Raw genomic sequence first — 173248 nt, forward strand, 5'->3', positions numbered from 1 at the left:
TGGATCGAGGCCGCACGAGCATTGTTCCGTGAGGCGAACACCCACCGGGCACAGGCCGCCGCTGACCATGAACGTGACCGCAGGCGTGCCGCCGGTGACCTGTTCGACTGGGGCCGGTTCACCAACCGCTGGCTTGTAAAGTACGCCGCCGCCTACTAACCCACGAACACCGAAATCTGCGTCACACCCGGGGCTTGACACAACAATCAACGCGCGCGCTTAAATCACTCGACCAAATTCACAACCGGTGGCGAGCCCGGCGGGAATAGACGCGACATGGGCGACGTGGTGGCTCTACGCCTACGATCCGGACGCAGGCAGGCATTCCTGCATAACGGAGGAAATCCTGCGCGTCTTCTTCGCGAGGCCCGCCCATGCCGCACTCCCCCTCGGCAATGGCAGCAACCCTGCCGCGATCGAGCAAAAAACCGATCTTCGACCACTATTCCGGCCGCACGCTCTCATGCCGCGATCCGGGCCTCCGACAGGCCGTGATGGGGCTGTCGCTCAAGGCGCCGCCCGGCGTCTACTCACTCACCAGCAAGCCGGTCGGAGCTGTAGGACCGGGGCTGCGGCAACGCCGCCATGCTGCGAGCGGATAGCCCCGAGACGCGCCTGGCTGTCATAGCTCGCTCGGCGCTGGCCTAGCGGGCATACCGCGAGTGTCCAGCAGGGTGATGAGCCGGGCCTTCTCCTCAGCCTCCAGCGAGCCGGTCGGGAGGGTGATGATCCGGCTCCGACCCACGAAACAAGCCACCTGCCCACGCCACTGCTCGACTTTGGTGATACCCGGCCAGGGCCACGATGTGGTGTCGAACCCGGTCGTCGTGTGAACCCCGTCGGCATCGACCCGGTACGCGACGACGTGCCCGATATTGGCAGCGTCCCGCTTGACCACCATCGAAGCCGCATAGCGGGGTAGCCACAACACCGAACCACCGGCAAGGACCACGCCGATCACGACACCGGTCCATTCACCTTTCACGAGCCAGAAGATCGAGACCAGCGACACGACCCCCGCCATGGCCCAGGCCCGCGCCCGGAACAAGCGGGTGAAAATCGCCGCATACATCCACTCTTCGGTGCGGGCCTGGAAGGTCACGGCCGTCTCGTCGTTCACAACGCGGCAGCATAGATGCCACGGAGTCCGACCTGGACGGCAGATCGCAGCCGCTTTCCCCCTTACCGGCGGCGTGTGCCTGGTGGACGCAGCATGCCCGTAGGAGGATCAAGATCCGAACTCCGACGCCCGCAATGGCCACACCCGCTGGCGAGCAAACTGGAAGCAGCGCGCCGCTCCCCACTGCACCGAACCGACCTGAACAGCCCTTACCTGCGCACCACCGCGCCAACACCGGCGCACGTCATGCAGGCTTGCGGACCGCTCACTGGCCCAGGGGTGCGAAGACGTGGTGCTGCCAGATCTGACGCGAGTGCTGCTCGGGGTAGGGGGCGACGTCGCCCGGGACGTCGAAGATCTGGGTGAGCTGCGAGCCGGGATCGTAGGCCGGCCAGCCTGGGTCGCCGGCGGTGGCGAAGCGGGTCCACGCGGCCCGCATCCGCGCGGACAGGTCGGCCGCGTCGGGGCCGGGCTCGTCGCCGAGCAGCGCGGCGGGCCCGCCGGCGGTGAGGTTGCCGAAGACGAGTGGGACGTCGAGGCCGTGGCAGGCACCGAGGATGCCGCCCATTCCGGGTGCCGGCCAGGTCAGCTCGTAGAGATAGGTGCGGCCGGTGTGCGCGTCGGCGAGGTGGACCGTGGGCATGCGGAACAGCCAGTCGGAGTGGACGAGTTCGTAGAGCTCTTCGGCGGCGGCGTCCGGGAAGGCGTCGCGGTAGCGCTGGGCGCCGTCGGGTGCGGGCGCGAGCGTGTCGAGGGCATGGGCGGCCTGCTCCGGCGTCACCCGGCCGAGCTCGCCGTTGATCAGGCTGAACAGCCGCTGTTCGTGGCGGGTGTGCCCGGCCAGCAGCACTACGTCGTGCGCGGCACCGGCGGCCAGGGCCTGCCAGGGGGTCGCCGGCAGGACGTCGCCGTCGACCACGGGGGCGAACAGCATCGACTCGTACGCCGCCGGGCCGGCCGTGACCGCGTCGGCCGTACGCGCCAGGAGGCCCGGGTCCACCTCGGCGAGGTCCGTGACGGTCGGTTCGAGGCCGATCTCGGCCGCGCACGCGGTGGCGATGGCGGAGGCGAGCTCCGGGGTGAAGTAGGCGCCCGGCACGCTCTGCGCGATGGCTCCGTGGAACAGTCCGGCGGCGCGGGGCATCGCGAGCAGTGCGGCGACCGATCCGCCGCCCGCGGACTCGCCGAAGATAGTCACCCGGTCGGGATCCCCGCCGAACGCGGTGACGTTGTCGCGCACCCACTCCAGGGCGGCGACCTGGTCGAGCAGCCCGCGGTTGGCGGGAGCGCCGGCCAGGGCGCCGAAGCCCTCCAGCCCGAGGCGGTAGTTGAAGGTCACCAGGACCAGGTTGCCGTCGCGGGCGAGGTGGCCGCCGTCGTACTCCGGCCAGCTCGCCATGCCGACCGTGTAGCCGCCACCGTAGATCCACACCAGCACCGGGAGCCGCGCCGCGGGATCGGGGGCGGGCGACCAGACGTTGACGGTCAGCCAGTCGTCGCTGGTCGCTGGGGGCGCTCCCCTGCCGAACGCGTCGCTCTGCGGAACCGGTGGCCCGAATGCCACCGCCGGGCGTACGCCGTCCCAGTCGTCCGCGCGTCGTGGTGCGCCGAACCGATGCGCGCCGACCGGCGGAGCTGAGTACGGAATCCCGCGGAAGACCGCGACGTCCGACTCCCAGCTCCCGCTCAACGCCCCGTTGCGTACCCGAACCTGTGGCGGCATAGCCGGATCCTCGTCCGGCACCGGCACCGCCGCCAGCGATTAACCCAGGGAGGCGCTCGCCGCCCGCAGCTCTTCCAATGCGGCGAGGGTGTGCGGGGCGAGTGTGCCCTCGGCGCTCTTGTCGACCTCGGACCACTGGGCGTAGCCGCGCTTGAACGCTAGGACGCCCATCTCCCCCGCCAGCGCGGCGGTCGGGCCGGGGACACCCCGGGCGGCCAGGGCGTCCGTCATGGCTGCGGCGAGGCTGACGGTTTTGAGGGCGTCGCGCTCCTGCAGCTCAGTGCTGGCGGCGACCGCGGCCTTGATGCGGGGGCCCAGGTCACGGTTCAGGGGGCCCATGGCGCCCGATACGCGTACGAGACCGGCCGCCACCGCCTCGAGGGGGGTCACACCGTCGGGGGCTTCGGCGATGCCCTCGGCCAGCAGCAGGCTCAGGGTTTCCTGCCCGGCCACGAGCAGCTCGCGCTTGTCGGGGAAGTGCCGGAAGAACGTGCTGCGGGTGACGCCGGCGCGCTCGGCGATCTGCGCGACCGTCGTGGCGTCGTAGCCCTGCTCGGTGAACAGGTCGACGGCGGCCATGACGAGTCGCTCACGTGCACCGGGTTCCCATCGAGCCATGCTCCCATCATAAGTGACGGGACACATGTCCCATCACCTGGTAGTGTCATGGGATAAGAGTCCCATCACTTCTCGGGAGTATCCATGCACGTCTTCATCACCGGCGGCACCGGCCTGATCGGCTCCGCCGTCGTCGCCGAACTGCTCGGCAACGGCCACACCGTCCTCGCGCTCACCCGCTCCGACGCCTCCACCCAGGCCGCCGAGCAGGCCGGCGCCAAGACCCTGCGCGGCGGCCTGGCCGACCTCGACGTCATCCGCTCCGGCGCCGCCCAGGCCGATGGCGTGATCCACCTCGCCTTCGGCAACGACTTCAGCAGCGCCGAAGCGGTTGCCAACTCGGTCGCCGAGGAAACCGCCGCGATCATGGGCATCGGCGAGGAACTCATCGGCAGCGACCGCCCGTTCGCGATCGTTTCCGGCACGCCGTGGGTCGCGGGCCGGCTCTCCACCGAAACCGACCAGCTCCCCCTCGAAGGCCCGGTCGGCGGTCGCGGCCGTACGGTCAACGCAGCATTGGAACTGGCCTCGCGGGGCGTCCGGACCACCGCCATCCGCATGCCACGCACGGTTCACAACAACGGCGAGGGCGGATTCGGCGGGCTGCTCACCCAGATCGCCCGCCAGAGCGGGGTGTCCGGCTACCCGGGCGACGGTACGCAGCGCTGGCCCGCTGTGCACGCGCTCGACGCCGCGGTGCTGTTCCGGCTCGCCCTGGAGAGCGCCCCCGCGGGTACCGCGTGGCACGCGGTGGCCGACGAGGGTGACGCGGTGCGCGACATCGCCGCGGTGATCGGCCGGCGGCTGAGTCTCCCCGTCGAGCCGGTGCCCACGGAGAACTTCGGCCCCCTCGGCCCGATCTTCGCCGCCGACCAGCCGTCGTCGAGCGAATACACCCGCAAGACCCTCGGCTGGGAGCCCAAGCACCCGAGCCTGCTCGAGGACCTGGAGAACATCCAGCCGTAATCTCTGCCGGTGATCAAAGTCAGATGGCCCTCGTCACGGCGGTGAGCGTGCTGACGCTCATCGGCGCGACGGGGCTGATCGTGCGCCGGCAGCCCGCGGCTGATCCCGCGCCGACGGGATTCTCCGGCGGTTTCAGCTGCAACGGGGGCATGGACACGTGTATGCAGATGGCCTCGGAGCTTGCTCGGCGGGCGCCGCTCACCGAGGCCGACTCGCTGGCCGGGCAGACAGCGATCGCCCGCATCGACCAGGCATTGGCCGCTGCCACACCGAGCTCGCCGTCCTGCGCACCGGACGATGACGGTTGCCTGGTGGCACCGACCGCCCCAGCCGCCGAGCAGGCGCGCAAAGCCCTTTCCGACGCGGGGTTCGACGACGTCGCCGCTCGTACGGCTCGCGCCGGCGATCCGGCGCCGGAGGGTTCGTTTCTCGCCGCGGTCGGTGTGGGGCCGGCGTGCGTATTGCTGTACCAGCAGAACGCATCCCAGAGCGGAACGGTCATGGGACGACTGCCCGACGGAACCTGCCTGACCGTCTGACCACATGGGAGTACGGCGCCCCTGCGCACCCCCGGTCGGCGCAGCGATATTCCGCACGCGCGGCACAGGTCGCCGGGGCGGGATCGGCGGCCTTCCCCGACGCGCTCACTCTGCACAAGACGGGGTGTCCGGGCCAAGCTGGCCATTTTGCAGGGCGAACGGTGACCGGTTCAGAGCCTTGATCACTCTGGAGTTTGCTGGTTGGGTAGCCGGCATGACTGAGCTCGGGCCCGTTGCCTGGCCGCCGGAGCCGATCCGGACCGCGAGGCTCGTGCTCCGGGAGTCCGATAGCCGGGACCGTCCGGTGTTCGTCGAGCTGCTGGCGTCGGAGGAGGTGCATACCTATCTCGGCGGGCCGCAGCAGCGGGAATTGCCTGCGGTTCCTGAGCGGTGGCCAGGGAGCTTTGTCGTCGAACGCGACGGGGCGATGATCGGGCAGATCATGATCAGGAGAGCACCGCAGGACCGTCGCCCGGCCATTGCCGGGAAGGTCGACATCGGATACCTGTTTCTGCCGCGGGCCTGGGGATTCGGGTACGCCGCCGAGGCCTGCGCGGCGGCTCTCGACTGGGTTGAACATGTGCTTCCCGGGGAGCCGGTGGTGCTGATTACGCAGAGCGCCAACGTTGCCTCGATGCGGCTCGCGGCGAAGCTGGGGTTCGTCGAAGTGGAGCGGTTCCATGCCTGGGATGCCGAGCAATGGGTCGGTCAGCGCTCGGCCGGTCCATTAATGTCGGAGGAATGACGCCAGTCAGCGTGTTCGACTCACTGAGCCTCGACGCCGTGCCCGACCAGGAGGCGCTGCGCGAGGTGTACGCCCTCCCCAGCGACGCCGCCGTGCGCAAGCAGATGACCGAGCTCACCGAGCAGACCCGGCGGTTGATCGCATGCTCGTCGCTGGTCCTGGTCGCCAGCGTGGACGCCGACGGTAACTGTGATGTCTCCCCGCGCGGCGGGCCGGCCGGGTTCGTCGCCGTGCTGGACTCCCGGACGGTGGCGATCCCGGACGCGACCGGCAACAAGCGGCTGGACAGCCTGCAGAACGTCGTCGCCACCGGGCGGGCCGGGCTGATCTTCGTCGTCCCGGGGCGCACCACGACGCTGAGGCTCAACGGGCGGGCCTGTGTCTCCACGCGCCCCGAGTTGCTGGCGCAACTGACCGCCGTGGGTAAGCCGCCGGCCAGTGCGCTGGTGGTCGGAATCGACGAGGTCTATCCGCACTGCCCCAAGGCGTTCCTGCGCGGCAATGCCTGGAAACCGGAGCAGTGGCTGCCCGCGGACGCCCAGCCGACGTCGGCCGAGGTGACGCTCGCGCAGTTGCGGATGCCGGATCTGACGATCGCCGACATCCAAAAAACGGAGGCGGATGCGCTGAAGTACCGGTACGAGTAGCGCATGGAGATTGTTACGCGTACCGATCATCCGGAACTACAGGAAGCTGCCACGGTCGCGTTCCGGGAACGGTGGCCGGAGTTCATTTTTCATGATGACGTGTCGAGGCAGCACATGGGCCGGGTCAGAACGTACTTCGCACGGTACGACGTGATGGTCATCGACGACGGAGCTGTGCTGGCCGGCGGGTGGGGCGTACCGATGGCGTGGGACGGGACAGTGCAGGATCTGCCGTCCGGTTATGACGAAGCCCTGGTCCGGGCGGTGGAGGGCCGGGAAGCCGAGGTCGCGCCCACGACCCTGAGTTTCATGGCGGCCGCGGTCAGTGCATCTCATGACAAACGGGGACTGGCCGCGGTCGTGCTCGGGGAGTTGTCACGGCGCGCCCATGAGGACGGTCTCGGGCACGTCATCGCCCCGCTACGGCCGACGTGTAAGCATCGGTATCCGACCGTGACGATGGCCAAGTATGCCGGGTGGAGCCGTCCGGACGGGCTGTCGATCGACCCGTGGATCCGGACCCATCAGCGGATGGGCGCCCGGGTGCTGTGCCCTGCTCCGAGATCGATGGTGATTGAAGGGACCGTTGCCGAATGGGAGGCCTGGGCGGCGATGGTCTTCCCCGTCACTGGCGAATATGTCGTCCCGGACGCGCTGAACCTCGTAATGATCGACCGGGAGGGGGACCGGGGTGTCTACGTCGAGGAGAACCTCTGGGTGCAGCACAGCTGATCGGCACCCCGGACATAGGTGGCTGCCGCTCGTTGCGCAAGATGATGGTCATGCTTCCCGATTGGCTACTGGCTGAGCTCGACACCGTGCCGGATTATGACGCGTTTGCCGGGGTGGACGAGTTGCATGCCGGGTTGCGGGCGATCGCCGAGCGGTATCCGGACATTGCGACCCTGCACCGGTGCGGGTCGTCGCGGCAGGGTGACCCGTTGTGGTGCCTGAGTATCGATCGGCGGCCCGGGGAACGGCCCGGGGAGGCGCCCGAGGCGCTGGCGTTCGGGTTGCCGCATCCCAATGAGCCGATCGGCGGGCTGACCGCGCTGCATCTGGCCGAACGGCTCTGCGCCGACGACGTGTTGCGGGAACGGCTCGGGCACCGGTGGCGGATTGTCGACTGCGCCGATCCGGACGGGTTGCGGCTCAACGAGGGATGGTTGCGGGGGCCGTTCACCCGGGCGAACTATGCGCGGCATTTCTACCGGCCGGCGGGGCGTGACCAGGTGGAGTGGAATTTCCCGATCAACCATCAGACCGCGTATTTCGACGCGCCGATGCCGGAGACGCAGGCGCTGATGCGGCTCATCGACGAGCACCGGCCGGCGTTGGTGGCGTCATTGCACAACAGTGAGCTGGGTGGCGCGTACTACTGGTTGAATCGGGCGGAGCCCGCCCTGCATCCCGTGCTGAAAGAGGTGCCGCGACATCTCGGCATTCCCCTGGATCGTGGGGAGCCCGAGGCGGCCGGGCTGAATATGCTCGACGAGGCGATCTACGAGGCCGCGGCGCTGGAAAAAGTGTACGAGAAGACCATCGCCGACGGTGCGCCCTGGTTCGAGGGCGGCGGCAGCACCACCTGGTACGCCGATCGGTGGGGCGCGTTGATGCTGGTCAGCGAGTTGCCGTACTGGCTGGATCCGCGCGTTGACGACACAAGTCCGGCCGGGGTGTCGTACGCACAGGCCTTGGCGGCCAATGCAGCGGGATTGGGCGAATTGGCGGAGCTGTTGAATCGCTCGGTCGATGCTGTCGAGGGTCAGTTGCTCGCGCCGGACTCCCCGTTCTGGCGGGCCGCGCGGTTCTTCGCGAGCCTGGTGCGCGATGCTGCGGCGGGGCGTAGAACGCGCAGTGAACTGCCCGCGTCGGACCGTCCGGCGACGGTTGCCGAGGCGATTTCCCTCGAATCCCACGTGCATGAATGGCGACTGCGTTACGGCGGCATCCTGCTGCGTGCATTGCAGGGCGAGGCCGCGGTGGGCAATGTGCGTCATTCGGTACGCGCGGCGCTCAGCGAGATCGAGCAGCAGTATGCCGATTGGCTCGCCGAGGACACGGCCGGTGGCGAGCTGGAACCGATCGAGATCCGCCGGCTGGTGTCAGTTCAGTACGCCGCGACCATCGCTGCGGCGGCCCACCTCGCCCACACTCTGTAGATGCGGATCTCCGACGCCTGGGGGCGGCTCCGGCGGCGGGTCGGGTGGCTCGATCACCTGATCCGCGCCGGCGTGCGCTACGACGAGGCCGACGGTGGCCGGCTCGCCGCCGCGGTCACGTACTACGCGTTCTTCGCCGTCTTCGCGCTGGGCCTGCTCGGGTTCGCGGTGTTCGGGTTCTTCCTCGACGACCAGGCGGTGCTGCGCTCGGTGCAGCGTTACCTCGCGGAGGACCTGCCCCGGGTGGACGTGCAGTCGCTGCGCAACGCCCGCGGAACCGTCGGCGTCATCGCGTTCTTCGGGCTGCCGATCACCGCCTGGTTCTGGGTCGACGTGCTGCGCTCGTCGATCCGCCGGATCTGGCAGCTGGCGGAATACCCGGGCAGAATCGTCATCCGCATCCTCGTCGACCTGCTCGTGCTGACCGGGCTGGGAGTGCTGCTCGCCACGTCGCTGGCGATCGCCTACGTGACGACCACTGTCGCCAACCGGGCGGTCGATGTGGCGAACACCGATCCGGAGCCGTCGCACTGGCTGCTCAGCGGGGTCGGGCTGGTGGTCGGGCTGGCCGTGAACACGGCGCTGGCGTGTGGGGCACTGACCGGGCTGCCACGCGTACGCATGCCATGGCGCCGTTTGATCGGTCCTGCCCTGCTCGTAGCGGTCGGGTTGGAACTGCTCAAGACGTTGGGGCGGCTGTATGTGCAGGCCACCGAGTCGAACCCGACCTACAAGCTCGTCGCCGGATCGGTCGGGCTGCTCGTGTTCCTCAACGCGGTGAACCAGCTGGTGCTGTTCGCCGCGGCCCTTACCGCTACGGGTACGGCCGGGAGCCCGTCCGATCTCGCCACGTCCGAGGAACCCTCAGGTGGTGGTGCCGCACCCGGTGCAGAACATGGCTGACGGGTTCAGTTTCGTGCCGCACTGACCGCAGAACCGGGCGGCCTCCTGCGCTGCCGCCAGGGGCGTGCCGCAGTGCTGGCAGTACTTCCCGCCGCCGGTCTCGTTGCTGCACGACGGGCAGCGCGCGGTGACCTCGTGCTGGTGTTGCACGTTGTTCGTCCAGTCGACCCGGGCGATGCTCTCCCGCAGCTGATGGCGTTGCGCCTCGGCCTGCATGCCGGCGATCTCCTGGTCGAGCTTCGGCGCACAGTCCGCGCAGACACCGCGCTCGCCGTTCCAGCAGACCGGCCCGCAGACCCACTGCCCGCAGCGGTGACACTGGTGAAAGTTCGGGCTGATCTCCTCGACGGCCTCCCGCATCGCCTTGTCCCACGCCGGCCCGCGCACCCCGTCGGAGAACAACGCCGAGTCGTACCCGATCGACGACATCTTCTGGCCCCACTCACCGCCGACCAGGTCCCCACCCATCCGCAGCAGCTTCCCGCCGAACCCGGTCACCGACCGCTTGAACGACGACGTGTAACCGTTGCCACAACGCTCGCAGAAGAACTCGAACTGGAACCCGTCCCGGTTCGACCTGTCCTGATAGTTATCGGTGAACCCGATCATGCCGGCCATGCCTGGACGGTACAGCTACCTGCCAACGATAAAAATGGGCCGTTGAGGTGCTACCGGGCGTCATAAACGGCACGGGCTTCGTCGATGCGGGCCAGGTGATCGACCGTCCAGCCCAACAGCGGAGTCGTCGCCTCGCACAGCGTGACACCCATCGGGGTGAGCTCATAGGTCACGTGTGGCGGCATGGCGTCATGCACGGTCCGGGTCACGATGCCGTCGCGCTCCAGGCCGCGCAGGGTCACGGTCAGCATCCGCTGGCTGATGTCCTCGACGGCCCGTTTGAGCTCGGTGAAACGCATCGGCCCCCGCCGCAGATGGCACACGACCAGCAGCGACCACTTGTCCCCGACCATGCCGAGAACCACCCGGATACGCCGCGCCTCCGGCGGAACCGGCTGCCGCTCTTGATCCGTCGTGGTCATCGTTACCTCCGCAGAACCTGGCCGATTGCCGTCACGGTTCTCAAAGAGAACCAAGACACAAATCGTAACCGACCCAGGACGAGGACGATCTTGGCCGTCGACGCTCGCGGCGACTCCGGGTGTGATCAGATCTGGTTCTCGCCACCGTCGATGTGGAGGTTGGTGCCGAGGATGAAGCTGCTGTCGGCGGAGGCGAGGAAGGAGACGACGGAGGCGACCTCGTCCGCGCGGCCCACGCGGCCGAGTGGGATGGCGGCAGCGAATTGGGCCATGACGGCGGGTGCCTGTTCCTCGCCGACCATGCCGGCGATGGCGGGGGTGTCGATGGTGCCCGGCGCGATCGCGTTGACCCGGATGCTGCGACCCTTCAGTTCATTGGCCCAGGTCCGCGTGTACGACCGGAGGGCCGCCTTCGACGCAGCGTATGCCCCGAACGCCTCGACGCCGTCGTCGGCGCGGACCGAGGAGTTCAGAATGATCGAGGCGCCGTCGTTGAGCAGGGGTAGCGCCTTCTGGACCGTGAACAGGGTTCCTCGGACGTTGACCGCGAAGATCCGGTCGAGGTGGTCCTCGGTGGTCTGTTCGAGGGTGGCGAAGCCGGCGGTGCCCGCGTTGGCGAACAGCACGTCGAGGCCCTGGCCGCGCTCGCGGACGGCGGCGTAGAGGCGGTCGAGGTCGTCGAGGTTCGCGATGTCGCCCTGGACGGCGGTTGCCGAGCCGATGGTTTCCACGGCGGCGTCGAGTTCGGCTTTGCGGCGGCCGGTGATGAACACGTGTGCGCCGTCGGCGGCCAGCCGTACCGCTGCGGCCAGGCCGATCCCGCTGCTACCACCGGTGACAACGGCTGTCTTTCCCATGATGCAACCTCCATGTAATTAAGTTCCGGTCGGACCGGAACAGAAAGATAGCATGGCGGGATGGATGGTTTTCGCCCCGCTGCCGAGTCCGAGGTCGTGCTGGCGTTTCTACGCGGGGAGCTGGAGTCGGCCCGGTTCGGCGACGATGTTCGGCGAGCAGTTGCCGACGCCGGGGGTCTTCACCTCGTCCGAGATCCCGATCTGGATTCCACCGAGCAGAATCACGCTCGCGAGCGCGCCCTCGCCACCACCCGAGGCTGGCGTGACCGCGAGTTGTTCGAGGGGTTCCCCGCGACAGTGGACTGGTATCACGGGGTGCTGCCGCCTGAAGTCCTTTCGCGGGTGCGTTACATCGACTACTCGTACTGGAAGGAGTTGTCCAGAGGGTCCCGTCGGCCGACGGACGTTCTGGCTACCCTGCGGTCGGGGACGCTGCCCACTTGGGTACGCGAGATCGGAACCGATTGGTGCTTCGACTTCACGGCCGACACGGTCGACGACCTCATCGTCATGGCGACACCCGATCTCGGTGAACTGGTGCTGCTCGAAGGTCACGCGCGGATGACCGGGCTCTTCGTCGCGGGGTTGGAACGGCGGGTGCCCGTCCGCGCGTACCTCGGGGTGTCGGCAGCTATCAAGCACTGGAACTGCTTCTAGCCGAAACCCCTAGGATCGGGGCATGGCTCGGACTGACGCGGCTTCCCGGGTGATTGCGGCTTCGATCGATCGGGTCTACGCGGCTCTGGTCGATCCTGAGGCGTTGATGAGCTGGTTGCCGCCCGATGGCATGAGCGGGCGGTTCGAGCGGTTCGACGCGTATCCGGGTGGGTCGTACCGGCTTGTGCTGACCTATGCCGACGCCTCGGCAGCGCAGGGCAAGACCACCGTGGACACCGACATCGTCGAGGCCGAGTTCGTGGACATCGTTCCCGGTGTCCGGGTCGTACAGGCCGTTACCTTCGTCTCCGACGACCCGGCCCAGGCGGGCATCATGACGATGACGTGGGAGGTCACGGCGGTCGAGCACGGCACACGTGTCGAGTTCCGCGCGGAGAACGTCCCCGCCGGCATCTCCCCCGCCGACCACGCCGCAGGGCTGAACTCATCGCTGGCCAACCTCGCAGAGCACCTCACCGGATCTAGCTCCTGATCCATCGGTCGAGGGTGGCCTGGGCTGCGCCGGTGTCGACGGCCTCCGCGCAGCGCGCGACAGCGGCCGCGAACTGGCCGGTCAGCGGATCGTCCGACCCGGCGACCGCGACCAGCACCGCGGCGGCGTTGAGCAGGACCACGTCGCGGACCGGCCCACGCTGACCGGCGAGCAGCGCATGCAGGACGAGGGCGTTCGCAGCCGCGTCTCCCCCACGCAACTGAGCAGGCGAAGCCGGTGCGAGTCCCAGAGCACGCGGCTCCAGTACCGAGGTCCTGACCGAGCCGTCCCGCACGGTCCACACCTTCGAGGTGGTGGTCGTCGTGAGCTTGTCCAGGCCGTCGTCCCCGCGTACGACGAAAGCGCTCCGCCCGCCCGCAGCCAGCGCGCCCGCGATCACCGGCGCCATCCTGGCGTCCGCGACGCCGACCACCTGGAAGCGGGGCAGCGCCGGGTTGATCAGTGGTCCGAGGATGTTGAAGACCGTCGGCACACCCAGGTCGCGCCGTACGGCTGCCGCGTGCCGCAGTCCCGGGTTGTGCCGGGGCGCGAACAGGAACGTGATTCCCGCTTCGGCGGCGACCCGCGCGGGATCCTCGGGCGTGAGCGTCACGCCCAGCTCCTCGACCAGGTCCGCGGCGCCGGCGGTGGTCGACGACGAGGCGCGGCCGCCGTGTTTGACCATTGTCACGTCGGTGGCGGCCGCGACGATCGCTGCCATGGTGGAGATGTTGACCGCGCCGGTGCCGTCGCCCCCGGTTCCGGCGATGTCGGCGGTGACGCCCGGCACGTCTACGCGTACACAGCTGATCTGTAAGGCCTCGACGAACCCGGCGACCTCAGCCGCGGTCTCGCCCTTGGCCCGTAGCGCGGTGAGCAGCGCTGCGGTCTGAACGTCGGTGGCCTCTCCCGCGACGATCCGGCCCATCGCCCACCGCGCTTGTGCGATGGTGAGATCACGACCGTTGAGCAGGCTTTTCAGGAGGGTTGCAGCAGTTGTCACGGGAGTCCTCGTCGAAGGGGACGCCCCGATGGAGGCTGCGCGCCTCACATGACAACGGCCGCCTCATCGAGGCGGCCGGGTGGGATCGAACAAGCAGGGGCCGCCTACGGGGCGGGCCACCAACCAGTCGACAGCTTGATCACAGCGCCACTCTAGTCCCGGACGGTGCGATTCGGTTGCATCACTCAACCGGAGTCACCGCAGTGCCGAAGAGAGGAGGCTTTTACAACTCAGGAGGAAGAATCCCCCATGACAGATTCCCGTCCCCGGCTGACCGGCTGGTTCGGCGACCTCAAAGTCGGCGTGAAGATCAGCGTCGCGTTGGGCACCGCGTTGCTGGCCGGCGGCATCGTCGCCGGGACCGGGCTCACCGCTCTGAGCAGTGCCGACAAGAACTCGACCTCGATCGTCGACGAGAACCTGAAGCCGTCGCAGCAGCTGGCGAGCGCACAGGGTTCGTTCGACGACGAATTGCTGCTGATCACCCAGGCGTACATCTCGACCGACGCCGCGACCATCAAGAAGCTGGTCACGGAGTCGATCGCCGCCGGCGACCTCGCCGCGAGCGGGGTCAGCAACTATTCGGGGCTCGGGGTCGACCCGGCCCAGACGGAACCGCTGGCCAACGTCACCAACGGCCTGAACGCGCTGAAGACGATCATTAACAGCACGCTGGCCACGGCCGCCGAGGCGAACGACAACGACGCGTTCGTGAACGGTTACACCAATGACGCCGGGCCGGTCATCGACCAGATCAACGGCGGCTTCGACACGCTCAGCGCCTTCGAGGCGTCCAACGGCGCAGCGATGGCCAAGCAGAACACCGACGCCTACCACAGCAGCCGGACCCTGATGATCGCCTGCCTGGTGATCGGCTTCCTGATCGCCGCGGCGATCGGCTTCCTCACCGTACGCCGGATCGTGCGCCCCCTCGACGAGGTCAACAAGGCCCTGGCGAAGGTCGTCAACGGCGACCTGACCAGCACGGTCTCGGTCACCAGCAGGGACGAGGTCGGCACGATGGCGACGTCGGTCAACAGCGCGATCGCCACAATGCGTCAGACGGTTCAGGCCCTGGGCTCGGCCTCCACCTCGCTGGCCGCCGCGGCCGAGGAGCTGTCCGCGACCAGCTCGCAGATCGCCGAGAGCGCGGAGAACTCCAGCGCCCAGGCCAACACCGTCGCCGCGGCCGCCGAAGAGGTCAGCCGCAACGTCGACACCGTCTCCGCGGGCTCCGAGGAGATGGGCGCGTCCATCCGGGAGATCGCCCAGAACGCCAACCAGGCCGCCGAGGTGGCGTCCCAGGCGGTCAGCATGGCCGAGACCACGAACCGTACGGTCTCCGCGCTCGGCACGTCGTCCGCGGAGATCGGCAACGTCATCAAGCTGATCACCGCGATCGCCGAGCAGACCAACCTGCTCGCCCTGAACGCCACCATCGAGGCCGCCCGCGCCGGCGACGCCGGTAAGGGCTTCGCGGTGGTCGCCTCCGAGGTCAAGGATCTCGCCCAGGAGACCGCCAAGGCGACCGAGGACATCAGCGCCCGGGTCAACGCCATCCAGGCCGACACCGGCACGGCGATCACCGCCATCGGTGAGATCAGCGAGATCATCGCCCGGATCAGCGACTACCAGACCACCATCGCCGCCGCCGTCGAGGAGCAGACCGCCACAACCGGCGAGATGAACCGCGGCGTCACCGAGGCCGCCGGCGGCGTCAACCAAATCGCGTCCGGCATCGAGACCCTCGCCACGGCCACGCGCCTCACCACGGAGAGCGTTGCCGACACGCAGCGTGCGGCGAGCGAACTTGCTCGCATGTCCACCGAGCTGCAGAGCCTGGTTACCACCTTCCGCGTCTGACCGTTACGCGCAGCGTTAGGTTGTGTGCAATTTAGTTGTGCACAACCTAACGCTGCAACATGACCGGGCATGGTCAGAACGCGCCTGGATCTCGAACGGATACGCACGGCTCGGCACGTCATCGATCCCGTATTCCTGGACACCCCGCTGTACCGATGCGACGCACTGGGCCGCGCTCTGGCCTGCATGGTGAGTATCAAGCTGGAGACAGCCAACCCGGTTCGAAGCTTCAAAGGCCGCAGCACCAAACGGCGGATTCAGGCGGTCATCGCAACGCTGCTGGTGAACGACTACAACGCCGAGCTTAGCGAGTACAGCAGCAGCGCCAGTTGCGACGACCCGCCACGTCTCGCCAGGGGCGCGGATCGCGGTATGGGAGCGTGCCGCCGGAATAGTGGTCGAAGATCGGTTTGTTGCTCGATCGCCGCTGGGTTGCTGCCATGGCCGAGGCAAAGTACGGCATGGGCGGGCCTCGCCACCGGTCGTGGAATTTGGTTGAGTGCTTTCACGTGCGCGCGTTGCTTGTCGTGTCACGCCCCGGGTGTGACGCAGAGTTCGGTGTTCGCGGGTTAGTAGGCGGCGGCGTACTTCACCAGCCAGCGGTTGGTGAACCGGCCCCAGTCGAACAGGTCACCGGCGGCGCGTCTGCGGTCACGTTCATGGTCAGCGGCGGCCTGTGCCCGGTGGGTGTTCGCCTCACGGAACAACGCTCGTGCGGCCTCGATCCACATCAGCTTGCCGTCCGGTGTCCGGGCTTCGGGAGAGTCGCGCCGCAAGCGGGTGGTGTGGCCGAGAGCTTTTCCGAAAGCCCGCCGGACCTTGTGCTCACGCCGGAACTCTTCGGTTGCCGCGGAGTAGTTCCGGCGCCGTGTAGGGTCACGCATCCACGCCAGTTCAACGGTCGTGAAAATCTCCAGCTGAGCGTATTTCATTCCTTTATTGTTCTCAGGGATTTCCATGATCGGAAGGGCGGGTGTGCCATTGTCGGGTTGAGGGGGATCACACACATTCGAATGGCAGATAGCGAGTATTCGGATAGCCACTAAGTGGTGGCGGATGGATCCGGGAGGCGATCCTCGTGCTCACCGCGCCACGAGTTCGTTGACCTTCTTGCTGTCATCGGCAGATCAGTAAACGGTCATCAGCGGTGGCGGGCTGATCATGAATGCTTCGAGCGGTCGGTGAAGCGCGGTGTCCGCCGCTCGCGGCTGCGACGACGCTTGCGATAGGTACGACCGGTGCGCAGCAGCGGCAAGTGACTACGCGTCAGACCGCCGCGGTCAGGTTGATTTAACGCCTGGTAGATCGTTTCCGCCATTAGCCGCAGCTCCGGCCGGGCAGGATGCTGCCACGGCGGGGTCCGCCAGATCTGCTCCGGGCTCCACCGTTGATCCAGCAACTCTGGACCAGGCTGCGCAACTCCGCGTTGGTTCGCAGCTTCGCCGGCTTCGGTCGTGAGCGGCGGCCAGCCGCACGCTGGTGGGCGGCGAAGGGATGGTAGTCGCCGGTCACCGGATCGAGCTGCTGGCCGGGTGCTCGTCGGCGATGGTGGTGCGCTCGTTCTCGGACAGGTAGCGGGCCGGGACAGCCGGCTTCGGCGCAGTGGGTGGCGCACAGGTCAGCGACGACGCCGTTCTTGTCGACGAGACGTCCATCATCACCGGTATCCGGATGCTCTGGGAGCATGCTGGACTCGCTGTGGAACCTTCCGCGGCGTTGGGTGTGGCCGCGATGCTGGAGGGCCCCGGCCGCTTTGCCGGCCGGCACGTGGTCACCATTATCTGCGGCAGTGACACCGGCATGGACGCCCATCAACGCTGCCTCCGCCGATGAGGTCATGCGGGGGCGTCGTCGTACGTCGTCCGGTGGGCGAGGACGTCGTCCATGTGGTTCTCGGCCCAGCCCTTGATGCCGCGCACCAGCTGGAACAGCGACAGCCCGAGCTCGGTCAGCTCATACGAGACGGTGACCGGCACGGTAGGCACCGCGGTGCGGGCGACAAGACCGTCACGTTCCAGAGCGCGCAGCGTCTGCGTGAGCATCTTCTGGCTGACCCCGGCCAGCAGCCGCGCCAGCTCGGAGTAACGCATCGGCTGCGGCTCACCGGCGCACCGCGGGCCGCTACCGAGCGCGGCCAGGATCAGCGTTACCCATTTGTCCGAGATCCGGTCGAGCAGCTTGCGGCTCGGACACACTGCCAGGAACGCGTCGTATTCCGCTTTGGCCTGCGCTTTCTTCTCGGCTGCCGTCATCGTCGCCATCGATCGCCTCCCGGAATCAAACCGTGGGTACCTTACGCACTCCCAGGTGCCTACTTCCCGTCAGGAAGTTACCTAACGATAGTGAAGCAGGAACCCATCAGAGCGAAAGAGGTACGACAATGTCCCTTCCCGGCGGCACCTGGACACTGGGCGATCTGAGCGTCACCCGCTTCGGCTACGGCGCGATGCAGCTCGCCGGCCCCTGGGTGATGGGCCCGCCCGCTGATCGCGACGGGGCGCTGGCCGTCCTGAAGGAGGCGGTCGCGCAAGGCATCACCCACATCGACACCAGCGACGCGTACGGTCCCCACGTCACCAACGAGCTCATCCGTGAGGCCCTGCACCCGTACCCGGAGTCGTTGCACGTCGTGACGAAGGTCGGCGCGAACCGTGATGAGAAGGGTGGCTGGCCCCCGGCGCGGGATCCGGAGAGTTTGCGCCGCTCCATCGAGAGCAACCTCAGGGGTCTGGGCCTGGAGACGCTCGACCTGGTCAACCTGCGGCTGGGCAACGCGCAGGGACCCCAGCCCGAATCGGTTGCCGAAGCGTTCGGGACGCTTGCCGACCTGCAGCGCGAGGGCCTGATCCGGCACCTGGGCGTCAGCAACGCGACGGTCGACCAGATCGCCGAGGCGCAGGCCATCGCGCCGATCGTGTGCGTGCAGAACATGTACAACCTGGCGTTCCGGCACGATGACGAGCTGATCGACAAGCTTGCCGCGCAGGGTGTCGCGTACGTTCCGTTCTTCCCGCTCGGCGGTTTCAGCCCGTTGCAGTCCGAGGCGTTGTCCGCGGTGGCGGCCCGGCTGGGCGCGACGGCGATGTCGGTCGCGCTGGCGTGGCTGTTGCAGCGTTCGCCGAACATTCTGCTGATCCCCGGCACGTCGTCCGTGGCGCACCTGCGGGAGAACATCGCCGGCGCGGGGCTGTCGCTGAGCGCCGACGATCTGGCGGAGCTGGACAAGATCGGCGACTGACAAACCGTTGGACGGCGTACGGACAATGGGCTGGTGACCGTACGCGAAGCAGCTGACCTGCTCCTGAAGGCCCGCAAGGTTGTCGTCTTCACCGGCGCGGGCGTCTCCGCGGAGAGCGGCATCCCCACGTTCCGGGATGCCCTCACCGGGCTCTGGGCGCGGTTCGACGCGCAGGCGCTGGCGACCCCGGAGGCGTTCGAGGCGGATCCGGCGCTGGTCTACGGCTGGTACGAGTGGCGCCGCACCGTCGTGGGCCGCGCCCGCCCGAACGCCGCGCACACCGCGATCGCGAAGATCGAGGCGGCGATCCCGGGCACGGTGGTGGTCACGCAGAACGTCGACGCGCTGCACGAGCAGGCCGGGTCGGTGTCCCCGATCCACCTCCACGGCAGCCTGTACGCGCCACGCTGCTCGTCCTGCGCCGAGCCCGCGACGCCGCCGGACGGTCCCGGCGACGAGCCCGCAGACGGCCGGCGCCTGACACCGCCGGCATGCGAGCACTGCGGCGCGCCGGTGCGTCCGGGTGTGGTGTGGTTCGGGGAGGCTCTGCCGATGGACGCGCTGGAGGCGGCCGTCGCGGCGGCGGCCGACTGCGATCTGCTGATCACCGTCGGCACGTCGGGGGTGGTCTACCCGGCTGCCGAGATTCCGCAGGTCGCGGCGCGGTTCGGGGCGCCCGTCATACAGGTCAACCCGCTGCCGACGCCGCTGGACGACATCTGCACGGTCAACCTGCGCGGCCCGGCCGCCGAGGTGTTGCCGGAGCTGGTGCTCAGCCTGCCACCGACGGCTGCTCGGTGACCGACCAGCTCTCGAGCAGTTTCAGCGCGTCCGCCGACGGGGTGCCCGGCTCGGCGCTGTAGGCGATCAGGGTCAGGCCCTCGGGCAGCTCCATGGCCTCGAACGACAGGTCGAGGGTGCCGATCACGGCGTGCCGCAGCCGCTTCACGCCATGGCTGTGCACATGCACGTCGTGCTCGGCCCACCAGGTGCGGAACTCGTCGCTGCGGGTGGAGAGCTCGCCGATGAGGTTGGAGAGCTCCCGGTCGTACGGGTTCTTGCCGGCCTGGATGCGCAGCGCCCCGGCGCAGTCGCGGGCGATACGTTCCCAGTCGACCCAGAACTGGCGGGCGCGGGGGTCGAGGAACGCGGAGCGTGCGGTGTTCGGCACGCCGGTCGCAGCGGCCCAGACCTCGGCGTAGAGCGCCCTGCCCAGGGGGTTGGCGGCGAGCACGTCGAAGCGGTTGTTGCGTACGTAAGCGGGCGTACCCATCGATTCCAGAATGCGGATCACCCCGGGGCGTACGCCGGACTGCGCGGGCCGCCGCCGCACGCGCCCGGGTGTGGTGTTCGCGGTGCGGGCCAGGTCGAGCAGGTGGGCGTGCTCGGTCTCGTCGAGCTGCAGCGCGCGGGCGACGGCGTCGAGCACGCTGTCGGAGACGCCGCTGAGGTTGCCGCGCTCGAGGCGGGTGTAGTACTCGACGCTGACCCCGGCCAGCATCGCGACCTCGCCCCGGCGCAGCCCGGTCACCCTGCGGTTGGTGCCCCAGGCGGGCAGCCCGGCCCGCTCCGGGGTGAGCCGGGCACGGCGCGAGCTGAGAAACGTACGTGTCTCCGAGCGGTTGTCCACGTCCTCCAGCCTAAGCAGGCCCGCGGGCAGGTGAGAGGTTCTGGTGTTACCCCCCGGGGTACCGGAGTTTCGCTTAGGTTCGATGGGTGGTCAGTCGTCGGGCGCTGCTGCGTGCGGGCGCCGTGGTGCCGCTGGCCGGGCTGGGTGCCGCGTGCTCCGGCGAGCCGGCCGAGTCGAAGGCCTTCAGCGCGCTGTGGTGCTGGCCCGGTGGCCTGAGCGAGAAGGTCGTCGCGGACGCGGTCACCACGTACGCCTCCCGCACCGATCTGAGCCCCAGAATCTTCGACGGTGACTATCTGTCCCAGATGTGGCCGCCGCTGGAGAAGGGCTCCGGGGTGCCGGCGATCGCCGGGATCAAGGGTGAGGACATCGCCTCGCTGCTGCCCCGCGCCGACCGGTTCGTCGATCTGAACAGCCTCGGCGCCCAGGACCTCGCCGACACGTACCTCGGCTGGAAGATGCAGCAGGGCAGCACCATCGACGGGCAGCAGATCGGCCTGCCCATCGACATCGGCCCGACCGCGATGTTCTACCGCTCCGACATCTTCGGCCGGGCGGGACTGCCGACGGAGCCGGATGCGGTGACCGCGCTCATGCCGACGTGGGACAAGTACCTGGATGCCGGGGAGAAGCTGCACAAGGCGCTGCCGGACGTGCACTGGCTGCGCAACGGCGCCGAGATCTTCTCCACGGCTATCGGGCAGGCCCGGCAGCGCTTCGTCGACGAGAGCAACCACTTCGTCGGGGACCAGCAGCACGTACGCGACGCGTGGCAGATCGCCGTGGAACTGATCGAGCGGGGGCTGAGCGCCGGGATCTCGCCCGACGAGCACGACAAGTGGGCCGCGGCGCTGACCGCGGGGAAGCTTGCCACCGAGACCGGCGCGGCGTGGCACTCGGCGGACATCGAGGAGGACGCGCCTGCCCAGATCGGGCTGTGGCGGGTGGCCGCTGGGCCGGCCGCCGGCGCCAACACCGGCGGTTCGTTCCTGGCGATCCCGGCGGCGGGTGCCGACCACGAGCTGTCGTTCGAGATCATCAAGTGGCTGCTGTCGGTGGACAACCAGGCCCGCAATTTCACCGACGCGGCGCTGTTCCCGGCCGCGCCGGCGGCGTACACGATGCCTGCCCTGACCGAACCGGACCCCTATTTCGGCGGGCAGGTGACGGTCGGGGTGTTCGGGGCGTCGGCCGAGAAGCTGCAACGCGCCTACGAGGCTCCCTCCGACGCGGGCATCGAGAAGCTGTATCTGAAGGAACTCGACGCGGTGGAGAAGGGCAGCCGGACCGGCGACCAGGGCTGGGCGGCAGCGGTGACCGCCGCCCGCACATACGCAGCCTCACAAGGCGTCAACTAGCAACTACCTTGAGTAATTCTCAGACCGGGCTGCCCCGAACCGATCAACCACCAGGAGGAGAGAGTCGGGAGAGCAGATGTCGTTGCAGTGGATGAAACGCCGGGCCGTCGCCCGCTGCGCCATCGCTGCTCTGCTGCTGGGCCTCGCCCTGCTCGCCGGGCTCGCCGTGCTGAGCAACCAGAGCGCCGCCCGCACCGCCACGACCGTCGCCGAACGCCAGCTGGTCAGCCAGCACTGGGGCAGCGCCAACCTGCACATCGGCGACGAGTACGACGTGCTCACCGACTACCTGCAGGTCGAGAGCGAATCCAACCAGATGCGGCTGACCGCGGTCATCGGCTCCGCGGCGGGTGACCTGCGCTGGCTCTACGCCCACGGCGGCAGCACCGACTCGCCCCGCGCGCAGGCGTTGCAGAACACCTACGACGGCTACAGCTACACCCTGCGCAACCTCGTCAGCTCTGATCGGACGATCTACAGCGCCCCGGTGGAGGCGGACCTGGCCCAGGCCGCCAAGAGCGCCACCACGCTGCGCAAACTCGCCGCCGAGAACGTCACGCGCAACGACCGCGAGATCAGCGAGGTGCTGGCGGCCAGCAAAACGGACGGCCGGCGCCTGCTGCACGCCGTCGAGGTCATCATCGCCGTCGACCTCGTCCTCGTCCTGGCCTGCGCATTCGTGCTGCTCACCTATCAGAACAGCACCGAACGGCAGGCCGCCGAGAACCGCTACCGCGCCTCGCACGACGGGCTGACCGGCATCGCCAACCGCGAACTGCTCACCGAACGCGTCCAGGCGGAGATCACCGTCGCCGACCGTACCGGTGAGGGCGTCGGCTTCTTCCTGCTCGACCTCAACCGCTTCAAGGAGGTCAACGACACCCTCGGGCACCACGCCGGGGACCTGCTGCTGCAGGAGGTCGCCCGCCGGCTCGCCGCGTCCGTACGCAAGGAGAGCCTGGTCGCCCGGCTCGGCGGCGACGAATTCGCCGTCCTGCTGCCCGGTGTCGCCTCCGCCGAGGACCTGGTCGCGATCGGTGACCGGGTGCTGGCCGGCCTCAACGGCGTCGCCGACCTCGACGGCGTCTCGGTGGACGTCAGCGCCAGCCTCGGCGCCGCGCTCTACCCGCACTCCAGCACCACCGCGGCGTCGCTGCTGCAGCACGCCGACGTCGCCATGTACGCGGCCAAACGCGGCCACCTCGGCATCAGCTACTACGACCCGGAAGCCGACGAGCACAGCTTCGAACGGCTCTCCGTCGTCGGGGAGCTGCGCCACGCCATCGAAGTCGGCGAGCTGGAGCTCTACTACCAGCCCAAGGTACGGATGTCCGACGGCCGGCTCTGCGGCGCGGAGTCCCTGGTCCGTTGGCGCCACCCCACCCGCGGCCTGCTCACCCCGGACAAGTTCATCCCCGCCGCCGAGCAGAGCGGGCTGATGAACCCGCTCACCGACGCCGTCCTGACCGCCGCCCTCGACCAGCAGACAAGGTGGCGTGCGGACGGGCTGACGCTGCCGATCGCCGTCAACGTCGGCGCGGCCTGCCTGCTCGACCTGGGCCTGCCCGCCCGCGTCGCCCGGCTGCTGGACCGTTTCGGGGCCGACGCCGCCGACCTGACCATCGAGATCACCGAAAGCGCCATGATCGCCGACCCCGCCCGGGCCACTGCGGTCCTGAGCGAGCTGCGCGCGCTCGGCATCAAACTGTCGATCGACGACTTCGGCACCGGCTACTCGTCGATGAGCTATCTGCAGACCATGCCGCTGGACGAGCTGAAGATCGACCGGCAGTTCACCACCAAACTCACCACCACCCCGAGCGGCCGCGCCATCATCGGCGCGATCATCGAACTCGCCCACGCCCTGGAACTCGACGTCGTGGTCGAGGGCGTCGAGGACCAGGAGACGTACGCGATCGCACAGGAACTCGGCTGCGAGATCGCCCAGGGCTACCTGCTCTCCCGCCCGCTACCCGCCGACGACTTCCGCACCTGGGCCACAGACCACGGCGCCGACGCGTACATGGGTAGCCAGGTCACCGCCGCCTGACCCCGTACGCGGCCGCACCCCCTCGACCGGGCGCGGTATCGTTCGCGCAGTTTCGGCAGCGTGTTGGGGGTGCCATGAGCGAGGTGCGAACAGACCGGGCCGGGCACACCCGCGAGCAGATCCTGACCGCAGCCGAGCGCCTCTTCGCCGAACAGGGCCTCTTCACCGTCTCCAACCGCCAGGTCAGCGAGGCCGCCGGCCAGGGCAACAACGCCGCCGTCGGCTACCACTTCGGCACGAAGACCGACCTGATCGGCGCCATCGTCCGCCGCCACCTCGAACCGGTGGAACAACTCCGCCGCCAGCTCGCCTTCCGCTACGACGGCAGCCAGAACCCCCGCGACTGGGTCACCTGCCTGGTCCAGCCCATCACCGACCACCTGGCCACCCTCGGCCACCCCTCCTGGTACGCCCGCTTCGCCGCCCAGGTCATGACCGACCCCCAGCACCGAGCGGTCATCGTCGACCAGGCCCTCAGCACCCCCACCATCACCACGGTCGTGGACAACCTCTTCCACTGCCTGCCCGGCCTGCCCGAGGACGCCCGCGCCACCCGGATGCCCATGCTGCGCAACCTGCTCGTCCACACCTGCGCGGAACAGGAACGCCTTCTCGCCGATCAAGCCGACGGAAACGACGTAGGCGACGGCCCCGGCGATCCGGTCGCGGTCTGGACCTCCACTGCGAACGCCCTGACCGACGCCCTGACCGGCATACTCCTCGCCCCGGTCACCCGCTGAGCTGGGCTGCGGGCGGCGCTGACCCAGCCCGCACTTCGTGAGGGTCGCGAGAGGGGGAAAGCGCGTCATGCACGTCGATTCGGTCAGGCAGGTGTCATCGGTTGCGAGCGCGGGCGCCATTCGCCGGCCAGGCGCAGACCACCGATCCCCGCAAGAAGATCGTGCGGATAGTGCACACCCAGGCGGCGCCAGAAATCGAAGAGCACGTCGGGGTCCGCGATCTCGCTCTGATCATTGGGAAACGCCTTCCCCACCGGCGACACGTCGTCCTCGTCCTCGTCCTCGACAACGCGGACGAAGTATGGGGAAATCTGCTCGATCGGCCGTCCGACCTCCGCTGCGACCAGATCCGGACGACCCGCGAAGCGTTCGATCTCAGCGGGGTCGTCGGTGAAGTAGTCCGGCACGGAGCAGAACTGGTCCAGAATCTTTCCGTCGCGCACGAGCCTGTGGTTCCAGAGATCGCCGTCGTAGACGTCGATGTCGCTGGCAAGGCAGTGCAGGTCGGCCGCGATCGCCTGGGCCAGGGCCGTGGCGCTGAACCAGTTCGGCCACAACACCACCGTCCAGCCGTCCACCGGGCGGAAGACCTGCAGCGCTTCGTTCTCCGGCGTCGCTGGACCGATCCGTTCAACCGAACAACCCCGGCCGATGAAGAACCTCTCGGCAGCTGCCAGAACGCCGTCGGCATCCTGCGTCCGGAAGGCCGAGACCGCCATAAATCCACCCATAACCGAACTCTAGCCCGATCTGCCCGCGACGCCTTACGACTGGGCAGTGCGCACAGCCGGGAACCTCCGGACGGGCCGCCTGCTGACGTGCGATGGCATCGGCATGCTCGCCCGGGTCACCCGTTGAGTCTCCTTCTGCGTTCGATGTGCGCGCCAGGCGGCGCTAACGTCGGCGTGTGGTCACCGATATCGAAACTTTTCAGGAGGCGTTGACGGCCAGCGGGCTGCCGCCGGTGCGCAGCGGGCGGCACGACCAGGGGGAATTCCGGGCCGGCATCGTGTCGCGTGACCTCGGATCGCTCAAGGTGATCGAGCTGGTCACGCCGGAGGGTGAGTGCTTCCGGGACGCGCGGTCCAGCCGCTCCGCTGACGAGGAGTGGTGGCAGATCGAGTTGATGGTGCGGGGGCGGGCGCGGGTCGAGCAGGGCCGTGGCGCCGCCGATCTCGGGCCGACCGATCTGGTTCTCGTCGATCCGGCGCGGCCGGTCCGGTTCGCCAGCAGCGCCTCCACACACGTGAGCATCCTGGTGCCCCGTAAGGAGTTGCGGCTCCGCGCGGGCGACGCTGCTCGCCTGGCCGGCGTACGCATCATGGGTGATCGTGGTCCGGGGGCCCTGGTGTCCTCGCTGGCGCGAGACATGGTCCGCTCGCTGAGTGGATTCCGGGTCGGCCAGGCGGAGCGGTCAGCCGCCGCGGTCATCGAACTGATCTCGGTGACGCTGGAAGCCCAGCTGGGTGGCGAGGCACGCCCGGGCCCCGACGAGGAACTGCGGGCCCGCATTCTCGGTTACATCGAGGCGCGGCTGTCCGACCGGGAGCTGGCCCCGGCCGTGCTCGCCTCGGCACACCACATTTCCGTACGCCGCCTGCACCGGCTCTTCGAGGATCAGCCGGCGTCGGTGGCGGCCCTCATCCGCCGGCGCAGGCTGGAGCGGTGCCGCGCTGATCTGGCGCGGGGTGATCGTACGGTCACGGCTGTCGCCGCGCGGTGGGGCTTCGCTGACCCGGCGTACTTCAGCCGGCTCTTCACGGCGACGTACGGCTACAACCCGATGGCGCTGAAGTCCGGTAACCGTGCGCCCGATGTCAAGGCGCCCGCCGCCGGGGCTGGTGAGGATGGAGGCCACAGAAACCCTGAAAGGTGATCATGGAACAGTCGATCGAGGCGATTAGCGCCATCCCCTTCCGGATGTACGAAGCGTGGAACCGCGGGGACACCGCCGGTTTCTTCGCCGACTTGGCCGAGGACGTCCTTTTCGCGGAGCTCGAGGGAACCATCTACCGGAGCCGCGCGGATGCGATCGCGGCTCACGAGGAGCTCCTCGGCACGGTGATGAAAGGCTCCCAGCTGGTTCGGGGCGAGGTGCACTTCGCCCGGATCGTCAGCCCCGGCACCGGCGTCGTGCACAGCCGCGTCGGGATCCTCATGCCCGGTGAGGACGAACCGCCGTCCACCCGCTTCTCCATGCAGCTCTTCGTCGTGGTGTGGCGGGACGACCGCTGGGTGGTCGCAGCCCTCGAGAACGCTCGTCTGCTCTCCCTCGCGAGCATGGCAGCCCTCGAGACTCTGGCCGGCGAATAGCCGAACCGCCGGCTGGTCAGCCGCTGGCGGGGGTCAGGGTTCGCAGGCGGTTGACGAGGGTGCGGACCTCGTGGAGGGCTGATGGGTCGCTGCGGCGGCCGGCGGTGTCGATAACGTCGGTGATGCCGGCGAGCATTTCGGCGGCCAGGTGGGGATCGCCGAGCTGGGTGATTGCCTGCGCTGCCAGCCAGTCACAGTACGCGGGGAGCACGCCGGCCAGCCGCAGCTGCTCGACCAGGACGAGGCAGGCCTTGTCGTAGCCGTTCGCCAGGAGGATCCGGGCTAGGCCGTCGGTGGCCTGCGACCATTCGGGCGTTTGCGGGAACAGCTCGCGCAACGTTTCGTACGTGTCGACGGCCTGTTGTTTGTGTTCGGCTGCGGCGCAGTCGCGGCCGATTTCGAGCAGGGTCCGGGCGATGCGCCTGCGATCGGCTGCCGGGCCCTGCGCGGCCAGTTCGTCGAGGGTGCGCTGGGCCAGGGCGAGGTTGCGCTCGGCTCGGCGGATGCGGTCGGCGTGGGTCGCGTGGCCGAGGTGGTGGAGTTGGATCACGTCGGCGGGGAGTTTCGCTTTCGGGGGCGGGGTCCCGTCCGGGCGTACCAGTCGCTCATGAACCCGGCCCGACCATTGCACGGCCCGCGGCCGATAGAGGCGGGTCTCGAATTGCCGGTACGGGCTGGCGTGATGCGCGTCGTCGACCTCGACCCGCAGCACGTCGCGGGTGGTGGCGAGCAGTTCACGCAGCCGTCCCGGGTCCGCGATGACCCGGTGGTCCGCGTCGAGGGCGAGGACCCACTCGGCGGTCTCGCCCCGGACGGCCTCGTTGCGGGCGGCGGCGAAGTCGTCGGTCCACGCGCCGTGGGTGACCACGGCACCGTGGCGGGCGGCGATCTCCGGGGTGCCGTCCTGCGAGCCGGTGTCGTGCACCCGGATCACATCCGCCACACCGGCAAGGGAATCCAGACAGGCGGGGAGCATCTCCGCCTCGTCCCGGACGATCACGACAGCAGCGAGGAGCAATCCGGTCACTTTTTCCTGTTCGGCCGGTTGCTCCCCGCCCTGAGCGGCACTGGTCGCGGAGGATGGCAGCAAGCGCTCAGAGGTCGCCGAGACTCTTCACCCCCGCTGCCTTGACGAGCTCGTCGCGGGTCTCCGGGCAGGTCTGCACGGCCTGGGCGTCGAGCACGTCGCCGTCCAGCTGGTCCAGATGGTCGCCGTAGAGGTCGGCGATGCCCATGGTCAGCTGCGCCATCGCCCCGATCTCGGAACCCTGCTTCCTGACCCCGGGAAGTTCCTTCTTGAGGTACGCACAGAGCTCGTCAGCCGAAATGGGCGCGTTCGCCACGTCAACGCCGTCGTCCTTGGCCACCGCGGCCTTGTCCCCCGCCACCGCGCCACCGCCACCGGCGTCCGTGCCGCACCCGGTCAACGCCAGCGCCGCCACCGCGGTCACACCCACCACAACAGCTCGAATTCTCATGTCATCACTGCACCCGACCGCGCTTAAGAACGACTAAAGAGCATGCCATCGATAGACTTCGCCGGGTGACGGGCGAACGGCATCTCGACTGGGCAGGGTGCCTCAACATCCGCGACCTCGGCAACCTGCCGACCGCGGACGGAGGCGTCACCCGTTGGGGTGCGGTGGTGCGCGCGGACAGCCTCGACCGGCTCACGCCGCAGGGCTGGGCCGCGCTGCACGCCCACGGCATCCGGACCGTGGTCGACCTGCGCGAGGATGACGAACGCTCGCTGACGGCCGACCGGCCGGCCGGTGTCACCGTCGTTCACGTCCCGCTCGATGACAACGCGGACACCGGCTTCTGGTACCGCTGCATCGATGACGACATCGACGGCACCCCGCTCTACTACCGGCCGTTCCTCACGCACAAGGCAGAGCGCTGCGCCGCGGCCCTCACCGCGGTCGCCCGGGCCGAGCCCGGCGGTGTGGTCATCCACTGCGGAATCGGCCGTGACCGTACGGGCCTGGTCGCGCTCCTTCTCCTCGCCCTCGCCGGCGTCGACTCACCGTCGATCGCCGCCGACTACGAACTGAGCGAGGAACGCCTCCGCCGCCATTTCGACGATGCCCCGATCGCCGCCCGCCTGGCCACCCGCGGCACCACCATCACCGCCGTCCTGCAGGAGCTTCTCGCCACCATCGACATAGAGAAACTCCTGCGGGAAGCGGGCCTGACCGACGAGACCTTGCGGGCCGTACGCGGCCGGCTTCTTGCTTAGCGTTTACGGCCCGCGGCCAGGGCGACGAGGAACTGCCCACCGCCCGGTTCGACGCTCGCGGTGACCGGCAGCCCGGGCGCCAGCCGCGAGAACCGGTCGACCAGCCAGTCCGCGGCCTCCTGCGCGTCCTTCTTGCCCGGGCACCGTGCGACCAGCTCACGCCCGCCCTTACGCTCGAGCCGATCGGCAACGGTGATCAGCGGCGCCGGCTCCACGACGTTCAACCGATCGGGCCAGGCGATCACTACCTTGACCGCCCCCTTGCGCGTGTTGCACGCCCGATGGGCGAGCCGCTCAGGGATCTTGGCCTTCTTGTCCGCTGTCCGGCTGTCAACGCTCGGCCCCCGCGGATCGTTCACCGACATGTCCGCGTCAACGGGCTCATCACAGACCCAGCACCGCCAGCCGTCACGCACAGCCACATCATCAAGAAGACTCATCCCAGCAACCTATCCCGCTATGACCGGCAGGATGAGGCCGCCGGGGCTCAGCAGAGCGATCCGGTGTCAGCGCGGCATGCGGGCGATGACGTCATCCCAAATGCCTTCGGGCCAGTCGTGGCCGACGCCCGGGTATTCCACGAACTGCGCGCCGGGGATCTGGGCGGCCAGGTCACGGCCGGCGCGCGGCTTGAGCATCGGATCGTCGGCGCCTGAGACGACCAGGGTGGGCGCGGTTATACCGGACAGCGGCGGCAGCTTCACGGCTCGGCCGGCGGCGAGGTGCCGCTGGGTGGTGCGCGGGTCACGTGGCGCGCGGGTGTGGCTGAGCGTCGCCGCTTCGCGGATCCAATTCTCCGGGAACGGGTACCCGGGCGAGGCCTGCACCCGGTTGATCGCGACAAGATTGTCGATCTCCTGCTCGGGCGTGGTCGCCTTGGGAAGCTTACGGAATGCGCGGAAGACGCCGAGCTTGAGATAGCTCAGGCTCCGCAGAACTCCCGCGGTGGCCGGGCTGCTCATGCAGAGCGTGAGTCCGCGGACCCGCCCGGGGTGCAGCAGCGCCATGGCCTGCGCGATCGCCGACGTGCCGCCCAGGACGTGAGCTCCGGGCCAGCCGAGGGTGTCCATCACCGCGAGCCCGTCGGCGGCCATGTCGGCGATCGTGTAGAGGGGACGGGTGCCGCCGAGCAGCGCACGCCACGGGCTGCCGTCCGCCGGCTGCGGGTAATGGGTGGACAGGCCGGTGTCCCGGTTGTCGTAGCGGACTACGTGATAGCCCGCTTCGACGAGGCGCTCGCAGAACGCGTCGGGCCACCAGACCATCTGATAGTCCAGTCCCAGAACCAGCAGCAGCGGCTCACCGGCCGTGCCGAAGGTCTCGTAAGCGATCTTGACGTCCCCGTTCACGGCGTACTCGATGCCCATGCCGACCTCCCGGAAATTTTATAATGCGATCGCATGGTAACGCTCAGCACGCATCCGAGGCAATGCGTTCGCATGAGATAGATTCGGCGGGTGCCCAAGCAGGTCGATCACGAACAGCGCCGCCGCCTCCTGTCCGAAGCGGTCTTCGCCGTCATCAGCACGCGAGGGTTCGAAGCAGTGAGCCTGCGTGACGTCGCCGAGCAGGCCGGCGTCTCGATGGGCACCGTGCAGCATTACTTCCCCACCAAGCAGCAGATGCTGTCGTTCGCGCTGGCTCACATGCGCGAACGCGTCATGAACCGGCTTCAGGCCGCCGTCGCCGCTCTGCGTGAGCCCACCCGCCGCGATCTCCTGCGTGCCGCCACCGCGGTGATGCTCCCGGTCGACCCGGCCGGCCGCGAAGAAGCCTGTGTGAACATCGCGTTCTTCTCCGCCGCGACTGTCACGCCGACGTATGCCGAGCAGCTTCGCGACGGATACGGACGCATCCTCAGGGTGTCGGTCGCCAACTTCCGCGAGGCGTCCCGGTTGAACGAATTACGCGACGGAGTCGATCCCGACGTGGCGGCACCTACGCTCTATTTCCTCACCCAGGGCCTGGTAGGGCCGATTCTCGTCGGCCTCTACAGTCCGGCCGAGGCACTGACCCTCATCGATACCCACCTCGACCGGGTGTTTCGTCCGGCCTCGATCCACTCATCGCCATGAGACTCCCCAGGACGTCGCCGAACAGCATCCGGTCCGGGCTTCTCATGAGGTCAAAGTACGCCGTGCCGGCCGACGGCGTCGCCCACCTCGGTCCTCGACGAGACGCCGAGCTTGCGCAGGATGTTCGAGACGTGGACCGCGGCGGTTTTGGGGGAGATGTAGAGGCGGCGGGCCAGGTCCGTGTTGGTGAGGCCGTCGCTGATCAGTACGGCGACCTCGCGCTCGCGCGGTGTCAGCGCGGCCAGGCCGGTGACCGCGGGTTCGGCGTCGGCAGGAGCCATGCCGAGCCGGGCGCGTACGTGGTCGAGTTGCGCCACCCGCCAGCCGCGCCACCCGGCCAGGAGCAAGCCGGCAGCTTCCGCCTGGGCGGCCGCTTCCTCGCGGCGGTCGGTGGCGAGCAGGCAGTGGGCGGCACCGACCCGGGCCGTGCCGCGCGTCGCCGGGGCAAGGGTATGTGCGTCCACGATGGATAGGTACCCGGTCAGCGCCTCGGCGTGGCGGCCGTGCGCCGACGCGAGCTGGGCCTCGACCAGCGTCCGGTAGGCGTCCCACGTGTGTGGGTCGAGCAGTGCGGCGGCCATCTGGTCGAGGCGGTGTGCGGGCAGGCCGGCCTCGAGCGCGGCGGAGATCAGGTCGTGGGCGTGGTCGCCGGCGCGCCAGGTCTGCTCCTGCAGGGCGGTGAGGAACTCGTCCAGGATCGTCTCGGCGAGCGGGGGGTCACCGCGGCGGCAGGCGAGGTGAAACGTGAGGCCGGGAATGGCGCTCGGCGGGTTGTGGGGCAGTGTCGCGAGGTCGGCGATGACCTGTTCGACGCGGTCCAGCTCGCCGGCCTCCAGGTAGAGCCCGGCCAGGAAGAAGCCGTGGTAGTCGGCCCAGCGACCGCGTCGCCGGTAGCTGCGGTCCTGCTCGCGTCCCTCCTCCAGGGCGGCGATCGCGGCGCGCAGGTCGCCGGCCCACATGGCGAGCCGGGCGCGGCCCTGGAAGTACGTCGCCACGGAGAGGGATTCGAAGCCTGCGCGTTCGGCGTCGACGCGCATCCGTTCCAGGGTTTCGGCGTGCTCGGCCTGCGAGGTCGGTGGCTCGCCGTGCACGAGGACGTTGAGGGCGCGGGCGGCCAGCACCCACTCCCCCGCCTCCTCGGCCTCGTCGACGAGGCCGGCGAGGATTGTGCGTCCCGTGGCGGCGGTGGTCGGCCGCTCGATGAGTGCGGAACCCTTCTCGACCAGCGCTGCCAGGCGTACGGACGGCAGGTTGAACTTCTCAGCCAGCACCAAAGCCCGGTCGGACCAGAGCACCGACGCCTCGGGTTCGTCGCGGAAGTAGGTCGACTGGGCGATGGCGGTCATCGCGCGGGCCTGCTCGGCGCCGGGCGGGAGCTGCGCGATCAGCGTCTCGATCTCCTGCGTCAGCGTCTGCATCTCGCCGGTCTCGCGGGACTCCCAGGCGATGCGGACCAGCAGGTACAGCGACTCGGCGCGGTCGGTGGTGGTGCCGGCGAGGTCCCGCCAGCGCCGGCCGTAGCGCAGCGCGTCGTCCAGCAGCCCGGCCAGCCACGCCGCGCGGGCCGCGGAGGCCAGCAGGCCGGTGTCGTCGGGCTGCTCGTCGAGGCCCATCTCGGCGAGCTGCAGGGCCTGGTACGCGGAGCCGATCGACAGGTAGAGCACGGCACCCCGGCGGGCGGCGGCGACCAGGTCGTCGTACCGTCCGGCGCCTCGCGCGTGATGCGCGACCATCGCCGGGTCGGAGTCCTTTTTCAGCAGTACGTCGAGCGCGATCTCGTGCAGCCTGCGGCGCTGGCGTCCGAGCATCTGGTCGGCGATCGCCTCGCGCACCAGCGCGTGCCGGAACGCGAACTCGTCCTCACCGGACTCGAGCAGCACACCCCGGGTCACCAGGTCGCGCAGCACCGCGATCAGCTCGTCCTCCCCCGCACCGGTCACCTCGGCCAGCAGGTCGAACGGGATGCGATGGCCAAGCACGGTCGCCGCCTCGACGATGCGGTGGCTGACGGGGTCGAGATCGTCGACCTGCCGGCGCAGCACGTCCGCGAGGCTCCACGGCAACGGCTGCTCGACGAGCGCCTCCACGTCGTACCCCGGAAGGGCCCGCAGCAGTTCCTCCAGGAAGAACGGGTTGCCGCCGGTGCGGTGGTGCAGCGCGGTCGCCGCACGCAACGGCGCCGGACCGCCGGTCGCGGCCGCCAGCATGGCCGCGGTCTGCGCAGGCGTGAGCCGGTCGAGGCGCACGTGGGTGACGGCATGCCGCCGCTCCATCTGGGCGAGCAGCCCGGCCACCGGCCGGCGTCGGGAAACCTCGTCCGATCGGTACGTCCCGACGAGCAGCCGCGGCCCCCGCCGGTCAGCGATCCGCTCGAACAGCGCCGCGCTCTCCGAGTCGACCCAGTGCAGATCCTCGAAGACGATCACCGCCGGGGAGTCGCCGACCAGCTCGGTCAGGATCGCGAGCCCGGTGTGCAACCGCTCGACCGGGCTGCGCTGCGGGTCCGCGAGCGCCGCCAACTGCGCGTCGTCGACCTCAGGATGACCGTCGACGGCGTCGAGGAGCACCTCGTACGGCCGCGACAGCGACCCGGGCTCCGCCCGCCCGACCAGCACCACCGTTTCGGCCGGCAGCCCCGCCAGCAACTCCTGCACCAGCCGCGTCTTCCCGATCCCCGGCTCCCCCGCGATGATCGCCACCGCGGGCTCGTGCGAGGCGGCGAGCTGCGTCAGCCGGCGCAGCTCGCTCTCGCGGCCGATCATCATCGGGCTGGCACCGCCGCGGATGTTTCGCACGGCGCCAGGGTACCGGCGCGCTGCTGACGAACGGCCGGGTCTTTCCCGGCCCGGCGCACCCGCCGGGCCAGGTTCAGCAGCCTGCGCTGGTCGGCCTCGACGATCAGCGCGCGGTGGTGCTCGTTCGCCAGCGCCAGCATCATGTCCGGGTGAAGCAACATTGTGTGTCTCCCTCATCGGCAGGTGATGTATCGATCCTCTGCCGCGAGGGGGGCGGTCACATCGGAAGCGTTTGCCTATCTTCGCTGGTCAGCGAGGTTTAGGCCGGGCCGGCAGGCGTCTAGGTATACCTAGGCTTGCTGGTGCCAGGAGCGCCACAGGGCCGCGTACGTGCCGCCGGCCGCGACGAGTTCGTCGTGCGTGCCGAGTTCGCTCACCGTGCCGGCATCCATCACAGCGACCCGGTCGGCGTCGTGCGCGGTCTGCAGGCGGTGGGCGATCGCGATGACGGTACGGCCTTCGAGCACCGCGGCGAGCGCGTGCTCGGTGTGACGTGCCGACGCCGGGTCCAGCAGCGCGGTCGCCTCGTCCAGGATGACCGTGTGCGGGTCGGCGAGGATGACCCGGGCCAGCGCGAGCTGCTGTGCCTGCGCGCCGTCGAGAGTCTGCGCGTCACCTCCGACCAGGGTGTCGAGGTCGCCGGCCCACTGCGCTCCGACCGTGTCGAGGGCCGCACGCAGGTGCGCATCGGTTGCCCCGGGGCATGCGATGAGCAGATTGCCGCGGATCGAGTCGTGGAAGACGTGGTACTCCTGCGTCACGAGGACGACCTGCTCCCGCAGCCGTTCGGGCCCGAGGTCCGCGATCGGCACGCCGCCGACGGTGACCGTACCGGTACGCGGCCGGTCGATGCCGGCAAGCAGACGCCCGAGCGTCGACTTACCCGCGCCGGAGGCGCCGACGACCGCGAGCCGCTCACCGGGCCGCACCGTGAGGTCGATGCCGTGCAGCACGTCCCTTGCCTCTACCTGGCTTTCCCACCGCGGGGAAGGTCGGCGGCCCTGGTCATAGGCGTACCGGACGTCTGTGACGGCGATGCGGTCGTCGGCCGGTTCGGCATCCGTCACCGGACCGGGCTCGGCGAGAACGGCCAGACCTTCGACGCGCGCGAACGAGGCGCTGCTGCTCTGCAGCTCCTCGATCCACATCAGCACGACTTCCAGCGGCGCGATCAGTTGGCGCAGGTAGAGCGCGGCCGCGACGACCGTACCGATATCCGATCGATGATAGAAGGCGCCACCGATCAGCAGCACGGCGGCGACCGGGAGGATGGCGGAGATGTCAACCGCCGGATACAGCACGGTACGCAGCCCGAGCGTCCGCAGCCGTGCCCGCCGTGACCCGGCGACCGCCTCGTCGACGGCGGTGATGCGGCGCCGTGCCAGCGACAGTGTCTCCACCGTCCGGGCTCCGGCGGCGGTCGCGGTCAGCTCCTCGGCGAGAATCGAGCTGGCGGCACCCTCGTCGAGGTAGGCCGCACGGGCACGCCGCAGATACCAACGGGCCGCCACCCAGGTGCCGGCGAGGCTGACAACGCCACATGCCCCGAGAATCGGGTCCAGCAGCACCACCGCGACGATGATGACCAGCACCTGCACCAACGAGATCAGGACGTCGGGCATGGCGTCGCGCAGCGTGGAGGCCACGGTCGAGACGTCGGTGGTGGCGCGGGCGGTCAGATCGCCGGCCGATGCCCGCTCGACAGCGACAGCGGGCAACGCGAGCGTACGGTCGAGAAACTCCTCGCGGACCCGTGCCGCTGTCCGCTCTCCGAACCGGAACGCCACCAGCCGCGCGTAGCGGGTGAGCACCATCGACACGGCCGCCATCGCGAGGATCACCACGGCGATCCGGTCGACGGTCCCGACCGCGGCGTGCCGTTGTGCGGTGTCGTGCGCGCCGGTGATGGCGTTGAGCATCCGCCCCAGCAGCCACGGCCCGAGCAGACCGGCGCTCGCGGCGAGCCCGTTCAGCGCGAGCACGACGGCGACCGGACCACGCTCCGGCCTGACCAACCGGCCGGCGGCGCGCCACACCTGACGGGAATCGGCGACCGGCATCGTCATCGCAACGCCTCCGTGGCGTCGCCGGCGGTACGCGCCACCACGGTGCGGTAGCCCGAGTGGCCGGCAAGCAGATCGCAGTGCGTCCCGGCAGCGGCGACCACGCCGTCGACCAGGAACACCACCCGGTCGACCCGCCCGAGGATCAGCGGCGACGTCGTCGTGACCACGGTGGTGCGACCCGAACGGGCACGTCGCAGCCCGTCGATCATCGCGGCCTCGGTGTGCGCGTCGACGGCCGACGTCGGTTCCACCGCGAGCAGTATCTCCGGATCGGCGAGCAGTGCGCGGACCAGGCGCACCCGCTGCCGTTGACCGCCGGAAAGGTTCACGGCCTGGCCACGGATCCGCGCGTCCAGGCCATCGTGCAGCCCCTCCACCACGTCCCTCGCCGCCGCGGCATCCACCGCGGTCATCACACGATCATCATCAGCTCCACCCAGGACATCCCTGAAGACCCCGGCGAACAGGTACGCGTCGTTGTCCGCGACCACGATCCGGCGCCGGAGTTCCTCTCCGTCGATCGCGTCGAGCCGCACGCCACCCCAGGTCGCCTCCGAGCTCGCGAATCCGCCGAGGCGCTCGATGACGGCAGCGGGCTCGGCCGTGCGTGCGGCGACGAGTGCCACGAACTCCCCGGGCGCGATCCGGGCGCCGGACACCGGGTCGTGCAGCTCCGACGGATCGAGCGGTGCCGTGCCGGTGCCGGCCGTACGACCCGGTGTCAGATTGAGGAAACGCACGATGCGGCTCGCCGCCACCAGCGCCCGGCTGAGCGACTCCCCTGCTTCGATGAACTGGAACACAGGGATGACCAGAAGCCCGGCGTACCCGTAGACGGCCACCAGTTCGCCCGGCTGGATCGTCCCCTGCGCGGCCATCCGCGCCGCGATCCACGTCACGACCGCGAGGAACACCGCGGGCAGACCGACGCCACACGCCGCGATCCAGCTGGACACCGCGCCGAGGCGATACCCCTCGGCCCGCAGCACGGCCGAGCCCGCCCGATAGCGCCGCGCGAAGACGTCCTTGCCGCCGAGCCCGCTGAGCACACGCAACCCGGCAACGACATCGACGATCTGCGCGGTCGTGACACCCTGCTGCTGCCGGTACGCGGCCCCGGTGTGGTTCAGCCGTCTGAGCAGCGGCCCGACCACGCCCGCCAGGATCGGCACGCCGGCCAGGACGATGACCGCCGGCAGCGGCGAGATCGTGAAGAGCAGAACCGCGACGACCCCGTACGCAACCAGGGCCCCGAAACCCGGACCGGTCATCGTCAACGCCCCGGCAACCGCCCCGACATCACCGATCCCGATCGTGACCACCTCACCACTGGTCACCTGCCGCGCCAGGGTCGCCCCGAGCACGGTGGCATGCCGGTTGACCGCGGTCACGGTGCGAAAGGCGCCATCCATCCGGACACGGGTCATGGTCCGATGCCGCATGATCGACAGGTACGCGGTGAGCACGCCCACCCCGACCAGCGCGGCAACCCATTCGACCAGCCGCCCGTAATCACCGGGGATGAGGCCCTGATCAACCGCCTCGGACAACAGCCACGGCGGAACGATCAACCCGATCATCCAGGTGGTGCCGAGGAACGCCCCCGCCACAATGCGTGCGGGCTGACATCGCGCCAGCCACAGGAGGTACCGGCCGGGCGTACGAATGTCGTTGAGCCGGGGCGGGGCGTACGTCTCGACCATGCGGAAGCCTACCGCCCTCAGGCACTGCTCCAGGATCGGGTGGACAGCACCAGGCGGTACCCGTCGGGGTCCTCTACGGTGACGCCCCATCGATCCCAGTACTGACCTTGGGAAACCCGTCGGCCACCGTGCTCCTCGAGCCGGGCCATCAGGGATTCGTCCACCGGCCCGGCCAGGTAGATCACGAGCAGATCCTCAATGGTCGGTGTGGGCGGGACTGTCAGCTGCGGGCCGCCGACCAGTTCCAGATGCCAAGCGGCATCGGTGCCGCAGGGTCGATCATCAACCAGCTCCTTCCTCGTGACCGGTGGCCACTGTCCTCGTTGAACCCTGATTGAGGTCAATGGGGATACTGGCGCGGGATGCGGGGTGAGATCTCCTCGCGGAACGCGGTGATTCGCCGGGTCACCTGCGGCCGCCCCCATGTGTTCTCGATCCGGTCGAGATAGAGGCAGCGGGCGGCGAGTTTGTCCAGGTCGACCGTGAAGTACATCGCCATCAACGGATTCACGAACAAAGTGCTGCCGTGGGTACGCCGGGTGAAGTTGATGTCTCCGAAGGCGCCGGCGGTGGCCGCGGCGATCTGGCCGTGGACGATGCTGGGGCGGTCCGGGGTCGCGGCCTGGGCGTGGGCGACCGCCTCCCGATAGAGCTCGGCCTCGCCACTGTCGCCCGGGATCGACAGAGCGCCCAGGTAGCCGCCGTCGCGGTCGAGGGCGGCGAGGTTCTCCAGGACCTCGACGTGGTTGACGCCGTCGTGGGCGTCGATGCCGAAACCCAGGCTGGTGACCAGTTTTACCGGGACGTCGAGGCCGGCGACCGCGGCGAGGCTGGTGATGTCCTCGACCGGGGTGCCGAGGTTGCTCTCGTCGCCGCGCAGGAGGATGTCGGTGCCGCCGTCGACGAGGACCACCGCGTCGATGTGCAACGTTTCGATCAGGTGGCGGTAGGCGTCGCGCAGTCGTTCGACGCCCAGCGGCGGGAACGCGTACACCGTGGAGGGCAGGTTTTTGGATGCCAGCCAGCGGGCGAGTGTCCGTTCGGGGAAGTACCAGTCGGTGCTGGTCGTGGCCGGGGTGACGGCGGCGACGTTCTCCGCGATCCAGTCCGCGCGGTCGAGCAGGACGAGCTCGGAGAAGGACAGGCTCGCGAGGTGCACCTGCGCGCCGTTGTCCGACAGGGCGAGGGCGAGCGGCAGTCCGGCGTACACGTCGAATCCGCCGCCCGCACCGGCGATCAGAATGTTGCGTGCCGGGGCGAGGGCGGCGAACAATGGCGGGACGATCAAGGATCCTGGCACTGGGCCAAGCTACAAGGCCGAACTACAAGGCCGAACTACAAGGCCGAACTACAAGGACAGCAGCAGATCCCGGACCGCGGCGGGCTGGGACAGGAACGGGTGGTGGCCCGCGTCGAGCTCGAGGACCCGGCCGGCCCGCTGAGCGTATTCGCGTTGCAGGCGCGCGGGCGTGCCCAGATCCTGTGCGCACACCAGATAGGTCGAGGGGATGTCATGCCAGGCCGCGGCCCCCACGGGCTGGCCGGTCACCTGCACGCTCTGCCGCGCGAGATGATCCGCCGCCTGCGACTGGACGTCGGTGTCGCAATCCTGCAGGAAAGAGTCCACCAGCAGCTCCGGGCGAACCCCGAACGTCCCGGCCGCGGAATCGACGTCCAGGAACGGAGCCGGGCCGCCATCACCGAAATCGGACAGACTCTGCCCCACCTCCGGCAGATAACTGGAGATCAACAGCAAATGCCGCACGGAGGGTACGCCCGAAGCAGCCGCCGCCGTGACGATGCCCCCGTAACTGTGCGCGACCACGATCGTCGGCTCGTCACTGTCCGCCAGCACCTGACGCACCGCGGCGACATCCTCGGCCAGCCCCGGTCCACCGGCGCCTCCCGGCACACCCGCCTCCCCACAGCTCGGCAGCCCCGGCGTCACGCTCTCGTCCCGCAGGAGCCCCGCCACGCGGTGCCACCACCACGCCCCATCCCGTACGCAGGCCCCGTGCACGAATACGACTCTCATCGCGACCTCCACATCTGCCGTTTAGTTCAACGGTAGACGTACTCGCAGTTACGTGAAAAAGTGCGTCGATGGGCCGTCAACCACAACCCGAGATCAAGCAACGGCTGCTCGACGCGTGCACCGACCACGCCCTCGCCCACGGCCTGCCCGACAAGCTCGAACCGTTCGCCACCGCCACGGGCACCTCGACCCGCATGCTGATCTACCACTTCACCACCCGCGACGTCCTGTTACGCGCCGTGCTAGAGCGCGCCAGGCAACGCCAGCTCACCACGTTCGGTGACCTGTTACGCGGGCGACCCGGTCAGCCGTACCCCGTCACGCTCGCGAATGCCTGGACGTTCATGACCGGTCCCGAGGGCCAGCCCTATCTCCGAATGTTCGGGCAGTGGCGCGACGGCGCGGCACAACAACTGCTACCCGACTTCCGCCGGGCCGCGACGACTGACTGGCTCGGACCGCTCGAGGACGGCCTGCGCAGTATCGATCAGTCCGGGCGCGCCACCCTGGTCCTCGCGGTCATCCGCGGACTACTCATGGACCTCGACGCCACGGGCGACAGTGTCCGTACGAACAAAGCTTTCGCCGACTTCCTGAACACATTTGTGCAGTGAAGGCGGGTGATTCTGACGGCCTCCGATGGTTCCGGCCCACTTTTCGTGATGGATTCAGACCCACTCTACGGTTCACTTGACGCTGAATACAGGATCGGATGTACCGTCGAGACATGGAGACCGAGACATGGAGACAGTGACCCACGGCCAGGTCCTCGCCCGCTTCGGCCACGCCCTGTCGGACGCCACCCGGGCCCGGTTGCTGCTCGCCCTGCGCGAGGCGCCCGGCTACCCGGCCGAGCTGGCGGACCTGCTCGGCGTCACCCGGCAGAACCTGTCCAACCACCTGGCCTGCCTGCGCGGCTGCGGTCTGGTCGTCGCGGTCCCGGAAGGCCGGCGGACGCGCTACGAGCTCACCGATACCCGTATCCGGCATGCCCTCGACGACCTGCTGGGCCTCGTCCTGGCCGTCGACCCGGTTGCTTGCCCCGACGCCGCCGACAAGGATTGCTGCTGATGAGCCTGCCGCTGATCCCCCTGGCCCCCGCCGGGCCGGCCCCGCAGCGCCGGTCCCAGCTCGCCCGTCGGATTCGGTTGCTGGTCGCCGCGACCATCACCTACAACGTGATCGAGGCCGCCATCGCGATCAGCGCCGGCACCGCCGCGGGCTCGACCGCGCTGATCGGGTTCGGCCTCGACTCGGTCATCGAGGTGTCCTCGGCTGCCGCGGTCGCCTGGCAGTTCACCGGCACCGACCCCGAGAGCCGAGAGAAGACCGCGCTGCGGATCATCGCGATGTCGTTCTTCGCGCTCGCCGCCTACGTCACCGTCGAATCGGCGCGTGCGCTGCTCGGCGGCGCCGAAGCCGCTCACTCCACCGTCGGGATCGTCCTCGCGGCGGTGTCGTTGGCGGTCATGCCCGGACTGTCATACGCCCAGCGCCGCGCCGGCCGCGAGCTCGGCTCCCGCACCGCGGTCGCCGATTCGAAACAGACGCTGCTCTGTACTTACCTGTCCGCGGTGCTGCTCATCGGGCTGCTGGTCAACGGCCTATTCGGGTGGAGCTGGGCCGACCCGATCGCCGCTCTGGTCATCGCCGCCGTCGCGATCAAGGAAGGCCGTGAGGCCTGGCACGGCGACGCCTGCTGCGCACCCGGCCCGCTTGCCGCCACCACGAAGAGCGCTGCGCCTGGCTGCGACGACGACTGCTGCACCGGCGAGCGATGACCGGACGGCCGCGGAGGGGTTGACCAGCGCGGTCCTGATCGCCCTGCTCACGACCGGATTCGGGCACTTCGGGACCGGCCGCCCCGGGTGGGCCTGTGTCGGTCGCCGGTTCTCCTCCCTGGCCGTCAGCGGCAGGACCACGCGGGACCCTGCGGTCAGTCGGTTGCCTCTGCTGCCTCGTGGAGGGTGCCGTTGAGCAAGCGAGCCGTCCAGCTGTGTGACTTGTAGAGCCACGTCGGGTCCGCGGACTCGGTGGCCGCAAGCCAGGCGAAGGCGCGATCCAGCCCACCTCCGGTGGTGAGCGCGGCGTGTGCCTCGGCGCGGACTCCGCTCGGCACTGCGTGGAGCGCGAGCACGCAGCGTGAAAGCTCGGGAGTTCCGCGGGTCCGGTAGTAGGAGGTGTTACCCATGTCGCGGTACCGGGTAGCCCTCAGCAGAATCGGATCGGTCGCGGAGCCTCCTTGCATCGTGAAGTCCAGCGACAGCAGATGCACACCGGCGACGCGCAGTGCCGCCTCGACGACCGTCCGCCCGACCGGGTAGGACCAACCGGCCTGCAACCTGTCGCGGTCGTAGGTGTCCCACGGCCCGTCCGTCACCTACGTGACTGTACCGCCGGCCAGCGGCCGCAACTGGCCATCGGCCTGTCCGTCCCCGGCGTGACCGCACTGGCGGGCGGCGGGCGTTTGGCCGTCCGTCGCCGCGCGACTGCACCGGCGGGCGGCGGACCGGCAGGGCGAATTCAGGCGCGGCGCAGGCGGCGGATCGGGGGGATGAGTAGTAGCGACGCGCATACCGCGGCTGTGACGGCGGTGGCGAGGAAGAGCAGGTCGCGTGGGGCGATGATGGAGGACACCGGGCCTGCGAGCGCCTGGCCGACCGCGACGCCGGAGACCGAGCCCGCCACTTCGTAGGCCGTGACGCGGTTGAGGACGTCCGGGGCGACGAGGGTCTGGACGCTGGTGGACCACATCACCGACCAGAACGCCCATGCCGTACCGCCGATCAGGTGGCCGGCCATCAGGCCTGGCAGCGGCAGGGCGAGCGCGATCGACAACGGCAGGCAGACGAACCCGGTCAGCGCGATCGCCCCCGCGGCCAAGGGGTGGGCCGGGCGGAAGCGGATCGCGATGAGGCCGCCGAAGACCGTGCCGGTGCCCATGGCGGCCATGGCCCAGCCGTATGCGGCCTCGCCGAGGCGGTCGCCGATCTGCTGGGAGCCGAGCGGGATGAGCGGGCCGAACACGATCAGGCCGAAGAACACCCAGATCACGATCACCGACCACATCCACGTACGGGAGCGGAACTCAGCCCACCCCCGGCGGAGGTCCCGCAGCACCGTGGCGGTGTGGTCGCGGGGTAGGACGACCGGGGCGTAGCGCAGCAGGGCCAGGCAGGTGGCGCTGGCCAGAAACGTTGCGGCGTCGAAGGTGTAGACCGTGCCGGGGCCGGTGAGGGCCATCATCAGCCCGGCCAGGACGGGGCCGCCCAGCTGGGTGGCGGCGTCGCCGATCTTCAGGGTGCCGTTGGCGCGCTGGGGGTCCCGGGCGACCAGGGGCACCATGCCGTTCACGCCGGGCTGGAACATCGCGGCGGCCGTGCCGGCCAGCGCTGACGTGAGCAGGAGCAGCCACAGCGGCGGCGTTCCGGTGAAGAAGGCGACCGCGACGACCGTCTGGGTGACCACCCGGACCAGGTCGGCGCCGACCATCATCGTGCGGGCGCCGATCCGGTCGGCGAACACTCCGCCGAACACGATGAGCAGGACGAACGGGGTCGTCCAGACGGCAAGAACGTACCCGACGCCGGAAACGCCGTAGACCGCGCCGACGGCCAGCGCGGTGGCCACCGGCATCATGGCGTCGCCGAGCAGCGAGACCGCGCGGGCCGCGAAATACAGGGTGAAGTCCCTGGTCCAGAGCGTTGGCCGGGTGGCGAGAGCGGACTGCATGATCAGCAATTCTGGTCGTCGCACCACCCGCCCGCAGGCGCCCTGCCGGACATCGCTGGGTACATTCCTGCCATGCGTGAACGCGTGGTCGCCCTGGTCGGGCCGACGCTGGAGATGTACCCGGTGACCTGTGCGTCGGCGGTGTTCGGCTATCACGGCCCCGACATCGCCCACCGGTACGGATTCCGGCTGTGCACCGAGCGGCCGGGCTCCGTCCGTACCACCATGGGCTTCGACATCGTGGTGGACGACGGCCTGGAGGCGCTCGCCGAGGCCGACACCGTCCTGATCGCGGGTTGGTGTCCCGGACCGGAAGTGCCCGCGGCGGTCGGCGATGCGGTCAGAAACGCTCATTCTCGTGGCGCGCGGATTGTCGCTGTCTGTTCGGGTGTCTACGTCCCGGCGAGCCTGGGACTGCTCGACGGGCGTGTGGCCGCGGTCCATTGGGAGCTCACGGGTGTGCTCGGGCGGCAATACCCGAAGATCCAGGCCGACGCGACAATTTTGTACGCCGACCACGGCGACGTTGCGACCGCCGGCGCCTCGGCCACCACCATCGACCTGTGCCTCAACCAGGTACGGCGGGACCACGGCGCGGCGCTCGCCATGCGGATCGGACGGCAACTGTCCGCCGCGCCGCACCGGGAGGGCCACCAGCGACAGTTTCCGTCACTGCCGACAACCGGCCCGGTGCCCGATTCGATCGCTCCGCTGCTCGACTGGATCGCCGCGAACCTGCACACCCCGCTCACCATCGACGCCATGTCCGCCAGGGCCGGTGTCTCACCGCGCACTCTGAACCGCTACTTCGTCGAACAGCTCGGCACATCGCCGGGCCGGTGGCTGCTCGACCGGCGGATCGCGAGCACCCGCGCCCTGCTGGAGGAGACCGATCTACCGGTCGAGACGATCGCCGAGCGGGTCGGCCTCTCCTCCGCGGTGAACCTGCGCCGCCGTTTCCGTCATGCGTTGCAGACGACGCCGGGCGCCTATCGGCGTACGTTCCGGGCCTCTTTTTAGAGCGCGTCCCGGGCGTCCTTTTCAGAACGTCAGGACCAGGCGGCCGCGGAATCCGCCTGCCTCGACCCGGCGGTGTGCTTCGGCGGCTTCCTCAGCGGGGAGCACACCCGCGACCCGCGGGGTGAGCGCTCCGGCTTCGACGGCCTGGCGCAGTGCGTCGAGTTTTTCCTGCGAGTGATAGTCGTCGTAGACCCAGGCGGCCTCGTAGCGGATCCCCCGGGTGGGCTCGCCTTTCCAGCGGCGCAGAGAGACGAACACACCACCGTCGCGTACGGCGGGTAGCACCGTTTCGTGCAGCAGAGCGGTGTCCGCCAGGGCGTCCACGCCGTCGGGGAAGACGGCGCGGATCCGGGCCGCAGCGTTGTCGCCCCGCTCGATGAGGTGGTCCGGCCTGAGGACCATGTCCTCGGGTGCCGCGTCCGCGATCACGATCAGGCCCCGCATCTTGGCGAGCTGGACCAGGTAGGTACCGACCATTCCCGCTGCTCCGGTCACAGCGATGCTCTGGCCGGGCTTCAGCGCGGCGAGTTCCAGGATCTGGGTCGCGGTGAGGCCGTTCATCGGCAGGGTGCAGGCCTGCTCGAACGACGTTCCCGCGGGTATGCGGGCGATGGAGTCGTCCGGGGCGATGAGGTACTCGGCGTACGCGCCGCCGTGCTCGGACATCGGGATGGCCAGGGCCATGACCTCGTCGCCGAGCTGCCACGTGCTGCCCTCGCCGAGCTCGTCGATCACGCCGGCCGCTTCCGCGCCGGGGATGTGCGGCGGGGGTCCGTCGCCGACCCCGAGCAGGCCTGTGCGCCGGGAGATGTCGGTCGGGTTGACGGCCGCTGCCCGGACCCGGACCCGGACCTCGCCGGGGCCGGGATGCGGATCGGGGAGGTCGTGGACGCCGAGCACCTCCGGGCCCCCGAACTCGATGAATCCGATTGCTTTCACCGGCGTACCCTCCCGCGCTCATTTCCAACGTAATCGTTGGAGTTGAACCGAGCGTACGACGGTAGCCCGCCGACGACAAACGCCGACGGGCCCCTTCACTCCCAGGGCCAGGTGCCGTTCCGGCCCGATTCCAGCAGGGGGACCATGCGGAACGCGGCGTCCGTGAGGCCGCCGAAGGTGTGCCGGTAGGGGCCGGTCGCGCCGTGTCCCGCCTGGTATCCGGCGAGGTTCCAGGTGTATAGCGGGGTGTGCGGCGGGATGGCCGAGCCCGGGTCGCCGTCGCCCGCCCAGGCCTGCTCGTCGGTGACGATGAGGACGCGGTCGTGGCCGGCGTACCACTTGTGGAGCGCCGTGCGGGTCTTCGTGCCGCCCAGGTTGCTGAAGCGGTCGATCACACGTAGCAGCGACTCCCCCGGGCGTACGTCGACGGAGTGGGAGCGGGTGCCGAACTGCACCAGGTCGACCTGGCCCGGGTTTCGCGCCGCGAGTGCCGCACCGAAGACCGCCGCGGCGTCCGCGCGGGTCAGCTCCGAGCGAGCCGACATCGTGTCGAACATCGAGCCGGACCGGTCCACCAGGACCAGCGTGCGGCCCGGCAGCTTCGGCACGTTGCTCAGCGACAGGTTGAGCGCCTTGTCGAGAGCGTGACCCCATCGCAGCGACGGTGCTGCCCGGTAGGCGGCGAGGAAACGGAACGGGAACTGACGCGAGCGGCGTACCTGATCCGCATCGGACAGTCGTTCGGCGACCGCAGTGGCGACGTCGTCCGGCACCTGGGCCTGATCGAAGTTGCGCAGGTTCCGCAGCAGAGCGGCATATCCCATGCTCGGGATGAGCGCGCTCCACATCGCGGCCTTGTCCACCTGAGCACCCGCGAGCGAGAGGGCGTCCTCCCACGTCATGCCGGCGGCCTTCAACGCGTCGGCGTCGAGCAACGCCGACGAATTTCCGGCAACACGCGCACGCAGCTCGGCGTTGCGGGCGAGCATCGGCAGCGACGCGGGCAATGCCGTGTCGCGCTTGTGCCGGCGGTCGAGCGCCACCTTGAACAGGTCGCCCTGCCACGGCGAATCCGCGGCCGCAGTCGGGTGCGTCAGGTCGATGACGTCGGCGAAGCGGAACCCGTGCGCCGCCGTGTCGTACTTGAGCAGTGAGAACTCGGTATAGAGGCGCTGAACGGCGTCAACGATGCCGCGCTTGACCGGCTTCGGGATCGCGCGGCCGTACTTGCCCGTCCAATAGGCGAGCATTTCACCGGGCTCGTCGGCACGCAGCAGCACGGAAGCGATCAGTTGACGGCCGCCCGGCTTTCCCGCGGTGAGCAGGGCACGGGTCGCCTCGGCCGCCCCGACCAGGGACGCGGTGCGCATGTTCGCACGGCTGCGCAGCCAGGTCAGAAATCCTGCGATCCACTCCGGATCGGCGATCGCCACCTGGCGGACCAGCTGCGCGTAACGGGCGTCACGGTCTCCTGCTGCCTCGTAGAACGTGGCCTCGCCGACCATGTTGGCGACGGCGAAAAGAAAAAGCTCAGACCTGGCGTCACGGGCGACTCCGGCGGCGCCCTCGTACGTGACGGCGGGGCCGGCGCTGGTGATCGGTCCGGTCACGGCGGGCTTCGCCGTGGTCGTGTTGAACTTTGCCATGACGAGAAGAACTCCTTCCGCGGACCGGAAGAGAGCAACAATTCTTCAGTGCGGGGTGCCCGAGATCGAAGTCGGCCTCGGAACGTAACTGCTCTATCCCCTGAGCTATGCCGGCCTGGGTGCCGGCACCGGGACTCGAACCCGGGACCTGTCCATTAAGAGTGGAAGTAACCGCTGCCTGCGCACCGGGCACCCACCGCATCTGAAGTTGTTGCCCCTCCCGAGATCAAAGGGCAGAACGGCATTGATTTCCATGCAATGAAGTAGCCGTCCCGCGTCGCACCGGGAGGTGCAGGAACGAAGTTAGCAACGAAGCTTCCCGATGTCGCCCGAGTTTTGCGGCAGGCGGCTGACGTCCCCGAACGCCGAGGTCTCCAGGACCATCCGTTGCGGCTGCTCGAAATCGGCGGACCAGAGCCGCCAGCTGCCGTCGTCGACCGCGTAGTTGACGATTGCCTGCGATGCCGTCCAGCTCGCCAGCGTGAGCACGCCGCGATCCGGCAGAACGGGCTCGGCCGGGAGTGCGGCCGGCGTGCCGAAGTTGTAGCGTTTCGCCATGTGGGTCGCCAGGTGCGGGCTTACCGCAAGCCATTCGTCGGTCAGCCGCCCGAAAGCGGCATCACGCGACCACCAGGGCCGCCCCGCCGCACTGAGAATGGCGTCACCTACGCCCTCGAACACGGCGCAGTATTCGCGGATCGGGACCTTGCCGACCTGTTTTGCGTAACGGACCGTGCGGATCTGCAGCATCACTTCGTGCAGGACATACGCGGCCGTGCCGACCGATTTCTCTTTCACGCGTGGCTTCGGCGGTCTCGGCTCCCGGGCGGGGGTGATCGCGTCGGCGGCCCGGCCCGCGTGCGTCAGATGCCACGAATCGTCATCCAGTCCGAGCACGGCTCCTGCGCAACGGATCAGCCCGCGATCACCGATCCGGATCTCCACTCCCGGGTCAGCCACGGCGAGGACGATGCCGGTCACGTCGGAGGTATCGACACGTACGTCCTGAATGTCGCGAAGGTACAGCTCCACCACGGCGTCCGTGGTCGTCTGGACAGCCAGGTAGCCGGCGAGGGTGGTTCCGGCGCGCTCCACCCGTACGGTGCGAAGTTCGGCCTGGTCCAGGCGGTAGTCCTGGGTGAGGCTCGCAACGGCCGCGACGGTCAGCGGCGCCGAGCTGAAGCGGATCCGGCCCAGGGAGTCACGGTAGTAAGGGGACTCGGGTGCTGCGGGCGCGAGCAGGGCCGCCAGGGGCTGACCGCCGTGCCGGACCATCCAGGCGTGGCGTGACGGTCCCAGGTCCGCCATCCATCGCAGGGCCTGCGCGGCGTGCCGGTCACGGACCCGGGCCGGGCGGAAACGCGCTGCTCGGAACAGGGGGAACGTGTTGTTGTCCCAGACATCGGCGATCCCGGCGACCTCGGTGCGGTCGAAGAAACGGCCATCGGCGGACAACTCCGCGATGCGCGCGAATGAGCGATCGAGCAGTCCCGTGAGCACTCGCAGACTCATGGCGATCAAGGTATCGCCCGATCGCTTGTCGGCGGTGCTTTGCTGATGCTGCGACACTGGGACTGTCCCACGATCCTGGATGACGAGGAGGCGGCGATGGAGTTCAGCGGAGCGAACCAGCGCGAGGAGTCCATCGAGCCGGATGTCCCGCGCCGGGAGCCACATCGGGCGCTGGCCGAGGCGGTGCTGAGCAACGCCGCTGAGCAGGCAGAATGGCTGGCCGACGGCGGGACGGAGCCGAAGCTGCCGGACGCGTGGTCCGGGCTGTGGCAGGCGGCGGTGCAGCGCCAGATGGATCTGAGCGGGCAGGCGGAGCCGGTGGCCAGCCAGGCCGTGAGCAGCACGATGTCCCAGCTCGCGACGCTCTACCACGAGGCCGCGTGGTTCCGCACCGACGACGACCTGCGCCGGCGGGCCACCAACGAGGTGCTGTTCTACGGCACCGAGCTGCGTACCAAGCTGCGCAGCCAGTCCGCGCAGGAGGCCTGGCAGCGGCGTTCGGCCTACGGTCTCTCGGCCAGCAGCTCAGCCGTCCGCGCCCGGGTGACGGCCAACGATGACTGGCTCGCCGGCTGGCAGGCCTGGGCCGCCGCGCAGCAGACCAGCTGATCCCGCATCTCGGCGCCCGGACTTTCACTCAATGCGTCGCGAACCTGCCGCGCCGACGCACATGCACTTCCCGGCGGGCGGCGTCGGCCTGAAGCTGGGACTGCAGGACGCCATGAACCTCGGCTGGAAACTGGCCGCAGTCGTGCAGGCGGCCCTGATCACCGCGACAACCCGGCCAGATCCCCGTACGCGTCAGCGCAGTTCGAGCTGGACGCCTTCCTGGATGAGTTGATCGACCAGGTCGTCGAAGGTGGTGGCAGGTCCCCAGCTCGTCCGGTCGTAGCCGGGGACCAGATGGGCGCGCGCGACCTGCGAGTGTTCCCAGATCAGCCGGAACCCGGGAGTTGCGCCGCCATCGCCGGTCGCGGCGTTCTCGTGCAGCCAGAACGAGTCGCCACCGAACCAGCCGCCAGGTCCGTTGATCGCTTCACCGATCGCGCAGAAGAAGCCGTCGTAGTCGGTTATGAAGCGCCCGTCCATGGTGTACACGGTGCCCGACGGCTTGTCCGGGGCATGGATCCGGTGCGCCGCGGCGGCTTGCACCCACAGAAAGCGACCGCTGCGATCAAGCTCCGCCCACTGATTGGGCGTGGCCGGGCCGCCGGCCCGCCACATGTCCCAGATCGGGCGCTCGTTGGCGGCGAGCGGCCTGGGGATCGGAGCGTCCAGGACGATGTCCATGTGGTCATCACCGAGGGTTGACGGCCGTGTGGAAACGACACGTGCGTGCACCCGGTAATCCCAGCCGAGCTTGTTGACCGTGCCGTCGACGCGGACGTGGGCAAGCTCGGCCTGCACCGACCCGGTCAGCCCGGGACGGCAGCCCAGCAGAGTGAGCGGCGGACCCGGCGGCCACCCGTCCGGTCGTGCGTGGAACAGCCCCGCTGTTTTCCGGCATTCACCGACCGGTGTGCCGGAGCCCGACCAATCGAACAACAGATAGCCGGAAACGTCGGGCGCTACCGTTCCGCCACCGTTGTTGTCGTCGTCGCGGCGGTGCCCCTCAAGCTCGATGTCCAGCAGGCCGGACCCGTCCGCCGCGGTCCGGTGACCGACGACCCGGATATCGAGCAGTTCCTCCGTGGTCCGATAGCACTTCCCGCAGACCTCGGTCCCCGGATGATCGGAGGCACATGCGCCGACCACCCCGAAATTGCCGAACCAGGCCGGCCCGGTGCCGTCGATCGCGGCGAGCAAAGGGCCGGACGGCGCACAACTCACCAGGGTGTAGCGCTCATACACCGGCTCGGCCGGAAACAATCGGTCGACAAAAAGCCCGTCGATGTCCGCACATTCGGTGACGGTCGCACCGGTCTCCTCGTCGAGCAGCCGCCAGCGCAAGGGAATCGACACGCGCCGACTTTAGCCGGTGGGCTTGCTCAGTTCCGCCCGGGCGGCGGCTACCAGTTCGGCGTTGGTGTGGGCGTGGCCCCACAGGCCCCAGCCACCTTCCGGTGCCTCGGTGAGCAGCACCCAGGTGCGCTGCGGGTCCCCGCCCGCCGCGGCGACGATTCTGGTCAGTTCGGCGACCACCGCGAGCTGTTTCTCCCGGTCGAGGGCGCCCGCATTCGTCAGGACCTGGACGCGCACGTATTCGCTGTCCCCGTCGACGTTGCTGAGGGAATCCGCGGGGAGCGTGTGCACGAACGCGGCCGTGTTCTTGCGGAACATGGCGATCGGCGGGACCTGTTCGATGGTCATGACCGCGGTGGCCAGGTCCTGGGCGAGCTTTTTGACGTCCGGGAACGTTCCCTCGGTGGCGTACACGTCGATCATCGGCATGAGGCCAACGCTAGGGTGCCGGGTGCGGCTCGCCATCCCGGAAAGTCCGTAGTCCTTCGAGTTCCACGTGCAGTTTGCGGCGTGAGGAGACACCCAGTTTCCGGAACACCTTCCGCAGGTGGTATTCGATCGTGTTGGTGCTCAGGTAGAGCTGCGCCGCGATCTCGGTGTTGGTCGCGCCGGCAGCGGCGAGCCACGCAATCCGCGCTTCCTGCGGTGTCAGGCCGGCGGCTTGATCACCGGTCCGTGCCGCCTTTATCCGTACGCCCGCAGCAGCCAATTCCGTAGCGGCCCGCGAAGCAAAAGCACCGGCACCCATGTCCTCGAACAACTCGTACGCGGTCCGCAGATGCGTACGCGCCTCCGTGGTCCGCCGCGCCCGCCGCAACCATTCGCCGTACACCTGATGGCTGCGCGCCCGGGACGCCGGGCCTCGTGTTCGTTCGTGCAGTTCGATGGCGCTGCGGTACTGCTCCTCGTCATCGGTGAGCAGCGCGCGGGCCCGGGCGAGGTCGCCGACATTGCGCGGAACTGGACACGCTTCGGCCAACTCGCTCAGAAGCGAGACGAATGCGGTCGCCGGGGCTCCGCTGCGCACTGCCGCTTCGACCAGGTCGGCGAGCGCGAACTTCAGCTGTGACGTGCGGAAATCGTGGGGGCCCAGGATGGCGTACGCGTCGGCGTAGTGCCCTTTCCCCAACCGCACCACGAAGTCCGCGTAGTCGGCGAAGACCAGCTGGTAACCCTGCCCCTGCCGGATGGCGTCCGCCCGCACCCGCACCGACAGCCCGCCCTGCCCACACCACGCGGCGGCAAGCATCGACCCCACGCTCAAGTCCTGCTCGCCGGTCGCCGGCCCGAGCATCTGGTTGAGCACTGTTCGCTGATTGAAACAGTGCTCGGCTTCACGGAGATGTCCCGCCCACAGCTCGGCGGCGCCGGTGTGACTCATCGCGAGCGCCATCGGGATCACCGCGGCCCGCCTGGTCGCCTCGTCACGCAACCGGAACGCCGCCTCGTGCAGCGCCACGTCATCGGCGAGAACGGTCGCATGCGCGCAGGCCGCCGCCAGCCACGCGAACAGTTCCGGTGCATCCGGCGGAGCCTGCAGAGTGGCCACAATTGCACGCCTGAGCAACGGCGCGGCGATCGTCAGCCCGTCCAGGTGCAGCGCGGTGTCCGCATCGAGCAGCAGATCACCCACGGTCGGCGCCGTCCCCCGCGGCAACGGCAACGACCGCGCCACCCTGGCGACATCCGCCTCGGTCGCCCCGGCCGGCGCCAGCCGATCACTGATCTTCGCCTGCACCACCGCCTCCAGCAACGCATCCCGCGCAGCCCGCAGCCCCACCTCTCCCCGCTGTCCTGGTGCCACCGCGGCGGCGAGCAGCGTTGTCGTCGCGGCCACCGGTTCGCGGCGGAGCCGGTGAATCCGGGCCTGTACCCGCAGTTCCGGCGCGCCGATCGGGTGCAGCGAGTCCAGCAACGTCTGTGCCCGGGATGCGGAACCGGCAACGCACGCCGCCTCAGCCGCCGCCAACAGCCGCACAGTCCGGTCCGCCCGCCGGGGACTCAAAGCCCCCGCCCTGGCCAGCAACTCAGCAGCCGCCGCCCACCCGCCACGCCCCCGCTCACGGTCAGCCGCACGCTGCAACGTCGCCGCCACCGCCTCGTCCGGATCGCTGGTCGCCGCGGCGAGATGCCACGCCTCCCGATCCGGTTCGCCGAGCACAGCACTGACCACAGCGAGCGCGGCGTGCACGCGCTGCCGTTCGGCAAGGGGCGCTTGGTAATACGCCGCTGAGCGAATCATCGGATGCCGGAATCGCAACGATCCACGAATCTCGACCAGCTCGCGCTCCTCGGCGGGCGCGGCGTCCTCGGCTCCGAAACCGAGCTCTTTCCCCGCACGCCACAACACTTCCGGGTCGCCACTCGGGTCGGCCGCGCCGGTCAGCAAAAGGATACGTGTGGCGCCGGGCAACGTGCGGATGGCGTCGCGGTAGCGCTGTTCCAACGCCGGCCCGGGCGGAATCGGGTCCGGCAAAGGCGCACCGCCGAAGAGCTGCGCCGGGCTCAGCTCGCGGGCAAGCTCGATGAGGGCAAGCGGGTTCCCGCCCGTTCCGGCAGTTACGGCATCGCGAACGCGCGCGTCCACACCATTTCCGGCGACGCGTTCGATCAACTCAGCGGCGGCCGCCCGGTCGAGCCCGGCAATCGGGGCCAGGGGAAGCCCGTCGAAAGCGTCACTCTCGCGCAATGCGAACACCATGGCGATCGGGTCGGCATCCAATCGACGCGCGACAAACGCCAGAACCGCGGCGGATTCCTGATCGAGCCTTTGCGCGTCGTCCACCACACACAACAACGGCCGATCACCGGCCCGCGCGGACACCAACCCCAAAGCACCAAGACCGATCAAGAACAGATCAGGAGGCTCCGCGTACGCCCGGAGCCCGAACGCCGCCGCCAATGCATCCCCCTGCGGCCCCGGCAACCCCGCAAGCTCACCCAGACAGGGCCGGAGCAGCTGGTGCAACGCCCCGAACCCCAGCGCCGCCTCACTCTGCACGGCGTCGAACCGCAGCACATCGAAGCCGTACGCTTCAGCCTGCACGTCATCCAGCAGCGCCGTCTTCCCCGCACCGGGCTCACCGTGCAGGACCAGTACCGCACTGCGCCCTTGCCGCGCGGACACGAGCAGCCCACGCAGCAGCTCCCGCTCCTGCTCCCGGCCGACGATCTCCCCCACCCGGCAACAATAAGGTCGCCCCGCGCCCTCACGCCTCGCAGGCACGAAAGAGCCGCAGCAGCTCCTGCGCAGGCGGACTCTCCGGATCGAACGTGAACCAGGTCAGCAGGCCCGGGGTGTGCTCCGACGGGATGACCAGGGCGTTGTGGCAGCTGAAACAGAGCGCCACCTCGGACAGAACGGCCGCCTCGGAGCGAACACGAATGCCGTACCGAGGATTGAAGCAACGCATCTGTTCGTCCTCGGGCAACGCCGCGACAAGGTCGAGCACTTCACGAACGCGCGCGCCCGTCCACGTACCGATCACCTTGCCCGGCACGACAGCCCATCGGGCCCAGTCACCGCCGCCCTCGCGCGGGGCAACCGCGACGACATCGATCTGCTCCACGTCCCGGACGTCTGCGATCACCGGCACGGCTGGTCCTTTCGGCGTCAGGCTTGGGGTTGCTGGTAGGCCTGGGTGAGCACGCGGAGCGCGTACGTGAGACCGGGGTAGCGGTCGTCGGCGGGGTCCATGACCTGCCATTCCTGGGCGAGCTGGTCGATCAGGTCGAGCGTCGGCAGGTGGCTGTCCAGCAGCGCGTCCCCGCCGAACCGCCCCGCCACCTCAGCGTACGCATGGTTGTCCGCCTCGTTGCAGCGGCGCAGATAGCTGACAAGCTCGCGGTCGTCCATCCGCTCATCTTTGTCCACTCGGACAACGGGTGGCTAACTTGGGACCATGCGGATCGGTGCCTGTCAGACGCCGGAAATCCTCGCAGACGTGGACGCGGCTGTGGGGGTCGTGCAGGACTTCGCGCGCGAGGCGGACATCGCGGGGGCTGACCTGTTGCTGTTTCCTGAGTGCTTTCTGCAGGGGTACCTCGTCACCGATGAGCATGTGCGCGGTCAAGCGCTCGAGATCGGCTCACCGGCGTGCAACTCCGTGCTGGCGCGGCTGGCCGGAATTGAGCAGATGCTCGTCCTGGGAATGATCGAACGTGCAGGCGACGGCTTCTACAACACCGCGGTGGTCGTCGTCGGCGGCCGGGTCGTCGGCCGTTACCGCAAGACGTTCCTGACCAGCGGGGAACAGGTGTTCACGCCCGGCGACGACTATCCGGCGTTCGACCGGGGCGGCGTACGTTTCGGGATCAACATCTGTTCCGACACCCAGCATGAGCAGGCCGCAGCCGCGGTCGCCGCTCGTGGGGCGCAGGTCCTGCTGGTGCCGGCGCAGAACATGATGCGCCGGGAGAGCGCGTTTCACTGGCAGCCCCGGCACTTCGAGATTCGCGCCCGCCGGGTCCGAGAAACCGGTATGTGGCTGGTCAGCGCCGACGTCACCGGCGAACGCGACAGCGACCGGATCGGCCTGGGGCCAACCGGCTTTCTCAACCCCGCCGGCGAGACGGTCAGCCAGGTCCCCACCGGCACCACCGGCATGGTCCTCGCCGACATCCCCTGAGCAGCAACTCGGTTGCGGCGTTGCCGGCGGCCGTGGCACGGTGCGGGTCCCTACCCCTTTCTGCTCCGAGGCCCTGGTGACGATCTACTTCTACGGTGCCGACGAGGTCCCGTATGGCTGCTTCTCGAACTTCTCCGCGCACGGCTTCGACCTGGACGGCCGCTGGTGGCCGACGTCGGAGCACTACTTCCAGGCGCAGAAGTTCGCCGGCACCCGCGATGCCGACCTGATCCGCCGGGCGGCCACACCGCTGCGCGCCGCGCAGTGGGGTCGCGATCGGTCCCGGCCGCTGCGCCGGGACTGGGACCGGGTCAAGGACGACGTGATGCGCCGGGCAGTCGCGGCCAAGTTCGCCACCCACGCCGACATCCGCTCGGTTCTGCTGGGCACCGGTCACGAGGAGCTCGTCGAGGACACCGACACCGACCACTACTGGGGACGTGGCCGGTCCGGGGTCGGCAAGAACATGCTCGGCCGGATCCTGATGCGTACCCGCAGCCGGCTCCTCGCCGATCAGGGATAGTCCGCAATTATCGGGTCGCTCGGGGGCTTGACTCTCCCGTTGGGGGAGACGGGATGGTGGATCTCGGCGGCGCGAGTGCCGCCGGGTCGGGAGGGCGTGGCAATGAGCAGGCGGAGGTATGTGGCCCGGGGCGTTCCCGGTGGATACCGGGTCTGGGACAACAAGGCGCGCCGATGGTGGGGCGACCGATACGAGCTGTGCCCGGACGAGCTGCTCGACGAGCTGAACGGCGCTCGCGACTACGGGAGGATCACCGCGCTTCTCCGGACCTACCGCGCCACGAAACGTTAGGTGGCGCCAGATGAATCAGACGCGCGCAGGGCGATGGGTGGCTGGGTTTCGGGGGCGGTGTGGGCGATGCCGGCGATCTGGGTGTTGAACGGGATGAACGGGGAGTGCAGCCGGTAGGCCGTGATGTCGACGCGGGTGAAGCCGGCGGTTCGCAGCAGCCCGGCCAGGTCGCGCTCGCACGAGCAGCCTTCGAAGGTCCAGGCCCAGGGTCGGCGCAGTGCGCGTTGGAGGGCACGGGTGGGTGTACCGTCCGGGGCGGCGACGTGTTCTAGGAAGCGGAAGGTGCCGCCGGGCCGGAGGATGCGCCGGACCTCGGTCAGGACCGCGGCGGGGTCGGCCACTGTGCAGAGCACCAGCGACGAGATCACCGCGTCGGCGCTCCGGGTCGGGAGCCCGGTGCTCTCGGCGAGGCGTTCGTGAAGGTCGAGCTGCACGCCGCGACGCGAAGCAGCAGCCCGCAGGCGCCGGTGCATGGGGCGGTTGGGCTCGATGGCGACCAGTGTCGTTCCCGGCTGGAGGTAGCGGAGGTTGGCGCCGACTCCGGAGCCGAGCTCGACGACGGTCGACGGCAGACCGGCGAAGACACGCCGCTTGTGCCGGCGGACGTTCCACTCGATGTAGGGGCCCATCACGCTGAAGAAAGCGGCGTTGAAAGCTCCGCGCGCGCTGTGCACCTCATAGCCGCTTGCCACGTCGTTGTCGGTCACAGCACCCACTCTGCGCCGATCGCGGTGACGTGTCAGGCGTGGAACTACCCCACTAACCATGCGGTAAGGCCCGGAGGAAAAAGTGCGTACTTCCGGCAGGTGAGAGGCTTTCGTACGGTGAGTTGGTTCAGGAAAGTAACTCATCGCAGGAGAGAAATATCGTGGCAAAGCTCGACGGAAAAGTAGCTGTCATCACCGGGGCGACGTCGGGGATGGCCCTCGAAACGGCGCTCCTCTTCGCCAAGGAAGGCGCGCACGTCTACATCACCGGGCGCGACAAGGAACGGCTCGACCGGGCCGTCGCCGCGATCGGGGCCGGCGCGGCCACCGGGGTGCAGGCCGACTCGGGCGTGCCGGCCGACCTCGACCGGCTCTTCGAGACCGTGGCACGCGAGCACGGCCGGGTTGACGTGCTCTACGCCTGCGCCGGCATCGGCAACCTCGCCGAGCCCCTCGAAGCGGTCACCGAGGAGTCCTTCGACGCGGTATTCGACGTCAACGTGCGCGGCACGCTGCTGACCGTGCAGAAGGCGCTGCCGCTGATGGCCGACGGCGGTTCGATCATCCTGAACGGCACGGCGGGCTCGGTCCGGGGTGTGCCGGGGTCCACCGTTTACCAGGCGAGCAAGGCGGCGCTGCGCTCGTTCGTGCGCGTCTGGACCGCGGAGTGGGGCACCCGTGACCTGCGGGTGAACCTGATCAATCCCGGCCCCACCGCGACGCCCATCGTCGAGCAGATCCCGGCGCCGGTCGTGGAGCGCATCGTGAGCATGGTCCCGGCCGGCCGGATGGGACGCCCCGCCGAGATCGCGTCGGCAGTGCTGTTCCTGGCGAGCGACGACTCCAGCTTCGTGCGCGGCACCGAGCTCTTCGTCGACGGCGGCTTCGCACAAGTCTGACCGACCGCTTCGCGCAAGACTGACCGGCGGCTTCGCGCAGGTCTGAGGAAACGCTACCGGCTGCTGACCCAGGCGGCGATCTGGGCGCGGGAGCGGAATCCCAGCCGCAACCGGATCCGCTCGACGTGCCCCTCGGCCGAACGCTCGTCGATGCCCAGCCGCACCGCGATCTCGCGATTCGTGCATCCCTGGCTCACCAGGTCGGCGACCTCCCGCTGCCGAGGGGTCAGCTCGTCGGGTCTCCGCCGGGTGACACCCAGCCCGAGAAACCGGCGGATCACGCGCACCAGCTCGTCCCGGTCCCCCGCGAACGGCAGGTGCGACCGCCCCGCCAGCAACACCAGCTCAGCGCCGCTGATCCCGGCGGCGAGCGCGTGGGCCTGGGCGACAGGTGCCGCGCGGTCGCCCGTACGGTGCACGATGAGAGCCGGTGCCCGCACCTGCGCAAGCAAATCACTGACGTCAATGTCATAGCTCAACGCCAGCAATTCCCGGGCCGTCGCGGCGCTCGAGCACGCACGCTGATAGCGGGCGAGCTCGGCCCGCGTCGACCGGTCGGCGTCCGGGGCGAAAATGTCGGTCAGCACATCGGACCCCAGACCCCAATGCGATTCCACCAACCCCAGAACATGATTCCGTACGCCCGGAGCGGACACGTCACTCCCCCGCACCCACCCGCCGTAGAGCACCAGCCGCCGCACGGTTTCCGGATGCGCCGCCGCCCACGCGACGGCCACCGGAGCCCCCATCGACGTGCCCATCAGATCGAACGGTTCGCCCAGCGCCGCCGCGATCGCGCCCAACTGCTCGAGCTCGAACGCCAGCGACGCCGGGCGATCCACGGCGGGCGACATGCCACATCCGGCGCGGTCGTAGCGTACGAGCCGGATGCCCTGCCCCAACGCCTCGTAGAGCGCCCGCTCAGCGGGCAGTTCCCAGCCGAGCCGCAGATGCGTCAGCCAGCCCATGACATAGACCAGCGGCCGCCCGGCCCCGACCGACGCGTACGCCACGACGGTGCCGTCGGCGAGCACTACCCGGTCAAGCCGCTGCTGCACCCCGTCATTGTCGCTCAGCGGGCGTGGCGCAGCGCCCACTCGGGGGCAGCGAGTGACCACAACTGGATCCGAGCTGTTGCATGATCAGGCGGTGGACATGGATGCGCTGGTTGATCTGACCCTCCTCACGCGGGCCGAGCGGGAACTGCTGCGGGCCGGCGTCACGGAGTGGGAGCGCTCGGAGGGTGACAGGGACGAGACTGCCCGGCTGCTCGGTTACGGCGATCGGCCGGAAATGCAATCGGATGTCGTACGGCTCGCTGGTCTGCCGGCCTCGGATCGTCCGGTGTCGCGGCGGGATTTCCGGCGGCTGCTCCTTGCCACGGAGTTGGCGTTCGCGAGCGAGACGTTGGGCTGGGCGCGGGACTGGGAGGCTGATACCGGCTACACCGACCATGACACCGTCACCGTGCTGCGTGGTTTGCAGGAGCGGGTGGCCGGCATAGTCTACGGCGTCGAGGACCGCTTGGTGGAGAACGGTCCACCGGTGCCGCCGGCGTGGGAACCGATCTCCATGGACGTCGACGACGCCTATTGGGACCCGTTCTACCAGCGCTTCAACTTCCGCCCCAGCATGTACCAATGGCCGGCGATCACCGAGCCGGAGCCGTCGGTCACGATCGATCTCGGGCCGATCTTCGACGCCGGCCATGCGCAGTTCGGGGCCGGCGCCTCGGCGATCAACAGTCTTGCCCTGGTGGCGCTGACCCGCGTCCTGGGCAGCGACACCAGCCTCGTGGTGCTTGATTGGCAGCATCAGTCGTACCGGTTCTGGCCGCATCTGTTCGCCTGCCAGCCGGACCCGCAGTGGGCGACGACGGTCTTCCCGAACGGCGACTACTACATCTTCCTCACCGAGGACATGACCACCGGCACGTTCGGACATCCCTGGGAACGAACGCTCTGTGTGTTCGGGGAACCGCTGGTGTCCACCCTGGTACCGATGCTGACGAGCTGGCTCCCGATCAAGCGGACCACCCTGGAATAGACCCCTGCCAGCCCATTGCCGCCGGTGACCGGGCAACTACGTCGCAGGTGCGCACTGGAGATGCGGCGGTGTGGTGAGCAGAGTGCTGAAGATGCTGACGACGCAGGGTGACCCGATCACGGTCGGCGCGAACGAACCACCGCCGATGGAATTCTTGCTGCGAAGCCTCCCGAACCAGCACCTGGAGATCCTCGCCGCAACATACTTCGGCGGCCGGACGACAACCGAGGCGGCGCAGCTGCTCGGTCTCGCTCCGGAGGTCGCCAAGGCCCGGCTCTACCACGCGATGCGCGACCTGTCCCGCATGGTCGCCATCAGCCGCCCGGGTCACCTGGTGCCACGCACGCGCGGCGCTTCCGGGGAGTGCGTGGTGCATCGGCCGGCGCCTGGTCGCGGAAATCGGTGATCAGGCGAGTCTCCAGGGGCGTACCGCAACCGGCCTTGCGTGGCGCTAGGTGGAGATGCTCGGCATAACCGTGTCCGAGACCGTCGCGGCGCGCATGCACCACATGCGACATCGTAAGCCGCGCACACCTGCCCCGGCGGGGTGGGGATCCCGTGACGTGACCGGGGTTCGCGCGCTGGCGTGCACCGGTTGTGGTCTCATCACGTTGCAACGCGACCTTGCGATCCTCCAGGCCGAGGTGGCGAAGAACCCCGAGCTGTTCACTTGGAATGACTGATCGAGCGAGGCGCACCCTCGCGCTGAAACGCCGCTGACAAGACGTTGAAGCGAGTATCAGTAGCACCGGTCGAAGGCGATTTCGTGCTGGACGAGGTCAACCGGCGCCGACGCGACAACTATCGAGGATTTCGCCCCGCTCCCTGAGGCGCCCAGGATCGGGACGCCTCAAACCGGGCCGGAGCGCGGGGCCCGGGTTGCCAGGTATTGCTGCCAGAGCAGGCGGGCGGCGACCGCGCGCCACGGCCGCCACGCTTCGGCGCGCAGGAGGATCTCAGCCGGGGTGGGGACGGCGGGGAGCTGCCACAACTCGGCGATGCCGACTGCTACGGCGAGGTCGCCGTTGGGCCACGCGTCCGGGCGGCCGAGGGCGGAGAGCAGGTAGATCGCTGACGTCCAGGGTCCGATGCCCGGAAGTGTGCGCAGCGCAGCCTCCACCGCGTGGTCGTCCAGCGTGGGCAACGCGTCAAGATCAAGGGATCCGTCGAGGACGGCGGTGGCCATGGCCCGGGCGTAGCGGGTCTTCTGGCGGCTGAAGCCCGCGCCGCGCAGCTGCAGGTCGTCGAGGCGCAGCAGGTTCGCGGCGGTGAGCGGGTCCGCGAGCTGCTTGACCCGGTCGAACGTCGCCCGCGCCGAGGCGAGCGACACCTGCTGTTCGAGCATGATGTGCAGCAGCGAAGGCAGGCCGGGTGGGCGGTCCCACATCGGCGGGAAGCCGTGCCGGTCGACGACGGCGGCGAAGAGCGGTTCGCGGGTGGTGAGCTCGGCAACGCCACGGTGCAGGTCGGCGGGGGTCATGCGCGGGGGATACCCAGCTCGCCGAGGCGGATGCGGGCTTTCAGCACTGCGGGTGACTCCAGGTCGGTGAGGTCGGGGAGGGCTTCGAGCCACACCTCGATCGCTGATTCCGTACGCCCGGCGGCGTCCAGCGCGTCGCCGTACTCGATCAGGCACAGGGCGAGGTTGGCGCGGCTGCCCGCCTGGCGGAGCTTGGTCACCGCGTGTGCGTAGTGGTCGATCGCGGTCAGTGGGTCTCCGCTGCGGCGGTAGGTCCAGCCGAGGTTCCAGTCGATGATGCCCTGGCCGTTGACGTCGCCGCGGTCGCGGAACATCGTCTCGGCGGCGCGGAGCAGGGCCAGGGCGTCCGCGTAGTGGCCCAGCTCGACGTGGGCGAGCGCGGTCTGACCCATGGCGGCCGGTTCCAGGTCGGTGCGGCCGAGATCACGGATCAAGGTCAAGGCCTCGAGATGCGCAACCAGGGATTGTTCGTACGCGCCCAGGTGCCGCCGCACCGATCCGATGTTGATCAGTACGCGGGCCCGCTCGTCGGCGCGACCGAGCTTCGCGAAGTGGCCGTCCGCCGACACGAGATGGCGCAGAGCGGAGTCGTGATCGCCGAGAAAGTTGTAGGCGCCGGCGAGGCTGCGTTCGGCGAAGGCGCTCGCTTCGACGTCGCCGGTGACGGTGGCCGCAGCGAGGGCGGTGCGGGACACGTCGGCCCAGTCGTTCCACCAGCCCTGCCGCTGGTAGAACGCCGACAGGCAGACGGCGAGCACGCACGCGGCCCGGGCGTCCTTGCGGTCGGCGGCCTGGTGGGTGACCGCGCGCAGGACGTCGCGGTGGGTGACGCACCAGGCGAGGGCGTCGCGGGTCTCGGCGAATGCTGTGACGGCGACACCGGGCGGGGCGGGTTCGGGCAGGTAGGACGGCGGGCGGCGGAGCAGCACCGCGTCGACGGCTGCCGCTGTCCAGGTGTAGTGGCTGAGGATCCTGGCGACCGCGGCTTCGCGTTCGAGGGCATCGTCCAGCAGCTCCAAGGCGTACGCGCGGACCAGGTCGTGCATCTTGTAGCGGTCCTCGGGCACGCGGGCGGCCAGCCCGATGCGGGCGAGTTCGCTGAGCAGCGTACGCGTCAGCGCCGTTGACTCTGCGGCGAGCGAAGCCGCAGCCGCCACGCTCAGCTCGGGCCCCGGATGCAGGGCCAGCAGCCGGAACAGGCGTGCCGCCGCGGGGCTGAGCATGCGGTGTGACCAGGAGAAAACCGCGCGCAGGTCCTCGGTGAGGTCGTCGTCGCTGAACGCGTCGAGGATCGCGCGGGTGTCGCGCAGCTCCGCGGCGATCGCCGACAGTGGCCAGTGCGGGGCCATGCCGGCGCGGGCGGCGACGATGGCCAGGGCGAGCGGAAGCCGGCCGCAGCGTTCCGCGACCTCTTCCAACGCCGCGGGTTCGGCGGCGGCGCGGTGATCGCCGAGACGGGCGGCCAGCAGGGCGCGGGCTTCCTGCGCGTCGGGCACGTCGAGGGTGAACAGCCGGGCGCCGGCGCCGGTGGCGAGGCCGGTGAGGCGGCGGCGGCTGGTCACGACGACCGTGCTGGCGCCCTCGCCGGGCAGCAGCGGGCGGACCTGGGTGACGTCGTGCGCGTTGTCGAGCACGATCAGGACCCGGCGGTCGGCCAGTACGCTGCGGAACTGCCCGGCGCGGGCGTCGGTGCCGGCCGGGATCCGCGACAGCGGCACGCCCAGCGCCTCCAGGAATCCCTGCAGCACCTCGGCCGCCCCGCTGGGTGCCACGGCGGGATCAAATCCGTGCAGGTCGGCGAAGAGTACGCCGTCCGGGAACGCCGCCGCCGACCCGTGCGCGAGGTGCACGGCGAGGCTGGTCTTCCCGACACCCGGCATCCCGTCGATCGCCACGGTCCGGTGCCCGGTGCGGACGAGTTCGGTGAGCTCGCGCAGCAGCGCGTCGCGGCCACCGAAGCCGGGCAGGTCGGATGGCAGTTGCGCGGGGCGGACCAGCGCGGACACCGCCGGTGGCCGCTCGACGGCCCGCAGCACCTCGCGGTAGGCGTTCTCCAGGTCGGCGCCGGGGTGAACGCCCAGCTCCACGTCGAGGCGCTGCCGCAGCTGCTGGTAGAGACCGATCGCCTCGGCCTGTCTGCCGTCGGCGGCGAGCACCAGCATCAGGCGCGCGTGCAGCGTCTCGTTCAGGGGCTCCCAGGTGGCGGCCTGGTGCAGGGCGGGCAGCACGTCGGCGGGCCGATGGTCTTCGAGGGCGAGCCGGGCTGCTTCGGCGGCGACCACCGCGTGCTCCCGGTCGACCGCCACGAAGACCGGATGGGTCGCTTCCAGGCCGGCCGCGCAGCGTCCGTGCCAGAGCGCCAGGGCGGCGAGCAGGGCATCGAGGCCGGCGCCCGGTTTGCTGAGCTCCCGGAAGGCGAGCAGGTCCACGGTCGCGTCCCCCGGGTGCAGGCGGTAACCACCGGGCTCGCTGGTGATCCACCGGCCGCCGGCGCGGGTGGGCAGCTCCGGCTCGAACAGCCGGCGCAGCGCCCCGACATAGCGGTGCACGACGTTGGCGGCGCTGGCCGGTGGGTCGTCACCCCAGAGCAGCGCGGTCAGCTCGCCGGCCAGGACCACCTGACCGGCGCGGGCCAGCAGCAGCGCGAGGATGAGGCGCTGCTGGCGAGGGCCGAGGGAGAGCTCCGTGCCCTGCCGCGCCACGCGCAGCGGGCCGAGCAACTGGAAGTGCAGCATCGAAGCCCCGGCTCATTCATCGACATATTCGCGCAAACGCGTCTCGGCCCGGATCACCGGGAGCAGGCTGCCATCCTCGACCTGGGCGACCGCCTGCGTCCACGCACGTCGCGCGGCTGCAAGGTTACCCATGGCCAGGTGGATGTCCCCGAGATTCGTGTACGCCTCGATCAGGTTGGCACGGTCGCCGGCCCTGGTCGCGTACCCGATGCTGCGTTCCTGATCGTGCAGTGCCCCGGCCTGGTCTCCCCCCGCCGACCTGGCCTCGGCAAGCAGATTGAGCGCGCTCGCCTGCCCGCTGGGATCGTCGATCGCCGCGAACGTCGCCAGCGACCGGCCCGCCAGCCGCACAGCCCCGGCGAGACCACCGTCACGCAGATGCCCGCGCGCCAGGTGCCAGAGCACCGCCCCTTCCAGTTTCGGATGCTCCAGACCCTTCAGCCGGTCCAGGGCGGCGGTGTGGTCGCGGATCGCTCCCGCGGTGTCACCCAGGGCAAACCGCGCGACCCCCATGTTCATCAGCACGTTCGCGGTCACCGTGGCGTCACCCTGAGCCGACTGATATTCGTACGCGGTTTCGAGCAGCCCCAGCGCCCGCACATTGTCGCCGAGCCGCTGGTTGGCGCCTGCGAGGCTCTGCGCCGTACGGGCCACGCCCTCGGGGTCACCGGCGACCAGCGCCGACCCGTGCCCGATCGTCAGGACCGCCAGCCAGTCGTGCCAGTAGCCGTGCCTGCCCAGGAACAACGCCATCGTCAGGGCGAGCTGCCACGCGACCTCGTGCTCACCCGCGGCGGCGCACTGCTCCAGCACCGCGCGTAGCACCAGCCGTTCGGCGGCGAACCACGCGGTCGCCTCGGCGTCGTCCGCGAACTCCACCGGCTGCACGCCGGGCAGGGGTTCCGGGAGGCTGACCGGCAGGCTGTACGGCCGGAGCAGGCTGTGGGCGGCGTGCGCGCTCCGCCGGTAGTGGTCACGGACCCGCGCGAGGGCCGCCTGCCGCTCCGGGCGGGGGTCGACCTCGTCGCCGAGCTCTGCCGCGTATGTTCTGACCAGGTCGTGCAGCCGGTAGCGGCCCGGCTTGTAACGGTCCAGCAGCCTGGTCCGGGTCAGTTCACCGACGAGGTCCCGGGCCGTCGCCTGCGGCACCCCGGCCAGCGCCGCGACGGACCGGATCGTCATGTCCGGGCCGGGATGCAGCGGCAGCAGCCGGAACAGCCGCGCCGCCGCCGGCCCGAGCAGCCGGTAGGACCAGGAGAACACCGCGCGCACGTCATGCTCGAAGTCGTAGTCATGGAATACGTCGAGGTTCTCCCCCACCGCCAGAAGATCTTCAGCGATCACCGACAACGGGTACGCGGGGAGTGCAGCAGCCCGCGACGACACGATCGCCAGCGCCAGCGGTAACCGCCCGCACCGCTCGATGATGGCGTCGAGCACCTCGGGCTCCGGCGCGACCCGGTCCTGCCCGACCCGCTCGGCAACCGCGTCGCGCGCCTCCTGGAGAGACGGCAGGTCCAGGCTGAGCACGGTGGCACCCTGCGCGGTGGCCAGCCCGGTCAGCCGCCCGCGCCCGGTGACCACGACCAGGCAGTCGGCGGAACCGGGCAGCAACGGACGCACCTGATCGGCGTGCCGCACGTTGTCGAGCACCACCAGCACCCGCCGCCCGGCCAGCACGCTGCGGAACAGCGCCGACCGCCCCTCCACGGACTCCGGGATCGTCCCCTGCGGCACCCCCAGCGCGGTCAGGAACCATTGCAGCACGTCAACGGGGTCGGCGACCTCGGCACCCGGGTCGAACCCGTGCAGGTCGGCGTAGAGCTGCCCGTCCGGGAACCGCGGCGCCACCTCGTGCGAGACGTGCAGGGCCAGCGTGGTCTTGCCCACCCCCGGCATACCATCGATGACCAGCACGTTCAGCCCGCTGCGGGGTTGCTCCAGCACCTCGCGTACGCGCGCCAGCTCACTCTCCCGTCCGATGAAGAACGGCAGATCGGGCGGCAACTGCGCCGGCACCACGAGCGGGATCGGATGCTTCGACGCGGGCATCGGCGCCGCCTGACCCCCGGCCACCTGCCGATAAGCGGCCTGCACCTCCGCACCGGGAGCCATACCGAGCTCGTCGGCGAGCCGCTGGGTCAGCTCGACGTACAACATCCGGGCGGCGTCCCGCTGCCCGTCGGCGGCCAGCAGCACCAGCAGCCGCGCCTGCAACGCCTCGTCGAACGGATGCCGCTGAGCGACCTTCTCCACGGTGGACAGGATCGTCGCGGCGCCACCCCCGGCCAGCGCCGCGGCGGCGGCCTCCCGGGCCACGCCGCAGATCTCGTTCTCCACCGCGGCGAACGCCGGATGGGTCGCGCGCAGGTCCGCCGCGCAGTCCCCGCCCCACAACGCGAACGCCTCCATGAACAGCGACGTCGCGGCCTGCGGATCCCCCCGGTCGGCGGCGTCCCTGCCCGCCTCGGCCAGCCGCCGGAAATCCAGCAGATCCAGCTCCCCCGGATCGGCCCGCAACACATATCCGCCCAGGTCACCGGAGATCCGGCCGCCCTGCGACCGAGGCGCCAGCGCCGGCTCGAACAACCGCCGCAGCATCCCGATGTACCGATGCACCACATTGGCCGCACTGGCCGGCGGCTTGTCCCCCCACACCAGCTCCACCAGCTCATCAGCGCGCACCGGCCGCCCCGCCCGCGCCAGCAGCAGCGCCAGCATCAACCGCTGCTGCCGCGGCCCGAGCCCCAACTCCTCGCCGTCCCGCCACACCCGAAGCGGACCGAGCAGCGCAAACCGCACCCCGTCCACCTCCCCAAGACCCATGCCGCACCCGGGCCAATGGTGGAAGCAACCCCGCAAATCTGCAAGGTCCGCCTACGTCACGGCTTCCCCAGCTCCTGCCACTTACTCTCACTCACCTCCACCCCGAACTTCGCAGCAGCCTTCTTGATCCGCTCGAATGCCTCGTCCCGCTCCTCGTCACTCACGTCCTTCACCTGGTCGAACCGGGCGATCGCATTCCGGACGTGCTTGGCATCGTTGAGCGGCTCCTTGCGCACCCGCGGAAACGCGAACGTGCCCTCGGACATCGAATTGCGGTCCGCCGCATCCAGCTCATGTGTCTTCTCAGCCATGCTTCTGCGGTACCCCTCACCTGCGCTTCTATGCACCTGCCACGCGGAAGTGCGGCATGCCGGATCGACGATCTGACGCGCGGAGCCGGGGACGCTGCGGGCGATCGACCGCTGGTCCGTCGAACAGGCGCTGACCATTGCGCAGATCCGCGACCTGCCCGGCGTCGACGCGGCGCCCGGCCGCCGCAGCAGTCTCGGCTGGCTGGCGGGGGCCGTTCGCCATGTCTTCCCGCACCTGGTGCCGAGCGACCGCTGACTGTTCAGAGCCGGGTGGCCACTCGGACCAGGTCAGCGAGGGCGCGGGAGCGGCTGTGGGGTGGCCAGGCGATCACTGTGGTGACGGTGGGGGCGTCTTTGACGGGTACGCCGGTCAGGCCCTCGCGGAGGTTGGTGCGGCAGGATTCGGGGAGGACGACGCTGGTGCGGCCGAGCTCGATCAGTTGGAGGAGTTGCATCTGGTTGTGGATCTCCGCGCCGGGGCCTTCGGGGTAGGTGCCGTCGGGGCCGGGCCAGCGGGCCGGTGGGAGCTGCGGCAGGGATTTGACCTCGGCCATCAGGACGTGCGGGCGGGTGGCGAGGGGATGTGAGGAGGGCAGGATCGCGATCTGGCCCTCGGTGCTCAGGACCTCGATGTCGAAGCCGTCCGTCGTGTCGAACGGCTGATGCAGCAGCGCCACGTCGGCGCGGCCGTCGTGCAGGGGGCGGTCGGGCTGGGATTCGCAGAAGAGCAGTTCGATGGCGACGGCGTCGGGCTCCGCGGCGTACGCGTCGAGCAGTTTTGCCAGCAACTCACCGGAAGTGCCGGTCTTGAGCGAGAGCACCAGCGTGGGCTGGTCCATCGTGGCGTGCCGGGCGCGCCGCTCGGCGGCGGTCAGCGCCCCGAGGATCGCGCGGCCCTCGGCCAGCAGCCCCGACCCGGCGGCGGTGAGGGTGACCTTGCGACTGGTGCGGTTGAACAGCGCGACTCCGAGGCGCTGTTCGAGCTGGCTGATCGTGCGTGACAACGGCGGCTGCGCGATGCCCAGCCGCTCGGCGGCCCGCCCGAAGTGCAACTCCTCGGCGACCGCCACGAAGTACCGCAACTCCCGCGTCTCCATCCGACCAGCCTACGTCCCGATCGATACCATCAGGGTATCGATACTCGATCCGGCCGGTGTTGGTTCCCGGTGGGCACGCGACCACGATCGGTGACATGACTTGGACTGCGGATGAGGTGGGGCTCATCGGTGCGGCGGGCGAGCTGGAGATCGCTGTCCGGCGTACGGATGGGAGCTTGCGGCGGTGGGTGCCGATCTGGGTCGTTGTCGTCGGGCCCCAGGTGTATGTCCGTAGCTGGTATCGGCGGGACACCGGGTGGTTCGGGCAGGTGCTCAGAACGTCTCGGGCTGCGATCCGCGTCCCGGGCCTGCAGGCCGACGTCGCTGTCTCGGATGTCGGCGTCTCGATGCGCGCGGAGGTCGATGCGGCCTACACCAGCAAATACGGTCCCGCGGGCGCGGAGTCGATGGTGACGGACGCGGCCGCTGCGACGACCCTGCGACTGAGCCGGGTCGCGTTGTAGGGTCCGCGTCGTGGATCTCGTTACTGGCCTCAATTCCCTGGGGACGCGGGCTGACGCCTGGCGCTTCATCTCCGGCTTCGCCGCCGCGTGGAACCTGCCGCTGGCTGCCGGCACCGCCGACCTCGACACGGCGGAAACCCGGCTGGGGGTGACGCTGCCGGCGGCGGTCCGGGAGGCGTACGCATATGGCCTCTACTCCCCCGAGCAGCTCGAATACGACGCGGACGCCAAGATCCTGGTCTTCCGGGCCGCGGACCAGGGGGTGGCGCTGTACGGGGTGTCGCTCGCGGACAACGCCGAGCCGGACCCGCCGGTCTTCATGCACGAGTCGCTCGAGGACAAGGCCGAGGAGTCCTGGACACCTTTCATGCAGAGGTTCTCGCTGGCCTGCGTCGACATGGTGCTGTGGGACACCGTCGAGGCCGGCCCCCTCAGCGACGGCCGCGACGAGGAGGACACCGAGTCGTTCCCGGAACTGACTCCCGTGCCGTTCCCGAACTACCCGGGCGATTACGCCGCGCAGTGGTACGTCGGCGAGGACGTCATCCTGCGGCATTATCCGAGCTGGGTCGCCATCGCCGCCCGTACCCAGGAAGCGTTGGATGCCTTTCGTGAGGCGCACGGCGGAGACTGGGTCAATGAATGATGTGGTGGTACGCCTCGGCGGGGTTGCGGATGTCGTGGCGCTGGCTTCGCTGCGTGACATCCCCGCGGACAAAGTCGCGGCATTCACCGATTGGATGACCGCCCACGCATCCACGCACTTGCCGTTCGTCGCCGAGGTCGGCGGCCAGGTGATCGGCTCCGCGTGGCTGCACGTCGCGGAACGCGTCCCGGGCGGTGAGTCATTTTCCCGCCTGTACGGCGACATCCAGTCGGTGATGGTCCGCTCCGAATTCCGCAGCCGGGGTGCCGGGTCCGCGCTGATGACCGCGATCCTCGCCGAGGCCCGCACCCGCGGCCTGTTACACGTGACCGTCCACTCCGGGCGCCGAGCGGTCGACTTCTACGTGCGCAACGGCTTCACCCACCACCGCCAGCTCCTGCTCTGGGAACCCGGGCCTAGCGAGAATCTCTGAGAAGCTCCAGAAACCGGAGTACGGACAGGTCGGCGACCTGCGCCTTCACGCACCGGACGCCGATCCCGACTGTCCCAGGGCACGCGGGTAGTGGCGCGCTGACCGTGGCCCGCGGAGCAGGTCGACGCCGATATAGAAGGCCCAGAGGGGAAGTGCGAACGCGGCGACGCGTTCCATTCCGCCAACGCCGATGACCGGCCCTTTCTGGGCGAAGAACAGCGTTGTGCCTGCCACGCCGAGCAGGCCGAGGCCCAGAGTGACGAACCGCGAACGACCGAGACAGGTGTCACGCCGGGCGAAGCCCGCAATCAGCAGTCCCACATTTCCCAGGCCGAAGATCAGCAATGCGGCCAGGAAGTGGAGATTCTCATGGGCATCCGCGGGGAAGAGCCCGGCGAGCCCGAGCCCGACAGCCCAGAGCAGCATCATCGACTGTCCCGTATGGATGGCACGCCCTTCACCACAGGCACGCCAGGTCAACACGAACCCGGCGAGCAGGAGAAGGGCCGTCAGGACCATGGCACCGTTCATGGCGTTGTGCCAGGGCGAGCAGACGTACCTGGGCCGGGTGGTGTCCCAGATTCCGCAGGTGACATTTCCGAGGTCGCTGATGTTGTTGGTCGTCCAGTTGAACCCGGGGCGTTCCCAGACCAGTCCGACCACGATATTCGCGGCCAGGAAAACAGGGGCGGCGGCAACCCAGAAAAGGGCTCCCCATTTTGCCGAAACGGAGGAGGACATGGCATCTATCAGAGCGGAATCGGGCGCCCTTGTAACTATGCCTGCCCCCCGATCTCCGGTAGAGGTAGCCATACCCCGAAATCTGTCGCTGGTGACGTTGGTATCTTGCCGCGATGCAACCCGATGAACTGCGGCGGTCCGCGACCGAGTATGCGCGCGGTGAGGTGGCCCGTGGGCTCATGACGTGCGGGATGATCGTGTCCGGCACGGTGGAGTATCTGCATGGTCAGGGCGAGGCTGCTGAGCTGTACGCGCTGGCCTGGGAGATTGTGCCGCGTGAGTTTGCCGCGCACCTCGAGGCTCAGGCGGGGTGGGCTGCGCGGACCGACAGCGACCGGCTCACCGATGCGTTCCGGGCTCTTGATGTGGCGGGGATCGTGGCCCGGGAGGATTTCGCGTGCTGCGGGTCGTGCGGGCACAGCGAGATCGGTGACGAGGTCGGCAAAGGGCAGCGGGCGCGCGGGTACGTCTTCTATCACGGGCAGGATGCTGAACGGGCTGCTCAGGGCGGGAGTTTGTGGCTGGCGTACGGGGCGTTCGGCGAAGAGGTCGGTGACGCGGAGGTCGGTGGGGAGATCGTGGCTGCCCTGCGCGGTGAAGGGCTGGAGGTTGACTGGACGGGCGACGCCGGCCAGCGCATTCACGTTCGGCTGCGGTGGGCGAAGCGTCGGCACGGGCGGATGGCAGCGTTTGCGGTGGGTGCGAGCTCCGGCCGTACCGTGAAGATGCAGTTTGTTCCTGATCGGCAGTTGGTCTTCCCGCCGATGTCAGCGGACGCGCTCGCCGCGCTCGAACTGCCCTGGCTGCCCGAGGACACGAGCGTGCGGGTCGACGACGGCGAGCGGACGGTGACGATCCGGCGGGAGGGACACCGCCTGATCAGCGACGACGGCCGGACAGTGGGCCGTTTTGACGGCTTGCGGCTGCTCGGGGCGGACGGTGACGATGACGTTCCCGACGAGCAGGGGCTGATCGAGGTCACCTATCAGGGCATGCCGAACGGCCCGCGGCAGAGCGCTGGGCGGCCGATGAGCCTGCCCGAGATTCTCGACGTCGTGCGGCAGCTGCCCACCCGGACGGGCTCGTGGTTGTGTGCCGTGCACGAGAGCGGCATCGTGCAGATGCGCTGGGAGAACGGCAAGCTGTGGCTGGAGTCGCCGATCGAGGCCGAGTCCGCCTCGATCGGCAAGTACGCCGGCCTCGACGAGGTCGAGCGCATGCTCACGATCCTGGCCACAGAGCACCGCATCGCGCTCCGCGAACTGGACGGCGTGACCACCGAGCCCTGGTGATGACCGGCCCGGCGCGCGGATGGTGTGCGCCGGGCCGAACGGTTCTCAGGCGACCGGGCGTGCGTACCCTGAAATGGTCTTGCCGGCGAACTTCGCGCCGCGGGTGACCGTACTTTGGACGATCTTGCCGCCGCTGAAGTTGCCGTCGATGGTGGTGACGGTGGTGTTGCCGACCGCCACCACGAGGCCGACGTGGCTCGCCCAATCGCCCGCCTTGTTCACGTCGTACACGATCGCGTCGCCGGGCTGCACCCCGGTCAGCAGGTTGCCCGCCACCCAGGTGTGCTGCTTGTCCCCGTAAGTCTTGAAGGTGATCGCACCCTCGCCGAGACCGGTTGTGTTCGCCCCCGACTGACCCCAGACCCATCGGCCGAAATCGGCGCACCAGGCCTCGCTGCGCCACTGGACTCCACCCGGCCCGGGGCACTGGCTGCCGGTCCGGCCGGTGCCGGAGTAGAAGTTGCACTGACTGGGTTTCGCCACGTTGTTGCGGCCGCTGTTCTTCAGTTCCGCGTTGGCGTTCGCGACGATCCGCGAGCGCAGGTCGGTCGGCGAGGTGGTGCCCGGGTCACCGTTGCCGCGATAGACGAGGCTGCCGTACGTGTACATCTGACCGGAGCCCGACATGGCTGCCAGGCCTCGCGCGTCCGGGGTGATCGCCAGGGCTGCCATGCCACCGGAAAAACCGGTCGGGTTGGTACGCGCCGGTGCTGAGCCGTACGCGTAGAACTGGCCCGCCGACGACACCGCGATCAGGCCCTGCCCGTCTCCGGTCAGCGTCGCTCCGGTCATCGTGCCGCTGAACCCGGCCGGGTTCAGCTGGGGGCGGGCCGTGCCGTACGCGTAGAACTGGCCGGTGGACGACATCGCGACGGCGCCCTGCCCGTCCGAGGTCAGTGAGACGCTGACCATGGTCCCGCTGAACCCGACCGGGTTCGGCTGCGGGCGGGCCGTGCCGTACGCGTAGAACTGGCCGGCCGAGGACATGGCCAGCACGCCCTGTCCGTCGGCGGTGATCGCCACGCTGACCATCCGGCCGCTGAACCCGACCGGATTCGGTTGCGGGCGCGCGGTGCCGTACGCATAGAACTGCCCGGCCGAGGTCATGGCGATCGCGCCCTGCCCGCTGGGGGTCATCGCAAGACCGGTGAACTGACCGGAGAAGCCGGCCGGGTTCGGCCACGGATGCGCGGTGCCGTACGCGTAGAACTCGCCCTTCGTCGACAGAAGCAGATAGCCCTGGCCATCCGCGGTGACGTCCATACCGGCGAAGGTCCGGGTCGCGGCATGGGCGGGTGAAGTAGTGAGAAGAACGGCAGCAGCGACGGACAGGGCCGCGACGCACCACGCTCGTGTTCTGCGAAGCAAGAGATTCCCAACTGATCCGGAGGAAGCGACGCCGGCAGGCTCGCGTCCACATGCTCGCCGTCCCGCATTCGCCGCGACATCGAACTTGAGTGCCGGTTCCGATCAGCCGTTTCGCCGACAGAGACTCCCGACGATGAATGGGGGTAAGTAGCGCAGGTAAAGGGCCACAACCGAATGTAAATCGCTTTTCACGCAGGAGGGGGTCCAGGCCACATGACACCCTTTCGGGTACGTCCTGGCCGCATTCTTTCAGCTTTCCCCGGCCGACACCGCCGCGGCGACCGGTTCGAGGCCGGCGATCAGTTCGTCGAGTTCGTCCGCGCCAAGGACCTCGTAGGCGGGCGCTGCCAGCTCGTCGGTGAGGGTTTCGATGCGCTGCCTGGTCTGGCGACCGGCGGCGGTGAACTCGCCGGTGGTGTCCAGGATGCCGCGGTCGCGCAGGCCGTCGATGACGGCGGCCAGCTGCGCCTTGGGCAGGTGATGGGTACGCCCGAACGTCTCCGCCTTCTCGCCGAGGGTGAGAGCGAGCAGCACATGGGCTTCGGTGCCGCCGATGTTGTGCGCCACGAGAACGGCGTTGTGGCCGTCCCAGTAGTTACGCATGCCGCGCGCGAGGAACGCCTCGTTCGGCACCTCGGAGAAGGTGACGGTCCCGATCGGCTCGACCAGCTCGAACATGCGGTGGACCTTGGCCAATGGGTGAGGCATCGGTGGCTCCTCCGGTTTTATGACAGCGCCCTCGTGGCGGCCGTTCACGGTAACCACGAACGACGCCGGCCGGATCCGACAACCAGATCCTCAAGGAAACCTCAAGTCAGCGCGGGGCCCTCCGATAAGGGCGTGCCGCAGCACCCCGGCTGCGGACCTTAAGGGGCTTGTATGAAGAAGATCCTCGTCTCCGTTTCCACGGCATTCATCGCTCTGGGGCTCATCGGCACGGCAGCGCCGGCACAAGCCCAGCCCGTCGCCAATTCCACCGTCACCGCGGCCTCCTACACCACGGCTTCCTACACCACTGCCTCCTACGCCACGGCCTCTTACGCCGCCGCCAAGGAGTCGGTCGCGCAGCAGAACGCCCGTCGCATGGCGGCCTCATACCTGAAGTACTCAGCGTTCTCCCGCTCAGGCCTCATCGGCCAGCTGAAATATGAGGGCTTCAGCACCAGGCTGGCTACCTACGGCGTGGACAAGCAGCACGCCAACTGGAACAAGCAGGCCGCCAAGAAGGCCAAGGAATACTTGAAGTACCAAGCGTTCTCCCGCTCGGGGCTGATCGCTCAGCTGGAGTACGAAGGCTTCACCACGGCACAGGCGAAATACGGCGTGAAAAAGGCCGGCCTCTAAGCCTTGCGTTGCCGGCCTTCTCGATCAGCGGTCGCCGGGGGTTACTTCTCCTCGGCGAGGCGGCGGAGGAAGGCGTCGTGTTCGGGGTCGGGCATGAGTTCGCGGACGTGCTGGGCGCAGCGGCAGGCGGCGGCGATCTTGGCGGCCCAGGCGAGGGCCTCGTCGCGGGTGGCGACCTCGACGACCGCGAAGCCGCCGACGACCTCCTTGGTCTCCGGGTAGGGGCCGTCGGTGACCGTGCCGTCCGTGCCGACGATGCTCGCCTGCTGGCGTTCGAGGCCGCCGCCGTACACCCAGACGCCGGCGCGTACGGCTTCCTCGGTCACCTCGTGGGCGGCCTTGCCGACGTCGCCCCAGTCGCCGTCAGGGATGTGATCCATGGCGCCTTCGTTGAACGAGATCAAGTACTGGGTCATCGCCTGACTCCCTTGTCACGGCGGCCTCGGCGGCCACCTTCCGCCTCTTCCACGAACGGGCCGGGCCGGATCCGACGTTGTCCGGAAGAAATTTTCGCGGGTTCCCTCCGCAGCTCATGACGCATACGGGCGCGGTACGCGATAACCTTGCCGTATATGGCTACCTTTCGCAGCGCCTCAGTGCTCCTCTCCTCGGACGGCACCAGGACTCCCGGCACCGCCGCCCTGTTCGCCGAGCCTGCCCGCAAGGGCGGGGTCCCGCCGTGGGCGGGTGACTTCCGGCCGGCCAACAGCGCCGGCAATGGCCCCAAGAACGCGGTCGGGAAGACCTTCACGCTGGAGCTCCCCAACGGGAGCACCGGCAAGGTCGTCGTCCAGAGTCTCAAAACCGGCAAGGGCGGCACCATCCTGGCGCTGATGGGCGAGGACGCGCCCCCGTTCTGATCCAGAGTTCCTCCCGGAGCTGACCCGCTCCGGGAGGACGATCAGGTCCTACTGGCCCGCGCGCCCGTCGATGCACTCGCGCAGCAGGTCGGCATGGCCGCAGTGCCGTGCGTACTCCTCGACCATGTGGATCAGGATGTCGCGCACGCTGCCCTGCTCACCGTTGGCCATGTTCACGAGTTCATCGAGGTCGATCGGCGAGTCCAGCCAGTGATCGGCGGCGGCGATCTGCTCCCGCCAGACAGTGAACGCCTCCTCGACGACGGCGGGATCGGCTACCGCGCCGTCGAAATCGAGGTCGGACGAGTAGAGCCGCGGCGTGTCCGGGTTGCCCTGCAGGATGCGGTGGAACCAGTTGTGTTCCACGCCCGCCAGGTGACGGACCAGGCCCAGCAGGCTCATCGTCGACGGCGGGACCGATCGGGACGCCAGCTGTTCAGGCGAGAGGTCCTCGCACTTCATGCCCAGCGTCAGGCGGTAGTTGGTGAGGTACAACCGGATGGTTGCCAATTCCCCGACGGGACTGGCAACGGACCGGGGGTCCCCTTCGGGCCGCACCCACATGTTCATCCGAGCATCTTCCCCGGCCCACCGGCAGCCCGCCGACCCTTTATATCGATGTGTGTCATTACATTGAAATGATGGGGGCTTTGGCATGTGTACCGGCGGGTAAAGGGTTCGGGATATTCGTCGTGTGAAGAGACGACGCCTCACCGCTGCCGCGCTTGCCGCCGCCACGTTCACCGCCGTTCTGCAGATCGCGTTCTCCGCGCCTGCAGGAGCGACCGCTCCGGGAATCCCGACGGCCGCGACCGCACGGACCTATCTCGCCTCCCTCACCGTTGCCGCGTCGACGCACACCACCACGTACGACCGGGATCTCTTCCCGACCTGGGACACGATCTCGGGGACGTGCAACACCCGGGAGACCGTTCTCAAGCGTGACGGTACGGGCGTCGTGGTCGACTCGGCCTGCGCGTCGACGTCGGGCAGCTGGTACAGCCCGTACGACGGGGCGACCTGGACCGCCGCCTCCGACGTGGACATCGATCACATGGTGCCGCTCAAGAACGCCTGGATCTCCGGCGCCTGGGGCTGGACGACGGCGAAGCGGGAGAGTTTCGCCAACGATCTGACCGATCCGCAGCTGTGGGCCGTCACGGACAACGTCAACCAGTCGAAGAGCGACAAGTCGCCCGATGCCTGGAAGCCGCCGCTGACCAGCTACTACTGCACGTACTCGCGGGCCTGGGTCAAGGTCAAGTATGTCTGGGCGCTGACGATCACGAGCGCCGAGAAGACCGCGCTGACCTCGATGCTCGCGACCTGCTGACAGAAAGATCGGCCGGGGCGAGATGCCCCGGCCGATCAATGCATCATGAAGCGGGATAGTCCGTCACGTAGACCGGGACGCCGCTGCTGGGCGGGTCAGCAGCCGCGCCCACGCCGTTGACGACGTGGTCGATCGTGCCGGCGCTGAGGTTCACCGTCATGATGTGGTGCAGTTTCACACCGGGACGGTTGGGGACCTCGAAGCCGTTCTCCGTGTGGATCGACGGGTTGTTCTGGTTGAAGACGTAGACGCCCGCACCGTAGAGCTGGTGGTTGCGGACCTTGTCGCCGACCTTGTAACCCGCGTACCCCTCGACCTTGCCGTTCATCCAGTCCGCCTGCGTGGGCGGGTCGTACGGCAGCTCGTTCTGGTAGAGGATCGTCGTGCCCTTGTCGCCGTTCCAGACGGTGTTGTACTTCTGGAAGTGCTCGACGAACAGGCCCGTCGCGGTCACGTTGTCGCCGTTGATCACGGCGCCGTAGCGGCCGGTGTTGGTGCGCCAGCGCTGGGTGTCACCGTTCACGCCCTCGGTGAAGCCTTCGAGGCCGTGGTCCGCGCGCCACACCCAGGTGTGGTCGATGAGCACGTTGTCGCTGTTGACCTCCAGCGCGGTGTCGGTCTTGCCGACGTGCGGGCCGCCGACGCGGAAGTACACGTCGGACAGCGTGGTCGGGTTGCTCGGCGAGCTGATCCCGAAGCCGTTCTTGACGCCCACGCGCAGCAGCGTCTTCGACTCCTTGAGGCCGGCGTCGACCGTGACACCCGCGACGACCACGCCGGGTACGTCCGCCACGACCAGCGGCGTCGCACCGTTGACGGCGGTCAGCGTCGCGTGGCCGATGCCGAGGACCACCTGGTTGGGGTGCCACACGTTGATGCTGGACGCGATGTCGTACATGCCGGGGCTGAGCAGGAGGTTCTTGCCCAGCGCGAGGTTCGCGTTGATCAGCCACACCGGGTCGGACGGCTTGGCGACGAAGAAGTCGCTGAGCGGGATCGTCCGGCCACCGCTCCACGACGTGCCGCTGGTGTTGCGCTGCGCGGCGGGCACCTGGACGTTGTACTTGCCCTTGGCGTCGACGAACAGGTACGGCTTCTCCCGGCTGACCGGGGTCTGCGCGACCGTGGTGTACGGCGGGTCCGGGAACGCCGAGTCGTCGGGCGCGCCCACGACACCGGAGAAGACCTGGTTCCATACGCCGTTGGACCAGCTCGCCACCTCGCTGTTGCGGGTGAGCCACTGCTGCTGCGAGCCGTTGATGACCGTCGGGAACTTCGAGTTCGCGATGAAGCCGCCGCTGGCGTACTGCGGGCCCGCGGTGCAGTAGTCCATCAGGGAGAAGTTGCCACCGGAGACGTTGAGCCGGCGCAGCGAGACCGCCTGCGACACGGCCCAGAAGTTCGCCCCGGCACGGCAGCCGTCCTGGCCGGCCCCGTTGATGTTGATGGTCAGGTTGGACAGGGTGCGCCAGAAGTTGACCAGCGCGAGGCAGTTACCGGTGCCGTTGTCGGCGAGGCACCGGTTGTAGACCTCGACCTTGCCGTTGATGACGACGTCGGCCGGGGACGCGCCGAGCCCGGAGATCTCGGTGTAGTAGCCAACCTTGATCTGCAGCGGCTTCTCGGTGGTGCCATAGGTTCCAGGCTTGAACAGGTACGCGAACCGCGCGCTACCCATTTCGTTGTCGACCTGCTTGGCGTACGTGGCGTCGAGGGTGGCCTGGATTTGCTCCACCGGCATGCTGGGGTCAAAAACGGTGACGTTCGATCCCAAATTGGGCGCAACCGCAACCGCGACGGGGGCAGCGGACGCGGGAATGGCGGTCAGCGAGCCGGTGATGACCAGCGCGAGTCCTACAGCGAGAATCCGGCCAGCGCGCCGGCGCCCGGAAGGGCGTGTCGTCATGCGGGGTGGTCCTTCCGTGAACGTAACAGTGCTGCAATGCACTGGATCACAGAAAGCGATAGACGGCGGTAGAAGTCAACAGCCCGCCACGGTTCCGGAACAAGCCCTGCCCGAACGGCCCTGGTGTTACCGCCACCCGGCCGCGGTGGAATCGGGAGATGTCAGATCTTCCGCCATACGTACGATCAATTGGTTGACCCTCGTGTCGCGATCGTGCGCGCTGTGCGTGAGGGCCGCGGTGCGGGCTCCGACGGCGTTGCCGGAACGGATCGCGGCATGCTCGGCGTAGCTGGGCCGGCCCGGACACGGTGGTTCTGGTCCGGCCCGACGGCTACATCGCAGCACGCGTACCACCGTGGGAGGCGACCCGGGTCCGCGACCACCTCCAAGGGTTGACCACCCATCAGCCGGCCCTGGCATAGACAACTCGAACCGGGCCGGCCGTCAGCTCGCGGCGAAGGTGGTGCGGCGCCAGGTGTCGTAGTCGGCGTCGGGCTGCCGGTGGGCGCGGGCGCTGTCGAGGGTGTCGCCGCCGACGCGGAACCGCGAGAGGCCGGTCTCGTCGGTGGCGGCCGCGTGCACGGCGGTGGCCACGTCGTCCTCGGTCGCGAAATAGCCGGGGGGCGGCTCGACCTGGAAGCGGGCCAGCTGCTTCTGGACGTACGGCAGGTAGGCCTCCGGCGCCGGGATGCTCTCGAACCGCTTGGCCGTCTGCGCGAAGAACCCGGTGGTCGGCACGAATCCCGGCTCGACGACCTTGACCAGGACACCCTGGTCGGCGAGCTCGTATTCGAGCGCCTCGGAGAACGCGTGCAGGGCGGCCTTGCTGCCCCCATAGGCGGCCTGCAGCGGCGTCGGCGTGGCCGCGCTGCTGGAGGTCACGTTGACGATGCGGCCGCCGCCCTGCCGCGCGAAGACCGGCAGCGCCGCCCGGATGACGCGCATCGGGCCGAAGACGTTGGTGTCGAACAGCTCCTCGATGACAGCGTGCGGGGTCGCCTCGAAGACCGAGAACAGGCCCGCGCCTGCGTTGTTGACCACGACGTCGAGGCGGCCGAATCGGTCGGTCGCCGCGGTGACGGCTGCGGCGACCGAGGACTCGTCGCGTACGTCGAGGGCCTGCACCAGGAGCCCCTCTGAGGGCTCGCCGTTCCATGCGGCCGGGTCGCGCAGTGTCGCGACGACGTTCCACCCCTCGGCGAGGAACTTGGCCACCGTGCGGCGACCGAAGCCCGACGAGCTACCGGTGATGAGGACGGTCTGCGTCATGACTGCTCCTAAACTATATGACGTAAATTTACGTCGTATAGCGAATGTAGAACGCCGTCTGCCACGCCGTCAACCGTTCTCCTTTATGAGATATAGTTACGGCCGTGACACCACGACCCCCGGCCTCCGAACGCCTCGACCGCGACGAGCTGCTGACCGTTGCCCTGGCGATCGCCGACACCGACGGGCTCGACGCCGTCACGCTGCGCCGGGTCGCCACCGGGTTCAACGTGACCCCGATGGCGCTCTACTGGCACTTCAAGGACAAGGACGCCCTGCTCGACGCGCTGGTCGAGCGGATGCTCGGCGAGGTGGACCTGAGCGCGGGCGGGGCGACCGGCCTGCGCCCGGTCATGACCACGTTCCTGGGCGTCCTGCGCGCCCACCCCGCCCTCGCCGAGATCACCCCGCTGCGCATGATGCGCACCGACGCCGGCATCGACCTGTCCGAGCTGGTCATCGGCCTGCTACGCGCCGAGGGCCATACGCCGGTCGCCGCGGCCCAGCTGAGCATCTTCCTGCTCGATGCGCTGATCGGTCTGGTGATCAACCAGCCGGGCGAGCTCGCCGTCCCCGACCCCGCCCGGCGCGCGACCATGCTCGACGCCAAACGCGCCCGGCTGAAGTCGCTGTCACCGCAGGCCTATCCGAATCTCACCGAGGCCGCCGACTTCTTCCTCGGCGTGCCCGACGAGGCTGAATACTACGAACGCGGCCTGACCATGCTGATGCAGGGCGTTCAGCCCGCGGCACCGAACCAGCGGGTGAGGTGACCGTCGAGGTCCCGCTGGTCGTCGCCGATCCAGGCCACGTGACCGTCGGGGCGTAGCAGGACAGCCGGGACGTCCAATGCCGCACCGGGATCCGCGAGGTGATCGACGCGGTCCGCCCAGCCGCCGGTGGCCAGGCGGCCGGTGCGGTCCAGCAGCAGGCCGCGACCGCGATGCAGCAGACCGTAGAGGCGCCCGTGCTCCAGGTCGATGTCGGGCAGGCGGCGGCCGAGCAGGTCAGGGCCTGCGCCGAGGTCGTAGCGGATGCCGATCCCGGTGATCTTCTCCATCAGGCGGCGGTTGACGTCGTCGAAGTCCATCAGCTCGGTGAGCAGCCTGCGCACGGCCTGCGGACCCGGTCCGGGGGCCAGTAGTTCCGTCTGGGCGCGGGTGTTGTCCAGCACGTCCGCGGCGACCGGATGCCGTTCCGCCTCATAGGTGTCGAGCAGCGTCTCCGGTGCCCAGCCGCGGATCTGCGCGGCCAGTTTCCAGCCGAGGTTGATCGCGTCCTGAATGCCGAGGTTGAGGCCCTGCCCGCCGATGGGTGGATGGATGTGCGCCGCGTCGCCGGCCAGCAACACCCGCCCTACCCGGTAACGGTCGGCCAGCCGGGTGGCGTCCCCGAAACGGGACAGCCAGCGCGGGGAATGCACACCGAAATCGGTGCCGGCGACGGCGCGTAACCGCTGTTGAAAATCGTCGAGCGTCGGCGGTTTCGTGCGATCGTCGACTCGTCCGGCGGGGACCACGACGCTATAGGCACCGGCGCCTGCGGGCCTGAGCCAGAACGGCCGCACGGTACGGCTCAGCTCGCCCACCTTCGCGGCGATCTCCTGCTGCGGCGCGGTCACCTGCATCTCACCCATCAGCGTCTCGTTGCGCGACGGTTCGCCGGGGAAACCGACCCCGAGCAGTTTGCGCACTGTGCTTCGCGCACCGTCACAACCGACGAGATAGCGGGTACGCAACTGTTCGCCGTCACCCAGTTCGACGGTCACACCGTCGTCGTCCTGCTCGAAGTCGGCGACCTCGGCACCACGCCGGATCTGCGTACCCGCGTGCTCTTCGAGGAGGCGAACGATGACAGGCTGCGGAATGCCGAGCAGGTAGGCGTACGCGGAATCCAGGCTTTTTGGTGCCGGTTTGTCGATGGCCGCGAAGTAGGCCCCGGCCGGGCGCTTTCTTCCGTGCTCCAGAACACGCTCCAGCAGCCCGCGCATCGCCATCAGCTCGATACTGCGAATGTGCAGCCCGACTATGCGTACGGAGGAGGCGGGCTCGGTGTCCTTCTCCAGCACGAGCACCCGAACATCGTGCAGCCGCAGCTCGGCGGCCAGCATCGCGCCGGTCGGACCACACCCGGCGATAATCACGTCGAACACAGGGAATGCCTTTCGGGAGAGTCTGGCGCTCCCGGCGACACCTACGTCAATCGCCCGACCGGCACGGCAAGGGGGAGCACCCACATCAACAGATCGTTCATGGGTTTCACCTCCTTGGGCGTTGCCGCGGTCAACTGCGAACTATACCGAAAACCAGCTGGTCGGAGCGGACCCGGGCTCAGCGAATCCCCCGTCGGCACCGGGCGCCGTTTCTAACGGTCGTTTCAGGTTCGCTCGGTATGAACTGGGCATCGCCGGGCGACCCGGGTCTCGACCCTGAAAGGCAGCCATTCGTGATTTCTGTGCTCGTGGTGGACGCACAGCCGCTGCAGCGCCTCGGGTTCCGTGCGCTGCTGGAGTGCACCCCCGACACCGAGATCGTCGGTGAGGCCGGCACCGGCACCGAGGCCGTTCGGCAGATCACCGAGCTGCGCCCCGACGTGGTGCTAATGGACATCCGGATGCCGGGCGTCGACGGGATCGAGGCGACCCGGCGCATCGTCGCAGGCGGTGGGCGCTCGCGGATCCTGGTGCTGACGACGTTCGACGTGGAACGGTACGCGTTCGCCGCGCTGCGGGCCGGGGCGAGTGGTTTCCTGCTCAAGGACATCGGCCCGGACGAGCTGCTCGCCGGCATCCGGGCCGTCGCCGCTGGAGACGCGGTGATCGCGCCGGCGCTGACTCGGCGGCTGCTCGACGCGTTCGCCGACCAGCTCGATGGTGACCTCTGCGGACCCGTGCGGAGCGATCCCCGGCTGAGCTTCCTGACCCACCGCGAGCGCGAGGTCCTCGTCGCCATCGGCCAGGGGCTCACCAACGGCGAGATCGCGCAACGGTTCACGCTGTCGGAGTCGACGGTGAAGACCCACGTCGGGCGGGTCCTCGCCAAGATCGGCGCACGGGACCGGATCCAGGCGGTCATCCTCGCCTACAACATGAGACTCACCCGGCCGGTCCAGCAATTCGTCTCGCCCGTCAGCGGGGGGAGACCATCATGATGCCCGTGCACATCTCGTCGCTGGTGCCGTCGCCCCACACCACATAGCGTGGCGGCAGCTTCTTCAACTGCGGTAGTTGCCTGCGCAGCCTCGCGTCGTGCGTACACGTCACCCGCAGTGTGTCTCCCGGACCGATCTCCACCGGCGACGGCAATGTGATCAGCCGCTGGTTGTCGAAGTCGAACCGCGGCACGTCCAGCACGACCTTGGCGTTCGGCGTGCCCGGGTTGAGTTCGACCTTGATGGCGCGCCCGAGCAGGTGCATGTGGCCGAACCCTGCGAACAGCGTCATCGGCGCCCGCACCTTCTGGTCGCAGGTCTGGGTGTTACCGGGCTTCGGCACGCCGCCCGGGTTGCATTCCTGCACCTGGCGGTCCGCCGACTCGCCGACATCCGGTCCGAACCGCTTCGTCACGTCCGCGATCGAGGCCGCCCGGTCACAGAGCGGACCCGACTCGTCGGGTGCGCAGGGCAGGTCGGTCGGCGCGTCGAGCGGCAACGTGATGAGTTCCCGGGTCTGCGGCGTGCCGTCCGTCAGCCGCAGCCGCACCGCCGAGCGGTCCGACCCTGCCGGTCTGCCGTCGGTCGCGAGAAGGTTGTAGTGGATCTGGAGGATGATCAGGCTGCCCGGCCCCAGCTTGAAGCCGATGTCCTGGTCGAGCAGCGTCTCCGTGGCGCCCGGCGCCCAGGTGTCCACCCACGTCGCGCCCTGATCGTCGCCATCCACGTCGGCGCCGGGCACGCCGGTCCCGCCGAAACACTGCCAGCCGAGCCCGGGCGTCTTCGCGTCCTGCTCGCGCACCAGGGCAGCGCGGTCAGGCGCCACCGCGTACACGATGGCGTGGTGTGCGATGGCGACGTTCTCCGGTGCGAATTGGGATCCGGTCACGAACGCCGTCCTGGTCAGGCCCGGATCGATCACCTGGCACCGGTACTCGTCCGTGCCGCCGTCCTCCGGCGCCGCAGGCGTGTAGGCCTCGGCCATCTTCAGGTCCAGGAGCCGCTCGCCGGCGCGCAACGCCTGCGGTAGAGCCGACGAAGCGCCCGCGTGCATGCCGTGCGGCCCGGCAGCTGAGGGCGCCGCACTGTTGTCGGCGTCCGACCCGCAGGCGGCGACGGCAGCGAGCGCTGTCACCAGCGTCATGGCTCCCACCGTGAAATTCCATCGTGGACTGTCCGGTTTCCTCATAGCTCGGACGCTAGGACAGATTCCGTCGGGTTTCGTCGTACCGCGGTCGTCTTCGCCGGGAGGCAGGTGGTACCGCGGTACTACTGGTCACCGAATTAACGGTCGTCTCAGATTCGCTCGGTACGACTGTGGCCTCAGACAAGCGATGCAACTCGTCAGGAGGCTTTTGATGTCAGTCAACGCAGCGTCGCCCAGGGAAGTGCCGCCCGGCCGGTGGGTGCCGTGGCTGGTGATCGGCTTGTGGCTGGTGCTGGCGGCGGTCATGGTGCCGTTGAGCGGAAAATTGAGCTCGGTCACCACCGACAAAGCCGTGGACACCCTGCCCGCCGGCGCCGAGTCCACCAAAGTGGCGGTGCTGGAGGACAGTCTCCCCGGCGGCGAGGACAACACGTTCGTCTTCGTGTACCACCGCGCCGGCGGCCTGACCGACGCCGACCGCGCGACGGTCGAGCGCCACTACGACACCCTTGCCGAGCGGTACCCGCCGAAGGCGGCGGACGACGAGGGCCCGTCGACGAGACTTTCCACCGATGGCAAGGCGATGACGTTCACCCTCGACGTCAGCACGACCTACGGCGCACCGGAGGCCATAGTCGGCCCGTTACGGGACGCTGCGAAGGACCGCCCCGCCGGCCTGGAACTCGACGTGACCGGCCCGGCCGCGATCGACGGCGACATGGACGCCGTCTTCGACGGCATCGACCTGCAGGTCCTCCTCACCACGGTCATCGTCGTCACGGTCCTGCTCATCCTCACCTACCGCAGCCCGGTGTTGTGGTTCGTCCCGCTCGTGGCCGTGGGCGCGGCCGCACTGACGGCGATGGCGACCGTCTACCTGCTCGTCAAGGGCTTCGGCATCGTGGTCAACGACCAGAACTCGGCGTTGCTGACGATCCTGGTGTTCGGCGTCGGCACGGACTACGCGTTGTTGCTCATCGCTCGATATCGGGAGGCACTGCACCACCACGAGAACGTCCGGGTCGCGATGGTCCACGCTCTGCGCGGCGCGGCGCCGGCCATCGTTGCGTCCGCGGCCACCGTGGTCGCCGGGCTGCTCTGCCTGCTCGTCGCGGACCTGAACAGCACCAGCGGGCTGGGCCCGATCGGCGCCGCCGGCATCCTGTGCGCGCTGGCGGCCATGCTGACCCTGTTCCCGGCGATGCTCGTGGTGCTGGGCAGGCGAATCTTCTGGCCCGCCATCCCGCGGTTCAGCACGGCCGTGCAGGACAAGCCCGGGCTGTGGGGACGGCTCGGCACCGGCATCAACCGCCGGCGGTGGGTGGCCACGCTCGGCTCGCTCGGAGTCCTCGGTGTGCTCGCCATCGGTCTGACGGACAACACCGGCGCCCTGCGGGAGCAGGACCAGTTCCTGTCCGCGCCGGAGTCCGTCACCGGCTTCACGGTTCTCCGCCGGCACTTCCCGGAGCTCGGCGGCCAGCCGATGACGATCTATACGCGGCCGGCGTACCAGGAGCGGGTGGTCGACATCGCCAAGCGCACCCCAGGCGTGGCAGAGGCCGTCCCGGGCAAGGCCGTCGGAGGCTGGGCCGAGATCTCCGTTTTCCCGACCGACGCGCCGGACACCACCGCGGAGTACGACACGATCAAGCGGGTGCGCACCGCCGTGCACGGGGTGTTCGGGGCGGAGGCGATCGTCGGCGGGCCGAGCGCGGAGAACCTCGACACGGAGGTGACCACCCGCCGCGACGAGAAGCGGGTGATCCCGCTGGTGCTCGCCGTCGTCCTGATCGTCCTCGGGCTGCTGCTGCGCGCGATCGTGGCCCCGCTGGTCCTGATGGCAACGGTGATCATCTCGTTCGCGGCGGCCTTCGGCGGCAGCGTGTTCGTCTTCGACACGATCCTCGGGTTCAAAGGTATCGACTCCTCGGTGCCGCTGCTGGCATTCCTGTTCCTGGTGGCGCTCGGCGTCGACTACAACATCTTCCTGGCAAGCCGGGCCAGGGAGGAGACCGCGCGGCTCGGCTCCCGGGAGGGCATGCTGAAGGCCCTGTTGGCCACCGGTGGCGTCATCACCTCGGCAGGGCTCGTCCTGGCGGCCACGTTCGCGGTCCTCGCCACACTTCCGCTGGTGATGCTGATCGAGGTCGGGTTCCTGGTCGCCTTTGGCGTACTGCTCGACGCCCTGCTGGTGCGGTCGGTCCTGGTGCCCGCCCTCACCCTCCTGATCGGCCGGCGGATCTGGTGGCCGAGCCGGCTGTCCCGTCCAGCGGCAGGGCCGCCGATCGATCGGCACACGCTCGCCGAGGAGGAGCCCGCGCTGCAACGGTGAGCGTGGCGGGACCCGCTCAGCGCGCCGCGGTGCCCTCCCCGGCGGCGCGGCGCGCGAGCGGGGCGGGCGGGGCCGCGGCCGGGAGGTTCACCCGGAGCAGTGCGCCACCGCGTGTGGAACGGGCGACAGTGGCCCGGCCGCCGTGGTCGTCGACGACCCGCTGCACGATCGACAGCCCCAGACCGGATCCCGGCAACCCCCGGGCATTGTCGGCACGGTAGAACCGGTCGAACACCCGCGGTACGTCGACGGCGTCGATGCCCGGCCCGGCGTCGTCGACCTCGAGCACCGCCGACGCGCCCTCGGCACGCAGCCGGACCTGGACCGGCTGGTCGGCGGGGGACCACTTGCCGGCGTTGTCGATGAGGTTGAGCACCGCCCGCTGGAGCGCGGCGGGACGCCCGCTCACCCACACGGAGGTCACGTCGAGCGCGACCTCGATGTCAGGCACGCGGGAACGCGCCCGGGTCACAGCGGCCAGAACCACGTCGGCGAGGTCGAGCAGCTCGGTGTTCTCGTCACTGACATCACCGCGCGCCACCTCGGTCAGCTCGGCAGCGAGGGTGCTCAACTCGGCCACCTGGGCGCCGAGGTCGTTGAGCAACCGGGTCCGGCTCCCCGCCGACAGCGCGCTGTCCAGTGTGCCGCGCCGATCGAGCCGGACCAGCAGCTCGACGTTGAGGCGCAGGCTGGTGAGCGGAGTCTTGAGCTCGTGGGCGGCGTCCTCGGCGAGCAGCCGCTGGGCCCGCCGGGAGTCCCGGAGCGCGGCGAGCATCTCGTTGATCGACTGAATCAGCCGCCGGATCTCCCCACCACCCTCATCCGGGATGCCGGCGTCGAGATCGCGGGTGTGCGCGACACGTACCGCGGCGGCGGTCAGCCGGTCGATCGGTGCCAGCCCGGTCCGCGCCACGGTCCGCCCGACCAGGGCTCCGCCGGCCACGCATAGCAGCCCGATCAACAGCATCCCGAACCCGAACCGGTTGATCGGGCTGTCGTCGACGACGCGGGCCACCTGGACCGCGCCGTCGCCCGCCCGCAGTGTGTAAATGCGGTAGCCGTCCTCGTCGCTGTCGTTCGACTCCATCAGGTCGGCCGACGCACCCTGCGCCACGCGCCCGGCCCGCCCGCTGACCGGAGGCAGCGCGGGCTGGCCGACCGGCGTCCGGGTCGAGCCGTCGGGCAGGATGACCCGCACCAGCCGACCGGACCCGGGATACGGCGGCAGCGGGACCTGCGCCACACCGGCGCGCTCCGCGTCCGCCGCCAGGACGCGGGAGTCGGCGCGCAGCTGATCCTCGGCGGTGACCTGCAGCTCCCGGTCCATCAGCTCGCTGGCCACCTGGAAGGCCACGAACACGCTGACCGCGATGGCCGTCGCCGCGATCACCGTCAGCCTGGTCCGCAGGGACCGCCGGCGCCACCATCGGGTCAGCCGGCGCGGACCCCGGCCGACGGGCCCGCTCACGAAGGAGTCTCCCGCAACGTGTATCCGAGGCCGCGCAGCGTATAGATCAATCGTGGCTCACCCTCGGCCTCCATCTTGCGGCGCAGGTAGCTCACGTACACCTGGAGATTGTTGGCGGTGGCGCTCATGTCGAAGCCCCAGATCGCCTCGAACAGCGCGTCGCGGGTCAGGACCCGGGTCGCGTTGCGCACCAGAACCTCCAGCAGGGAGAACTCGGTCCGGGTCAAATGCAGCGGCCGCCCGCCACGCCACGCCTCGAACCTGTCGGGATCGACCCGCACGTCGGCGAACGACAGCAACTGCGACTCCCCGTCGGCCGGCGTGCGCCGGCGCAGCAGGGCCCGCACCCGGGCCAGCAACTCCTCGGTGGCGAACGGCTTGGGCAGGTAGTCGTCAGCACCCGCGTCCAGCCCCGCGACCCGGTCGGAGACCTGGTCACGGGCGGTCAGCATCAGCACCGGCAGATCCCGGCCCGCGGCCCGCAGCCGCCGGCAGGTCTCCAACCCGCCGAGGCGAGGCATCATCACGTCGAGAATCAGCAGATCCAGCGCGTCACCGCCCGCCCCGCCGACCCCGTCGAGCACGGCGAGACCGTTGGCGACGGTGCTGATGTCGTAACCCTCGACCTGGAGCACCCGCTCCAGCGAATCACGGATGGCCCCGTCATCATCCGCAATCATGATCCGCACGCCGGCCCGCCCCCTTCCCATCGATGCCTTTTGCCGCCCATTCTCTCCGGCCAACCTGAAACCAGGATTAGAACCGTCGCCTGTACGGATGCCTGAGCTCAGACCTGACCACTAAGTGGACGGCAGCGAGCCGTCGGACCGACGGGACAGCCGGAGGCGGGCCATCCTTCGCCTTCCTCGACGGCCAGGGATCCCGTTTCATACGCCACGTCGGAAGAGCCACGAGCGTAGGCAACGGCCAGGGGCAAGCACCCGCCAGAGCCCCGAAACGGCCAGCAGAGACGCCGCGCCCGCCGCGACGACGACCACGCCGGGTGAGGCCACCTCGCCCAGTGCCCCACCGCTCGCCGCGAACAACCCCTGCAACGCCATCGTCCCGGTCAGCGCCAACCCGAAAGCCTGACCCCGATTCGCTTCCGGCACCGCCGCCAGAAAACGCCGCGCCAGCCCCAACTGGTACGAGACCCCGAACCCGGACACGGCGAGCAGCAGCCCCGCGGTGACCGGCCCGGGCACGACCACAAATCCGAGCAGCGGCGCACCGAGCAACACGGCCAGCGGTCCGGACAGTCGTTCCCGGCGCTCCGGTGTGACCAGCCGCCCGATCGCGAGGTCGCCGGCCAGCATCCCCAGCGCCACGGCGGTGAACAGCAACCCGGCTGAGCCCGGCATGCCGATCTGGGTGGCGTACGGAACGAGCACGCCCTCGGCACCGACCACGATCGCGGGCGGCAGCCACTGGGCCAGCAGCAGCCCACGGATCGCCGGCACGCGCAGCAGTTCGCGGTTGACGCGCCAGGTCTCGCGGACGGCGTACCCTCCGCCCGTGCCGCGACCCGGACGCCCGGCCAGCCGCAGGCGCAGCAACGCGGCGGACAGCAGACAGCTCGCCACGGTGATCCACAGTGCGCCGTACGGGCCGACCCCCGCGATCAGCACCCCACCCACGGCGAACCCGACCACCTGCGTACCCCCGGCCGCCATGGAGAACACGGCCCGCCCGAGCACGTACCGGTCGCCGTCGAGCAGGTCCGGCAGCATCGCACTGCGCGCCGCGGAGGCGACCGCGCTCGGAATGCCGGCGACGAACACCAGCACCAGCATCGCGACCGGTGACAGCAGCCCGGCCGCGAGCACGGCAGCGACCGCGGCGCGGAGCAGGTCGTAGCCGATCATCACGGCCCGCGGCGGCCACCGGTCGGCGTACGCCAGCAGGAAGGTGCCTCCGAGGGCGTACGGCAGAAAGCCCGCAACATAGGCCAATGCCGCCAGCAGTGACGAACCGGTCCCGGCATAGACGGTCACCGAAAGCGCGAGCATCTTCACGGTCTCGCCGCCGAGAAAGAGCGTGTAGCCGGCGAACAGCACGCGGAACTGACGTACCGCGAACACCTCACGGTAGGTCGTCACGCGGGCCAGTTTACAAATCCGTGGACCGGCTGAGTCGCTCCCAGGTCGTCAGGTCGGCACGGACCATATCGTGGTGGGCAGCGATCGCGTCGACGGCGTCGTTGCCGAGGGCCAGGCGCAGCGGCGGATCGGGGTGCGCCAGGGCCTCCAGCACCGCTCGCGCGGCTTTACGCGGGTCGCCCGGCTGGTTGCCGTCCATGGCGTCGACGGCTGCGCGGGTGCCGGCTGTGCTCTGCGCGTACTCCTCGATGATTCTTGATCGTTGCATCCGGCCGCCGCCGAATTCCGTGCGGAAGGCCCCAGGCTCCACAATGACGACTCGTACGCCGAACGGGCGCACTTCCGCTGCCAGCGCCTCGGAAAGCCCCTCGAGCGCGAACTTCGCCGCGCAATAGGCGCCGAACCCCGGCATGCTCACCTGCCCGCCCATCGAGCTCATCTGCACGATGGCCCCATTTCCCTGGGTACGCAGAACGGGCAGCACCGCCTTCGTCACCGCCACGGCACCGAAGAACATCACGTCCATCAGCGACCGCAGCTCGTCCAGCTCCAACTCCTCAACCGCGCCGCCGTCTTTGCCCCCGCGGCCACCAACTCGGCAAGCCGCGAAGGCTGCCGCGCGGTAGCCATTACCCGATCACCGGCAGCCAGCGCGGCCAGCGCCAATTCCCGCCCGAACCCGGCCGAGCATCCCGTGATCAGCCATACCCGCCCTGTTCCCGTCATACGCCCAGCCTGCCGCCGCCCCGGAACTCCTGGCCAACACACATTTCGGGTAGGGGTCACAGTCTTGGACTGTGACTGTGGAACTGCGACAACTGCGCTATTTCGTCGCCGTCGCCGAGCAGCTGAGTTTCACCCGCGCCGCGTTGCAGCTGCACATCAGCCAGCAATCCCTGTCGCAACAGATCGGCGTCATGGAACGGCATCTGGGCGTACGCCTGTTGGATCGCGACACCCGCGGCACCCGCCTCACCCCCGCGGGTGAAGCCTTCCTCCCCGAGGCCCGCAGCGTCCTCGCCCACGCCGAATCCGCGTTCGCCGTCGCCCGCCAGGCAACCCCCGGCCGCCTCGACCTGGCCTTTCTCTCCTCCACCGCTAACTACATGCTGCCGCCGATCGTCCGCGCCGTCCGCGAACACCTCCCCGCCCCGGCCCTGACCACCCACGACCTCCCCATCGACGAACTCGTCGCCGGCCTGCGCGACGGCCGTTTCACCGCCGCCTTCACCCGGCCCCCGCTGGTCCCGGACCTCGCCACCCAGACGATCACCACCGAGCCGGTCTGCGCGGTCCTCCCCCAGGGCCACCGCCTCGCCACCCGCACAGAACTCCAGCTCGCCGATCTCGCCGGCGAGGACTGGGTCCTCACACCCCGCGCCGCCTGGCCACCCTGGCACGACAAGTACGACGACGACTTCGCCGCGGCCGGGTTCGAACCGCGCGTCGTCCAGCGCGCTGCGGGCGTACCCAACCTGCTCGGTCTGGTCGCCGCAGGCGTCGGGGTCACCCGCCTGGCCCGCTCAGCCGGCACCATCCGCCGCACCGGCGTCGTTTTCGTCCCCCTCACCGGCGACCGGGCCACCACCGTCATGGCCTGGAACCCCGCCCGCGACAACCCCTTCCACCAACGCCTTCGCGCCCTCGTGACGGACCTTGCCGCCACCACGGACCTCACCCGCCAGGGATAGCCCCTACGATGCAGCGGTGCAGCCACAACTGCGTGATCCGGCCGCGGCGGGCCTGGCGATGCTGCTGTCCCAGTTCGCCCCGGCCCCCATTCCCGCCGACCTGCTGAAACCGGGGCCGTTGGCCGTTCTCGCCGAGGCCGGAATGGTGGTCCCGGTGGGTGACGGCGGGCTGGTGCGCGTACCCGAATCGGTTTCCGCATCTTTGCGCGCCCACCCGGTCGCGGTGCCGGGCCGCCGCCTTTTCGGTCGCCGCCCGCACAATTGGCCCGAAGCCGCCGCCGGGTTTCTGACGTCGGTGCTGCCGTCCGCGGTGCAGGACCCCGCGACCTGGGACCTCTGGGAATTGCTCCTGCCGCACGCCGAGGCCGTTCTGCAGAAGACCAATCAGGCGTCGCGTACGACCGGAGTCCTGCGATACCGCTGCGGAACGTATCTCCGCGAGCGTGGCCAATTGCTGGACGCGGCCCGGCACCTGTCCCAAGCTTCCGGAGAAGCCACCCGCGACATCGACGCGGCCAACGCCATGAGCGCCTACGCGATCGTGCTCCAAGAATTGGGCGAGTTACAGGAAGCACGAAACCTCTACGAACGGTCCCTGGCGACAACGCGCAAAGTCCGCGGGGAACTCGACCCGGCCACCCTGTCGGTCATGAACAACCTCGCCGCCGTCCTGAACGAGCTCGGCGATTTCCCCGCAGCGCGACAACTGCTCACGTTCACGGTGGAAAGATTCCGCCGCGCCCTCGGCCCCGACAATCCGGGAACATTGAGCGCCATGACGAACCTCGCCGCCGCCCTCTACGGCGCCGGCGACCGCCCCGCAGCCCGCGGGCTCCTGGAGGAATCCCTCGCAGGCCACCGCCGGGTCCTGGGCGACGACGACCCGCAAACCCTCTCCTCGGCGTTCAACCTCGCCGTCATGCTCCACCACCTGGGCGAACCCGCCGCCGACCTCTACGCCTGGACCCTCGCCGGCCGCCGCCGCGTCCTCGGCCACCACCACCCCGCCACCCAACTCACCGAACGCCACCTCGCCGCCCTCACCCCGAACTGAGGCTTGCATCCGGTACCCCGGTACAGGCTTACCGTCGGGGGATGACCACGACGGAGGACCAGACCTGGGTGCCGCAAGCGTGCATCTTGCCGACCGCTGAACGACCGCTGCGCCTCGCGGAGTTCGATGACCTGGTCACCGCCGCGCTGCGCGGCCAGCGGCGACTGACTGCGACGACGCTGCGCTGGGAACTCGATCCAGCGGCCGAGGCCACGGCCCGCGACCTGGCCGGCCGGGAGAGCAACTGCTGCTCGTTCTTCTCCTTCACCTTCAGTTCCGGGAATGGGCTACTGGGGCTCGTGATCGAGGTGCCTGCTGCGCACGTCGCGATCCTCGACGCACTCGCCGCGCGGGCCGCAACCATGACCGGCCGGCCCGAGCACCGCGGTCCCGTCTTCCACCTGCGCACCGGACGGGTCGCCGCCGCGGCCGGAGTCAATCTCCAGACGCTGCGCTACTACGAGCGCCGCGGCCTGATCGCCGAGCCGGGCCGCAGCCTCGGCGGGCACCGGCTCTACCCGTCCGAGACGGTAACGGTGCTCAAGGTGATCAAGGCGGCGCAGCGGCTCGGCTTCTCCCTCGACGAGATCGCCGGCCTGCTCACTCCCGGCAACCATCGACACGACCGCTCGGACGCCCGGGCCCGTCCGGATGCCGGGCTTCACCTGCAAGTGGAGCCCCATCCTGACGAGAGCCTCCGGCACCGGGCCCAGGAGAAACTTGCCGAGGTGGAGACGAAGATCGCCGACTTGCAGGTGATCGCCTCGACCCTGCGTGCAGCAGTCGCCGCAGGCTGCGACGACCTGGCCGCCTGCGCCGAACAGCCCGACTGCCCCATCCCGTTCGCCGCCTCCGCCCGCTGAGGACTGCGAGGGTTTTGTGGGGGCCTCGCGAGGGTCTACGGCATTCAGGCCGAGTGGTGAAGACGTGGCCGGTCAGTCGCCGGGGTGAGGCCGGTGTGGAACCGCAGTAATCGGGTCTTGTCCTCGCCGAGGACCGGGCGAGCCTCTTCGACCAGGTATTCGAATGCGGCGGCGCGGTCCCGGCCCGGGGCCAGATATGCGGTGGCGGCCTCGTGATCGAGCCAGGCCGTGAGGTCGGCGCGCGCGTGGCCCCGAAGCCGCAGGTCCGGGTCAGCAACGAGTTGCAGGTCCGTGGACAGCCGCTGCCACGCGTCGCCGCCGGTCAGCAACCGATAGCCGGCGAACCGGACATGCGACGGGTTTGCGGCGCTGAGCAAAGCCCGCAAGGCAGCAGCATCAACGACGGCATCGCGTCGCAGGATCGCCACTGCTTGGCGGGTGACCGCGGCGGACTCGTCCTCCAACAGCGGCACGAGCAGGGTACGACGTGTGACGCCCAGCCGGCGCCATGCCCGGATCGCCTCGACGCGGCCGCGGGCCCGAGGGTGCGACAGCCAGCGCATCGCGATTTCGCCGTCGTCAGGGCTGCCGGTCTCACCGAGCCCGGCGAGCACCGACGGCTCCGGCGGCGTCCGCACCACCAGCCGCCGGTAATGCTCGGACGGATCCACACCGGCCCGGCGCATCACCGACTGAGCGATGTCATGGGCGACCGGCGGTGCACCCCCAACGAGGCCTTTGCCATCCTCACGAAGGTCTCCCAGGACCATCCGCCGGGTGGGGCCCGCAGGTGGACCGCTTTCAGAACAGTCAGCTCGTCGAGCAGCTCCGGGCCGTACCCGAAGCCGTCCCCGCTGTCGCGTTGAGGCTGGGCGGCATCGCCGCCACCGGGCCGAACATCTCCTCGCGCACGACCTCCATATCGTCGGGCATCCGGAAAGGACTGTCGGCAGGTAGTCGGAGACGGGCGTTTATGCCGGCTCACCCCGGGAATCCGGGCAGGATGCTACGAAAAATGACGATCCGCCTCGAGCGTGCTCGTGCCCTCGACGGCATCAGTGACCGGCTCCAGGGCGCTGTGCAGGGCGCCCTCCCCCGGCCGGTAGCCGATTTTCTGCACGGTGTCTGGCTGGGGCATCCCCTTCATCCGGTCGCGGTGCAGGTGCCGGTCGGGGCGTTCATGTCCGCGGCGGTGCTCGATCTGCTCCCCGGAACGCGCCGACCCGCCACGGTCCTCATCGCGGCCGGGACCGCCGGCGCGGTTCCGGCGATCGCGTCGGGGCTGGCCGACTGGTCGCAGATGACCAAGGACCGCCGCCGGGTCGGCCTGGTGCACGCCGCTGCCAACACGGTGGCGCTCGGCTTGTACGCCGGATCGCTGGCCGCTCGGCTCAGCGGGCGCACCGGCCGGGGAAAGGCCCTGGGCTTCGCCGGTCTGTCGGTGGCCGGCCTGGGTGCTTATCTCGGGGGCCATATCGCGTACGCCCAGAGCGGCGCAACGAATCAGGCCGCGCCCGACATCGCCCGGGTGCCCGAGGAGTGGACCGCCGTAGTACCGCTCGCCGAGCTTCCCGACGGCAAGCCGACCGTCCGCCGCATCGATGACGTCCCGGTGCTGCTCTACCGCAACGGCGACGAGGTCTCCGCCATGATCGAGCGGTGTTCGCACGAGACGGGACCCCTCGGCCAGGGCGAGGTCATCGGCACGGGAGCGGAGGCTTGTGTCGTGTGTCCGTGGCATGGCAGCACCTTCCGGCTCACCGACGGCGCGGTCGTCCACGGCCCGGCGGCGAACGACCAGCCGTTGTTGCGCTCGCGGGTCCGGGCGGGCTTGGTCGAGGTCGCCCAACCCTGAGGCTGGGACCTGCGTGCCGTCCCCTCCGGCCTGCCGGTCACCCGGTCATCGCCTTACCACCGTGGCTGTAGGATCGGCCCACGAGAAAGGCCGGGCCGCAGATGGACTACGGTGCGACAGAAGTGGACGATTCGCCCGGAGCGGCGGCACTCGTGCACGACGCGATGTTCTACGCCGGCGACCAGCAGTTCGCTTCCACGCTCGTCCCGTTCATCCATGAAGGCCTTCGTGCCGGTGACGCGATCGTGGCCGCGGTGACCCGAGCCAACATCGCCGTTCTGCGTGATGCCCTCGGCACGGACGCGGCCGCCGTCACGTTCATCGACCGCGACGATTGGTACGTGCGTCCCACGACGACCGTCGCCGGCTGGGAGCGGATGGTGACCGATGCCACCGGACGCGGCCACCCGCGGGTGCGCGTCATCGGCGAGGTCGGTTTCGGTCCGGCGCCCCGGCAGGCCGGCTGGAGCAGATACGAAGCGGTGCTCAACGAGGTCTTCGCGGACGCCCCCGCCTGGATCGTCTGCCCCTACGACGTGCGGGCGCTCCCCGCGGAGCTGGTGAGTGACGCCCGGCGTACGCATCCGACGGTTTTCACCCCCGGGCGGCCGGCCAGTACCGGCTATCTGTCGCCGGCCGAATTTCTGAGCCTGGTCCCCGAGCCCATGCCCGCGGTCAGCGGACCACCGGTCCTCGCCATGGAGATCACCGATGGGGTGGCACCGGCCCGGCACGCCCTGTCAGCTCTGCTCGCGGCCCACGGGTGGGCCGGCTCGGAGCGCGGCGACGACCTGCTGCTGGTCATGAGTGAGATCGTCACCAACAGCGTCCGTCACGGCCGCGGCCCGCGATGCCTGCGCGCCTGGATCGACGGCGACCGGGTCGTCTGCGAGGTCACCGACAGCGGCGATGGTCCCGCCGATCCCCTGACCGGCTATCGGCCACCGTCGCGGGCTGTGACCGGTGGGCGGGGCTTGTGGATCACGCGGCAGCTCTGTGACGCGTTCGCGGTCGCGCACCGTGACGGCATCACGATCGCCCGCATGGCCCTCACGCTCACCTGACCGCGAGGCGACGATCCCGCTGGCTGCCGCCCGGGGGGCTAACGTAAGAGTGCGTTCAGCAGCGAGGGACCGCACCCGTCCCACTACGCTGGAGTTCTCATGGGTTCCGAACCCCTCCTCGAGCCGGGCCAGAGCACCGACGCGGTGCTTGTTATCGCCACCCATCGCCACGAAACGTCTGAAACAGCTCGGATCGTCCTGATCGGCGAGATAGACATGGTCGTCGTCGCGGCCATCCATGAGGCGGTCCACACCGTGCCCGTCTACCGGCACACCGAACCCACCGGATCCGGCCCCGAACTGTGGTGATCACGGTCGACGGCGACGTCGGACACGACACCGCGCTATCTCGATCGGGTCCTGCGGCAGACAGTCGCCAGTGGACGGCCGGTCTGCCGCGACCTCAGCCGGACCGGCTTCTTCGGGTCGGCGGGGGCCAGGGTCGTTGCCGGTGCCGCCACCATCGGTGGCGCCTTCTCGATCCGGGGAGCACGGACGATCATTCGCCGCACCCTTGGAAACCGCGGGGGTCGACTGCCGATCGGCAACCGCGGCGGGGGAATCCCTGCGATCTCGGACGGGGTAGCCCGATCCCGGTCCGGAACCATCCAAACAGATGAGTGTGCGGAGACTCCGAACGGGAATGCGATGGGCGTTTGTCATGCCTGCGAACGCGATCGGGAGATACGGAGTGACGAAGCTCGGAACATTGCAATATCTCGCCGCGAGCGGACCCGATGACGTGCTGGCCGCCTTGGCGGACGGCGACACGGCGGTGCTCGCCGGAGGACAGAGCCTGATCCCGGAGATAACCGCCGGCGGCGTACGGCCGCGCCGTGTGGTCGACATCAACCCGGTGACGGAATTCGACCTACTGACCGAGGTGGACGGCACTCTTCGGATCGGACCACTCGTCCGGCACCGGACGTTCGAATCGCAAGCTGTCGGGGGTGCCCTCGGCGACATGCTCCGGACGGTGGTCGGGTACATCGGCCACCCGCCGATCCGGGCCCGCGGCACCATGCTCGGCAGCCTCGCCTATGCACACCCGGCGGCGGAGTGGCCGGTCGTGGCAACGATCCTCGGCGCGCAGCTCGACCTGGCCGGGCCGGACGGGCACCGGACCGTCGCGGCGAAGGATTTCTACCTCGGCCCGTTCCTGACCGCCCGTCGCCCCGAGGAGTTGCTGGCCGAGGTCCGTATCCCGGTGCTGCCCGACGGCACCGGGGCGGGATTCGCCGAGCAACGGCCGTTCCTTGCCACTTTCGCCGAGGTCGCGGCCGTCGCGGCGGTGACTGTGACCGATGCCGTGGTCAGCGCGGCAGCGATCGGCCTCGTGAACGTCGGCCCCTGCCCGGTCCGCGCCCGCGCCGCTGAGAACGCCCTGATCGGCACGGATTTCTGCGACGCTGCCATCACCAGGGCCGCAGAGGCTGCCGCCGACACCGACGCCGGCCCGCAGCACGGGTGCGACCGGCGTCAGGCGGTCCAACTCCTGACCCGCCGGGCACTGACCCAGGCCAGGGCCCGGGCCATGACCGGGTAATCATCCACGCGGGCCCCGACCTCGGTCCCGGCTCGGAGCCGGGTCCGGGACGCGGAGCGGCAGGCCCCTCTCGTCAACTCATGCGACGCCCAGGTCGGCAGGCCACGGACGCACGAGATCCGGCTGCCGGCCTGCTGCGGTCCATCACCCAGTTCACGGTCGATCTGCTGCCGGCGGTCAGCTACGCCTCGATGACCACCCACCGCGAGGACGGGTACGTCACGGTTGCCATGAGCAGCGAATTGGCTCTCGCCGTCGACGAGGCCCAGTACCTGCGACGCAGGGCCGTGCCTCGACGCGTTGTGGACCGCCGAGCCGACCGTCGTGCCGCGAATCCCCGGGGCATGGCGCCGTTGAGCGCGCCGGTGACGGCGGCCTTCGAGAGCTCCGAGGAGGAAGGCGCCGGCCCGGGCGGGCGATCAGCCCAACGCGTGACCGCACGTACCAAAGCCGCTAGGAGCACCACATGACCGGCTCCCAGCCCCTGGACCCCATCGACGCCTTCGGGCGGCTCGGCCGGATCAAGCTCGGGGAAACCGACCTCAAGGGTGTCCTGCACGAGGTTGCCCACCTTGCCAAACGCACCCATCCCCGGCACCGCGGAGGTCTCCGCCACCACGTTGTCGCTGCCGACCATGTCCGCCGAGGACCGCTGGACCGTCTGGACCGCTCAGGCAACTCAGGCCGGTGCCAGGAGTTCCCTGTCGATCGGTCTGCCCCTGCACGAGAAGATCTCCGGCGCGCTGAACGTCTATGCCACCGAACCTCAGGCCTTCGACGACGACGTGATCGTTCTCGGTGAGACGTTCGCCGGATACGCCGCCGTCGCGCTCGCCATCCTCACCCAGCTCTCGCAAAATACCAATCGCAAACTCCGCGAGGTCGCCGAGGCACTGGTCGCGAGCGCGGACCCCGGCAACCAACCCTGAGCCCACCGCCGGTCACACCGGCACGGGCCAGGTCATGCGGCGCGGAGGCTGAACTCCGCCTAGACGTGCTTGCGCGTGCCTTCGGTATACCAACCGACGGCTTTGGCCAGTTCAGAGACGATGCGCAGGCCCAGGCCGCCCGCCCCGGGCGCTCTCGGGCCGACGACCTCCGGCGACGTGCCGGGATCCTCGTCTGCCACGTCGAGCACAGAAGTGTGTTCGGTGCGGCGCAGGAAGACCCTGGTGGGCGGCCGCCCGTACCGGATCGCGTTGGTCGCCAGTTCGGTGGCGGCGATAGCCAGTGCACCCGACAGGCCTGTGACGGGAGTGGCTGCGGAAGACCTCTGTGCAAACGGGGTTGCAGCCGGGGTTCAGCTTCGTCATCGCTTGGATCACCGCTCATTCGCCTCGGATCCCCACCGACTTTGCCCGTAACGGCGTCTTCACAACGAGGGCGGACATAGACGGGGGATCACACATGGAGCAGAAGTCAACGCTGGCCGGATCGATGAATTCCGTTCGTCGTTCGTCGCGCTGGAAGCTGGCTTCCGCGGTAACGGTCGCCGCTCTGGCGCTGACCTCCATGGTGAACGTCTCCGCCGCGGACGCCGCGACGAGCACCGGGACCGCCGCAGCCGTCCTGCCGTCCGGGCAGGCGATGCCGGTGGGCAACATCAACGCGTGGAAGCAGATCTTCAGCGACGACTTCAACCAGAACGTTCCGCTCGGTAGCTTCCCCGCGGCCGTCTCCAACAAGTGGGGCGCCTACGCCGATGGCTGGACGGACACGAGCAAGAACGGCACCTACGCTCCCTCGAAGGTCATCAGCGTCAAGAACGGCGTGATGGACATGAACATCCGGACCGAGGGCGGCAAGTCGCTCGTGTCGGCTCCCGTCCCGAAGATCAACGGTGCGAACGCCGGCGAGGGTCAGCTCTACGGGCGTTACGCGGTCCGGTTCCGGTCGGACAAGCTCGCCGGCTACAAGATCGCGTGGCTGCTGTGGCCGGACAGCGACCAGTGGGGCGAGGGCGAGATCGACTTCCCGGAGGCCGACCTGGACGGCAAGATCTGGGGCTTCATGCACCACAAGAACAAGCCGATGGACCAGGACTGGTACGAGACCAAGTCGGCCACGAACGCCTGGCACACCGCCGTCCTCGAGTGGCACCCGAACTACGTCCGCTACCTGCTCGACGGCGTGCAGATCGGCAAGTCGACCGATGTCACCAAGATCCCCTCGACGCCCATGCACTGGGTCCTGCAGACCGAGACCAACCTGGACGGCGTGAAGCCCGGCGCCGCCGTGGCCGGTCACCTGCAGATCGACTGGGTCGCCGTGTACAAGCTGCAGCGGTAACAGCACCACCACGATGACGGCCGGGGGCCGGAACCATGCCGAGCGCGTGGTTCCGGCCCCCGCTGTCATCTCGCCACGACGCACGCCACGACCGGGAAGGAGACATCCTGTTCGGTCAGCCGCGGCTCCGGCACCTCTTCGGCGGCGAGGCCGAGCAGCAACGCGGCCGCCGCGAGGGAATTGCCGAATCCTTGCACCTCACCGGTGAGACCCGCCCGTTCGAGGGTCACCGCGAAGCCCCGCGGTGTCCACCGCCACTGGTCCATGTCCGGGGCCTCCGGATCGGTCCGGCCGACACACGGCACCGTGATCAGGGCCGTTCCGCCCGGCCTCAGGGCAAGTTTCACCGTACGCAACGCCGCCTGAGGATCCGTGTATTGCAGCACCTGGGTCAGGACCACGCAGTCGAACCTGTTCTCGCCGATGGAACCCGCGACGTTCAGATCGGCGTGCAGATCGGCCGCCTTGTTGCCCTCGTCGACGTCCACGATCGTCCGGGTCGCCGCCGAACCGTACTTCTGCGAGTAGAGCGCGGAACGGACCTCGAGGACGTCACCCGCGATCAGTCGCTCGTTCGCCTTCATGAACTGCTCGATGTAGTGCCTGTCCACGGGCAGTCCCCGGTCCCAGCCGTACACCTGGCTGAACGGGGCCCGCCGGGCGATGTCGCCCCAGTCCACCCGCAGTCCCGGCAGGTTTCTGTTGACACGGCCGACGTTCAGCACCGCCAACTTACGCACCGGCTCCGGTAACAGCCTCGCAAGCCGCCGCACCGCGCTCATCTCCGCTCCTCCACGACACTCGCCCCGGAGCGTGGCCGCGGGGGCACGGCAGCGTGCAAGTTCCGGCGGGAACGCGCGTACAGGAAGGGTCCCGCTGCCAGGCCGGCGATCTCGCGGCGCAGCGCCCCGGGCGGCGCCGAGTGCTCCGCCTGCAGGCGCTGGTTCGTGGCGAACGGGATCCTCGCCATCTTGATCACGCCGTACGGGATCCTGAGCAGGATCTGCGAACGGGTGGAGCGTTGTGCGAGAAGTTTCGTGAGGAAGGCTGCGAGCCCCGCTCCGTACCCGAACATCTGTTTGCGAAGTGAGTCCTGGTCTGCCCGGTGATGGTGCCAGACCAGCGCAGCCGGTTCATAGGCGATGGCGCCGCCGCCGGTGAGAACCCGGACGAAGACGTCGAGGTCCTCGCCGCCCCTGGTGTCGGTGCCCGCGCCCAGGGCCTCGTCGAAACCACCGAGGGTCCGCAGGCTGTCGCGGTCGAACGCGAAGCTGGCGCCCGTCCCGAAGATGCCGGCCGAGTACGGGTACAGCGCACCGTGACCGGACCGGTCGCGAAGGTCGAACAAGGTCGGCGCGCACCGGCTCGACCAGGACGAGGTCCGCGCGTCGAAATACGCCTCGGAGTCGTTGGAGATGGACGCTGTGCAGACCAGGCCGGTGACACAGACGACGTCGGGTCGTCGGCTGAAACCGCGGAGGATCCCGTGAACCCAACGGGGATCAACCGCGACGTCGTCGTCCGTGTAGGCGACATAACGCCCGCGAGCGGCGGCGAGTCCCGCGTTCCTCGCTCTCGACAGGCCCGGGCGGGGCTCGAGGACATAGCGGAACCGCGGGTCGGTCAGGGCCAGCCGGCCGATCAACCGCTCCGTCGAATCATCGCTGGGCGCGTTGTCGACGATGATGAACTCGACGTGGGGATACGAGATCTCAGCGAGCCGCCCGACACAGTCCTGGAGCATCTCGCCGCGGTCGCGCGTGCAGACGACCACCGAAACGTGCTCGGATGTGTCCACTTCGCTCGGGCAACCCGTCACTGCGGCGCCCGGACGGTACCCGGGGTCGGCTGCGGGGGCCGGGACGCCTTCCGCAGCCAGGTGCGCAACGATCCGATCCCCGAATCGCCGCCACGCCTCGGCGAGGATCGCCGGCGGGGTGGCCTCCTCCCGGGTCAGGGTCAGGTATCCGAGCGGCTCGTCATGGACACGGATCAGAACACGCACCAGCGGCTCACCCGCCTGCGCGACGACAGCCCGCAGATCCCGTGACCCGGATACCTCGAACTCGCAGCACCAGGTGGCACCATCGATGGACACGGGATCCGACACTGTTTCTGCATTCATATAAGATTCCCCAACAGCGTTCAGACGAGTTATCCGCGCGGCTCGGCGATGTCGTCACCGGCCCCGGACGGACTCAAGGTCTGCGGCCTGCGGCCGCAATGTGCGCAGCGACGCGGCCCGCACAACAGGGCCGCGACGATTCTTGCCTCCTTCGACATTACGTGGCGCCAAGGCATGGTCAAGCGATAGCTGGTTGATACAACGACGGCCACCGGCCATTCTGTCCTTACGGCGCTATGAACCACCCGGGGGGACTACCCCTTCGGTGGGCATTTCTACGACCTCGGCATCTACGTTTATGGTGAGTTCCAGCCCGGATTTACAAACGCAAGGAAATCTCTGTGGAACAGCACCGAAAACAACACGCGCCGAATAAGAGGAGCACTCACTGGAACCGGGCCCGCCGGCTGGCCGCCGCCACGCTCCTGATGCTGTTTCCCGGCTCCCCCGGGACCTATTCTTTCGTGGGGCGAGAACCGGTCCCGACGCCGTCCGCCCCGGCCGCGTACTCACCGTCGGGGCAGTCGATGCCCGTGGGTGACCTGCCCGGCTGGCGGCAGATCTTCAAGGACGACTTCACCTCCGACGTGCCCCTGGGCCAGTTTCCCGTGGCCCAGCCGTGGAAATGGTCGGCATACGGCGAGGGATGGCGCGACACCAGCCGCAACGGCACCTACTCCCCCGCCCGCGTCGTCAGCATCAGGAACAGCATCATGGACCTCCATGTGAGAACGGAGAGCAACGTTCATCTCGTGGCCGCCCCCCTGCCGCGGATCTATGGCCCCGGAACACAGGGCGGCCTCATTTACGGACGGTACGCCGTGCGATTCCGCGCCGACCCCGCACCGGGTTTCAAGATGGCCTGGCTGCTCTGGCCGGACAGCGAGAAATGGACCGACGGCGAGATCGATTTCCCGGAAGGCGAACTGACCGGCGAGATCGAGGCATTCCTGCACCACAAAGGCGCACCGACATCACAGGAGGCATTCAAGAGTGGAGCCGATTTCGACAAGTGGCACACCGCGGTCATCGAATGGACCCCCACCGAGGTGCGTTTCGTGCTCGACGAAAAATTGCTGGGAGTAGTGACCGATCGCACCATTATTCCGGACCAGCCCATGCATTGGGTGCTGCAGACGGAGACGGCTCTGGACGGGCGTCGTCCGGCGACTCAGGCGAGGGGACACATCCAGATCGACTGGATAACCGCATACAGCCTCGAGATTCCGTCGAATTTCTAGGGCCGCCGCGCCGGGCCGGGACTACGCGGCCACCACGGCAAACCGCAGCACCATGAGGACGATCGAGACCGATACCAGAACGTACGCGCCCAGAGTGGTCGCTCGTGACCACCTGGCGCCGCCCGGCCACTCCGACACGAGCATCGCCGCCAAACAGCCCGCCAGGGCGACAGCGGCGACCACGATGCCCAGAACGGGCGAGATCACGTCATCCAGCAACGGGACCGGCCTCCCGCCGTTGCTTCGCGATCGCCCCTCGGATCGACGCCGCCGCCGAGATCAGCACGGTGCAGGCCAGCTGGGAGACGATGACCACCGGCGGTGACCAGTGCCCCGAGTACAGCGAGATCTGTGCCCCGACGACCAGGGTCGCGCAGCCGAGCGAGACAGCGATCACCAAGCTCAGCAGCGGGTCCGCGATGTTGAGCAGCAGCACGAATCCCAGGCCCGGCCCGGCCAGCAACGGAATGCCGACACCGATGACGCGGGCTGGCGATCCACCGAGATCGCTCCCCGCCAGCGACGTCCATACCAGCGCGATCGCGGCCCAGACGGCGAGACCCGCCGCCGTGCCGATGGTCCGACCAGGCCTCATCGCCGCGCCTCCTTCACCGGCTCGAGCCGGTAGACCGTCGCATCGTCGTTGTGGAAGACCGTCGTGAACCGCCGGCTCCGCACGATGTCCCGCTGGACCGAGCGTCCCCAGTCCGCGGGCAGTCCGTAGACCTCCTCGCCGTACGCGATCTGTCCCCTGGTCACGATGAGATAGGCGCCCTTCGGATTCGTGCCCATCGCGGCGATGGCGAGATCGACGCGACGCACCGCGAACTGGTCCAGGACCGCCTGGGCGTAGTCGTACTGGGAGAGCCCGATGTTGCGCCAGGACAGGTTCGGCGAGAGGCAGACCAGGGTGCTGCCGTGCGGCGCGATGTCGTAGAGCGCCGCGACCGCCGCACCCTCCTGGGCTGAGACGTGCTCGTAGCTCTCGTTGCCGTACCGCGCGACCAGGCTCACGGGCAGCACGAGCAGTCCGGCCACCGCCACGACCGCCGCGACCGGGCGTGATCTGGCGGCGAGCGAGACACACGCGTGCGCGGCGAGCAGCGCCGTTGCCGGCAGGGAGAACAGGTAGACGCGCAACATTCCTTCGCCGCCGTAGTCCTGCAACCCGAGCATGAGGAACGGGGCACCGGCGATGATCCCGAGGATCAGGCCGTACTTCTTGCTTCGGAGCAGATGGATCAGACCGGCCGACGCGAGCAGCCACATGATCCCCGCGGTGGCGATACGCAGATTGACGATCACCTGATGCACGGTGCTGCCCACGATCCGCGACCCGACCCCGGAGCTGACCACCGAGCTGACCTGCCCGGCGGATCCGAAGATCGCGCTCATGTGCCCGTTCCAATAGTCCTGCGCGCCGTAGCAGAGCCAGCCGACCGTGACGATGACCGTAGCCAGCGGGAGCAGCGCGATCCGGAGCACCCCGGTCAGCGCGAGCAGGCACAGCGTCATCGCGAGCATGAACGGCGTGAGCTGGTGGCTCATCGCGACGGCCGCTGACACGATCACCAGCGAGACGATCAGGAAGGAGCGCTGGCCATGGGTGACGGCGGCGCCCTCGGGGTTCACATCGGCGGGCAGCGTCAGCAGCGCCCGGATACGCCCTGCCGGACGTGATCGTGTCACGCCCCTCGCACCGCCCAGGAACACCGCGGTGACCACGGATAGGCCGGCCAGGTGCAGGAAAAAGGCGAACGCCTGGGGGGCGAAGTAGTCCTGGCCCACCCAGTTCGCCACCGTGAAGACCCACAGACCGGCCCAGCGCACCCGGGCGGAACCGTGCAGCGCCCGGAAGAGCAGGGCCAGGGGCGCCAGGAACAGCAGGGCGAAGCACATCGGCGCCCATCTCAGCAGCGAGAGGGGTTCCAGGCCGACGGCCTCGCTGAAAACGCCCGCGGCCGCGAAGAACCCCGGCCAGCTGAACCGGGCGTCCATCCCGGTGGCAGTTTCCCCGGTCTGCAGAATCTGCGTCGTGAAACCGGCATGCAGCCAGGCGGTCGCGAACCGGGGCATCGACTCCGAGAACGCCACCGATCCGTAGATGGTGATGACCTGGGCGACCAGGGCGAGCGACAGGATCGCCCGGCTCATGCCCCGCCGCAACTCGTGAAAGAAGACGATCGCGGGAAGCAGCAGGAGCAACAGGTACGGCCGGGGCAGCGCCTCGATGATGCCCCACGGGCCGATGTTGCCATCCGCACGGCCCCTGATCAGGACATAGCCGGTGACGACGCCCGCGACGAGAACGGCGGGCTTCGCCCCGGCCCGGAGGATGCCGTGGCGCGGGTCCTGGTGGCTCGCACCCGCAGCCCGTGCGGCCTCCTCGTCATGCGCAGCGTCCGGCGGGCCCGGCGGGGATGGGTACCGGGTCACGCTGTTACTGATCACTGATCGACACCATCCGTAAAACTGCTCGTCGCACCCCGGGAGAAATGATCATCGCCGGCTCGAATTGCGGCCGCCAAATCTGGCGCAGAGCCGACTGTAGCAGTAGGCAAATGGCCCGATACAGATCCCCAAAAGCTCGGCAAAAGTCAATACCAGCGGATACGAGTCAGTCTTCGCGGCATTCTTTTCACTCTCCGGAGAAAGCAGATGACGCATTCCGGGCAGGATACGAGCGGCGATCTCGCGCCGCTCCGCACCGTCGCTCACCCATCTCTTGGTCAGCATCGCGGACAGCCCGGCCCCATAGGTGAACACCTGTCTGCGCAGGTCAGGGTAGGCACGGTGGTGACGATGCCGGATGAGGGCACCGGGCTCGTACACGAGGCGGTAGCCGGAGCGGATCATTGTCAGGTGGATGTCGAGATCTTCGCCACCCAGGGCCGGTGTCCCGGTCCCCAGGTGCGCATCGAATCCGCCGACCGCGCGCAAGGATTCGGCCCGGAACGCACAGTTCGCGCCCGTGCCGAAAATGCCGGCGCAGTACGGGTACAACGCACCCTCGCCAATCGATCCGATTTCGAAGACTTTCCTGCGGTAGCCCTTGGCGAAGCCACCGAACTGTTCGAAGAGGGCCTGGGCGGGGGTCTCGAGCTCCCAGGGAAGCACCAGGCCCGTGACGCATCCCACGGAATCGTCGGTGAAGGCGGCGGCGATGTTCCCGAGCCAGTTCGCATCGATCATGACGTCGTCGTCGGTGAACGCCACGATGTCTCCGCGGGCGTGGGCGAGCCCGTCGTTGCGTGCGTGCGAAACCCCCGGTCGCGGCGAGGCGAGCAGCCGGACGCCCGGCAGGTCGCTCTCCGCGAGGAACTCGGCTAGGCCCGAGGTTTCCGGGCGGTTGTCGACCAGGATGATCTCGTCGGCGGGGTGGCTCTGCTGCAGCACGCCGCGCAGTGTGCCGAGGAGTCCCGGGCTGGGTTCGCAGGCGGTCACCACCACGCTCACCGTCAGCGGCGATCGGACGGCACTGCCCGGTGCCCGGCCCACGCCGGCGGTGGCCGGCGTCAGCACGTCGGCCAGGGCCGGCAGTGCGGCCTTGATCTCCGGCCGTAGGTCGTCCAGCTGCCGGTGGCGTTCCGTCACGGAGAAGGGCAGGAACCCGACGGGTACGCCGCCGCGCCGGACCAGAAACCGGACCTGGCCGCACAACGCCGGTGGCTCGATGCGATCGTCGAGATCCACATCCAGGATGGGCACCGGAACGAAATCCGATGCGAACGCCTCGGGCGATGCCCCGTCAATCCTCTTCACAACTGCCCTCCCACGATGCGGTGTCTCACGCCGCGAACGACTCGGAACACTCTCGTCGCCATCGACTGGTCACGACTGGCGATCGGCCGGCCCGCACCTCTGGTGACGGCGGCAACCTCGGCCCGGCTGCTCCGGCCCTGAACGGTGAACCGGGCAATGGCCAGCACGTCGTCCGACGTGTGGGACAGGCGGTTCTTGACGGCATGGGCGGTGGCGAACCCGGCCGCGGCGACCTGGGCCTTCACCGCTGCGCGATGACTGCCGTGCGGGTACGCGAACGATGGAACCGCCTCGCCGAGGAGGTCCTCGAGGGACTCTTTGGATCGCCGGATCTCGTCGCGGCACCTCGCCCCGTCCACGACATCGAGGTGTGGATGGGTCACGGAATGCGCACCGACCTCCGCCGTGCCGGAAGCGCCGACCTCCTGCACGCCGCGCCGCGACAGCATGCCCTTCTCGCCGATGAAGCCGGTGGTGACGAACAGCGTGGTCACGATGCCGAGGTCGGCGACGATGGGCGTCACCACATCGAGGTAGTCGGCGAACCCGTCATCGAAGGTCACGAGAACGACGGGATCGGCGGGCGGGTCCTCGCGGAGCAGGTGGCCGGCGAACTCCCTCGCCGTCAGGGGCCTCCGGCCGCTCGCCACGACCTGCTCCATGTCCTCGCGGAAATCGCGGACCCGGACCGCCCAGGGATCGGCTCTCGCCTGCGGGCTGTCCGACACCGAGTGGTAGAGCAGGACCGGCACGACGGCATCGTTCATCGAGCTGAGCTGCCGTACGTGCTGCCCGCGGTCACATATCCCCACACCGTCGCGGTGAGACCGGCCAGCACCGCGCAGGCCCGCGCCGGCGATGCCGGCTCCCGGAGGATCGAGCGCGGGGAGACGCCCCGGGCCAGAGCCGCGGGCAGCGTCACCTTCACGTAGTGCTTCTCCGCCGAGAGCGCCTGCGCTTTCCCGCGCAGCCGGGCCACCGCCCGCTTCGACCGGCCTTCATGGAAGCAACGGCGCAGGAAGTAGCGCAGCGTCTGACGCTCGACCGGGACGAAGTGGTCGACGGCGGCGTCCGGGGTGAAGATGACGGCCAGTTCGGGGTGCTGTTCGGACAGCCGGATGCAGAATTCCGTCTCCTCGCAGCCGACCGGCAGCGCACCGACCCGGCCCACCTCGGAGGTGAAGCCGCCGGCGCTGAGCAACGCTGTCCTCCGGATGGCCATCGACGCCCCGATGGGATTGCGGATCGCTGCCCGGGACGTCGGCTGACCGCGGTACCCACATCCGACGACCCAGCCGAACTCCTCGGGAAACCACGACGGCGCCCGGCTGCCCTGCCACTTCGGGATGACGCGGGTCCCGACGACCGCCACGGCGTCATCCGCGAAGAGGGAGCGGATGGACTCCAGCCAGCCCGCCCTCGGGACAGCGTCGTCATCGAGGAAGACGACGACACCCTGGGCGGATGCGGCGACCCCGCTGTTTCTCGCGCCGGAAAGGCCCCGGGTCTGCGAGTTGGGCACGACCCTCGCACCGTCGAGCTGCGATGTGGCCCGGTGCAGCAGCTCCTCGTTGTGGTCGATCACCACGATCAGCTCATCCGCGTGGGCGAGCTGTTCCTGGACGGCCCGGCAGGCTTCGCGCATCACAACCCACCGGTCGGCCGTGTAGGCGCAGATCACGACGGAGATGTGCACATCGGGCGGCCTGGTGGACAGACCGGGCCGGGCCGGCTCGTCCCGCAGGGCGATGCCGGGCGCGGACGTGTCGTTCATGACTGGCCGTCGTTGATGAGCGACTTGCGGCGGGTCTGCTGCGGCAGGAACGGCTCGGCCTGCTTCTTCCTGCGCCGCCAGGGCCTGCGCCGCTGGGCCGCGTCCCGCACGCCCGCACGTGGCGGTTGTTGCGGGGTGGCCGCCGGCGCCTGGGGCTCACCGGCTCGCGGTTGCCGCAGCCACTCGCGGGCGATGGTACGGAGCACCCGCGTTCCGTCCGTGACCGCGTTGAGGTTGCTGTCGCCGTGGATGCGCTCGTGTTCGAAGCTGGGCACCTCCTCGACCCGGAGCCTCGCCCTGGCCACCCGGAGATTGAGCAGGGTCTCGATCTCGAAACCGTCGCCCCACAACCGGCCGTCGCCGGCCGGGCGGGGGCTCGTGTGATCCAGATCGAAGACGGGCAGGCAGCGCGCCCAGAACGCGTTGTAGCCGTAGCAGAGATCGGTGTATCCCGTGTTGAACAGCGCGTTCACCAGGCTGTTCAACGCCCGGTTACCCAGGCTGCGCGACCTGGTGATGTCGGCGCTGCCGCCCGCCGCGAGAAAGCGCGAGCCCTTGACGAAATCCGCGCCGGCGATCAGCCTCTCGACGAACAGCGGGATCTCGGCCGGATCCGTCGACCCGTCCGCGTCGATCATGACGATGATGTCGCTGGTAGCAGCGGCGAAACCGCAGGCCAGGGCGTTGCCTTTGCCCCGGCGGCTCTGCCTGACGATCCGGACGGAGGGCAGAAGCCGCTGGGCGACCGCGACTGTGTCGTCCACCGACCCGCCATCAACGAGGATCACCTCATCGGCGGGCGGGAGCTTCGCCATGACGTGCGGGAGGTTCAAGGCCTCGTTGAGCGCCGGGATGACAATGCTTACAGTCGGATGCCGACCAGTCATTCATATTCCTCGGGTAAATGATTGACCATCATGGGGGACGGTGCATCATTGCCACCACCGTGACCGTCCGAGCCGGACACTCACATTTGGCAGCAGAAATCTCGCCTGACCAAACTACCCAAGAACGCCCGCCACGCCCGCATCGAGAAAGCAACTAGGAACGGTCAGGCAGCGGTTGCGCCCGACGCGGGTTTTTTGGTGTATCCGATAGGTTTAACCCTTTAGGAAAACGCGACGCGAATCATATTTCGCCGCACTCGTGAATTCTATTTCCCGGCCCGCGCTCCACGTAGGACGCCGTCTATCCGGTCCAGCAGACGACTCTGCCGAGAGCTGAATTTACGTGCGAAAAGCTTTCCCGGCCGTAACTTTTCCAGATCGGTGTCGTCGAGCCACTGCGGATGCCCGTCGCCCGGGGCCCGCCATTCGAGGAACCAGGCTCCGGACTCGTTGGGCTCCAGCCGGTCGGCGCCCAGCAGCGCGGGACTGGCGAGCACCGAGGCCGCAAAGGACTCCTCCGGGACCAGCGTGGTGCGCCAGAACTTCATCAGGTCAGGCCTCGTCGCGGCGATCTCCAGCAGCGCTGACACGTGGTGCCGTGCGTAGATCTTCCATTGCGAGGCGGCGCGCAGCGACAGCTCCGCCGGAACAGTCCGCCGGAACGGCAGTGGCACGGGATGCCCTCGTACGTAGACCGCCTGGTCCCGCACCACGAGATAGCGTCTGCGGAAACGCCACATGCCACCGTCGTGCTGGCGCCGGGTGTTCCACTTCGCGGTGGGGACGGGGACGTTCTCCATCCAGGTCCGCCCCTGCCAGGCCGTCAGCTCACGATGGATCCGGTCGATCGACATCAGGGGATAGTCGGCGCCGGAGAGCACCGCGATGTGCGACGCGCCCGTCCATTCGAGGGCGGTCGCGAGGCACCGCAGCTCCGCGTTCACGAGCGACCAACTGGCCAGGCTGGTCCTGGTCCGGCCGACGACCCTGACGTTGCCGCCGAGCCCCGAGGTCATCTCGGCATAGACGGACTCCGGCGTCTTCCGATCGCAGTGCAGCACGACAGGAATTCCGGACAGCGCGCCGATCAGCCGCCTGAGATGCGGGGCGTCGGCGTGCGCGAGGATCACAACCGCGAGAGGTGTCATTTCCATCGCCTCAGATCAGCTGACGCCGGGTGGACACGACGAGGTTGATGAAGACGACGACGCAGATCGCAGCCCCCACCGCGCGCAGCAGCAGCACGACGGGGTTGTAGGGCAGCAGGGTCACCGCGATCGACGCCAGGCAAGCCAGGGCGAGCGCGATCCGCAGACTCGGCGGTGAACTGGGTATCGACCCCGTTCGCCGTACGGATCTCTGGAGAACCAGGCAGCAGGCGGCATAGGCGGCGAGGGTGGAGAAGGCGGAGCCCTCCAGGCCGAAGTGCGGAATGAGCAGCAGGTTCAGGACGACGTTCGCACCGGCGGCGACGGCCACGGCGAGCGCGATCGTGCCCGTACGGCCGGCGGTCGTCAGATGCAGGCTGGCGACCACTTGCGCCGCGAAGGGCACGGCCGTGATGATGACCAGCGAGGCCACCAGCGACAGCTTGCCCGGCTCGTAGTTCGGCGGCGCCCACAGCCTGATCACCAGGGGTGCGCCGACGGCGAGTCCCAGCACCGCGGGCACCAGCAGGCGGTACAGGGTGTTGCGGGTCTGGGCGACCAGCGCGGCGCGGTCCTCGGCATCCGGCACCGAGAAGAACCGCGGCAGCCAGGCCGCCTGCAGGACGGACAGCAGCAGGATCGGCACCGACGCGATGTTGTACGCGACCTGGTAACGAGCCACGGCATCGTTGTCCATCAAGCTCTGGATGATGAGCCGGTCCGCCGTGGTCAGCACGAAGGAGCTGAGCGCCGCGGGCACCAGGGGCAACGAATACCGCAGTGCACTGCGAGCCATCGTACGGTCCCCGGGGCCGAACGACCGCGGACGCACCATGAGCAGCGCCAGCACCGTCGCTGCCAGCTGCGCGAGGACCCGCCCGACGAGGAAGTGCGAGGACGTGGGTTCGAGCACCGCCACGAACCCGAGACTCGCGGCCTCCGCCACCACGGACTGGACAAGACTGACCGCCGCGAACGCTCCCAGGCGGTCCTGGCTTCGCAGCAGGGCCAGCGCCGCGCTGGTCGCCACGCTCAGGCCGGCCCAGACGATCGCCAGTCGCGGCGGGGTCAGGCTCCCTTCGAACCCGAGTGCCCCGCTCCACCAGGAGGAGGAAAGCAGGGCGGCCACGGTGAAAGCACACGCCAGCATCAGCGTGACGGACAGCAGCTTCCGCGCGTCCAGATCACCACCGGGCCGCGCGAACTGACGCTGGATCGCCGTCTGCAGCCCGAATCCACCGAGGACCATCGTCACCTGCATCAGCGCCATCGCCGAGGCGACGACACCGAACTCGCCGATACCCATCACCCGCGTGATCACGGGGGTGAGGCCGGCGGCGGCGAGCAGCTGCACCCCCCACAGCACCATGTAGAGGGAATCCCGGCCGAACAGTTTGGACAGGTGGGTGGGCGTCTCGACGGCGGTGTCCGTACGGTCAAGCATCGGGATCCCTTTATTTCGCGATCGGTGAGCCCAGGACGAGCTGGAGTTGTTCGAAGTAGCGCAGGGAGACCGATTCCCACGACGGAGCGGACACGGCAGGTGTGCGGGGCTCCCCCGCCGACGTTTCGAGAAGCCGGACAATCGCGTCGCTGATGTCCTGATCGGTCTCGCGCACGAAAAGGTTCCCGGAGCCGGGCAGCTCCCGGGACGCCGTGGCCGACGCGACTACCGGCATTCCGCTGGAGAGCGCTTCGACGACCGAGTTCCGCATGCCCAGCCCGAACCGGTCCGGAAAGACAGCGACCCCCGACATGTCGAAGATGTCGGCCGTCGCGGCCACGTCGCCACGGATCTCGAAATTCTCCGCGGCGAGTTCGGCGACCTCGGGGCCCGGGCGGCGGCCGGCTATGACGAAGCGGCAGTCCGGCACGGCACTCCAGACGAGGGGCGCGATCTGCCTCCGCAGCCGCACCACGCTGTCGATGTTGGGGAGATAGTCCAGGCTGCCGACAAAACAGACCGTCTTCGTACGGCGGCCGGACGCCGGGTTCGACGCCTGCCTGCTGACCCCGTTCGGGATGGCTGCCACCGGGCGGCCGATGTCCCGGCTCCAGACCCGGGCATCGCGATGACCCACGGTCAGCAGCGCGGCGCTGCGCGGAATTCTGCGCTCCACCGCCCTGAACTGCCGGGCGCGCGCCCGCAGGTAGTGCGCCCGCAATCCGGTCGCCAGAGCGGCCTCCATGCCCATTCGCATGGACCACGGATCGACCGCCTGAATCACGAGCGGCGACGCGACGTCACGCCAGAACGGTAACGCGCCGGGACCGTGGATGAGCGTGACGTCGGCCCACTCGCTCATCGATCTGATGGTTCGCCTGTTCCGCCGGCTGTAACGCTGAAATGCCCCGGCCGAGGAGCTCGTGAGCGGCCCACCGTAAACGGCCGATCGCCCGGAGCGCTTGGGCAGCAGGGTGATCGCGCTGCAGGCCGCTTCGATCTCGCGGGGCACCGGCACCTCGCCCTCGAAGGTAACCAGTTTCACCTCCGCCATCGCCCGGAGTTCCTGCAGGACATGAAACGGAATGAGAGAGCTGCCGTCACCATGCACCGGATGCGCATTGGGAACGTCCTCAGAAACGGTAAGTAACTTCATGTTTTCCTGGGTTGGTCAGTCGCATCAATAAGCCCGCGCCGCAGCAGCCGCATAAGTCAGACCGCGCCGGAGCACAAGATACCCACAGGGCACACAGCACTGCCACTCACAACAGGAATTCACATTTCAGGCTCGCATTTCATGCCCCCGGGCTACCCGATTCGGGCGGGGGCGGGAGGCCACTCATGTGAACTATTTCGCCCACCCGGCCGGTAAGAAATCCGTAGCCTTTGATCCCGGCGGTTCAACGTCGCTTCTGGAACTCGCGATCGAGGACGTAGCGGGCGACACCGGTGCCGATGATGGTGCCCTGAACGTCGGCCGTGCGGTAGTGGACGCCGCCCCAGATGCGGGCTTCGACGACCTCGGCGAGGGCGGCTGAGAAGCCGGGGAACGAGCGCGTGGTGCCCGAGTCGGCGCTGTAGGCGCTGAACGGGATGCTGTCGCGGCCGAAGAAGCGGCGCAGGGCGTACATGATGGCGCTGGTCGAGCAGGTGTGGCCGGAGGTGTAGTCCGGGAACGGCGGGGTGATCAGCAGCGGGGTCCAGGACGGGTCGGCGGTGGTGGCCGGGTTGCCGTCGGTGCCGGCCAGCGGGATCGCGGTTATCGGGCGCCAGAAGTTCCAGAACTTCTTCTCGTTGAAGCAGGCGGTCAGGGAATCGGCGTTGGCGATGTCGGCCATGGCGAACATGCGGGCCGTCTGCAGCGGACTCAGGTGCTGGGTCCGGGCGAGCTGACGCTTGATCTCCCATTCGGTCAGGCGGCGGTCGTGCCACCAGATCGCCGCCTCCGTCTGGTCCTGGGTGCGCACGGTGCTGGTTGCCGAGCCGAGTGCTTCCACCTCGTTGAGGTCGCGGGCGTAGGCGGCACTCGTCAGGGGCGGCGGTCCGGGCGTACGGAATGCGGAGCCGCTCCTGATGACGAACGGCCGCAGGTCGCCCACCCAGGCGCCGTCCTGAGCGAAACCGGGCGGGGTGGGGCGCCATTGGCCCGGCGCGGTGCCGATGGTGTAGCTGGTGTCGGCGAACGCGCCGTCGCCCGCCCGTGCGGCGATCATCGCTGCCGCGGCCCGCTCCCCCACCGAGATCCCGTCGGTCTTGCCACGGCCGTTCCCGATGCCCGCCAGGTAGGCGTCGTATTGCGCGCGCAGGGCGACAGCCTGCTCCGGGAACATCGAATCGAGCATTGTGTACGCGGCGGCGGCCACAGCGGCGTCCAGCGAAGCGCCGGGGCGTGATCGCGGAGCGACCAGATAGGGCTCGTAGGGAGTGCCGGAGACGGCGTTGACGGCGTCGTAGACCGCGCCCTGCACCATCGCGAACGCCCGGCCGGTGACATAGGGCGGCTGGCGGGCCACCTCGTAGATCGCGGTCTGGGCGTTGACGTTCCAGGTGATGACGGCGTTGCTGCCACCCGTGTTGCTGCCACCCGTGTTGCTGCTACCCGTGCCGGCCTGTGCGCGGACCGGGCTCAGCAGGACGGCGAACAGGGTGAGAACGGCCACTGCGGCAACGGTTCGCGATCGCGACATGAGAGCCCCCGGATCCGAGTCGCGGCCCAGCCTGCCCGGGTCCGCGCAGCTCGGCAAGGCATTCACATGGGGGTATGTCACCCGGGTCGGGACTCATCCGTTCATGCGACTTTGAGTGAATGACGGAGAAGATCGTTGTATGCACCATTTAAGGGGGTGGGGTGACTTTGCGTACTGGCGTGATCCGTGAGTTCCGGGCAGCATGACTGCGTGTCTCAGCCGTCCCCACTCCAAGCCACCCGCCAGCGGGCCCGGGCGCTCGCCGATTCCGGTGATGCCGCGCAGGCTCGTGCCCTGCTCGAGAACGCCGTCGAGCTCGGCCGGATGAACCTCGGTGAGGACGATCCCGAGGTGTTGTCGACGGCACATCAACTCGCGGTGGTGCTGCACCGGGCGGGGGACGCGCCCGCGGCACGGCGGGTGCTCGAAGAGGCGTACGCCGCGGGGCAGTGGCGGCTCGGGGAGACCGACGCGTTGATGCTGGAGATCTCCTACGAACTGGGCGTCGTCGCCGAGGAGATGGAGAACAGGCATGAGGCCCGGCGGGCGTTCGGGCGGGTGGCTGCACACGGCCCGGCCGTCCTGGGCCCGGACCATTGGGCGGTCACCCGGGCACGTGCCTATCTGGGTGAGGACCCTGCCACCGTACGCATAGAGCTGCCCGACAATCACGCTCAGTCCCCGTTGTTCCCGTCGGCAAACCCGGCTCCCACGCCCCAGCCGGTCACGCACTTCCCGCCGCCCGTCTCCACGTCGCTTCCCGTCTCTGCGCCGCCGACCTCCGTTCCGCCTTACGGGTACGCGGTGGATGCGTACGGTTACTCAGTGCAGTCTGCTCCGGGCGTACCCGTGCAGAGGTCCGTGTCGGCAGTTCCCGTCTCCGGGCAGATCGTCTCGGGCGTGCCGGCCGCGGCCCCCGCTGAGCCGCGCGGGTCGTCGATGCGGGTGCCCGCCCTGTTCGCGGGCATCGCCGCCGTGCTCGGGGTGATCATCGCCGTGATCGCGCTGGTGATCGGGCTCGCCGGCAAGGGTGACAAGAGTGAGAAATCGAACGTGCCAACTCTGAGCGGCCCGGCGCCTACGGATGTGCGCATGCGTGATTACGGATCGTCGGTAAAGCTGTTCTGGACCGACCCCGCGAACGGCCGCACCTCGTTCATGATCACGGGCGGGCGGGCCGGCGAGCAGCTGCGGGTGATGAGTCAGGTCGGACCCTCGACGGTGACGTTCGATCTCAACGGTCTGAACCCTGACCTGGACTATTGCTTCGCGATCGTGGCGGTCTACAGCACCACGCAGTTCTCGACCTCACCCCAGATCTGCACGGGGCGGGACAGGTCGGGCGCGAGTCCAGCTCCGTCGAAGTCATGATCACGCTCGGCGATCACTTCTATCCACAACCGTGACTCACCGGGTGTCCGCAGCACACCTGATCGCCCTATGATGGCCAGCGTTCCTCAGGGAGCGTGATCGGCTGAACGGGGAGGTAGGGCAGCGGGTGAGCAGCGCAGACGTCGTGACGGAGCAGCCCAGGCGCCGGTGGCGGAGCCGCGGTGGGCTCGTCACCATCGGCACCGTGGTGGCGCTCGTCACCGGGCTCGGTCTCACCGTGCTCGGGCTCGGGTCGGCCGATCAGGCCGTGGCGAGCTTCGACGCCGCCTCGTGGGCGTGGAGCAAACCCAAGGGGGAGATCGCCCGGATCAACGGCGTGACCGCCCGGGTGGATACGCGTGTCGACGTTCCGCGGGCCCGCAGTCACCAGATGGAGGTCGCGCAGAACGACCGGTTCGTCATTCTGCGTGACGTGCAGACCGGCGTCGTCAGCACGATGGACCTCACGTCGCTGCAGGAGGCCGCCACCAAGTGGGAGACCTCCGCGGGCATCGGTGTGCACGTCGCGCTCAACGACGACGCCGCCTTCGTCATCGACTCGGTGCAGGGCCAGATCCGTCAGCTCGACCCGCGCACGCTGACCCCGGTCGGTGAGCCGCTCAGCTACCCGCCGGGCATCGCCGGTGGGGTCTTCGACGGCAAGGGGCGGTTGTGGATCGCCGTGCCCACCGAGGGCACCGTCTCCGCGATCACGCCCGCCGCACTGCCCGACGATTCAGCGGCCGGTGGCGGTGGCTCCGCGACGGCAGCAGGTCCTGCCCAGGTGCGCACCGAGGCGGTTGCCGAGGCGAGCCATGACCTGACGATCTCCACCCTCGAGGACGGCGTTGCCGTGCTCGACCGCACGACCAACGTGCTCACCACGATCGGGCCCAAGACCAAGACGACCGTCACCCTGCCGCTCGACGGGCCGGGGACGCTGCCCGAGCACACCGAGGGTGCGATCGTGCCGGTGACGGTGCCCGACTCGCGGCGCGTCTACGGCGTCAGCGGGGATACGACGATCGCCAACTTCGAGGTGCCCGGCGACGGCGAGATCACCGACCTGCAGCCCGCGGTGGCCTACAAGGGCTACTTCTACGTCGCCGACGAGGCCAGCGGCTCGGTGCACGTCTTCGACCAGGGCGGCGCGGAGCAGAAGGCGATCGGGTTCCAGAAGCCGGGCGGCCCGCTCGAGCTCGAGGTGCGGGAGAACTACCTGTTCATCAACGCGCCCGGCTCCGAGACGGCCCGGGTCGTCGACGACTCGCACAAGGTGCGCACGGTCGACAAGTACGCCGACGACGTGCTCGGTGGCGACCCGCCGGAGACCCCGCCGGCGCCGCCGCCCGCCCCGCCCAAGCCGAAGAAGCCGACCACGAGCAAGCCTGGCGCGCCCAAGAACGTGCGGGCCGCCGCCGGCAACGCGGAGGTCCGGGTCACGTGGCAGGCCGCGGCCGACAACGGCGCCGCAATCAGCCGTTACGTGGTCGAGGGTGCCGACAAGACGTTCCAGGTGGGAGCCGACCAGCGGTCGCTGGACGTCACCGGGCTCACCAACGGCGAGACGTACAAGTTCGCGGTGCACGCCGTGAACAAGAAGGGCGACGGGCCGGAGCGCACCAGCAACGCGGTCAAGCCGACCTCCGAGGTGCCCGATGCGCCCACGGTGCCCAGCGCCGAGGCGAAACCGGACGGCACGGTCGTGGTGAGCTGGCCCGCGGCGAACGGCCAGGGCCTGGAGATCAAGCGCTACACGGTGACCGCGATCAGCGAGGGCGGCAGCGCCCCGATCGGCGACGTCACGGATGGCACGAGCCTGACGATCAAGGACGGCCAGCTCGAGTACGGCAAGCAGTACGCGTTCACCGTCGTCGCGGTCAACGAGCGGGGCGCCGGGTCGAAGGCGTCGCCGGTCAGCCCCAGCGTGGTGCCGTTCACCAAGCCTGGCCGCCCCGAGACCGTGGACGCCGCGACCGTCGGCGATCAGCCCGGCACCATCCAGGTCACCTGGTCGGCGCCGGCGGAGAACGGGCGGCCGCTGACGAAATACCTGGTCACCGCGGGCGGTAAGACGACCGAGGTCACCGAGACCAACGTGACGCTCAACGGCTTCGGCGAGGGCGAGAACGTCGCCGTCGAGGTCAAGGCGGTCAACGAGGCCGGCGAGGGCGAGGCCGGCACGGCGACTGCCAAGACGATCACGAAGCCGGTCGTCACCGTGACCGGGTCGTCGGCGACCTACAACACCGCGACGGTCTCCTTCACGGTTGACGCCGGCGGCGGCACGGCGACCTGCTCGATGTCCGCGTCGGGCGGCGGCGGGAGCGCGTCGGGCAGCTGCAGCAGCCTGAAGATCAGCAAACTGGACCCGAGCACGTCGTACACATTCACGGTGTCGGCGAAGAACGCCGCCGGGACGGTCACCAAGACCAAGGTCCAGAAGACGGCGGCGCTCTACGGCACCGCGACCTGCAACAACGGCGACAGCGGCGACCAGAAGACATACTGCGACAAGGACGTCGACGGGCGTAACGGCGACGAGATCTTCAGCGTCGCCTCGCAGGACGACGACAAGCAGGTGGGCTGGGCGAAACCCGGCACGCGGCTCGAGGCGTACTGCAAGAAGAAGGGGTCCTCGATCGACTCCTACGTCTACAACGACAACAAGGTCTCGTCCTGGTGGATCCAGGTCAACTACAAAGGCAAGAACTACATCCCGTTCGCGTGGCTCAACCTCGACGGTGGCGACGATGTGAACGACCTGCCCACCTGCTGAGGACAATCGTGAGCACCCAGAACCAGCCGACCGAACCGATTCCGCCCCAGCACGTCCAGGGCTTCGCCACCATCGCGGCGCAGCTCGCCGATCGGATCGGCACGGTCGTGCTGGGCAAGCCCGAGGTCGTCCGGCTGGCCCTGACCGCGTTCTTCGCGCAGGGCCACGTGCTGCTCGAGGACGTGCCCGGCGTCGGCAAGACCACGCTGGCCCGGGCGATCGCGTCCGCGGTGCGCGGGCAGTGGCGGCGCATCCAGTTCACGCCCGACCTGCTGCCGTCCGACGTCTCCGGCGTCACCATCTTCAACCAGGCGAGCCGCGGCTTCGAGTTCCACCCCGGCCCGGTCTTCGCCAACATCGTCATCGCCGACGAGATCAACCGGGCCTCCCCCAAGACCCAGTCGGCGCTGCTCGAGGTCATGGAGGAACGCCGGGTCACCGTCGACGGCGTGCCCCACCCGGTGCCGCAGCCGTTCCTCGTCGTCGCGACGCAGAACCCGGTCGAGATGGACGGCACCTACCGGCTCCCCGAGGCCCAGCTCGACCGGTTCCTCGTCAAGCTCTCGGTCGGCTACCCCTCCGAGGAGGTCGAGGTCGAGGTCCTGCGTGGCGCGGCGACCCGCTCCCCCGACACCCTCGAACCGGTCACCGACACCAACACCGTCGGCGAGATGGTCCGCATCGCGCTACGTGTGCACATCGCCGACGCGCTCTACACCTACGCCGTCCGCCTCGCCGCCGCCACCCGCGACCACCCGCAGGTCCGGGTCGGGGTCAGCCCCCGCGGCGTGATCGCCCTGACCCGCGCGGCGTCGGCCTACGCGCTGATCAACGGGCGCGGCTACGTGCTGCCCGAGGACTTCAAGGCCCTGATCGCCCCGGTCTTCGCCCACCGCATCCTGCTCTCACCGGACGCCCAACTGCGCGGCACCACCGCCACCGAGGTCCTCGACGACGCGGTCCGCTCGGTCCCGGTCCCCCTCCCCGACAATTCCCAGGCGGCCACCCGGACCGCCCCGTGACCCGGCCGTCTTCCTCGGACTCCCGGGGAGCCGGCGTAACCCGGCCGTCTTCCTCGGGCGCGCGGGAAGCGGGCGTAACCCGGGCGTCTTCCTCGGGCGCGCGGGGAGCGGGCGTGACCCGGGCGCCTTCCCCGGGCGCGCGGGGAGCAGGCATGACACGACCCTCTTCCCCGGCGCACAGGGAGCGGGCGTGACGCGGCCGCCTTCCCCGAGCTCTCGGGGAACGGGCACGACACGGCCGCCTTCCCCGGCTCACGGGGAGCAGGCGTGACGGGGCCGTCGTCCTCGGGCACACAGGGAGCGGGCGTGACGCGGCCGTCTTCCTCGGGTGCGCGGGGAGCGGGTGTGATGCGGCTTCGGGGGGTTACCGCTCGGGGGGTCGGGGTGGTGGTTGCGGCTGTGGGGTTGCTGGGGGTCGGGTTCCGGTTCGGGTATCCGGATCTGGCGTTGCTCGGGGCGGCGGCTGCGATCGCGGTGGGGTGCGGGGTGGTGTTCGCGGTGTGGCGGCCACGGCTCGGGGTGGAACGGGTGGCGGAGCCGGATCGGGTCGGGCGGGGTGAGCCGGCGGCGATGACGCTGACCGTGCGGAACACCAGCAAGGTGCGGGCGGCGAATCTGGTGGCGACCGACCGGGTGGGGTCGGCGGCTGTGCCCGTGCCGTTGCTGCGGTTGCGGCCGGGGCGGGACACCACCGTGGGTTATCCGGTGCCGACCAGCAGGCGCGGCGTGGTTCAGGTGGGGCCGCTGCGGGTCACGCGGACGGATCCGCTGGGGTTGCTCACGTTGTCGCGTACCTATGGTGGGACTGCTGAGGTTTGGGTGCATCCGCGGATCCATCAGCTGCGGGCGGTGCCGGCGGGGATGTCGCGGAGCCTGGACGGGCGGGTCGACAAGGTGCCGCAGGGGACGATCACGTTCGACTCGCTGCGTGAATACGTTGTCGGGGACGAGTTGAAGCGGGTGCACTGGCGTAGTTCGGCGAAGGTCGGCGAGCTCATGGTGCGCGAACAGCTCGACACCAGCGAGCCCACCATCATCGTGCTGCTCGACGATCGGGCCGGGGCGCATCCGGGGCGCGAGCCCGAGTCGTTCGAGGCCGCGTGTGAGGCCGCCGCGTCGATCATCGCCGCCGCCGTGCGGGAGGACCTGCCCATCGCGCTGCACCTGGTCTCCGGGCACGCGAAGGGACCGTTCCTTGACGTCCTCACCCAGGCTGAGCTGCGGGAGGGCGATCTCACCACGACCGTACGCAGTCTGCGGCAGAACCGGGTCGGGGACACGCTCGTCTACCTGACCGGGCCTGGCGGGCGCGGCGATCTCAGCGCGGTGAGCGGGTTGAAGGGGGCGTACCCGGTCGTGATCGCGGGGCTGTTCGGCGATCCGGACGCTGCCCCGGTGTCGGCCGGCGGCGCGATGATCGTGATCGAGGCGGAGGACGGGGAGCAGTTCGCCGGGGCGTGGGACGGGGTGCGCGGGTGGTGAGGGTTCTGCGCGCTGCGGTCGTACCCGTCGTGCTGGTGCTGTTGATCTCGCTTGCCGGGGTGGTGCTCGGGCGGATCTATGCGGACGAGCTGCTCGTGCGCGTGGTTGCCGGGGCGGCGTTGGGCTCTGTCGGGGTCGGGGTGGCCGCGCGGCGCTTGCCGTCGTGGGCGATCGCTCCGCTGTCGGTGGTGGCGCTGGCGGCGTACACCACCTGGGCTTTGAAGCTGGCTGCCGACCGCGCGGGCCTCACCGATCCGCTTCTCCAGATCGTCACCGATGCGCTGCGTAACGGGATTCCGCGGCTGCTGACCGCCATGATCCCTGTGGAGTCCACACCGGACACCGTGGTGGTGCCGGTGGTTGCGGCGTGGCTTGCCGGGCTGCTCGGGGGTGAGGTCGCGCTGCGGTCGCGGCGGGTGCTGCTGGGGGTCGTGCCTGCGGCTGTGCTGTACGGCGGGGCGCTGTATGTGGTCGGGCCCAACGCGGGCAGCGCCGGATGGCCGACGCTCGCGTTTGCGGGGCTTGTCGTGCTCGCGCTGGCGGTCACTGCGCGTTCCGGGCTTTCGGAAAGCGGGCTTTCCGGGGGCGGAACTGGGCTTTCCGGGGGCGGTTCTGCTTCGGAGAGCGTGCCGCGGGCGGCGAGGGTGCGGACGGTTGCGGGGGCGGCGCTCGGGCTGGTGGTGGTCGTCGGGCTGGTTGCGGCGGTCGGGCCGTGGGTTGGTACGCGTGTGTCGGCTACCCCGGTGGATCCGCGACGGTACGTGCAGCCGCCGCAGGTCGACAGTCTCGACGAGAGTCCGCTGAACCGGATCTCGGGGTGGGCACTCGCTCCGCAGCAGAAACTGCTCGACGTGGGGGCGAGTGGGAACGGGAAGGGCACGACGCGGTTGCGGCTGGCGGTGCTGCCCGACTACGACGGGATCACCTGGCGGGTCGGGGCCACCTATCGCAACGCGGGGCGGGTGCTGCCCACTCCGGCGGCGCTGACGGATGCGCCGTCCACCCACGTCACGCAGCAGATCACGGTGCGAGAGTTGACCGGGCGGCTGCTTCCGGTGGTGCCGACGCCGACGGGTGTGGACGGTACGAGGATCGCGTACGACGCGACGACCGGCACCGTGATCCGGCCGGAGTCGTTGACGCCGGGGCTCGCGTACACCGTCACCTCCGACGTGCCGGATCCCGACCTGAACCTGCTGCCCACCGCCGACGTGCCGAGCGGCGACGCGGTGGCGCGCTTCCTCAAGGTGGGCACGGGGGTGCCGGAGCAGATCTCGCGGCTGTCCGAGCAGCTCGCGGATGGCAACGGCGCCGCCTACGACCGGGCCGCCGCGATCGAGACGTTCCTGGCCGAGCACTACAAGCAGGTCGCGGACGCGCCGAGCGGGCATGCGTACCCCAATCTGGAGTATTTCCTGTTCGGGCCGCGTGACCAGGGCGGCCAGGCCGGGACGTCGGAGCAGTTCGCGGCATCGTTCGCGCTGCTGGCGCGGCTCACCGGGCTGCCGTCGCGGGTAGTGGTCGGCTTCAACGCGCCGCGCAAGGGCGGCACGGTCACCGGCGGCGACGCGATCGCCTGGCCGGAGGTGCTCTTCGACGACCTCGGCTGGGTGGCGTTCGACCCGATGCCCAAGAGCGACGAGTCGCCCCGGCCGGTCGAGGAGGACTTCACGTCGAAGCCCTCCGAGCCGCCGCCCACGTCCGAGGCGCCACCGGTGAAGGACACGCCGAGCGCGTCGGCGGCGGCTGTTCTGGCGGAGCCTCCCGCGGCAGGCCGGGGTGGCGCTTCCGCTGTTGCGGTTGCTTCGGGGGTGTCCGGATCGGTGCTGGTGCTGGTGGTGGCCGCTGGGCTTGCTGTGGTGCTCATGCGGCGGGGGCTGCGACGGCGGCGGTTGACCGGTGGCGCTCCGGATCAGCGAATCAATGGGGCTTGGCTGGAATTCACGGATGCGCTGCGGCTGGCCGGGCGACCGGTGCCCCGGCATCTCGCCGCGGCCGAGGTCGCCGAATTCGCCGCGGGCCAGCAAGCAGCGGCTCCGGATCCGGCGGGAGCGGCAGGAGCGGCAGGGCCAGCAGGGTCGGCGGGAAATGCTGGGGACTTTGGGAACGCTGGGGACGCCGGGACGCTGGGGTGGGTGCGGGCTGCCGCGCCGCCGCCGCTGGGGGGTGGGCTGCCCGCGCTCGATGAGCTCGTGGGTGCGGTGAACACCGTGGCGTTCGCGCCGGGGGCCGCGGATGACGGGCAGGCTTCGCGGGCGGGTGACCAGGCTGTCGCGTACGCGGAAGGGCTGCGGTCCCAGCGGTCCTGGTGGCGGCGGGCCTGGTGGAGCGTTCATCCGGGGCCGTTGCGCTGGGATCGCCGCCGATAGGGATGTAAACCACTCGTGTCAGGTATTACATTTCGCCCGGATCGGAAATGCTGCGTCCTACAGGCGGTTGCATAGAGACATGACGACTGTTGGTTTCATCGGAAGTGGCCTGATCGGTAGCAGGGTGGCGAAGCTCGCGGTCGCGGCGGGCTACGACGTGGTGGTGAGCAATTCGCGCGGGCCCGAGACGCTTGCGGAGCTGACCGCTGAGCTGGGCCCGAAGGCGCGCGCGGCGACCGCCGTGGAGGCTGCCGAGGCCGGGGACATCGTGGTGGTGAGCGTGCCGTTCAAGGCGTACCCGGAGCTGCCCGTCAAGGAGCTCGCCGGCAAGGTCGTGCTCGACACCAACAACTACTACGCGCAGCGTGACGGGGACTTCCCCGCGATCGACAGCGGCGAGACCACCAGCGCCGAGCTGGAGCAGAAGTACCTCGCCGGGTCGCACCTGGTGAAGGTGTTCAACAACATCAACTTCAAGCACCTGGCCGCGCTGCCCCGTCCGGCGGGCGCCGCGGACCGCTCCGCGCTGACGATCGCCGGTGACGACGCCGCGGCAAAGCGGACCACGACGGAGTTCCTCGACGCGATCGGCTACGACACGTACGACGTCGGCCCGCTGTCCGAGAGCTGGCGCTTCGAGCCCAACACGCCCGCGTACGGCATCCCCTACGGCGGTTACGCGGACTCCGACAGCACCCCGGCCGGCGTCGACGCCATCAAGACCGCCGTGGACGCGGCCAAGCGCTGATTGCCGGTGGTAGACACGCGCTGATGCCAGTGGCGTTCGGGCGCGGATCGCTGAATGTTGCGCCGGACACCGGTATGCGACAACTTTCTGCGATGTTCTTCGTCAAATCCGGCCAATCGTGTCTGACAGCAGAACATGTGTTTCCCGCTCAGACGTGATCGGCCCACGTTTGACACCTGACGACGCAGAAGGTTGCGGCATAGCCGGCTTCGGCGCAACTTCGTGCCCATGGCCAGCTCCTGCCACCTTCGCCGCCCGCTGTAAGCCCATCAAAGCCAGGGAGCTTCACCGATGAGCCTGCTTTTTGAACCGCTGGAGCTGCGTGGGGTGCGGCTGCCCAACCGGATCGCGATGGCGCCGATGTGCCAGTACAGCGCCGCGGAGGACGGGTTGCCGCACGACTGGCATCTGGTTCATCTCGGTGCCCGGGCGGCCGGCGGAGCGGGCCTGGTCATCACCGAGGCGACGGCCGTGCTGCCGCAGGGGCGGATCAGCCCGCAGGACGTCGGGCTGTGGTCGGGGGCGCACGTTGACGCCTGGCGGCCGATCACCTCGTTCATCAAGGCGCGCGGGGCGGTCCCGGCGGTGCAGCTCGCGCATGCCGGGTTCAAGGCTTCGACCTACCGGCCGTGGGCGGCCGAGCGGGGCGGGGTGCCGGATGCGCTCGGCGGGTGGCCGGTCGTCGGTCCCGGCAACGAGCCGTTCACACCGGGATACCGTACGCCGCAAGCACTGACGACCGCCGGGATCGCTGAGGTGGTCGACGCGTTCGGTTCGGCTGCACGCCGTGCGCTCGACGCCGGGTTCGCCGCGGTGGAGCTGCACGCCGCGCACGGCTATCTGCTGCACGAGTTCCTGTCGCCGCTGACGAACAAACGCACCGATGGGTACGGCGGGGACTACTCCGGGCGTACCCGGCTGCTGTTCGAAGTGGTCCGTGCTGTCCGCGAGGCGATCGGCGACGAGGTGCCGTTGCTGACCCGCATCTCCGCGACCGACTGGCTCGACGGCGGCTGGACGGCCGGCGACAGCGTCACGCTGGCCAAGGATCTCGCGGCGGCGGGCGTGGACCTGGTCGACTGCTCGACCGGCGGCATCTCCCCGGCGGCCGAGATTCCGCTCGGTCCCGGCTACCAGGTGCGGTTCGCCGCGAAGGTGCGCCGCGAGGCCGGCATCCCCACCGGCGCGGTCGGGCTGATCACCGCCTCGAAGCAGGCCGAGGAGATCATCACCGCCGGCCAGGCCGACCTGGTCCTGCTCGGCCGGGAACTGCTCCGCGACCCGAACTGGCCGCTGCGTGCCGCTGCCGAGCTGGGTGCCACACCCCGGCGGCCGGATCAGTACGCCCGGTCCGCCTGAGCGATTCTCAACCGCACTCGGCGAGGTTCCGCTCCAGGTCGACGAGTTCGAGATCGACTGTGTACAGCAGGAAGTCGGCCGTCACGGGGAAGACGGCCGTCCAGTCGTGGGTTCGGAGCCGGGTCGCCGCAGCGCACATCACGCGCCGGCCCCACTCCGAACCCGCCCCGGCATCGTGGTCGTCGGCGTCGAGCAGGGTGAGCTCCTGGCGTACCAATCGGATCGGTCCGGTGTTGCCGAGATCGATGTCGGCGACGTAGTTGTAGTCCGGCGGCGACCACTCGTACTCGGCGTCGACGTCGGTCGCGATGTAGATCTCGCAGTCCAGGTCATTGGCGAGGTGGTAGCTCAGCGCTATGCGGCTCACCGGGCCGTCGAACTTCAGCGCCGCCACGGCCTCGGGGACGAGCGCGACGAGCGCGTCCTCGACGGCCCGGCACTCCGCCTCGAGGTCGAACCCGGCAGGCGGGCGCTCGTAACGCAGCTCGCGTCCCGCGACGATCCGGACGAGACCGTGGTCATCGTGCTCGGCCACGAGGCGGGGTGTCAGGTCGTGAAGGACGCGGGTGATGAGCCCGTCGGTGTACTCGTACGACTCGCGATCTGAGCCTCGCCGCGCCGTCAGCTCGGCTGAGCGCATCAGCCCGTCCACGTAGCGATATTCGTGCAGGTAGATCCGCTGCCCGTCCGCGTCGAAGTGCGCAGCCTCAACCACGTCGCCGGCGTACCGCATGAACGTCTCGTAATTGAGGCGCCCACGGAGAAACCCGCTGTATTTCTCGGTCACCGCGACACGGCCCTCGGTGTCGAACCCGATGCGCAGGACGTCGCGGTTCAGCGGCGGGCGGGCGTCCAGGCGGCGTCCCGGTTTGAGGAGGTCGCGTTCGAAGTGCAACGGCCGGGGGTCGAGACCGGGCCAGGTGTACCACTCCCAACGCGCGACAGTCGCCGTGGCAGCCGTCTTGCGAGCCTCATAGTTCATGACTGGGCCTCGATCATGGCGACGAGGGTGTCGACGAGCTCCTCCGTGGTGATGCCGCCCCATTTCTCGTCGGCGAGCTGGCTGCTGACCTGCATGCCGGCGATCCCGTTCGCGCTGCTGATGAGCAGGGCCGTGTAACGCCGGGCGGCCTGCTCGCCGACGAGGCCGGCGACGATGGCCAGGAACTCGCTCTGGCTGCGTTGCGCGGCGCGGGCCAGCGCGGCCGGGTCGCCGGGCGGGTGGCTGAACATGACTTTGTAGAGGTGTGGCTGCGTGCGGCCGATCGCGATGAGGGCATTGAGACCGCCGCGCAGTTTCTCGCCGGAGGACAGGCCGGGGTCGGCGCGCAGGGCGTGCGTCCGGTCGCCGAGCTGCTCCCAGGCCTGCGTCCCGATCGCGATCAGCAGGCTCTCCTTGTCGGCGAAGTGGCGGTAAGGCGCACCGCGGCTGACCCCGGCACGCGCACCCACCTCGCGCAGTGTCACCGCGTCGAGGCCGCCCTCGTCGAGCAGCTCGGCGGCCGCGTCCAGCAGGGCGCGGCGGGTGGCGGCTGCGGACTCGGCACGGCTGGTCATGGCGTGAATCGTACCGGCCTGCGATGACAACGTCACCCGAGCCAGTTGACAGCGTCATCTCAATGCCGCACACTCAGTCAGGTGACAACGTCAACTGAAAGCCAAGAACTCGTGGTCGTTACCGGGGCGTCAACCGGGATGGGCGCGGCCACCGCCCTGGAGCTGGCCCGCCGCGGCTTCCACGTCCTTGCCGGGGTCCGCCGCGACAGCGACGGGACGGCCCTGCGCGCCGCGGGCATCGAGCCGGTGATCCTCGACATCACCGACCCGGACCACATCGCCGCGCTCGTGGCCCGCATCGCCGGCGATCCGCAGCGCCGCCCGTTGCGGGCGGTGGTGAACAACGCCGGTATCCCCGGCGCCGGCCCGATCGAGGTCACGCCGCTCGACCAATGGCGGCGCATCTTCGAGGTGAACCTCTTCGGGCACGTCGCGCTCATCCAGGCGCTGCTTCCCGCGCTGGTCCGCAGCAAGGGCCGCATCGTCAACATCAGCTCGCTCAACGGCAAGCTCTCCATGGCCGGCTACGGCCCGTACGCCAGCAGCAAATACGCGCTGGAAGCGATGAGCGACGCCCTGCGCAACGAGGTCGCCCCCTACGGCGTGCAGGTGGTCGTGGTCGAACCGGGCGGCGTCAAGACCGAGATGGCCGGCACCGGACTCGCCGGCCTGGATCGGCTCAGCGCCGGCATGACCCCGGAGCAGAACGCGCGCTACGGGGATCTGGTGCAGGCGCTGCCCTCCCACGTCGCCGCGTTCACCAAGGCCGGGGTGACCTCCGAGGTCGCGGCCAGGACGATTGCCGGGGCCGTCACGGACCGCAGACCCCGGACCCGCTACGTCATCGGCGCTACAGCCGGTTTCCTCATCCGTGCCTCCCGGATCCTGCCGGACCGGGTGCTCGACCGCATGACGACCTCCGACCTGCGTAAGCACTACCCCCGCACAACCGCGCCGCGCCACTGAAAAGGGCTCAGGTCCGGGCGTGCGGACTGCGCGGGCCGACGAGGCGGTGCAGCGCGGACCGCGCGACCGGAAGATAGCCCAGCACGACAGGCGCGAAGCCCTCCACGGTCAGCCCGGTCCTGGTGCCCGCGGGGATAGCCATGACGGTATGCCTCAGGATCAGGGGCACACCGATCGCGGATACCGACCATGACCAGCTGCGTTCCGGACCGAGCTCGTCGACGTCCAGGATCCGGAACGCCACCCGCAGGCCGAACGGTCCGTGGACGACCCCGGCGGTGCGGGGGCTGAGCCGGTCGGCCGGGTAGTCCACCGACCGGATCTGCGGCGACCATTCCGGCCAGCGCCGTGGGCGCACGTAGCGGTCCCACACCTCGTCCGCGGGGAGCGGGCCGCTCGCCACGACGTCACGACGGATGGTCGGTCGATCCAGCATCATGGCTCCCGGATGCCCCCGGCCGGGCGGGCCAATCCACCAGGGCCGACGCGGCGGCGGCCAGCAGGGGCATGCCCAGCCGGGAGGCCACTGAGTGAGCTCGTTCGGCAAGGGGTGCGGCAGCTGCGCGATCTCCGGCCTGCACCAATGCGCGGGCATGGTCGTAGCGGATGCGGGCGAGGATCGGCGGTGAGTCCGAGGCGACCGCCGCCGCGCGCGTGAAGTCGTCGATCGCGGCGGCGGTATCCCCTGCGACCAGCGCGAGCAGGCCGCTGAACCGGGCGACCGGTCCCATCACCGCGACCGGCCACCCGGCCAGCACCAGCTCGTCACGGTGCGGCTCGAGCAGGCCGCGCAGCAACGGCACCGCCTCGGCCGCGACCGTGTCTCCGGGCCGGGCGATCCGTAGTGCGGCCACCGACTCCGCGAGCAGCGCCAGCGTCGGGACCGTCCAGCCCTGTGGTGGCCAGCCGGCGAGGTTGTGGTGGGTGGCGAGGAACGCGGCGAGCCGGTCGGAGGCTTCGTCGTAGCGGCCGGTGTCGCAGCAGGCGAGCAGGAGGCTGGCCGGCCAGATCGGGAAGTGGGCGTCGAGTTCGATGTCGTCGGCGGCCTGGGCGAGGAGCTCCTCGGTGCGGCCCCATTCGCGAAAGAGCCAGTAGGTCTGGCCCTGCCAGGTCTGGCGGAGGGTGTCTGCGGGGATGACCGGGCGGTCGCGCAGGGAGTCGACCGCCTCGCGGCCGGGGCCGAAGAGCCAGCCCGCTGCCGCGTCGAAGGTGCCGCGCCAGAGGTTCATCATCGTGTCGAGGACGCCCTGCAGCCATTCTCCCTGCGGGCGGGGGTGCTCGGCGACCAGCGAGCGGTGTTCCTTGACGGCCGTGTGGACGGCGGGGAGGCGGCCCAGGCGGATGTGGTCGATGATCAGGGCGAGCAGGGCTTCGCTCTCGAAGTACGGGGAGCGGGCCTCGATGGCCGCCTTGCGCAGGTGCGCCGAGATGGCGGCGAGCTCGCCGGGGGACGCGTAGTCGTAGAGGCCCCAGCGGCACTCGTTGAGGACTTCGCAGCGTACCTCTGGGCTGTCGTCGGGTTTGAGCTCGTCGAGGGTGTCGCGGGCGAGGGCCGGGCCGGAGAGGTCGGTGGCGGTCGCGACGGACATGGTGGACTTGTGGGCGAGGTGGGCCTGGAGCTGGAGGCGTACCGAATCCGCGGGAGGCCCCTCGTCCAGAGCCCGCAGCGCGCGGCGCAGCAGGAAGATCATCTGTTCGTCGACGAGGCCCGGGTCGGACCATTGGCGGGCCAGCCGCACCGCCGTCGTGGCCTGCAGCAACGGGTGGCCCTCGGCGGCCTCGTAGGCGTTGCGGTACTGCCGGGAGGCCTCGGCCGCCTCGCCGAGGTCGCGGCGAGCGTCACCCAGCGTCATCAGCAGTTCGGCGGTGATCGTGGCCGGGCCGCCGAGGACCAGACCGGCCTGCGCCCATTCGATCGCGGCGGCTGCCGAGTAGCCCTGGCGTTCGGCGCGGGCCGCGGCCAGGAGCGCTGCGGCCACGGACTCGACCGGCAGGAGCCGGTGCGCCGCTTGCGCATGGCGGGCCATCTGCACGGCGACAGGCGTCGTGAGCCGCTCACCCCGGGCGATGCGTTCTTCCATCCGCCGGTACGCGCTGAGCGCCGAACCACCGTCGTCCTGCACCGCCACCGGCGGCGACCCGTCGGCGAGCGATACCTCCAGCGGCAACTCCGCGAGCCGGTCGACCAGCTCGTCGAGCACCTGCCTCGCGACCGGGCTGAGCAGGTGCGCGTCGTCGAAGACCAGGACCAGCGGCACGGTCCGCAGCAGCGGGCGCAGCAGCGCCTCGAGCAGTGCGATGAGCTGGCCGAGGTCGCGGTCGCCGTCGAGCACGGGCCGGTCGCCGCCGCCCACGAAATCCGCGATGAGCCGACGCTGGGCCGGCGAGATGGAACCTTGGGAGAGGTCGCGGCGCAGGTGCGCCCAGATCGTCCCGGCAACCGTGCGCCACGGAGACAGGTCGTCGAGGTTGCGGCACCGGACAACAAGCTCGGCATGCCCCGACGAGGCAGGCAGGGGGCGGTGGACGTCGATGCCGTCCTCGTGCAGGCTGATCAGGTCGAACGCGCGGGTCGTGGTTGCCGGGTCGAGCCCGTCCTTGTTGCCCTCCTCGAGCAGCTCCTCGGCGGCGGTCACCCCGTGGCGGCGCAAGGCATCCATCACCGTGAGCAGCCACAACGCGTCGTGGCGTTCCAGTCCGTGCGCCAGCGGCTGCGCGGACCACGCGGGCGCGCAGGCGTCCCGGCCCCGCATCAGCGCCGCGCGGGCCATCTGCTCGACGACCTTTTCGCGTACGCGTAGGAGCTCGCCGGCGTATCCCCGCATCGGCTCCCCCGCCGGCCATTCGGGCCCGAACTCGGCGAACGGCTCACCGGTCCACGCCTGCGCCGCCGTCCCGTACGCCTGCGAGGCCTGCTCGTAGTCGCCCGCTTCGAGGCAGTCCAGCACCTTGCGGGCGGCGTGCTCGAAGCGGTAGGCGTCCACGAGCGTGCCGAGGTTGTCCCCGACGAGCTGGTAGCCGCGCGTCTGCCGGGCCGAGGTGATCGCGACGCCGTGGTCGCGCAGGATCCGGCGCAACCGGGCGATGACGGGCGCGAGCAGCGCGTCGCGGGCAGTCGGGTGCCCGGCGTCCCAGATCGCGCCGAGAAACGCCTCGGGGCGTAACGGTCCACGGGCCGCCACCAGCACGGCGAGGGCCTTCTTCTCCTGGGTGCGGCGCAGCTGGGGGGTGCCGTCGACGAGGATCTGCACCCCGGCGAGCACCTGGATGTCGAGGTCCATGACTACGTCGCGGGCCGCTCGTTCTGGGCCACGCAAGGTCCGTGCAAGGTTCGGTTGAGAGAGTGCGCTGACCGCTGTCGGGGATCGGGTGTCGGGGAGGACATACCGAGACCGTACCGGCGGAGCGATGAGAGCACGAGCACACCGCTGTCCCCACCGGCACCAGGCGGGGTCAGCGGCGGGTTGGGGCACAGGCGCGGCGCGGAGCCTGGCGGGGCTCCTCGCCGCGCCTGCCGGACCACTATCCCCGGCTTCGCGCGCGAGCGCATCCGCTGTTCGCATGCGAGCGCCTACGCCGATGGACAGCGGCCTTCGACACCACATCCCGGCGACTATCTCGTGAACATCTGGGTAACAGCTGCTCATGACTCTGGGGACACGGCTGACCACCGCGGCCGCGATCACCGTCGCGGTGCTGGTGCCGTTCGCCCTGCTCGCGATCATGGTCACCGGCGACTGGCGGCCCCTGCACGAGCTCGACGCGACGATCACGGCCGCGCTGCACGACTGGGCGCTGCGGCACCCCGGCTGGGTCATCGCGACCAAGTGGTGGACGAACGTCTTCGACCCGAACCCGCTGCGGCTGGCCGCCCTGGGCCTCGTGGTGTGGCTGCTGCGCCGCAAGCACCGCGCCGCCGCCGTGTGGGCCGTCGTCACCGTGGCCTCGGGCGGGATCCTGGGCGCTCTGCTGAAACTGCTGGTCGAACGGCACCGCCCGGACTTCCTCGAGCCGGTCGCCCGGGCCGCCGGGTACTCGTTCCCGTCCGGGCACGCGCTCAATGCCGCGCTCGTGTCGGGCGTCTTCGTGCTGGTGCTGCTCCCCGTCGTACGCCACCGGTGGTTGCTCTGGACCGGGGCAGCGACCGTGACCGTCCTGACCGGCGTCTCCCGCATCATCATCGGAGTGCACTGGACCAGCGACGTGGTAGCCGGCTGGTTGCTCGCTGTGGCCGTGATCGCCGCGACGACGATGGCCTTCACCCACCGCGGCTTCCTGCCCGTCGCCGAGCACGGCGTCGACCCTTCGCTCTCCGTTTATTCGAAGGCGTAACTATCGCCGCCACCGGGTAATGCCGCGTCCATGTCCGATGTCGCGGTTCAGTTCCTCAAGCGGATCCTCGCTCCCGTCCTCGCCCTGTTCGCGGTGATGGTCGGGCTGGGTCTGCTCATCACCAAGGTGCTCGAGAAGACCTGGCCGTTCACGGTCGAGGACACCGTCAACCGGGACTTCGCCGCCAACCGCGAGAGCTTCGGCAACGTCGCTTCGTTCATTTTCAGTACGATCGGCAGCACGCCGGTCATCATCGGCGTCACCGCCGTCGTCGCGATCATCCTGCGGCTCACGCTCAAGCGGTGGCGCGAGCCGCTGTTCCTGTGCGCCGGCGTGATAGCCCAGGCGCTGATCTTCTTCTTCACCACGCTGCTGATCGACCGGCAGCGCCCCGAGGTCGCGCACATGGACAACTCGCCGCCGACCTCGAGCTTCCCGTCCGGGCACACCTCCGCCGCCGTCGCGCTCTACATCGGCATGGCCGTGGTTCTCGTCGGGCTGACGAACCGCACCTGGCTCAAGACCCTGTGCTGGCTGCTGGTCCTCGTGCCGGTCGGCGTCGCCGTGGGCCGCCTCTACCGCGGCATGCACCACCCGACCGACGTCACCGCGTCGTTCTTCAACGGCATCATGTGCGTCTGGATCATGGCCCGCGCGATCCTCGATCGCAGCGTGCAGTGGACCCGCTCCACTCTGGCATCGAGAAAGGTCGCTGCCGCGCATTGATAGGCGTAACGTAGCGCCTTATTCCCGCCCCGTTGGGGGGTGTCATGACCAGCGTCGTGCCCAAGCCCATCGTCACGCGGCCTGACCCCTTGAGACGACAGGTACGAGGATCAGCGCTCGCCCGCGTGCTGCGCACCACTGATGCCAAGCAGATCGGCATCATGTACATGGTCACCGCGTTCGTGTTCTTCATGCTCGGCGGGCTGATGGCACTGCTCATGCGGGCGGAGCTGGCCCGGCCCGGTCTGCAGTTCCTCTCCCCCGAGCAGTACAACCAGCTGTTCACGATGCACGGCACGATCATGCTGCTGTTCTTCGCGACGCCGATCGTGTTCGCGTTCGCCAACTTCGTGGTGCCGATCCAGATCGGGGCGCCGGATGTGGCGTTCCCGCGGCTCAACGCGTTCGCGTACTGGCTCTATCTGTTCGGCGGGCTCATCGCGATCAGCGGGTTCCTGACCCCGGGCGGAGCGGCGGACTTCGGCTGGACGGCGTACACCCCGCTCAGCGACGCCACCAACTCCCCCGGCCTCGGCGGCAACGCGTGGATCGTCGGGCTGGCCCTCTCCGGCGTCGGCACCATTCTCGGCGGCGTCAACATGATCACCACGATCATCACGCTGCGCGCCCCCGGCATGACGATGTTCCGGATGCCGATCATGGTGTGGAACACCCTGGTCACCAGCCTGCTCGTGGTGATCGTCTTCCCGTTCCTCGCCGCGGCGCTCTTCGCCCTCGCCGCCGACCGGATCCTCGGCGCCCACGTCTTCGAGCCCGCCACCAACGGCCCGATGATCTGGCAGCACCTGTTCTGGTTCTTCGGCCACCCCGAGGTCTACATCGTCGCGCTGCCGTTCTTCGGCATCATCACCGAGGTAATCCCGGTCTTCAGCCGCAAACCCGTCTTCGGCTACAAAGGACTCGTCAGCGCGACCCTGCTGATCGCGGTGCTGTCGTTCAGCGTGTGGGCACACCACATGTTCGCGACCGGCCAGGTGCTGCTGCCGTTCTTCAGCTTCCTGAGCTTCCTCATCGCGGTCCCGACCGGCATGAAATTCTTCGTGTGGATCGGCACGATGTGGCGCGGTCAGATCAGCTTCGAGACCCCGATGATGTTCGCGATCGGCTTCATGATCACGTTCGTTCTCGGCGGACTGACCGGCGTCCTGCTGGCCGCCCCGCCCATCGACTTCCACGTGCACGACACCTATTTCGTCGTCGCGCACTTCCACTACGTACTCTTCGGCACCATCGTTTTCGCCGTGTTCTCCGGCATCTACTTCTGGTTCCCGAAAATGTTCGGCAGGATGCTCGACGACCGCCTCGGCAAAGTCCACTTCTGGTTGACGTTCCTCGGCTTCCACGCGACATTCCTGGTGCAGCACTGGCTCGGCGCGGAGGGCATGCCCCGCCGCTATGCCGACTACCTGCCCGGCGACGGCTTCACCACGCTGAACACCATCTCGACCATCGGATCGTTCGTCCTGGGCGCCTCGACGCTACCGTTCCTCTACAACGTCTGGCGCTCCTACAAGGTCGGACAGCTCATCACCGTGAACGACCCGTGGGGGCACGGCAACTCCCTCGAATGGGCCACCTCCTGCCCGCCCCCGCTGCGCAATTTCGACAGCATGCCCCGCATCCGCTCGGAACGCCCGGCCTTCGACGCCCGCTTCCCGGAACTGGCCGCGGGCACTTCCGTGGCCGGCCCACCCGAAGGCGGCGCCCGCCCCCTCACCCACGAATCCGACAGCGGCGCGAGCTATCAGGAAGAACGCTGACTCTCCAGCGCGGGAATCAGCACACCGTCGATCATCGATTCGAAGAACGGCAATTCAACAGGCAACCGCATGAACAGCGCACGGTACGTCGCCATCGCCGGAATCAGCTGGGCCAGAGCTGCGACATCGGCTGACTTCGCGAACTCGCCGCGGTCGACAGCGCGCTGGATGAGGTGCTGGTAGACGGCCACGGACGGCTCGACGATCGCCTGGCTGACGGCGGCGAACGCGTCCGGTGTCCGGCCCATCATCGCGGTGAGGCTGGAGAGAATGCGCATCCGCCGTTCGCCGCTGCCGAGCCAGTCCGGGTCGAGCATCGCGAGCAGATCGCCGCGCAGCGAACCCGTGTCGGAAAACTCGCCGGACTCCGGACCCCCCTGGTCGGCGCAGGCGACCGCGGCCAGGATCAGCTCGTCCTTGCTGGTCCACCGCCGGTAGATCGTGCCGCGCCCGGCGCCCGCCCGCGCAGCCACCATCTCGATCGTCAGGTCGGCGTAGCTCGTCTCGGCCAGCACATCGAGCGTCGCCTGCAAGATGTCCGCGTCCCGCGAGTGGTCGCGCTTTCGTCCCGGGTTCACCACGCCTACATCGTACGCGTCAGTTCCGGAACTCGACAGTTGCGGAACTAATCAATACCGAATTACAGTCGCTCACCATGAACACACCTGCCGACGTGCTCCACCGGGTCGCCCGTGCCATGGACACCCGCGACTGGGACCTCCTCGAAGCTTGTTACGCCCCCGACGCCCAGGGCGACTACACCAACGCCGGCGCCGATGGCCGCGCTGCCATCGTCGCCTCGACCAGGGGTTTCCTCGAACCCCTCGACGCCACCCAGCACCTCCTGGGCAACGTCGAGGTGACCCTCGACGGCGACACCGCCACCACTCACGCCACGTTCATCGCCCAGCACGTACGCGCCGGAGGCCAGTTCCTGCTCGGCGGCAACTACGACGACACCCTGCGCCGCACCGCCGACGGCTGGCAGATCACCAACCGCCGGATCCGGGGTATCTGGAGCAACGGCGACCCCGCGGTCCTGACCGTCCCGGTGGGCTAGGCAGCTCCGAAGTCCGCGCGGTGGTCGCGCGCCCACTGCTCCAGGGTTCGGCTGCCCGTCCCGGGTCGCACCGGGTCGGGCACATCAACCGTCTCCTGCCAGTACGTGAGCAGCATCGCGATGATGCTCTCGGGCAGGAACTGCGCCACGTCGGCCCGGAACTCGTCCGGGCTGATCTCCACCAGGCGCAGGTCCCGGCCGATACCGGCACCGATCGCGGCGACCTGCTCGGTTTTCGTCAGCGACGCCGGACCTGTCAGCGGGTAGATCAGGCCGCGGTGACCCTCCTCGGCGAGGGCCACCGCGGCGGCGTCCGCGATGTCCGCCTCGTGAATGGGTGGCTGTGCGGAGTGGACGTACGGAGCGCGGATCGGTGTTCCGGCCTTGATGGGCCAGGCCCACGAGAGCAGATTGTTGGCGAAGGTCCCCGGCCGCAGGATCGTCCAGTTGTCAGTGCGGGAGGTCACCGCCTGCTCGACCGCCCGATGATGGGCGTAGCTGACGGAAGCGACATCGCGGGGGAGCTCCCCCGCAGCGGCGAGCGACGAGAACACCACGAACCGCTCGACACCGGCCGCCACCGCCGCGGTGATCAGCTGCTCGACGCCGCACTCGAAGGGGAACACGAACATCCGGTCCACGCCCTCGAAAACTTCCGCCCCGAACTCAGGCGGGTCCGCGAACACCACGTCGACCTCCGGCGGCAGCCCGGCCTGCTGCGGTTTGCGACTCGTTGCCCGTACCCGCTCGCCTTGATCCACAAGACGGGTAACAAGATGGCGGCCCACCGCACCGGTGGCACCCGTGATCAGAATCGTCATGCCCGCTGACGCTAAAGTCCCATGCGGTCAGATCGTGACCGCTGGCACCATGAGGACCATGGACGCAGAGGTACGGCTTGCCGGCGGCAACACCGGTGGCGCGGTCCGGATCGGCGACACCGTCCGCCGGACAGCCGGATCCTGGACGCCGTCGGTGCACGCGGTGCTGGATCACCTGACAGCCGCGGGCTTCAGCGGGGCACCCCGCGCGCTCGGCTTCGACGACCAGGGCCGGGAGATCCTGTCGTTCCTGCCCGGGAACGTCGTCGGCGACGCACGACCGTGGCCGGGCTGGGTCCACAGTGACCAGGCGCTGCAGCAGGTCGCCGGATGGCTCCGCGACTTCCACCACGCCATCGCGACCTTCACCCCGGCCGGCGACGCGACCTGGCGGGAAGGCGGCACCTGGGAACCCGGCCTGATCATCGGGCACAACGACGCCGCTCCGTACAACGCCGCCTGGTCCGACGGGCAATTGCTGGGCTTCTTCGACTGGGACTTCGCCGGACCGGTCACGCCCGAATGGGACCTCGCCTTCACCGCCTTCGCGTGGGTGCCCCTGCACGCTCGGCACGTGGTGGCAGCGGAGGGATTCACCGACTTCGCCGAGCGGCCCCGGAGACTAAAGCTCTTCCTCGACACGTACGGATGGGACGGGCCCCTCGAACCGTTCCTGGAGATCGTCCGCGACCGGGTGACCGCGTCCGCCCAGGGCATCCGCCGGGTTGCCGCGGCCGGCGATCCCGCGTTCCAGCACATGATCGAGCAGGGCGTCGACGCCAACCTGGAGACAGCCGTGCGGGAGCTGGCCGAACTCCTGCCTCAGTAACGGCCGCTCTCCGCGAGCACCGTCACCCGCTCGGGCCCGGCGAACTCGGCGAACGCCGCGCTTTCCGCATGCAGTGGGCTCCCTGCAATGGGCGCGGGGGTGCGGCGGAGCATGGGGAGGGAGGTCAGTGCCAGGCCCAAGAGGATCGCCAGGCCGCCTGCGATCTGGGGGCCGGCGAAAGCGTCACCGAAGGCAACCACGCCGAGCAGGAACCCGATCAGCGGTTCGAGGTTGAGGAACGCCCCCGCAGCCGCCGGCGACACCCGGGACTGGCCGTATGCGAAGAGCGTGAACGGCACGAGCGTACCCGCGAAAGCCAGCGTCACCATGGCAACGGCCGGCGTCACGTCCGGCATCGGCGGCAACCCGCTCGACAGCGCGGCCGGCAATCCCGCCGCGGCACCTGCAGCCAGCTGCACAGCGGTAACCGCTACCGGATCGCGGCCGGAGAGCAGCCGGGGCTGGGCGATCACGAACAGGGCCGAGAGCAGCGCCGACCCGCCCACCATCGCATCGCCGGCCAGGGTCGCGTTGCCGCCACCGTGACTGGCGATGACGCCGATACCCAGCAATGACAGTGACAGGCCGACCCACGTTCCCAGGCCGGTCGCACCCCGGCCGGACACCAGACCGAGCACCGCCACGAGCACCGGGACAGCGCCGACGATCAGGGCCGCGTGGCTCACGCTGGTGTGGCCGATGCCGATGTTCTGCAGGACGAGCGCGGCTCCGTACCCGATGCCGCCCCAGGCGATCACCGAGGGGGAGATCGCCGCACGCAGGGAGCGCCGCGCCAGGATCGCGAGGGGTAGCGCCGCGAGGGTGAACCGGAAGACCGTCAGCCAGCCCGGGCCGACACCTGACAACGCCACCTTGGTCAGGGGGATGGTGGTGCCCCAGAGCAGGCCGGCGGTGACGAGGGCGAGCAGGGTGAGACGACGATCGGTACGCATTCACCGAATACTCCACACGGGGAGGCAGAATTCGTCGACTGCGCCGTTAGACGAAACTATATTTGGCCAAATGGCAGTCAGACTTGATGAAATCGACGTCCAGCTCCTCAACGAGCTGCAGCAGGACGCCGACCGTTCCAACCTCGAGCTGGCACGCATCATCGGCCTCTCCCCGGCCGCCACCCTCAACCGCGTCCGCCGCCTCAAGAAGTCCGGCGTGATCCGCACCATCAGCGCCCGCCTCGACCCGGGCCAGGCCGGTTTCCCGCTCCAGGTCTACGTCTCCGCCACCCTCACCCGCCACGAACCCCGCGCCAGCCGCGTCTTCGAACAGGCGGTCCTGGCCATCCCCCAGGTCATCGCCGCCGACTGGGTCGCCGGCGAGATCGACGTGATGCTCCTGATCGTCGCCCGCGACGTCGCCGAGCTCCAGCACGTCCTCACCCAACTCTCCCTCAAGGGAGCCCAGCGCCTGACCACTCTCCTGCGCCTCCAGGAGATCAAACCCACGTCCCCACTCCCCCTGACCAGCTCACCCGAAAACTGAGAACGGCCATCCGAGTCTCCCCCTCGGATGGCCGTGCCTCTCAGAGCCGGACGCGGGTCAGGCCAGGCTGAGGGTGGTGTAGGTGCTGAGGACCTCGTTGAGGGGCTGGAAGTAGGTGACACCGCCGCTGGTGCAGTCGCCGCTGCCGCCGGAGGTGAGGCCGAGGCCGATGGTGCCGGAGTAGAGGGAGCCGCCGCTGTCGCCGCCCTCGGCGCAGACGGTGGTGCGGATCAGGCCGGAGACGGTGCCTTCGGAGTAGGTGACGGAGGCGTTGACCGCGGTGACCGTGCCCGTGTGGACGCCGGTGGTGCTGCCGCTGCGGCTGACGGACTCGCCGACGTAGGCCGTGCCGACCGAGGAGATGGTCTGGCTGCCGTTGTAGGTGTAGACGCTGCCGGGGTGGGCGACCGTGGTGTTGGTGTAGCGGACGATGCCGTAGTCGTTGCCGGGGAAGCTGGAGACGCTGTTCGTGCCGAGGACGGTGGTCTGCCCCGAGTTGCTGTACCAGGTGGAGGCGACCTGGGTGCAGTGACCGGCGGTGACGAAGTAGGAGTAGCTGGCCGACTTGACGTTGAAGCCGAGCGAGCAGCGGTAGCCGCCGCCGTAGATGGCCTGGCCGCCCGCGATCCGCAGCGAGAACTCGGTCGAGGTGTGCTCGAGGCGGGCGGCGTCACCGGCGGCCTTGACGGCGGCTTCGACGGTGGCGAGCCTGGTGCCGGTGACCGTGGGGTCGACCGTGACGACGACCTGGTTGGTGGTGAGGTCGGTGGCCCAGGCGGTGCCCTTGATCTTCGACGTCGTGGCGATCTTGTCGGTGACCGCTTCGAGGGCGGCGGCGGAGAACTTGACCGTCCTGGCGACGCCACCGGCGGCGCGGACCTTGGCGGCCGCGGCGTCGGTCGTCACGGTGACGACCATGCGGCCGCTGCTGCTGTCCAGGTAGGAGCCGGCCGAGTCCGGACCGAGGTCGTCACTCAGCGCCACGGCCTTGGCGGCGTTGTCGGCCTTCAGCGCGGCGGGTGCCGCGACGGCGGCATTCGGCATGACGACTGCGCCGAGCAGCGCGAGGGGCGCGAAGACGGCGGCACTACGCCAGCGCGAGGAACTTGTGGATCCCACGTGGAGCCTCCCATGAAAAGACTGAGTAGTCCGATTGGTCTACTCGGGCCGGACATGAGGAACGCTCCCATTCGCTTCAAGACGTTCACAAGGATCTATGCATTCAAAGCTCCCGCACAGGAAACTGAAAGAAAGCTGTGAGCTGCGGAAAGATCCAAAATCGAAGACATTCGATCTAAGTCATACCATCGGCGTACGCCGTGAGCAGGCCCTACGGTCGCCAGCGCACCACGGCCGCGGTGGCGTCGTCTCTGAGCTCGCCGTTCTCGTAGGACACGATGGTGTGGATGAGACGCCGCATCAGCTCAGCGGCGGGCGTTTTCGCGCGCAGCTCACCGCGTACGAAATCGGTCAGTTGATCTAGTCCGAAGAGCTCGCCGTCAGCGGACCGCGCCTCGGTGATCCCGTCGGTGTAGAGAACGAGTGTGTCGCCCTCCTCGAGCATCACCTCGGTGATCCCGGGCGGCCGGTTGATCATGTGCCCCAGCCCGAGCGGCAGCGCGGTCGGCGTCGGCAGCGCCTCCTGCGGGACGTCGCCGCGCAGGTGCAACTCCGCAGGGTGACCGGCGGCGATTCGGCGATAGCAGCCCGTGGTCGTGTCCAGCTCGGCGAGGATCGCCGTCACGAACGCGCCCGGGTACTGCGCGCGGATCCACTTGTCGATCGAGCGGTACGTGTCAGCGAGATCAAGACCGGACCGCCGAGCATTACGGTACGTATTGAGCGTCAACGTTGTCAGCGCGCTCGCACTGATTCCGTGACCCACCGTGTCGAAGAGCGCCACATGGATGATGTCCCCGTTCGCCGCGTAGTCGAACGCGTCCCCGCCCACGTCGTAACAGGGCTCCAGCACGGCGGTGACCAGGGCATCGTTCGCGGCGAACGTCAACGGCGGCAGCTGGTTCCAGATGATCTCCGCGGCGAGCTGCATGGGCATCCGCCGGCGGGTACGTTCCACCGCGTCGCCGTAGAAGCGGCGGCTGGCGATCAGCTCGGCCACCAGCGCGGCGATCACGCGCAGGTCGCGGCGCAGGCGGTCGTCGGGCTCGGAGACCAGCCACACCTCGAGCACCCCGAGCCGCTCGGCGCCGTGCAACAACGGCAGATAGAGGCATGACCCGTCCTGGGCGGGCTCCGCCGTACGGAAGGAATGCCCTGCCATGGTGTGGTCCACTTTGCGCGCCGCGTTGTCGGCGGGCGTGCCGTGCAGGGGCCAGAGCGAGATCTGCTCGTAGTCGATCATCAGCGCCACCACCCGCACGGCGCCGAGCAGCGGCGCCACGGCGGTCAGGGCCGGGGGCAGATCCTCCGGACGACTGCGGTGGCGAAGATCCAGAAGTCGCCGCACCGCCTCCATCGAATCCACCATGCCGGGTTACATGCCCCCAACCCCCCGCGGCCCAACCCGAAACCGGCCAGCTTTCCCTTCCCGTCCCCGCTGCGTGGGTGGTACATCCTGGCCCCGGTGAGGTGGCGGCCGCGTGGATAGCGTGGTTCGCCATGAGCAATCCTGTCGTTGAGCGCCTGATCGGCGCGTTGAACAGCCACGATCTCGACGCGGTGTCGTCCTGTTTCGGCCCGGACTTCTCGGGTGAGTGGCCGGCTCACCCGGCCCGGGACTTCCAGGGGCCGGAGCAGGTACGCCGCAACTGGGAGATGATCTTCAAGATGTCACCGGACATCACGATCGCGATGACGAACTCGGTCGAGGTCGGTGACGAGGTGTGGGGTGAGTGGCACTACACCATGGCGGCCGGGCAGGAGCTGCGCGGTGTCGTCATCATCACGGTGCGTGAAGGCCTGATCCGCCGGTCGCGGTTCTACATGGAGCCGGTCGACGCCGCGGACGCCGCTGTCCCGGGCGGGCCGAGGCTCGCCCGCGACTGACACAATGGGGCCGTGCAGCGGGATGACGACTTCGGGACCGCACTGCGTACGCTGCGGCAGCGACTCACCCCCGATGAGGCCGGGGTGCCGGCGTCGTTACCCGCTGTGAGGCGGGTGCCCGGCCTGCGGCGTGACGAGCTCGCCGGCATCGTGGGCGTCTCCGAGGAGCATGTGAAACGCCTGGAGCAGGGGCGCCGGCGGCCGTCACCCGGCGTGGTCGACGCGCTCGCCCGGGCACTGCGGCTGACCCCGGGAGAGCACGATCGGCTGCGTACGCTCGCCGGGTTCGCCTCGTCCCCCGAGCCGGACGGCACCGTCCCGCGTGAGATCACCGAACCGGCCCGGCGGATGCTGGACCGGGTGACCGAGTGCGCGGTCTGCGTCTGCGACGCGAGCTGGACGGTGCTGGACGCGAACAAGCTCTGGCACTCGGACGTGTGCACGGTGCCGGACGAGCGGGGACGCGGGCGCAACGTGGTCTGGCGCGCGTTCACGGAGACCGGGCCGTCGGTGTTCCAGGCCCCCGAGCGGCTGGACGGGTTCCGGGCGACCGTCGTGGCCGAGCTGCGTGACACGGCCCGGCGTTACCCGGCCGATGCCGAGCTGTCGTCGATGATCGCCGACCTGCACGCCCGGAGCCCGGAGTTCGTCCAGCTCTGGGATGCTCCGCCGGTGCAGGGTGGCCACGCGGACCGGCTGCGCGTGCCGAGCCCGGTCCACGGCCACCTCGACCTGGACCTCGACGTGCTGACGCTCAACCCGGGTGACCTGCGCGTCGTCGTCTACACCGCACCCTGAGGTCTCAAGCCGTCGATAACGATGGCGAGTGCCTTGTCCCCGGCCGCGGCGTGGGAGAGGGCGATCAGCAACGTGTAGACCTCGGGTAATGCGACGTCGGCCCGGACCGCGCCGGCCTCCTGGGCCCGCTGGAGGAGCGCGCCGACGACTCGGCGCAGCCCGGCCGAGGCCTGGGCGGCTTCGCCCCCGCTGTCCCCGCCCGCGTCGAGCAGCGCCTCGCCGATCGCGATCTTCGCGGCCGCGTCGGCGACGACGTCACGGAAGAATTCGAAGAACGCGGCGCCCGGATCCTCGGCGCCGAGCTTCGCTTCGGCTCGTTCCCGGAGCCGGTCGAAGCGCCGGACGAGAACCGCCTGCAGCAGCAGCGCCTTGGTGGGGAAATGGCGGAAGACCGTGGCGATGCCCACCCCCGCCAGCCGCGCGACCTCCTCGGTCGAGGCGGACTCCCCGCCCCGGCCGAAGACCTCCTCGGCGATGTCCAGGATGCGGCCCCGATTGGCCTGCGCATCAACCCGCCGCGCCCGTCCGCTACCCGTCCGATCCATGCCAGCCCTCTTCACCCGCTTGATATCCGGAGTATGCACTCCGTATAGTCGGAGCTCCGGATCTGCCCGCCTCGATGACAGGACGATGTCATGAGCAAGCATCCCAGCCCGCGAGAGGTCTTCCTCGCCCTGGTGAACGGCGTCGCGGAGGGCCGCTGGGACGACCTCCCCGGCCTCTACGCGGAACACACCGACGTGGTCCACCCCTTCGACCCGCTGCGCGCACCCGCCCTGCGCAGCCGCGACGAGCTCCGCGAACATTTCCGCCCGGCCGGGACCGGACCCCGCGTGGAGCGCCACCCCGCCGACATCACCATCCACGAGACGACGGACCCCGAAGTGATCATCGCCGAGTTCGCCTACCAGGGCACCATCGACGGCAGACCCTTCACCCAGCCAGGCATCTTCGTGGTACGCGTCCGCGACGGCAGAATCGTCTCCTCCCGCGACTACTTCGACCACCTCACCATGGCCCGCGACCGCGGCACCCTCGCCGGCCTCCTCGCGGCGATCACCACCTGACCGGCCCACGGCCCGTCGTGCCCGGCAACGTCGCCACGCACGACGAACCCGCGACCTGAGCCGCTCAGTTGTCGGCGGTCTTGGTGAGGACCTTGAACGCGGTGTCCAGCTCGACGTCCCACTCGGTGTTGTCGGCGGCGCGGACCTCGACCTCGTACGCCACGCCCGGGTCGTCACTGGCCTCGACGTCGGTGACGGTTCCGCTGCCGACGGCGGCGACCGCGGCCTGGCCGGCCGACGTGCGGGCGGCCTCGGGGACGACGGGGTCGGGCGCGTCGTCGGCCTCGGTTTCGGCCTGCTGGCCGATCACCTTGAGGTCCTTGTCGAGCAGCACGTCGACCTCGCTGCCGTCCTGCTTGCGGATCTCCACCTCGTACGCGCTGCCCGGCTCGTCGCTCGTGTCCACGTCGTCCACGGTGCCGCCGGGGACGGCCTGCACGGCGGCGGTGCCGACCCGGTCGCGCTCGTCACCGCGTACGTCGGCGTTGGCAGCGGTGGCCCAGACCCCGCCGCCGATGGCGAGGGCGGCGACGACCGCGGTGGTCGTGACGATGATGCGCTTGCTGCGGAGCTTCGCTGTATTCATGGGGACAGCCTGCGACGAGGTGCCTGAACCTCAGCTGAACGCGCCAATCGCACGCAGAACCGAGCGCCCCCTAACTCCGACGCCGACACCGTGACGGTGCCCCCGTGCACGGCGACGACCTCCTTGACGATCGCCAGCCCGAGCCCACTGCCGCCGACGTCACGGGCCCGGGCCTCGTCGAGGCGTACGAACCTGGCGAACACCCGTTCCCGCTGGTCCACGGGAATGCCGGGCCCGTCGTCGTCGACGGTGAGCTCAACGTTGGCGCCGTCCTCGCGTACCCCTATGGCTATGGTCCGGGTTGCATGTCTTGCCGCGTTGTCCGTGAGGTTGCGGACCACCTGGGCGAGAGCCGACGCATCACCCCGGGTGCGCCCGGCGCCGATCCCGATGGTGTCAACGACAAGACCGGTCCGCGCGACCCGCTTCGCCTCGCTCAGAGCAAGATCATCCAGATCGACATCGTGGTACGCCCGCGAGGCGCCGCCGTCGTCCGCGCGGGTGAGCAGCAGCAACTGTTCGACGAGCCGTTGCAGCCGCGCCGATTCCTCGAGGACGGTGTCGGCGAGTTCGCCGTCCGGCAGCGCGCCCGGGTGCGCCCGGGCGACCTCGGCCACCTGGCGGATGCTGGCCACCGGCGACCGCAGCTCATGCGAGGCGTCAGCGACGAATTCCCGTTGCCTGTCCCGGGATTCCTGCAACCGGGTCAGCATCTGGTTCATGGTCCGCGCCAGCCGCCCGATCTCGTCACGGGCACGCGGCTCGGGCACGCGGCGGTCCAGCCTGTCGCCCGTGATCGCTTCGACCTCACGCCGGATCCGCTCGACCGGCCGCAGCGCCCGGGACACCACGACCCACGTCATGGCACCCACCAGCAGGGTCAGCAGGGGCAGGCCGATCGCAAGCGGTCCGACCAGCGCCGCCGTGGAGTCGTCGACCTCCTCCCGCGACACCGCCACCGAGACCTGGTAACCGTCGCTTTCGTCGACGACCACGACGTACGGATGATCGGAGCCCTGGAGCTCTGTTTCATCCGCGGCCTCGGTAGGCAACGGCACGGACGACCGGACAACCGTGCCGTCCGCGCCGGTCACCTGCCAGACCACATCGTCGAGATCATCGTCCGGCTCGTCCGGCTCCGGCAGCGCCCCACTCTCCGCCTGCGCGACCAGGGCCGAGGCCCGCTGCTCCGCGGTGCTCTCCAGCCCCTCGGTCAACGACGCCCGAACCATCCCGACCAGCACCAAGGCCCCGACCAGCAGCGCAACGGCCACAACCCCAACAGCCCCAGCCGTCGTACGCATCCGCACGTCAGCCACCGTCACTCCGTAACCTGTACCCGGCACCCCGCAAGGTCTCGATCGCGTCCCGCCCGATCTTGTTCCGCAGGTGCCGCACGTAGACCTCGACGATGTTCGGGTCACCCACGAAATCCACATCCCACACCGCGTCGAGGATCTGCCGCTTGGACATGACATCACCCGGATGCCGGGCGAGAAATGCGAGCAGGGAGAACTCCCGCGCGGTCAACTCGATCTCGGTCTCCCCACGCCAGACCTTCCTGGCCGCCGGATCAACCCGCAGATCACCCACCTCGAGCTGCGTGGGCCGCTCCCGCGCACCCCGCCGGCTCACGGCCCGCAACCGCGCCACGAGAACGGGGAATGAACACGGCTTCGTCAAATAGTCGTCGGCGCCCGTGTCGAGCCCTTCCACCTGATCCCATTCGCCATCCTTCGCCGTGAGCATCAGGATCGGCGTCCAGTCCTTCTCCGCCCGCAACGTCGCACAGACCTGGTAACCGTTGATCCCGGGCAACATCAGATCGAGCACGATCGCGTCGTAGTCGTTCTCCCTGGCCAGCCACAGCCCATCAACGCCGTCATGCGCCACATCAACGGCAAAGCCCTCGGCCTCGAGCCCCACCCGCAGCGACCGAGCAAGCCGTTGCTCGTCATCCACGACGAGTACGCGCATAGGTCATGCCTCCAGAGGTCGGGAAGATCCATCCTCCCCTACCGTCCCTGAATGCCAGCTGAATCCCTGTTTCGCTCACCCTTACAGATTCATGCCAGTGGTCAATGCCGCGACTCCGCGACTCCCCGGGGCAGCCTGGTGTCGTCGGGCCGCTGCCCGAGAACTTCGCTCAGGAATTGCCGGACGAACTCGGTGATGTCACTTCGACCGAAATCAAGCTCGCCATGACCGCCGGCGGTGGTCATGGCGTGTACACGGTGACCGGCCCGCAACAACGCAGCCGCCAGGTCGAGGCCCTGAGTCGGCGGGATCACCGTGTCGTCGAGGCCGTGCAGCAGCAGAACGGGTGTGCCGGTACCGATGTGGGTCGTCACCGTGCAGTCCCGCGTTGCCGTATCACCGGGCGCGGGCAGGTGGCCCAGCAACCGATCCCAGGGATTCCCTTCGGCTCGTGCTCGAGGCCAGTCCGCTGCCAGCGGGTCGACCGGGGGCTCCAGGGCCATGATCGCGTCAACGTCCCCGGGACGTTCGACCCCTCGCAGGCCGAGCTGCAACGCCAGGTGCCCGCCGGAGGAGTCCCCGGCCACGATGAACGGTGAGCCGGGGACCCGTGCCGCCCGCGCCTCGCTGCGAAGATCCTCCAGTTGTGCCGGCCAGCGCGCCTCACCGCTGAGCCGGAAACGGGCGTGGACGAGACGCACCCCGAGCCCCTCCAGCCAGGACGCATCGCTGGCCTCGCGCGAGTGCCAGCCGCCTCCGTGTATCCATAGGACCACCGCTTGATTCACCATGACCGTTGACCATAGGCCGATGCCGTGGTGCTCACCGCAGCGCACTGTTCTCGGCTACTTATCCACTGGTGTCCTGAGCCGGTAGTTCCCCGTCAGTTCGGTATGACTGACGCAAGGTGTATCGCCTATGTATCGAAAAGCGCATACGCCGCCGCAACAGGCACAGGTCTTCAGTGGAGTCATGGAGCTGAAATCGGTGCGTGGGATCAATCGGCGGCGGTTGCTCGGGTGGGGTGGGGTGGCGGCCTCCGGTGCGGTGGTGGGGCGACTTCCGTCTCTTCCGCCGGCCACGGTGCCTGGTGGAGCGTACGACCGGTATCTGGCCGGGCTTGCTGCTGAGGGCAAGTTCTCGGGGACGGTGCTGCTGTCACATCGCGGGCGGACGGTGTTGTCGCGTAGCTATGGGATGGCTGATCGGGAGAAGGGGATCCGTAATCGGGAGGGGACGGCGGTCAGCCTCAGTTCGGCGGCCAAGCCGTTCTGTGCGGTGGCCATTCTGCAGCTCGTGCAGCAGGGCAGGGTGAAGCTGACCGACACCGTGGGGACTTATCTGTCAGGGTTCACTGCGGACATTGCCGAAAAGGTGACGATCCATCACATGCTGTCCGACACGTCCGGGCTGGTTGCGCCATCGCAGGACTTGCAGCGCGTCTTCACCAGCCGGGACGAGGTGCACGAATACAACGAGCGGTGGGCGCGGCAGGCCTCGCTCGTCACGGCTCCGGGCACGGGGACAGATGGGCATTCCGGCGCCAACTTTGCCATTCCCGCGCTGATCGTGGAGGCCGTGACGGGGATGACGTACTGGGACTATGTCGAGGAGAACATCTTCCGGCGGGCGGGGATGACCGGGTCGGGGTTCTTCACCCGGCCGCAGTGGCTCAGGGACGCGCACATCGCGCATTCGTACATGCTGCAGGACGATGGCAGCTGGGTGGATGTGGTGCGGAACCTGGACAAGGGCAGCACGGACCCTTACCAGCTGGGGAAGAACCCGGCGCGGAACTTCATCGACTATGACGGCTTCGCCACCGCGCCTGATCTGGTGCGGTTTGCGAACGCGATCTATGACGGGACTGTGCTGGAGCGCCCGTACGGGGAGGTGCTCACCGCGGCCAAGATTCCTCACGGCCCGCAGCCCGGCGGCGGCTTCCAGGCATCGCCGGTGGAGACGTCGTTCGCGGCCTATCTGATGGCCGTCTCGATCGTCAACGGGCAATGGGTGTGGGGCCGCGCCGGTGTCAACCCGGGCAGCGCCGCCAGCTGGAACATCTATCCCCACACCGGCTGGGTCGGCGTCATCCTCTCCAACAACGACGGCGGCCCCCTCTTCGACATCCTCGACCAAGAACTCCAAGCCGTCACCGGCCGACGCTGACGTCCGAACACACAGCATGGGTGGCCCCGCCAATATAAGTTGGGCTTATACGGTTGCGATGTGGGAGGTACGACTACATCCTGAGGTCGAGACGTGGTTTCTCGACCTCTGCCAAACCGATCCCGTCACAGCAGATCTGGTGGAAGAAGCGATCGACGTTCTAGCCGACCACGGTCCATCCCTTGGCCGGCCGCTGGTAGACGATGGCAGGACTGGTACCGCACAGCGATTCCGCTGGCTGACACAAGGTTTGCCGAGCACCTGGCCGACTTGAAAGCAGAGGAGCAGTCATGACGGGGTCAGCGAATTGGCGTGAGGTCAAAGCCAAGGCTCGCGAGCTTGACCCCTCGCGGGATGACAGCGACCGGGTAGCACGCCGACAGCAGATGCGGACCGAGATGCTTGCCGCCGTGAGCGGCGCCCAGCTTGCGGAGATCCGCCAGCAGCTCGGCATGACCCAGACGCAGTTGGCCGAGGCTGCTGGCCTGTCTCAAGCGCGGATCAGCCAGATCGAGGGCGGCGACGCCGTGGGGCTCGACAGCTTGCGCGCCTACGTCGTCGGCCTGGGCGGCCACCTCGACATCGTCGCCCGGATCGGCAACATCCAGCTCAACGTCGCCTGACCGGCAACTCCCATCAGGGGGTGCGGCGGAGGATGTCCAGGAGGAACCAGTCGTCCTCGTGGTGGACGACGGGGGTTAGTTCGGGGCGGGCCAGAAGCTCGGCGTGGGCGTTGAAGCCGTCGTAGTTGCCGCCGTTTTCCCGGTCTCGGAAGTGGGCCAGGGCAAGGTCGCCTTCGGGTTCCAGGCGGGCGATCAGGCCGTCGATCGTTGCGGCCAGGTCGGTGGCGTTGAGGTAGTAGAGCAGGTCGCCGACCACGATCAGGTCGAAGGTTTCCGCGGGCAGGTCGGCAGGCAGAAGGGCTTCCTCTACGCGTACGCCAGGGAAGTCGGCAACCGCAGCACGCGCCTGGGTGACCGCCGCGCCGACTGCGTCGACCGCCAGGAGTGAGTCGCAGCGGGGGGCGAGCATGGCGGTGAGGATGCCGACCGCGCAGCCCGGTTCGTAGGCGTTGCGGTATCTCGCTCGGGGGAGGCTGGCCAGGGTGACCGCGTATTTTCGCTGGTCTGACCACTTGGAGGCGTTGTCCCAGGGGTCGTCCTTCGCCAGGTAGAGGTTGACGAAGTGGTCCAGGGTGAAGGATTCCGTTGGGGGCTGTGCGTCGCCCAATGCTCTAACCACGCAGATGATTGTGCAGCACGGCGAAAGGTAGGCTGTCCTAACTTTGATTATCAAGTAGGGCTGGTGGGGTGTGGCGGAGCCGGAGTCGCTGGCGGATCTGCTGGGTGGGCGGCGTGCTGCCCTGGACGCGACCGTTCCTCCTGTCGTCTTCGTGGCCGGGTGGCTGGTCGGCGGACGGTCCATCTGGATAGGGGCCGCTGCTGCGGTTATTGCCGCCGCGGTTGTCGGGGGTGTGCGGCTGAAGAATGGTGACAAGCCTCGGGCCGTACTCATCGGGTTGCTCGGGGTTTGTGTCGCCGCGATTGTCGCGTTGCGGACCGGGCGGGCCGAGGACTTCTTCCTGCTGCAGATCGTCAGTAATGCGGCGAGTGCGCTGGCGTGGGCCGTGAGCATCGTGGTGCGGTGGCCGCTGCTCGGGATTGTCGTGGGCACGGTTCTGGGGCAGAAAACGCGGTGGCGGCGGGATCCGGTGCTGCTCCGGGCGTACATGAAAGCTAGTTGGGTCTGGGTTCTGCAGTATGTGGTGCGGTTGGCGGTTTTCGTTCCGCTGTGGGCGACGCATCAGGTGGTGGCGCTCGGGATCGCGCGTGGGGTGCTGACCTGGCCTTTGGTCGCTGCTTGCCTGGCAGTGAGCTGGTGGGTGATCCGGCGGGATCTGCCCGAGGGGCATCCGGGGTTACGCCATCCTGAGTCAGCCCCGCCGGTGGACCGAGCCGGCGCCGACCAGGTCTGATTCGGGCTCGTCGGGGGTGTCGAAACCGGTGCGGTCCATCGTGCCCCACACCGCTTTACGGCCGTGCCAGGCGCCGAATGCGCCCTTGACCTGCCACACCGCGAGGATCTGGCGATAGCCGAAATTCTCCAGAATGGCCGCCGTCATACCGCGGGCCAGGTCACCCCAGCGCGGATAGCGATGGAATGACACCTCTTCGATGAACAGAGCGGCAAGACTTACCAGCAATCCATAACCGTACGCGACCAGCACGAACCGCCACGCGAACTCGAGATTGACAGCGTCGACCCAGAGCCCGAGTGGGAGCAGCACGAGCGCGGAGAGCTCGACGAACGGCGCGAGCAGCTCGAAGACCACGTAGTACGGCAGCGCGACCAGGCCGATCCGTCCGTAGCGCGGGTTGAGGATCATGCGGCGGTGCTTGCTGAGGATCTCCGCGATGCCCCGGTGCCAGCGGCGGCGCTGGCGGCCCAGGACGGCGAGGCTGGACGGGGCTTCGCTCCAGCTGACCGGTTCGGCGACGAAGATGACGCGGTAGTCCTCCTTCGTCTCGCGCAGGTGGTGGTGCAGCCGGACGACGAGCTCGGCGTCCTCGCCGATCGTGTCCTCGTCCATGCCACCGACGCGGACCACGAGGTCGCGGCGGAAGACGCCGAACGCGCCGGAGATCACGACGAGGCCGCCGAGGCGGGACCAGCCGGTGCGGCCCATCAGGAACGCGCGCAGGTATTCGACGACCTGGATGCGGACGAGCCACTGCTTGGGCATGCGTACGTCGACCACGCGGCCGCCGATGACCTTGCAGCCGTTCGCGATGCGGACCACGCCGCCGCACGCCGCGACGCGCAGCGGGTCGTCGCCGAACGGTTTCGCCACCGACAGCAGGGCGTCCGGGTCGAGGACGGAGTCCGCGTCGACCATGCAGATCAGCGGGTGCCGGGCCAGGTTGATGCCGACGTTGAGCGCGTCGGCCTTACCGCCGTTGGTCTTACGGACGACGGTCAGGGTCTCCGGGTTGGCGCGGGCCACGTGCACCGACAGAACTTCCGAGGTGTACGCGACATCGGCCGGAACGACGCGGGGCACCTCGACGAGGTCGAAGCGGGCGCGCAGCTGCTCGAACGTGTCGTCGGAGGAGCCGTCGTCGACGACCACGATCTCGTAGCGGGGGTAGCGCAGCGCGGTCATCGCCTGGACGGCGGCGACGATGCCCGGGCCTTCGTTGTACGCGGGGACGATCACCGAGACCGGCAGCGTGAGCGGGCTGCGGAACATGTCGTCCGCGCCGGCGAACGGGATGCGCCGCAGGTGCCGGTAGAACTCCAGCCCCGCCAGCACGATCAGCACGAGGTAGCTGCTGTTGAGCGCCACGAAGTACGCGAAGATCGACACGTCGGTCCAGCGCAGGGCGTCGCGGATGAACTCCTCGATCACGCCGGTACCCCTTGTTCTCCGCCCGTCATGCCGGGACCGCCGTTTTCTCCTCGCGCATGACCTGGGCGAGGGCCAGGGCCTCGAGGGCGTGGCCGTTGCTGCCCCGGCCCGTCAGCGCGGCGAGGCCCGCGGGACCGATCCGGCGCAGCGCGTGCGCGGCCTCGTGCGCCACGTGGAACGCCCCGTCGTCGAGCAGCTTCTCCAGCACCGGGACCGCGCTCGGGGCGCCGATGTCGCCGAGCGCCTTGGCCGAGGCGGCGCGCAACGCGGCCGGGCGGGAGCTGTGCAGCGCCAGGGACAGCGGGTCGATCGCGGAGCGCGTCCCGAGCTTGCCGAGCGCGTTGGCGGCGGCCACCCGTACGTCGAGATGTGCGTCCTCTTTCAGGATGCGGGCGATGCGGGTGACCGAGGCGGTGGCACCGAGCAGGCCGAGTGCGTCGAGGCAGACCGCGCGTACCCGTGCCTGGGGGTGGTCCAGGGCCGCGGACAGCGTCACCTCGGCCTCCGCGCCCAGCTGGACCAGGGTGTGGCTGGCGAGCAGGGACGGGATCGGGTCGGAGCGGTCCAGGCTGGCGATGATGCGCCAGGCCGCGGCCGGGTCACCGATACGACCGAGGGCTCGTACGGCGACCACGCGCACCTCCGCGTGCCGGTCCGTGAGCAGCCGGCACAGCTCGGGGACGGCCTGGCGCAGCTCGAGGTCGCCGAGCACCTGGGCGGCCCGGGCACGTTTCACGCGGCTGTGGGAGCGGAGCTGCCCGAGCGCCGTCCGCGCCGTCCCCCGCCGCAGGAACACCGAGACCAGCCCCATGTGGGCCTCCCCGCGCAGCTTGCCGAGCAGCGCCAGCGCGTGCGGTTCGGCGGCGCGCCACGCGTCCTCGGGGATGGCGACCAGGTCGTGGCTGCCCTCCTCGCCGTTGTCGGCCACGAACGCGAGCAGGGACCGGCGTGGTCCGGCGGCGAGGCGCGCCTGTTTGCGGTGCTTGAAACGCCGGTAGAGGCGCACGACCACGATGCCGGCGGCGGTCAGCACGACAACGGCGGTCAGCACCTCGATCGCGAGGGTGAACAACTCCAGCATCAGTGGTGGACCCTGGCCAGCGCTGCCTCGACCCGGAGCAGGAGCTCGCGGGGGCTGAACGGTTTGATGACGTAGTCGGTGGCGCCGGCGGCGTACCCCTGCTCGAGGTCCTGCTGCCGGGACCGGGCGGTGAGCATGATGATCGGCACTTCGGCCGTCACGACGCCCGCCCGCAGCTCGCGGCAGACCTCGATGCCCGACATCCGCGGCATCCGCACGTCCAGCAGCACCAGGTCCGGCGGGTGCGCACGAGCCTCACGCAGCGCGGAGACCCCGTCCGCCACCGCGATCACGTCCATCCCGCCCTGACCCAGCTTGTACGACACTAGATGCCGGATGTCGGGGTCGTCCTCGACGAGCAGGATGGTGCTCATCGTCGTCCCCCCGGTTGCCGATCCGGTCCCCTACCGTGTCCAACGTATCCGTTTTGCTAGGTTTACGGCGGCCTTTCCGGCCCGCTCGGTAGCAATGCCGCAACCCTCGTTCCAGCCGCTCAATCGGGTCACGGATCCGTCGAAAGAGCCTGCGTGAACATCACCAGGTGGTTCGGTGCCCCCGGCCGGCGAGGCGTAGCCCTCGCGGCTGCCGTGCTCGCGACCGGTCTCGGCACCGGCGCAGCCGCAGCGACCGGCCTCACCGCGGCCGCGAACGACGCGACCTCCGCACAACTCGCCCTCCGCACGGCGGGCGTGCGCGGAGCCCTGGACAGCACCTTCCAGCGGTACGCGGACACGATGCACGACCTCGTCGCCACCTCTTCCATCCCCGGCGCCGACCTCGCGTCGACGGTGTCCCGCATCGCCGCCGACCGGCTCCCCGCCGCGCACCAGGTCACGGTCGTGTCCCCCGCCATGGCCGTACTCGCCGAGCACACGCTCGACGGCAGCACCCCGCCGCGCAACGCCACGCTCACGCCCACGCCGTTCCTGCAGCACGGGCTCACGCTCGCGCGCTCGACCGGACGGCTCGTCGCCAGCCCCGCGCACGTGCTCCCCGCCGACCTGGACCTGCCACCGGCGCACCGCCAGCCCGGCTTCGAACTGATCGCCCCCATCCACGACTCCGAGTTCCGCGGCTGGGTCGTCGTCGGCGTCCGCGCCTCCGACCTGCTGCGCGACTCGCTGCGTGCGGCCGGAGTGACCGGTGTGGCCACCGTGCTCACCGAGACCTCCCCCGACGGCGTCACCCACGAGGTCGCCACCTGGTCCGCTTCCGGGTCTGCTGCCGGGAGCGCTTCGAGCACCGTTGACGTCGCTCTCGCCGGGCACGTCTGGCAGGTCGTGGTCCGGCCGACCACCCCGCTGATCAGTACGGGTCAGGAGCTCGCCGGCCCGTTGACGATGCTCGGCGCGGTGATCGCGTCGCTGCTGCTGTCCGGCACGGTTCTCGCCGTGATCGGGGACCGGCAGCGGCTCGTGGCTTCCAGCCGTACCGACATCGACCGGGCCCGGACCGCCGAACTCGCCGCAGCCGGCCACGCCGCCGAGGTGACCGCCACGCTGCGCGAACGCGAAGCGGAGCTGACCGGCTTCGCGGCCGCCGCGGGCGAGAACCTGCACGCGCCCCTGCACACCATCGCCGGCTTCACCGACCTCCTCCTCGAAGAGACCGCACCCCAGCTCGACGAGGCCTCCCGCGGCTTCCTCGACCGCATCGGCCGCAGCACCCGCCGCATGCTCACCCTCGTCGACGAACTCCTCGCCTACTCCGCCGCGGGCGACGCCGCCCTCAAACTCGAACCGGTCGACACCACCGGCCTCACCCTCGGCGTCGTCGCCGGCCGCCTCGACACCGTCGACGGCGAGCGCCCCAGCATCGACGTCAGCGACCTCCCCCCGGTCATGGCCGACGCCGAACTCCTCGGCGAGGTCCTCGGCCACCTCGTCGACAACGCCACCCGCTTCGTCCGCCACGGCACCGCCGCCCGCATCACCGTCAGCGCCCGCGAACACTCCCCCGGCTGGTGGCGCATCGAGGTCGCCGACCGCGGCATCGGCCTCCCCGAGGACCAGCGAACCCGCATCTTCCAGCCCTTCCACCGCGCCCCGGCCGCCGAAGGCTTCCCGGGCACCGGCCTCGGCCTCGCCATCTGCCGCCGCATCATCGACCTCCACGGCGGCGACCTCGGCGTCGACCCCAACCCCGGCGGCGGCAGCATCTTCTGGTTCACCGTCGCCGCCACGGGCATCGCCCTCAAACCCGGCCCCGAACTCCTGGCCGCCGGCGCCGTCTAGGAATACAGGTCACGCCATCGGGATCTCCACACTCTCGGTGGTCTTCTGGACCTCCGCGTCGATGGTGGTCCGGGTCCGCGCGGTCTCGTGCTCCTTCTTCAGGATCACTGCCGGTGCGGCGGACCCGGGCCGCAGGCCTTCCATCGCATGCTCGCGGATCGGTTCCGCGTCAGCAGCGTTGATCAGGTTGTTGTCGAGCAGCTTCTGCAGGAGCTGCTGGGCGCGCTCGTACTCCTCCTTGCGCCCTGCCTGCAGCATCTTGACCACGGTCTGGACGTCCTCCGGGTGCTCGGACAGGTGCAAGACCAGGACGTCGTGACCACCGCTCTGCAGGGCATTGCGATAGAAGTCGACCCGCTGCCGCCGCAACGCAAGGTCGTGGTCGGCCGTGACCGCCGCCAGCTTGCGGTCCTGTTGCGAGCGCAGGTCCTCAATGTGCGCGGCGTGCGCGACCTGGGCCTGTTCCAGTTCTCCACTGAGCTCCGCCAACTCGGCCGCGTACTTCTGGCGCGCCGTCTCCAGGGCGTGCTCGTCCTCGGCGAGCGCCTTCGCCCGTTTCGACTCCAGCCGGGTCACCAGATGATTGACGGCGGCTTCGTCCGGCCGCACGTTGACCGACACCAGGCCCAGCCTGATCCCATAGTCCGTGTCGCCCAGCTTGTGCTCCAGGAAGACCGACATCTCCTCCTCCGCCAGCCCGCTGTCCTCGATGCCGTATCGCCGGCTGATCGCCCGCAGCTGCTGGTCGAGAAAGCCCCAGATCATCGGCCGCACGTCCGTCATCCTCCGCAACGCAACGGTTACCGGGTCCTGCACGTGCCAGGTGAGGCTGACCCAGGCCTGGAAGCGGAACGCCTCCTCGCGGGCCGGCAGGGCCAGACTCAGGGAGGTCCAGTGGTGGGCGGTGTCGACCTCGTAGCGCCAATGCGTCCGGCGCAGCAGCTCCCGGAGCCTGGGCGGCCGGGCGAGAGGCATCGGCTCACGAAAGCCGGGATCGGGTGCGGCCAGGTACACGACACTGGTATGGCCCGAGGGGCGGTCGACCTGCGGAGCCAACGACAGCACGGGCACCGTGGCTTCCTGGACGATCGGGTTGAGGATTTCGTTCTGTTTCATCGCGCCACCTCCGTAGCGTTAAGAACATCCGACAGGCTGCGGAGAACGGCGAGATCGGGCTCGTCACTGCTCCACTGCCGGGCCCAGTAGCGCAGCGTCCGCCGCTCGCGTTCGGTCTCCGGCAATGCGCGGACGAGCCGGAACAGCAGTTCTTCGCCGTCGCTGGTCCCGGCATTTCTGGCGAGCTGCAACAAGGCGTCTATCGCCAGCTGGGCGGTCTGGTTGTGGTTGAACGAGGTGCGCCAGAGAGACGCGACCCGCTCCAGGTTCTTCGGGTCGGTGGCGATGGCGCGCAGTACCGGTGCAAGGCGGCTGTCGTCGTGATAGCCCCCGACCGGTGGCCGCCCAATGATGCCTAGCGTGGCGGCCATCGCGACGTTGGACGGACCGACCTCCTTGACGTCCGCCCATGAGGTCATCCGCTCGAGCACGCGTGCGCTCTGAGCGGATCCGCCGTCGCCGAAGAGGTCGCCGACCGCCCGCATGATCGCGTTCCAGAGCCGATACTGATAGCGCCCCGGTGTCCAATCGAGCAGCCGGCGGGTGATGACCTCGAGCGCACGATCGCAATGGGTCGCGCCGACCGAACCTCCCAGCGCAACGGCGGCGGTCATCCTGAAACGGGGATCCGCGGACGCCTCGGGTCCCGCCCATTTCTCCAGCAGTTCCCAGACGATGCTCGTGAGCTCGGGGTGGAGGGCAGGTGCCCGCAGGGCAATACCCGCGGCACGGCGGCTGCGGTGATCATCGCTGGCCGCCCACCCGTGGAGGATCCGGCTCCGGATGAAGTCGAAGTCGTACTCGGCGAGCACTCCGACTGCGATGGCGGCGCGATCCCGGACATAGGGATCGGACTTTCCCACCAACTCGGTGAGCCAGCCGAGATAGATCTCCTGGAGATAGGGGAAGTCGAACCAGAGCACCTTCAACATCTCGCGGGGAAAGCCCTGACGGTTCGACGCCACGGCGTAAATCGGCACCTCCCCGTACTCGGTGGCCAACCGGCTCGGTGACCTGGTCGCGTCCACCGCGGCGAGCATCGGCCGGGCCGGGCGGTCCAACGTTCTGATGCATGACTGGCCCTTGGGATCCTCGGCCTGTTGGATGAGCTCGTCCAACCGGCGCGCCCCGGCGACCACGGTGGGGAACGAGAGCCCGTCCAGCGCGGCCAGCGCCAGGGCGAACGCGCGATCTTCCCGATGCGGCAGTTTCGCGAACCAGTCGGCGGCACCCTGCGCCTCCTGCAACGCCGCCGTCACCGAGCTACGGCCGAGAAGCACGTTCTTGAGCGCGGTGCCCAGACCTGCGGCCTGCCCTGCACCCGCAAGGCTCGTCACTGCCTCGACGACCTCCGGCAGGCCCAGCAGTTCGGCGACGGCCACGCTGGACGCTTCGATCTCGGGCCGTAGATACAGCCCGAGCACCTCGGAAAGGTCCGCGGGACTGTCCAGCGAATGCCGGTGACGATTGAGCTCGAGTGGCCAACGGGCCCCCTCCGGCAAGATCACGACCATGTGGGCACGGCGTTCGCGCAACGCTTCGATCAGTCGCTCGGCCTCGGCTGCCTCGACCGCCCCGGCGGCGAGTTCGGCGAGATCCGTCCAGAGGTAACCGGTGTCGTCGGCCAGTTCATCGACGTCGAGATCGGCCAGGCCGCCGCCCGTCAGATGGTTGACCTGTCCGTCGCAGAGCGCATCCAGCACGTGCGTGGCGATGTGCTGGCGGCCCGAGCCGGGACGGCCGCAGACGACGACCAGATTCGCATCGAGCAGCCGGTCACGCAGGTCCGGGTAGTCACCGGGACAAACGAAGTACCTGCGTACCCGGGCCAGCGTCTCGGCGGAGATGCCGCTGCTCCGGTAGGGAGCCGCCGGCCGGACCGAACCGTGGAAGTTGATCTGCTGATTGGTCTGCAGGCCGAAGATGGCGGAGGCGGCATCGAGCGCCCGCGACTCGGCGGCGAACTCCGCCGCGTTGGTCAGCGCGTCCTCAGCGATGGCGTTTGCCGCGTGCGGCTCCTTCTCCGCTGTCTCGCGCTGCTCCGCGGCGGGCCGGTCCTCACCCTGCCCGGCTTTGTCCTTCGACGCTGGTTCCGCCTGGGGCTTGGCGTCCGGGTCATCAGTGGACATCAGTGATCACCACGGGCGTGGGGCCGCCCGCCGATGTTGATGGTTCCGCTGTTCGTACCGCCGACGACGCCGACATCACCTTTGATCTTGTTCATCTGCCGGTTGTCCACCCTCATGACCGGGACCGCAGTCGAATCCACCGGCCTGACCGCCGGCTCGCGGCGGGGGCTGCCTGGCTGTTCCGAAGCCCCGGTCACGGTGACCCACGTCCGCAACGGGCCTCGCTTCGTTCCCAGGCGGCGCATCCGGAAAGCGCCGGGATCCGGCGATGGATAGCCCCGTACGACACCGTGGTAAAGCTCGTCCGGCACCACAACCGCCATCCGCCCGCCCCGCGCGTCTCGCAGAGCACTGCGCAACTCCTCCGAGTCGACCATCGCGAACGCCAGGTCAAGAGCGGCGCCGCTGGATCCGTGATCGTCTCGTACGGCCTCCCCGTGATGAACGACCATCCGCAGCCGCAGCGCCGGAGCACCGACTCTGCGGGCCCGCAGAGCCTCGTCGATCGTCGCCAGGAACGGGTCGAGAAGCTGACGCTTCGAGACGGTCGCGTCGAACAGAAGGAAAATCCCGTCTCCCCGGTCCTCGACCGTCACCGACTCCGCCGCAACGGCGCTGAGGTCCAGGGCGGTCGTCACTATCTCGTAGAGGTCGTTCCGTACTGCGGTCTTCTCCGGGCCGGAGAGGCTGCCGGAGGCTTCGATGTCCAACACGACGATGGAAAAATGCTGTGCTACGCCCATTTCTGCTCCCCCTGGATCTGACACCCCGATGTGTCTATCCCGCCCGGGTTGCAGCGTCTGTGGATTAATACGGGTTCAGAGCGCCGATCTGAGCTTTGCCGGATCCAGCACGATGATTTTCTGCCGCGCGGTGCGGACCAGACCCTGGTCCCGCAGTTCACGAAACGCCTTGGCAGCCGCGTCGAGGGACGCGCCAGTCGCCCCCGCGATCTCCGCCTGCGTGAGCTTCAACCCGATCTCGACCTCGCGCTCCCCCGCCCGGATTCCGTGCGTGCGAGCAAGCTCGGCGAGCAGAAAGGCGACCCGGTCGATCACCTCGAAACCGGTGAACTCGATCCGCCGCCGGTCGGACTCCCGCAACCGTTCGGCGATCGCCTCAAGGACCGCGAACAGCGCACCGGGATCCTCCCGGAGCCGCTGGCGGAAGGTGGAGGCCGGCACCACCCGTACAGTCACGACGCTCAATGCCCGCACGGTCGCGGATCGGGGCTTTCCGTAGAGGGCTCCCAGCTCGCCGACGATCTCCCCGGCCCCGCGAAGGGCGAGTAAGGCCTCGCGACCTCTGGACGTGGACACCGTGATCTTCACGACGCCTTGGAGAATGATGGCGATGTGATCCGACTCGTCACCTTCGAAGAACAACGGCTCACGCGCCGGGAAATGAACGACCCTGCCCCCCGGAAGCAGGTCGGACATCTTCGCACGTAGGTCAGCGGGGAATAGCGACTCAGTAAGGCCAATCATTGATGTCCTTGGGTCTACTGCGGCTCGCAGACCTCATCCAAACACATAAAGCACTCAGACGGCTACCCTAGGTAGTTCCCTACCGTGCTACACGGGCGACCTCAGGGGGTGACCACGGTTTCCTGATGGTCCACCCGGGGATCTAGCTGTTAGGCGGTCCCACATCGAGGGGTCCATTCAGGTCGATGGCCGACAGGTGGCCGAAGGGTCGAAGGGTCTCGGCGATACAGCCGACGTTGCCGGAGGTCCCCGCAGTGGACAGGCAAGCCCGCTCCGCCCAGGCGCCCATCCCGGGTCACGTCTCCACCTGAATCAAGGAACGGGCCGAACGCCTCAGCCCCCGGCGGCCAGCCGGCTGCGCATGTCCGGATGCGGGTCAATGACGGACGGGCGACGCTCGCGGACCTCGTCGCGCATCTTACGAAGGCGGTCACCGGCCAGGTAGTGACGGCCGCGCGTCTCGCCCTGGGGATACAGCAGGCCCAGATCGGTCAGCCGACCGAGGTCGCGGGTGGCGGTGCGGGTCTCGACCTCGGCCATCTTCATGTAGCCGGACCGGCGGATGCGGTAACCGAGGACTGCCTCGTACAGAATCCCGGTCACCCGCTCTGGAAGGTGGTGTTCACCGACGACATTGTCGAGCTCGATCCAGACCTCGGAGGCTTCGGTGACCCGCTGAGCGACGGTCTGGGCCTGCATGTGGTGCGCCCGGAGATTGAAACTCGCCCACAGTGCAGCATCGGCGCGAGGCCGCCACGAACCCTGACCGGTCAGGGCGAGCACCTGGTAGTAATCGTCCGTGTTGTGCCCGAGCCACTCCTCGATGCTCGAGAACGCCGGCTCGACAATGGTCTGTCTGGAGAGGGTCAGCGTCTGCAGCGCCCGGGCCATCCGGCCGTTCCCGTCGCGGAAAGGATGGATCATGACGAGGTTGAGGTGGGCCATCGCCGCGCGGACGAGCGGATCGACATCCAGGTCGGCCTGCAGGCTCCCCGCCAGTTCCTCCATGAGCCCAGGAACCTGCCGCGCGTCGGGTCCCTCGTAGACAACAACCTCCCGTTTGTCGTCATGTACATAGATCGGCCCGCTCCGGTACTGGCCCGGACTCTTGCGGAGCTCGTGCGCGAGCATCATGTAATGCATGCCGCACATCGCGGTGGTGTCGATCCTGGAGTGCGGGTTGCCGGCCATCTGCAGGACGTAACCGAGCGCGTGCCGGTATCCGCGGATCTCTGCCCAGGTCCGCCCGTCGGCGCTCAGCGGCTCTTCATCGTCGAGGGCCGCAGCGGCGTCATCTTCGTCGACGACGTAGCCCTCAATGCTGTTGGACCCACGAATAGCCCGGGCGAGCATCGTGCGACGCAGTCCGCCCTGCCACCGCCGCGGCGCGCGCAGCACGCTGGCCAACTGCTGCCGCATGCCGTGAATCTCCGCGAGGACGTTCTGATCCTCATCGGCCAGAGGCGGATTACCGTAGATCACGGTGACTCGTTGTCTCTAACATAACGCCATCCTATTGATTTTGGCGCAAGGTAAGAGACATCGCGCCACTCTCGTTCAGCTTCGGAGGCGTCATGTTATCAACGTAGGTACATAGCAACCAAATGATTTCCCGCCGCCTGCCCGGGGCGGCTCCGGGCAGGCGGCGAGGGGTCAGCCGGCTACGGCCAGGTATACCAATGCGCCCAGGACGCCGAGGAAGACGACGATCAGGCCGATTACGGCCAGGGTCGACGGTCCTCCGCTTTCTTCCGGCTCGGGTTGCTGCCGGCCTCGGATCCCGCTCTTGTCCACGAAGACCCTCCAGGTCGAAGCAGGCGACGGAATGTCACCGGCTTCGCGGAAGATAGCCATCCGGGCGGGGGTGTGACGAGGGGTCGTTCCGCAGGGCGAAACGCGGCGGGATCTCAGGCCGGGCGCTGGCGTCCCAGGACCTGGCGGATGAGCTGGCCGGTCTGGTCGAGGCGCGAGCGGGGGTAACGCAGTGCGGCGCCGAGGACGGCGACGGTGCCGACGACGCGGCCGGATTCGTGGACGGGGACTGCGACGCCTGCCATGCCGGCGAGGAATTCGCCGGACTGGATGGCGTACCCGCGGGCTCTGCTGGCTTCGACGTCGGTGGTGAGCTGGCCGGGGTTGACGATCGTGCGGGCTGTGCGGGCGGTGAGGCGGAGCTGGGGGACGATGGCCGCGACGCCTTCCGGGGGCAGGCCGGAGAGGACGGCCTTGGCCATGCAGCCGCTGGTGATCATCATGCGGTGGCCGAGCGGGGAGGTGGCCGCGGCCGGGTGCTTGGACTGGCGTTTGCCGACGATGAGCAGGGAGAGCGACGACCAGTCGGCCTCCGCGACGAGGACCGTCTCGCCGGTCATCCGGGAGAGCTCGTCGGCGACGGCGCGGGTGCGCAGGCCTATCGACGAGGTTTCGGCGACCTGGCTGCCGAGCTCCAGCAGGCGGGCGCCGAGCAGGTAGGAGCCGTCCGGGTCCTGGCGCAGGAAGCCGCGGTCGATGAGGGTCACGGCGAGGCGGCGGGTGCTGGGGCGGGGCAGGCCGACGGCGTCCGCGAGCTCCGAGAGCTGCATGCGCGGGTGGGCAGCGCTGAACGCGCCCAGGATGTCCAGGGCGCGGGCGACCGAGCGGACCTCGGGCCGCCGTTCCTCCGGTGCGGTCATCCAGCACACCTCCGGCCTCACTGCTCAATTGCCGAGAAGATACCTCGCTGCCTTAGTACGTCCGCGGGCCGACATAAGCTCAACCGCATGGTGGCGCAGGCGAGCAGGCTCAAGAACGTCCGGTACGACATCCGCGGCCCCGTGCTGCGCCGGGCCCAGGAGCTGGAGGCGGCCGGGCATCGCATCCTCAAGCTCAACCTGGGCAATCCCGCGCCGTGGGGGCTGAACACCCCGGAGCCGATCGTCGCGGACATGGTGCAGCACCTGGGTGACGCCGAGGGTTACAGCGACGCCCGCGGCATCTATTCCGCCCGGGTCGCCGTCGCGCAGTATTACCAGACGCTCGGCGTGAAGAACGTCCAGCCCGATGACGTGTTCCTCGGCAACGGCGTCAGCGAGCTGATCGTCATGTCGCTGCAGGCCCTGCTGAACACCGGCGACGAGGTGCTGGTGCCGAGCCCGGACTACCCGCTGTGGACCGGCGCGGTGACGTTGTGCGGCGGGCGGCCGGTGCACTACCGCTGCGACGAGTCACTGGGCTGGGAGCCCGACCTGGAGCATCTCGCGGCGCAGATCACGCCGAACACCCGCGCCATGGTGATCATCAACCCGAACAACCCGACCGGCGCGGTCTACTCCCGGGAGATCCTGCTGGGGATGCTCGACATCGCCCGCCGGCACGATCTGCTGGTCCTCGCGGACGAGATCTACGACAAGATCCTCTACGACGACGCGAAGCACGAGTGCGCCGCCGCGCTCGCCCCGGATCTGCTGGTCATCACGATGAGCGGGCTGTCGAAGGCGTACCGGGCGGCGGGGTTCCGGTCGGGCTGGATGGCGATCAGCGGCCCCACGGGCACGGCCACCGAATACCTCGAGGGCGTGCAACTGCTCGCGAACATGCGGCTCTGCCCGAACGTGCCGGCGCAGCACGCGGTGCAGACCGCGCTGGGCGGGTTCCAGAGCATCAACACGCTGATCCGGCCGGGCGGACGGCTCTACGAGCAGCGCAATCACGCGTACAACAAGATCAATGCCATTCCCGGGGTTGATGCCGTGCAGCCGCGTGGCGCGCTGTATCTCTTCGCGCGGCTGGACCCCGAGGTGCACAAGATCCGGGACGACCAGAAGCTGATCATCGATCTGCTGGAGCAGGAGCTGATGCTGCTTTCCCACGGCACCGGCTTCAACCTGCCGACCCCCGACCACATCCGCCTGGTCTTCCTCGCCCCGGTCGACGTCCTCGACGACGCCACCGACCGCCTGCACCGCTTCCTCGAGACCTACCGTCAGTAGACCTCTTTGCCCAGCTTGTCGAGCTTGTGGGTCTGCCAGTAGACGTCCCACTTGTCGCCGACCTTTTTCGGGACCTTGCCCGCGGGATAGCGCACGTATCCCGCGGGCGGGTCCTGACCGTCCGGGACGCAGGTGCTGCCGGTGGCGCTGTCCGCGAGTTTGACCGGGTAGTTGCCGCCACCGCAGATCGCGTCCGCGGTGCAGCCCCCGGTCAGCACCGCTGCTGCCAGACCGGCGACGACAAGAGCGGGCAACCTAGCCAAGGTCTTTGTGGAACACGAGGAACGAGCACTCGGTGGCGAGCAGCGGCGCGAGGTGCGGGAACATCTCGTCGATCGAGCCGGTGCTGACCTGCCGGTAGCCGATGCGGGTGTACCAGGCGCGGAGGAATTCCTTCACCGGGTGCTCCCAGTCACGCGGCACGAGCAGCTCGCACTGCATCGTCGGGAACCCCTGGGCCCGCGCCCAGTCCTCGGCGAACTGCACCAGCTGCCGTCCGATGCCACTGCCCTGCTCCGACGGCTCCGCGGCCAGCATGCCGAACTCGCCGAGACCCGGCTCGAGCCGCACGATGCGAACCTGGCCCACGACGCGGCCCGCTCGGCGGGCGACGGCGATCTCCCCGGCGTCGACCAGCCCGCGCATCTCGGCGGCCGTGGTGCGCTCGGCGCCGTCGCGCCAAAGGCCCTTCTCACCATCGGCGTAAACCGTGTTGACGAGCGCGGTCAGCGCCTCGACGTCGTCGGGTGCAGCCGGCGTTATCTCGATGTCCACAACTCGAAATCTAGCGCGTGGGCAGGCGGATGGTCACTGTCGTGCCGACGCCCTCGGTGGACTCCACGGAGATGCGGCCGCTGTGGTTGTCGACGATCGTGCGCACGATGGCCAGGCCGAGGCCGGTGCCGGGGATCGCCTGGTGGATGGCGTTGGTCGCGCGGAAGAAGCGGGTGAACAGGGCTTCCTGCTCGGGCGGCGGGATACCGATGCCGGTGTCCGCGACCACGAGGTTCACCTCTCCCTCGACCCGGTGCACACGCAGGGTGACCGTGCCACCGGCAGGGGTGAACTTGACCGCGTTCGTCAACAGGTTCATCAGGACCCGCTCGAGCTGCTCCGGGTCGGCGGTGAGCTCCTGCGGGCCGTCCAGTTCGGGCTCGAGGCGTACCTCACCCTTGTCCGCGGCCGGGCCGATCGCCGAGAGTGCCTGCTCCGCGAGCGCGACCAGGTCGACCGGCCGGCGGGCGGTCTTGAACGAACCTGTCTCGATCTTCGACAGGGTGAGCATGTCCTCGATCAGTTCCCGCAACCGGCGCGTGTTGCGGGCGATGACGTCCAGCATCCGGCGCTGCGGCGGGTCCACCTCGCCGGCGTCGGCGTCCAGCAGCAGCTCGACATACCCGGCAATGCTGGTCAGCGGCGTGCGCAGCTCGTGCGACACGGTCGACATGAAATCGGTCTTGGCGTTGTCGAGCTCCTGCAGCCGGGCCACGAGATGCTGTTCGCGCTCGTAGAGCCGGGCCAGGTGCACGCCCCGGCCCAGGTCGGCGGCGACCACCTCGGTCAGCCGCACCTCGACCGGCGTCCAGTCCGGCCCGGTGTCGCGGATCAGGGTGAGCGCGCCCAGGCATTCGTCGCCGCCGCTGACCGCCACCGTCAGCACCGGGCCGTCGCCGGCCGCGGCCCACGCGCGCCGCTCCGCCTCCGGGGGTTCGACCTCCCCGGCCGGCGCGGGGTCGTTGGTCACCCAGACATCCCCGGTCCGCAACCAGGTCGCATCGGTTTCAGCCAATTCTTTGAGTACGCCGTGAGCGTGCTCGTCGTGCAGGCTCGCGACCGGCGGCAGTCCGGTCTGCCCTGGAGCCATCCGCAGCAGCACATGCTCGGCGCCGATCGTGGTGCCCAGCCCGTCCAGGGCCTCCCGGACGGCGTCCTCGACCTTGAGATGCGCCCGGATCCGGTAACCGAGCGCCCGCACCTCGCCCCGCTGACGTGCCACGGCGGCCTCGGCGACCCGCGTACGGTCAGCCTCCTCGGCCAGCTCGTTGACGGCCTGCGCCACCGCCCGGATCTCGGTGGGCCCGACCGTCGCGTCCGCCCGCGAATTCAGGACGCCGGCGCGGCGGCGGTCGATCACCGCGACGACACCGGCCAGCGGCAGGGTGATGCGGCGGGTGGTGACAATGGCGGCGAGTACGGCGGTCACCGCGGCGAGCAGCGTCAGCGCCACCACCACGGCGGTGGTCACCGTGCTGAGCCGGGAGCTGCGTTTCTGCAGGTTCGCGGCGCGTACGGCGAGGGCGGCGTCGAACTGCGCGTTCTCGGCCGCGAACGCCTCGAAGAGCGGCCTGCCCTGGCTCACGTACGCGGCGGCGGTGTCACTGCGGGGCACGGCCAGCCGCTGCTGCTCGGCGTGCTGCCACCAGACGTCGGCACGGTCGAGCTGGTCGTTGATCGAGGCCCGTTCGTCGGCGCGGGCCAGGCCGGTCAGCGCCCTGCCCGACGTCGTGTAGGCGGTCCGCGCCACCTGGTACGAATCCAGCAACTGGCTGTCGCCGGTCAGCAGATAACCGCGCAAACCCCGCTGGGCGTCACCGAGAACGCTGCGCAGCTCGGCATTGGCGAGTTCCAACGGCTGAACGTACGCGGAGAGCTCCCGCACCACCCGGTGCTGCATCACCAGGGCGGTGGTCTCGGCGACCCCGGAACACACGATGAGCAGCACCAGTACGCCGAAGACCCCGGTCAGGAGCCGGCCGACGGACCTGCTCGGGCGCATCGGCGTACCCGTGGGGGTCAGGCCCGGGTCCGGCTCAGCAGGGCCTGGATCCGGGAGACCAGCTCGCGTGGGCTGAAAGGTTTGGTCACGTAATCGTCGGCACCGGCGCTGAACCCGCCCTCGACGTCCTGCTCCTGCACCCGCGCGGTCAGCATGATGATCAGCATCCCGGCGGTCGCCGGGTCGGCCCGCAGCATCCGGCACACGTCGATCCCGGAAAGCCCCGGCATCGAGACGTCGAGCACGGCGAGCGTCGGCTGCCGGGAGCGCGCCTGCTCCAGCGCCGCCTGCCCGTCCTCGACCGAGATCACCTCGAGGCCGGCCTGCTCCAGCTTGAACGCGACCAGGTCCCGGATATCGGCATCGTCATCGGCGACCAGCACCACCGTCACGGCTGCTCCCCCTCAAACTAGGCGCTCATCCGACGATATCGCCTCATCTCCGGCGTGACTGCCGGTCTCCGCAACCGCACCGCAACTTGTACGCAGCGAGAATGCATCTTGGCCCAGGTGTGCTGTCACTAGCCCGCCCGCTCGATACCGGCAGGAGGACCCGATGCCCGTACTTGATACCGACGACACCCGCACCGACGCGCTGTTCGTCTCCCACCTGCAACGCTCCCAGCAACCCACCCCGGAGTTGATCCGGGCCGCGGTGACCGCCACGGTCGACCGCCTCGGCGAGAACACCTGCGCCGCCCTGGTCGCCCAGGAATTCGGCGAACACCCCGACTGCGCCCTCGGCCGCATGCGCTGGGCCCGCCGCGCCATCCAGGCCGCCTTCGCCGCCTGACCCGCGCACCCTCTCTTTTTCGGCGCGGGGACCACTGCCGCACCCGCCGATGACGGCCCCTTGCGCGCTTCTTCGGTCAGCGGCGCAGGCGCGCTTTTTCGGTCAGCGGCGCAGGCAGAACGGGTGGCCGGCCGGGTCGCGCAGCACCCGGAAGCTCTCCGGCGCCGGTTGTCCCTCTTCTTTCGTCGCTCCCAGCCCGATCGCCTGCTCCTCCGCCTCGTCGAGGCTCTCGGTGCCGTCGACGGACAGGTCGAGATGCATCTGCTGGGAACCCTCCGCCGAGGGCCAGGTCGGCGGCTGGTAGCCGGAAACGCGGACGGCCCCGACGTAGAGCGCGCCCGCCTTGACCGCGCAGAAGTCCGGTGTCTCGATCGCGACCTCGCCGCCGAGCATGGCGGCCCAGAACTGGGCCAGGCCGGCCGGGTCGGGGCCTTCGAGGTTGATCGCAGCGACGTGGGCTACAGCCATGGTTCCTCCAACGACGGGAATGTTGGGGCGACCCTAGCATCAAAAAGAGAGGTCACTCTTTTTGACAGCCTGCGGCTACCCCTCGATGATCGCCATCAGAGCGGCCACGAAGGGGGCGGGCTCCACGTCGCCACGGATCGCTATCTGCTGGCTGTAGCTGGCACAGAGGGCCACGAACGCCTCGGCGATCTGCCCGGCGTGCGCGCGCCGGCGCTCGGGAACCAGCTCGGCGATCGCGGCCCGCCCGGCGGCGAGCTGCTGCCGGACAATGACCGCGAGCTGCGGAGACACTGCCGCCTCGGCGTAGATCTGAGCGACCAGCCGGGCATGGTCGGTGTCCCGCGCCCGCACGCGGACGTGCTCGAGGAAGCCGGCGACAGCCTCGGTGGTGAGCGCGTTGGGCAGGGCCTCGGTCCCCTGCTCACAGACGGCGACGACGATCTCGTCCTTGCTGGTGAAATACCGGTAGATGGCCCCGTTAGACAGCCCGGACTCGGCGACGATGTCGGCCATCGACGTGCGGGCGAAGCCATGGCTGGCGAACCGGGCGCGGGCGGCGTCCACGATCTGCAGCCGGCGAGCGTCGAGGTGCGCTTGACTGACCCTAGGCATAAAAAGAGTGACCCCTCGCTTTACTTGATACCATGGCGAGCCTACCCCTCCGGCACCACCCACCAGGAGTTGCCATGCGATACCAGACCTTCGGCCGGCTGACCGGACTACGCGTGTCGGAGTACACGCTCGGCACCGCGGGCTTCAGCACCTCGAACCCCGAAGCACCACAGATCTTCGAAGCCTTCGCCGCCGCCGGTGGCACCACGATCGACACGTCCAACATCTACCAGGACGGGCAGGCCGAAACCGTGCTCGGCGAACTGCTCGGACGCGACCGGGACGACTTCGTGGTCATCACGAAGTACAGCGGGACCAGGCAGGCCCAGCCCCGCCCCGGCACAACCGGCAACAGCCGCAAGAGCATGATCCGCTCCCTCGAGGCGAGCCTGCGCCGGCTGAAGACCGATTACGTCGACGTCTACATGCCGCACTTCCCCGACGGCGTCACCCCGATCGAGGAGATCCTGGCCGGCTTCGACGACCTGGTCCGCGCCGGCAAGATCCTGCACGGTGGCCTCTCCAACTTCCCGGCCTGGCGCGTAGCCGGCGCCGCGCTCCGGGCCGATCTGCAGGGCCTGGCCCCGCTGGTCGGCGTACAGACGGAATACAGCCTGGCCGAACGATCCGCCGAGCGTGAGCTGCTGCCGATGGCGCAGGCCCACGGCCTGGGCGTGGTCCTGTACTCACCCCTCGCAGGCGGGTTGCTCACCGGCAAGTACCGCCTCGGTGAACAGGGCCGGCTCAGCGCCCGCGGCGACGCCATCGAGAGCGACGCCCACCGCACCGCCGTCGTCGACGCCGTCCTGGCCGTCGCCGACGAGATCGGCACCACCGCGGTCCAGGTCGCCCTGGCCTGGCTGCGCCGCCGGGCCGCCCTCGCCCCCACGGCGCTGATCCCGATCGTCGGCCCTCGCACCCTGGCCCAGCTGGAGGAATACCTGAAATCGCTCCAGCTCGACCTCACCGACAAGCACTACCAGCAACTGGACGACGCCAGCGCCATCAGGCTGGGAACCCCGCACGAGGACGTCGCCGCCGCCCTGACCCACGGCGCCGACGGCGACCGCACCCTCCTCGACCCCCACGCCGTCCCCGTCATCTGACCGCCACGACGTCCCGGATGATCAGGCAGGATCGGCACCGGGCCGGGCTCGCGGGGTGATCAACCAAACTCAGAACCGGGCCACACTTCCCCACCGCGCTCCGCAGGGTGGTCAGGCGGGCTCGGGCCGGGCCTCCCAGGGTGATCAGGCGGGCTCGGGCCGGGCCTCCCAGGGTGATCAGGCGGGCTCGGGCCGGGCCTCCCAGGGTGATCAGGCGGGCTCGGGCCGGGCCTCCCAGGGTGATCAGGCGGGCTCGGGCGGGCTCGGGGACCGGGCCGGGCCCCCGGGGTGGTCAGGCGGGCTCGGGGACCGGGCCGGCGGGTTCGCCGGGGACGTTGCCCGGGTCGTCGGGGCCGGGCATCGGCTCGACCGGGGCGGGCGGCAGCGTTTCCGGGGTGTCCGGGGAGAGCACGCCCGGGTCATCCGGGATGGGCTCGCTGGGGTCGATGGGCGGATAGTTGTCCGGGTCGGGTCCTGGCTGCACCATGTCCCCTTTGTGCCCACCCCGGCCCGGTCTCATGCGCGATCTCCGCCGAGAGCGGCGGCCAGCAACCGCTCCAGCTTGGCGGCCCGGCCGGGATTCTGGTGCGAGACCCAGGACACCCACCCCTTCAGGTACGCGGAAAAGTCTGCATGCCCGTCCCGATTCGCCTCATCCAGCCCCCGCCGCGCGGCATCGTGCAGCACCGCCCGCAGCCTGTCGTACTCAACCCGTGCCACGGCCGGCCGCTCGTTGACGACGAGCCCGGCCAGCACCTGCCGGTCGCCCTGCCCCCGGACCCGGGTCTTCGCCCGACGCAACCGGAACCCCTCGTCGTTCACCACCGCCTCGAGCGCCGTCAGCAACCGCTGCGCGGACACCCGAGGCCCGGAGAACGCGAGGTCGTCGGCGTACCGCGTGTAGCTCATCCCGAACCGCGCGGCGAGCCCGCTCAACCGCCGGTCCAACCGGTACGCGACCAGATTCGCCAGCGCGGGCGAGCTCGGCGCCCCTTGCGGCAGATGGGCGTGCCGCAGCAACGGAAGATACTTGCCCCGCAAGATGTCGGCCGGGGTCCGGGTCGTGGTCAGCGCGGCGAGGGCATGCGCGACAGGCTCCGGATATCCCGCCGTGCGGAACAGCCCATAGATCCGCGGCGCCGTGACGCTGGAGAAGAATGAGGCCAGATCGGCCCGGATCACCATCGGCTGCCCGCTGTGCGGCGCGGCGAACGTGTGCACCCCACGACCGGGAACGAAGCCATGAGCAGCAGGATGAACCGGAATCCGCCCGAGCACCCCGTCGAGCAGCCGCCGCTGCGCCACCCGCAGCCGGGCCTTGGGCGCCTCGATCAGCCGATGCGGCAGCCACCGATACCGGTAGTGCCGTAACCGCTGGTCCCGAGCGTGCCGATTGATCTCCTTCCGGTCCGCGAACCAGTCCAGCTCAGCACCGCTGATCCCGAGAAATGCCGAGAGCGCCGGCAGATCATCGATCCGCGCCGTGTCCCAGCGCATCCGGACCACGCGCACAGGCACGGCCCGCCGCACCACCACCGGATGCGGCCGCACATGCCTGCCGAGAAAGGCCGCCAACTCCCGCGGCCGATCCGCCGGAGCATCCCTGTACGCCCGGAGCACCCCCGCCACCACCGGCCGCAACCACCACGGCCGCCCACCCAGCACCTCAGCCCCCGCTTCCACCAGCCGCCCCAACATCCACCCCGACCCCACAGCCCGCGCCGCAGTTCGGCCGATACGACCCGGGCGTGAACCGACGGCCGGCCCGGCAGCCCCGTCCAAACCCGCAGCCCCGGCCAAATCCGCAGCCCGCGACGCGCTCGACGCGCTCGACGCGGCCGGCCCAGCCGAAGCGCTCGACCCAGCCGAAGCGCTCGACCCAGCCGAAGCGCTCGACGCGGCCGGACCAAGATCAGCCCGTGACGCAGCCAGACCAAGGTCAGCCGGAGACGCGGCCAGGGCTTGCGGGGCCGGGGCCGGGCGATCCGGTCGGCGCAGGGTGAGGTGATGTGGGCGTGGATGGATCGCCGGGGTGGCGGCCTCGGTGAGGAAGGCGTCGGCCAGGGCGGTTGCTACTTGGGTGGGGGTGGCAGCGCGGCCCGACGATGCCCGGTTGTGCCTGCGTCGTGCCGCGCGGAGCGCGGGGGCACGCCGGCGGTGCTGTGCCTGGCTGATCATGTCGCCCCCGGGGTTGCCCCGGAGAGACCGTCGGCGGACCGGCGGTCAAGCTCGGGACGCGCTGCCACCAGCCAGGAAGTGTAGGCACCGCCCGCCACCCGCGCACCCTCTCCGACACCCGGTCACCCGCGCGGACAGCCCGGCACAGCGAGAAGCCCACGCCCAGCGCAAAGCCCCGACCCCGCAAGAAGCCCAGCCTCCGCGCAAAGCCCCGACCCCGCGCAAAGCCCGGTTCCACAGACGACCCCGAACCCGCGCGCAAAGCCCGATCCCACAGACGACCCCGAACCCGCGCGCAAAGCCCCCGACCCCGCGGACAAACCCGGAACCCGCGCGTAGAGCCCCGACCCCCCGGACAACCCGACCCCGCGGA

The 173248-nt window shown here is 69.3% G+C and carries 177 protein-coding genes, 1 tRNA gene and 3 pseudogenes; 78 read left to right on the forward strand and 103 right to left on the reverse strand.

The window, feature by feature from the left end; all coding sequences use genetic code 11:
* Positions 1-622: 622 nt before the first annotated feature.
* The 3 genes from Aco04nite_RS31205 to Aco04nite_RS31215 all read right to left on the reverse strand — a co-directional run bounded on the left by Aco04nite_RS31205 (position 623) and on the right by Aco04nite_RS31215 (position 3461).
* On the reverse strand, positions 623-1120 hold the full coding sequence (locus Aco04nite_RS31205; RefSeq protein WP_213000823.1) for a YcxB family protein: 498 nt from the start codon (positions 1118-1120) through the stop codon (positions 623-625).
* A gap of 265 nt (positions 1121-1385) precedes the next feature.
* Positions 1386-2843, reverse strand: a complete 1458-nt coding sequence (locus Aco04nite_RS31210) for a carboxylesterase/lipase family protein (protein WP_213000824.1) — start codon at positions 2841-2843, stop codon at positions 1386-1388.
* 39 nt (positions 2844-2882) lie between these two features.
* On the reverse strand, positions 2883-3461 hold the full coding sequence (locus Aco04nite_RS31215; protein ID WP_213000825.1) for a TetR/AcrR family transcriptional regulator: 579 nt from the start codon (positions 3459-3461) through the stop codon (positions 2883-2885).
* A gap of 84 nt (positions 3462-3545) precedes the next feature.
* On the opposite strand from Aco04nite_RS31215, the gene Aco04nite_RS31220 reads away from it, so the two are divergent.
* From Aco04nite_RS31220 to Aco04nite_RS31250, 7 genes are all read left to right on the forward strand, one after another.
* Positions 3546-4427, forward strand: a complete 882-nt coding sequence (locus Aco04nite_RS31220) for an SDR family oxidoreductase (protein WP_213000826.1) — start codon at positions 3546-3548, stop codon at positions 4425-4427.
* A gap of 23 nt (positions 4428-4450) precedes the next feature.
* On the forward strand, positions 4451-4966 hold the full coding sequence (locus tag Aco04nite_RS31225) for a hypothetical protein (RefSeq protein WP_213000827.1): 516 nt from the start codon (positions 4451-4453) through the stop codon (positions 4964-4966).
* Between the two features lie 214 nt (positions 4967-5180).
* On the forward strand, positions 5181-5711 hold the full coding sequence (locus tag Aco04nite_RS31230; protein ID WP_280519394.1) for a GNAT family N-acetyltransferase: 531 nt from the start codon (positions 5181-5183) through the stop codon (positions 5709-5711).
* Complete coding sequence (locus tag Aco04nite_RS31235) at positions 5708-6358, forward strand: MSMEG_1061 family FMN-dependent PPOX-type flavoprotein (protein ID WP_213000829.1); 651 nt, start codon at positions 5708-5710, stop codon at positions 6356-6358. The genes Aco04nite_RS31230 and Aco04nite_RS31235 overlap by 4 nt, the downstream gene beginning before the upstream one ends.
* Before the next feature lie 3 nt (positions 6359-6361).
* On the forward strand, positions 6362-7090 hold the full coding sequence (locus tag Aco04nite_RS31240; RefSeq protein ID WP_213000830.1) for a hypothetical protein: 729 nt from the start codon (positions 6362-6364) through the stop codon (positions 7088-7090).
* Between the two features lie 41 nt (positions 7091-7131).
* Positions 7132-8520: a M14 family zinc carboxypeptidase gene (locus Aco04nite_RS31245; RefSeq protein WP_213000979.1), complete on the forward strand. Its 1389-nt coding sequence runs from the start codon at positions 7132-7134 to the stop codon at positions 8518-8520.
* On the forward strand, positions 8521-9423 hold the full coding sequence (locus Aco04nite_RS31250; protein WP_213000831.1) for a YihY/virulence factor BrkB family protein: 903 nt from the start codon (positions 8521-8523) through the stop codon (positions 9421-9423).
* Here the strand turns inward: Aco04nite_RS31250 and Aco04nite_RS31255 are convergent.
* The 3 genes from Aco04nite_RS31255 to Aco04nite_RS31265 all read right to left on the reverse strand — a co-directional run bounded on the left by Aco04nite_RS31255 (position 9385) and on the right by Aco04nite_RS31265 (position 11320).
* Positions 9385-10041 carry a double zinc ribbon domain-containing protein gene (locus tag Aco04nite_RS31255; protein WP_213000832.1) on the reverse strand — a complete coding sequence of 219 codons (657 nt, stop codon included), beginning with the start codon at positions 10039-10041 and terminating at the stop codon, positions 9385-9387. The genes Aco04nite_RS31250 and Aco04nite_RS31255 overlap by 39 nt on opposite strands.
* A 50-nt stretch (positions 10042-10091) precedes the next feature.
* Positions 10092-10463: a winged helix-turn-helix transcriptional regulator gene (locus Aco04nite_RS31260; protein ID WP_213000833.1), complete on the reverse strand. Its 372-nt coding sequence runs from the start codon at positions 10461-10463 to the stop codon at positions 10092-10094.
* Positions 10464-10588: 125 nt separating this feature from the next.
* A complete protein-coding gene (locus Aco04nite_RS31265) occupies positions 10589-11320 on the reverse strand; it encodes an SDR family NAD(P)-dependent oxidoreductase (RefSeq protein ID WP_213000834.1) in 732 nt (243 codons plus the stop codon).
* 60 nt (positions 11321-11380) lie between these two features.
* Here Aco04nite_RS31265 and Aco04nite_RS31270 point away from each other — a divergent pair, with 60 nt between their 5' ends.
* Both Aco04nite_RS31270 and Aco04nite_RS31275 read left to right on the forward strand, forming a co-directional pair.
* Positions 11381-11977, forward strand: coding sequence for a hypothetical protein (locus Aco04nite_RS31270; RefSeq protein ID WP_213000835.1), 597 nt, complete (start codon positions 11381-11383; stop codon positions 11975-11977).
* Positions 11978-11999: 22 nt separating this feature from the next.
* The gene (locus Aco04nite_RS31275) at positions 12000-12470 is read left to right on the forward strand and encodes an SRPBCC domain-containing protein (RefSeq protein ID WP_213000836.1); all 471 of its coding nucleotides are present in this window, start codon (positions 12000-12002) and stop codon (positions 12468-12470) included.
* Here the strand turns inward: Aco04nite_RS31275 and trpD are convergent.
* Complete coding sequence (gene trpD, locus Aco04nite_RS31280) at positions 12460-13473, reverse strand: anthranilate phosphoribosyltransferase (RefSeq protein WP_213000837.1); 1014 nt, start codon at positions 13471-13473, stop codon at positions 12460-12462. The two genes, Aco04nite_RS31275 and trpD, sit on opposite strands and share 11 nt — an antisense overlap.
* Positions 13474-13722: 249 nt before the next feature.
* Here trpD and Aco04nite_RS31285 point away from each other — a divergent pair, with 249 nt between their 5' ends.
* A complete protein-coding gene (locus Aco04nite_RS31285) occupies positions 13723-15336 on the forward strand; it encodes a methyl-accepting chemotaxis protein (protein WP_213000838.1) in 1614 nt (537 codons plus the stop codon).
* Positions 15337-15905: 569 nt separating this feature from the next.
* Here the strand turns inward: Aco04nite_RS31285 and Aco04nite_RS31290 are convergent.
* Both Aco04nite_RS31290 and Aco04nite_RS31295 read right to left on the reverse strand, forming a co-directional pair.
* The gene (locus Aco04nite_RS31290) at positions 15906-16268 is read right to left on the reverse strand and encodes a hypothetical protein (protein ID WP_213000839.1); all 363 of its coding nucleotides are present in this window, start codon (positions 16266-16268) and stop codon (positions 15906-15908) included.
* Positions 16269-16844: 576 nt separating this feature from the next.
* Positions 16845-16997, reverse strand: coding sequence for a hypothetical protein (locus Aco04nite_RS31295; protein WP_213000995.1), 153 nt, complete (start codon positions 16995-16997; stop codon positions 16845-16847).
* A 10-nt stretch (positions 16998-17007) separates the two neighbouring features.
* Between Aco04nite_RS31295 and Aco04nite_RS31300 the strand changes: the two genes are divergently transcribed.
* Positions 17008-17169: a hypothetical protein gene (locus Aco04nite_RS31300; RefSeq protein ID WP_244876442.1), complete on the forward strand. Its 162-nt coding sequence runs from the start codon at positions 17008-17010 to the stop codon at positions 17167-17169.
* A gap of 2 nt (positions 17170-17171) precedes the next feature.
* On the opposite strand, the gene Aco04nite_RS31305 is transcribed toward Aco04nite_RS31300, so the two are convergent.
* Positions 17172-17597 carry a winged helix-turn-helix transcriptional regulator gene (locus Aco04nite_RS31305; protein WP_213000841.1) on the reverse strand — a complete coding sequence of 142 codons (426 nt, stop codon included), beginning with the start codon at positions 17595-17597 and terminating at the stop codon, positions 17172-17174.
* A 119-nt stretch (positions 17598-17716) separates the two neighbouring features.
* Here Aco04nite_RS31305 and Aco04nite_RS31310 point away from each other — a divergent pair, with 119 nt between their 5' ends.
* Both Aco04nite_RS31310 and Aco04nite_RS31315 read left to right on the forward strand, forming a co-directional pair.
* Positions 17717-18574, forward strand: coding sequence for an aldo/keto reductase family oxidoreductase (locus tag Aco04nite_RS31310; RefSeq protein ID WP_213000842.1), 858 nt, complete (start codon positions 17717-17719; stop codon positions 18572-18574).
* Positions 18575-18607: 33 nt separating this feature from the next.
* A complete protein-coding gene (locus Aco04nite_RS31315) occupies positions 18608-19375 on the forward strand; it encodes an SIR2 family NAD-dependent protein deacylase (protein WP_213000843.1) in 768 nt (255 codons plus the stop codon).
* Here the strand turns inward: Aco04nite_RS31315 and Aco04nite_RS31320 are convergent.
* Positions 19347-20204 carry a helix-turn-helix transcriptional regulator gene (locus Aco04nite_RS31320; protein WP_213000844.1) on the reverse strand — a complete coding sequence of 286 codons (858 nt, stop codon included), beginning with the start codon at positions 20202-20204 and terminating at the stop codon, positions 19347-19349. The two genes, Aco04nite_RS31315 and Aco04nite_RS31320, sit on opposite strands and share 29 nt — an antisense overlap.
* Positions 20205-20290: 86 nt before the next feature.
* Between Aco04nite_RS31320 and Aco04nite_RS31325 the strand changes: the two genes are divergently transcribed.
* From Aco04nite_RS31325 to Aco04nite_RS31335, 3 genes are all read left to right on the forward strand, one after another.
* On the forward strand, positions 20291-21562 hold the full coding sequence (locus tag Aco04nite_RS31325; protein WP_213000845.1) for an extracellular solute-binding protein: 1272 nt from the start codon (positions 20291-20293) through the stop codon (positions 21560-21562).
* Between the two features lie 76 nt (positions 21563-21638).
* Positions 21639-23612, forward strand: a complete 1974-nt coding sequence (locus tag Aco04nite_RS31330) for a putative bifunctional diguanylate cyclase/phosphodiesterase (protein ID WP_213000846.1) — start codon at positions 21639-21641, stop codon at positions 23610-23612.
* 74 nt (positions 23613-23686) lie between these two features.
* Positions 23687-24352 carry a TetR/AcrR family transcriptional regulator gene (locus Aco04nite_RS31335; protein WP_213000847.1) on the forward strand — a complete coding sequence of 222 codons (666 nt, stop codon included), beginning with the start codon at positions 23687-23689 and terminating at the stop codon, positions 24350-24352.
* Between the two features lie 83 nt (positions 24353-24435).
* Here the strand turns inward: Aco04nite_RS31335 and Aco04nite_RS31340 are convergent, their stop codons facing one another.
* Positions 24436-25071 (reverse strand): hypothetical protein, encoded by a 636-nt coding sequence (locus Aco04nite_RS31340; RefSeq protein ID WP_213000848.1) that lies wholly within the window; start codon positions 25069-25071, stop codon positions 24436-24438.
* 188 nt (positions 25072-25259) lie between these two features.
* Here Aco04nite_RS31340 and Aco04nite_RS31345 point away from each other — a divergent pair, with 188 nt between their 5' ends.
* Together Aco04nite_RS31345 and Aco04nite_RS31350 are read left to right on the forward strand one after the other, a co-directional pair.
* On the forward strand, positions 25260-26228 hold the full coding sequence (locus tag Aco04nite_RS31345; protein WP_213000849.1) for a helix-turn-helix domain-containing protein: 969 nt from the start codon (positions 25260-25262) through the stop codon (positions 26226-26228).
* Between the two features lie 2 nt (positions 26229-26230).
* On the forward strand, positions 26231-26665 hold the full coding sequence (locus tag Aco04nite_RS31350) for an SgcJ/EcaC family oxidoreductase (protein WP_213000850.1): 435 nt from the start codon (positions 26231-26233) through the stop codon (positions 26663-26665).
* A gap of 16 nt (positions 26666-26681) precedes the next feature.
* Here Aco04nite_RS31350 and Aco04nite_RS31355 read toward each other — a convergent pair whose 3' ends face one another.
* Both Aco04nite_RS31355 and Aco04nite_RS31360 read right to left on the reverse strand, forming a co-directional pair.
* A complete protein-coding gene (locus Aco04nite_RS31355) occupies positions 26682-27692 on the reverse strand; it encodes a glycosyltransferase (protein ID WP_213000851.1) in 1011 nt (336 codons plus the stop codon).
* 67 nt (positions 27693-27759) lie between these two features.
* The gene (locus tag Aco04nite_RS31360; protein WP_213000852.1) at positions 27760-28143 is read right to left on the reverse strand and encodes a hypothetical protein; all 384 of its coding nucleotides are present in this window, start codon (positions 28141-28143) and stop codon (positions 27760-27762) included.
* 65 nt (positions 28144-28208) lie between these two features.
* Between Aco04nite_RS31360 and Aco04nite_RS31365 the strand changes: the two genes are divergently transcribed.
* Positions 28209-28904 carry a tyrosine-protein phosphatase gene (locus Aco04nite_RS31365; protein ID WP_213000853.1) on the forward strand — a complete coding sequence of 232 codons (696 nt, stop codon included), beginning with the start codon at positions 28209-28211 and terminating at the stop codon, positions 28902-28904.
* Here Aco04nite_RS31365 and Aco04nite_RS31370 read toward each other — a convergent pair.
* Together Aco04nite_RS31370 and Aco04nite_RS31375 are read right to left on the reverse strand one after the other, a co-directional pair.
* Positions 28901-29344 (reverse strand): hypothetical protein, encoded by a 444-nt coding sequence (locus Aco04nite_RS31370; protein WP_213000854.1) that lies wholly within the window; start codon positions 29342-29344, stop codon positions 28901-28903. The genes Aco04nite_RS31365 and Aco04nite_RS31370 overlap by 4 nt on opposite strands.
* Before the next feature lie 66 nt (positions 29345-29410).
* Positions 29411-30271, reverse strand: coding sequence for an alpha/beta fold hydrolase (locus Aco04nite_RS31375; RefSeq protein ID WP_213000855.1), 861 nt, complete (start codon positions 30269-30271; stop codon positions 29411-29413).
* 90 nt (positions 30272-30361) lie between these two features.
* Between Aco04nite_RS31375 and Aco04nite_RS31380 the strand changes: the two genes are divergently transcribed.
* The gene (locus Aco04nite_RS31380; RefSeq protein WP_213000856.1) at positions 30362-30979 is read left to right on the forward strand and encodes a TetR/AcrR family transcriptional regulator; all 618 of its coding nucleotides are present in this window, start codon (positions 30362-30364) and stop codon (positions 30977-30979) included.
* A 50-nt stretch (positions 30980-31029) separates the two neighbouring features.
* On the opposite strand, the gene Aco04nite_RS31385 is transcribed toward Aco04nite_RS31380, so the two are convergent.
* The 7 genes and pseudogenes from Aco04nite_RS31385 to Aco04nite_RS31415 all read right to left on the reverse strand — a co-directional run bounded on the left by Aco04nite_RS31385 (position 31030) and on the right by Aco04nite_RS31415 (position 39578).
* Positions 31030-33774, reverse strand: coding sequence for a helix-turn-helix transcriptional regulator (locus Aco04nite_RS31385; RefSeq protein ID WP_244876428.1), 2745 nt, complete (start codon positions 33772-33774; stop codon positions 31030-31032).
* Positions 33741-33935 carry a hypothetical protein gene (locus Aco04nite_RS31390; protein ID WP_213000857.1) on the reverse strand — a complete coding sequence of 65 codons (195 nt, stop codon included), beginning with the start codon at positions 33933-33935 and terminating at the stop codon, positions 33741-33743. The genes Aco04nite_RS31385 and Aco04nite_RS31390 overlap by 34 nt, the downstream gene beginning before the upstream one ends.
* Before the next feature lie 129 nt (positions 33936-34064).
* Positions 34065-35840, reverse strand: a complete 1776-nt coding sequence (locus Aco04nite_RS31395) for an ABC transporter ATP-binding protein (protein WP_213000858.1) — start codon at positions 35838-35840, stop codon at positions 34065-34067.
* Positions 35837-37453: an ABC transporter transmembrane domain-containing protein gene (locus tag Aco04nite_RS31400; RefSeq protein WP_213000981.1), complete on the reverse strand. Its 1617-nt coding sequence runs from the start codon at positions 37451-37453 to the stop codon at positions 35837-35839. Before Aco04nite_RS31400 ends, Aco04nite_RS31395 begins: the two co-directional genes overlap by 4 nt.
* Before the next feature lie 107 nt (positions 37454-37560).
* Positions 37561-37806: pseudogene (locus tag Aco04nite_RS31405) on the reverse strand (VOC family protein); the annotation flags it as partial.
* 77 nt (positions 37807-37883) lie between these two features.
* Positions 37884-38843: a DUF1152 domain-containing protein gene (locus tag Aco04nite_RS31410; protein ID WP_213000859.1), complete on the reverse strand. Its 960-nt coding sequence runs from the start codon at positions 38841-38843 to the stop codon at positions 37884-37886.
* Between the two features lie 48 nt (positions 38844-38891).
* Complete coding sequence (locus Aco04nite_RS31415; RefSeq protein WP_213000860.1) at positions 38892-39578, reverse strand: alpha/beta fold hydrolase; 687 nt, start codon at positions 39576-39578, stop codon at positions 38892-38894.
* A gap of 68 nt (positions 39579-39646) precedes the next feature.
* On the opposite strand from Aco04nite_RS31415, the gene Aco04nite_RS31420 reads away from it, so the two are divergent.
* From Aco04nite_RS31420 to Aco04nite_RS31430, 3 genes are all read left to right on the forward strand, one after another.
* Entirely contained in the window at positions 39647-40192 is a 546-nt protein-coding gene (locus Aco04nite_RS31420) for a TetR/AcrR family transcriptional regulator (RefSeq protein ID WP_213000861.1), read from the forward strand.
* Between the two features lie 127 nt (positions 40193-40319).
* On the forward strand, positions 40320-40649 hold the full coding sequence (locus tag Aco04nite_RS31425) for an ArsR/SmtB family transcription factor (RefSeq protein ID WP_213000862.1): 330 nt from the start codon (positions 40320-40322) through the stop codon (positions 40647-40649).
* Positions 40649-41359 carry a cation efflux transmembrane domain-containing protein gene (locus Aco04nite_RS31430; protein WP_213000863.1) on the forward strand — a complete coding sequence of 237 codons (711 nt, stop codon included), beginning with the start codon at positions 40649-40651 and terminating at the stop codon, positions 41357-41359. Before Aco04nite_RS31425 ends, Aco04nite_RS31430 begins: the two co-directional genes overlap by 1 nt.
* Before the next feature lie 155 nt (positions 41360-41514).
* On the opposite strand, the gene Aco04nite_RS31435 is transcribed toward Aco04nite_RS31430, so the two are convergent.
* Complete coding sequence (locus Aco04nite_RS31435) at positions 41515-41958, reverse strand: hypothetical protein (RefSeq protein WP_213000864.1); 444 nt, start codon at positions 41956-41958, stop codon at positions 41515-41517.
* Positions 41959-42101: 143 nt separating this feature from the next.
* On the reverse strand, positions 42102-43310 hold the full coding sequence (locus Aco04nite_RS31440; protein ID WP_213000865.1) for an MFS transporter: 1209 nt from the start codon (positions 43308-43310) through the stop codon (positions 42102-42104).
* A gap of 72 nt (positions 43311-43382) precedes the next feature.
* Here Aco04nite_RS31440 and Aco04nite_RS31445 point away from each other — a divergent pair, with 72 nt between their 5' ends.
* Complete coding sequence (locus Aco04nite_RS31445; RefSeq protein ID WP_213000866.1) at positions 43383-44330, forward strand: GlxA family transcriptional regulator; 948 nt, start codon at positions 43383-43385, stop codon at positions 44328-44330.
* Between the two features lie 21 nt (positions 44331-44351).
* Here Aco04nite_RS31445 and Aco04nite_RS31450 read toward each other — a convergent pair whose 3' ends face one another.
* From Aco04nite_RS31450 to Aco04nite_RS31465, 4 genes are all read right to left on the reverse strand, one after another.
* A complete protein-coding gene (locus Aco04nite_RS31450) occupies positions 44352-45269 on the reverse strand; it encodes an NADP-dependent oxidoreductase (protein ID WP_213000867.1) in 918 nt (305 codons plus the stop codon).
* Between the two features lie 95 nt (positions 45270-45364).
* Positions 45365-46915: a TROVE domain-containing protein gene (locus Aco04nite_RS31455; RefSeq protein WP_213000868.1), complete on the reverse strand. Its 1551-nt coding sequence runs from the start codon at positions 46913-46915 to the stop codon at positions 45365-45367.
* 120 nt (positions 46916-47035) lie between these two features.
* Positions 47036-47097 (reverse strand) — tRNA-Ser (locus Aco04nite_RS31460).
* 121 nt (positions 47098-47218) lie between these two features.
* Positions 47219-48427 (reverse strand): hypothetical protein, encoded by a 1209-nt coding sequence (locus Aco04nite_RS31465; protein ID WP_213000869.1) that lies wholly within the window; start codon positions 48425-48427, stop codon positions 47219-47221.
* Positions 48428-48472: 45 nt separating this feature from the next.
* Between Aco04nite_RS31465 and Aco04nite_RS31470 the strand changes: the two genes are divergently transcribed.
* Entirely contained in the window at positions 48473-49036 is a 564-nt protein-coding gene (locus tag Aco04nite_RS31470) for a hypothetical protein (RefSeq protein WP_213000870.1), read from the forward strand.
* A 22-nt stretch (positions 49037-49058) separates the two neighbouring features.
* Positions 49059-49184: pseudogene (locus tag Aco04nite_RS31475) on the forward strand (FAD-dependent monooxygenase); the annotation flags it as partial.
* Between the two features lie 44 nt (positions 49185-49228).
* Here Aco04nite_RS31475 and Aco04nite_RS31480 read toward each other — a convergent pair.
* The 5 genes from Aco04nite_RS31480 to Aco04nite_RS31500 are packed head-to-tail and all read right to left on the reverse strand — an operon-like array spanning position 49229 to position 54245.
* Positions 49229-50389 (reverse strand): barstar family protein, encoded by a 1161-nt coding sequence (locus Aco04nite_RS31480; protein WP_213000871.1) that lies wholly within the window; start codon positions 50387-50389, stop codon positions 49229-49231.
* Positions 50390-50398: 9 nt separating this feature from the next.
* Positions 50399-50818: a tautomerase family protein gene (locus Aco04nite_RS31485; protein ID WP_213000872.1), complete on the reverse strand. Its 420-nt coding sequence runs from the start codon at positions 50816-50818 to the stop codon at positions 50399-50401.
* A gap of 10 nt (positions 50819-50828) precedes the next feature.
* Positions 50829-53570 (reverse strand): helix-turn-helix transcriptional regulator, encoded by a 2742-nt coding sequence (locus Aco04nite_RS31490; RefSeq protein ID WP_213000873.1) that lies wholly within the window; start codon positions 53568-53570, stop codon positions 50829-50831.
* Between the two features lie 28 nt (positions 53571-53598).
* Positions 53599-53985, reverse strand: coding sequence for a hypothetical protein (locus Aco04nite_RS31495; RefSeq protein WP_213000874.1), 387 nt, complete (start codon positions 53983-53985; stop codon positions 53599-53601).
* Positions 53986-54002: 17 nt separating this feature from the next.
* Positions 54003-54245, reverse strand: coding sequence for a hypothetical protein (locus Aco04nite_RS31500; protein WP_213000875.1), 243 nt, complete (start codon positions 54243-54245; stop codon positions 54003-54005).
* 46 nt (positions 54246-54291) lie between these two features.
* On the opposite strand from Aco04nite_RS31500, the gene Aco04nite_RS31505 reads away from it, so the two are divergent.
* The 3 genes from Aco04nite_RS31505 to Aco04nite_RS31515 all read left to right on the forward strand — a co-directional run bounded on the left by Aco04nite_RS31505 (position 54292) and on the right by Aco04nite_RS31515 (position 55831).
* Positions 54292-55017: a carbon-nitrogen hydrolase family protein gene (locus Aco04nite_RS31505; protein WP_213000876.1), complete on the forward strand. Its 726-nt coding sequence runs from the start codon at positions 54292-54294 to the stop codon at positions 55015-55017.
* 76 nt (positions 55018-55093) lie between these two features.
* A complete protein-coding gene (gene ybiA / locus Aco04nite_RS31510) occupies positions 55094-55540 on the forward strand; it encodes a riboflavin biosynthesis intermediates N-glycosidase (RefSeq protein WP_213000877.1) in 447 nt (148 codons plus the stop codon).
* A gap of 102 nt (positions 55541-55642) precedes the next feature.
* Positions 55643-55831 (forward strand): hypothetical protein, encoded by a 189-nt coding sequence (locus Aco04nite_RS31515; RefSeq protein ID WP_213000878.1) that lies wholly within the window; start codon positions 55643-55645, stop codon positions 55829-55831.
* Here the strand turns inward: Aco04nite_RS31515 and Aco04nite_RS31520 are convergent.
* Positions 55828-56538 (reverse strand): class I SAM-dependent methyltransferase, encoded by a 711-nt coding sequence (locus tag Aco04nite_RS31520; RefSeq protein ID WP_213000879.1) that lies wholly within the window; start codon positions 56536-56538, stop codon positions 55828-55830. The genes Aco04nite_RS31515 and Aco04nite_RS31520 overlap by 4 nt on opposite strands.
* Before the next feature lie 161 nt (positions 56539-56699).
* Here Aco04nite_RS31520 and Aco04nite_RS31525 point away from each other — a divergent pair, with 161 nt between their 5' ends.
* Positions 56700-57437, forward strand: a complete 738-nt coding sequence (locus tag Aco04nite_RS31525) for an SDR family NAD(P)-dependent oxidoreductase (RefSeq protein WP_213000880.1) — start codon at positions 56700-56702, stop codon at positions 57435-57437.
* A 53-nt stretch (positions 57438-57490) separates the two neighbouring features.
* Here Aco04nite_RS31525 and Aco04nite_RS31530 read toward each other — a convergent pair whose 3' ends face one another.
* On the reverse strand, positions 57491-58495 hold the full coding sequence (locus Aco04nite_RS31530; RefSeq protein ID WP_244876429.1) for an alpha/beta fold hydrolase: 1005 nt from the start codon (positions 58493-58495) through the stop codon (positions 57491-57493).
* Between the two features lie 97 nt (positions 58496-58592).
* On the opposite strand from Aco04nite_RS31530, the gene Aco04nite_RS31535 reads away from it, so the two are divergent.
* From Aco04nite_RS31535 to Aco04nite_RS31545, 3 genes are all read left to right on the forward strand, one after another.
* Positions 58593-59483 carry a DUF2716 domain-containing protein gene (locus Aco04nite_RS31535; RefSeq protein WP_244876443.1) on the forward strand — a complete coding sequence of 297 codons (891 nt, stop codon included), beginning with the start codon at positions 58593-58595 and terminating at the stop codon, positions 59481-59483.
* A gap of 91 nt (positions 59484-59574) precedes the next feature.
* Positions 59575-59889, forward strand: a complete 315-nt coding sequence (locus tag Aco04nite_RS31540) for a sigma-70 family RNA polymerase sigma factor (RefSeq protein ID WP_213000882.1) — start codon at positions 59575-59577, stop codon at positions 59887-59889.
* A gap of 49 nt (positions 59890-59938) precedes the next feature.
* A complete protein-coding gene (locus Aco04nite_RS31545; RefSeq protein WP_213000883.1) occupies positions 59939-60166 on the forward strand; it encodes a hypothetical protein in 228 nt (75 codons plus the stop codon).
* 167 nt (positions 60167-60333) lie between these two features.
* Here the strand turns inward: Aco04nite_RS31545 and Aco04nite_RS31550 are convergent, their stop codons facing one another.
* The 5 genes from Aco04nite_RS31550 to Aco04nite_RS31570 all read right to left on the reverse strand — a co-directional run bounded on the left by Aco04nite_RS31550 (position 60334) and on the right by Aco04nite_RS31570 (position 67932).
* On the reverse strand, positions 60334-60963 hold the full coding sequence (locus Aco04nite_RS31550) for a DNA-3-methyladenine glycosylase family protein (protein ID WP_213000884.1): 630 nt from the start codon (positions 60961-60963) through the stop codon (positions 60334-60336).
* A complete protein-coding gene (locus Aco04nite_RS31555; RefSeq protein ID WP_213000885.1) occupies positions 60960-63698 on the reverse strand; it encodes an AfsR/SARP family transcriptional regulator in 2739 nt (912 codons plus the stop codon). The genes Aco04nite_RS31550 and Aco04nite_RS31555 overlap by 4 nt, the downstream gene beginning before the upstream one ends.
* A 12-nt stretch (positions 63699-63710) precedes the next feature.
* Positions 63711-66524, reverse strand: coding sequence for an AfsR/SARP family transcriptional regulator (locus Aco04nite_RS31560; RefSeq protein ID WP_213000886.1), 2814 nt, complete (start codon positions 66522-66524; stop codon positions 63711-63713).
* A gap of 56 nt (positions 66525-66580) precedes the next feature.
* The gene (locus Aco04nite_RS31565) at positions 66581-66835 is read right to left on the reverse strand and encodes a DUF6582 domain-containing protein (protein WP_213000887.1); all 255 of its coding nucleotides are present in this window, start codon (positions 66833-66835) and stop codon (positions 66581-66583) included.
* Positions 66836-67095: 260 nt separating this feature from the next.
* The gene (locus Aco04nite_RS31570) at positions 67096-67932 is read right to left on the reverse strand and encodes a LysR family transcriptional regulator (RefSeq protein WP_213000888.1); all 837 of its coding nucleotides are present in this window, start codon (positions 67930-67932) and stop codon (positions 67096-67098) included.
* A gap of 95 nt (positions 67933-68027) precedes the next feature.
* On the opposite strand from Aco04nite_RS31570, the gene Aco04nite_RS31575 reads away from it, so the two are divergent.
* The 3 genes from Aco04nite_RS31575 to Aco04nite_RS31585 are packed head-to-tail and all read left to right on the forward strand — an operon-like array spanning position 68028 to position 69475.
* Positions 68028-68396 (forward strand): DUF2255 family protein, encoded by a 369-nt coding sequence (locus Aco04nite_RS31575; protein ID WP_213000889.1) that lies wholly within the window; start codon positions 68028-68030, stop codon positions 68394-68396.
* A gap of 10 nt (positions 68397-68406) precedes the next feature.
* Positions 68407-69042 carry a hypothetical protein gene (locus Aco04nite_RS31580; protein WP_213000890.1) on the forward strand — a complete coding sequence of 212 codons (636 nt, stop codon included), beginning with the start codon at positions 68407-68409 and terminating at the stop codon, positions 69040-69042.
* Positions 69035-69475, forward strand: coding sequence for a GNAT family N-acetyltransferase (locus tag Aco04nite_RS31585; RefSeq protein ID WP_213000891.1), 441 nt, complete (start codon positions 69035-69037; stop codon positions 69473-69475). The genes Aco04nite_RS31580 and Aco04nite_RS31585 overlap by 8 nt, the downstream gene beginning before the upstream one ends.
* Positions 69476-69520: 45 nt before the next feature.
* Here Aco04nite_RS31585 and Aco04nite_RS31590 read toward each other — a convergent pair whose 3' ends face one another.
* Positions 69521-70216: a DUF998 domain-containing protein gene (locus Aco04nite_RS31590; RefSeq protein ID WP_213000892.1), complete on the reverse strand. Its 696-nt coding sequence runs from the start codon at positions 70214-70216 to the stop codon at positions 69521-69523.
* 113 nt (positions 70217-70329) lie between these two features.
* Here Aco04nite_RS31590 and Aco04nite_RS31595 point away from each other — a divergent pair, with 113 nt between their 5' ends.
* On the forward strand, positions 70330-71508 hold the full coding sequence (locus Aco04nite_RS31595) for a DUF6891 domain-containing protein (protein WP_213000893.1): 1179 nt from the start codon (positions 70330-70332) through the stop codon (positions 71506-71508).
* A 45-nt stretch (positions 71509-71553) separates the two neighbouring features.
* Here Aco04nite_RS31595 and Aco04nite_RS31600 read toward each other — a convergent pair whose 3' ends face one another.
* Entirely contained in the window at positions 71554-72771 is a 1218-nt protein-coding gene (locus Aco04nite_RS31600; RefSeq protein ID WP_213000894.1) for a CHAP domain-containing protein, read from the reverse strand.
* A gap of 354 nt (positions 72772-73125) precedes the next feature.
* Positions 73126-73584: a helix-turn-helix domain-containing protein gene (locus tag Aco04nite_RS31605; protein WP_213000895.1), complete on the reverse strand. Its 459-nt coding sequence runs from the start codon at positions 73582-73584 to the stop codon at positions 73126-73128.
* Between the two features lie 171 nt (positions 73585-73755).
* Between Aco04nite_RS31605 and Aco04nite_RS31610 the strand changes: the two genes are divergently transcribed.
* Positions 73756-74220, forward strand: coding sequence for an Ltp family lipoprotein (locus Aco04nite_RS31610; RefSeq protein ID WP_213000896.1), 465 nt, complete (start codon positions 73756-73758; stop codon positions 74218-74220).
* A gap of 41 nt (positions 74221-74261) precedes the next feature.
* Here the strand turns inward: Aco04nite_RS31610 and Aco04nite_RS31615 are convergent, their stop codons facing one another.
* Positions 74262-74636, reverse strand: coding sequence for a YciI family protein (locus Aco04nite_RS31615; RefSeq protein ID WP_213000897.1), 375 nt, complete (start codon positions 74634-74636; stop codon positions 74262-74264).
* Positions 74637-74792: 156 nt separating this feature from the next.
* On the opposite strand from Aco04nite_RS31615, the gene Aco04nite_RS31620 reads away from it, so the two are divergent.
* Positions 74793-75080 (forward strand): hypothetical protein, encoded by a 288-nt coding sequence (locus tag Aco04nite_RS31620; RefSeq protein WP_244876430.1) that lies wholly within the window; start codon positions 74793-74795, stop codon positions 75078-75080.
* Between the two features lie 48 nt (positions 75081-75128).
* Here Aco04nite_RS31620 and Aco04nite_RS31625 read toward each other — a convergent pair whose 3' ends face one another.
* Positions 75129-75650, reverse strand: a complete 522-nt coding sequence (locus Aco04nite_RS31625; RefSeq protein ID WP_213000898.1) for a DinB family protein — start codon at positions 75648-75650, stop codon at positions 75129-75131.
* Positions 75651-75774: 124 nt separating this feature from the next.
* On the opposite strand from Aco04nite_RS31625, the gene Aco04nite_RS31630 reads away from it, so the two are divergent.
* Positions 75775-76413 (forward strand): HNH endonuclease family protein, encoded by a 639-nt coding sequence (locus Aco04nite_RS31630; protein WP_438874958.1) that lies wholly within the window; start codon positions 75775-75777, stop codon positions 76411-76413.
* A gap of 43 nt (positions 76414-76456) precedes the next feature.
* Here the strand turns inward: Aco04nite_RS31630 and Aco04nite_RS31635 are convergent, their stop codons facing one another.
* Together Aco04nite_RS31635 and Aco04nite_RS31640 are read right to left on the reverse strand one after the other, a co-directional pair.
* Entirely contained in the window at positions 76457-78319 is a 1863-nt protein-coding gene (locus tag Aco04nite_RS31635) for a pectate lyase-like domain-containing protein (protein WP_213000899.1), read from the reverse strand.
* Positions 78320-78763: 444 nt separating this feature from the next.
* Positions 78764-79588 (reverse strand): SDR family NAD(P)-dependent oxidoreductase, encoded by an 825-nt coding sequence (locus Aco04nite_RS31640; RefSeq protein WP_213000900.1) that lies wholly within the window; start codon positions 79586-79588, stop codon positions 78764-78766.
* Between the two features lie 104 nt (positions 79589-79692).
* Here Aco04nite_RS31640 and Aco04nite_RS31645 point away from each other — a divergent pair, with 104 nt between their 5' ends.
* Positions 79693-80361 carry a TetR/AcrR family transcriptional regulator gene (locus Aco04nite_RS31645; protein ID WP_213000901.1) on the forward strand — a complete coding sequence of 223 codons (669 nt, stop codon included), beginning with the start codon at positions 79693-79695 and terminating at the stop codon, positions 80359-80361.
* Here the strand turns inward: Aco04nite_RS31645 and Aco04nite_RS31650 are convergent.
* On the reverse strand, positions 80328-81740 hold the full coding sequence (locus Aco04nite_RS31650; RefSeq protein WP_213000902.1) for an FAD-dependent monooxygenase: 1413 nt from the start codon (positions 81738-81740) through the stop codon (positions 80328-80330). The two genes, Aco04nite_RS31645 and Aco04nite_RS31650, sit on opposite strands and share 34 nt — an antisense overlap.
* 293 nt (positions 81741-82033) lie before the next feature.
* On the opposite strand from Aco04nite_RS31650, the gene Aco04nite_RS31655 reads away from it, so the two are divergent.
* Complete coding sequence (locus Aco04nite_RS31655) at positions 82034-82738, forward strand: response regulator (protein ID WP_244876431.1); 705 nt, start codon at positions 82034-82036, stop codon at positions 82736-82738.
* Here the strand turns inward: Aco04nite_RS31655 and Aco04nite_RS31660 are convergent.
* Positions 82716-83882 (reverse strand): monooxygenase, encoded by a 1167-nt coding sequence (locus tag Aco04nite_RS31660; protein ID WP_213000904.1) that lies wholly within the window; start codon positions 83880-83882, stop codon positions 82716-82718. The two genes, Aco04nite_RS31655 and Aco04nite_RS31660, sit on opposite strands and share 23 nt — an antisense overlap.
* Positions 83883-84096: 214 nt before the next feature.
* On the opposite strand from Aco04nite_RS31660, the gene Aco04nite_RS31665 reads away from it, so the two are divergent.
* Positions 84097-86217, forward strand: coding sequence for an MMPL family transporter (locus Aco04nite_RS31665; RefSeq protein WP_213000905.1), 2121 nt, complete (start codon positions 84097-84099; stop codon positions 86215-86217).
* A 16-nt stretch (positions 86218-86233) separates the two neighbouring features.
* Here the strand turns inward: Aco04nite_RS31665 and Aco04nite_RS31670 are convergent, their stop codons facing one another.
* From Aco04nite_RS31670 to Aco04nite_RS31685, 4 genes and pseudogenes are all read right to left on the reverse strand, one after another.
* Positions 86234-87685 (reverse strand): HAMP domain-containing sensor histidine kinase, encoded by a 1452-nt coding sequence (locus Aco04nite_RS31670; protein WP_213000906.1) that lies wholly within the window; start codon positions 87683-87685, stop codon positions 86234-86236.
* Entirely contained in the window at positions 87682-88365 is a 684-nt protein-coding gene (locus Aco04nite_RS31675; protein WP_438874959.1) for a response regulator transcription factor, read from the reverse strand. Before Aco04nite_RS31675 ends, Aco04nite_RS31670 begins: the two co-directional genes overlap by 4 nt.
* Positions 88366-88572: 207 nt before the next feature.
* Positions 88573-89793, reverse strand: a complete 1221-nt coding sequence (locus tag Aco04nite_RS31680; protein ID WP_308161708.1) for an MFS transporter — start codon at positions 89791-89793, stop codon at positions 88573-88575.
* Between the two features lies 1 nt (position 89794).
* A pseudogene (locus Aco04nite_RS31685) lies at positions 89795-90510 on the reverse strand (SDR family NAD(P)-dependent oxidoreductase).
* A 71-nt stretch (positions 90511-90581) separates the two neighbouring features.
* Here Aco04nite_RS31685 and Aco04nite_RS31690 point away from each other — a divergent pair.
* The 3 genes from Aco04nite_RS31690 to Aco04nite_RS49180 are packed head-to-tail and all read left to right on the forward strand — an operon-like array spanning position 90582 to position 93392.
* Positions 90582-91475, forward strand: a complete 894-nt coding sequence (locus Aco04nite_RS31690; RefSeq protein ID WP_213000908.1) for a LysR family transcriptional regulator — start codon at positions 90582-90584, stop codon at positions 91473-91475.
* Between the two features lie 16 nt (positions 91476-91491).
* The gene (locus tag Aco04nite_RS31695) at positions 91492-92529 is read left to right on the forward strand and encodes a tetratricopeptide repeat protein (RefSeq protein ID WP_213000909.1); all 1038 of its coding nucleotides are present in this window, start codon (positions 91492-91494) and stop codon (positions 92527-92529) included.
* A gap of 41 nt (positions 92530-92570) precedes the next feature.
* On the forward strand, positions 92571-93392 hold the full coding sequence (locus tag Aco04nite_RS49180) for a MerR family transcriptional regulator (RefSeq protein ID WP_244876432.1): 822 nt from the start codon (positions 92571-92573) through the stop codon (positions 93390-93392).
* Positions 93393-93436: 44 nt separating this feature from the next.
* Here the strand turns inward: Aco04nite_RS49180 and Aco04nite_RS31710 are convergent, their stop codons facing one another.
* Positions 93437-94081, reverse strand: coding sequence for a hypothetical protein (locus Aco04nite_RS31710; RefSeq protein WP_213000910.1), 645 nt, complete (start codon positions 94079-94081; stop codon positions 93437-93439).
* Positions 94082-94202: 121 nt separating this feature from the next.
* On the reverse strand, positions 94203-94325 hold the full coding sequence (locus Aco04nite_RS49765; protein WP_280519396.1) for a hypothetical protein: 123 nt from the start codon (positions 94323-94325) through the stop codon (positions 94203-94205).
* Positions 94326-94407: 82 nt separating this feature from the next.
* Between Aco04nite_RS49765 and Aco04nite_RS31715 the strand changes: the two genes are divergently transcribed.
* The 6 genes from Aco04nite_RS31715 to Aco04nite_RS31740 all read left to right on the forward strand — a co-directional run bounded on the left by Aco04nite_RS31715 (position 94408) and on the right by Aco04nite_RS31740 (position 98786).
* Positions 94408-95247, forward strand: a complete 840-nt coding sequence (locus Aco04nite_RS31715) for a Rieske (2Fe-2S) protein (protein ID WP_244876433.1) — start codon at positions 94408-94410, stop codon at positions 95245-95247.
* Between the two features lie 122 nt (positions 95248-95369).
* Positions 95370-96311 (forward strand): sensor histidine kinase, encoded by a 942-nt coding sequence (locus tag Aco04nite_RS31720; protein WP_213000912.1) that lies wholly within the window; start codon positions 95370-95372, stop codon positions 96309-96311.
* A gap of 99 nt (positions 96312-96410) precedes the next feature.
* Positions 96411-96620 (forward strand): hypothetical protein, encoded by a 210-nt coding sequence (locus tag Aco04nite_RS31725; RefSeq protein WP_213000913.1) that lies wholly within the window; start codon positions 96411-96413, stop codon positions 96618-96620.
* A 382-nt stretch (positions 96621-97002) separates the two neighbouring features.
* A complete protein-coding gene (locus Aco04nite_RS31730; protein ID WP_244876434.1) occupies positions 97003-97857 on the forward strand; it encodes an FAD binding domain-containing protein in 855 nt (284 codons plus the stop codon).
* 80 nt (positions 97858-97937) lie between these two features.
* Complete coding sequence (locus tag Aco04nite_RS31735) at positions 97938-98327, forward strand: hypothetical protein (RefSeq protein ID WP_213000915.1); 390 nt, start codon at positions 97938-97940, stop codon at positions 98325-98327.
* 102 nt (positions 98328-98429) lie between these two features.
* The gene (locus Aco04nite_RS31740) at positions 98430-98786 is read left to right on the forward strand and encodes an ANTAR domain-containing protein (RefSeq protein WP_308161706.1); all 357 of its coding nucleotides are present in this window, start codon (positions 98430-98432) and stop codon (positions 98784-98786) included.
* Positions 98787-98845: 59 nt separating this feature from the next.
* Here the strand turns inward: Aco04nite_RS31740 and Aco04nite_RS31745 are convergent, their stop codons facing one another.
* The gene (locus Aco04nite_RS31745; RefSeq protein ID WP_213000987.1) at positions 98846-99100 is read right to left on the reverse strand and encodes an ATP-binding protein; all 255 of its coding nucleotides are present in this window, start codon (positions 99098-99100) and stop codon (positions 98846-98848) included.
* A gap of 164 nt (positions 99101-99264) precedes the next feature.
* On the opposite strand from Aco04nite_RS31745, the gene Aco04nite_RS31750 reads away from it, so the two are divergent.
* A complete protein-coding gene (locus tag Aco04nite_RS31750; protein ID WP_213000916.1) occupies positions 99265-100146 on the forward strand; it encodes a glycoside hydrolase family 16 protein in 882 nt (293 codons plus the stop codon).
* A gap of 65 nt (positions 100147-100211) precedes the next feature.
* On the opposite strand, the gene Aco04nite_RS31755 is transcribed toward Aco04nite_RS31750, so the two are convergent.
* Together Aco04nite_RS31755 and Aco04nite_RS31760 are read right to left on the reverse strand one after the other, a co-directional pair.
* The gene (locus Aco04nite_RS31755) at positions 100212-100928 is read right to left on the reverse strand and encodes a class I SAM-dependent methyltransferase (RefSeq protein WP_213000917.1); all 717 of its coding nucleotides are present in this window, start codon (positions 100926-100928) and stop codon (positions 100212-100214) included.
* The gene (locus Aco04nite_RS31760; protein ID WP_244876435.1) at positions 100925-102244 is read right to left on the reverse strand and encodes a glycosyltransferase family 2 protein; all 1320 of its coding nucleotides are present in this window, start codon (positions 102242-102244) and stop codon (positions 100925-100927) included. The genes Aco04nite_RS31755 and Aco04nite_RS31760 overlap by 4 nt, the downstream gene beginning before the upstream one ends.
* Positions 102245-102612: 368 nt before the next feature.
* On the opposite strand from Aco04nite_RS31760, the gene Aco04nite_RS31765 reads away from it, so the two are divergent.
* Entirely contained in the window at positions 102613-103512 is a 900-nt protein-coding gene (locus tag Aco04nite_RS31765) for a glycoside hydrolase family 16 protein (protein ID WP_213000919.1), read from the forward strand.
* Between the two features lie 21 nt (positions 103513-103533).
* Here Aco04nite_RS31765 and Aco04nite_RS31770 read toward each other — a convergent pair whose 3' ends face one another.
* From Aco04nite_RS31770 to Aco04nite_RS31820, 11 genes are all read right to left on the reverse strand, one after another.
* Positions 103534-103719, reverse strand: a complete 186-nt coding sequence (locus Aco04nite_RS31770; RefSeq protein WP_213000920.1) for a hypothetical protein — start codon at positions 103717-103719, stop codon at positions 103534-103536.
* Position 103720: 1 nt separating this feature from the next.
* On the reverse strand, positions 103721-104107 hold the full coding sequence (locus tag Aco04nite_RS31775; protein WP_213000921.1) for a hypothetical protein: 387 nt from the start codon (positions 104105-104107) through the stop codon (positions 103721-103723).
* A complete protein-coding gene (locus Aco04nite_RS31780; protein ID WP_213000922.1) occupies positions 104104-105963 on the reverse strand; it encodes a hypothetical protein in 1860 nt (619 codons plus the stop codon). Before Aco04nite_RS31780 ends, Aco04nite_RS31775 begins: the two co-directional genes overlap by 4 nt.
* 48 nt (positions 105964-106011) lie before the next feature.
* Positions 106012-107274 (reverse strand): glycosyltransferase family 2 protein, encoded by a 1263-nt coding sequence (locus Aco04nite_RS31785; protein ID WP_213000923.1) that lies wholly within the window; start codon positions 107272-107274, stop codon positions 106012-106014.
* On the reverse strand, positions 107271-108041 hold the full coding sequence (locus Aco04nite_RS31790; RefSeq protein WP_213000924.1) for a polysaccharide deacetylase family protein: 771 nt from the start codon (positions 108039-108041) through the stop codon (positions 107271-107273). The genes Aco04nite_RS31785 and Aco04nite_RS31790 overlap by 4 nt, the downstream gene beginning before the upstream one ends.
* Positions 108038-109048 (reverse strand): glycosyltransferase family 2 protein, encoded by a 1011-nt coding sequence (locus tag Aco04nite_RS31795; protein WP_213000925.1) that lies wholly within the window; start codon positions 109046-109048, stop codon positions 108038-108040. The genes Aco04nite_RS31790 and Aco04nite_RS31795 overlap by 4 nt, the downstream gene beginning before the upstream one ends.
* Entirely contained in the window at positions 109045-109935 is an 891-nt protein-coding gene (locus tag Aco04nite_RS31800) for a glycosyltransferase family 2 protein (RefSeq protein ID WP_213000926.1), read from the reverse strand. Before Aco04nite_RS31800 ends, Aco04nite_RS31795 begins: the two co-directional genes overlap by 4 nt.
* A gap of 266 nt (positions 109936-110201) precedes the next feature.
* Complete coding sequence (locus tag Aco04nite_RS31805; RefSeq protein WP_213000927.1) at positions 110202-111083, reverse strand: beta-1,6-N-acetylglucosaminyltransferase; 882 nt, start codon at positions 111081-111083, stop codon at positions 110202-110204.
* A gap of 10 nt (positions 111084-111093) precedes the next feature.
* Positions 111094-112527: a lipopolysaccharide biosynthesis protein gene (locus Aco04nite_RS31810; protein ID WP_213000928.1), complete on the reverse strand. Its 1434-nt coding sequence runs from the start codon at positions 112525-112527 to the stop codon at positions 111094-111096.
* A gap of 10 nt (positions 112528-112537) precedes the next feature.
* Positions 112538-113572: a glycosyltransferase family 4 protein gene (locus tag Aco04nite_RS31815; protein ID WP_213000929.1), complete on the reverse strand. Its 1035-nt coding sequence runs from the start codon at positions 113570-113572 to the stop codon at positions 112538-112540.
* A gap of 355 nt (positions 113573-113927) precedes the next feature.
* The gene (locus Aco04nite_RS31820; RefSeq protein WP_244876436.1) at positions 113928-115187 is read right to left on the reverse strand and encodes a vanadium-dependent haloperoxidase; all 1260 of its coding nucleotides are present in this window, start codon (positions 115185-115187) and stop codon (positions 113928-113930) included.
* Positions 115188-115424: 237 nt separating this feature from the next.
* On the opposite strand from Aco04nite_RS31820, the gene Aco04nite_RS31825 reads away from it, so the two are divergent.
* The 7 genes from Aco04nite_RS31825 to Aco04nite_RS31855 all read left to right on the forward strand — a co-directional run bounded on the left by Aco04nite_RS31825 (position 115425) and on the right by Aco04nite_RS31855 (position 126344).
* A complete protein-coding gene (locus Aco04nite_RS31825; protein ID WP_213000931.1) occupies positions 115425-116585 on the forward strand; it encodes a fibronectin type III domain-containing protein in 1161 nt (386 codons plus the stop codon).
* 127 nt (positions 116586-116712) lie between these two features.
* Positions 116713-119364, forward strand: coding sequence for a fibronectin type III domain-containing protein (locus tag Aco04nite_RS31830; protein WP_213000932.1), 2652 nt, complete (start codon positions 116713-116715; stop codon positions 119362-119364).
* 8 nt (positions 119365-119372) lie between these two features.
* Positions 119373-120386 (forward strand): AAA family ATPase, encoded by a 1014-nt coding sequence (locus tag Aco04nite_RS31835; protein ID WP_438874960.1) that lies wholly within the window; start codon positions 119373-119375, stop codon positions 120384-120386.
* A 348-nt stretch (positions 120387-120734) separates the two neighbouring features.
* Entirely contained in the window at positions 120735-121868 is a 1134-nt protein-coding gene (locus tag Aco04nite_RS31840) for a DUF58 domain-containing protein (protein ID WP_213000933.1), read from the forward strand.
* Positions 121862-124237, forward strand: a complete 2376-nt coding sequence (locus Aco04nite_RS31845) for a transglutaminase TgpA family protein (protein WP_244876437.1) — start codon at positions 121862-121864, stop codon at positions 124235-124237. Before Aco04nite_RS31840 ends, Aco04nite_RS31845 begins: the two co-directional genes overlap by 7 nt.
* Before the next feature lie 79 nt (positions 124238-124316).
* Positions 124317-124985, forward strand: coding sequence for an NADPH-dependent F420 reductase (locus Aco04nite_RS31850; RefSeq protein WP_213000934.1), 669 nt, complete (start codon positions 124317-124319; stop codon positions 124983-124985).
* Between the two features lie 291 nt (positions 124986-125276).
* Positions 125277-126344 (forward strand): NADH:flavin oxidoreductase/NADH oxidase, encoded by a 1068-nt coding sequence (locus Aco04nite_RS31855; RefSeq protein ID WP_213000935.1) that lies wholly within the window; start codon positions 125277-125279, stop codon positions 126342-126344.
* A gap of 7 nt (positions 126345-126351) precedes the next feature.
* On the opposite strand, the gene Aco04nite_RS31860 is transcribed toward Aco04nite_RS31855, so the two are convergent.
* Both Aco04nite_RS31860 and Aco04nite_RS31865 read right to left on the reverse strand, forming a co-directional pair.
* Positions 126352-127326 (reverse strand): hypothetical protein, encoded by a 975-nt coding sequence (locus Aco04nite_RS31860; RefSeq protein ID WP_213000936.1) that lies wholly within the window; start codon positions 127324-127326, stop codon positions 126352-126354.
* Positions 127323-127901 carry a TetR/AcrR family transcriptional regulator gene (locus Aco04nite_RS31865; protein WP_213000937.1) on the reverse strand — a complete coding sequence of 193 codons (579 nt, stop codon included), beginning with the start codon at positions 127899-127901 and terminating at the stop codon, positions 127323-127325. Before Aco04nite_RS31865 ends, Aco04nite_RS31860 begins: the two co-directional genes overlap by 4 nt.
* A gap of 81 nt (positions 127902-127982) precedes the next feature.
* Between Aco04nite_RS31865 and Aco04nite_RS31870 the strand changes: the two genes are divergently transcribed.
* Complete coding sequence (locus Aco04nite_RS31870; RefSeq protein ID WP_213000938.1) at positions 127983-128867, forward strand: SDR family oxidoreductase; 885 nt, start codon at positions 127983-127985, stop codon at positions 128865-128867.
* Positions 128868-128874: 7 nt separating this feature from the next.
* Here Aco04nite_RS31870 and Aco04nite_RS31875 read toward each other — a convergent pair whose 3' ends face one another.
* Positions 128875-129303: an SRPBCC family protein gene (locus tag Aco04nite_RS31875; protein WP_213000939.1), complete on the reverse strand. Its 429-nt coding sequence runs from the start codon at positions 129301-129303 to the stop codon at positions 128875-128877.
* A complete protein-coding gene (locus Aco04nite_RS31880) occupies positions 129275-132148 on the reverse strand; it encodes an AfsR/SARP family transcriptional regulator (protein ID WP_213000940.1) in 2874 nt (957 codons plus the stop codon). Before Aco04nite_RS31880 ends, Aco04nite_RS31875 begins: the two co-directional genes overlap by 29 nt.
* A gap of 364 nt (positions 132149-132512) precedes the next feature.
* Between Aco04nite_RS31880 and Aco04nite_RS31885 the strand changes: the two genes are divergently transcribed.
* From Aco04nite_RS31885 to ctaD, 3 genes are read left to right on the forward strand one after another with little or no spacing between them, the layout of a single operon-like run.
* Positions 132513-133199: a phosphatase PAP2 family protein gene (locus Aco04nite_RS31885; RefSeq protein ID WP_213000941.1), complete on the forward strand. Its 687-nt coding sequence runs from the start codon at positions 132513-132515 to the stop codon at positions 133197-133199.
* 30 nt (positions 133200-133229) lie between these two features.
* A complete protein-coding gene (locus Aco04nite_RS31890) occupies positions 133230-133925 on the forward strand; it encodes a phosphatase PAP2 family protein (RefSeq protein ID WP_213000942.1) in 696 nt (231 codons plus the stop codon).
* Positions 133926-133969: 44 nt separating this feature from the next.
* On the forward strand, positions 133970-135706 hold the full coding sequence (gene ctaD / locus Aco04nite_RS31895) for an aa3-type cytochrome oxidase subunit I (RefSeq protein ID WP_213000943.1): 1737 nt from the start codon (positions 133970-133972) through the stop codon (positions 135704-135706).
* On the opposite strand, the gene Aco04nite_RS31900 is transcribed toward ctaD, so the two are convergent.
* The gene (locus Aco04nite_RS31900) at positions 135691-136287 is read right to left on the reverse strand and encodes a TetR/AcrR family transcriptional regulator (protein WP_213000944.1); all 597 of its coding nucleotides are present in this window, start codon (positions 136285-136287) and stop codon (positions 135691-135693) included. The two genes, ctaD and Aco04nite_RS31900, sit on opposite strands and share 16 nt — an antisense overlap.
* A gap of 74 nt (positions 136288-136361) precedes the next feature.
* On the opposite strand from Aco04nite_RS31900, the gene Aco04nite_RS31905 reads away from it, so the two are divergent.
* Positions 136362-136766, forward strand: coding sequence for a nuclear transport factor 2 family protein (locus tag Aco04nite_RS31905; protein WP_213000945.1), 405 nt, complete (start codon positions 136362-136364; stop codon positions 136764-136766).
* Here the strand turns inward: Aco04nite_RS31905 and Aco04nite_RS31910 are convergent.
* On the reverse strand, positions 136763-137587 hold the full coding sequence (locus tag Aco04nite_RS31910; protein ID WP_213000946.1) for an SDR family oxidoreductase: 825 nt from the start codon (positions 137585-137587) through the stop codon (positions 136763-136765). The two genes, Aco04nite_RS31905 and Aco04nite_RS31910, sit on opposite strands and share 4 nt — an antisense overlap.
* 58 nt (positions 137588-137645) lie before the next feature.
* On the opposite strand from Aco04nite_RS31910, the gene Aco04nite_RS31915 reads away from it, so the two are divergent.
* Positions 137646-138416, forward strand: coding sequence for a phosphotransferase (locus Aco04nite_RS31915; RefSeq protein ID WP_213000947.1), 771 nt, complete (start codon positions 137646-137648; stop codon positions 138414-138416).
* Here the strand turns inward: Aco04nite_RS31915 and Aco04nite_RS31920 are convergent.
* Positions 138410-139369: a DMT family transporter gene (locus tag Aco04nite_RS31920; protein ID WP_213000948.1), complete on the reverse strand. Its 960-nt coding sequence runs from the start codon at positions 139367-139369 to the stop codon at positions 138410-138412. The two genes, Aco04nite_RS31915 and Aco04nite_RS31920, sit on opposite strands and share 7 nt — an antisense overlap.
* 70 nt (positions 139370-139439) lie before the next feature.
* On the opposite strand from Aco04nite_RS31920, the gene Aco04nite_RS31925 reads away from it, so the two are divergent.
* Positions 139440-139916: an Lrp/AsnC family transcriptional regulator gene (locus Aco04nite_RS31925; RefSeq protein WP_213000949.1), complete on the forward strand. Its 477-nt coding sequence runs from the start codon at positions 139440-139442 to the stop codon at positions 139914-139916.
* A gap of 57 nt (positions 139917-139973) precedes the next feature.
* Here the strand turns inward: Aco04nite_RS31925 and Aco04nite_RS31930 are convergent, their stop codons facing one another.
* Positions 139974-141035: a S1 family peptidase gene (locus tag Aco04nite_RS31930; RefSeq protein ID WP_308161707.1), complete on the reverse strand. Its 1062-nt coding sequence runs from the start codon at positions 141033-141035 to the stop codon at positions 139974-139976.
* A gap of 211 nt (positions 141036-141246) precedes the next feature.
* On the reverse strand, positions 141247-142404 hold the full coding sequence (locus tag Aco04nite_RS31935) for a PP2C family protein-serine/threonine phosphatase (protein WP_213000950.1): 1158 nt from the start codon (positions 142402-142404) through the stop codon (positions 141247-141249).
* A 131-nt stretch (positions 142405-142535) separates the two neighbouring features.
* Here Aco04nite_RS31935 and Aco04nite_RS31940 point away from each other — a divergent pair, with 131 nt between their 5' ends.
* Together Aco04nite_RS31940 and Aco04nite_RS31945 are read left to right on the forward strand one after the other, a co-directional pair.
* Entirely contained in the window at positions 142536-142922 is a 387-nt protein-coding gene (locus tag Aco04nite_RS31940) for a nuclear transport factor 2 family protein (protein ID WP_213000951.1), read from the forward strand.
* Positions 142923-142934: 12 nt separating this feature from the next.
* Entirely contained in the window at positions 142935-143720 is a 786-nt protein-coding gene (locus Aco04nite_RS31945; RefSeq protein WP_213000952.1) for a helix-turn-helix domain-containing protein, read from the forward strand.
* Here Aco04nite_RS31945 and Aco04nite_RS31950 read toward each other — a convergent pair.
* Positions 143705-144265 carry a TetR/AcrR family transcriptional regulator gene (locus Aco04nite_RS31950; RefSeq protein ID WP_213000953.1) on the reverse strand — a complete coding sequence of 187 codons (561 nt, stop codon included), beginning with the start codon at positions 144263-144265 and terminating at the stop codon, positions 143705-143707. The genes Aco04nite_RS31945 and Aco04nite_RS31950 overlap by 16 nt on opposite strands.
* A 90-nt stretch (positions 144266-144355) precedes the next feature.
* Between Aco04nite_RS31950 and Aco04nite_RS31955 the strand changes: the two genes are divergently transcribed.
* Positions 144356-144787, forward strand: coding sequence for a nuclear transport factor 2 family protein (locus tag Aco04nite_RS31955; protein ID WP_213000954.1), 432 nt, complete (start codon positions 144356-144358; stop codon positions 144785-144787).
* A gap of 64 nt (positions 144788-144851) precedes the next feature.
* On the opposite strand, the gene Aco04nite_RS31960 is transcribed toward Aco04nite_RS31955, so the two are convergent.
* The 4 genes from Aco04nite_RS31960 to Aco04nite_RS31975 all read right to left on the reverse strand — a co-directional run bounded on the left by Aco04nite_RS31960 (position 144852) and on the right by Aco04nite_RS31975 (position 148141).
* The gene (locus Aco04nite_RS31960; RefSeq protein WP_213000955.1) at positions 144852-145373 is read right to left on the reverse strand and encodes a PepSY domain-containing protein; all 522 of its coding nucleotides are present in this window, start codon (positions 145371-145373) and stop codon (positions 144852-144854) included.
* Positions 145370-146692 (reverse strand): sensor histidine kinase, encoded by a 1323-nt coding sequence (locus Aco04nite_RS31965; RefSeq protein ID WP_213000956.1) that lies wholly within the window; start codon positions 146690-146692, stop codon positions 145370-145372. Before Aco04nite_RS31965 ends, Aco04nite_RS31960 begins: the two co-directional genes overlap by 4 nt.
* Positions 146685-147350 carry a response regulator transcription factor gene (locus tag Aco04nite_RS31970; RefSeq protein ID WP_213000957.1) on the reverse strand — a complete coding sequence of 222 codons (666 nt, stop codon included), beginning with the start codon at positions 147348-147350 and terminating at the stop codon, positions 146685-146687. Before Aco04nite_RS31970 ends, Aco04nite_RS31965 begins: the two co-directional genes overlap by 8 nt.
* A gap of 101 nt (positions 147351-147451) precedes the next feature.
* Positions 147452-148141: an alpha/beta hydrolase gene (locus Aco04nite_RS31975; protein WP_213000958.1), complete on the reverse strand. Its 690-nt coding sequence runs from the start codon at positions 148139-148141 to the stop codon at positions 147452-147454.
* A gap of 127 nt (positions 148142-148268) precedes the next feature.
* Here Aco04nite_RS31975 and Aco04nite_RS31980 point away from each other — a divergent pair, with 127 nt between their 5' ends.
* Entirely contained in the window at positions 148269-149519 is a 1251-nt protein-coding gene (locus tag Aco04nite_RS31980; RefSeq protein ID WP_244876438.1) for a serine hydrolase domain-containing protein, read from the forward strand.
* 290 nt (positions 149520-149809) lie between these two features.
* A complete protein-coding gene (locus Aco04nite_RS31985; RefSeq protein WP_213000959.1) occupies positions 149810-150142 on the forward strand; it encodes a helix-turn-helix domain-containing protein in 333 nt (110 codons plus the stop codon).
* Between the two features lie 13 nt (positions 150143-150155).
* Here the strand turns inward: Aco04nite_RS31985 and Aco04nite_RS31990 are convergent, their stop codons facing one another.
* On the reverse strand, positions 150156-150761 hold the full coding sequence (locus Aco04nite_RS31990; RefSeq protein WP_213000960.1) for an SAM-dependent methyltransferase: 606 nt from the start codon (positions 150759-150761) through the stop codon (positions 150156-150158).
* 70 nt (positions 150762-150831) lie between these two features.
* Between Aco04nite_RS31990 and Aco04nite_RS31995 the strand changes: the two genes are divergently transcribed.
* Positions 150832-151494, forward strand: a complete 663-nt coding sequence (locus tag Aco04nite_RS31995; protein WP_213000961.1) for a DUF3159 domain-containing protein — start codon at positions 150832-150834, stop codon at positions 151492-151494.
* Here Aco04nite_RS31995 and Aco04nite_RS32000 read toward each other — a convergent pair.
* Genes Aco04nite_RS32000 through Aco04nite_RS32010 form a run of 3 tightly spaced genes read right to left on the reverse strand, consistent with a single transcriptional unit; the run spans position 151453 to position 154383 of the window.
* Positions 151453-152928: a glycosyltransferase family 2 protein gene (locus tag Aco04nite_RS32000; protein WP_244876439.1), complete on the reverse strand. Its 1476-nt coding sequence runs from the start codon at positions 152926-152928 to the stop codon at positions 151453-151455. The two genes, Aco04nite_RS31995 and Aco04nite_RS32000, sit on opposite strands and share 42 nt — an antisense overlap.
* Positions 152929-152953: 25 nt before the next feature.
* Positions 152954-154009 (reverse strand): HEAT repeat domain-containing protein, encoded by a 1056-nt coding sequence (locus Aco04nite_RS32005; RefSeq protein ID WP_213000962.1) that lies wholly within the window; start codon positions 154007-154009, stop codon positions 152954-152956.
* Positions 154009-154383, reverse strand: coding sequence for a response regulator transcription factor (locus Aco04nite_RS32010; RefSeq protein ID WP_213000963.1), 375 nt, complete (start codon positions 154381-154383; stop codon positions 154009-154011). Before Aco04nite_RS32010 ends, Aco04nite_RS32005 begins: the two co-directional genes overlap by 1 nt.
* Before the next feature lie 153 nt (positions 154384-154536).
* Between Aco04nite_RS32010 and Aco04nite_RS32015 the strand changes: the two genes are divergently transcribed.
* Positions 154537-156243, forward strand: a complete 1707-nt coding sequence (locus tag Aco04nite_RS32015) for an ATP-binding protein (protein ID WP_213000964.1) — start codon at positions 154537-154539, stop codon at positions 156241-156243.
* A gap of 9 nt (positions 156244-156252) precedes the next feature.
* Here Aco04nite_RS32015 and Aco04nite_RS32020 read toward each other — a convergent pair whose 3' ends face one another.
* The 7 genes from Aco04nite_RS32020 to Aco04nite_RS32050 all read right to left on the reverse strand — a co-directional run bounded on the left by Aco04nite_RS32020 (position 156253) and on the right by Aco04nite_RS32050 (position 163647).
* Positions 156253-157359, reverse strand: coding sequence for a hypothetical protein (locus Aco04nite_RS32020; protein WP_213000965.1), 1107 nt, complete (start codon positions 157357-157359; stop codon positions 156253-156255).
* A complete protein-coding gene (locus tag Aco04nite_RS32025; RefSeq protein ID WP_213000966.1) occupies positions 157356-159488 on the reverse strand; it encodes a hypothetical protein in 2133 nt (710 codons plus the stop codon). Before Aco04nite_RS32025 ends, Aco04nite_RS32020 begins: the two co-directional genes overlap by 4 nt.
* On the reverse strand, positions 159488-160231 hold the full coding sequence (locus Aco04nite_RS32030; RefSeq protein WP_213000967.1) for a hypothetical protein: 744 nt from the start codon (positions 160229-160231) through the stop codon (positions 159488-159490). The genes Aco04nite_RS32025 and Aco04nite_RS32030 overlap by 1 nt, the downstream gene beginning before the upstream one ends.
* A gap of 75 nt (positions 160232-160306) precedes the next feature.
* A complete protein-coding gene (locus Aco04nite_RS32035) occupies positions 160307-160927 on the reverse strand; it encodes a Crp/Fnr family transcriptional regulator (protein WP_213000968.1) in 621 nt (206 codons plus the stop codon).
* A gap of 381 nt (positions 160928-161308) precedes the next feature.
* Positions 161309-162373 carry a Fic family protein gene (locus Aco04nite_RS32040; protein ID WP_244876446.1) on the reverse strand — a complete coding sequence of 355 codons (1065 nt, stop codon included), beginning with the start codon at positions 162371-162373 and terminating at the stop codon, positions 161309-161311.
* Between the two features lie 255 nt (positions 162374-162628).
* Entirely contained in the window at positions 162629-162829 is a 201-nt protein-coding gene (locus tag Aco04nite_RS32045; RefSeq protein ID WP_203834370.1) for a hypothetical protein, read from the reverse strand.
* A 53-nt stretch (positions 162830-162882) separates the two neighbouring features.
* A complete protein-coding gene (locus Aco04nite_RS32050) occupies positions 162883-163647 on the reverse strand; it encodes an IclR family transcriptional regulator (RefSeq protein ID WP_213000969.1) in 765 nt (254 codons plus the stop codon).
* Between the two features lie 87 nt (positions 163648-163734).
* Here Aco04nite_RS32050 and Aco04nite_RS32055 point away from each other — a divergent pair, with 87 nt between their 5' ends.
* Positions 163735-164943 (forward strand): pyridoxal phosphate-dependent aminotransferase, encoded by a 1209-nt coding sequence (locus tag Aco04nite_RS32055; RefSeq protein ID WP_213000970.1) that lies wholly within the window; start codon positions 163735-163737, stop codon positions 164941-164943.
* Here Aco04nite_RS32055 and Aco04nite_RS32060 read toward each other — a convergent pair.
* From Aco04nite_RS32060 to Aco04nite_RS32075, 4 genes are read right to left on the reverse strand one after another with little or no spacing between them, the layout of a single operon-like run.
* Positions 164937-165197, reverse strand: a complete 261-nt coding sequence (locus tag Aco04nite_RS32060) for an SCO0607 family lipoprotein (protein ID WP_244876440.1) — start codon at positions 165195-165197, stop codon at positions 164937-164939. The two genes, Aco04nite_RS32055 and Aco04nite_RS32060, sit on opposite strands and share 7 nt — an antisense overlap.
* A gap of 1 nt (position 165198) precedes the next feature.
* Complete coding sequence (locus tag Aco04nite_RS32065) at positions 165199-165717, reverse strand: GNAT family N-acetyltransferase (RefSeq protein ID WP_244876441.1); 519 nt, start codon at positions 165715-165717, stop codon at positions 165199-165201.
* 10 nt (positions 165718-165727) lie between these two features.
* Positions 165728-167719: an ATP-binding protein gene (locus tag Aco04nite_RS32070; protein WP_213000972.1), complete on the reverse strand. Its 1992-nt coding sequence runs from the start codon at positions 167717-167719 to the stop codon at positions 165728-165730.
* A 17-nt stretch (positions 167720-167736) separates the two neighbouring features.
* Positions 167737-168111 (reverse strand): response regulator transcription factor, encoded by a 375-nt coding sequence (locus tag Aco04nite_RS32075; protein WP_213000973.1) that lies wholly within the window; start codon positions 168109-168111, stop codon positions 167737-167739.
* 163 nt (positions 168112-168274) lie between these two features.
* Here Aco04nite_RS32075 and Aco04nite_RS32080 point away from each other — a divergent pair, with 163 nt between their 5' ends.
* Complete coding sequence (locus Aco04nite_RS32080; RefSeq protein ID WP_203834377.1) at positions 168275-168511, forward strand: hypothetical protein; 237 nt, start codon at positions 168275-168277, stop codon at positions 168509-168511.
* Positions 168512-168613: 102 nt separating this feature from the next.
* Here Aco04nite_RS32080 and Aco04nite_RS32085 read toward each other — a convergent pair whose 3' ends face one another.
* The gene (locus tag Aco04nite_RS32085) at positions 168614-168979 is read right to left on the reverse strand and encodes a VOC family protein (protein ID WP_213000974.1); all 366 of its coding nucleotides are present in this window, start codon (positions 168977-168979) and stop codon (positions 168614-168616) included.
* A 75-nt stretch (positions 168980-169054) separates the two neighbouring features.
* Positions 169055-169591: a TetR/AcrR family transcriptional regulator gene (locus Aco04nite_RS32090; RefSeq protein WP_213000975.1), complete on the reverse strand. Its 537-nt coding sequence runs from the start codon at positions 169589-169591 to the stop codon at positions 169055-169057.
* A gap of 74 nt (positions 169592-169665) precedes the next feature.
* Here Aco04nite_RS32090 and Aco04nite_RS32095 point away from each other — a divergent pair, with 74 nt between their 5' ends.
* Entirely contained in the window at positions 169666-170697 is a 1032-nt protein-coding gene (locus Aco04nite_RS32095; RefSeq protein WP_213000976.1) for an aldo/keto reductase, read from the forward strand.
* Between the two features lie 292 nt (positions 170698-170989).
* On the opposite strand, the gene Aco04nite_RS32100 is transcribed toward Aco04nite_RS32095, so the two are convergent.
* Both Aco04nite_RS32100 and Aco04nite_RS32105 read right to left on the reverse strand, forming a co-directional pair.
* Positions 170990-171184, reverse strand: coding sequence for a hypothetical protein (locus tag Aco04nite_RS32100; protein ID WP_213000977.1), 195 nt, complete (start codon positions 171182-171184; stop codon positions 170990-170992).
* A 29-nt stretch (positions 171185-171213) separates the two neighbouring features.
* A complete protein-coding gene (locus tag Aco04nite_RS32105) occupies positions 171214-172395 on the reverse strand; it encodes a reverse transcriptase family protein (protein ID WP_213000978.1) in 1182 nt (393 codons plus the stop codon).
* Positions 172396-173248 lie beyond the last annotated feature (853 nt).

This window comes from Winogradskya consettensis (assembly GCF_018332715.1).
Taxonomy (GTDB): Bacteria; Actinomycetota; Actinomycetes; order Mycobacteriales; family Micromonosporaceae; genus Actinoplanes; species Actinoplanes consettensis.

Coding starts and splice junctions, on each gene's coding strand:
- Aco04nite_RS31210 (WP_213000824.1), bottom strand. CDS start 2,843: ATGCCGCCACAGGTTCGGGTACGCAACGGGGCGTTGAGCGGGAGCTGG.
- Aco04nite_RS31215 (WP_213000825.1), bottom strand. CDS start 3,461: ATGGCTCGATGGGAACCCGGTGCACGTGAGCGACTCGTCATGGCCGCC.
- Aco04nite_RS31220 (WP_213000826.1), top strand. CDS start 3,546: ATGCACGTCTTCATCACCGGCGGCACCGGCCTGATCGGCTCCGCCGTC.
- Aco04nite_RS31225 (WP_213000827.1), top strand. CDS start 4,451: ATGGCCCTCGTCACGGCGGTGAGCGTGCTGACGCTCATCGGCGCGACG.
- Aco04nite_RS31230 (WP_280519394.1), top strand. CDS start 5,181: ATGACTGAGCTCGGGCCCGTTGCCTGGCCGCCGGAGCCGATCCGGACC.
- Aco04nite_RS31235 (WP_213000829.1), top strand. CDS start 5,708: ATGACGCCAGTCAGCGTGTTCGACTCACTGAGCCTCGACGCCGTGCCC.
- Aco04nite_RS31240 (WP_213000830.1), top strand. CDS start 6,362: ATGGAGATTGTTACGCGTACCGATCATCCGGAACTACAGGAAGCTGCC.
- Aco04nite_RS31245 (WP_213000979.1), top strand. CDS start 7,132: ATGATGGTCATGCTTCCCGATTGGCTACTGGCTGAGCTCGACACCGTG.
- Aco04nite_RS31250 (WP_213000831.1), top strand. CDS start 8,521: ATGCGGATCTCCGACGCCTGGGGGCGGCTCCGGCGGCGGGTCGGGTGG.
- Aco04nite_RS31255 (WP_213000832.1), bottom strand. CDS start 10,041: ATGGCCGGCATGATCGGGTTCACCGATAACTATCAGGACAGGTCGAAC.
- Aco04nite_RS31260 (WP_213000833.1), bottom strand. CDS start 10,463: ATGACCACGACGGATCAAGAGCGGCAGCCGGTTCCGCCGGAGGCGCGG.
- Aco04nite_RS31265 (WP_213000834.1), bottom strand. CDS start 11,320: ATGGGAAAGACAGCCGTTGTCACCGGTGGTAGCAGCGGGATCGGCCTG.
- Aco04nite_RS31270 (WP_213000835.1), top strand. CDS start 11,381: ATGGATGGTTTTCGCCCCGCTGCCGAGTCCGAGGTCGTGCTGGCGTTT.
- Aco04nite_RS31275 (WP_213000836.1), top strand. CDS start 12,000: ATGGCTCGGACTGACGCGGCTTCCCGGGTGATTGCGGCTTCGATCGAT.
- Aco04nite_RS31285 (WP_213000838.1), top strand. CDS start 13,723: ATGACAGATTCCCGTCCCCGGCTGACCGGCTGGTTCGGCGACCTCAAA.
- Aco04nite_RS31290 (WP_213000839.1), bottom strand. CDS start 16,268: ATGAAATACGCTCAGCTGGAGATTTTCACGACCGTTGAACTGGCGTGG.
- Aco04nite_RS31300 (WP_244876442.1), top strand. CDS start 17,008: ATGCTCTGGGAGCATGCTGGACTCGCTGTGGAACCTTCCGCGGCGTTG.
- Aco04nite_RS31305 (WP_213000841.1), bottom strand. CDS start 17,597: ATGGCGACGATGACGGCAGCCGAGAAGAAAGCGCAGGCCAAAGCGGAA.
- Aco04nite_RS31310 (WP_213000842.1), top strand. CDS start 17,717: ATGTCCCTTCCCGGCGGCACCTGGACACTGGGCGATCTGAGCGTCACC.
- Aco04nite_RS31330 (WP_213000846.1), top strand. CDS start 21,639: ATGTCGTTGCAGTGGATGAAACGCCGGGCCGTCGCCCGCTGCGCCATC.
- Aco04nite_RS31335 (WP_213000847.1), top strand. CDS start 23,687: ATGAGCGAGGTGCGAACAGACCGGGCCGGGCACACCCGCGAGCAGATC.
- Aco04nite_RS31340 (WP_213000848.1), bottom strand. CDS start 25,071: ATGGCGGTCTCGGCCTTCCGGACGCAGGATGCCGACGGCGTTCTGGCA.
- Aco04nite_RS31350 (WP_213000850.1), top strand. CDS start 26,231: ATGGAACAGTCGATCGAGGCGATTAGCGCCATCCCCTTCCGGATGTAC.
- Aco04nite_RS31360 (WP_213000852.1), bottom strand. CDS start 28,143: ATGAGAATTCGAGCTGTTGTGGTGGGTGTGACCGCGGTGGCGGCGCTG.
- Aco04nite_RS31370 (WP_213000854.1), bottom strand. CDS start 29,344: ATGAGTCTTCTTGATGATGTGGCTGTGCGTGACGGCTGGCGGTGCTGG.
- Aco04nite_RS31375 (WP_213000855.1), bottom strand. CDS start 30,271: ATGGGCATCGAGTACGCCGTGAACGGGGACGTCAAGATCGCTTACGAG.
- Aco04nite_RS31390 (WP_213000857.1), bottom strand. CDS start 33,935: ATGTTGCTTCACCCGGACATGATGCTGGCGCTGGCGAACGAGCACCAC.
- Aco04nite_RS31395 (WP_213000858.1), bottom strand. CDS start 35,840: ATGACGATGCCGGTCGCCGATTCCCGTCAGGTGTGGCGCGCCGCCGGC.
- Aco04nite_RS31415 (WP_213000860.1), bottom strand. CDS start 39,578: ATGAGAGTCGTATTCGTGCACGGGGCCTGCGTACGGGATGGGGCGTGG.
- Aco04nite_RS31420 (WP_213000861.1), top strand. CDS start 39,647: ATGGGCCGTCAACCACAACCCGAGATCAAGCAACGGCTGCTCGACGCG.
- Aco04nite_RS31425 (WP_213000862.1), top strand. CDS start 40,320: ATGGAGACAGTGACCCACGGCCAGGTCCTCGCCCGCTTCGGCCACGCC.
- Aco04nite_RS31430 (WP_213000863.1), top strand. CDS start 40,649: ATGAGCCTGCCGCTGATCCCCCTGGCCCCCGCCGGGCCGGCCCCGCAG.
- Aco04nite_RS31440 (WP_213000865.1), bottom strand. CDS start 43,310: ATGCAGTCCGCTCTCGCCACCCGGCCAACGCTCTGGACCAGGGACTTC.
- Aco04nite_RS31445 (WP_213000866.1), top strand. CDS start 43,383: ATGCGTGAACGCGTGGTCGCCCTGGTCGGGCCGACGCTGGAGATGTAC.
- Aco04nite_RS31455 (WP_213000868.1), bottom strand. CDS start 46,915: ATGGCAAAGTTCAACACGACCACGGCGAAGCCCGCCGTGACCGGACCG.
- Aco04nite_RS31465 (WP_213000869.1), bottom strand. CDS start 48,427: ATGAGTCTGCGAGTGCTCACGGGACTGCTCGATCGCTCATTCGCGCGC.
- Aco04nite_RS31470 (WP_213000870.1), top strand. CDS start 48,473: ATGCTGCGACACTGGGACTGTCCCACGATCCTGGATGACGAGGAGGCG.
- Aco04nite_RS31485 (WP_213000872.1), bottom strand. CDS start 50,818: ATGCCGATGATCGACGTGTACGCCACCGAGGGAACGTTCCCGGACGTC.
- Aco04nite_RS31500 (WP_213000875.1), bottom strand. CDS start 54,245: ATGGACGACCGCGAGCTTGTCAGCTATCTGCGCCGCTGCAACGAGGCG.
- Aco04nite_RS31505 (WP_213000876.1), top strand. CDS start 54,292: ATGCGGATCGGTGCCTGTCAGACGCCGGAAATCCTCGCAGACGTGGAC.
- Aco04nite_RS31515 (WP_213000878.1), top strand. CDS start 55,643: ATGAGCAGGCGGAGGTATGTGGCCCGGGGCGTTCCCGGTGGATACCGG.
- Aco04nite_RS31535 (WP_244876443.1), top strand. CDS start 58,593: ATGGATGCGCTGGTTGATCTGACCCTCCTCACGCGGGCCGAGCGGGAA.
- Aco04nite_RS31540 (WP_213000882.1), top strand. CDS start 59,575: ATGCTGACGACGCAGGGTGACCCGATCACGGTCGGCGCGAACGAACCA.
- Aco04nite_RS31550 (WP_213000884.1), bottom strand. CDS start 60,963: ATGACCCCCGCCGACCTGCACCGTGGCGTTGCCGAGCTCACCACCCGC.
- Aco04nite_RS31555 (WP_213000885.1), bottom strand. CDS start 63,698: ATGCTGCACTTCCAGTTGCTCGGCCCGCTGCGCGTGGCGCGGCAGGGC.
- Aco04nite_RS31560 (WP_213000886.1), bottom strand. CDS start 66,524: ATGGGTCTTGGGGAGGTGGACGGGGTGCGGTTTGCGCTGCTCGGTCCG.
- Aco04nite_RS31565 (WP_213000887.1), bottom strand. CDS start 66,835: ATGGCTGAGAAGACACATGAGCTGGATGCGGCGGACCGCAATTCGATG.
- Aco04nite_RS31570 (WP_213000888.1), bottom strand. CDS start 67,932: ATGGAGACGCGGGAGTTGCGGTACTTCGTGGCGGTCGCCGAGGAGTTG.
- Aco04nite_RS31575 (WP_213000889.1), top strand. CDS start 68,028: ATGACTTGGACTGCGGATGAGGTGGGGCTCATCGGTGCGGCGGGCGAG.
- Aco04nite_RS31585 (WP_213000891.1), top strand. CDS start 69,035: ATGAATGATGTGGTGGTACGCCTCGGCGGGGTTGCGGATGTCGTGGCG.
- Aco04nite_RS31590 (WP_213000892.1), bottom strand. CDS start 70,216: ATGTCCTCCTCCGTTTCGGCAAAATGGGGAGCCCTTTTCTGGGTTGCC.
- Aco04nite_RS31595 (WP_213000893.1), top strand. CDS start 70,330: ATGCAACCCGATGAACTGCGGCGGTCCGCGACCGAGTATGCGCGCGGT.
- Aco04nite_RS31600 (WP_213000894.1), bottom strand. CDS start 72,771: ATGGACGTCACCGCGGATGGCCAGGGCTATCTGCTTCTGTCGACGAAG.
- Aco04nite_RS31605 (WP_213000895.1), bottom strand. CDS start 73,584: ATGCCTCACCCATTGGCCAAGGTCCACCGCATGTTCGAGCTGGTCGAG.
- Aco04nite_RS31610 (WP_213000896.1), top strand. CDS start 73,756: ATGAAGAAGATCCTCGTCTCCGTTTCCACGGCATTCATCGCTCTGGGG.
- Aco04nite_RS31615 (WP_213000897.1), bottom strand. CDS start 74,636: ATGACCCAGTACTTGATCTCGTTCAACGAAGGCGCCATGGATCACATC.
- Aco04nite_RS31620 (WP_244876430.1), top strand. CDS start 74,793: ATGGCTACCTTTCGCAGCGCCTCAGTGCTCCTCTCCTCGGACGGCACC.
- Aco04nite_RS31625 (WP_213000898.1), bottom strand. CDS start 75,650: ATGAACATGTGGGTGCGGCCCGAAGGGGACCCCCGGTCCGTTGCCAGT.
- Aco04nite_RS31635 (WP_213000899.1), bottom strand. CDS start 78,319: ATGACGACACGCCCTTCCGGGCGCCGGCGCGCTGGCCGGATTCTCGCT.
- Aco04nite_RS31640 (WP_213000900.1), bottom strand. CDS start 79,588: ATGACGCAGACCGTCCTCATCACCGGTAGCTCGTCGGGCTTCGGTCGC.
- Aco04nite_RS31660 (WP_213000904.1), bottom strand. CDS start 83,882: ATGACGCTGGTGACAGCGCTCGCTGCCGTCGCCGCCTGCGGGTCGGAC.
- Aco04nite_RS31665 (WP_213000905.1), top strand. CDS start 84,097: ATGTCAGTCAACGCAGCGTCGCCCAGGGAAGTGCCGCCCGGCCGGTGG.
- Aco04nite_RS31675 (WP_438874959.1), bottom strand. CDS start 88,365: ATGATTGCGGATGATGACGGGGCCATCCGTGATTCGCTGGAGCGGGTG.
- Aco04nite_RS49180 (WP_244876432.1), top strand. CDS start 92,571: ATGACCACGACGGAGGACCAGACCTGGGTGCCGCAAGCGTGCATCTTG.
- Aco04nite_RS49765 (WP_280519396.1), bottom strand. CDS start 94,325: ATGCCCGACGATATGGAGGTCGTGCGCGAGGAGATGTTCGGCCCGGTG.
- Aco04nite_RS31715 (WP_244876433.1), top strand. CDS start 94,408: ATGACGATCCGCCTCGAGCGTGCTCGTGCCCTCGACGGCATCAGTGAC.
- Aco04nite_RS31725 (WP_213000913.1), top strand. CDS start 96,411: ATGGGTTCCGAACCCCTCCTCGAGCCGGGCCAGAGCACCGACGCGGTG.
- Aco04nite_RS31735 (WP_213000915.1), top strand. CDS start 97,938: ATGCGACGCCCAGGTCGGCAGGCCACGGACGCACGAGATCCGGCTGCC.
- Aco04nite_RS31750 (WP_213000916.1), top strand. CDS start 99,265: ATGGAGCAGAAGTCAACGCTGGCCGGATCGATGAATTCCGTTCGTCGT.
- Aco04nite_RS31755 (WP_213000917.1), bottom strand. CDS start 100,928: ATGAGCGCGGTGCGGCGGCTTGCGAGGCTGTTACCGGAGCCGGTGCGT.
- Aco04nite_RS31775 (WP_213000921.1), bottom strand. CDS start 104,107: ATGAGGCCTGGTCGGACCATCGGCACGGCGGCGGGTCTCGCCGTCTGG.
- Aco04nite_RS31790 (WP_213000924.1), bottom strand. CDS start 108,041: ATGAACGATGCCGTCGTGCCGGTCCTGCTCTACCACTCGGTGTCGGAC.
- Aco04nite_RS31795 (WP_213000925.1), bottom strand. CDS start 109,048: ATGAACGACACGTCCGCGCCCGGCATCGCCCTGCGGGACGAGCCGGCC.
- Aco04nite_RS31800 (WP_213000926.1), bottom strand. CDS start 109,935: ATGACTGGTCGGCATCCGACTGTAAGCATTGTCATCCCGGCGCTCAAC.
- Aco04nite_RS31805 (WP_213000927.1), bottom strand. CDS start 111,083: ATGACACCTCTCGCGGTTGTGATCCTCGCGCACGCCGACGCCCCGCAT.
- Aco04nite_RS31810 (WP_213000928.1), bottom strand. CDS start 112,527: ATGCTTGACCGTACGGACACCGCCGTCGAGACGCCCACCCACCTGTCC.
- Aco04nite_RS31840 (WP_213000933.1), top strand. CDS start 120,735: ATGCGGCTTCGGGGGGTTACCGCTCGGGGGGTCGGGGTGGTGGTTGCG.
- Aco04nite_RS31850 (WP_213000934.1), top strand. CDS start 124,317: ATGACGACTGTTGGTTTCATCGGAAGTGGCCTGATCGGTAGCAGGGTG.
- Aco04nite_RS31855 (WP_213000935.1), top strand. CDS start 125,277: ATGAGCCTGCTTTTTGAACCGCTGGAGCTGCGTGGGGTGCGGCTGCCC.
- Aco04nite_RS31860 (WP_213000936.1), bottom strand. CDS start 127,326: ATGAACTATGAGGCTCGCAAGACGGCTGCCACGGCGACTGTCGCGCGT.
- Aco04nite_RS31865 (WP_213000937.1), bottom strand. CDS start 127,901: ATGACCAGCCGTGCCGAGTCCGCAGCCGCCACCCGCCGCGCCCTGCTG.
- Aco04nite_RS31875 (WP_213000939.1), bottom strand. CDS start 129,303: ATGCTGGATCGACCGACCATCCGTCGTGACGTCGTGGCGAGCGGCCCG.
- Aco04nite_RS31880 (WP_213000940.1), bottom strand. CDS start 132,148: ATGGACCTCGACATCCAGGTGCTCGCCGGGGTGCAGATCCTCGTCGAC.
- Aco04nite_RS31885 (WP_213000941.1), top strand. CDS start 132,513: ATGACTCTGGGGACACGGCTGACCACCGCGGCCGCGATCACCGTCGCG.
- Aco04nite_RS31890 (WP_213000942.1), top strand. CDS start 133,230: ATGTCCGATGTCGCGGTTCAGTTCCTCAAGCGGATCCTCGCTCCCGTC.
- ctaD (WP_213000943.1), top strand. CDS start 133,970: ATGACCAGCGTCGTGCCCAAGCCCATCGTCACGCGGCCTGACCCCTTG.
- Aco04nite_RS31905 (WP_213000945.1), top strand. CDS start 136,362: ATGAACACACCTGCCGACGTGCTCCACCGGGTCGCCCGTGCCATGGAC.
- Aco04nite_RS31910 (WP_213000946.1), bottom strand. CDS start 137,587: ATGACGATTCTGATCACGGGTGCCACCGGTGCGGTGGGCCGCCATCTT.
- Aco04nite_RS31915 (WP_213000947.1), top strand. CDS start 137,646: ATGGACGCAGAGGTACGGCTTGCCGGCGGCAACACCGGTGGCGCGGTC.
- Aco04nite_RS31920 (WP_213000948.1), bottom strand. CDS start 139,369: ATGCGTACCGATCGTCGTCTCACCCTGCTCGCCCTCGTCACCGCCGGC.
- Aco04nite_RS31925 (WP_213000949.1), top strand. CDS start 139,440: ATGGCAGTCAGACTTGATGAAATCGACGTCCAGCTCCTCAACGAGCTG.
- Aco04nite_RS31935 (WP_213000950.1), bottom strand. CDS start 142,404: ATGGTGGATTCGATGGAGGCGGTGCGGCGACTTCTGGATCTTCGCCAC.
- Aco04nite_RS31940 (WP_213000951.1), top strand. CDS start 142,536: ATGAGCAATCCTGTCGTTGAGCGCCTGATCGGCGCGTTGAACAGCCAC.
- Aco04nite_RS31950 (WP_213000953.1), bottom strand. CDS start 144,265: ATGGATCGGACGGGTAGCGGACGGGCGCGGCGGGTTGATGCGCAGGCC.
- Aco04nite_RS31955 (WP_213000954.1), top strand. CDS start 144,356: ATGAGCAAGCATCCCAGCCCGCGAGAGGTCTTCCTCGCCCTGGTGAAC.
- Aco04nite_RS31960 (WP_213000955.1), bottom strand. CDS start 145,373: ATGAATACAGCGAAGCTCCGCAGCAAGCGCATCATCGTCACGACCACC.
- Aco04nite_RS31970 (WP_213000957.1), bottom strand. CDS start 147,350: ATGCGCGTACTCGTCGTGGATGACGAGCAACGGCTTGCTCGGTCGCTG.
- Aco04nite_RS31975 (WP_213000958.1), bottom strand. CDS start 148,141: ATGGTGAATCAAGCGGTGGTCCTATGGATACACGGAGGCGGCTGGCAC.
- Aco04nite_RS31980 (WP_244876438.1), top strand. CDS start 148,269: ATGTATCGAAAAGCGCATACGCCGCCGCAACAGGCACAGGTCTTCAGT.
- Aco04nite_RS31985 (WP_213000959.1), top strand. CDS start 149,810: ATGACGGGGTCAGCGAATTGGCGTGAGGTCAAAGCCAAGGCTCGCGAG.
- Aco04nite_RS32005 (WP_213000962.1), bottom strand. CDS start 154,009: ATGCTGGAGTTGTTCACCCTCGCGATCGAGGTGCTGACCGCCGTTGTC.
- Aco04nite_RS32010 (WP_213000963.1), bottom strand. CDS start 154,383: ATGAGCACCATCCTGCTCGTCGAGGACGACCCCGACATCCGGCATCTA.
- Aco04nite_RS32020 (WP_213000965.1), bottom strand. CDS start 157,359: ATGAAACAGAACGAAATCCTCAACCCGATCGTCCAGGAAGCCACGGTG.
- Aco04nite_RS32025 (WP_213000966.1), bottom strand. CDS start 159,488: ATGTCCACTGATGACCCGGACGCCAAGCCCCAGGCGGAACCAGCGTCG.
- Aco04nite_RS32030 (WP_213000967.1), bottom strand. CDS start 160,231: ATGGGCGTAGCACAGCATTTTTCCATCGTCGTGTTGGACATCGAAGCC.
- Aco04nite_RS32035 (WP_213000968.1), bottom strand. CDS start 160,927: ATGTCCGACCTGCTTCCGGGGGGCAGGGTCGTTCATTTCCCGGCGCGT.
- Aco04nite_RS32045 (WP_203834370.1), bottom strand. CDS start 162,829: ATGGCTATCTTCCGCGAAGCCGGTGACATTCCGTCGCCTGCTTCGACC.
- Aco04nite_RS32050 (WP_213000969.1), bottom strand. CDS start 163,647: ATGACCGCACCGGAGGAACGGCGGCCCGAGGTCCGCTCGGTCGCCCGC.
- Aco04nite_RS32055 (WP_213000970.1), top strand. CDS start 163,735: ATGGTGGCGCAGGCGAGCAGGCTCAAGAACGTCCGGTACGACATCCGC.
- Aco04nite_RS32070 (WP_213000972.1), bottom strand. CDS start 167,719: ATGCGCCCGAGCAGGTCCGTCGGCCGGCTCCTGACCGGGGTCTTCGGC.
- Aco04nite_RS32080 (WP_203834377.1), top strand. CDS start 168,275: ATGCCCGTACTTGATACCGACGACACCCGCACCGACGCGCTGTTCGTC.
- Aco04nite_RS32085 (WP_213000974.1), bottom strand. CDS start 168,979: ATGGCTGTAGCCCACGTCGCTGCGATCAACCTCGAAGGCCCCGACCCG.
- Aco04nite_RS32090 (WP_213000975.1), bottom strand. CDS start 169,591: ATGCCTAGGGTCAGTCAAGCGCACCTCGACGCTCGCCGGCTGCAGATC.
- Aco04nite_RS32095 (WP_213000976.1), top strand. CDS start 169,666: ATGCGATACCAGACCTTCGGCCGGCTGACCGGACTACGCGTGTCGGAG.
- Aco04nite_RS32100 (WP_213000977.1), bottom strand. CDS start 171,184: ATGGTGCAGCCAGGACCCGACCCGGACAACTATCCGCCCATCGACCCC.
- Aco04nite_RS32105 (WP_213000978.1), bottom strand. CDS start 172,395: ATGTTGGGGCGGCTGGTGGAAGCGGGGGCTGAGGTGCTGGGTGGGCGG.